Consider the following 230,686-nt stretch of genomic DNA (forward strand, 5'->3'; position numbering starts at 1 on the left):
TTTATTCAAAAGAGGCTACAGAAGAGAGCAGGGAGAAGCTCCTATTAATGAAGTTTTGGCAAGCGGAATGCTGCAACTGGCAGGTTGGGACGGAAAAGGTAATTTCCTTGATCCGATGTGCGGTTCGGGAACTTTATTGATTGAAGCGGCAATGATCGCTTTGGATCTTCCTGCACAGATTTTCAGAAAGAGATTTGCGTTCCAAAACTGGAGAAATTATGATGCTGATCTGTTTACGAAAATTAAAGAATTCAGAATCAACAGAGTGAAAGAATTTACCGGAAAAATTATTGGTTACGACATCGATGCAAGAATGCTGAATGCTGCCAGAATGAATATTGAAGCTGCCGAAATGGAAGATGTGATTGAGGTCAGAAAACAAAACTTCTTTGATTCTAAAAAAGATCTTTTCCCATTGCTGATGGTATTTAATCCGCCATATGACGAAAGAATTTCAATTAATGATGATGATTTTTATAAGAAAATAGGAGATACTTTCAAAACGCATTATCCTAATACATTGGCTTGGCTGATTTCTTCTGATCTTGAAGCCGTAAAAAAAATCGGTCTTCGTCCATCAAGGAAAATCAAGCTTTTCAACGGAAAGCTGGAAACGAGATTTTTGCAGTACGAGATGTATGAGGGAACGAAAAAGGTACATAAATTAGAAGAAAATAAATAGTTTTCAGTTTATAACAATAATAATATAAAAGTAGGCTTTAGAATCTTTAGCCTACTTTTTTTAGTCAATAACAATGAATTGGGGTTTTTTTGAAATTTTAGGATTGATAGGAGATGTTTTAAATGCATTTGGAAGTAATTCATCCTCTTCAGATTTAAATTATAATGAACAATCGAAAGTAAAAAAGAAAACAAAATATCTTACAGAAAAAGTAAGTGCAGCATTTCTTTTGATTTCTGCTTTTTTATTATTCTTTGTATTTAAAGATCCTTTACCTGCTGAAAATTATGTCCAGACTCTTTTAGTTACTTCGTTGATTGGTTTGGCAATTTCTCTGTTATTATTTTTTTTATTGTATATCCTTGAGTTTTATTATTTCAGAAATGTTTTTCAATGGCTTTTTTTTAGCCTTTCGACGATTTTAGTTTTTATCTCTGCTGTTCTGTACATTTATTTCGATTCCGGAATGTTTATATAAAAAAAACAGAAATCCATTCTAGATTTCTGTTTTTATTTTATCTCATCAAGGACGGCGCAAACCCATACTGTTTCTTAAAAGCATAAGAAAAATGTGAAAGATCTTCAAAGCCAACTTCCAAGAAAATATCTGAAGGCTTTTTACTTTTTTGAGTTAAATGATAATAGGCCAGTTGCAGTCGTTTTTGGGTAAGCCAACGCTGAGGTGTTGTCTGAAAAATTTTCCTGAAATCCCGATTAAATGTAGATAAACTCCGCCCTGTTAAATATCCGAATCGTTCCAAAGACATATTAAACATATAGTTTTTCTCCATAAAGCTCACCAGATCAACTTTTCCGGGTTCTTCAAAATCGGCAAGAACAGAATCAATATTTTTGTCAGTCGCTCTTAAAATACTTATGGCTTCAGTGATTTTTAAAGCAGCAATATTATCGGGAAAAGATTCCTGTATATCAAAATAGGGAATTAAGGATGCCAAACAACTTTCTAACAGAGGATGTTTTTCAAAACTGTGAATTTTTACCTCTCCCGGAATGTTTTTCTCCTTAATTTCAATGTTAGAGTAAAAACTTTTCAAACGTTCTTTAGTGAGATGCATGACAACAGTTTTGTGCGGAAGCCCGTCTTTAGGATAATTAATAATTGTTGCCAAATGATTTCTGGGGATCAGAAAAATATCTCCGGTTTTAAAAATATAAGATTTATCTGCCTGAATAATTTTTGTTTCCCCGGAAATAAACCAAACTAACATGTGGAATTCAAAAACGGTTTCCGTTTTGAAAAGCTTGTCGTCATACGTGGAAAGTTTAATATCCGGTGTGATATATTTAATCTGAAAATCCATTCTCTCTAATTTTCACGGTTAAATTTAATTAAAAGAAATTTATTCAATGTCAAATTTAATGTTGATCATTTCTTCGCTCAGTTTCCAAAGCTTTTCTGCATTTTCATAATCAATAGAATAGGACTGAACTCCTCTGATTGTGGATGGTTCATCATATCGGTGCTCAATTTGTCCATTGTCGATTTCTGCAATATCACAGTTTTCACAATAGACTCCGCCAATATTTTCAAGAAGCGGACTGGTTGCACACCAAACCGTTGTAGCGGCACCTTGAGGAATGGTTTTCAATTTGGCTTCTACTTCAGGTTTAATTTTTCCATTTTCGTTGTGAGTTCCCATCTGGATAAACAAATCAATCGGTTCTTCTCTTCCCAAATCGGTCCCATAAACAGAGCCGGGATGCAAAGAGTATGCTCTGATATTGAATTTTTTTGCTTTTTCGTCTAAGATAACAGCAAACAAATTACAGGCTGTTTTCGATTGTCCGTACCCCAATAAAGTTTGATATTCCCTGTTTTTAAAATTCGGGTCTTCAAAATCAAAAGGAGACATTTGGTGTCCATATGAAGAAACACTGATTACTCTTGCAGCATCTGCTTTTTTAAGAGCTGGAAATAATTTTGCAGTAAGATGAAATTGCCCTAAATAATTTGTCGCCAATTGTGATTCGATTCCCCGGCAGTCTCTTCGCAACGGAACCCACATAATCCCTGCATTGTTGATCAGGAGATCTAATTTTCTCTCCGAAGAAAGGAACCTTTCTGCAAAATTATCTATCGAATCAGGATCCATTAAATCCAGCTTTTCAATTTCAATATTCTTGACACCTTCAAGGTTTTTCTTGGCCTTTTCGATATCTCTCGCCGGAACGATCACTGTTGCTCCTGCTTCTGTCAGGGTCTTTGTCGTTTCCAGACCGATTCCCGCATAACCGCCTGTTATAATTGCTGTTTTTCCTGTAAGATCAATTCCTTTAATAACATCTTGTGTTGTAGATTGTTCATTGAATGTTGAATTGATTGGCTGTTGTAAATTATTAAGTCTCATTTTTAAATTGTTTTAAAATTTTGTTGAGACAAAGTTAGAATGCGTATGAATTTTTGATTTTGTTTAAAATGTCAAATTACTTTGTTGAGAGTTTCTTTGGCGAGACAGAGGGCGGTTAGAATTAAATGAAGTTGAATTAATAAAAAATTAATTATTAATCTGAATATTATTTTATTGTACTTTGCGTTTAATTAAAACAAAAACTTTTTGCTCATTCTTTCATGAATAAGTAATTTTGAAAAATTTTCAGATTTGAACCCTACTATTTCCATTGTTGTCGCGATATTTAACCGGAAAGACGAACTTTTCGAGCTTCTCAATTCACTGACTTTTCAAACCGATAAAACTTTTGAAATCATTATTGTGGATGATGGTTCTTTCATAGATCTGAAACCTACTATTGAAAATTTTAATGGAATTTTAGATATTAAGTATTTCAGAAAAGATAACTCTGGTCCTGGTCTGACAAGGAATTATGGTGCTAGAAGAGCGGCGAATGACTGGCTGGTTTTTGTAGACAGTGATGTGATTGTGGAAAAAGATTACATTGAAAATATCAAAAAAGATATTCTTGAAATTCCATGTGATGCTTTCGGTGGGGCAGATAAGGCGCATAAAGGCTTTAATCTGATGCAGAAAGCGATTTCTTATTCTATGACATCGGTTTTTACTACTGGAGGAATCAGAGGGAATAAAAAAGCGGTTTCCAAGTTTCAGCCCAGAAGTTTTAATATGGGGGTGAAAAAAGAAGTATTTGAAAAAGTAGGAGGGTTTTCCGAAATGAGAATCGGTGAAGATCCTGATCTTTCTATGACGCTCTGGGAAAATGGTTTTACAACAGCATTTTTTGATGATATCGCGGTCTATCATAAAAGACGTGTAGATTTTGGTAAATTCTCAAAACAAGTCTATCAGTTTGGGTGTGCAAGACCTATTTTGAATCAGAGACACCCTGATTATGTAAAGATTTCTTTTGCATTTCCCAGTTTATTCCTTTTAGGATATTTTTTAGGCTTTGTCGAATATTTTGTACTGGGAAGAGGTTTTATACTTTCTCTGTTTGGATTATATACTTTTATGGTATTGCTTCATGCGCTCATCGTTACCAAAAATATTGCGATCGCAGCAATGGCTGTAGTTTCTACTTATATTCAAATGTTTTCTTACGGTTACGGATTTTTGAAATCATGGATTTTACTGAATGTTTTAAAAATGAAACCTGAAGAAGCATTTCCAAAACATTTTCATAAGATGTAAGATTGTCATTCTGACGAAGGAAGTCTCTCATATAAACAGATTCTTCATTTCACTTCGTTGCATTCAGAATGACAGGAAAATGACAAAAAATAAATTAAATAATAAAAGCTGTTGAATTTCAACAGCTTTTATACAATAAATTAGAATATGGATGTAGTTTCATGGTTGAGAACGCCTGTTTTGATCATGCACTCTCTCATTTTCGTATATGTTCTTTCAATATCGTGATCCAGCCCGATAGAGAATCTGATCAATCCATCAGAGATTCCCATTTCAGCACGTTCTTCTTCCGGGATTTCAGATGAAGTGGAGCTTCCGGAGCATGAGAATAATGTTTTGTAGAATCCTAAACTTACTGCCAGATAACCCAGGTTTTCCTGCTGCATCATTTCCATTAGCTCATTTGCTTTTTCAGTTGTTCCTGCATCTAAAGTCAACAAACCTCCAAAGCCATATTCTTCATGCATCATGCTTTTCATAAGCTCGTGGTTTTTATGGGATTTCAAACCGGGATATACAACTCTCAATCCATCATTTTCGAATTTCTGAGCAAGATACATCGCATTGTGACTGTGTTGCTTTATTCTGATATGGAGTGTTCTAAGGTTTTTTAAGATACTTGCAGAACGGAGGCTGTCCATAGTTGGTCCCAATAACATACAAGCTCCAGTATTTACATTTTTAGTGTCATTAATAAACTCCTGGCTTCCACAGTAAACGCCTCCTACGGTATCACTGCTTCCGTTAATAAACTTTGTTAAGGAATGAATTACAATATCTGCTCCCAATAAAGTAGGAGAAATAGATAACGGTGAAAAAGTATTGTCAACGATCAGTTTCAGATTATGTTTTTTACAGATTTCAGAAAGTTTTCTAAGATCTGCCACTTCCAAAAGCGGATTACTTACGCTCTCGCAGTAAATAACCTTCGTGTTAGGAGTGATTGCGCTTTCTATTGATTCAAAATTGTTGATGTCTACGAAAGTCGTATTGATATGATAAGGAGGAAGAAAGTTCTTCAAAAAAGCATACGTTCCTCCATAGATGGTTCTGCTTGAAATAATATGGTCTCCACTTTTGCAGACCTGCATTAAAACGGAAGTAATTGCTCCCATTCCGGATGCTGTTACGTTGGCTGTTTCCGTATTTTCCATTTTAGCCAAAGCTTGTGAAAGATACAGATTCATCGGAGAAGAATGTCTTGAATAAAGATAGCAACCATCTGCATTTCCTTCAAAAGTGTCAAACATTGTTTTTGCTGAAAGGAAAGTATAGGTTGAACTGTCAGAAATAGAAGGGTTTACTCCTCCGAATTCTCCGAAGTATTGTAAATCCTGAATTTCATTAGCTGCATTAAAGTGGTCCATAGTTTTGATGATTTTTAATACGGATAAAAATGTAAATAACTGATGTTTTTTACAATGGTATTTTAATTTTTTAGAATATAAATCTATAGAATTGAAAAAAAATAGTATTATTGTTTAAATTATGTGTTGAATATAAAATTAAACCAAAAATATAACTATGGATTTTGATGATTTTGACAAAAAACTACTGATTTATTTGCAGGAAGATGCTAAACAAACCACCAAAGAGCTGTCTTATAAGCTAGGATTGTCTGTAACGGCAGTCTATGAGCGTATTAAAAAACTTGAAAAGCTTGGAGTGATTTCAAAATATGTAGCCTTGCTGAGTAGAGATAAAATCAATAGAAACTTTACCGTCCTATGCCATGTGAAGCTGATCCAGCATAAGAAAGAATATGTAATTGAATTTGAAAAAGAAGTAGTGAATTTATCTGAAATAACGGAATGTTTTCATGTGAGCGGCGATTATGATTATATCTTGAAGATCAATGTAAAAGATATGCAGGATTACAGGAATTTTATGCTTTCCAAATTGACTACGATTAAGCATATTGCGAGTACTCACAGTTCGTTCATGATCTCCGAGGTAAAAAATACGACGGCAATTATTTTGTAAATTAAAGTAATATGGGTTTTAGTTTAAACCAAGACTCCGTTTTTAGAGGAAATAGGATCAGGAAGCTCAGTTTCTCCGGTCATTTGTAACAGATCAATTTCAATGTTTCTGCAGATCGAAAGCATTGGAACGTCGAACATTAGTCCGGCAAATGGGTTTTCTGAATAATCACCCACTAATTCCATGATAATATAGATCCATCCGATAATTATACAGAAAGGAATGCTGTACCAAACTCCCCAGGTTCCGAGTTTGGCAAATTCGTTGACTAATCCTAGCGGAAGCAACATGATAAAAAGTACATTGAAAATAAAAGCTGTACTGGCAAACTGCCTTGGTGAGGGGAATTTTTTAATTCTTTCGGCCTGTCCCTGGAAATTGTAAAATTCGTTTAGACAAGACTGTAATTGAGTCTGGTTGAAATCTGAAATGGCTTTGATATTCTTTAAATCATTAACGTCTTTTGCCTGCTGGGAAATCAGATAAGTGGCAAAGTTTTTATAATGAGACTGAAGCTCAGCTTCTTCCTCGGAAAGATATTTATTCAGGAAAATCGGTGTTCTGCCGTAATCAGGAAATCCTGCTTTTATTAATCTGTTGCGTCTGTTATTGATGTGATGCGAACGTTCTTTTTCTGCCCCAATGTGTTCCCATTCGGTTGGAACCAATAGTTGTTCTCTAAAGGCGTATAACCATGCAATGTGGCGGTACACCATTTTTTTTCTTCTGTCTTCCAGGTCAAAAATGCCGACCTCATCATGGTTGGTGTTGAAAGCGTAGACCATAGATGCAAAAGAACGGCTGGAGTTTACAATGCCGCCCCATATTTTTCGGGCTTCCCAAAGTCTGTCATAGGCCTGATTATTTTTAAAGCCCACTAAAAAAGCTTCGGCTGTACCAATTAATGCCACCGGAACCCAAGGTATAATCATCCATTCCCAACGAAAATAATGAAATAAAACGGTGATTAAAACACACCAGATCGAGATCCAAATCAGATGAATTCCAGATACATTGAGAATTTGTTTGTAATTAATATATTTTGTGGTGATCATTGATGCTGTGATTTTAATGCTTTACTAAAAATAGTAAAAAAATTGCATAAAAAAACCTCTAAAATACTTTAGAGGTTTACATTTATTTTTGTGTGAACTAATATTTCAACATTTCTTCGATTTTTGCGGAAAGTTTTTCAGCATTTGGAAGCATTTCTTTTTCCAGAACCAAATTGATTGGAACAGCTGGAGTATCTAAGGATCCCATTGTTTCCACCGGTGCATCAAGGTATTTGAAACAGTTTTTAGAAATTCTATGTGCAAAAGCCTCTGCAAATGAATTGTTTAATTGTTCCTCGGTTAAAACGATACATTTTCCGTGAGCTTTTACTCTTTCGAAAACTAATTCTTCATCAAGAGGAATTAATGTTCTTAAGTCGATGACTTCAACTCTTCCGTTAAAGTTCTTTGCAGCTTCTTTAGCCCAGTAAACGCCCATTCCGTAAGTAACAACCAATAAAGTTCTACCTTTTTCAGTTTCATCTTTATCCGCTTCAATGATTACTTTTCCTTTTCCGAAAGGTAAAATATAATCTTCTGCCGGTTCAATTGTTTTGGCATCTTCAGTTCCAGGAACTTTACTCCAGTATAATCCTTTGTGCTCCAACATTACTACCGGATTCGGATCGTAATACGCTGCTTTTAATAAACCTTTAAAATCTGCAGCATTACTTGGATAAGCAATTTTGATCCCTTTAATATTAGCCAAAATACTTTCTACGCTGCCACTGTGATAAGGACCACCTCCTCCGTAAGCTCCTATCGGAACACGGATAATATTACTTACAGGAAATTTACCCTGACTTAAATAACTTGATTTTGAAATCTCCGTAATCAACTGATTAATTCCCGGATAAATATAATCGGCGAACTGCACTTCAACGATAGGCTTTAAACCCACTGCACTCATTCCTGTTGTAGAGCCAATAATATAGGCCTCCTGAATAGCGGTGTTGAAAACTCTTTTGCTTCCGAATTTTTTTCCTAAAGTCACTGTTTCACGGAACACTCCACCGATTCTTTCTCCAACGTCTTGTCCATAAAGAAGAGCTTCAGGGTGCTTCCACATCAATTCCTGAATCGCGTGAATAGCTGCATCTACCATTACAATTTTTTCTCCACCTGCAGGCTCACGAGTTCCCATTTCTTCCGTAATCGGAGTAGGAGCAAAAATATGCTGCATTACCGTTTCTGGTTTTGGGTCTTCCGCATTTTTAGCTCTTTCGAAAGCTTCTTCTGCTTCCAAGCGAGCTTTTTTCGTGATTTGTTTCAGTAATTCTTCATCAACACCGGATTCTATCAATTGATTTCTAAGAATTTCTCCCGGATCTTTTGCTCTGTGTTTTGTTAAATCTTTTTCATCTCTATAGAATTCCCTTCTTACGCCTGAAGTATGGTGACCGATCAAAACTGTTTTAGCACAGACAACCAATGGTTTTCTTTCGGTTCTTACAAAGTCTACGGCCTTTTTCATCGCTTCAAAGCTTTCTACGAAATCGGTTCCGTCGACTCTCATTCTGCTTAAACCGGTAAATCCGGCTACAAAATCATAAGCATCACAAGTTCTGGCTTCTTCTTTGGTTACCGAAATTCCCCATTCATTATCCTGAACAAGAAAGATGATAGGAAGCTGATGTAAGGCTGAAAACTGAAGCGCTTCACTCACTTCACCCTCCGTTACAGAATTGTCTCCAAGGCTGCAAACAACAACCGGATTGTTCTCGAATTGCTGTAAATTAAAATCCTGAATATATTTTATCCCTTGTGCAACTCCTGCAGTCGGAATTGTCTGCATTCCCGTTGCTGAGCTTTGATGGATGATTTTAGGCTTATTTTCATCTCTGCTTGAAGGATGAGAATAATAAGACCTTCCTCCGGAAAATGGATCATCAGCTTTTGCCAATAACTGCAACATCAACTGGTAAGGCTCGAAACCGATACCTAACAAAATGCTTTCGTCTCTGTAATAAGGAGAAACCCAGTCTTCTTTTTTTAACTGGTAGGCTGTTGCCAGTTGAATGGCTTCATGACCTCTTGATGTACTATGAACGTATTTGCAAATATTTCTGTTTTCTTCATAGATATCTGCCATTGCTTTCGCTAGCATCATATGGTTGTATGCTTTAAGCAGGATATCCTGAGAAACTTTTCCGTGAAGTGTATTTTCCATAGGAAGCAAATATACATAAAAAAACAAAATACTAACAAGTGTTAGTATTTTAGGGTAATTCCATGATTTTCAAAAATTTTAAAGCTATAGTTAAGCTTGGTTGAAACTTTTGCTTAGCTAAATTATATGTTGTAAATTGTTGTGATTTATAAAACTAATTTCAAAAGATAAAAAATTGGAGTAACTTTACATTCTCTTTTAAAATTAAAAGCTAGAAAAATTACATGTATTTAGTTTTTGACACAGAAACCACAGGTTTACCAAAGAATTTCAACGCTCCGCTTTCAGATTCAGATAACTGGCCAAGAATGGTTCAGATTGCGTGGCAGTTGCATGATGATGACGGAACTTTAATTGAAAACCAGGATTATATTATAAAACCTGAAGGGTATGATATTCCCTTCAACGCGGCAAGAATTCACGGGATTACAACGAAAATAGCGAATGAAGAAGGTCGTGATCTCGAAGAAATCTTAAACGAATTTTCTAAAGTTTTAGAAAAAGTAAGAGTCGTTTCCGGACATAATGTTGAGTTTGATTACAATATTGTCGGAGCTGAATTTTACCGAAAAAATATAAAGGACAATCTACAGGAAAAGCCAAAAGCCGATACCATGATTTTAGGTACGGATTTTTGTCAGCTTGGAGGAGGGCGAGGAGGAAGATTTAAGCCCCCGAAACTGGAAGAGCTTTACGAAAAATTATACGGTCATAAGTTCGATGAAGCGCATAACGCGGCAGCTGACGTAAATGCAACGGCTCAGGTTTTCTTTGAAATGATGAGAATCGGGGTCATTCCGGCTGAGGTTTTAAAAACTTCGGAAGATCAGCTTGCTTATTTCAAAACGCTTTATCCGGATCCGATTAAGCCTTTCAATATTATTATCAGAAGGCAGGTTGCTGATTTTAACAATAAGAAAAAGCAGCAGGATTTCGGGAGTATTGATGAGATTGATCTGGGTAAATATTTCAATTTCAACAATCACAGTGTTTTTTCCACATTGATGGCAACTTCAAGCATTAATGACTTGATTAAAAAGGCAACTGATGATAATTTTCCTGCCGTCGGAATGGTGGATTTGGGGAATATGATGGGGGCTTTCAAATTTGTTTCAGCAGTTGAAGGTGCGAATGGTGACCGTGCCAAAAAATATAAAGAATATTTAGCTAAAAAACAGGAAGCGGAAGAAAAAGGAGAAGAGTTCAATGAGCAAGAGCCGGTTTCAGAACCGTTGATTCCTGTTGTTGGGTGTGAATTTTATATTTCAGACCGGTATGAACAGAAGCAGTTTACGAAGGATGATCCAGACAGAAGAACACAGGTTGTTTTATTAGCAAAGGATTTTAACGGGTATAAAAATTTAGCGAAACTTTCGAGTATAGGATTTCTTAAAGGATTTTATTTCGGAGTTCCTAGGATCAGTCGTGAATTGATTGCTGAATATAAAGAAGGTGTAATTGCTTTAACATCGGGAATTAATGGAGATATTCCTGATGCAATCTTGAATACCGGTGAGCAAAAAGGAGAGGAACTTTTCAAATGGTGGAAAGATACTTTTGGTGATGATTTTTATGTTCAGATCCAGAATCATAAACTGCCAGAAGAAGAACATTTGAATGATGTTCTATTGCATTTTGCCGATAAATATAATGTTAAAATCTTAGCGCAGAACGAAACTTTTTATTCCAATAAAGATGATTCTAATATTCAGGATATTGTAAGCTGTATTAAAGACGGTGAAAAGTTGACAACACCTGTTGGAAAAGGCTTCGGAAAGAGAAGAGGTTTGGCGACGGGAGAGTATTATATCAAAAATGCAGACGAAATTAAAGAAACATTTCTGGCATATCCTGATGCGTTTGAAGCGTATGAAGAATTTACGGCAAAATTTAAGCCTTATACTTTAAAGAGAGACGTTCTTCTTCCAAAATTCGATATTCCTGAAGAATTTATTCATGCAGAGGATGATGTTGATGGAGGAAAACGAGGTGAGATGGCATATCTTACCCATTTGACGTATGAAGGGGCAAAAAGAAGATATGAGCAATTTGGTGGCATTACCGAAGCAATTAAAGAAAGGCTTGATTTCGAATTGGATGTAATTGCAAATACTGGTTATCCGGGATATTTCCTTATTGTTCAAGATTTCTGTAACGAAGCCCGTAAAATGGGAGTTTGGGTTGGTCCTGGGCGAGGTTCTGCGGCGGGTTCTGCAGTGGCTTACTGTATTGGGATTACCAACGTTGACCCGATTAAATATGATCTTCTTTTTGAGAGATTCCTGAATCCTGAAAGGGTTTCGATGCCAGATATTGATATTGACTTTGATGATGAAGGGCGGGACAAAATCATCAAATGGGTGGTTGAAAAATATGGTAAAACGCAGGTTGCGCAGATTATTACATACTCTGTTTTAGGTGGAAAATCAGCCATTAAGGATGCAGGAAGGGTTTTGGATGTTCCGATTCCTGATACCAATAATATTGCAAAATTAATTCCTCCAAGCCCGGGGATGAATATTGCCAAAGCTTTATCTAAATACGATAAATTAAAACCTGAAGAACAAATGCTTGTCGATGAGATGAGGTTGGTTCTTGACAGTCCTTCTGATCCACGTCACGATGTGTTGGCGAGTGCAAAAAAAATGGAAGGCTGTATTCGAAATACGGGAATTCACGCCTGTGGTGTAATTATTACGCCGGAAGATGTGAGTAATCTGGTTCCAGTAACCATTGCTGCGAAAGATGCTGATATTTTGGTGTCTCAATTTGATAACTCTGTCGCAGAAAGTGCAGGATTGCTGAAAATGGACTTTTTGGGCCTGAGAACTTTGACGATCATTAAAGATGCATTAAAACTGGTTAAGGCAAGACATGGAGTAGATATCGATCCTGATTTGATTCCACTCGATGATGTGAAGACGTATCAGTTATTTAAAGAAGGAAGAACGGTCGGGATTTTCCAGTATGAAAGTCCGGGGATGCAAAAATATATGAGAGAGCTTAAACCTACGGTTTTTGCCGATCTTATTGCGATGAATGCCCTTTATAGACCGGGCCCGATTAAATATATTCCCAACTTTATTAACAGAAAACACGGGATTGAAGAAATTGTCTACGATTTACCGGAAACGGAAGAATATTTAAAGGAAACCTACGGAATTACCGTTTATCAGGAACAGGTAATGCTTTTGTCTCAGAAGTTGGCCAATTTTACAAAAGGTGAAGCCGATACACTGAGAAAAGCAATGGGTAAAAAACAGATCGATGTTCTGAATAAAATGTACCCGAAATTTATTGAAGGCGGTCGAAAGAATAACCTGGATGAGGAAAGATTGGAAAAAATCTGGAACGACTGGAAAGCCTTTGCTGAATATGCCTTTAATAAATCTCACTCCACTTGCTATGCATTTATTGCATATCAAACGGCTTATTTAAAAGCTAATTATCCCGCTGAATATATGGCAAGTGTGATGAGTAATAACATCAACAATACGGAATCTATTACCATGTTTATGGAAGACTGTAAAAGTATCGGAGTGGATGTTTTAGGACCGGATGTGAATGAATCTCAATATAAATTCTCGGTAAACGAAAAAGGACAGATCCGTTTTGGTTTAGGAGCGATTAAAGGAATTGGAGAAGGTCCGAGTGAGGCCATTACAAGAGAAAGAGAGAATGGAAGATTCAAAAATATTTACGATTTCTTTGAAAGGATTTTGCCTTCTCAAATGAATAAAAGAGTAGCGGAAAGTTTGGTTTTGGCAGGCGCTTTTGACGAACTGGACACATTCCACAGAGGTCAGTATTTTGATATTGATATGTCAGGAAGAACCAATTTAGAACGACTGATAAGATACGGACAAAGCTTCCAGGAGAGTAAAAATGAGATGGAGAACTCTCTTTTTGCTGATTTTGCCGAAGAAGTTCAGATCGAACAGCCAAAACTGGCGCCATGTCCGGAATGGCCGAATATGCATAAGCTGAATAAGGAAAAAGAAATTATCGGTTTCTATCTTTCTGCACACCCGTTGGACGAATTTAAATATCAGTATCAGTTCATGCAGGGAAGCTTATCTAAAAAGGCAGTACTCGAAAAAAATGACGAGGCGAAAATAACTGTTGAGGAAGTTCCGATTTTGGAGAAAGATTCTGTGGATGAAGTTGCAGATTTAATAGAAATTGTTTCTGATGATATTGTGGCAGGAGAAGAAGAGGAAATTATTGAGGAAGTGACAAAAAAAGCAGAACCGAAAGGTGTCTTTCAATTTTTAAATCTCGATGAGGTAGATGCCTATAAAGAGCAGGCTTTTGCCAATAAACAGGAAGAACTGTTTGAAGAAAAGAAAAAAGACTGGAAAACCCTACAGAAAGAAAGAGAAAACGGTGGTGGCGGAAAAGAGTATACCGTCGCTGGGTTAATCACGGAATACGTAGTAAAAGATGGTTTTCGAAGTGGTGAAAAAGTGGCCTTTTTGACGTTGGAGGATTATTCTGGGTCTTATTCTTTCAGATTAGGTGATCGTGATTATATGAAGCTGAAGGAAAAACTTGAGGTTCAGAGATTTGTTATTTTAAAGATAAAATTTGCTCAGGTAAAAGACGGAAGAGTTTTTGTGAATGTGAATGAAGTAATAGAGCTTCAGGAGGCATTTGAAAGGTTTGCAAAAAGCATTTCTTTAGTAATGGATGTGATGGATTTCCGACCGGAAGATCTTAGTTTTTTCAGATCGGTATTGGAGCGAAATCAGGGAGATCAGAAACTGAAATTTTATATTAAAAATGTTGATGATGATTTAAATACTGAACATCTTGAAGTACAATCGATGAAACATTCGGTAAATCTGAATGGTGATTTGATAAAAGAGATACAATTGTTAAATAAATACGAGTTTTATCTCAATTAAATTAAAGATATTTTGTCTTTCTAATGTTAAAAGTGGCTTTTTAGTCACTTTTTTTATTTTTTTAATTGTAAAAAAAGTTTTAATAATATTCTTTTTTTGATGAAATATTTTTAAACTTTAAGTATTTCGTAATTAGTGTTTTATAAATATTTCTCTTTTTGTTGATTTTTTATTTGAACTCTTTATGTTGTGTTTTTTATCAATGAAAATAATGTTTTTATTAAAAAATATTTAACAAAATGTTAATTTTTCATGAAATTATATTGATTGTTTTGTACTTTTATCGCAATAATATTTAATTAATAAGCATGAAGAAAACTTATCTTTGGCTTTTGTTGGTTAGCAGTTTTGCCACAATGAAAGCACAAACAACGTATTATTCCAAAGCCTCGGCCACGGATTTTACGGCTGTGAGCAGTTGGGGAACTGCTGCGGATGGTACAGGTACCTCGCCAACTAGCATTAGTAATGCAGACAACTTTGTTATACAAAATGGTACTGTAATGACACTTCCTGGTAATGCTTCTGTCAGACAGCTTACCATTAATTCTGGAAGTTTAACTGTGGCGGCAAATACGCTTACGGTGAGTAAGTCAGGAGCATTTGATTCAACTTTGAGTGCTGTTGGAGGGACTTTAAATGTTTCAGGTGGGAATGTTGTTGTAAATGGTAACTTTAATTTAGGAGCAGGAGGTAAACTAAACCAAAGTGGCGGGACAATTTCAGTGGATGGAAACAATGGAGGTTCTGCAACAGGGAGTGTTGCTTCTGGTACGTATATTGTAAGTTTTGCTCCAACAGCTAACACTGATGTCAATCTTACAGGCGGAACCTTTATTATTGTAGATCCGCACTATACTACTACTTACACTTTTCAAGTGACAGCTCCTACAGCCGGAGCAATTGCGGCTACAGGAACACATACTTTTAAATTTGGCGATGGTATCTCTACGGATGATGGAGGAGCCAATGGTTTTAATTTTTATAGTTGGGCTGGAACTGGTATTTTTAAATTTAAAAATGTCATTTTAGAGACAGTTACTGGGGGGGCAAATAGATTTCTTTTCGTGAATGGCACTTATTTTAATACTGTCATTAACGGGGATTTAACTATTAATTCTGGTGCGGAATTTAGAAATACAGGCACCAGTTCGTCAAATGGGGCTAGCTATTTTACAGGAAATATTACCAACAATGGTACCTTTACAAGTTTAGGAACAGTGTTTTTGGCAGATGCTACATCTGCATCATCTATATCTTTAACTGTTTCTGCATCAACGAATGCTCAAACTATTTCAGGGAATGGTGTATTTAGAAATTTAACAGCTTCACCTACGGCTAATTTTACAAGTTTAAACATAAATAATACAAGTGCAGGTGGTGTTACTTTTGCAAATGCCAATTCATTACTAAGTGGATCAAATACAGGTACAGCGTCAGGAACTTTAACATTTACTAATGGAGTTGTAAATACAGGTTCTAATACATTTATATTAGGTGTTAGTGGAACTACTGCAGGAACACTTTCCTATACTGCAGGGGGATTTGGTTCGGGTTCTACATTTAGTAGATGGTATGGGACAACAGGATCGGGAACAACAATAACTGCAGCAACTATACCTACAGCAGGCGCGGGTACATATCCTTTTGTAATGGGAAATCCTACAATTGGATTTTCGGCTGATCATTTTCACAGAGCTACTGCAGCATTAACTGCAGAGGGGCAATTGGCTGTTAAGTTTAATGGTGCTATAGGGACTTCTGCAATTACGCCTGTAAGTGAAAGTTCATTAACCTATGATAGACAAACGAATGCTAGCTGGATAGTAAGTACTTCTGCAGGATATACTTCTTCTGCAACACATACTTTTGCTATTCAAGGGCAGGGTGCATATACGGCAACTTCTGCTAATGTTGCTGTTTTAAATAATGGAGCATTGGTAGGAACTGCTCAGACAGGTACAAACCAGCCTATGGGACAAAGAACTGCTATACCAGCGGCAAATATAGCGGCTACTTACAAGTTGGCTACGATTGCAGCAGAAATTCCTATAGAATCAGCACAATCAGGACCATGGGAAAGTACAAGCACGTGGGTTGGAGGTGTAGTACCAAGTTGTACAAATGCAGCTATTGTATCGGGTCATACTGTAACTGTAAGTGCTTCTACAACAGCGACTCCAAGTAATGTTATTATTAACGCAGGAGGTAATTTATCTGTAACAGGAGGATCTATTACAATAGGCTGTGCTAATAAAAATAATAATATTAGTAACAGTGGTACTTTATCAGTATCTGGAGGAAGCTTAGTAGTAAATGGAAATATTAACAATACTACGGGGTCTACTTTCAATCAATCAGCAGGCTCAATTGTTGTAGATGGAAATTCTGGAACAGTTGCAACATCGGTATTAACAGGAACGCCACTAGTTTGGCTCCAGTCTAATAATATAAACCTTACAGGAGGAAAGCTAACAATTGTTGCAGGACATATTGGTACGGCGGCAGCTGATAGAGTAATTACTTATGTGCCAACTACAAGTCCTTATCCAAATGTTACTACTGCACATACCGTACAGTTTGGAGATGGTGTTTCAACAGTTGCAAATAGTACCAAAGGTTTCGAAACTTCATTAGCAACTAGATTTTATTTCGGTAATGTTATTGTTAATACTTTATCATCTGCAAATGCTTTTGTAGCTTCAAGTTCTACAGCTGTAGTTATAAATGGTAATCTGACAGTTACAGCAGGTGAATATAGAGGTGGAACTACTACTCAGGTTGTTGGTGGTAATATTGTAAATAATGGTACATTAACCAATACAGGTGCTTTGGTATTTGGGCAAGTTGCACAGGCCGATATGTCAACCCCTACAGTTACTGCACAAACGACGGCTCAGTCTGTAAGTGGTTCTGGAGTATTCAGGAATTTAACAGCTTCTCCAACGGCTAACTTTACAAGTGTAACAATCAATAATAGTTCTTCGACAGGAGTAACATTTGCAGATGCAAATTCTTTACTAAATGGAGCGAATACAGGTACTGCATCGGGGACGCTAACCTTGACAACGGGGTTTGTAAACACAGGTGCTAATACCTTTATTTTGGGAACCTCAACCACTTCTAACGGAACTTTATCATATACTGCAGGTGGATTTAGTACAGGGAGTACTTTTGCAAGATGGTGGCCTACAACAACAGGAGGAGCTACTATTACGGCAAGTACTACTCCTTCTGGAACGGGAACGGGAGTATATCCTTTTGCTGCAGGTACATCTTCTGCTTTCCTAGCACGTAATTTATATTTGAATCAAACGGCTGCTGCTACAACAGGTGGGAAAATTGCAGTAAAATATAATGATGTTGCAGGAACCAATACTGTAAGCATTGTAGATGGAGCTTATACCGTAGATACGCAAGCGAAATCTAATTGGGCTATTTCTCAATCGGGAATTACAGGGACACCTACTTATAGTATGGCGATAAATGGACAAAACATTTATAATGCAGCGAACGGAAACAGTAGAATAACCTTGTTGTCAGCTCCAGCTTTAGGAGCTCATCAAGCAGGAACAAGTTATATAAATGCACAAAGAACAGCTGTTCCATTGGCTAATTTGACAGATACTTATTATTTAGGTATTGCAGCTTCGGATATTCCTTTTGTATCTGTAGCAAATGGTAATTGGAATACTGCTGCTACTTGGAACAAAGGAACAGTGCCTAGTTGTACAGATGCAGTACAAATTGCATCTGGTACTACAGTAACTGTAAATTCTGCAGGTAATTCATCTAGAAATGTTACAATTAATGCAGGAGGAACATTAGTAAATGCTTCAGGAGACTTAACTGTAGGTTGTACATTAAACAATAACATCCTTACCAATAATGGAACGTTGACTGTTTCAGGGGGAACATTAAATGTTAATGGTAGTATTAACGTTGCAGCAGCGGCATTTATATCTCAGTCAGGAGGTACAATTAATGTTGATGGAAATGCAGCAGGTGTTGCAGCATCTTCTGTTCCATCAGGTACTTATTTAGTTAATATTTTAGCGCCAAGCACTAATGTGTCATTTACGGGTGGTATCTTTAATATTGTAGATCCGGGAGTAAATGTTGGTCAGTATGCGATTTATGTTAGTAATTCAAGTTCTACACCGATTAATTGTTCTACAGCGCACACGTTTCAGTTTGGAGACGGAACATCTACGGATGCAGGTTCTACAGATGGTTTCTTTGTAAATTTATGGCCAAGTTCGACAAACCTTGCTTTTGGTAATTTGATTATTAACGGAGCATCTTCTAATACGAATGCTGCTACAAGATATTTTAAATCAAATTATTCAATGGTTGTTAGAGGTAATTTAACAATTAATTCAAATGGAGAGCTTAGACAATCCAATACACACGTAGCAGGTAATTTGCTTGTTAATACAGGAGGTATATTTACCAGTACAGGAACTCTATTCCTTGATAATTATGACTTACAAGCAACAGCTACAACGCCAACAACAAATGCACAAACTATAAGTGGTGCAGGAACTTTCCAAAATTTAGCAACTGCTTCTACGGCTAGTTTGACTTCGTTTAATATTAATAATACTAATGCAGGTGGTGTAACTTTGTCAGTACCATTATCAGTAAGTGGAACATTAACACTTACAGCAGGTAAAGTAAATACAACGTCTACTAATTTATTGACATTAGGTACGACAACCGCAGCAGGGACTTTGTCTGGAGGTAGTACTACTGCATATGTAGTGGGACCATTTGCAAGAACTATTGCTTCTGGTAATACAAATACAAACTATATAGTATATCCTGTTGGTAAAACAGCTTATGCTCCAATTTCATTGGCACCGGCAACTACTGCGGTAACTAATATGAAAGCAGAAGCATTTGATACTAACTCAGGAACAGCATCCGCTACGATTCAGAATCTATCTGCAACAAGAAGATGGGAAGCTCCTTTAGTATCTGGTACTTTCACGACTATTAATGTAAGGTTAGGAGATAATGCAATTACAAATGTTAATTTCCCTGTAATTGCACCAACAGCAAGTGGAATATACGATAGTTTATTTGGTACTACAGGTACTTATACCGCAGGTACACCAAATACCACACAATCTACTACTGCATTGGCAACTGCTAGTTATACAGGTTTCCTATCTTATGCGGAAATGGCTCCTGCGCTTGGTACGGGTGAAATCACATCTGCTGAAAAAGCAATAAAAGTGTATCCAAACCCATTTGCTGATGTATTGAATATTTCAGATATCAATAATGTGAAATCTATTTCTGTAATGGATATTGCAGGCAGGTTGGTGAAAACGTTTGATAAGCCAAGTTCAACACTTCATCTAGGAGAATTAAATTCAGGAATGTATTTAGTGGTTCTGAATATGAAAGATGGCTCTAGACAAGCTATTAAAGTAATAAAAAGATAGTGTTTGTTTTTTATATGATTAATACATTTAAAAAAGCTTCCCAATTTGGGAAGCTTTTTTATTGTAATGGAATTTTATTTATCAGGTACAGGTTGTATGTCCCCTGTGTTCATAAGGTCAAAAACAGAGGGAAAGAACATGACGAGAATGAAATAGATAATAATCATTAATGCGATCAATGCAAAAAGAATAATGACTAAACTGTTGGGTTTGTTTTTCTTTTTTGGTTCCATGATTGTTGTATTTGGTTAATAGATTGAATGATAAATAAATCTAAGCTAATTTCTTGCCACATTGTTTACAGTATCTTGCGTCATCATCGATATCCTCATTTCCGCATCGGTCACATACTTTTTCTAGATTTTGTCTTTTATTGCGCATTTCGGCTGTTACAATCCCTGTTGGGACAGCTATAATGGAATAACCTGCTAACATTAAAATAACGGCAAAAAACTTACCCATAGGAGTAATAGGAGATACATCTCCATACCCAACTGTAGTTACAGTTACCACGGCCCAATAAATAGATTGTGGTATGGTTTCAAAGCCGGGCCTTCCTCCTTCTACCATAAACATTAAAGAGCCGACGATTACCGAGAAAATAATTAAAAATAAAAGGAAAATATAGATTTTTCTCGAACTGTTTTTTAAAGCTCTCACGATAAGATAACCGTCGTTCATAAAATCTAAAAGATTGAAAATTCTGAAGATCCTCAACATTCTCAACATTCTGAAAATGAGAAAATACTTGGTGACAGGAAAGAAGAAGCTTAGATAAAAAGGAACCAGTGCTAAAAAATCAATAATTCCAAAGAAACTCAAAATATATTGTTTTTTATTCTTTATTACGGCAATTCTGGACCAGTATTCAGCGGTAAAAAACAGTGAAATGATCCATTCGAGAATCAGAAAGGTATAATGAAACTTTTTATCCAGTTGAGGTACACTTTCCATCATAATAATGGCGGTGCTCATAAGAATTAAAGACAATAATATGATGTCGAAGAGTTTTCCGAGCTTGGTATCGGAGCGATAAATGATGCGGTAAAGGAATCTTTTCCAGAGGATATCTTCAGGAACAAGGTTGTGTTCTCTTTCCATTGTAAGCTGTTATTTCACAAGAAAGTTAATAATTTCTGTTGAATATTGGTGAAGATCCGAATGATAAAAGGTTTATTTTAAATGAAAATTTTTTTAATCGAAAATAGGTGAGTTATTGTTTATAATTATTTGGTTTTCAATTTGTTATATTAAGTAAATTACGAAAAAAATATTTAATATAAAAATTTATTTTTTAATATATTTATAGATAGAGTTTGTAATTTTATTCAACAAAATCTAATATCATGAGAAAATTATTAACTTCTTTTATTCCGATTTTCATATGTACTCTTATATATGCTCAGGTTGGGATTAATACTACGTCTCCCAATGGAGCAACAGTGTTGGATATTACTTCTAGTCAGAAAGGGATTCTAATTCCTCGTCTTTCAGATGCACAAAGAGATGCAAGCCTTGCTGATAATGATCCATCTACAGTACCGCCTGCAGGTGTTGTAAATTCAAATCTTACTGCAGGAACCTTGATTTTTAATACGACAGCTAATAATTTCCAGTTTTGGGATGGTACCCTCTGGAGACAGTTTTTTGTTCCCACAAATTCTCAGGCTGGTAATGACGGTGTCGTTAAAATAAATTCTGGAAACGCAAATATAAAACCTTCTTTTAGTTTAAGTGCTTCAGGGAGTACCTATGGGGCAGATCTTCTGGTAACTTATGCGGTACCGTTGGTATTTGCTCCAAGTCCTACGACAAGCTGGCCGGAAACTACAGTACCTTTTCCTGGGGTAACTGCTAATATTTATAATTCCACAACCAATAAATGGCGAGAGAATGAAATTTATGGTCAAATTCATGTCTGGAGGCTGATTGCTACGGTAACTCCGGGATCAAATTCCTCCGGATCCGTAAGAGCTATCTTCAGAAATCCTGATTCGGGTTTTGAAGTGACCTCAGTACAATTGCTTCCGGCTGGTTCCAATGGAACAGGGAATATTCTTACATTTTATTTCTATACGGTTGCAGATCCGGAGAGTCTTAATCCGGGAAGAGGATACTTGCTTACAATGCAGGCGGATTTGAGTTGTAGTGTGGTAGTGGAATCTTTTACAAGAATATCATTATTTAAAGATTAGTTTCAAGTATATTTAAGTGTTTGTTGTAAACCGATCTTTTCTCAAAGGTCGGTTTTTATTGATATTTAATTCTTCTCTTAATACAGCGGGACTTAATTCTTTTCGTTTAAATCTATTAAAATTAATATCTTCGTTGAGGTACAAAATTGATATAATGAAATTAAGAAATGTAATTTCGAAGATTGAAGAAAGAATACAGATCCGTCAGGCGGAAGATTTTGATAATGTGGGACTCTTATGCGGAGTTCCTGACCGTGAAATTTCCGGAATTTTAGTTTGTCATGATGCGCTGGAAAATGTTGTGGAGGAAGCTATAGAGAAAAACTGTAATTTGATCGTGTGTTTTCATCCTATTATTTTTTCAGGGCTAAAATCTATAACAGGTAAAAATTATGTTGAAAGGGCAGTCCTGAAAGCTATTGAAAATAAAATTGCTATTTATGCCATTCATACGGCTTTCGATAATGATTTCTTTGGGGTAAATGCGGGAATTTGCAATCAATTGGGATTAAAAAAATTAAAAATTCTTCAGCCTAAAAAGAATAATTTAAAACAATTAACGGTCTTCGTTCCCAAAGACTATTCTGAAAAGCTCAAAGAGGCTCTTTTTTCTGCCGGGGCTGGAAATATCGGTTTCTATGACGAATGCAGCTTTACAATCAACGGAAACGGTACTTTCAGACCGATTGAAGGATCAAATCCGTTTTCTGGGCGGCATGATATCCGAGAAAATGCGGATGAGGATATGATTTCGGTAATTTTTGAAGATTATAAGAAAGGGCAGATCATCAATGCGATGAAAACCGCACATCCTTATGAGGAGGTGGCCTATCAGATTTATAGTTTAGAAAATGACAATCAGTATTCCGGATTAGGAATGTATGGAGATTTTGAAGAACCCATGGATGAAAAAGATTTCCTGAAATTCGTGAAGGAGAAATTTAATCTGGAAATGATCAGGCATTCTGACTTTAACCATAAAAAAATTAAAAGAGTAGGGGTTTTGGGTGGCTCCGGAGCAAGCGGAATACGATCTGCTTTATCTAAAAAATGTGATGCGTATTTAACAGGAGATGTAAAATACCATGATTTTTTCCTGGCAGAATCAAAAATGCTGATTTGTGATATAGGACATTTTGAATCAGAACAATTTGTAACTCAACAATTATTTGAAATATTATCACAAAAATTTAGTACATTTGCAATCTCAAAATCTATTGAGAAAACAAATCCGGTAAATTATTTCATTTAAATATATGGCAAAAACCAACGATATTCCAGTTGAAGAGAAGTTAAGAGCTTTATACGATTTGCAAATCATTGATTCGAGATTGGACGAGATCCGAAATACAAGAGGAGAATTGCCAATCGAAGTAGAGGATCTTGAAATTGAAATCGAAGGTCTTGAAAAGAGAGCTGAAAAATTTCATGCAGATATCAAAGATCAGGAAGATCAGATTAAGACAAAGCATGAAGTGATTAACCATGCAAAAACTTTAATTGAAAAATACAAGTCTCAGCAAGATAATGTAAGAAACAATAAAGAATTTGAAGCATTGGGTAAAGAGATTGAATATCAGGATCTTGAAATTCAGCTTTCAGAAAAAAGAATCAAAGAATTCGGAGCTAAAATTGCTCATAAAAATGAAACATTAAGTGAATTAAATGCTAAAATCGAGGATTTAAAAAATCACTTAAAATTCAAGAAAGAAGAGCTTGAAGGTCTTATTGCTGAAACTCAGAAAGAAGAAGAATATCTAATCGAGCAGTCTAAAGAATACGCTGCAAAAATTGATGACAGATTATTGGCTTCTTATAACAGAATCAGAACCAACTCTATCAACGGTCTTGCGGTAGTAGGTCTTGAAAGAGGAGCTCCAAAAGGATCTTTCTTTACGATTCCGCCTCAAAAGCAGATGGAAATTGCTCAGAGAAAGAAAATCATTATCGATGAGCATTCAGGAAAAATCCTTGTAGATGACGAATTGGTAATGGAAGAAAACGAAAGAATGAAATCTGTAATTAAATTCTAATTTATAATTACGATTTTAAATAATATAAAAAGCTGTTTCAAAATTGAAACAGCTTTTTTGTGCATTATGACTGTGGTTCTGTCATTCTGAATATAAACTGAAAGTTTACGAACAAAGTTCAGAAGTGTAATGAAGAATCTTATGTTGGTATGTACAGTTTAAAAGATTCTTCCTGCGTCAGAATGACAACGTAAATAAAAAACCGCTTCTACCGAAGCGGTTTTTGTATTATTCGTGATGTTCATACATCTTATTGTAAAGGTCCATAAATTTCTCTTTAATGGCTTTTCTCTTCAGCTTTAAGGTTGGTGTTAAAAGTCCGGCATCAATACTCCAGACTTCAGGGGTTAATTCAATTTTCTTGATTTTCTCCCAGTTTCCAAGATGGGCGTTAATGCCATCAATTTCTTTTTCAATTCTTTCTTTCAGTTCTGGGCTTTTTGCAATTTCCTGAGGAGTAGAACCAATATTTAAACTATTTCTCATGGCCCAGCTTTTCGCAAATTCAAAATCGGGCTGTATCAATGCACATGGCATTTTTTCTCCATCACCTACCACCATGATCTGTTCGATAAATTTGGAGGCTTTTGCCAAATTCTCAATCGTTTGAGGTGCAATATATTTACCTCCGGAAGTTTTAAACATTTCCTTTTTACGGTCGGTAATCTGTAGAAAGCCATCACTGTCGATAAGTCCGATATCGCCGGTTTTGAAATATCCGTCACTCGTAAAGGCTTCTTTGGTCATTTCGTCGTTTTTGAAATATCCTTTAAATACAGAAGGTCCTTTTACTGTAATTTCGCCATCTTCCTGGATTTTTACACTCAAATTATCCAAAGGATGTCCTACCGTTCCGATTTTCATTTTATCAAAACTGTTTACAGAGATTACCGGTGAGGTTTCTGTAAGTCCGTAACCCTCCAGGATAGGAATTCCTGCATTCTGGAACATTAAATTTAATCTTGTAGATAAAGCGGCAGAACCTGAAACCAATGTGATGATTTCTCCTCCTAACCCTTCTCTCCATTTTTTGAATACAAGCTTGTCTGCAATAATTTCCTGCAGACCAGAAGGTTTTGAAACCGTTTTCTTTTTCGTAATGATATTAAGAGCCCAGAAGAAGATTTTTGATTTCAAACCTCCTGCTGAAGATCCGGTATTGTAGATTTTATCATATACTTTTTCTACCAGTCTTGGAACGACACTCATGTAGTGAGGTTTCACTTCTTTTACGTTGTCTCCCATTTTATCAATGCTTTCGGCAAAATAAATGGAAAATCCGTTATACTGGAAAAGATAGAAAAGCATTCTTTCAAAAATATGACAGATCGGTAAAAAGCTAAGAACTCTTGTGTCTTTGTAATCTAGGCTTCTCTTTTTAGGAATTCTTGGTATAGAGCCTAAAACATTGGACACGATATTGTCATGAGTAAGCATTACGCCTTTTGGTCTTCCCGTTGTTCCCGAAGTATAAATAATGGTCGCCAAATCATCCGGATTAATGGCTTTTGAAAGGTCATCTACTTCAATCTGAGTGGAATCGTCTTCTCCTAAATCTAATATTTCTCTCCAATTGGCGGCCCCGCTTACATTGTCAAATGTGAAAATGCCCTGCAACGAAGGAATATTGTGTTTTACCTTCATTACTTTACTGAGAAGGTCTTTATCAGATACAAAACAATACTTTATTTCTGCATTATTAAAGATAAACTCATAGTCTTCCGGCGAAATACTTGGATAAACAGGCACGGAAACGACTCCAATTTGTGAAAGCCCCAAATCCATAATGGCCCATTCTGTACGGGAATTGGTGGTGATTAAAGCAATCTTGTCCCCTGGATTGATTCCCAATTTTAAAAGTCCGCGAGAAATCTTATTCCCTTCATTGATAAACTCTTGTGTGGATGTTTTTTTCCATTCACCATGATATTTAGTCACAAACATATCAGATTTTGGAAATTTTTCTAAAGCGTGATATGGTATGTCAAATAATCTCTTGATCGTCATGATTCTTTACGTGTAATTTAATAATTTTAAATATAAGCATTTTTTTTAATTGGGGAAATTGGAAGTGATTATTTAGAAATTAATAAAATGTATGCCATAATACATTTAATAATTCAAACTTAATTTATATATGGTGAATATTTAAAAATAGGGCTTATTTCTTGATGTAGCCTAATTTGTGATTCTATTTTCAGATTTGCTCAAAAAGTGTAAATTAGCGACCATCTAATTATTCAATTTTTATGGACTTTAATTTATCAGAAGAACAGCTGATGATTCAGCAGGCAGCGAGAGACTTTGCTCAAAACGAACTATTACCGGGAGTAATCGAAAGAGACCGCGACCAGAAGTTTCCTGCAGAACAGGTGAAGAAAATGGGAGAAATGGGACTTTTGGGGATGATGGTAGATCCTAAATACGGAGGTGCAGGAATGGATAGCGTTTCTTACGTTTTGGCAATGGAAGAGATTGCAAAAATTGATGCTTCTGCAGCTGTTGTAATGTCTGTAAATAACTCATTGGTATGTGCAGGGCTTGAAAAATTCGCTTCTGAAGAACAAAAGGTAAAATACCTTACTCCTCTTGCAAGCGGACAGGTAATCGGAGCATTTGCTTTGTCTGAGCCTGAAGCCGGATCTGATGCAACTTCTCAGAAAACAACTGCGGAAGATAAAGGAGATCACTACTTATTAAACGGGATCAAAAACTGGATTACCAATGGTGGTACTGCAACTTATTATATCGTAATTGCACAGACTGATCCTGAGAAAAAACATAAAGGAATCAATGCTTTCATCGTTGAAAGAGGTTGGGAAGGTTTCGAAATCGGAACTAAAGAAGATAAATTAGGAATCAGAGGAAGTGATACGCATTCTTTGATCTTCAACAACGTAAAAATACCTAAAGAAAACAGAATCGGGGAAGACGGTTTCGGATTCAATTTCGCAATGGCTGTTCTGAACGGAGGTAGAATCGGTATTGCTTCTCAGGCTTTAGGAATTGCTTCCGGAGCTTATGAATTAGCTTTGAAGTATGCTAAAACAAGAAAAGCTTTCAAAACGGAGATTATCAATCACCAGGCGATTGCATTTAAATTGGCGGATATGGCAACTCAGATCACTGCAGCAAGAATGCTTTGCTTTAAAGCTGCTTGTGAGAAGGATGCCGGAAAAGATATTTCTGAAAGCGGAGCGATGGCAAAATTATACGCTTCTCAAGTGGCAATGGATACAACCATTGAAGCGGTACAAATTCACGGTGGATACGGATATGTAAAAGAATATCATGTAGAAAGAATGATGAGAGATGCGAAAATCACTCAGATCTATGAAGGAACTTCTGAAATCCAGAAGATCGTAATATCAAGAAGCATTGCAAAGTAATTGCTTAATTATATATTGAAATAGTAAAAGGCTCTCAGATTGAGAGCCTTTTTACTTTTACACGAACCACAAAAATTAATAATATATTTATTTTACTTTTCCGGGATTGATTCTTTCCTTTACCGTTTAAGGTTTTATTTTTCTATACCTAAAGTTAGGAAGAATTTATGGCTTGATAAATGAAATCCGATTAAAATAAAATTAAAAAAGATAAAACATCAAAACTGCCATTCTGACGAAGGAAGAATCTCAACTGTTGATAAAAGATTCTTCCTTTGTCAGAATGACAAATAGGTATAAAGAGTTCGTGTTTTTAGATGAACTTACATTAAGTTAGAATCGTTATTAGGAGTGTTTTTATTTCTCTTTTTATAAAAGTAATATCCAATACCAATAATTAAAAATAGAGGCCATAATGGGAGAATAAATAAGAAAATAGACATGATCACATCCCAGCCGGAAGAAACGGCAGCAAATGTTTTTTCTCCGAATGTTTTGGATTCCTTATTTTCAGTGTAGCTGCCTTCTTTTCCGTATAGCGTGATGTCAACTTCACACATGGTATTCTGAACAAAATCCTGACCTGAAACTTCAATCCCTTTGTTTTCAACCGTACCGATATTGTAGCTGAGATCTTCCATCAGATATTCAAATTTTTGAATAGGAACTCTTACTTTAAGATAAGCAATTTTCTTATCGTTGTTATTTAATGAAGTATTTTCACTTTTTATAAAACCATCATATTTTTTCACTTCTTCTTTCACAGTTTCTCTTGCAAGTTCCGGATCATTTACGGTTAATTCCAGTACGCCTGTTTTTACCATTTTATTTTTCGAAACATTCAGCTCGTAGTTTTCACTTTTAGGTTTGTCTTTGTAAACAATTTTAGTTTCTTTAATAACTTTCGGAGCCGGAACATTAACAACAATTTTTTCCTCTTTTTTTGCAGAATCTTTTTTTTCTTTTTTAGATTCCAGTTTTACCGATGAAATTTTATCGGAAAGAGAATCCACCATTTTTGAAGTATTTCCAAACTGCTCTTTTACCTTTTCTTTGGTGTTTTCAAAATCTTTAATTTTAATATCGGCAGAATCCAAAGCAGCATTGGCTTGATCGCTAACTTTATTGATTTTATCTGAAGCTACGGAAGCCACACTATCAGCTGAATTTACAACGTTTTCAAGATGAGATGCTGTTGTTTCCCCTTTTTTACACATGATAAACGTGCTTGATAAAGCAACCAGTAAGATGAATTTTTTCATAACATTAATTTTTTCGATGTGGTAAAATTAGGAGGGAAGATTTTGTAAAGATTGTAAAGGAATAGTTTATTCGATGTAAAGTATTAATGTGCTGATTTCTATTGTTTTGTAAAATGATCTTGAATGTTTTACAAAGATTTTTGAATGTAAAAAGCCCCTTTTAAAGAGGCTTTATTGTTTTTGGAAATAGAGAATTATAAAATGTTATAAAGGCGGATATTAATCATTTATTTTTTGTTCTCTTATTTTTGGTTTTTTAAGTATAAAATATAATAATATAAAAATAATAATCTCACTCACGAAAATATATAAATTGTAGTTTAAATCCTCACCTTCATACAGGAGAGGTTTTGGATGAGACATGGCATTATATGCTCCTTGATATATCCATTTTAAAAATAATGTTCTTGAAATTGATGCAATGATAGAGGAGACTAAAAATAATAATATGATAAAAATTTTAAGTCCATTGTGTTGAATTTTAAATTTAATCCATAAAATTAAACTTAAAATTGGAATCACTGAAAGGACTAATCCAAAGAAAAATGTTTGAGATAATTGAGCATATAGTGTTCTGTATTGAATTTCCAATTCTGGAATTAAACCTAGAAAAAAATTTAAAAAGCTTTGATAATTATTAAAGCCAATAAGGAAAAATAATATTGAAGTAATTCCGATTAAAATTTTGGTTTTCAATGGTGTTTTTTTATATGATTATTCTTGATGCGTAAATGTAAGATTATTTAAGAAAAAATAAATAAGTAGCTATTATATTGGAGCAAATAAGTTCAGATTTCTGATGTACCAATAAAAAATCCGCAGAAAATTCCACGGATTATATTGATAAAAGCTTTATTATTTAATTAAGCATTCCTAAACTCACTGATAAAATGAAGCTTCACATTCGGGAACTTCTCCTGTGTCATGTGAATCGTGAAAGAAGAGTCAGCTAAGAAAACCAACTGGTTGTATTTATCTCTTGCCAGGAATCTCTGCTTCAATCTCGCAAATTCTTTAAATTCATCTGATTTTTCATCAGCTTCTACCCAACACGCTTTGTGCATAGAAAGTGGTTCATAAGTACATTTTGCACCATATTCATGCTCTAAACGATATTGGATAACTTCGTACTGAAGTGCTCCTACTGTTCCGATGATCTTTCTGTTATTCATTTCAAGTGTAAACAACTGAGCAACACCTTCATCCATCAACTGATCGATACCTTTTGCCAATTGTTTTGCCTTTAATGGATCATTATTGTTGATATATCTGAAATGTTCCGGAGAGAAGCTTGGAATACCTTTGAAACTTAGTTTTTCACCACCTGTTAAAGTGTCACCGATCCTGAAACTTCCTGTATCGTGAAGACCTACAATATCTCCGGGAAAACTTTCGTCTACCACTTCTTTTTTATCAGCAAAGAATGCATTCGGTGAAGAGAACTTCATTTTCTTTCCTTCTCTTACCAACAGATAATTTTCGTTTCTTTTGAAAGTTCCTGAAACAATTTTTACGAAAGCTAAACGGTCTCTGTGTTTCGGGTCCATATTGGCGTGGATCTTGAAAACAAATCCAGTGAAAGTGCTTTCTTCAGGCTTCACAAGACGAGTGTCACTTTCTTTTGGCTGAGGCATCGGAGCAATGTCAATAAAAGCATCGAGTAATTCACGGACTCCAAAATTATTTAAGGCAGAACCAAAGAAAACCGGCTGTAAATCACCCTTCATATAATCTTCACGGTTAAATTCAGGATAGACAGATTGAACAAGATCTAATTCTTCTCTTAAAGTAGCAGCTGCTTTTTCACCGATCACTTCATCGATGGAAGCATCGTTAATATCATCAAACTTAATCGCTTCTCCAACTTTCTGTTTTTTCTCTTCTAAAAACAATTGAATGTTGTTTTCCCAGATGTTGTAAATTCCCTGGAAATCACTTCCCATACCGATCGGTAAAGAAAGCGGACAAACTGTTAATCCTAATTTCTGTTCCACTTCATCCAGCAAATCGAAAGCATCTTTACCTTCACGGTCAAGCTTATTGATGAAAACCAACATGGGGATGTTTCTCATTCTGCAAACCTGAACCAATTTTTCAGTCTGTTCCTCAACCCCTTTTGCAACGTCGATAACAACGATTACGGAATCTACGGCAGTTAAAGTTCTGTACGTATCTTCAGCAAAATCCTTGTGACCCGGCGTATCCAGAATGTTAATTTTGTGATCTCTGTATTCAAAAGCCAACACGGAAGTTGCCACGGAGATTCCTCTCTGTCTTTCAATTTCCATGAAGTCGGAGGTAGCTCCTTTTTTTATCTTGTTGGATTTTACCGCACCTGCTTCCTGAATCGCGCCCCCGAAAAGGAGTAACTTCTCCGTCAACGTGGTTTTTCCGGCATCGGGGTGAGAGATAATCCCGAAGGTTTTTCTTTTTTCTATTTCTTTGATTAAGTCTGACATATCGTATTTTGAAGTTGCAAAAATCGTGAATTTTGTCGAATCCTGAAAATTGAATTTATTTTAACCACAAAAGTTATAAAAGCTATTGTTTTAATGACGAGTTTGTTTAAATTTTTTGAACATTTATTTGAACCATGTAAGATGTATTGAGCTGTTAAGTTAATTAATAAAATCAAAGATTTTTAAGAAGCCTAAAATACTTAAAGTGAAGCTCAATTTAATATTCTGAAAATCTTAAAACATCTTAATGGTAAAATTAAATAGTAGTTAAAAATCTTGTGATGAATTCTGAAGCATTTAATTATAAACTGGATTTTCTTTTCAGCAAATAAGCCAATCCCAAACCAATGAAAACCATTCCGGCACTGAAAGGGAAAATGTAACTCATCCCATAAATATCTGCAACCCCTCCAATTAATGGTCCGGCAACGCCTAATGAAAGATCAATAAAAAGCCCATATCCTGCCAATGCTGAACCCTGACTTGAAGGTGAAACGCTTTTAATAGCGACAACGCCTAACGCAGGAAAAATTAATGAAAATCCTAAACCTGTAACTCCCGCTCCCATAAGAGCGATTTCCGGATTGGAGGCAAAAGCAATGATCAAAAGTCCGATCGTTTCTACCAGAAGGCAGACAATTGCGACCTTTATTCCCCCGTAATTATTAATTACATTGTTGAAAATAAGTCTTCCGACAACAAATAAGCCTCCGAAAACGCTTAAACATAAAGCTCCATTATTCCAGTGAAAGTGATTGTAATATAAAGTAATGAATGTGGAGATAGAGGCAAAACCGATTCCTCCTAAAGCCAGACACACTCCAAAAGGCGCTACTTTTCCCAATACTTTCCAGAAAGATTGGGATTCCTGAGGATGGGTGTTTGTTTTATTTTCTTTGGTTTTAGCATAAAGAAATCCTAAAATTCCCAGAATAATGGAAAGAACTCCAATGCCATAAAGGCCGAATTCATGTTCAATGGTAACGCCCAAAGAAGCTCCGATTGCCAATGCTCCATAAGATGCAACACCATTATAGGAAATGATTTTTGCGGTGTGCGTTTCACCTACTGCCATGATTGCCCAGTTGATGGGACTTGCACCGATCATTCCTTCTGCACAGCCCGTCAGTAAACGGGTAATAACCAAAAAAGAAAGACTTAGATAGGGAGAAAATTTAAAATAATAAGCAATCATCAGGAAAATTCCGGTTAAAGAAAAACTGATCATACTAAATAAAACAGCGGGTTTAGGACCTCTTCCGTCAATGATTTTCCCAGAATACGCTCTCAGAAAAAAAGTAGAAACATATTGCAGACTGATGACCAATCCTGCAATTACTAAGCTAAATCCTAAACTTTTATTAATAAAGATCGGAAGAACAGAGAGAGATAACCCTATGATGAAATATCCTACAAAAGTAAAACATACATAAGTAATCAAGGATAAGTTAACATTCTCTGACCGATTTACTAAATTATCCATGTGAAAAAATTAAGTGGCAAAGTTACTTCATAAAAAATGCTTAGAAGAAGATTTATAAAATTTTATGATAACCCAAACAATATTCTGCATACAATTTAATGCATTTTAATGCTTTAATTGATTTATAATTTTTTGTATCCGAAAACCAATATTGGACTGTCTTTAGTAGAAAATCGATTATCTTTGTTTTTCAATTGTTAATTGTAAACTATGGAAGTGAGCAGATATCCGAAATATACATTCACATGGCTGGGTGGACTTGTTTTGTTGGGTGGGTATATTTTCGGAAGTATTATCATTGGAGGTGTAATGGTGTTTTGGGATCTGATATTTAAAGAAAGTATTCAGAATAAAGATTGGTTTGTAATGGTAGCAAATGCAGTTGTTTTTATTTCTATGATTGCTGCTTTTGATTTTTTAATTGTAAGGCCGACTACTCAGAAAAAGCTTAATTTCAATTTTTCACCGACTAATTTCTATACGTATCTCCTTATTTTCCCTATGATGATCGGGATGATGTTTATCGGTGAATTTATAACCGCCCAGATTCCTACTACAGGGCCATTTTTTGGAGAATACTATAAATTTTTTGAGCAGCTTATGAGTAAGCTTACTGACGATCCTGTGATTATGATCATCACGGCTGTTATTATGGCTCCGGTTTTTGAAGAAATTGTTTTCAGAGGAATTATTCAGAAAGGATTGGTAAATGCAGGAATTAAGCCTTGGAAAGCTATTCTTTTCTCATCGATTGTTTTTGGATTAGTACATGCCAATCCGTGGCAGTTTGTAGGAGCTGCTTTATTGGGTTGTGTTTTAGGTTTGGTATATTATAAGACCAAATCGCTTTTGCTTCCCATGCTTTTGCACGCATTTAATAATTTGTGTTCTTCCATTTTGGTATTTTATACCAAGACCGAAAGTTTTGCAGATGCTTTTAAAGTTTCTGAATGGATGATAGCAATAATCGGGATTGTTCTTTTTTCTTTGTTTTATTATTTATTTATGAAAAAGTACAAAGTGCATTACTCGGAGATTTAGCAGATGTAAAATATTATCAAAGCATTTAATAAAATAGTAAAAAGTAGAGTTAAAATAAATTATGGAATTATTAGTAGCAACACATAACATACATAAAAAGGAAGAAATCCAGCAGATTTTAGGAAATGAATTTGTGGTAAAAAGTCTTACAGATTATGATATTCACGATGAAATTATAGAAGACGGAGATTCTTTCAATGCCAATGCTCTGATTAAAGCTAAATATTGTTTCGAAAAAACCGGAATTCCGAGTTTAGGTGACGACAGTGGTTTGGTGGTTGAATCCTTAGACGGAAGACCCGGGATTTTTTCAGCACGTTATGCAGGAGATCATGATTTTTCGAAGAATATTGAAAAAGTTCTGAGTGAAATGGAAGGTGTTGAAAATAGAAAAGCTTATTTTATTACGGTTTTATGCTATTATGACGGAAACGGTGCTCAGTATTTCGACGGAAGAGTACACGGCAATCTTCTCACGGAAAATAAAGGATATAAAGGTTTCGGATATGATCCTATTTTTGTACCTGAAGGATACAATATGACATTTGCTGAAATGGAACCTGAAGCGAAAAATAAAATCAGTCACAGAAAACAGGCACTGGATTTGTTCTTAGATTTCCTGAAAGTGAAAAAATAATTTTTAATGTTTCTTGTCATCCGACAAAGCAAGAATCTAATAGAACTTTCACTTTAAATATTAAGAACAGAATGACAACATTAAATTAAAAATCTGTTGTACATTTGTCGTCATAACACACTATTAATTTGAGTACTTATTTAACGATATTAGGTTTTAACTCGGCGATACCTACAGTGAATACTTCACCTACCGCTCAGTTGCTGGAAATGGAAGAAAGAAGTTTCCTGATCGATTGTGGTGAAGGAACCCAGGTTCAGCTCAGGAAAGCCAAAGCCAGGTTTTCAAAAATCAATCATATTTTCATTTCGCATCTTCATGGCGATCACTGTTTCGGTTTGCCCGGACTGATTGCTTCGTTCCGATTGTTGGGAAGAGAAAATCCGTTGCATGTATATGGTCCTAAAGGGATTAAAAATATGCTGGAAACCATTTTTTCCATTACAGAAACCCACAGAGGATTTGAAGTGGTGTATCATGAACTTGATAAGTCGGTTTCTGAGAAAATTTATGAGGACAATAGAGTAGAAGTATATACTATTCCGCTGGATCACAGAATTTACTGTAATGGTTATCTTTTTAAAGAAAAACCGAAGGAACGCCATCTGAATATGAAGGAGATTGCAAAATACAGCGAGATCGAAACATGCGATTATCATAATATAAAGGCAGGAAAAGATTTCGTATTAAGTGATGGTTATGTACTGAAAAATGAAATCCTGACTGTGGCTCCGGCTCCGTCTGTTTCGTATGCTTTTTGCAGTGATACAAGATATCTGGAAAGTGTAATTCCTATTATTAAAGATGTAACGGTTTTATACCATGAGTCTACCTTTTTGCATGATCTGAAGGAAATGGCAGATTATACAGGACATTCAACGGCTTTGGAAGCGGCAACTATTGCTCAGAAAGCCAATGTCGGAAAATTGATTTTGGGGCATTTTTCTAACCGATACGGAGATCTGACTGTATTTACAGATGAAGCAAGAACAGTATTTGCCAATTCATTTTTACCGAAAGCTTTGGAGGTAGTGAAAATTTAATATCATGAAGTTGAGTTTTGAAGAACTGAAAAGTTTTCTTGATGAAAAAGCAGATCAATACAATCAGGTTGATTTTATTGAGAATGATCCCATTCAGATTCCGCATCGTTTTTCCTTGAAGCAGGATATTGAAATTGCGGGTTTCTTGGCAGCCACGATCTCTTGGGGAAACAGAAAATCTATCCTTAAATCAGCTGAAAAAATGCTGGATGTTATGGGGAATTCTCCCTATGATTTTGTACTAAATCATTCTGAGAAAGATTTGAAAATTCTTCAGGATAAAAGTATTCATCGTACCTTTAACGGAGAGGATTTTGGATATTTTATAAAGCAGTTCCATAGAATTTACAAGGAAAACGAAAGTTTGGAAAATTTATTTAAAACCAATGATTTGGAATTTAATTTTCAACACGGGATCGAAAGGTTCCGGCAAAATTTTTTAGGAGCTGAAAAACACAGGAGTCATAAGCATGTAAGTTCACCCTACAAAAATTCATCAGCAAAAAGAATTATTATGTTTTTGCGCTGGATGGTCAGAAAAGACAAACGTGGAGTAGACTTCGGGATCTGGCAAAATGTGGATCAGAGATTTTTATCCATTCCTCTGGATGTGCATACCGGAAATATATCCAGAAAATTAGGTTTGGTGGTAAGAACGCAAAATGACTGGAAAACGGTAGAAGAATTAGATATTGCAATTCGTAAGTTTGACGATAAAGATCCTGCAAAGTATGATTTTGCATTGTTTGGTTTAGGGGTTACAAAAGAATTATTATAAAATAAGAGAAGATGAAAAAATATAATGAACGAGCAGAGTTTTTAGAAAAGATTGCGAATGGAATCATTTGGTGGATCGGTTCTATTCCGTCTCTTATTGTACATACCTTATTTTTTATAATTTCATTTCTTCTTCCGATACTGCATATTGTAGAATTTGATAAAATGCTTCTTATTCTCACTACGGTTGTTTCTTTAGAGGCTATTTATCTTGCGATTTTCATTCAGATGTCAGTTAATAAAAGTCACGAAAAAATAGAAGACATCCAGGAAGATATTGAAGACATTCAGGAAGATATTGAAGAAATTAGTGAGGATATTGAGGAAATTAATGAAGACATTGAAGATATTCAGGAAGATATTGAAGAGATCAATGAAGATGAAGATGATGAAGACCACAGTGAAAGAGCTAAGGCAGTGATGCTGAAGAGTAATGTCAATTCAAATAAAAATGAAATCAAATCTTTAAAAGATAAAATACAGGAGCTTCAGAATATGATTGATGAACTTAAAAAAGATTAATTTATCTCAATTTGTTGCAACTGTAAATAATATATTTGTTAAAAAGGCTAATTCTAGATTAGTCTTTTTTTTGTTTGAAAACCGTGACAAAATTAGAAGCCGATTAGAACATAAATAAATTGATATATCGTTGTTAATTATCTAGAGTAAGATGATTTTAAATCAAAAAAATTAGTATTTTTGAACAAACAATTATAAAATGTTAAATTATAGATTGAAAAATTACTTTAAAATTAGTTTTGCTCTGTTTTTCTTTTTTAGCATTATTTCTTATGCTCAGAAGAGAATTCCTAATGCAAAGGAAAAAATTCCGATTAATGCCAAGGCAGGAGATTATATTGATGTGAATGTCGCGCCTTATCCGGAGAGTAATTATACGATTACACAATTAGTGAATGATGTATTGGTTGGAAATTCCGGAGGATGTTCGGGTTCTAACATTTCAAATGTTTCGGTGAGTCCGAATCAGCCACTTAGTAATAATAACCGATTTTGGGGATACTTTAATAAAGCAACTTCCAATTTCCCTTTTTCTAAAGGTATTATTTTGTCAACAGGTTTTGCAAGAAGAGGAGGGAATGCTGTAGAAAGTGGTGTACTCAGTGATTCAAATGGTGGTGGAAGTGATGCGGATCTTATCGCGGCTACTGGGGTGACAACAACAATTAACAATGCAGGAGTTTTAGAATTTGATTTTGTACCTACAAGTAATCAAATGAAATTTAACTATATTTTCGCTTCAGAAGAATATACAGGAAGCTTTCCTTGTCCTCCATTTCAGTATGATGATGCCTTTGCTTTATTGTTAAAGCCTAACACACCGGGGTCAACTTATACCAATTTAGCGATTTTACCGGGAGGTGCAGGGCCAGTTTCTGTTCCTAATATTCTTCCTGCAAGTTTTTCATGCGGACCTGTTAATGGACAATATTTTGGTTCCTTAACTCCTAATGCAACCAATTTTAACGGTATTACTGCAAAGCTTACAGCGGTAGCAACAGTGATTCCGGGGCAATCTTACCATATAAAAATGGTAATAGCAGATGCTCGTGATAGTATCTATAATTCTGCCGTATTTCTTGAGGCGGGATCTTTTGATATCGGTATTAAGCTGGTTGATAGTAACGGAGTGGCTTTACCTGCAAGTATCAACGTGTGTGATAACGCTCCTCAGACTTTGGTGGCTCAGGTTTCAGGTGTTACTGGAGCAACTTATCAATGGTATAAAGATGGAGTATTGATACCGGGTGCAACAAGTGCAACTTATGTGGCAACATCGCCTGGTGTTTATACAGTTAAGGTGATTATTCCTGGGAATACTTGTCCTGTTGAAGCAAAAGTAACGATTGTAGGTGGTACAACTCCAACAGCACAAAATGCTACCTTGAAACTTTGTACAACGCCGGCTGTAAGTACATTTAATTTAAATGATGCTAAACCTTTAATAAGTACAACGACAGGTGCGGTTTTTAAATTTTATGTAAATCAGGCAGATGCAGTAGCTCAAAATGGTAATTATATTCCTGATGCAAGTTTGGCAAGTTATAACGGGACAGATGGACAAGTTCTGTATGTTGTAGTTTCAAACGGAGGTTTCTGTAGTAAAATGGTTACCTTAACATTGAGAAAAGAAGCTACGCCTGTTGCTCAGTTAGTGGCTACAAAAACAAAGATATGTTTAGGGGAATCTGTTACTTTAACAGCTTCTAACGGGGTAACTTATCAATGGGTGAGTGGGTTGTCAGGAACAAATCCTGTACAAACGGTTTCTCCAAAGCAGACCACAACGTATTCTGTATATGCAATCGGAGCACAGGGATGTAAATCATTACAACCTGCTACTGTTACGGTAGAAGTGGTTCCGGCTCTTGCTTCCAATCTATCTGGAGGAATGATCTGTCAAGGTGATCAGATAACATTGGATGCTGGTGCAGGTCCTAATTATGCTTATCTATGGAATACCGGAGCTACAACACAAACAATTTCCGTAGCGACGCCTGGAACGTACTCTGTAATCATAGATAATGGTGTTTGTACAAACGTTTATAAGACAGACGTTATTAGAGCAATTGTTCCTGAAATTGTAAAAGTAGATTATAATGAAAGTGGTACATTAGTTGTTACGGCAAATAACCCAAGTAATGGGCCGCTAGAATATTCTGCGGATAATGGAGTAACTTGGCAGAATTCCAATGTATTTACCAATATTCCTAAAAATATAGTTGTTTCTATTCGCGTAAGAGTTAAGAAAACAAGTTGTGTTGGAGTTTTGGAATACTTTACATTCATCATGAAAAATGTAATTACTCCAAACGGGGATAATGTAAATGATATGATTGACTTTAGAGGAATAAGTAATTATAATAGTTTTAAAGCAGTTATTTCAGACCGATACGGAAGAGAAGTTTACAAATCTGAAAAAGTAAGACCATATTGGGATGGTTTATTCCAGGGGAAAAAACTTCCTACAGCTTCTTACTGGTATCAGGTGACTTTTGAAGATCCTGCCACCAAGCAGATTGTTGTAAAAACAGGCTGGATTATGTTGAAAAATATCGAATAAGTAGAAAAAATCTATAAAAAAGAAACAGGGCTGATTTTCAGCCCTGTTTCTTTTTTTATCATAATCATGATGTCAAATTAAATATCTTATATCATAGGCTTGTCAAATTTAAATTTTAACCAAAAAAAATGTTATTTTTGTTTAAAAGATTGTAAAATGTTAAATACGAGGACAAGAAGTCTATTTTTTACTTTATTTTTAGTGCTTATAGGGAGCAGTCTTATGTTTTCTCAAAAAAAAGGGAGAACGGGAACTACTACCATGCCTAGTTCACAAAGTATGAAATCGGGGGCTTTTATTGATGTAAATACAAGTACCTACCCTGAATCAAGCTACGATATTGCCCAGCTCATAAAAGATGTACTTATAAAAGGAGGAACAGCATGTACTAATGCTAATATCACGAATGTTACCGTCTCTCCCAACCTCGCTGCTTCTAATCAAAACAGGACATGGGGTTTTTTTAATAAGGGAACTACAGCCTTTCCATTTAATAAAGGGATTGTGTTATCTACGGGATATGCAAGAAACGCAGGGAATTCATATATTGCAGGGACGTTAAGTAATACTTTTTCTACAACAGGAGATGTGGACTTAGCTACAGCTTTAGGAGTTGCCAATAATTTTAATGATGCTACCTCTATAGAATTTGATTTTGTGCCAACTGCTAATGAGGTTACCTTCAGATATATTTTTGCTTCTGAAGAATATTCTAGTGATTATCCGTGTAATTTCACAGATGGTTTCGCATTATTACTAAAACCTAACACTCCAGGATCTGCCTATACCAATATGGCTGTTTTGCCAGGAGGAGCTGGTCCTGTAAGTGTAACGAATATTCGTCCTGCTACTCAATTTGGAGGAGGCGCATTGGCCTGTGGACCTCTCAATGCTTCTTATTTTGCAGGATATAATACGGCGGCGATAGAAACCAATTTTAACGGAAGAACAATTCCTTTAACGGCAAAAGCTACCGTAACTCCGGGACAATCCTATCATTTTAAAATGGTACTGGCAGACTGGGATGATGGTTCATACGATTCATCGGTATTCTTAGAAGCAGGATCATTTGATATTGGAGTGCAAATTTTAGATCCTACCGGTGTACAGCTGCCGGCTTCTATTAATGTCTGCGATAACCAGCCACAGACGTTTAATGCTTCTGTTCAGAATGCCAATGCAACCTATCAATGGTATCTAAATAATAATATTATTCCGGGGGCTACTTCAAGTTCTTATACGGCAACGTTACCCGGAGTATATAAAGTGGAAGTTCTGGTACCTGGAAATACATGTCCGGGAACAGCAACCATTACGATTGTGGGAGGAACTTCACCAACTGTTCAGAATGCTACTTTAACGGCTTGTTATGCTGCCGGAAATATAACTTATAACCTGACTTCGGCTCAATCGTCCATCAGTACGACAGCTGGGGCTACTTTTTCATATTATTTAAACCAGGCAGATGCTAATGCCGGAAATGGAAATACAATACCTACTCCTACAACTTTTTCAAGTGCGGGAGGGCAAACAATTTATGTGCTGGTTAAAAATGGATTCTGCTCTAAGGTAGCACAACTACAGTTGGTTAAAGCTCCTCAGATGATAGCTTCCATTGCTCCGCCTCCAACCTTAACATGTACTACACCTCAGGTTACTTTAAATGCTTCAGCATCTACTTATCCCACAGGTTCTACATTTGCCTGGACGACTACTGGAGGAACAATAGTATCAGGAGCGAATACGTTATCTCCGGTTGTAAGTGCAGCAGGAGTTTATACATTAACTATTTCCAATACATTTGCTCCGGATAATGTAACATGTACTTCCGTGGCTAATGTAACGGTAACGGGGAATAGTACACCTCCTACAACAACTGTAACAGCTTCAAAAGTGTTGATTTGTTCTGGTGAGAGTGTAACTTTAACGGCTTCAGGAGGGACTACTTATACTTGGACGGGTTTGCCTGGAACAGGGAATACCCAAGTTGTTGCTCCTACAACTACAACAACTTATACGGTAAACGCAATTGGTGCCAATGGATGTGCTTCACAAACTCCTGCAACCATTACCATTGAAGTGACTCAGCCAATAACCGTGCAAAATGCAACATTGCTTAAATGTTATGAAGCAGGAAATATAACTTATGATTTAACTTCTGCACAAACTCAAATAACATCTACAATAACAGGAGTTACTTTTGCTTATTATATAAATCAGGCAGATGCTGTTGCGGGGAATACAAATACAATCGCTGTTCCTACTGCTTTCCCAAGTGCAGGAAATCAGACAATATATGTGTTGGTTAAAAATGGAGGATGTAGCTATGTAGTTAATTTATTGTTGTTAAAAACTCCGGTAACTACCTTAACAATTGCAACACCTCAAAATATTACATGTACCGTATCACAAATAACCTTAAATGCTTCATCTTCAGTTATTCCTACCGGATCTACTATTGCATGGACGACTACAGGAGGAACTATTGTTTCGGGAGCCAATACCTTGACTCCGGTTGTGAGTGCAGGAGGAGTGTACACTCTGACCGTTTCGAACACATCACAGCCTGGAAATTTAAATTGTACCTATACGGCAAGTGTTACCGTAACAGAAAATAAAGTTGCCCCAGTTGCGACTTTGACATCATCTGTAGTTCAGATATGCTCAGGTGAGTCCGTTACTCTTACTGCTGGTGGCGGAGCGACATATAATTGGGGAAATGGTCTTACGGGAAATGGAAGTACTCAGGTTGTTTCACCAACTACAACAACAATATATACTGTATATGCAGTGGGAGCAAATGGATGTATTTCTCAGAATCAGGCTTCGGTGACTGTAGTTGTGGGACCTCCTACAGCAGGAATTTCGGCTTCCAAATCAAAAGTATGTGCAGGAGAACCAGTTACTCTGTTAGCGACAGGAGGGGTTACTTATAATTGGATAGGTTTAACAGGGAATGGAAATACACAGGTAGTTACTCCTACAACTACGACTACTTACACAGTATATGCTTTGGGAGGAAATGGATGTTCATCTGTTAATCCGGCGACGATAACAATAGAAGTAGTTCCTGCCATTGTTTCAACATTAGAAGATGTATATGCTTGTGCTGGAGATTCCGGTATTTTTGATGCAGGAGCGGGTCCAAACTATACTTATTTATGGAGTAATGGAGTTACTACCCAAACGATGACAACAAATATTCCGGGAACTTATACTGTTGAAATCAGTAATGGTACTTGTTCAAAAATATTTACGGCCCATCTGTATAATCCGAATCTGCCTCAATTTACCAATGTGGTATATGATAAGGGAACTTTTACTTTATCCGCAACAAATCCTACAGGAGGCGTATTAGAATATTCCATTGACGGAGGCGTAACCTGGCAGACTTCAAATGTATTTTATAATGTCTTAAAAAATACAAACTATAATTTAAGAGTAAGGATAAAAGATGCAAAATGTAGTACGCCTTTAGAGTTCTTTACTTTTGTTGTTAACAATGCTATTACTCCAAATCAGGATGGAATAAATGACAAAGTTGATTTTTCTGGAATAAGCAATTACAATAATTTTGCAGCATCTATTTTTGACAGGTATGGAGCAGAAGTCTTTAAAGCAGGCAAGTCTAATACAGTCTGGAATGGTAATATTAAAAATATGAATGTTCCGACAGGAACATACTGGTATAAAGTACAATGGGAAAACCCGGCAAGCAAAAAACTTGAACAGCGAAGTGGCTGGATTTTACTTAAAAACAGAAACTAGAATTATTAAAAATAACCTCCATATAATTGGGGGTTATTTTTTTTATATAAAAATGAATAAATGTGTGTCATTTATTTAAAAATAATTTAAATTTGTTTAAACAAATAATATTATGAGGAGATATTTACTAGCTTTTTCTTTTCTTTTATCCACTAATCTTTTATTCTCGCAAGCGGAGCAAACACGAAAGGTTCCTAAGCCAAATACCGGACTGGCCAAAAAGCAAGGTTCCTTTATTGATGTAAATACGCCTACGTATGCTGCATCGAGCTTTAATATTACTCAATTGGTTAAAGATGTATTAATATCTTCCGGAACCAATTCTTGTGTGACGCCTCAGGTCTCGAATGTTCAGGTAAATCCGAATTTACCGGCAAGTAACGAAGATAGAGCATGGGGGTATTTTAATAGAGGTACAACCAATTTTCCCTTTAAAGATGGAATTGTATTAGTAACAGGTAAAGCAAAGAATACAGGAAATAATTATATAGATGTAAACAGTCCGCTAAGTGATATAGTAGGAACGTTAAGTGATCCTGATCTGGTAGCTGCAACAAACCCTACTAAAGCTTTAAAAGATGCTGTGATTCTTGAATTTGATTTTATTCCGACCTCCACACAAGTAAAATTTAATTATCTTTTTGCTTCTGAAGAATATACAGGAACATTCCCTTGTAGCTATTCAGATGCATTTGCATTATTACTTAGACCTATAGCTGGAGGGCCTTATCAGAATATGGCTGTTCTTCCTGGAAGTGCAGGTCCGGTAAGTGTAACCAATATCCGTCCGGCTGTTCAGTTTAATGGAAGTCCGATAGGATGTGGAGCTGTAAATGCGACCTATTTTGGAGGATATAACACCACTAATATTGAAACTAATTTTAACGGTAGAACCATTCCTCTTACAGCGACTGCAACAGTAGTGGCAGGACAGGCTTATCACTTCAAAATGGTAATTGCTGATGCGGGTGATACAGCATATGACTCCGCGGTTTTTTTAGAAGGAGGTTCATTTAATATCGGGGTAGAATTGTTGGATCCAAGTGGGGCTACTTTACCAGAACAAATTAATGTTTGTGATAATGCGCCTCAGGTGATTACAGCTTCTGTAAGTGATCCGAATGTTAATTATAAATGGTACTACAGTAATGGAACTACGACTACGGTTATACCCGGAGCTACAACAAATTCTATTACTGCAGTTCAGCCCGGAACTTATACTGTAGAAGTAACTTATCCGGGAAGTCCTTGTCCGGGAACAGCTTCTATTATTATTAATGGAGGAACCACGCCTTCAGCACAAGATGCTACTTTGCTCTTCTGTGCTACTCCGGATGTTCCTAATTTTGACTTAAACTTTTCAAAACCATTAATTAGTACTACACCGGGTGCGATATTCCATTTTTATGTAAACCAGGCGGATGCACTGGCTCAAAATAATAATTATATCCAGGATCCATATCATTTTAATGGAACTGACGGACAAATTCTTTATGTTGTAGTTTCAAACGGTGGTTTCTGTAGTAAAATGGTAAAACTGACCCTTGCAAAAGAAACAACACCTGTTGCAACTTTAACGACTTCAAAATTAAAGATTTGCCCGGGAGATTCAGTAGTTTTAACAGCTACAGGAGGAACGACTTATCATTGGAGTAATTTTTCAGGGACAGGAGCAACCCAGACAGTGACATTAGATCATACAACAACGTTTGAAGTATATGCGGTAGGAGCTAAAGGTTGTACCTCTACGTTACCTGCAAAAATTACAGTTGAAGTTGTTCCCGAAATTGTTACAGCCTTGAAAGATGTTGAGACATGTATTGGAGACAGAGTTACTTTAGATGCCGGAACAGGACCTAATTATAGTTACTTATGGAGTACAGGCGAATCTACGCAGACTATAAGTGTTGATAAACTTGGAATTTATTCAGTAGTTATTGATAATGGATATTGTAAGAGAACTTTCACGGCAAAAGTATTGGCGGCGGCTTCTCCTTTTATTACGGCTCTGAATTATGATAACAATAATACACTTACTGTAACGGCTAATAATCCTCCGATTAATAACATTCCTACCACTTTAGAATACTCTATTGATGGAATTAATTGGCAGACTTCAAATGTATTCAGTGGATTGACTAATAATACTAACTATACAGTCTATGTAAAAACGCAGGGAAGAAGCTGTCAGAATTCAGTAGATTTCTTCACACTGCATATCAACAATATCATTACTCCGAATCAGGATGGTATTAATGATGTTCTTGACCTTTCTTCTTTAGGAGACTTTGATAATTTTACAGGCTCTGTTTATGACAGATATGGAGTTGAAATATTTAGATTTACAAAACAAAACCCAATCTGGAATGGTACTGTAGGAGGGAAAAGATTACCTACCGCTACGTACTGGTATAAATTTAATTTCCAGTATCCAAAATCAAAAGTACAGATGAACAGTTCTGGATGGATCATGCTGAAAAATAGAGAATAACATACTTTTTAACTTAACAATAGAAAAGCCTTTCAAATTTTGAAAGGCTTTTCTATTGTGTTCAGAATATGTAGATTATTGATTTTCTTTCCAGAGCTGAGTAAATGAAATGAAATCTGAAACACTCAGTTCTTCCGCTCTTTTATCTAAAAATTCATGAGTCTTTAAAGCTTCCGGGATATTCAGTACTTTCAAGGCATTCGAGAGTTTTTTTCTTCTCTGGTTAAACCCTGCCTTCACAATCTGCTTAAAAAGAATTTCGTTTCCGGCTAATCCTTCTTTGGGATTTCTTGTTAATCTGATAACTCCTGATTTTACTTTGGGAGGCGGATTAAACACATTTTCGTGAACGGTAAACAGATATGAAGTATCATAATAAGCCTGGACTAAAACCGTTAAAATTCCGTAATCTTTCGTCCTCGGAACAGCAGCAGTCCTTTCAGCAACCTCTTTTTGGAACATTCCCACCATTTCAGGAATCAGTTCATAATGATCTATGATCTGAAATAAAATCTGGGATGAAATATTATAAGGGAAATTCCCAATAATAGCAATCTGTTCTCCGTTGGTAAATTGGAAATCCTGCTTCAGGAAATCTCCTACAAAAGTTTCTTCGTTTATTTTAGAATAATTGTTTTTTAAATATTCAATTGATTCTTTGTCAATTTCTGCAAGATAGATATGCTGATCTTTTTCCAAAAGATATTTGGTAAGAACCCCCATTCCGGGACCCACTTCCATTACTTTATTATAGTTCTCAAAACTAAGACCTTCTACGATTTTTCTTGCGATGTTTTCATCCGTCAAAAAGTGTTGACCAAGATGCTTTTTTGCTTTTACACTCAATGTTTTTTATGATTTTATTAACAGTGATTTTCTCTTTTTCGTTCCCAAATTTCGGAAGTTTTTTTCTATTTTAGCCAAAAATTTTAATATTAATGGCTAAATCTGTAGATGAGTTTAATAAGAAAAGGCTTAGGTCTAGCAATATTACAGTAGTAATAAGTATTGCCTTAGTGTTATTTTTGTTGGGATTAATGGGGCTTATTTTAATTAATGCACAGAAGTATTCTGACTATATCAAAGAACAGCTTGTTGTGAATGCTTACTTTGACCAAAATTATGACGCTAAAGACTCTGTAAAAATTGCAAAACTGGAAGAAGAAACTTTTAAAAAAGTACAGACTTTAGCTCCTGTAAAGAGAGCAACCTATATTTCCAGAGAAAAAGCGGCTCAGGAAGCGAAAAAAAGCATGGGGATTGATAGTGATGCACTCTTTGAAGAAAATATTTTTCCTTCATCTATTGAAGTTGCTTTAAAACCGGAATATGTTGATCCGGCAAAGATAAATGAAGCCATTAAAGTGATAAGCTCTGTTCCGGGGATTGTAGATGTGAAAAACGACAGCAGTCTGATGGTGGACGTTTATAATAACCTGAATAGAATTTTAAAGTGGATTTTAGGCTTTTCACTTTTATTCTTGGTATTAGCAGTTGTATTAATTAACAACTCGATTCGTTTGAAGATCTTCTCAAAAAGATTTATCATCAAAACCATGCAGCTGGTAGGAGCAAAAAGAAGGTTTATTTTGAAGCCTTTTATTGTGGAAGCCGTTATTTTGGGTGCTATAGGTTCTGTAATAGGTCTTTTAGCATTGTTTGGAGTTTGGTATTATTTTACAAGTCAAATTGGTTCAGCATTCGTACAAGATAATCAACAATATTTCTGGTTGGTTCTGTTAGTCTTGGGAGTAGGCATCTTTATTACCGTATTGAGTACGGTAGTGGCTACCTGGAGATTCCTGAGAACGAATGTTGACGATTTATATTATTCATAAAAATGAGCAATAAAACAAATAAATTTTCCGCAGCGGACTTCGGAAAAGAAACAGAAACTTCCAAAGAAAATACGTTTTACTTCGGAAAAGAAAACTTTAAATGGATGTTAATTGGTTTAGCATGTATTGTGGTTGGATTTCTTTTAATGATGGGACCGGACGCGAATACAGTAGATGGAAAATTCGATCCGAATTCCTGGAATGACGGTATCTTTTCTATCCGCAGAATCAGAATTGCACCTATGCTTGTAGTCATTGGTTTTGCCATAGAGGTATACGCGATTTTGAAAAAAAAATAAATATGTTTCTAAAGTAAATGACATAACAGCTTTGTCAAGGTTTTGAACTTTGACAAAGTTTTTTTTGATAAAATAATAAATTATGGATCTTATACATACTATTATCCTTGCGATCGTAGAAGGATTAACAGAGTTCTTACCAATATCTTCAACTGCTCATATGAAGATTGTGGATTTTCTTACCAATGCAAAGGAAGATTCTTTTCGCAATATGTTTGAAGTTGTGATTCAGTTAGCAGCTATCTTAGCGGTTGTTGTACTCTATTGGAAAAAATTCTTCAATTTTAAAAACATACATTTTTATCTGATGCTTTTGGTAGCCGTAATTCCAGCCTTGGTTTTCGGTGCTTTGTTGAAAAAACATATTGATGCTGCATTAGAAAATATGTGGGTTATAGCAACAGTGATGATCTTGGGAGGTTTTGTCCTGGTTTTTATAGATAAGATTTTTAAGAATAATCCGATTGATGATGATACCCAGATTTCTTACGGAAAGGCCTTTAAAATTGGGTGTTTTCAGGTACTGAGTATTATTTTTCCGGGATTGTCAAGAAGTGCGGCAACAATTATTGGTGGATTGACACAAAAGCTTTCAAGAAAAGAAGCTGCCGAATTTTCTTTCTTTTTAGCTGTCCCTACAATGATAGCGGCAAGTGCAAAAAGTTTTTATGATGCCTGTAAAGACAACTTTATGTCATTGCATAATATAACAGATGAAAATACAAAAGTTCATTTGTCAGATGTGTTTTCCGGAGATAATATCAATACTTTTTTAGCGGGAAATAATGGATTATATCTTGCCGTAGGCTGTATTGTTGCGTTTATTGTAGCAATGTTTGCAGTTAAATTTTTTATTGATTTTCTTAATAAGCATGGTTTTAAATATTTCGGGATTTATAGAATTATCGTAGGCTGCTTTATTTTGTTCTTATTGATAAAAGGAAAATAATGACCGCAGAAGACTTACAATCAGGACATATATTTTTATTGGACAAACCTCTGGATTGGACCTCTTTTCAGGCAGTCAATAAAATGAAATACAAACTCAAAAGAGAGTTTAATCTTCCTAAAAAATTCAAAATCGGCCATGCCGGAACATTAGATCCCAGAGCAACGGGACTTTTAATTGTCTGCTGTGGCAAATTCACCAAAAAAATTCCTGAAATTCAGGATGCCCCGAAAGAATACTGGACCGAGATAAAAATCGGAGTGCAGACAGAATCTTATGATACCGAGAAACCTGAGATCCTTCATCAGGATTTTTCGCATATTACAGAAGAGCATATTACAGCTGCTTTGGAAAAATTTGTCGGGGAAATCGAACAAAAACCCCCTGTATTTTCAGCCATAAAAATTGATGGGCAAAGAGCCTATAATTTGGCAAGAGCAGGAGAGGAGGTTGAAATGAAATCAAGAAAAACAACGATCTTTTATATTGAGGATATTAAAATTGATTTGCCTCTTGTAAGCTTTACGGTAGGCTGCTCAAAGGGAACCTATATCAGAAGTTTGGCTCACGATATTGGTCAGGAATTGAGAGTGGGGGCTTATTTAACACAACTGAGAAGAACAAAAATCGGAGACTATAAAATTGAAGATGCTACATCCGATTTTTTAGAAAATACCTTTAGATTTAATCATTCATGATGAAAAAATTACTTTTATTAGCCACTTTATGTGGTTCTTTATTATCCTTTTCGCAAAATACAGAGACTAAAAAACAGACTATGGGATTTTATTTTAATCCTTCTGTTAATTTAGGTTATAATATATTTAAAGAAAAAGAAGTTCCTAATAACACTCAATATATAGTTCCAAAAGCACCTAATAAAATCAGCTACGGAATTACGGCAGTTGGTGGTTATAATTTTCTTCCTAACTTTGCATTGGGAATGGGGCTTAAGTATAGCTTTATACAAGACAACTATCATTTGATGTATGTCATGGTTCAGCCGAAGATTATCTTTACTCCAGGTGATCAACCGTTCTACATAGATCTTAATTATGGAAAACAGATCAATAATTCAATAGTTTCAGATTCTGAATTTTGGGGTGTGAGATTAGGAATGCAAGTTTCCTATTCAAAAAGACTCAGTCAGGAAGGCGGAATTATTCTGGAGGGATATAAACTTGGGAATTCACATAAAAATCCGTTCATTATCGGATTGAGCTACGGAATTACCATTTTCAGCAACAAAAATTATACAGGTTACGGAGAAGATTAATGGAAAAAACGCGTATCAATAAATATTTGTCAGAAGTGGGATACTGCTCCAGAAGAGCAGCAGACAAACTTTTGGAAGAAGGACGAATTAAGATCAATGGCAAAATTCCTGAATTGGGAACAAAAGTTTCCGATGAAGATCTGGTAGAAGTGGATGGAAAACCTATCCGTGAGCAAGAGGATAAACCGGTTTATATCGCTTTTAACAAACCTGTCGGAATTGTCTGTACCACAGATACGAAACGCGAAAAAAACAATATTGTTGATTATATTAATTATCCGAAGAGAATTTTCCCAATCGGAAGGTTGGATAAACCCAGTGAAGGTCTTATTCTGTTGACGAGTGACGGTGATATTGTCAATAAAATTCTCAGAGCAAGAAATAACCACGAAAAAGAATATCTGGTAAGAGTAGACAAGCCGATCACTCCAAGATTCCTGGAAAAAATGCGAAATGGAGTTCCTATTTTAGATACCGTAACCAAGAAATGTGAAGTTGAGAAAATAGACGATATGAATTTCAGAATTGTCCTTACACAAGGTCTGAACCGTCAAATCCGCAGAATGTGCGAATTTTTAGGCTATGAAGTAAAAAAACTGAAACGAATTCGCATCATGAACATCAAATTAGATCTCCCGATCGGTAAATGGAGAGATTTAACGGACGAAGAATTGGCAACTTTGAATAAATTAATGGAAGGTTCAAGCAAAACTTTTGACTAATTTGTTTTTAATTTAAAAGTCTATTGAGATGCTTCGACAGGCTCAGCATGACATTTCTCTAATACTAATTTTTTTTATTAGAAGTCGTTTTTTAGCGATGTCATGCTGAGCCTGTCGAAGCATCTTAGCATAATTTCATCACTTCAAATACAATCTCATTCTTGTCTCATATTCAGGTTTTAGTTTTAAATATTTCCAGATTTTTCTGTCATCAGGATTACTGATTCTGTAATAAATGATCTTGTCCGCAGAATATTTAAAATAGGGATGTTCTTTCAGCCATTCTTCCGGAGCTTCAACCAGTGTATATTTCTGCACGGTTGTAGTATTGAGCTGGGCTATAGAAAGCAGTTTCTGCATTAATTCGACATTAATATTATAAGTGGACAGAATTTGCTCTTTATTGACAAATCCTCCCAGTTTTTTTCTAAAACCTATCATAGAACCGGCTGCTTTCTCATCAAAACCAAATTCAATGAGCTGCTTAAAAGTGATCGTATTTAAATCTACTTTAGAAAAATCAGTTTTTTCCTGCTGCTTTATCTTGGGTTTTGGGTTTTCATTTTGACTTATAATTGTTGCTGAATTTAATTTGATAAATGGCTTCATTTCCTCAAACTTTTCATTAGAAATCACAAAACACTTCTGAATATCTTCTAAACTTTTAAAGCTTCCTTTGAGGTTCCGGTCACGATAATTAACAATAGTTTGTGCCTGATTATCAGAAAAACCAAAAGATTTCCAGCCTTCAAGAGTCAATATATTCGGATCAAAAGATTGATACCGGATTTTTGCTGTTTCAGGTTTAAAGCTTTTGGAATAATGAGTGAAATTTGTCGGAGTCTTTTCCGGAAGAATTAAGTAAGGACTCATTTTCTGAAAGTTTTCTTCACTGATGATAAAACATTCTTTAAACTTTTCCTTGCTTACAAAGCTACCTCCAAGATAATTTTTATACTTCAAAATAGCATCGGCCTGCCTTTCGCTGAATCCCATTTTTACCCAGTCATCAGCAGAATAATGATCGGGATTAAACTTTCCGTAAATCGTTACAGATTTTTTTTCGGAGCTTTTGAAATTCCCGGTTTTTGCCTCTTTATTATTTTCAGGTAATAGAATATAGGATTCCAGTTCCGAATATTTTTCCGTGGAGACAGCAAAACATTTTCTGAACTGCTCCTTGGAAATGAATCTTCCACCTACGATCTTTTTATAATTCAGAATTGTGGCGATTTGTTTTTTGGAAAAACCTAAATGCTGCCATTGTTTTTCATCCAGAGTATTAGGATTAAAATCTGTTAAATTTAATACAGGATGAGTTTCAGAAATGAATTTAACTTCAGGGAAATTTTCATTTCCGGCTTTAGAATAATTCTGAAAGGCTACGAGAAAGAGCAGGAATATACCTAGCCCTGCAATTTTTGCATAATAATTCTTTTTCATCATAACGTAAATTTAATACTATGACATATTAAATCTAACGATGTGTGAAATAATTTGAATTTTAGTGTGAATGATTTCCGAAAATCAAACGCCTTCAGAATCTCTTTCTGCTAATGAATCTTTAAGTTTTAAAAGTTCTGCTTTTACGAATTCCAGACGGTCAATTAAAGTAACAGTTTCAGAAATTTTGCTGTTGGTTGTTAATGCAACACGGGCTCCGTCTAATGTATAGCCTTTTTCTTTCACCAAATGATAAATCATCTGTAAGTTGCTGATGTCTTCCGGAGTGAAGTATCGGTTCCCTTTTTTGTTCTTTTTAGGTTTTATAATAGGAAATTCCTGTTCCCAATATCGTATTAATGAAGTGTTTACATCAAACGCTTTTGCAACTTCTCCTATTGAATAATACAGCTTATCGGGTAAATTTATCTTCATTTTTTGAATCCTAATCTTCAAAGATAAAAATTTTTAAAAAACACTACAAATATATAGGGTATGTTTATGTTTTCCTGAAGTCATAATGTAAAAATAACACTGGATTCCCATGGAATTCCTTTTGTTTTCGTTATTTTTGATTTAAAATAAAAATTACATTTGGATTCTATTTCAGTCCTCCATATCGATCTCTTTCAATCGGGGAAAAGTGCCTCTGATTTTTATTTCAGCACATTGCAAAATCATCTCATTGTTGGGCATCGCCATCTTGAAAAAGCACACCGTCATGATTTTTATGCGACTATTTTATTTACAAAAGGAACCGGAATTCATGAGATTGATTTTCAGAGATATGAGGTTTCTGCAGGAAGCCTGTTTTTTATGTCTCCCGGACAAATCCACAGCTGGGAGCTTTCAGAAGATATTGAAGGTTATCTTTTCTTCTGTTTACAGGATTTTTATGAGATGCATTACGTAAATCAGAAACTGAGGAGTTTCCCGTTTTTCGGATCGGTTAATTTTCCCAGGAAATTACAGCTTGATGAAGCTGAACTAAAAGAAAATTTCAATTTGTTTCTAGAGTTGGAAAGAGAATATCACAGTCAGGATGCGATGAAAAACGGATACATACTGTCCCTAATGTCGCAGATTTTTATAAAATCAATAAGGCAGTTTTCCAGAGATTTTAATGATCTTTCTTCTTCGGTAAGTATTTCCTATGTTAAACATTATCAGGATTTTGAAAATTGGGTGGAGCAATATTTTACTAAAGAAAAATCGATTGCTTTTTATGCTTCATTAATGAATATTTCTTCCAAACATCTTAATCGTATTGTTCAGACGGTGGTGCAGAAAACGGCAACAGATGTAATTACCGAGAGAACAATTTTGGAAGCCAAAAGAATGCTGATGTACCTGGATGAAGGTTTGGTAGAAATTGCTTTCCGGCTAGGTTATGAAGAGTATTCCTATTTTGTGAGAGTATTCCGAAAGACCTCCGGAATGACTCCCACACAATTTATTAAAAAATACAAGGTTTAATAGTCTTGGGTTAAAGTTTTCCTGCTCTACAGTAAAAGTTTGAAAGGCCCTTCAAATATGGTGTCAAAAGAATCTACCATTTCGCCCTTTTCATCAAAAACTCCGATGGTCATATTTTGTTTTGAAAATTTGATGTCTTTTTCAGGAAAGGTGATATTGATATTTCCTTTTAAAATCTGATCTCCTTTTAAAATAATCGTACTTGAACCGAAAAAATCTATTTCTCCATTTTTAGGAGAGATTACTTTAAGAGTCAATGTCTTTTTCTCATTTGTCTTATTTAATAAAGTGTAAATAAAAGAATTGGTGATTTTTCCATTCCTGATGAAAAAGGTAGATCCTGCAGGTTTAATAAATTTTGCTTCCATTGTGCCTCTGTCGTACATTAGAAAACCTAAAAACCCAATCAGCAAGCAGAGAAATGCTGCGGTAGCTTTCATCCTGGATGTAAATCTGAATTTTTCCTGATTCTCAATTTCGGCTTCTGTGGCATAACGGATCAAACCTTTTGGAAGTCCTACCTTTTCCATAACCTCATCACAGGCATCGATACATGCGGTACAGTTTACGCATTCCAGTTGCTGTCCGTTTCTGATATCAATTCCGGTAGGACAAACCACCACACATTGGTGACAATCGATGCAGTCGCCTTTTCCTACAGCTTTTCGGTCTTCATTATTTCTCCATTTTGAACGATTTTCTCCTCTTTTAAAATCATAATAAACATTAATGGTTTGTTTATCAATTAAAACTCCCTGAAGCCTTCCATAAGGACAAACGAGTGTACATACCTGCTCACGCAGCCAGGCAAAAGTAAAATAAAAAGCTGTGGCAAAACCCATCATTCCCAAGAACTTCAAAGAATGATCTATAGGTCCCTCTGTGATTATTTTAAAAACTTCTTCATATCCTACAATGTACATAAACATGAAATTGGTGATGATGACCGATGTTAATGCAAAAACAGACCATTTTGTAATTCTTTTTCTGATTTTTTCAGCATCCCATTCTTGCCGGTCGAGTTTCATCTGTTTATTTCTGTCTCCTTCGATCCAATATTCTATTTTTCTGAAAACGCTTTCCATAAAGATGGTCTGCGGACAGAACCAACCGCAGAAAATTCTACCAAAAACGACAGTGAACAGCATCACGAAAATTACAGAAGTTACAGCGCCTAAAGCCAGAATGAAAAAATCCTGAAGATAAAAAGGCTGTCCAAAAATGAAAAACTTTCTGTCTATGACATTGAACAAGAAAAAAGGATTGTTATTGATTTTAATAAACGGCAATCCGAAAAATAGAGCGAGTAAGAGGTAACTTAAATAGTTTCTATAATTTGTATATTTTCCTTTTGGCTTTCTTGGAAAGACCCATTTTCTTTTTCCGGATTGCTCCATAGTTCCTACCGAATTTCTGAAGTCTTCATAAATTGTTTCCGTCGGCTGCAAGTTGTCGGATTGTATATTCATTGTAGTGGAAATTGTATTAAATGATGTACAGAAAGCTTTTTTGTTTTAGTAAATACTCATTTCATAATTTTTAAATGGAGTTATTTTATTGTCTCTGCTCCTGCAAATCTCTCAATTAAATAGTTTTTCTACTAATATTATCTTCTTCTTAAATAGTATTATTAGGACATTTTATTGGATAATATATTTAATGCTTCAAAATGAAAAAATAATCTTTGAATCCGATTTTACATGTTGTAAATTGTGCCTATTAAAAAATGTGTGCAGAATGAAAAAAATATTGAAAACCGGCTGGGTTGGTTTGGTTTTAGTATTACTAAGTTGTCAATCAGTAAATAGTAGCAAAATGTTTTATGATGGTGTAAAGCCCGAAAAAGTTTCTGACCAGTTCAGTTTTACGGAAGGTCCGGCTTCGGATAAAAATGGGAATGTATATTTTACCGATCAGCCCAATGATAAAATTTATTATTGGGATTGGAAAACCAATACAATTGTTGAGTTTTTAGATAAAACGGGCAGAGCAAACGGAACCTATTTCGATAAAGATGATAATCTGATTACGTGTTCGGATGATCAGGGAGAAATCTGGAAAATTTCAAAGAATAAAAAAGTAGAAGTTTTATCCAAAGGTTTTGAAGGAAAAAGATTAAACGGACCTAATGATCTGTGGATAGATGCTTTTGGAGGAATATATTTTACCGATCCTTTGTATGAAAGAGATTATTGGGTGAATTTTAAACAGGAAATTCCTCAGAAAAACCTGTACTACAGAAATAGAGAAGGAAAGATCTCAAAACTGGAAACGTTCACTCAGCCCAATGGAATTATAGGAAGCGAGAAATTTAAAAAATTATACGTTTCAGATATTGATGCAGGAAAAACCTATGTATATGATATTCTTGGCGAAGGAAAGCTTTCTGAAAAGAAACTTTTTTGCGAAATGGGCTCAGACGGAATGACGTTGGATAAATTTGGCAATCTTTATCTGACAGGAAACGGAGTATCAGTTTTCAGTAGGGAAGGAAAGAAAATCTATCAGATCCCGATTCCTGAAAAATGGACTTCTAATGTAACTTTCGGAGGTGAAAATGGAAATGTTTTATTTATTACCGCTTCGGAATCGGTATATGTATTGCCAACAAAAGTAAAAGGAGTACAATAAATATTGAGGTTAAGGCTGAGATTATAAGTATACCATTAATTTCAGCCTTAACCTCAATTTAAATTTTAGGTTTAATAAGCAACTTCCATTTTTACTTTTTTACCTTTCAACTTTTCGTGGCTTAATCTTTTTAAAACATCAGTCACTCTATTTCTTGCAACGGCAACATAAGATGTTGTGTCTTTTACTTCTATCAAACCAAGTTCTTCCTTTTGCAGGTCTCCTTTTTTAAGTAAATAACCGACAATATCAACTTTGTTGACTTTATCTTTTTTACCTGCACTGATGTAAATAGTCTGGAAAGGTGTTTTTCCTGGAACTTTATTAAATCCGGCAACGCTTTCTTCGGGGGTATTATTTTTAATGAAAGGAAAATTTTCGTCTTCCGTCATAATAAGATAAGCAAAACCTTTAGCATTCATTCTTGCGGTACGACCGTTTCTGTGGATGAAAGCGTCTTCTTTTGGAGGCAGCTGATAATGTACAATAGATTCAACTTCGGGAATATCAAGACCTCTTGCAGCCAGATCGGTTGTAATTAAAATTCTTGCGGAATCATTTCTGAACTTCAATAAAGCACGTTCTCTTTCATCCTGTTCCATGCCGCCATGAAAGGTTTCTCTGTCGATTCCTTTTTCACGTAGAAGCTCAGAAATACGGTCAACGGCTTCACGGTGATTGCAGAAAATCAACGTTCTCTTGTTTCCGATTTTACAGATTAAATTAAAAAGTGTGTTCAGTTTTTCTTCTGGAATGGTCATCACTTTTTTTAACTGAATATCAGGTTTTACTTCACTTAATTTTAAAAAATCAATGGTTTTCTCATTTTTCAATCCTGTAAACTTTGGAATTTCATCCATTGCAGTTGCCGATGTTAAAATTCGTTGAGAAAGTCCTTTTAGGGAATTGGAAATAAATTCCATATCATCATGGAAACCCAGTTCCAGCGCTTTGTCAAATTCATCGAGAACTAAGGTCTGAATCGTTTTGGGATCAAAATTGTTGTTTCTTAAATGATAGACAACTCTTCCCGGGGTTCCGATCAGAACAGCCGGAGCTTCAATAAGGTTATTGACTTCAATTTTTTTATCGTGACCTCCATAGCAAACTGAAACTTTAAAGTCTGTTCCCATAGCTTTGAAAACCTGCTCAATTTGCAATGCCAGTTCTCTTGCAGGAACCAGAATTAACGTCTGAATTCCGGAAGTATTTTTCTTCAAATTTCGAAGAACGGGAAATAAAAATGCCAGTGTTTTTCCTGAACCTGTTGGAGAGAGCAGGACAACGTCCTGTTGATTTTCTGTGGCTTTATAAGTAGATTTCTGCATTTGATTCATTTCCTGAATCTGCAGTTTTTTGTAAATAGATTCTAATTCCATTTTGCAAAGGTAAAGGATTTAAAGATTAGTAAGAATTATCTTATATGGAAGAAGTAGATGATTCCGTAATGTTGGGTTAATATTCTATTAATGGATTTATTTTCTTTTGATTTCGCAGAAATGCAGTATTAGAAGGGCTTTTAATGCTATTTGCTTTTCTTTTTGCAGATTGTCTTTAATTTTTTTTTAAGAAAATGTTAAATATTTTGTTATGTAATGTTATCTGTATGTTAATGTCCTGAAAAGTTATTGAGGATAATTTTGTCCTGAAAATTTGAAGTATAAAAAAATGAAAAGAATAATCTGTGCTATTGCATTTTTATCTTTTAGTTTGGCTTTCTCACAGGAAACAAGCTCCAAGATATTCGGCAGGCTAAAAGGAACAACTTCTGAAATGACTGTAAAGGTAATACATGTGCCTACCAACAGTACATTTGAAACAAAAAGTAACAATAAAGGACAGTTCAGTCTCGAAAATTTGCAGCCGGGAGGTCCATATACCATTGAAATTTCTGATGGTTCGCATGTTATTTATTCGAATAATAATGTTCAGCTTTCTCTGGGGAATAATGATCTGCCGGTAGTTGAAGTAAAAGATAAGGAAAAAGTGATTGATGAAGTAAAACTGACTTCAAAGAAATCAAACACAAAATTTGGAGTAGGGATTACTCAGGCACAGATTTCAGGACTTCCTAATATCAACAGAGGAATTCAGGATGTTACAAAGCTTATTCCTCAAAGTGCTAATAATTCTTTCAACGGGACCAATTTCCGTTATAACAACGTAACTATTGACGGTTCTATCAACAATGATGCGATTGGTTTCAGTCCTTCTTTGGGAGGCCAGACAGGAACTTCGGGAATGCCGGGAAGCAGTACACGTTCTAATTCCATTAGCTTGGATGCAATTCAGGATGTTCAGGTATATATTGCTCCTTATGATGTAAAGCTTGGGAATTTCCTTGGAGGAAGTATTAATGCAGTAACAAGAAGCGGAAGTAATAATGTGGAAGGGTCTTTGTATATGTACGGACGTAATGCATCTATTACGGGGAATAACAGGGTAGGAGACAATTCTAAAATGCCAAGTTCTTTTGAAGATTTTATTTACGGGGGAAGAGTAGGGCTGCCTGTTGTAAGAGATAAAGTATTCTTATTTTCTAATATAGAATACACTAAAAGAACCGATCCTGTTTTCTATAATGCGAATCAGTCTAATGCATTAATTAATGATGCAGTCGCACAGCAGATCACTGATTTTGTGAAAAATAAATACAATTTCAATGTAGGCAGCTTCAACGATTACAATAACTTCTCTGAAAGTTCTAAGCTTTTCAATAAGCTAGACTGGAAAATTAATGATAAACACACTTTATCCATTAAAAATAACACGGTATTTTCTCAAGCATCCAATCTTGAAAGAGATGGAGCCAATTTCCGTTTTTCGAGCATGGATTTCGTACAGAAGAATACTGCTTCTACCACTACATTGGAATTAAAGAGCCGTTTTAATGATAAATGGAATAATAATTTAGTTTTAGGATATTCATCGATTCATGATTACAGGGATCCGACATCTTCAAATGCCATGTTCCCGCAGGTTGAGATCGCTTATAACGGAGGAACGATTCTTTTAGGAAACGACAGGGAAGCTACCGTTTTCAATATGAAGCAGAAGACTTTTGAGATTACTGATAATTTAACATATAAAACAGGACATCACACATTTTTACTAGGGACTCATAATGAGCTGTACAATATCGATTATGGTTTTGTAAACGCTCTTAACGGTAGAATTTCTTATAAAAGCTTAAATGATTTCTTCAATTCAAATCCGGCAAGGATAAGAGGAACTTATTCTCTGAGCGGACAAGGAAGAAATGATTTATTTGATAGTCCTTATGCGCACTATAAAGTAAATTTACTTTCGATGTATTTTCAGGATGAGATCAACTTGGGAAGGTTGAGATTAACTCCTGGAGTAAGAGTTGACTATACCGATTTGCCCAACAAACCGCTTTTAAGTCCGGCAGTAAAGAATTCTCCTCAAGATGCTTATTATGGTAATACTTATACTTACACTCCTTTAAGCCAGCTTACCAATGATTATCTTAACAAACCTACTATATCTCCAAGATTAGGATTCAATTTAGATCTTACAGAAGACAGATCTGTAGTATTAAGAGGAGGATCCGGAATTTTTGTGGGAAGAATCCCTTTTGCATGGTTAGGGTATGCTTATTATAATGACGGAGTAGGTTTCGGAAGTTATGATTATAATCCACCTTCAGCAGCACAGCTTGCAGCTAACGGAGATCCTTTGGTAAGTGGAAATTTCCCGAAATGGCAGAATTCTTCTAAAGTTCAGGTCGATCTTATTGACAACAATTTTAAAATGCCGAGAGTATGGAGAAGCTCATTGGGTCTGGATTATACACTTTCCGGATATAAATTTACTTTAGAAGGTATTTATACGAAAGTATTATATGATCTTAAATTCCAGCAGGTTAACAAAACAGATAATGTAAACTATTACAGCTACGATGTAAATCATCAGATGCCGATATATACAACCAATATCAATAGTGGCTTTTCCAATGCTTATATGCTTTCCAACACAAAAGAAGGCTACAGATATAATCTAACAGCTCAGCTTTCCAAGTCTTATAACTTTGGGTTTAATTTCTTTGTAGCATATACTTATGGCGATGCCAAAGATATTACAAACGGAATCCGAAATTCAATGGAAAGTAACTGGCAGATGAACCAGTCTTTGACTCCAAATGATCCGAAACTGACAACTTCAAACTTTGCCATCAAAAACAGGGTAGTAGCGAATTTAGGATATGGATTAAATCTTTCTGAGTCCAACAGATTATCTGCGAATGTTTATTTCAATGCACAGTCCGGAAATCCGTTTTCTTGGGGATTTGTAAACAGCACGATTGCTAATACGGGACAGGCGGCTGGTCTTGCCTATATCTTTAAAGATGCAGCCGAGGCAGTAAAATATATAGTTCCAATAAAAGATGGAGCAGGGAATGTTATTGTAACAGCGCAGCAGCAGATTTCAGATTATGAAAACTTTATCAACGGTAACAAATACCTGAGCAGCAGAAGAGGAACATTTACAGAACGAAACGGGGATTTTACTCCATGGAATATTCAGGCGGATTTCAGAATTATGGATGAAATCAGACTAAGCGAAAAATCTAAAAATACAATCCAGATTTCATTAAGTATCATTAATCTTACTAATCTGTTGAACAAAAACTGGGGTAAAGTGTATTTTGTTCCTAATACATTTAACTCAACGGCAAGTGTAGGATTGACTAAAGTAGGAAATGTAGCCTCAGGACAACCTGGAGCAGGAGATCCTACTTATAATTTTACCACTCCTGGTCTGCCATATACAATTGATCAGTTTGCATCGAGATTTCAGGCGCAGCTAGGTATTCGATATAATTTTTAATTTTCTTTCACTTTTTACTTTATATATTCTTTCAAGACGAGTCCGGATTTCTTTCCAGGCTCGTTTTTTATATGATTGATTTTAAATTGATTACAATAAAGTTGAAGATGATGGTGAATATTGCTTATCTCAAATAAATTTTGTATATTTGCACCCACTTTTGTGGCGAGAAGGTTTGAAGAGTAAATTACTAAAAATTAATTACTTCCGTATTTTTTAATCCGCATTTATCAAACCGTTAAAAAAGAAGGAATACAAATTTTATTAGAAAATGTCAAAAGAGACAAATTCAGCAGAGGTTTTATTAAACCAAAACGTAGCACCAGAACAATTTGATTGGGATTCTTTCGAATCAGGTCTTGATGCAGATGCGAGAAAAGAAAAAAGCGATTTAGAAGAAATTTACAACGGATCTTTGAACAACCTAGACGATAACGACGTTTTAGTTGGAAAAGTTGTAAGATTAACTGATAAAGAAGCGATCGTAGACATCAACTTCAAATCTGAAGGTGTTATTTCTCTTAACGAATTCCGTTACAACCAAGGCCTAAAAGTAGGTGATGAGGTTGAAGTAATGGTTGACAGAAGAGAAGACAAAACAGGTCAGTTACAATTATCTCACAGAAAAGCTAGAACATTGAAAGCTTGGGATAAAGTAAATGAGCTTCACGAAACTGGAGAAATCGTAAACGGTTTTGTGAAATCTAGAACTAAAGGAGGTATGATCGTTGACGTACACGGAATCGAAGCATTCTTACCTGGTTCTCAAATTGACGTTAAGCCAATTAAAGATTACGATCAGTTCGTAGGTAAAACTATGGAGTTCAAAGTTGTGAAAATCAACCCTGAGTTCAAAAACGTAGTAGTATCTCACAAAGCATTGATCGAAGCAGATATCGAAGGTCAGAAAAAAGAAATCATCGCTCAGTTAGAAAAAGGACAAGTTCTTGAAGGTACTGTTAAGAATATTACTTCTTACGGTGTATTCATTGACTTAGGAGGTGTTGATGGATTGATCCACATTACAGACCTTTCTTGGTCTAGAGTGAACCACCCATCTGAAATCCTTGAGGATGGACAGACTGTAAAAGTTGTTATCCTTGACTTTGATGATGAGAAAACAAGAATCCAATTGGGTATGAAGCAATTAGAAGCTCACCCTTGGGATGCTCTTTCTGCTGACTTGAAAGTAGGTGACAAAGTAAAAGGAAAAGTAGTAGTTCTTGCTGACTATGGTGCATTCGTAGAAATCGCTCCAGGTGTAGAAGGATTAATCCACGTTTCTGAAATGTCTTGGTCAACTCACTTGAGATCTGCAGGTGACTTTGTAAAAGTAGGTGATGAAGTAGAAGCTGAAGTACTTACTTTAGACAGAGAAGAAAGAAAAATTTCTCTTGGTATCAAACAATTATCTAAAGATCCATGGGAAAACATCGAAGCTAAGTATCCGGTAGGATCTAAGCATGTAGGAACTGTAAGAAACTTCACTAACTTTGGTGTATTCGTAGAGTTAGAAGAAGGTATCGACGGATTAATCTACATCTCTGATCTTTCTTGGACTAAGAAAATCAAGCACCCATCTGAGTTCTGTGCAGTAGGTGATAAATTAGATGTTGTAGTTCTTGAATTAGATATCCAAGCTAGAAGATTATCTCTAGGTCACAAACAATTGACTGAAAACCCATGGGATGCTTTCGAAACTAAATATGCTGAAGGAACTATCCACGCTGGTAAAGCTGTAGAAGTTCACGATAAAGGAGCTTCTGTACAATTCGAAGATGCTGAAGTTGAGGCATTCTGCCCATCAAGATTATTAGAGAAAGAAGATGGATCTAAAATCAAAAAAGGTGAAGAGGCTCAATTCAAAGTAATCGAATTCAATAAAGAATTCAAGAGAGTAGTAGTTTCTCATACAGGTATCTTCAGAGATGAAGAGAAGAAAAATGTAAAAGAATCTGCTTCTAGAAATGTAACTTCTTCTTCAAATAACGAAGAAAGATCAACTCTTGGAGATATCGATGCTTTAGCAGAATTGAAAAGAAAAATGGAAGAAGGTAAATAATCTTCATCACGTTTAAAATATTAAGCCACTCATTTGAGTGGCTTTTTTGTTTTTATTCCTAGAAAATTAAGGATTTATGGAGTTTGTTGGTTTATTATAAATTCACTTTTTAGGGAGTATTGGTGAAATGAAAAAAATAATTATATATTAATGTGATTATTTTAAATAAAATGATAATGGATTATTAATTATTTGTAAATTAGCGCCTTTATTAGTTGAAATGAAAAAAATAATTCTACCTGTTTTGATTGCTGTATTATCAGCAATACCTTCCTCCTTATTTTCGCAAGACAACGAAAAGCTGATTAAAGATTATATTTCTCAAAATAAATTAAGAGAATATAAAAAATCAGATCTTGCTAATTTTATTGTTGATAATGTAGACACCTCAAAATCCTTAAATGGAAGTGTTGTAAAATTTCAGCAAACTTATAATGGTCTTCCTGTATATAATGCAGAAGGTACAGTTCTTATAAGAGATAATAGGATTATTTATTACACTGATACCTTTTTAAAAGATTACAGTTCTTCCGCTGCAAATAGTGTTAGTATTAGTAAAACTGCCGCTCTTCAGAAAATTTCGGAAAATCTTCAAAAACAAAAGATCGTAAACTATCCTATTTTAGGTTTTCTTGATGCAGAACCAGAAACAGGGAATGCTGCTAAACAACGTTTAGTTTATGTAAAAGATGGTGATGTTTTGAAATTGGCCTATCAGTTTTCCCTTCCGGAGCCAGATGCATCAAATTATTGGGATATTCTTGTAGATGCAACTAATGGAAATATTATTAGTAAACTAGATTTAAATCTGTCATGTAATTTCCGTAATGATGCCTTTTCACATGATTTTACTGATTATCAAAGTGAATCTGTGGGACCTTTAAACGGAAGCCAGCAAAAATTTTCGCTTTTAGTACCTGATAATGCTTCATATAATATTTTTCCATTACAACTGGAAGCTCCTACATTTGGTTCGAGAGCTATTGTTAGTAATCCTTGGAATTTGACTGCTTCTCCCGAAGGTTGGCATTATGATGGAACTACCCATTACACAATTACAAGGGGGAATAATGTATATGCTTATGAGGATACTTTAGCTTCAAATACACCTGGAGTTTCACCTGATGGAGGAGCTTCAAGAAATTTTAATTTCCCTTTTAATATTTATGGTGATTCTGTTACTAATCAAAGTGCAGCCATCACTAATTTGTTTTATATGAATAATAAAATGCATGATATCTTTTATGCATTTGGCTTTACACCGACAGCAAGAAATTTCCAGAATACTAACTTTGGCCTTGGTGGAGTTGGAAATGATTATGTAAATGCTGAAGCACAAGATGGAGGAGGTACTAATAATGCAAATTTTGCATCTCCTGCTGATGGAAGTAAACCAAGAATGCAGATGTATCTTTGGTCTGCTGTAAACCATTTATTTTTTTATAATGCACCAACGAGTGCACAAGCAAGATATCCAGCGGTTGGAGTTGCTGCAGCACCTGCTCCACAATTAACAGCAACTGGAGTGATGGGCGATGTGAAAGCATCTCCGGTGGATGAAGGATGTACTGCTTTGCCGGGAGGTTCCTTAACAGGTAAAATAGGTTTGGTGAAAAGAGGAAACTGTAATTTTGATGTAAAAATTAAGAATTTACAAAATGCAGGTGCAATTGCAGCGATTATTTATAATCAGGCCCCGAATACGGCTATTAATAATATGAGTATTACAGATGCAACTGTAGCAATACCAGGCGTACTTATCACAAATGAAGAGGGTACCTACATTACAAATCTACTTTCTGCTAATACTACTGTAAATGTTACACTAAAAAATGATCCGGCATTATCAATGACTCCGGATGGGGATTTTGATAATGGAATTATTTCTCATGAGTATGGTCATGGAATTTCAAACAGATTAACAGGAACAGGTTCTGGATGCCTAAATTCATCTTTAGATAAAGAACAAATGGGTGAAGGCTGGTCTGATTTCTTTGCTTTAATGCTTACTAATGGACCAAATGCAACAGCGGCAGTTCCGAGAGGAATCGGAACGTATGTTATGGGGCAATCTAATGATGGTGATGGAATTCGTCCGTTTAAATATTCGCCCGATTTTGCGATTAATCCTGCAACTTATGGCAATACTAACGGATTGGAGTATAATAGTAATGGTACTATGGTTCCGGATGTACACTCAATAGGGTTTATTTGGGCAACAATGTTGTGGGATCTACACTGGCAATATGTAGCTAAATATGGGTATTCTTCAGATGTAATGACAAATACAACAAATGGTAGTTCTAGAGTACTTCAATTAATTACCGATGCATTAAAACTTCAGGTATGTAATCCAACATTTATTGATGGGCGAGATGCTGTATTGGCTGCTGATTTGGCTACAACTGGTGGTGCTGATAAATGTATGATCTGGAGAACTTTTGCGAAAAGAGGTTTAGGAGTAAGTGCTTCTGCAGGATCTAAAACGAATATTAATGACCAGATTGAAGACTTCACAGTACCGGCAGAATGCGTATTGGCAACGGATGAAGTTAAATCTGTTAAGGCTAATACTATTTCAATATATCCGAATCCGGCTAAAAATGAATTCTTTATTAATTTCCCGAGTAATACTTTAGGGAAGGTAAGTGTAGAGATTTATGATATGTCAGGTAAATTAGTCTCTTCCGAAGATAAAGTTTCTCCAGAAGATAAAAAGTCAATTTCAACTGAGAGATTAACAACTGGAACATATATTGTAAAAGTTAAAGGTATTGGTATTGATACAGCTTCAAAAGTTATTGTTAAAAAATAATAGTTAATTCTATAACTTAATATAATAAAATCGCCGCGAGCAAAGCTCGCGGCGATTTTATTTATCTATAATGGTTTTATCAGCGAAAATTTTAATTATTATATCATACCTTTGCAGGCTGTTCAAAAAATGAATTATGAAGAAGAAAAATATTTTTAAGGGAGTTTTATTTGTTGGAATCGGAGCAAGTATATATGGGATGTTGGCCACATTCGTTAAACTTGCTTATCAGGATGGATATACAACATCGGAAGTTACCACCTCTCAATTTGTATTAGGGCTAGTTGGACTTTTAATTTTAAATCTTATTCAAACTGCAACATCTAAAAAGAACTTATCTACCCCAAATTCTAAAGAAGTAAGAAATCTAATGTTGGCAGGAACTTCATTGGGGTGTACAAGTTTATTTTATTATATCGCGGTTCAGTATATTAATGTTTCGGTAGCTATTGTTCTATTGATGCAGTCGGTGTGGTTCAGTGTGGTGGTTGAAAGTTTTATAACAAAAAAATTACCAAATGCTAGAAAAATAATATCTGTAATTATTGTTTTGCTGGGAACTGTTTTGGCTACGAATCTAATCAATTCAAAAATTGAGCTTGACTGGAAAGGTGTTTTCTGGGGATTGATGGCAGCCGCTTCATACACGCTGACTATGTTCACATCCAATACATTGGCAACGCATCTTCCGGTTTTTAGAAAGAGTTTTATTATGCTTTGTGGTGGTTCTGTGGTCATTTTTGCGTTTTTATTTTTCGCTCAGATCGGTCCTTTGCATATAAATGGACTGAAGTCGGTTTATTTAAACTTCACAGAAAATACACAACATATCCGGGCTTTTGATTATTCCATTCTTTGGAAATATGGTTTGGTTCTGTCATTATTTGGTACTATTATTCCTCCTGTTTTGTTTAATATAGGATTTCCAAATGCAGGTTTGGGATTGGGAAGTATTGTTTCATCATTAGAGCTTCCTGTTTCTGTAACGATGGCTTTTGTTTTACTGGGAGAAGAAGTAGTTTTCATTCAGTGGATTGGAATTGCACTCATTCTGTTTGCGATTGTTCTTATGAATTTACCTGCAAAAAAAGAGTATAAAGTCGCTGAATTATCTTAAAAAAATTATAATTAACACACTAAAAGCCGTTTCTTTAGAAGCGGTTTTTTAATTTTAATGTTTAATATGATTGACATGAAGAAATTTAAGAATATTATTGCTGTTTTAATGTTATCGATGGCTTCAAATTTCGCTTTTTCTCAGGTAAAATCTTTAGATGCTGAACTTACAAATTATGAATATCCTTATGAAGTTCATTTTCTAAATTTTAAATCTCAGAATAACGATTTGAAAATGGCATATATGGATGTAAAGCCAAAGACATCAAACGGAAAAACTATAATGCTTCTTCATGGTAAAAACTTTAACGGGGCATATTGGGAAAGAACAGCAAAAGATTTATCAGATAAAGGTTTTAGAGTAATCATTCCCGATCAGATAGGATTTGGAAAATCTTCAAAACCGCAAAGCTACCAGTTTTCATTTTCACAATTGGCAGAGAATACAAAAGTTATTTTAGATGAGCTGAAAATTGATAAGACTATTGTTTTAGGACATTCAATGGGAGGTATGGTAGCAGCGAGATTTACTTTGTTATATCCTGAAAGAGTCCAGAAACTTATCCTGGAAAATCCAATTGGATTAGAAGATTATAAAACTTTTGCAGCGTATCAGACGATAGATCAGGCATATCAATCGGAACTTAAAAATACGGCTGAAACCTATAAAAATTATCAGCTAAAATTCTATTATGATAATAAATGGAAAGCAGAATATCAACCATGGTTGGATTTGATTGCGGGCTGGACTTTGCATCCGGATTATCCAAAAGTAGCTTGGGATGCTGCCTTAACTTCGGATATGATCTACAATCAGCCGGTTTGTTATGAATTTAAAAATATCAAAACTCCGACTTTATTAATTATTGGAACAAGGGATAGAACGGCCATAGGAAAAGACAGGGCTCCGAAAGAGCTACAGTCAAAAATGGGACAATATCAGGAATTGGGAAAGAAAACCCAGCAGCAGATTGAAGGTTCCAAATTAGTTGAAATTGAAAATGTGGGACATCTCCCGCATATAGAGGTCTACGATAAATTCTGGAATGCGTTGTACGAGTTTATTAGATAGTAGAAAGCTTGAAGCTGAGTGTTGAAAGTTTGCAATATTTAAATAATATAACTTACAGAAAATAGCCATTCTCAAGATTCCCCTCCTCTGGAGGGATGGCGAAAATTTCAAAGAAATTTTTGACGGGGTGGCTAAAAACGAAATTTAAAATCAAACTGTTTTCTAAAATAAAAAGAAGCTCTCTAAAATAGAAAGCCTCTTTTCGTATGTATTGTTGTCTGAATTATTTCTTGTAAGGAACGTCTTTAATTCTAGCTTTTTTACCTCTAAGGTCTCTGAAGTAATAAATTCTAGATCTTCTAACTTTACCTCTTCTATCCACTTCAATTTTTTGTAAAGCTGGCATGTTGATAGGGAATACTCTCTCAACACCTACATCTCCACTCATTTTTCTGATAGTGAAAGTTTTTGTAGAACCAGTACCTCTTAATTGGATAACTGTTCCTTTGAAGAACTGAGTTCTTGTCTTTTGTCCTTCTTTAATTTCGTAATACACAGTAATGGTATCACCTGCTTTGAATTCAGGGAATTCTTTTTTCGCAATGTACTTATCTTGTACGTACTTTAATAAATCCATTATTAATAAATAAAATGTTAAAGCTAAGCAACTTACACGGTTATCGTCAGAGGTTGAATAACAGGATGCAAAAATATAACTTTTTTATATAAAAACCAATATCTTACATAATATTTTTCATAATATTTTAGGAAAGAGAAATGGGAATATTGTTTTACTTAATTTATCTTAATCCCTCAATTATCCTAATGGTTATAAAAATTTTTATTTTAGATGACTACATCATTGTGTCATTCCGACGAAGGAAGAATCTCATAATGTAGTAAAGCTTTATATATAATTACCTATTTTTTAAATATTGCTTTATATGAACTTGTTTTCGCGGTTTCACAAAAATGTTTAAATTTAGAACTGAAAATCTAATACTATAATAATGATAGATAAAAGAGTAAAAAATGCAAAAGAAGCGATTGAAGGAATTCAGGATGGAATGACTCTGATGTTGGGAGGATTTGGTCTTTGCGGAATTCCTGAAAATTCAATTAATGCATTGGTAGATAGTGATGTAAAAGATCTTACCTGCATTTCAAACAATGCAGGTGTTGATGATTTTGGATTAGGATTATTGCTTCATAAAAGACAGATCAAGAAGATGATTTCATCTTATGTAGGTGAAAATGCAGAATTTGAAAGACAAATGCTTTCCGGAGAATTAGATGTAGAATTGACCCCTCAAGGGACTTTAGCGGAAAAATGCAGAGCTGCTCAGGCAGGAATTCCAGCTTTCTATACACCTGCAGGTTACGGAACTGAAGTAGCTGAAGGAAAAGAAGTAAAAGAGTTCAAGGGAAAAACACATATTTTAGAACATGCTTACGAAGCGGATTTTTCAATTGTGAAAGCCTGGAAAGGAGATCACGCAGGAAATTTGATTTTCAAAGGTTCAGCAAGAAATTTTAACCATCCGATGGCTGGAGCAGGAAAAATTACCATTGCAGAAGTAGAAGAATTGGTAGAACCGGGAGAGCTGGATCCGAACCAGATTCACATTCCGGGAATTATGATCCAGAGAATCTTTCAGGGTGAGAAATTTGAAAAAAGAATCGAACAGAGAACGGTAAGAAAAAAGGATTAATATTTATTATACTTTTTTCTAAAAAATAAAATACCCCGAAATCAACTTCGGGGTATTTATTTATCCATACGTTGTCATTCTGACGAAGGAAAAATCTCTACATAATAATATAGATTCTTCATTTCGCTTTGTACCAATCAGAATGACAGAAGTATTATTGTTTATACTCCTGCCGTCAGTTTACGCTCTCCGATCTGCTGTCTCCACATCGCATAATACAATCCTTTTTCTTCAATAAGCTGTAAGTGAGAACCTGTTTCTATTACTTGCCCGCGCTCCAGAACATAAATTCTGTCCGCGTGCATGATTGTACTCAATCTATGTGCAATAAGAACGGTAATCTGTTCCTTTTCTTTTGAAATTTCTTTAATAGTTGTTGTAATTTCCTCTTCGGTGATACTGTCTAAAGCAGAAGTTGCTTCATCAAAAATAAGCAAATGGGGTTTTCTCAATAAAGCTCTTGCGATGGCAATTCTCTGTTTTTCACCGCCGCTCAATTTTAATCCGCCTTCACCGATTACTGTTTGTATCCCATTTTCAGCACGTTCTAAAAGAGCTGTACAGCTGGATTTTTTTAAAGCCAATTGAAGCTCTTCTTCCGTGGCTGTCGGATTTACAAACAAAAGATTTTCTTTTATGGTTCCTGCAAAAAGTTGGGTATCCTGTGTTACGAACCCGATTTGATTTCTCAATTCATCAAAATCAAATTCTTTTCCATTAATATGGTTATAAAAAATATTTCCTTCCTGAGGTCTGTACAAACCAACCAATAGTTTTACCAATGTACTTTTCCCGGAACCGCTTGGACCCACAAAAGCAATAGTTTCTCCATTTTTCACATCAAACGAAATAGAATTTAATGCCTTGTAATGAGCAGTCTGATGCTGAAAAGATACCTTTTGAAATTCCAGTTCCTCAATAGCACCAATTTTCTTTGGAGCTAAAGGTTTTGGTTCGATCTCTTTTTTCATGACCCTGTCGAAATTATTCAAAGAAGCCTGAGCTTCACGATAAGAAATGATAATATTCCCAATTTCCTGCATGGGCCCGAAAATAAAGAATCCATAAAACATTAGTGATAAATACTGTCCCGGAGTTACGACATTTTTAAAGATCAATAATAATAACGTGAATGTAATGGTTTGCTGTAAAAAATTAACCAAAGTTCCCTGTACAAAGCTTAATGAACGGATACTTTTTACCTTTCTTAATTCCAGATTCAGAATTTTATACGTATTGTTGTTCAAACGTTCCACTTCCTGATTGGTCAGTCCTAAACTTTTTACAATCTCAATATTTCTAAGACTTTCCGTCGTACTTCCTGCTAAATTAGTAGTTTCCGTTACAATATTTTTCTGAATGGTTTTAATTCTTTTGCTCAATAAATTGGTGACAACAGCAATAAGAACAATTCCTACCACATATACAGGCATAATCGTCCAGTGTAAACGAACCGCATATACCGAAACGAAAATAATACTTACCAAAATTCCGAAAAATACATTGATGAAATTATTGATAAACTTCACAGAATCCTCCCGGACTTTGGTGAGAATAGAAAGCGTTTCACCACTTCTCTGGTCTTCAAACTCCTGAAAAGGCAGTCTCATAGAATGCTTTAAACCGTCTGTAAATATTTTAGCTCCAAATTTCTGGATAATCACATTCACTACATAATCCTGAAATGCCTTTGCAATACGGCTTACCATCGCTGTTCCGACAAGCAATCCTAGAAAATAGAATACACCATGATAGATGTTGGTTCCGTAAAGATATTCGCTCAGGCTTCTTGGCAGGAGTTTTTCTTTATCGAAAAAGTTGGGATGGGTAACCAGTTTGTCTAATATATTTCCTGTAATAGCCGGAGCAAATAACGAAAATACCTGATTGATTGAAGCCAATAAAAGAGAGGCTATGATCAGCCATTTATATGGTTTTAAATAATTTAATAAAATTTTCATGCGTATAATTAAAAGCTTACAAATTTACAACAATTTGAAAAGCAAAATTTATCATAGGATAAGAAAAGAAACTATTTCGTAATTCTGAAAAAATGGCTAATTTGGCGGGATAAGATTATGCTATGCTAACTAAAGAACAAATTGCACAAAGAATTTCCAGAGAAGTAAAAGACGGATATTATGTAAATTTAGGAATCGGAATTCCAACATTGGTTGCCAACTATGTTCCGGACAATCTTTCTGTGGAGTTTCAGAGTGAAAACGGAGTATTGGGAATGGGGCCGTTTCCTTTTGAGGGAGAAGAAGATGCAGACATTATCAACGCTGGAAAACAAACGATTACTATTTTGGATGGAGGTTCATTTTTTGATTCAGCTTTCAGTTTCGGGATGATCAGAGCTCAAAAAGTAGATCTTACAATTCTTGGCGCTATGGAAGTTTCAGAAAACGGAGATATTGCCAACTGGAAAATTCCGGGAAAAATGGTAAAAGGAATGGGAGGGGCAATGGATTTGGTAGCTTCAGCAGAAAATATAATCGTTGCAATGATGCACGTGAATAAAGCAGGAGAAAGTAAAATCCTTAAAAAATGTACTTTGCCTTTAACAGGAGTAAACTGTGTGAAAAGAGTAGTGACTGAATTAGCTGTTTTAGACATTACACCTGCCGGATTTAAGCTTGTTGAAAGAGCTCCGGGAGTTTCAGTTGAACACATTATTCAATCTACAGAAGCTGATTTAATCATTGAAGGAGAAATTCCTGAAATGCAATTCTAAATAATAAAAAAGCCTTGTCATATCGACAAGGCTTTTTTATTTAAAGATTAATTATACCAGATTAAACAGATGCTTCGGCTGGGCTCAGCATGACACTGCTTAAAATTAATTATTTCAATATATAATGTGATTAGTATTAGAAATGTCATGCTGAGCGCAGTCGAAGCATCTTTGTTTCAAAGTAAAAAAATTACTTTCCATCCTGCGCTCCAAAAACCTTTTGCAGAACACTCGTCGTTCTCATAGCCGGTGTATTCCGGATTCCGCTTTCTTTCTCCGCAACCATTTTAAAAACCCCATTAATGGTTTCAGTGGTTACATAATCGTTAAGATCGGTGGTTACAGATTGTCCTGTTAGCGTGTTGTATTTTGAAATGATCCCTTTCCAGACACTGTCTGCACCGACTTTTCCGAGAGAAGCTTTCACCTTGGGTTGAAAAGCTGTAAAAAGTTGGCTTTGAGTTTTGGTTTGCAAATAATTGGTTGCCGCATTATCATTTCCCAGCAGAATATTTTTTGCGTCCGTAATGGTCATTGAAGTAATAGCTTTGGTAAAGATAGGAGCAGCCTCTGTTACGGCATCTTCCGCAGCTCTGTTGAGTAATTTTACCCCCTGATCGGCAAGACTTCCTAATCCTAAAGAACGAAGAGTAGTATCTACTTTTCTCAACTTTTCGGGCATTAAGATTTTTACGACTTCATTTTTCAAAAAACCATCAGTTACACCCAGTTTTTTTACTCCTTCATTCACACCCAGACTTAAAGCTTCCTTCAATCCTGATGAAATCTGAGTGGAAGTAAGGCTTCCCAGATTGATCGGAGAAGAAGTGGTGGAAGTGCTTTTAGGAGTTGTTGCTGAAGTTGTTGTTTTTACGGGTGTATTAAGGTCTATACCGGTATTATCTTTTACTGCAGATTTGATGGCATCTAAAATCTGTGCCTGGGTGGAAACTGAACATAATAACATTCCAGCCAATATAATTGTTTTTCTCATCGTTTATTTTTGCAAAATTAGATATTTATACTTTTAATAAGTTAAAAAGGATAGGTGAATTTCGGAAATTAAGTATATTCGCTGAAATCTTAAATCCCGTATTATGCTACGTTTTTTACTGGTATTTTCTGTATGTATTTCAAGCTTTATTTTTTCTCAAAAAAGACTGAATGTAATCCCTTATCCGCAAAAAGTTGAATTTTCGGAAGGAGAATTTATCATTCCGGAAACATTTATATTGGATGAATATCTTCCTAAAGAAGAAACAGAATACTTTAAGAAACATATTGATAAGGCATTTAAATTTAAATATGCAAAAAAGAAAAATGAAGTTCATTTAGTATACTCATTATATCCGCCAGCTTTATCACATTTACCAAAAAAGGATGAAGAAAAAAAAGAAAAATATACCATTTATATTTCTCCAAACCGTATTACCATAAATTCTTATACAAAACAGGGATATTTTCTGGCTCTTCAGACATTGCTCCAATTATTTGAACAGTATAAAGATTCAGGAAAAATTCCTGCCATGAAAATCGAAGACGAACCAAAGTTTGCCTGGCGTGGAATGCATCTCGATGTTTGCCGCCATTTCTTCACGGTGGAAGAAGTAAAGCTGTATATCGATTATCTGGCCATGTATAAGCTGAATACTTTTCACTGGCATTTAACGGACGATCAGGGTTGGAGAATTGAAATTAAAAAATATCCGAAGTTGACACAGATAGGTTCAAAACGTAAAGAATCCATGATTGGAGCGTATGTAGATAATACATTTGACGGAAAACCTTACGGTCCTTATTTTTATACGCAGGAACAAATTAAAGAGGTCGTAAAATATGCGGCAGAAAGACATATTACCGTTGTTCCCGAAATTGAAATGCCGGGTCATGCTTTGGCTGCATTATCGGCTTACCCTGAACTGGCCTGTACAAAAGGACCTTTCGAACCGGCTACCAAATGGGGCGTTTTTGATGATGTTTTCTGTCCGAAAGAGGAAACTTTTAAGTTTTTAGAAAATGTTTTGGATGAAGTAATGGCACTTTTCCCTTCACAATACATTCATGTCGGAGGTGATGAATGCCCGAAAACAAGATGGAAAGAATGTGCTCATTGTCAGGAATTGATTAAAAAGAATAATTTAAAAGATGAGCATGGCTTGCAGAGCTATTTTATCCAGAGAATTGAAAAATATATTAACTCAAAAGGGAGAAAAATTATCGGTTGGGATGAGATTTTAGAAGGTGGATTGGCACCCAACGCAGCTGTAATGAGCTGGACCGGAGTAAATGGAGGAATTGAAGCGGCAAAATCAGGACATTTTGCTGTAATGACACCTGGTTCTTACTGTTATTTTGATCATTATCAGGGAGATCCGGCTACGGAACCGAATGCTTTCGGAGGATTCACGCCATTAGATAAAGTATATTCTTACGATCCTATTCCGAATGAATTGAGCGCGGAACAGGCACAATTTATCAAAGGAGTTCAGGCTAATTTATGGACGGAATATATTTTAGACTTTAAGCAGGTTCAGTATATGATTTTTCCAAGACTGTTTGCGCTTTCTGAGGTAGGATGGGGAACTTCGGATCCTAAAAACTATAAAGAATTTGAGGCCAGAGTCATTAATCAGTTTAAAGTTTTGGATAAAATGGGCGTGAATTACGCAAAAAGCATCTACAATATTACCGGAAAAGTAACGGCTGCTAATAATGGGGTTTCTTACGAGCTATCAACATCACAAAATCCCAGCGGAATTCGATATACGTTGGACGGAACAGATCCAACGGTACATTCTCAGGAGTACAAAAGCCTTATTCCGGTTTCAAAATCTTTAACGATTAAATCTGCTTATTTTGAGAACGAGCAAATAAAAAGTGCGGTTTCTTCACAGGATTTTACAATTTCAAAAACGACAGGCAAAAAAATAACACTGGAACAGCAGCCAAGCGAAAATTATTCTTTCGGAGGAGCTTTCACTTTGGTTGACGGAATTATCGGAAATCAAAGACAGTTGGGGAAAACATGGCTGGGTTTTCAAGGAAAAGATGTTGTGGCGACTATTGACTTTGGTCAGAAAACCCAGTTTTCAGAAGTTTATTTTAACACGTTAGATAACAAAGGAAGCTGGATTCACTTTGCGAAATCGGCTCAGATTTTTATCTCTGATGACGGAACGAATTTTAAAATGATTAAAGAAATCGGAAAAGAAGAAATTCTGAATGCAAAAGGAAAGATTAAACTTACCTTAGGAACTCAGAACTCAAAATATATTAAAGTTAAAATAGAAAATTCAGGAATTATTCCGGCAGGAAATCCGGGAGCCGATTCAAAAGCCTGGCTTTTTGTTGATGAAATTGGCGTAAATTAGTAAGGAATTTAATAAGATTATGGAAAATACGGTTTTATCTTCAGAGTTTAATTCCTCTCCCGAACTGCTTGAGAAGCTCTATCAGTACGGAATCACCAAAACGTATCATGAAGGCGATATTATTTTAGATGAAAATTCCTCTATCCGTTCCATTCCTATTGTGATGAAAGGAATGATGAAGGTTATTCGTACCGAAGAAGACGGACGCGAAATTCTGTTGTACTATATCAAAGCCGGGGAAAGCTGCATTATGTCATTTCTTGGAGGAATGCACAATGAAAAAAGCATTGTGAAAGCGGAAGTGGAAGAAGACACAGAGATTCTGTTTTTACCCATAGATAAAGTTTCGCTGTTCATCAAAGAATATCCCGAATGGTTAGATTATATTTTCCGTCTTTACCATAAACGGTTCGAAGAATTGTTGGACATTATTAATGCAATCGCCTTCAAAAAAGTGGATGAAAGATTGCTGAATCTGCTTCATAAAAAATCAGAATTATCAAATTCGAGTACCATTATCATCACTCACGAACAATTGGCCAACGAATTGGGAACAGCCCGCGTCGTTGTTTCCAGATTACTGAAACAGCTGGAAGAAGAAGGAAAGTTGAAACTCGGTAGAAATAAAATTCAGCTTTTATTTTAGTTATGTAACAAAAGTAGCTGTACAGAAATAGTGGAATTTCCATTTTTGCTTTCAAATTGAAGGAAGTAAAAATGGAAATTTTTGGTTATATCGCATCGGTTTTAATTGGTGTTTCTTTAGGATTAATTGGCGGCGGAGGAAGTATTCTTACCGTTCCCGTTCTTGTCTATCTTTTTGGGATAGATGCATTACTGGCTACAGAATATTCGCTTTTTATTGTAGGAATAAGCAGTGTGGCCGGTTCAATAGCGTATTTTAAAAAAAGATTGGTGAATCTTAAAATCGCCGTAGTTTTTGGAATTCCATCTGTGATTTCCATTTTTCTCACCCGAAACTATCTTTTGCCTCTCATTCCGGATGAAGTTTTTACAATCAACAATCTGATAATTACCAAAGATATTTTCCTGTTGTTGATTTTTGCAGGATTAATGATGATAGCTTCCTACAAAATGATCCGAAAAGATGTACAGCAGCCGGATGAAAAGCAAGAAAATAAAAACAATACACTTTTAGCTGCAGGAGAAGGCTCTGTCGTTGGAGTTTTAACAGGACTAGTCGGAGCGGGAGGAGGATTTATGATTATTCCTGCATTGGTTAATCTTCTGAGAACTCCCATGAAAGTGGCAATTGGAACTTCGCTGGTGATTATCTCTTTAAACTCTCTGATCGGATTTTTTTCATCTATTCATGGTACATCCATTAATTGGAGATTTCTGCTATCCGTATCGGCGATTGCTGTTGTAGGAATCATAATAGGTTCCTATTTATCAAAGAAAATTGATGGGAAAAAGCTAAAACCGGCATTCGGATGGTTTATTTTGGTGATGGGAATTTATATCATCATTAAAGAAATTTTTCTGTAAAAATTCTTATGTAACAAAAGTAGCTGTGCAGGAAATGCTAAAAGGAGAAATTTGTACTCAACAAAACAAAATTTATTAAAAATGAAAATAGAACAGATTTATACAGGATGTTTAGCTCAGGGAGCTTATTATATTGTTTCTGATGGAGAAGCCGTTATTATTGACCCTTTAAGAGAGACAAAACCTTACCTTGACAGTTTGGAAAAAGATAAAGTGACGCTTAAATATATTTTTGAAACCCACTTTCATGCAGATTTCGTAAGCGGTCACGTCGATTTAAGTCAAAAAAAAGGAGCTCCTATTGTCTATGGACCAACCGCATCACCAGAATTTGAGGCGATTATTGCAAAAGATAATCAGGTTTTTGAAATTGGAAAAATTAAAATTAAAGTGTTGCATACTCCGGGACACACGCTGGAAAGTTCTTCTTTTTTGTTAATTGATGAAAATGGAAAAGAAACAGCATTATTCAGTGGAGATACTTTGTTTCTGGGAGATGTCGGCCGTCCCGATTTGGCTCAGAAAGCTGCGGATATGACTCAGGAAGAATTAGCGGGAATGCTTTATGACAGTTTATATAAAAAGATTCTGCCTTTGAATGATGATATTGTTGTCTATCCGGCTCATGGCGCAGGTTCGGCTTGTGGTAAAAATATGCAGAAAGAAACGGTAGACACATTGGGAAATCAGAAAAGAACCAATTATGCATTAAATCAAAAAGATAAGGAAAGTTTTATAAAGGCTGTAACTGACGGACTTTTGCCACCTCCTGCTTATTTTGGAATGAATGTAGCGATGAATAAAAAAGGATACGAGAGTTTTGATGAGGTTTTATCTCATGGCTCGAAAGCATTATCTCCCGATGAATTTGAAGAAACAGCAGAGTTTTCCGGAGCTTTGATTCTTGATGTAAGAGATAATCATGAATTTGCAAAAGGCTTTATTCCGCAATCCGTTAATATAGGATTGAATGGAGATTTCGCACCGTGGATAGGAGCCTTAATTGCAGATGTACAACAGCCGATTGTATTGGTGACGAATGAAAATGAGGAAGAAGAAACAATTACCAGACTGAGCAGAGTTGGATTTGATCATGTTTTAGGTTTCTTAAAAGGTGGTTTTGAAGCCTGGAAAGATAGCGGAAGAGAGATAGATTCGATTCACAGGATCTCAGCAAAACAGTTTGAAGATGAAATTAAAGACAAAACCGTAAAAATTATTGATGTAAGGAAAGAAAGCGAATACAACGCAGAACACATCGACGAGGCTTATAACAAACCTTTGGCATATATCAATGAATGGATCAGTCAGATTGATCCTGAAGAACATTTTTATCTGCACTGTGCAGGTGGATACAGAAGTATGATGGCGGCAAGCATTCTTCAGGCAAGAGGCTACCGAAATTTTACCGAAATTGAAGGAGGATTTAAAGCGATTGCCCAAACTGATATTCCTAAAAGTGATTTTGTATGTCAGACTAAGGTTTTTCCCTATATTAGTTAAAATGTGTGTTGCTTATAAAACATATTATTCATAAAAATAGAACGAGATAATGATAAATTTTGAACAACAGGATTATAAAAACCATTGGGAGAATGTATATGAAACCAAAAATCCAGATGAAGTAAGCTGGACACAAAAAATTCCCCAGACTTCTTTGGATCTTATAGAAGAGGTTTCGAAAGACAAATCTTCAAAAATCATAGACATTGGCGGTGGAGACAGCAACTTGACAGATTTTTTATTGAAAAAAGGGTTTGAAAACATTTCTGTGTTAGATATCTCTGCAAAAGCACTGAAAAAGGCAAAAGAAAGATTAGGAGCTCAAGCTGAAAATATAGATTGGATTACTACAAATATTACAGAATTTGAACCGCCAACAACGTATGATATCTGGCATGACAGGGCGGCTTTTCATTTTCTGACAACAGAAGAAGAAATAAAAAAATACGCAGAGATTGTAAAAAATGCAGTTTCTGATACATTGATTATCGGGACTTTCTCTGTAAATGGTCCGCAAAAATGCAGCGGTTTGCCCATTGTACAATATGATGAAGACCGTCTGAAAGCTATATTTTCTGAAAGCTTTGAGCTGGTAAAATCTTTTACAGAAGATCATATGACTCCGTTTAATACCGTTCAGAACTTTATTTTCTGTCAGTTCAAAAAGAAATAAATTAAAATAACTTATGCTTGATATTATAAAAGAACCTTGGCCTTGGTACGTTGCAGGTCCGTTGATAGGACTTACCGTTCCGATATTACTGATTTTAGGAAACAAATCTTTCGGGATCAGTTCGTCATTACGACATGTTTGTGCAGCCTGTATACCGGGAAATATTAATTTTTTTAAATACGATTGGAGAAAAGAAAGCTGGAATTTGTTCTTTGTCCTGGGAATATTCTTTGGAGGAATGATTTCTGCCTATTTTCTGGTGAATCCCGGAGAAATTATCGTAAATCCAAAGCTTAAAGTCGAATTAGCAGGCTATGGAATCACAGATTACAGCAATCTTGTTCCCACCCAGTTAATGAATTTTAAAAGCTTATTGACTTTAAAAGGCTTTATAACCATGGTTGTTGGAGGATTTTTAGTAGGCTTTGGAACCCGTTATGCAGGCGGATGTACAAGTGGTCATGCGATTATGGGACTTTCCAATCTGCAGTGGCCGTCTTTAGTGGCAACAATTTGTTTTATGATCGGTGGTTTTTTTGTGGCCAATGTCGTGTTGCCGATTATTCTTTCACTCTAAAAAAATAAGCAATGAAAAATAATAATGCAGTTTGTAGTAACGAAATTACTGTCCAAAGTAAATGGTACTATAATCTTAAATACCTCTTGGTAGGAATTTTATTTGGGATTGTTTTTGTAAAAGCTGAAATCATCAGTTGGTTCAGAATTCAGGAAATGTTCCGTTTACAGTCTTTCCATATGTATGGAGTCATTGGTAGTGCTGTGTTAACAGGAATGATTTCCGTATGGCTGATTAAAAAGTTTAAGATAAAAACCCTTGATGGAGAGCCGATTACAATAGCGCCTAAAAAGTTTAATAAAGGACAAATTTATGGAGGATTGATCTTCGGCTTCGGCTGGGCAATTACCGGAGCTTGTCCGGGACCACTTTTCGCTCAGATCGGAACAGGAGCTTTCGCAGTGATCATTACTTTATTAAGTGCGATTTTCGGAACTTGGATATATGGATACTTTAGAGATAAATTACCTCATTAAAAAATATTGTTAGATAAATATCAGAAAGGCTGCAGAAAATAATCTGCAGCTTTTTTTGCTTTTATGCTAACGTGAAAATTCCTAATTTGTGATCCAAATAAATCAAACATGCAGAGTAGAAGAAAATTCATAAAAAGATCCGCAGCAGCTTCCTTGGCATTAGCCATGAATCCGCTGGATCTTATGGCTAAAGAATTTCCCGAAAATAATAAAACAGTCAATAAACCGATCGTACTTTCCACATGGAATTTTGGTTTAAAAGCTAACGAAGAAGCCTGGACCATTCTTGGAAAAGGAGGTCATGCTCTAGATGCGGTTGAAAAAGGAGTTCGCCTAGTTGAAAATGATCCGACTGAAAGAAGTGTCGGGTACGGAGGACGTCCAGATAGGGACGGGAGAGTAACGCTGGATGCCTGTATTATGGATGAAAACTACAATATTGGTTCAGTGGCCTGCCTGGAAAATATTAAAAATCCGATTTCTGTAGCAAGAGCGGTAATGGAAAAGACACCACACGTAATGTTGGTAGGTGACGGAGCATTACAATTCGCCGTTTCCCAAGGATTTAAAAAAGAAAATATTCTAACCCCTGAATCCGAAAAAGAATGGAAAGAATGGCTGAAAGAAAGCAAATATAAACCCATTGTAAACATTGAAAACCACGATACCATCGGAATGATTGCACTGGATGCAGACGGAAACCTTTCAGGAGCGTGTACAACCAGCGGAATGGCTTTTAAAATGCATGGAAGAGTAGGAGATTCACCTATTATCGGAGCCGGATTATTTGTTGATAATGAAGTGGGAGCTGCAACAGCAACGGGTCACGGTGAAGAAGTGATCAGAACGGTAGGAACTCATTTGGTGGTTGAGCTGATGAGACAGGGCCGAAGTCCGCAGCAAGCCTGTAAAGAAGCGGTTGAAAGAATTGTGAAGATTACTCAGAGAAGAAACAAAAATCTTAAAGATATTCAGGTGGGTTTTATAGCAATTAATAAAAAAGGAGAATACGGATCCTATTGTATTCAGGATGGATTTAACTTTGCCGTGTATGACCAGAAAGGAAACCGTCTGGAAAAACCTGAATTCGCTTTAAAATAAAATTAAAATAATAGATTGATTTAATGATAAAATATGCAATTGTTGCTTCTTTATTTCTAATGATTGGTTGTAAAGATGTTAAAAAAACGGATGAAAATATTACTTCTGTAACAGAAAATAAAGAAGTAGCCAATAGTAAAGGTGAAGCCGAAGCCGCGAAAAACTGGTTGAAAAGTAGTATTGTGAAATATTTTAAGGCAGATCTTGATCAGCAGAAAATAATGCAGGAGATTACGACGAAAGACTACTATGAATACAAAACGGATGCAACAAACGTAGACATGAATGTGGATGGAAGTCTCAGTTTAAAAGATTTCCAGCAAAAATGGGGAAATAAATACAATACAAAATATGCCGGAATAAACACAGGATTTCTGATCTCCGCACAGGACTGGACAAATATTGAGGTTAAAAAATGCGAATTGGATGCTATTTCAGGAGATGAAGCGTTCGTATTTGATGTTGAATTAGTAGATAATGGATCCAAAGAAGTTTTTAAACGTAAAATAGGGGTTGTCAAAAAAGACAATAAATTTTTGATCGCAGATGTTATTGAGAAAGATTAAACTGAACAAAAAATGTCAAAAATAGAAATAGCATGCTTTAATCCTGAATCCGCAATCATTGCTTTTGAAAACGGAGCAGACCGAATAGAACTGTGTGACGGGTTAAGCGAAGGCGGAACAACTCCCGATTTTGAAACAGCAAAATTACTGAGAGAGAAAATTAACATTCCGATTTTTGTGATGATCCGGCCACGTGGTGGAGATTTCACCTACTCTGATGAGGAATTTGCGCAAATGAAATCAGAATTGATTCAATTAAAAACGTTAAATGTAGATGGTTTTGTATTCGGAATTTTAGATGAAAATGAGGAGATAAATATAGTGCAGAATAAGGAATTGGTTGAACTGGCAAAACCATACTCATGTACTTTTCATCGTGCTTTTGATCGTGCAAAAGGCTTAGAAGATTCTTTAGAAAAAGTAATAGATTGTGGTTTTAAAACAATCCTGAGTTCCGGTCAGAAACCAAATGTTTCAGAAGGAAAAGAAAACCTGAAAAAATTGGTTGAATTATCCAACGGAAGAATCGAAATTCTGGTAGGAGGCGGACTTCGTTCTTCCAATATTGAAGAATTAAGAGAATTTACCAAAGCCAAGTATTTTCATTCCTCTGCGATTACCGATGGTGGTGCTTTTGCAAATCCTGATGAGGTGGTTGCTTTGAAAAGTAAGTAAATTTATTAAAAAATATTCATAAAGTTTGTCATTCTGAATGTAGCGAAGCGAAATGAAGAATCTCACTTGATATTCTTAAAACTTCACTATAAACTTAATATTAAATATAGTAAAGATTCTTCCTTTGTCAGAATGACAAACACCACATTTAATTCCAATATAAATCAAAATCTATTGATGAACAAAACCTTACTTTTTTCCTTTCTTTTCATACAAACTCTATTATTTGCTCAATTTTCCGAGCGAAACCTCTTATCAGAAAAATGGCAGTTCAAAAACTCCAAAGAAAATAAATGGCTCACGGCCTCCGTGCCGGGAACGGTTCATTTAGATTTAATGAATAATAAAGTGATTCCGGACCCTTATAAAGATGAAAATGAAAAAAAAGTTCAGTGGGTAGAAAATGAAGACTGGGAATATCAGACATCATTTATGATTTCCTCTAAAGAATTAGTCAATCAGAATATCGACTTGATCTTTAATGGATTGGATACTTTTTCTGAGATTTATTTAAACGGAAAATTAGTACAGTTGACAGATAATATGTTCAGAAAATGGACGATTCCTGTAAAGCAAAACTTAAAAATAGGGGAAAATATTTTACTGATTAGATTTAAATCTGCTGTAAATGTTGGAAAAGAATTGGCCCAAAAAGTTTCTTTTACAACGCCTGAATCTCCAAGAAGTTATGTAAGAAAGGCCCAATATCAGTTCGGATGGGATTGGGGACCAAGATTGGTAACTGCCGGAATCTGGAAAGAGGTACAATTAAATTTCTGGAACCAGGCAAAACTTGAAAATGTAAAAATTGAACAAAAAGCTTTGACCGGACAAAAAGCAGATTTAAATATTCATGCTGAGATTTTTGCTGAAAAAGAAGGAAAGTACAGCATTTCAATCAATAATAAATCTCAAAATATTACTTTAAAATCAGGAGTAAATATAATTTCAGTTCCTTTCCAGATTCAAAATCCAAAACTATGGCAACCCAACGGTTGGGGCGATCCGAATTTATATCCGTTAAAAATTTCATTACAAAAAGATTCAAAAACCATTGCAGAAAAGTCTGAACGAATTGGATTAAGAACAGTAGAACTGATCCAGGAAAAAGATGAAAAAGGAAAATCTTTTTATTTTAAAGTGAATGGAAATGCAATGTATGCAAAAGGGACAAACTGGATTCCTTCAGACAGCTTTACCCCAAGAATAACAAAAGAAAAGTATCAGAAACTGATCAAAGATTGTAAAGAGGCCAACATGAATATGATTCGAGTATGGGGAGGCGGAATTTATGAAGATGATGAATTTTTCAAAGCCTGTGATGAAAACGGGATATTGGTTTGGCAGGATTTTATGTTTGCAGGAAGTTTTTACCCTTCGGATGAGAATTTCCAAAAGAATGTTGAGATGGAAGTCAAAGATCAGATAGAAAGACTTCAGAACCATCCGTCATTAGCGTTGTGGTGTGGAAATAATGAAGTGGATGAAGCGATCGTAAACTGGGGATATCAAAAACAATTCAAGTACTCAAAAGAAGATTCACTGCAGGTTTGGAAAGATTATAAAACAATTTTTCATGAAGTAATTCCAAATGCTATTAAAAAATATGCAACAACTGATAAGCAAATTTACTGGCCAAGCTCACCGTCAATCGGTTGGGGACACAAAGAGAGTTTAACGGAAGGTGACTCTCATTACTGGGGAGTTTGGTGGGGAGAACAGCCGTTTGAAATTTATAATGAAAAAGTTCCAAGATTTGCTTCAGAATATGGCTTTCAGGGAATGCCCACATTAGAAACTACGAAATCTATGTTTTCCGGAGATCCGGATTTACGTTTGCAAAACGGAACAGTAAAAGCACACGAAAAACATTCGCGAGGTTGGGAAATCATCGATAATTATATGAAACGTGATTATCATATTCCAACAGATTTCGTAAAATATAATTATGTTTCCCAGTTGCTTCAAGCTCGCGGAATGCAAATTGCCATTGAAGCCCACCGTCGGGCTAAACCTTACAATATGGGAACTCTGTATTGGCAGCTGAATGATTGCTGGCCGGTGGTTTCATGGTCTTCAATTGACTATTTAGGGAATTGGAAGGCATTGCATTATCAAGTAAAAAGAAGTTTTGAAAATCAGGTAATTTTAACAGAAGAAAAAGATGGGGTTTTAAACTTTTATGCAATTAATGATGAGCTTAAAAAATTTGAAGATGTATCATTAATTGTTTATGCTAAAAAATTTAATGGTGATATTATAGTAAGAAGAAGAACAGATTGTAAGAGGAGAGTTTTGAATGGGATCTTAAAATTAGCATCTCCCAAAACTTCATTTTTTATTTCCGGATCAGAAAGAGATAATTCTTTTTTAAACTTAATTTTAGTTGATAAAAAGGGTAATAAAATTGCAGAATCAAATCATTTCTTTACTAAACCAAAAGATTTAAAGCTGACAAAGCCTACTATTAAAATCAAGAAAATTTCCTCGACAGAAATCGAAGTTTCCACCGATGTTCTAGCAAAAGATGTTTGTTTAATGGGAGACACGCATTTCAGTGATAATTTCTTCGACTTACTTCCGAAAACGTCAAAAAGAATTACGCTTTCAAAACCTTTGGAAAAAGTTGAGGTAATGAGTTTATTTGATACAATGAACTAAAAAAGAATATACATTCTGACGAAGGAAGAATCTCTTTTGATTATATTTGAAAAAGATTCTTCACTCCGCTTTGCTACATTCAGAATGACAGAGACACAATTGCTATTCGTTGAATAAAATAAAGCAGCAACAATTCAAAAAAATCTTCGAAAACTTCATGCTAAAAAAGAATTCAGCCGTAAATTCGTAGCATATCTTTCAGCTATGGCGAATTTTGTTCTGATTGCGGTGTGCATTATGGCAGGAATGGTTCTAAAAGCCACAAAAACCATTCATCCCGATGCGCATAAAGGCATCAATACCTGGATCCTTTATTTGGCGCTTCCTGCAGTTTCGTTCAAATATCTGCCGAAAGTTCACTGGACGACAGAAATGCTTTTTCCGATTGTAGCTACTTTTCTGACCTCTGTGTTCTGCTTTTTCTTTATGATGTTTTACAGCAAAAGCAAAGGATACTCCAGGCGTTCAAGAAGTACGCTGGAATTGATAAGCGGATACAGTAATACTTCCTTCATAGGATTTCCTCTTGTTTCTGCTTTCTATGGAGAAAGTCTGCTGAGTATTGCGATTATTTGTGATCAGACGATGTTTTTCTCTCTTTCCACATTAGGAATTATTGCAGCTTTAAAGGGTGGAAGTCAGTCAGGAAAAATAAGTGCAACGTTCATTCTGAAAAGATTAGTTATCTTTCCGCCTTTAGTAGGCTGTATCGCTGCATTGGTATTATCAAGGTTTATAGATTTTACTTTGGCAGAACCGTTTTTTGATAAGCTTGCCGCTACAGTAAGTCCGCTGGCTTTATTTTCAGTGGGACTGCAATTGAAATTCAACGGCTGGAAAAAACTGATTCCTCAAATGTCCACTTCCATGTTTTATAAATTGATTCTCGCTCCCGCAATTACTTTTGGATTGGCTCTAATATTGGGAATAAAAGGAAATATAGCTAAAATCACCATTTTTGAATCTGCAATGCCGACGGTTCTTACTTCAAGCATTATTGCAGAACAGTTCAGATTGAATACAAAACTGACCAATTTAACGATCGGTTTTAGCATTATTGTTGGGCTTTTTACCTCTGTGATTTGGTATACTATTATTGACAGGTTCTTTTAATTCAGTTCAAAATCATGAGCAGAATAGAATCTGATATTATGTTGATAAATAGAAATTTTTGCAGTTCACAAAAGAAAAAATTAATTTTACACTTTAAATATTTCTCTTGAACTACGCCCAAATTGTTTTACCATTAAATTTAAAAGGATCTTTTACCTACAAAGTTCCTGAAGAATTATTATCTGAAATACAGACAGGAATGAGAGTTTTAGTTCCGTTTGGTGGCAAAAAGATCTATACAGGGATTGTTTTCGAGCTTCACGACAATGCTCCGGAAAGTTTTGTAGCCAAAGAAGTCATCAGTATTTTAGATGATCACCCGATTGTTCCGAAAGAGCAGATCAGCTTTTGGGGATGGCTTTCAGAGTATTATTTATGCGGTTTAGGTGAAATTTACCGTTTTGCATTTCCTTCATCTCTGAAGCTGGAAAGTGAAACTTATTTAAAACTAAAGCCTAATGTAACCGTTGATTTTGAAAATCTGGATGTCAATGAAATGTATCTTATCCAGGCATTGGAAGTTAGACAGCTGATTAATTTAACGGATATTGAAGCTTTTATTCCTAAAAAAGATATTATCAGGACGATCAACTCATTGATTGATCTGCAATACATTGAGATTGATGAAAAAATCGCTGAAAAATATAAAGCAAAGGAAGTTGCCTACGTTAAAATTAATGATGAGGTTTTAAAAAATCAGAATCTTACAGAAACTATTTTAAGTTTAAAGAGGGCCCAGAAACAAAAAGATCTTTTTCTGCATATTTTAGAGAAACAGACTGAAAATCCGGATACACCCATTAAAAAATCTGATTTGTTTGAAGACGGCTATTTCGGAAGTTCTCATTTCAAAGCTTTGGCAGATAAAAATCTGGTTGAAGAATATTATATGCAAAGGGACAGGATCGAAAGCTATGAAGGTGAAATTGAAGCGATCGAAGAGCTTTCTGAATCTCAGAAATTGGCTAAAGCAGAAATTGATGAAGCTTTTGAAGAAGGAAAGAATGTTTTGCTTCACGGAGTGACTTCCTCAGGAAAAACGCATATTTATTTAGAAAAAATTGAAGAATGCATCAATGAAGGAAAAAACGTTCTGTTTTTACTTCCCGAGATTTCTTTAACCAAGCAGATTACCCAAAGATTAGAAAAAAAATACGGTCGACAGCTCGGATTTTATCATCAGAAACTTACCGATTTTGAACGGGTGGAAGTCTGGAGAAGAATCAGGCAGAATGATATTAAAATCCTTGTTGGGACAAGAAATGCTTTGTTTCTGCCTTTCCAGAATTTAGGTTTGATTGTTGTGGATGAAGAACATGATTCCGCTTACAGGCCTCGTGAAGTATCACCTTATTTCAATGCAAAAGATTCGGCGCTGGTTTTAGGAAGTTTTTATGATGCTCATGTGATTCTGGGCTCTGCAACACCGTCTGTTGAAAGCTACTATAATGCAAGAAAAGACCGCATAAAATATGTGTTTCTTGAAGAACGTTTTGGAAAGGTAACCCTTCCCGAGTACGAATTAATTAACTTTAAAGAAGCCCAGGATTCTAAAAAGGTTTCCGGAAATTTTTCTTTGAGATTAATTGATGAATTAAAAAGAACAGTAGAAGAAAAAAATCAAGCGATTGTGCTCCATAACCGTCGCGGATATGCCAATGTCATAGAATGTGAAAGTTGCGGATATGTCAATTACTGCTCAAACTGTGATGTGGTAATGACCTATCATAAAGCGGCGAATGAAATGAAATGCCATTACTGTGGTCAGAGAGCTTCCAAACCGAAAACCTGCCCGAAATGTCATTCTGAAAACCTGAATGAAAGAGGAGTGGGCGTTGAGCAGATTCATGAAGAGGTCTCTAAACTTTTTCCGGAAAATGAAGTCGACAGGATGGATGTGGATTCAATGCGGAAGAAATTTGCTTACGAGAAATTATATGAAAAAATTGAAGACGGCGAAACCGATATTGTTGTCGGAACTCAGATGATCTCCAAAGGACTGGATTTTGATCATATTGAGTTGGTAGCCATTCCTAAAGCAGATTCTTTATTGTATGTTCAGGATTTCAGAGCAGAGGAAAGAGCGTATCAACTCATCACGCAGGTTTCCGGCAGAGCGGGAAGAGTTTCCGGGAAAGGAAAAATCTTAATTCAGACTTTTAATCCGGATCATTCTGTTTTTCAATTAATTAAAATGAATAATCCTGCAAAGGTTTATAAATATATTCTCACCGAACGTCAGAAATTTCATTATCCGCCTTTTACCAAGCTGATCATGATTGAGCTTAAACATCGGAGAGAAGATAAAGTGAATCGTGCCTCTCAGTTTTTAGGTTCTGTTTTAAGAAAATATCTTCCTGAAGATTGTGTTTTAGGACCGGAAAAATCTCAAATTGCAAGACTCAACAATTTATACCAGTTTCAGATTCTCCTCAAACTTCCAAGAGGGAAAAATTATGAAAAGTTTAAAAAACTGGTTTTGTTAAGTTTAAAAGAATTTGATGAAATCACTGCTTATCAAAGCATCAAAAAAGACGTTTTTGTTGATTTTTAACAAACTTTAACAAATTTTATAACGTTTTATTATACCTTAAAGATCTGATTAATAGCAATAATTTCTACATTTGATCGTTGCTTATATGTTTGGTTGTGCTTTTGGATTTAACTCTGGTTATTCTGTGCCATCCAAATAGAGTAATAAAAAGAAAAATTAGATGGTAAATTTCAGAAAATATATTTCAGGTATTACGGTATTAGCTTCTGGTTTATTCCTCGCTCAATCTACCGTTTCTACGGTTCTTTTTTCCCCCACATACGATAGTCAGAAACCCAGTTTGAATCTGCCTTCTCCTGCGGTGGCAATTGAGAAAACAATTCTTTCGCCAAAAGAACTGATAGATGTTAATCTAAATACAATGATAACGGATCCTGTGCTGAAAAACGCAAACTGGGGATTCGTGGTATATGATCCTAAAACCAAAAAGATCATTTCTTCTTATAATGAAAATATGCCTTTAGTTCCGGCTTCCACTACAAAATTACTTACTACAGAGACTGCTCTGAATTTGTTGGGAGAAAACTACCGTTGGATGACACAGCTTGAATATTCTGGCCAGGTGGATGAAAACGGGGTTCTGAACGGGAATTTGTATATTATAGGAAGCGGAGATCCTTCTTTAGGAACTAATAAAGCGGGAGCATTATCTTACAGAGATATCATTTCAGATTTTGTAAGCGGGCTTTCACGTGAGGGAATAAAAAAAGTAAATGGTGATATTATCATTCAGACAGCGCTTTTCAAAGGTAATATTTCAAGACTTCCGGAAAATGTTGTATGGTTGGAAAATAACAATTATTATTTGCCGGTAGGTGCAACCCGCGAGATCAGTCCTGCGAACGAAAAATTGATTGTAAAAAAGAATACTTTATCAGCAACAGATAAAAAATTCTTCTACGTTTCTCCCTATGCCAATCAGATGGTACATGCAGAAAAGTATGAAGGAGACGGAGCGCTGACTACAAAATTACCGGATGCCCCGGCTTATCTTGCCAATACATTCAGAGCAACTTTAGTGAAAAGCGGAATTGCTGTGACAGGAAAAGTAACGCCAAAAATGACGGATGCATCTCCGGAAACCAGAAAATTGGTTTCTGCTTATAAATCTCCTACACTGGCGGATATTATTTATTATACCAATCAGCATAGTGATAATTCGCTTGCAGAAGCATTGCTGAAAACGGTAGGCTTTTTCAAGAAAGGAGATCAGACGAGTGAAAGTGGAAGAATTGTGGTAAAAGATCACCTGAAAGATATTGCTTTTGATGCAGAAGGATTAAATTATATGGACGGAAGCGGATTATCAAGAAGCAATACGGTGACCCCAATTGCCCAGGCAAAATATCTTACTTCTTTAATGAATGAAAAGTATTATGGTGCTTATCTGACCTCATTACCGATTGGCGGACAATCCGGAACATTAAAAAGAATGTTTAATTTCACTGGGAACGGACAGGTTTTTGCTAAAACAGGAACTTTGAATAAGGTGAAAACACTGGCAGGTTATATCAAGACCAATTCAGGAAGAACTTTGGTATTCTCGCTTTTGGTAAATAACTATGCGGGTTCAGTAGATATGGTGAAAAAGAGAATGGAGAAAATTATAGAACCTACTTTGGAACTTTAACATATCCGCAATCATAAATATAAAAACCTTTTAATCTTTGATTAGAAGGTTTTTTTTATCTTTGATTTATAATTATTTATAATGAAACACTTCTATATTCTGATGCTAAGTATTTTTACTTTTCAACAGATTTCTGCGCAGAATGAAAATATTGAAATGAAATCTTTCCGGACAAAGGAAATGAAATCATTTACCAATAAAATGATCGCTTACAATACCAATCCCAATACCCTGAACTACGATCTTCAGTACCAGAGAATGGATGTGAACCTGGATCCTTCGGTATATATGATTTCGGGATCGGTAACTTCTCATTTTAAACCGAATCAGAGTATGAGTAATATATACTTTGATCTTTCCAATACTTTGACGGTTTCTCAGGTAACCTACCATAATCAGAGTCTTACCTTTCAGCAGCTGACGACAAAAGAAGTGAAAATTGATTTTCCGACTTCACTTCCTGCGAATGTGCTGGATTCTCTTACCATTCAATATTCCGGAACTCCGCCAACGGCGAACAGCGCTTTTTCAACGGGATCGCAGGGCGGATCACCGATTCTTTCTACTTTGAGCGAGCCTTATGGAGCGCAAGACTGGTTTCCGACCAAGCAAAGTATGAATGATAAAATCGAGCAGTTTGATTTTAAGATAACAACACCCTCTCAGTATAATGTTGCTGCAAACGGCTTGCTGATGTCTGAAACTATACTTCCGAACTCAAAAAAACTGACGTTCTGGAGAACCATGTATCCAACTGCGGCATACCTTATTGCGCTTTCAATTACCAATTATGTCAAGATTACTGATACGATGGGAACTCCGCCATTTCCATTTATTAATTATGTTTATCCATCTACAGCCAATAATACTACCAGTATGGCTAATATCAACTGGACCAAACAGATCATGAGTACTTTTGAAACCTATTTCGGGCCTTATCCTTTTAGAAATGAAAAATACGGGCATATGGAGTTTGAATATGGAGGAGGAATGGAACATCAGACCATGTCATCAATGGGAGGTTGGGATAGAAGTCTTATCGCGCATGAGTTGACTCATCAATGGTTTGGAGATAAGGTAACTTGCGGAGCTTGGAATGATATATGGCTTAATGAAGGATTTGCCACTTTCGGAGCGCATTTGGCCAATGAAAAACTGCTGATGACCAATACGGAATTTATGAATTTCTTGTTATCGGAAAAAAACTATATCACGAGTCTTCCTGATGGAAGTGTATATGTAGCTGATGCTAATTTAAATAATATCAATGCTATTTTCAACGGAAGATTGTCTTATTCCAAAGGTGGATATGTGGTGAGAATGATAAAATGGATTCTGGGGGAAACCGCTTTTTATCAGGCTTTAAAGGATTATCACGCAAGACCGGCTTTAGCTTACAATTATGTAAGGACCGTTGATCTTAAAAACTCTATTTTGCAGTCTACAGGAAAAGACCTTACAGAATTTTTCAACGACTGGATTTATGGGCAAGGTTATCCGACTTATGATATCCGATGGAAGCAGACAGGCAATCAGATTACTTTCAAAGCTTCACAGACTCAAAGTAATTCTTCCGTAAGTTTTTATGAAATGCCTTTACCTATAAAAGTAACGGGAACCGGAGGACAAGTTGCCTATTTTGCTTTAGATAACACCGTGAATAACCAATATTTTACACAGGCAGTAGCTTTCCCTGTAAGCACGGTAGAGTTCAATTACGAATATCAGATCATTGAGAAAAATTCAACGGTAACGCAGGATAATACTTTGAGTACCTCAGATTTTAGTAAGGATGAATTTGCACTATATCCAAATCCTGCAAAAAACGTGATCAATATAAAAGGAGTTGAAAAAGCTACAGATTTCGCCATCTATTTTATTGATGGAAAATTAGTAAGAAAAGAGGTATATCAACCTGGAAAAGCCATTAATATTTCAGAATTGATTCCCGGAACTTATATATTTAAAATAAAAGATAAGAACATAAAATTTTTAAAGAAATAAAATGAAAACCTTCAGAAGCTCTGAAGGTTTTTCTTTAATAAAGATTAATTAAAAGAGATAGGATAGAAAGAATACGTTGGTCTTTCCGCTGAAAGAATAAGAAAAATTAATTCCATAATATGTTTATTTAAAGATGAGTATATATTTAGATGTGGAAGTTTTTCTGCTTTTTAATTGCTCTGTTGGCTTTTCTGGTAGCTTTTCTTACTTTGAAATCGAACCATTTTTCTTTAAACAGATTTCGCATGATGTTGTCAAAATGTCTTATCAGAACGAGATTTTTAAAGCCTCTCCATTTTTCCAGCCAGCTTGAAGGTAAAGCTCTGATGGAAACAGAATATCCCTCCGTTTCATATTGGATATAATGCCACCATCCGGAAGGAATGTAAAGTGTTTCTCCGGGATTAATGACAGCTTCATATCCATCTATGTATTTCAATCCCGGGAATTCCTGATAATCCGGTTCTTTGATATTGGTAATTGAGTGAAAATTGTAAGGAAGCTTATAAAGGAGATCTGATTGTTCCCAAGGAAAAAGCCAGATCTTTTTGATGCCCTGAAACTGGGTGATGAAAACGTGCGACATATCAATATCCACATGATTCCGGGTAATAGAACCTTCACCTCCAAAAAACATAAAAGGAAGCCATTTCAGAATTTTTCCTTTCGTAACATCATTGTATCGAATATCATTTTTAAGTTCAGGTTTAATGCTTAATAAATTAAAAAGGAAAAGACGATGTTCGGTAGGAGACGAGGTGATTAAATCGAGGTAGTCAGAAAAAGTGCTTTGACCGATCGGCTTACTGGCCACTCTGTCCAAAGATTCGATTTCACTTCCATAAATATTGACTTGATGATCGCCTGCAATTTCCTTAAAATAATCATAGTTCCATTTTTTGAATGCAGGACTTTCAGAATCGACAAAATCTTTTAAAATCACAGGTTTTGCAGGCTTCAAGTAAGTTTTGAGAAAGTCTCCGGAGGATATATTTTCAATTTTTTGTACTGGTGATAATCGCATTTTACTGAATTTAAATGACAAATATAATTAATAGTCTACTAAAATTATAGACTATTAACGAAAATATTAGTATTTTATTTAGGCACTTAGAATAAAAATGAGAAAAGCTATGAGTTTACCACGATTTTATTAAATTAGCACATCTTAAAAAATTATTAGAAATGATCTCTAAAAAGTATCTTGAAAACTTACAGAACGAACTACAGAATATTGATAACGACGGACTTTACAAAAGAGAAAGAATCATTACCTCTCAGCAGAGTGCAGAAATAGAAGCGAACGGAAAGAAGCTGCTGAACTTCTGTGCGAACAATTATTTGGGATTATCTAATAATCCGGAAGTGATGAAAGCTTCTCAGGATATGATTCAATCTCACGGTTACGGTATGTCTTCGGTACGTTTTATCTGCGGAACTCAGGATATTCATAAGCAATTGGAGCAAAAGATCGCTGACTTCTTAGGATTGGAAGATACAATCCTTTATGCAGCTTGTTTTGATGCAAACGGAGGTGTTTTTGAACCGTTATTTACAGAAGAAGATGCTATTATTTCTGATGAACTGAACCATGCATCCATTATTGATGGTGTTCGTTTGTGTAAAGCTGCAAGATACCGTTACAAAAACAATAATATGGAGGATCTGGAAGCTCAGTTGATCGCTGCTTCAGAAAAAAATCACCGTTTTAAAATTATTGTGACCGACGGAGTGTTCTCTATGGACGGAATCGTCGCAGATCTGAAAGGAGTTTGTGACTTAGCAGATAAATATGATGCTTTGGTAATGGTAGATGATTCTCACGCAACCGGTTTCATCGGAAAAACAGGCCGTGGAACTCACGAAGCAAACGAAGTGATGGGTAGAGTAGATATTATTACCTCTACATTAGGAAAAGCTCTTGGTGGTGCTTTGGGAGGATTTACTTCTGGTAAAAAAGAAATTATTGATATGTTGAGACAGCGTTCAAGACCGTATTTATTTTCAAACTCATTGGCTCCGGGAATCGTGGGTGCAGCTTTGAAAGTATTGGATATGATCTCTGAAGACACTTCTCTTCGTGATAAAGTAATGGAAAATGCAGAATATTTCAGAGCTGAAATGAAGTCTAAAGGTTTCGATATTCCTGATGGTGATGCTGCTATCGTTCCGGTAATGCTTTACGATGCACCTTTAGCCCAAAAAATGGCGGAAAAACTGATGGATGAGGGAATTTATGTGATCGGATTCTTCTATCCGGTTGTACCGAAAGGAAAAGCAAGAATCAGAGTTCAGCTTTCTGCGGCGCATACAAGAGCACATTTGGATAAAGCAATTGCCGCTTTCGAAAAAGTAGGAAAAGAATTAGGAGTGATTTCTTAAGACAAAAATAAAGTTATTCTACATTTGTAGAGCAAGACAGGATTTCTTATATTTACAGAAATCCTGTTTTTTTATGAAAAAAATATTCATTGTTTTAGTCGTTTCATTATTTACGTTTTCATGCCAGATGAAGATGAATCAATATATAAAAGTGAGCGAAAAATCTCAGAAAAGACATGGCAAATGGAAAGAAGAATATTCTACCAATGAAGGAACTCTTGTTGCTGTCGGCAGATATAAGAAAGGAGAAAAAGTAGGAGTATGGAAAACTTATTTTGATAACAAACGGTATCAAAAAGAAAATATTCGGAAAGATATTACGAAGATCAAAAGATATTTTCCAACCGGAACCATCATGGAAAAAGGACAGACCAAGCTTGAAATTTCTCAGAACGAACGCCATTGGTTTTATTCCGGAATCTGGAAATATTATGATGATAAAGGAAACCTTCTATATACCAAGAAATATTACACAGGAAGCAAAGCAGACAGTATTCCCGCAATAAAAAAACAATAAATACTTGTAAAGACCGTTTTTCTCAAAATGATATAGCAAGTTTAGTCCGAATTTTTCAGATTAAATTCTCTTTTTTTCCGAAATAAGCTATCTTTGCGCATAATTTATTTACATGTTTTTAAAGTCCGAATATCGTGTTGAATTTTCTAAATCAAAAGAAGATGTTTTAGAAAATATTAAAAACAGTATATTTGGTGGTTTTCCTGATTTTTTTGGTAAAAGTTTTACAGGAAAGGTTTTTGAAAATGGTTTTAAAGTAAGATTAATGGAAAAAGGTTCTCAATCTTTTAAGGGAAATTTTATTAAAAATAAAGAAGATCAATACAGTCTTGAATTATTTATTGGGCTTGAATTTTATCAAATATTAGGTCTTACTGCTTTCTTCTGTTTTTCACTAAATGCTTTGATAAGAAATTTTTCTGGAAATTATTATATCTTACTTATTTACTTAATTGTAATTGGTCTCATTACTTATAAAAATTATAGAGATTCAAAAAAAGAGAAACATTTGTTTTTTGACTATTTAAAAAACTTTGACAGAGACTGTGAAATTATTCCCCTAAAATAATATTGATTCAAATGCTGTATACTATCATCAAAGCTTTACATATTATCTTCATGGTAAGCTATTTTGCGGGAATTTTTTACCTCGTGAGAATTTTTGTTTACTATAAAGATACCGATGCGTTTGCCGAAGATAAAAAGAAGATCTTAAGAGAGCAATACACTTTCATGGCACGCCGACTTTGGAACATCATTACGGTTCCTGCCGGAGTCATTATGGCTGTTTGTGGACTGGTGATGATCTTTTTAAATCCGGGATTAATGAAAATGCCCTGGTTTCATTTAAAACTGACCTTCCTGATCGGTTTGGCGATTTACCATTACTGGTGCTGGAAAAAAGTGTTAAAACTGAAAGAACTTAACGGAAATACTTTAGAAACAGCGAATATCAAACTGAGACAGGCCAATGAAATCGCTACCTTTATTTTATTTCTGGTGGTTTTCACGGTAATCTTAAAATCGATGGTCATTGAATACTGGTGGCAATTAATTGCAGGATTTTTCGTTCTGGTATTTCTGATTATGATGACGGTAAAACTGGTTAATAAAAGTAAAAAGTAAAAAGATACAAGTAAAAAGCAGAGCGAAGTCAATGTATTTTTGTCAAATAATGAGACAATACATCTGACTTTTAACTTAAAACTTCTAACTAATATATGATTGCAATTTTTAAAAAAGAACTTTGGAGCTATTTTGGGAATTGGAGCGCATGGATTATCATTGCAGCTTTCAGTTTGGTAGCGACATTGTTTTTGTTTTTTTTCGAGAATGATTCCAACATTTTTGATATCGGGCTGGCTTCTTTACAAAGCTATTTCGTTTTGGTGCCTTGGTTATTAATGTTTATCATTCCGGCACTTTCCATGAAAACCTTTGCAGAAGAGCAGCAGACGGGAACATTAAACTGGCTGTTTTCTCAACCGCTGAAAGTTTCGGACCTGGTTCTTGGAAAATTTTTATCAGTTTGGGTAGTTGGGATTTTATGTCTTATTCCATCACTGATTTACCTTTATACAGTCTATGTTTTAGGAGTTCCGGAAGGAAATATCGACTTGGGAATGACCTTCGGAAGTTATTTCGGAATGGTTATTCTGATTGCAGCTTTTTCGGGAGTTGGAATTTTGGCTTCTTCGCTTGCTCAAAATCAGATTATGGCTTATTTGTTGGGTGTTTTAATGTGTTTCATCATGTATTTCGGGATCGAACAATTGGCAAGTTATAAATTATTGGGAGGAGCAGATTTTATATTGCAGAATATCGGTTTTTATCAACATTTCTTAGGCTTTACAAGAGGTCTTATTGATTTTAAAGATGTGGCTTATTTTGTTTTAATTATCGGAGTTACCTTAGTCTTGTCTAACCATTTTATTACTAAAAAGAAGTAGAATTATGAAGAAGATACAATTCAAATCCCCATTCGGAATTTTACTGTTTGTTATTTTGCCGTTGGTAATTATTCTTGCCATTTCGGGAATCAGATTAGACTTAACGAAAGAGAAAAGATATACGCTTTCCGATAATACGATCAAGGTTTTAGAATCGATCAAAAAACCGGTGATGGTAGATGTTTATCTGGAAGGAGATTTTCCTGCAAGCTTCAAGCAGCTGCAGAGTGAAACGAAATTCATGCTGGAGGCATTCAGAAAAATTAATCCGAAAATCGATTTCAAATTCATTGATCCTATGAAGAGTAAAATTTCTCAGGATACTTTGATGGCTATGGGAATGCAGCCTTCTGTACTTCCTGATGTGAAAGACGGAAAAGTTTCCCAGATTTATTTATTTCCTTATGCAGTGGTAAAATACAAAGGAAAAGGAGTTTCCATTCCTTTGGTTGTTCAGCAGAACGGGATTGATGCAGATCAGCAGCTGACAAAATCGATTGAGAATTTGGAATACAATCTGGTTTCAAACATCAAGAATATTGCAGTTGACAAAAGAAAGAAGATCGGAATTTTAGTGAATCAGGACGAACTAAGTCCGGAAGAATTCCAGGGATTCATGCACCTGGCAACAGAAAATTATGATGCAGGTCCAATTATTCCTAAAAATCAGACTGAACTGACATTGGCAGATGTTCCGATATTGAAGCAGATGAATGCTTTAGTGATTGCAAAACCAAGAAAAGCCTTTACAGACGGAGAAAAAGTGATTCTTGACCAGTACATTATGAACGGCGGAAAAACGTTGTGGATGATCGATGCGGTAAACGCTGAAATGGATACGTTGACAAGAGCTAAAAAAGTAATGCCTTTCCCGGTAGATATCAATATGACAGACTTTTTCTTCAACTACGGAATCAGAATCAATCCGGCGTTGGTAAAAGATGTGAAGAAATTTGCACTGTTGAGACTGGTAACGGGAGAAGTAGGAGGGAATCCTCAGTATACAAGTCTTCCTTGGCCGTATTTCCCGTTAGGAATTGCTGAAAAAAATGATCCGATCACGAAAAATATCAATCCTGTAAAGTTTGAATTCCCTACATCGATTGATACATTGGGCGGAAGGAAAAATATCAAAACAAAAGTTCTTTTCGAATCGAGTGAAAGAACCTTATTGAAACAGGTTCCGAATTATGTTGACCTGAAAGAAATTGCGAGTGTAGACAGCCTTGGACAAATGGAAAAACCAAGTACTCCGAAAATCTACGCCGTAGCAATGGAAGGAAAATTCAATTCTGCATACGCTTCAAGAATTGAAAGAAAATCTTACCCGGGCTTTAAAGGAACAAGTCCGGACAATAAAATGATTGTGATTGCAGACGGAGACGTGGGAAGAAATAAAGTGATCAAAGGACGACCTTTGCCTTTAGGCGTGGATATGCTCACCAACGAACAGTTTGGAAACGAGCAATTCCTAAGAAATGCCCTCGATTATCTTTTGGACGACAGCAATCTTATGGAGCTAAGAAACAGAAACATCGAAGAACGTCTTCTGGACCGACAGAGAATTACAGAAGAGAAAAACAACTGGCAATGGTTTAATTTGCTACTTCCTTTAGTGGTTATTGGAGCTTTAGGAGGATTGTTCTTCTGGTTGAGGAAGAAGAAATTTGGATAGGATATAAAAAAAGAGAAGCTGAAAAGCTTCTCTTTTTTTATTATAATTTATTCAGTAAGTAGATTAATTTATTATTCTCTTGTTTCAGAAACACGGACTGAAGATAATTTTTGAAAATTTTTATTTAGAAGATATTGTTTTAAAGATTTAGAATCTATTATTTTAACTATTTGATTTTTTTCTTTTATAATTTTAAATGATCTTACAATTTTGTTATCTCGATCAATAAAAAAGAGAGTGTTATTTTTAATTTTAAAAAAGTAATATTCAGGCCGTTGCTCTGTCCAAGCTACCTTTTCTAAACTTTCTGACTTAAATGAAGATAGTTTTGGAATAAATTCAATTTTGTCATTTATAAAATGTAGATCAATTTGTATAGTATCTTTAGAATTTATACTACTTTTTGTATTTGAAACCCAAGAAAATGTTTTTTCATTAAGCTCTTTCCAAACTTTTTGTTGAGAAAAAACATTATTGTAAAGTATAATTGTAAAGAAGATGACTGTTCTTTTATTAATCATTGTTAAAAATTATTGTTTTAAAAATAAGGAATTTTCATACAATGTATCTTCTCTGAAATGGGCTAATTTTTAATTTCAATTAAACAACCTCCTAAACTCTCCCGGAGACTGATTCGTTTTCTGTTTAAACAACTTACTAAAAGACTGGGGATGTTCAAATCCCAGTTCATAAGCAATCTCGCTTACAGAAAGATGGGTTGTACTCAGACGTTCTTTTGCCGTGTCGATGATCTTATTTTGTATATGTTGTTGGGTATTTTGTTGGGTGTGAATTCGCAATAAACTTCCCAGATAATTCGGTGAAATATTCATTTGTTCGGCAATGGCTTTTACAGAAGGAATGCCGTTTTCCATAAGATTTCCGTTTTCAAAATATTGGGAGAGAACTTCCTCAAACTTTTCCAGCAATTCATGACTGGATTTTTTCCGGGTAAAAAACTGACGCTCATAAAAACGTTCTGCATAGATCAGGAACAATTCAAGTTGGGCAACAATAAGTTCCTGTGTGAATTTATCAATATTCGTCTGATATTCCTTTTCAATATTTTTAAACAGATCTACAATAATTTTCTCTTCCTTATCCGAAAGAAAAAGAGCTTCATTGATCTGATAACTGAAAAATTCGTAGGATTTGATCTTCTTTGCAAGAGAAGTTCCCCAAAGAAAATCGGGGTGAATCAACAGTAAATATCCAGTGGGTTCCACTTCTACACCGGGTTTCATTTCAAGGCTCAAAAACTGAAGCGGAGAAACAAAACATAAGACACCGGAATCAAAATCATATTCCTGCTGTCCGTAATTGAACTTAGCATTTACATTCCGTTTCAAGCCGATCGAATAAAAATTCTGTATCCATTTCAGTTCCGTATCATCCACAGGATAACGGACTTTGCTGTAATCTATTAAGCTGATCAACGGATGTTCAGGATTCGGAAGATTACAGAAACTATGAAAATCGGAAAGCGAATTAAAACGAAACGTGTTTTTCATAATGACTAAGTTATTTAATTATTTCGGATCTAGGGTTTAATTTGAACCATTAAGATTATAAATAAGAAGTTAAGTTTAATTAAGAAAGATCAAATAAAATTGTCTCTACTTAAAGCGAAGCTCATCTTAATATTCTTGGCCACTTAAATAAACCTTAATGGTTTAAAAATTATTATAAAATCCTTCGGCAAGCTCAGGATGACACCGTGGAAAAAACGCTCCGTACTAATTATATTATAACAGTGAGTATTAGCGTCTGTCATCCTGAGCACAGATTGTAAATCTGCGAACGAAGTTCACGAAGGATCTATAACAATCTGAAAGCCGAAGTTTCCAAGTCTTGAATTTTTGCTTCTTTTGTTTCAAGACAAAAGAAAATACTTAAATCACAGTAGAAAATGTCAGTTCACTCCATTTTTCAGCATCACCTGTAATCCATTGAATCTTATTATTCAGGTATTCATCTGTTCCACTTCCCAATAAGAAATGTACTGGCGGATTTTCCACTTCACTGATGGCAATGATCGCTTCTGCTCCTTTATCAGGATCATTCGGTTGATTTCCGTTGATTTCATCAAGGTGAGCCTGTTCAGAATTTCTCGCCGCTTCATACTCAGGAATTGAATTTTCAGGAATTCTTACCGATTCTTTCGACAGGAAATCCGTTCTGAAATATCCGGGATAAACCACAGTTGCTTTTACTCCAAAGTCTTTGATTTCCTCGGCCAAAGCTTCGGTTAAGCCAGCCACAGCAAATTTGGTAGAGCAGTAAATTCCCCAACCCGGAAAATTCCCTGAATATCCTCCGATCGAAGAAATGTTGAAAATATGTCCTGATCTTTGCAGACGAAGATGGGGCATTGCATTTCTGATCACGTTTAATGTTCCGAAAACATTGACATCAAAATTGGCTCTCGCTTCTTTGTCGGAAAGTTCTTCCAATGTACCTAGTTGTCCGTAACCTGCATTGTTCACGACAATATCTAATTGTCCGAAATGTTCAATGGTTTTAGCAATAGCAGATTGTACATTTTCATTATCAGTTAAGCTTACTTCAAGCGGTAAAAATGTTTCCGAAGTTGTCCCGATTTCAGAAATAAGAGACTGTACATTTCTTGTTGTAGCGGCTACACGATAATTCTGTTGTAATAATTTTTTGATTAAAGCTAATCCAAGTCCTTTTGAAGCTCCTGTCACGAACCATACTTTTTTTGTTTCCATTTTTAAAATATTTATTGGTTTTAATTGATGGTACAAAGGTGGGAAGATGACAGATGAGAAAAGTAGCTCAATCAACGAATGATGTAATCGAATCGTGAATGTTGTTGAATAAAAAAAGAGAAACCCGAAAGCTTCTCTTCACACTGTTATTTTAAAAAATTACCAAGGACTGATTCCTGTTTCATCCTCAATATCGTTGCTGTAATATTGTCCGGTTGGAGCATGTTCATCCGTCAAAGTATGCTTAATAATGAAGTTTGCTGCACTTTCTACGGAACCTGGCCCGCTGTGCGCATTGAAATCTGTTGCTGTATAACCGGGATCTATTACGTTGACTTTAAAAGGTAAATCTTTCAGTTCGTAAGCCAAAACAATGGTATACGCATTCAAAGCTGCTTTTGAAGTTCCGTAACCGGCTGTTTTGACATTGTAATATTTCCAGGACGGATCACTGTGTAATGTTAATGAACCTAATCCTGAAGTAATATTGCTGATTCTGGGGCTGTCCGATTTTTTAAGCAAATCAAGAAAAGCCTGTGTTACACTGATGACCCCAAAGAAGTTGGTATCAAAAATGGTTTGAATCTCCTGAATGGAAAAATCTGAAGCCTGTTGAGGTGTATTTCCTAAAATCCCTGCATTATTGATCAGAATATCCAGCTTTCCGTGCTCATTTTCTATAATATTTTTTGCTTTTGAAATCGATTCTGGATTGGTAACTTCAATTTCAATGGCTTTGATATTTTCAAATCCCTGTTCATTCAATATTTTTACTGCTTTTTCACCGTTTTCAAGATTTCGGCTGCCTAAATAAACGAATAATCCTTTTGCTGAAAGTTGTTTTGCTGTTTCTAGACCAATGCTTCTGTTGGCTCCTGTAATTAATACTGTTTTCATTTTTTTATTTTAATTGATGATGTAAAATTCCGTCAATTAAATAAGGTGGCATTTGCCATTTGACAAAAAAGGAAATTTTGTATTAAAAACTATCTTATATTTTTCCTGATTCTGCTTAAAGAAGACTGGGTAACTCCCAAATACGAAGCCACATAAGAAAGTGGAATTCTGTTGACAGCAGTAGGATAGATTTCCAGAAATTTCAGATAACGGGTGGTTGCATCTTCTGAAACAAGCGGGCTTCTTCTTTCTACTTTTTGAATCAGTGCTCTTGAAATAATCTTATGGACAATTGCATCAAAACTGACAATTGTTTGTAAAAGTTCTAGCCAGTCTTTTCTTTGAAATACAATCATTTTACAGTCCGTCACTGCCTGAACATAGGCGCTTGAGCAAATCTGATTGTCAAAACTTTCAAGATCTACGACGAGATTGTTTTCTTCAATAAAATATTTTGTTATTTCTTCACTTTTATTATTGTAGTAGCACACACGAAGGATCCCGTCAATAACGAATCCGACCTGTTTTGCAACTTTTCCGGCTTCAGAAAAGTATTCTTCTTTAGGAATATCAACTTCTATAGCTTTGCTTGCAATGAAATCCATTTGCTGCTGATTCAGGTTTCCAAATCTTAAGATAAAATCAAATAATTCTTTCATAAATGCAATTTAAGTAAAGAAAATTGTACTGCATTTGCCATTTGGTAAAAAATAAAAAAGAGAAGTTTAAACTTCTCTTTTTTATTATTATGCAATTATTGATCTGGATTGCATAGCAAATTTAGGATTCCTTAAATACTTCTTTTGCTTTTTCAGTTAATCCTTCTTTGTTTTTTACTTTATTATAATACTTTTTTGAGCGTTTGATCATCTTTTCATCATTAGTTTTTCTTCCTACTACATTTAAACTTAAAGCATATGCACCATTAAATGCATCATCTTTTGAGAATTTGGTTTCTACTTTTTCAAAGTATGGAATAGCCTCTTCATATTTTTCATTAAACGATAGTAAAATAGCTTTTAAAGATTGACAATCTTTATTTTCTTCTTTATATTTCTCTTCAGCAATATTAATATTCTTCAATCCGTAATCAACATCTCCCATAAGTGTTGAGGTAAGAGCTATACCAAAATAACCTTCTGGACTTTCAGGAAAATATGTTGTCATTTCTTCATATTTTTTTCGAGATAGTTTAAAATGTCCGACTAGCATACTGACCGTTGCCAGATTTTGCTTGAACTCAATTGATCTATTTTGCGCTAAACTATCCGCCATGTAATACATTACTACTGCTTCTTTATTCATATTACTTAGCCGGAGAGTGTATCCCGCAAGAAAATAAGCATCACAAAAAGTACTGTCTTTTTTTATTAATTCATTGAATATTTGATTGGCAGCACCTGTATACAAGTTTTCTCGGATACATTTTAATCCCAAATCATAAATTTTTACAGATCTTCCATCTGTAGGTTTTTTACAATATGTTCTAGTACCTAAAAAATAATCGGTTTGAGAAAATACAATTGAAAATGTAAATAGAAGAAAAATGATACTAAAAATTTTTTTCATAGTATTGGTTTATAGTTTTAAGAGATTTTTTAAAATTAATCAATAGAGACAAATAAGATTAAACATCCTTTATAAAATCCTCATATTCATAATAAAACCTTTCGAAACCATCCATTTTCTCAACAAAAAATTCAAAAATCTCCTGCCATGTATTTTTATTGAAAATAGAAACTCCATGCTTTTCTACCCAAATTCTGCTGATGACTTTCCCGCTTTCCAGGGTATACAATTCTTCCTTATGGAAATCTCCGATAAAATCTTTCAGAATATCCTCCAATGACCATATTTTATTATAATAGGCATCTCTGAAAACTTCGTCTTTCATTTCGATATCTAAAGAAACTTCTGCTTTTTTATTATCTGCATAAAATTTGAACGACATATCCTTTATTTTGGTGTCATACAAAATCCATTTTCTTGGGAATGACTTTCCGAAAGCCGTCCAAAACTCTTTTTTTAACTGCTGTGCTTCTTGTTTACTGAACATAAAGCAAACTTAATGATTAATAGGTAAAATCGCAAAAATGCTGACTATTAAACCTGTTTAACGGTTTTACAATTCATGATATAAGGGCTTTGCAAAAATTAAACAATTTTCGTATTTTTGCTATAATGTTGTCAAAAAAATCTCAATATGCTTTTAAAGCGCTTTCATACCTTGTAGAAAAGAGGAATGATGGCCCTGTACTTATTTCTGAAATTGCGGAACATAAGAAAATTCCCCTGAAGTTTTTAGAAAATATTCTGTTAGAATTGAAAAAAGCGGATATCCTTGACAGTAAAAAAGGAAAAGGAGGTGGGTATTTTTTCAAAGAAAATCCTGAAAACGTAAAATTGGCAAAAATTATTCGTCTTGTAAACGGTCCCATTGCCATGCTTCCTTGTGTAAGCCTTAATTTTTATGAAAAATGTGAAGACTGTAATGAAGATCACTGCGGTCTGCACGATGTTTTGATAGAAGTTCGGGATGCTTCTTTACGTATTCTGGAAAGTAAAACACTGATGGATTTGATCGACTGATCTAAATCCTTTTTTTTGAATAATTAGTCTACTTGTTTGGTAGGGTAATTATTTTATCTGATATTTGCATGACTTCAAATCAACAAAATATGATTTCAAAAGAAGATGCAGATACTCTGAAACAGCTTTCAGCAGAAGAGGGATTGAAATTTATCTCAACAAAATTCTCAGAAGGAATTGTTTTCTCCACTTCACTTGGTCAGGAAGATCAGGTGATTACTGATATCATTTTTAAAAATCAATTACCGATCAGGGTTTTCACGCTGGATACGGGCAGGCTTTTCTATGAGCATTACGAATTACTGTCACAGAACAATTCAAGATATAAAACAAAAACGGAAGTTTATTCCCCGGAAAGCTCTGATGTTGAGAAATATGTGAATGAAAAAGGGGTGAATGCTTTTTATCATTCTATCGAAAACAGGAAAGAATGTTGTTTTATCAGAAAAGTAAAACCTTTGAACCGTGCATTGGAAAATGCAACAGTCTGGATTACGGGATTACGTTCAGAACAATCGGAAAACCGTGAACATATGCCGATCATTGAATGGGACGATGAAAGAAAATTATACAAATACAATCCTTTGATCCACTGGGATTATCAGGAAGTTCTCGATTATCTGGAGAAAAATAAAGTGCAGGAACTGTCTTTGCATAAAAAAGGGTTCATCAGTGTGGGGTGTCAACCTTGTACAAGAGCTATTGAACCGGGAGAAAATCCTCGTGCCGGCCGTTGGTGGTGGGAAAATTCTCATAAAGAGTGCGGTCTGCATACCCATTAATTCAAAATTTAAAAGTAAACATGAGTACATATGCATTAGATTATCTGGAGCAGCTGGAAGCTGAGAGTATTTATATTATGAGAGAAGTAGCGGCACAGTTTGAAAAACCTGCTTTACTTTTCAGTGGAGGAAAAGACTCCATTACATTGGTTCATTTGGCGAGAAAAGCTTTTGCACCAATGAAAATTCCGTTTCTGTTGGTACATATCGATACTGGACATAATTTTCCGGAAGCCCTTCAATTCAGAGATTATCTGGCAGAAAATATTGGGGCTGAACTTATCGTAAGAAAGGTTGAAGATACCATTAAAGCTAAAAAACTAACTGAACCTAAAGGAAAATTTGCTTCCAGGAACTGGCTGCAAACCCATACTTTATTAGATACCATTGAAGAGCTCCAGTTTGATGCATGTATTGGCGGAGCAAGAAGGGATGAAGAGAAAGCCAGAGCTAAAGAACGTTTTTTCTCGGTTCGCGATGAATTCGGACAATGGGATCCAAAGTTACAGCGTCCGGAATTGTGGAATATTTACAACGGAAGAATCAATAAAGGAGAAAATGTAAGGGTTTTTCCGATCTCAAACTGGACAGAGCTTGATGTATGGAATTATATCAGAAAAGAAAATATTCAGCTTCCTTCTATTTATTTTGCCCATGACAGGGAAGTCATTGAATATGAAGGTCAGTTAATCGCAGCTTCGGATTTTATTCAGATTGACGAAAATGATGAGGTGATCACTAAAAAAGTACGTTATAGAACCGTGGGAGATATGACCTGTACTGCAGCGGTTGAAAGTGATGCTGAAACTTTAGATAGTGTGATTAATGAAATTATTGCCTCTAAAATTTCCGAACGTGGTGAGACCAGAATTGATGATAAAGTGACGGAAGCAGCCATGGAAGACAGAAAAAAAGGAGGATATTTTTAATATAAATGATGATCAGTAATTGATCAACGATCAGTCATCAGTGATCATGAATAACTAAACTTATGGATATACTAAGATTTATAACAGCCGGAAGTGTAGACGATGGAAAAAGTACCCTTATCGGGAGGCTTTTATATGACAGTAAAAATATTTTGATTGATCAGCTTGAAGCCTTGGAAAAGCAGTCAAAAAATAAAAATGAAAACGGGATAGATCTGGCCATCCTTACCGACGGATTAAGAGCAGAAAGGGAACAGGGAATTACCATAGATGTAGCCTACAGATATTTCTCTACACCTAAGAGAAAATTCATAATTGCAGATGCTCCGGGACATATTCAGTATACCCGGAATATGATTACGGGAGCTTCCAATTCTCAGCTGATTATTATTTTAATTGATGCAAGACAGGGCGTTATTGAGCAGACCAGGAGACATTCTATTATCGCTTCGTTACTAAAGATGAAAAATGTAGTGGTTGCCATTAATAAAATGGATTTGGTGGATTATGCAGAAAATGTTTTTAATGATATAAAAGCCCAGTATCAGTTGGTTGCGCAAAAATTAGGATTAGAAAACGTACAGTATTTCCCTATTTCTGCTTTTTACGGAGACAATATTGTTGAAAAATCTGAAAAAACTCCATGGTATAAAGGAGCTGCCTTACTTGATTTCCTGGAAACAGTAGAGGTAAAAACCTCTAAAAATAGAGACGACAGCAGATTTCAAGTGCAATATGTTATTCGTCCTCAAACTGAAGAGCTTCATGATTACAGAGGGTATTCCGGAGAAGTGATTTCCGGAACGTATAAAAAAGGAGATAAAATAACCGTTTTACCACAAAATATCGAAACGGTTATCTCTAAAATTGAAACAGGAGGGAAGGAAGTAGATACTGTATTTACCAATCAGCCCGCCGTTTTACATATTGAAGATGATATTGACATCAGCAGAGGTGATTTTTTAGTGAAGGCAGAGCATCTTCCAAAAGTGGAAAATGAAGTGGAAGCTATTGTATGCTGGCTTGATAAAAAGGAATTAAATGAAGGCAATAAGTATTTTATTCAGCATAAAAGCAAAGTATTGAAAGCGATCGTAAAAGAAATTGAATATAAAATTGATGTCAATACCCTTGAAAATACATCTGTTTATTCAGGCATTAAGCTGAATGAAGTCGTTAAAGTAAAACTGAAAACTTCTTCTCCGCTGGTTTTTGATAGCTTTAGTGAAAATAATAATACAGGAAGTGCTATTTTGATTGATGAAACGAGCAATTCTACCGTAGGTGCCGTAATGATTTTATAATAATTCGATAAACACAAACACGAATGGTGATTTCAAGAAAAGTTCAGGTCAGGCTCAATGTATTTTTTATAACAGTTGCAACACTTGTTATCCTTGTTTTTTCGATGTATGAATTGGGATATTTGGATGAGTTGCTTACTGTTTTAGCCAAAGACAATTACATTTTTTACTGGATGATGCTTGTCGGCATTTTAGCTGAAATTGTGGCGGGATCTATGGGAATGGGATATGGCGTCATATGTACTACAACATTGCTCTTTCTGAATATTCCTCCCCATATTGTAAGTGCGAGTATTCATTCAGCGGAAAGTTTTACGACTGCGGCCGGAAGTATCAGTCATGTTAAATTAAAGAATGTAAGTAAAAGTCTGGTCAAAAAGCTGGCGATTCCGGCTGTAATCGGAGCTGTGATCGGAGCACTTTGTCTTACTTACCTTGGTGAATATTATGCTAAAATAACCAAAACCATTATTGCATTTTATACCTTATACCTCGGATTTCAGATTCTCTCTAATGCTTTTAAGAAAAAACAAAGCAAAGCGCTGAAAAGAAAAACGAATCTTGCCCGGCTCGGTTTAATCGGAGGTTTTATTGATTCCTTTGCAGGAGGAGGATGGGGACCTTTAGTAACCGGAACTTTAATCAAAAATTCTTTCACTCCCAGATTTGCTGTAGGAAGTTCTACTGTAGCAAAATTTATTTTAACATTAACTGCTGCCATTACTTTCTTCTTTACCTTAGGGATTCAACATTGGAGCATTATTTTAGGGCTGTTGCTGGGAGGAATTGTAACGGCTCCTTTTTCTGCCATGCTTACCGCAAAACTTCCTGTGAAAAGTATGTTCGTAGTCATCGGATTGCTGGTTATCATTATGAGCTCAATAACGATCTATAAATCTGTTTTTTAAATAAAATTCAGTGTATTGTGGAAAAATAAATGAAGCGAAAAGACGGATGGCTTTGAAAATATTTTACATTTACAGGAATAAAAAACAAAGCATGAACTTACATATCGTTGCGCTTTTCAAGTTTAATGAAAACTATCTGATGGAAGCGGTTGAATTGTTTCAGACCTTAGTGAAAGAAACAAGAAAAGAAGAAGGATGTCTGCAATATGATCTTATCGAGGATAAAGACAATAAAGGCACTTTCTTTCTGGTTGAATTATGGGAAAGTGTAGAACACCATAACCGCCACAACGGGCAGGATCATCTGCTGGATTTCCGTAGAGATTCTTCAAAAATGCTGGAAAGCTCTACGCAGGTCTATAAAGGATTTAAAATCTTATAACTCATAGATTATACAGGACTCTTGTCATTCTGAACAACAATAACATAGTGAAGAATCTTCTTTCTTTTTAGGAATTTCTCATTTGTCGGAATGATACAATTACAGAACATACTTACTAGATATAGAGCATGTTTCGCATTAAATTTAAAAGGCTGTTCACCGGAGTGAGCAGCCTTTTATTAGAAAAAATAGAAAGTATTATTTTTTAATGAATTTCGATTGAGTAACAGCTCCTTTGTTATCTTCTGAAACAAAGATATAAACGCCTGTTGCTAAATTAAAAATGTTAAATCTGTTGTTGTTAACAGCTCCTTGAACGATAAGATTTCCTGATGCAGAGTAAACTTTTATAGATTTTACATCTGATTTTCCTACAAACTGTAATTCATTATCTGCATTGATAGCGAAACTTAAACTGTTGTTATTCGATTTTGTTTCGGATGTTCCCAAAACAGACAGTACATCATAGATTACATCATCTACATAGACCGCAGAATGAGTTGCTGCCCCCGTAAATTTCCAGGCAATATATTGTTTAGTAGAAGCAGGAACGTCTAAAGTAAATGTTTGTGGAGTTGTATTTGAAGTTGTTATGGTGATCGGAGCACCTAATGAAGTAAAAGTAGACATGTCTGTAGGGTTCGAAACTAAACCAACTTCCAGAGTTCCACTTCCATTGGCACTTGAAGATATCCCCGTTGTATATCGTAATTTTTTACTTCCATCCGGTGCCACGATTTTTGGAGCGATAAGATATGAGGTTGTATTGGCTGTATTGGCTGCATAAAACTGAATAGCGTTGCTTCCGTTATTTGTTGCTATATATACATTATACGCTGCTGTAGCAGTTACTTTATTCCAGCCCATTTGAGGGATTGCAGAAGTACCTGACGTAAATGCATTGAAGTTTTCGTTGATGGTTCCTACTGCAGGGGTATCATATATTACATTGTCGATCAATGTTGCCGTATGAGCAGCTGTTGGAGTAATTTTAAAAACGATATATGAAGATGAAGAGGCTGGAATATTTACCGTGTAATTCTGAGCAGTTACGCCAGAAATAGAAATTGGATTTCCAACTGCCGCAAATGTTGTCATGTCTGCCGGATTTGATGCCAATCCAATCTGAATGGTTGAAGTTCCCGGAGAAGTGCTTACCAATCCTGAAGAAAACGTTAACGTTTTATCCCCTGTTGGAGCTACAATTTGAGGTGTTATCAAATAGGAAGGTGCAGTTCCGTTATTACCTGCGTAAGACTGAACCGCTTTGTTTGCATCTGCAGTTACAATCATCATTGGAGCAGGTGGATAAGGAAGCGGATTGGTTGCCAATTGAACTGACCATCCATTTTGAGGGAAGGTAGTGTTCCCACTGGTAAAGTTATCAAAGTTTTCATTAATTGTTGCTACTTGAGCATGAACGTTAATAGCAGTAAAAGCTAAAGCTCCTAATAGTAGTTTTAATTTCATGACATTATTTTTATTTAGAATTATTCCACAAAAGTATATAATTATTTTTAACTATTCTAAATAAAATATTATATTTGTCAAAAATTTTTAGCTTTCATGGAGAAGAAAATACTTTCAATAGTATCATTATCCGCATTGGTCTGGGTAAATGCGCAGGAAAAAGATTCTTTACATCAGAAAAAAATTGAAGAGGTTGTCATTACCGGGCAATATACTCAGCAATTCATTAATAAATCGATTTATAAAGTTGAGGTCATTAATGCAGAGCAGATCAAAAATATGGCGGCAACCAATGTTGCGGAAGTTCTTAACCAGAGTTTGAACATTCTGATTACCTCAGATCGTAATTCCGGAAATTCAACTGCAAACCTTATGGGACTTGGAGGGGAATACACGAAGATTCTTATCGATAATATTCCGGTAGTGGGAGATATTGGTTTAGGAAATAATATTGACCTAACTAAATTGAATGTAAATAATGTAGAGCGTATTGAAGTGGTACGAGGTTCAATGGGAGTGGATTATGGAAGTAATGCGGTTGCAGGAGTTATCAATATTATTACGAAAAAGAACAGCCAGAAAAAACTGACCTTAAATGCATTTTTACAGGAAGAAACCGTAGGCAAGGAGTACGACTGGTATAAAAAAGGAGAAGGAAGGCATATTCAAAACCTAAATATAGGATATAATATTAATGAAAACTGGTATGTAGGAGCAAATATTAATCATAATGATTTTCAAGGCTTCAAAGGAACCCAGGAAGGGTATAAGTACTTTGGGCAGGATGAAAAAAGAGGGTATTTGTGGCAGCCGAAAGATATTTTAAATGTTGATGGAGTTTTACGTTATACTAAAAATAAGACATCCATTTTCTACAAATTCGGATTTTTAAATGAAAACCTGAATTACTATAATCCGAAAGTTACCGAACTCTATTTAGGAGAAGGAAACAGAACATTTGTTTCTACAGACAGAGATTATAAGACGACAAGATATATCAATCAGTTAAATATTCAGACAAAACTCGGAGCAATCAATTATACAGGAGATTTTTCCTATCAGACTCAGGATAGAAAATACAGAGATTTTGTTTACGATATTCCCAACAGACAGGTAAGAGATCACCTAAATGAGTATCAGTCTTATAATAAATCAGATGTTCTTTATTCCAGAGGGGTTTTCAGTAATTTCCTTAACAATGATAAAATAGATTTTCAGCTGGGCTATGAGCTGGATCATACGACAGGATTTGCAGGCAATATAGCCGGTAATTTCGGAGGAACCAATGATGTAAAAAGAAAGATTTTTAATTATGCTAATTTCATGTCAATAGAATGGAATGCAGCCGATTGGTTTTCAATTCGTCCGGGGTATCGTTTAGCAATAAGTGACAAATTTGATACACAGCATAATTACTCCATAACTGCAAGGGCGAAAGTTACGGATCATGATAATATCCGTCTTGTGGTAGGAAGTGCCAACAGATTTCCGAATTTCGACGAATTATATACCTATCAGGTAGACAGCAATCATGATATTCAGGGGAATCAGAATCTTACCCCGGAAACAGGAATGACAGTTTCTTTTAATGCGGATAAAAAAATCATAACAGATTCCGGATGGAATTTAGGAATAGGAGCGAGTGCTACTTATCTGAAAGTAAAAGACAGGATTGAACTTGCACAAACAAGTGTTCTGCCAATGAAGTTCCAGTATATCAATATAGACCGTTTCGAAAGTTACTTGTTTGAAGGTAATTTCAGAGCAAATAAAGGACAGTTTAGTTTATCTGTCAATGCTGCATATTATGGAATTTCAAAATCCTTGAACGAAAGCGGACTTTCCTCTCCTGATGATTTCTTCTATACATTCGAGGCGAATCTTGCAGCCAACTATACCGTTCCTAAAATCAATACCACATTGTCTTTATTTTATAAATATACTGGCAAAACCCAAATGTTTACCCTGGTATCAGATCTTACCTCTTCTCAATATATTATTGGTGAACGCAAAGATTTTAGCATGATGAATTTTACGGTGACTCAGCCGTTCTTTAAAAATCATTTTGAAGTAAGTGCAGGCGTTAAGAATATTTTCGATGTATTGTCTGTGAGAGATACCACTATTTCAGGAAACGCTCACGAATCTGCGAATCCAAATTCTAATCTGTTCTATGGGCGAAGCTATTTTGTGAGACTTGGCTATAACTTCTAAAATTTTAACTATGAAAAAAATACTGTTTTATCTTTTAATTGGAGGAGCATTCGTTGCACAATCTTGTATTAATGATAATGAAGATCCGGTTGCTGTTGCGAAAACGGACGGATATACTGTAGATGCTAAAGTGGGAGGTGCTACACAGCCCAATCAGGTATGGTTTGATTTCGGAACAAATTCTATGGTTCTTACCAAAAGATCCGATTGGGATTTAGCTTTTTATACAGGAAATGAATTTAAAGTTATTCTCAATTCATCAGTGGCCATGGCGGCAGCAAAAATTCCCAATGCAACAGATATTAAACAAGTAACAGCAGCCAGCATTGGAACTATGACAAGTCAGGTTGTTGTGGGGCCATACAGTGCTGCAAACATAGGATACATTGATGATGTAAAAGGAAATATACCTTCAGGATATACTGCTATTGAAGAAGTTAAAGCCAATGCATCTGACAACGGAATCTATCTTATCAATATGGGAGTGAAAATTTTCACAGGCAATGTAGCAGCGGGTTCTGTAAATACAGGCTCAGAATCAAGAGGTTGGATGAAAATACAGGTTGTAAGACAGGGGAATGGCTATAAAGTGAGATATGCCCCACTTAATGAAACGACCAATATTAAAGAACTGAATATTACTAAAAACTCAGCCTATAACTACAATTTTGTAAGCTTAGTTAATGATAATCAGGTCTCTATTCAGCCTGAAAAGAAAAACTGGGATATTGGTTTTACTGTATTTACTAACGTTATTGAGGGGATGGGAACGTATGTATATGCTGATTTTATCACCATCAATAATATGGGTGGAGCAGGAGCTTATGAAGTAAAAGCAACCGGAACTACCACAGGAGCTGAAGCCTATAATAATTTTAAATTCTTAGATATCGATCAGTCTCAATTCATTTATAACGACCAGCGTGTGATCGGAAGTAGCTGGCGGGAAGCCGGACCTTCAGGATCCCAGGTGAAAAGTTCTGTTTTCTATGTCATAAAAGATGCGGAAGGATATTATTTTAAACTGAGATTTAAAAATATGACGGACGAGAAAGGAGAAAGAGGTCATCCTCAATTCGAATACAAACCATTATTCTAAACCCTATAAATCAAATAATAGTAGATTATGAAAAAATTCATTCTTGCAACTTCTGTACTGGTTGCGGTATACTCTTGTAAAAAAGAAGCTGGGAAACCGACAGAAAATACTACAGAAGTGTCATCGGAGACCCCAAAATCCAATAATAAAATTGTAACGCTTAACGGCGGAATTACAGAAATCGTTGCCGCTTTAGGCCACGAAAAAGAAATCGTAGGAACAGATGTTACAAGTACCTATCCGGAATCTTTGAAAGCTACGGCTAAAGATCTAGGACATATGAGATCAATGACCATTGAGCCAATCATGGCTGTTTCCCCAACACTAATTTTAGCTTCTGATAAAGATATAAACCCTGAATTAATGGGAAAAATCAAGTCTTCAGGAATCAAAACTGAGGTTTTCCAACAGGAATTTACGATTGACGGAACTAAAAAGTTAATTGCTGAGGTTGCAAAAGCTGTTGGAAATACAGATTATCAGAAGCTTAATGATAAAATCGATGCGGATTTAAAGCAAATTCAGCCTATCGCTAAAAAACCGAAAGTTTTATTCATCTACGCAAGAGGAAATATGTTGATGGTTTCAGGTAAAAATACCCCAATGGCTGCATTAATAGGTCTTGCAGGTGGTGAAAATGCCGTGAACGATTTTGAAGATTTCAAACCTTTAACTCCGGAAGCAGTAGTGAAAGCAAATCCTGATGTATTATTCTTCTTCACAAGCGGATTACAGGGAGCCGGAGGAAACGAAGGTGCTCTTAAAATGCCGGGTGTTTCCCAGACCAATGCCGGTAAAAACAAGAAAATCATTGCCATGGACGGAGGTTTGGTTTCAAGCTTCGGACCAAGATTAGGAGAAGCTGCTGTAGGATTAAACAAACTTTTAATTGAAAACACAAAGTAAACTATACTTTTACATTACAATAAGTGCCATACTGCTGGTCATTATCGCAGTATGGTCACTTAATACCGGGGTTTACGACTTTGGTGGTAAATCTGCGTTTGAAGTCTTAGGAAAAGTAATTAAAGAAGATCCGGGCTTATCATTAAGTGATAAATATGTAGTTTGGGACGTAAGAGCTGCCAGAATTATCATGGCGATTCTCATCGGAAGTATGCTTGCCGTTTCCGGAACAGGATTACAGGGATTATTTAAAAATCCTCTCGCGACAGGAGATTTAATAGGATTGACATCGGGAGCAACATTACTTGCCGCCATTGCCATTGTTTTAGGAGGGCATTTTAAGCAGTATCTTCCTGAAGCCGTACAATTTTCATTGGTAGGTATTTCCGCTTTCATTGGTTCTTTTTTGTCAATGTTGCTGGTGTACAGAATTTCTACGAGCGGAGGAAAAACAAACGTGGTCATGATGCTGTTGACCGGAGTTGCCATTACGGCTATTGGTTTTTCCATCACAGGTTTTTTGATTTATATTTCGAAAGATGATCAGTTGAGAGATTTAACCTTTTGGAATTTAGGAAGTTTAGCTGCTGCAACCTGGACGAAGAACATGATTCTGACAGTAGTTTTAATCATTTCTTATATCATTCTGTTACCAAAAGGAAAAGCATTGAACGCGATGATGCTAGGTGAAAAAGATGCACAGCATTTAGGAATTAATGTTGAACGGTTAAAAAAACAGATTATTATTATCACTGCATTGATGGTAGGAAGCTGTGTTGCATTTTCAGGAACGATTGGTTTTGTAGGTCTTATTGTGCCCTATATTCTGAGACTTTTGTTTAAATCAAATTATGCTTTTATTTTACCATTATCAGCAATTTGTGGAAGCATTTTATTGTTGACGGCAGATACGTTCAGCAGGAGCATTGTAGAACCTTCAGAATTACCGATCGGAATTTTGACGGCATTAATGGGAGGTCCTATTTTCATTGCTATTTTAATTAAATTCAAAAAATCACTGTAATGATAAAGGCGCATCAGATAAGCTATAAACATAAAGAATTCCATATTCTGGATTCTGTTGATGTTCATTTGGAATACGGTGAATTTTTAGCCATTGTAGGTCCGAACGGAGCCGGGAAATCAAGTTTATTAAGTGTTTTGGCCAATGAAGTAAAGTCAAAACATCAGATTGTATTTAAAGATAAAAATATTAATGATTGGCAGGTGGGTGAACTTTCGAAACATAAAGCGAAATTTTCCCAAGACAACAGCAACGATATTCCACTTGAAGTAAAAGATGTGGTGATGATGGGACGTTATCCGTATTTTGATGCTCAGCCGAAACGGGAAGACCATGAAGCAATGAACCATATGATGTACGAAACCGATGTATATCACCTGAAAGACAGAGAATATAATACTTTGTCGGGTGGTGAAAAGCAGCGTGTGCACCTTTCCCGGGTAATGGCACAGCTGCAGAACGATATTGCCCATAAACTCATGTTTCTTGATGAACCATTAAATAATTTAGATGTAAAGCATCAATATAGAGCATTAGAAATCATTAAAAACTTTACAAAAAAAGCAAACTCTGCGATTGTCGTTCTTCATGATCTGAATCTGGCAGCACAATTTGCAGATAAAATTTTATTGATGAAATCAGGAAGAGTTTCCGCGTATGGAACACCAACGGAAGTTTTTACTGCTGAAAATATCAGTGAAGCCTATAACTTCCCCTGTACCATTTGTGACCATCCGATTACCAATAACCCCATGATCATTTTTGGATAATATGGAAAAAAAAGACTTGAAAATATTGGCTCGGCATCTTGCTAATCCCCAAGGAGAAAAAGGGATTGAAATTGGTGAGATGATGAATGCTACAAATATAGGAATGACCTTGGAAAGTATTAAAACGCTTTTAGTAGAAGACAATGAAAACATACTTGAAATCGGTCATGGAAACGCAGCCCACGTTAAAAGTATTTTGAATAAAGCCCGAAATATAAAATATACAGGAATTGACATTTCTGAAACCATGCATCATGAGGCCAAAAGACTGAATGAAGAATATAAAAATCAGACAGATTTTGTACTCTATGAAGGTGAAAAATTACCATTTGAAGACAGAACTTTTGATAAAATATTTACGGTAAACACAGTGTACTTCTGGGAGCAACCGGTTGAATATTTAAATGAAATCTACAGAGTGCTGAAAGACAACGGAACCTTTGTTTTGACTTTCGGACAAAGAAACTTCATGGAAAAACTTCCCTTTACCCAATTTGATTTTACATTATACAATACGGACGAAATGGAGGAAACGGTTTCTAAAAGCCATTTCAAAAGAATGAAAACCTCAGAAAAAGAAGAAGATGTAAAAAGCAAGACAGGAAACGAAACAATAACAAGAAATTATACAGTTTTAACCATAAAAAAATAAAATAATGAGCACATTAGTAAACGATCTTAAGGAGAAATGGGAGGCATTAAAAGCTGAAAATCCACATCTAAGAATCAGAAATGCAGCTGCAGAACTTGGAGTAAGCGAAGCCGAATTATTGGTGACCAATGTAGGAGAAGGAGTAACAGTTTTAAAGCCGGAATTTAAAGAGATTCTGACTGAAGCTGAACAATTAGGAAAAGTGATGGCTCTTACCCGTAATGAAGAGTGTGTTCACGAAAGAAAAGGAACTTATCTGAACGGAGATTTCAGCAGTCCTCATGCACAGCTTTTCGTGGGTGAAGATATTGATTTGAGAATCTTCCTGAACCACTGGAAATTTGCTTTTGCAGTCGGGGAAGGAGACAGAAAAAGTTTACAGTTCTTCGGAAAAGACGGAGTGGCTCTACACAAGATTTATTTGACAAAAGACAGCGACGAAGCTGCTTTTGATACAATTGTTGAAAAATTCAAGGCAGAAGATCAGGCTTCAACATTTACATTTGAAGCGGTTGCTCCAAAAGCGGAAGAAAAAGCAGATGCGGATATTGATGTGGAAGGTTTTCAAAAAGCCTGGACAGAATTGAAAGATACTCATGATTTCTTCATGATGACAAGAAAATTTGGAGTAAGCAGAACTCAGGCATTAAGATTGGCTCCGGAAGGATTTACTAAAAAAATCGATAATGCCAAAGTGGTGAATATACTGGAAGACGCGGCTGAAAAACAATTGCCGATCATGATATTTGTAGGAAACAGAGGAATCATCCAGATCCATACAGGAACTGTGACGAAAACACTTTGGCATCAGCAGTGGTTCAATGTAATGGATCCGGATTTCAATTTACACCTTGATGTTACAAAAATCGCTGAAGCGTGGATTGTTAAGAAACCGACAGAAGATGGTGAAGTAACGGCTATTGAAGTATTCAATAAAGAAGGAGGTTTCATCGTTCAGTTCTTTGGGAAAAGAAAACCGGGAATCCCGGAATTACAAGAGTGGAAAGACCTTGTAGCAGATTTGGAAAAATAAATAGTTAGATCATTTTTATAAAGCCGTTTTGTTTTTTGCAGGGCGGCTTTTTTCTTAAGTGAAAAGGTTAATTTGCAACAGTGTAAAAATGTAAATTTGTTTAGGGACAGCTTGTCATTCTGACGAAGGAAGAATCTCTGTTATTTTAAAGATTCTTCCTTCGTCAGAATGACAGTTAGCCGTTAAAATAAAACGATAAAAAAATAAAAATGAAAAATATTTTCATCACCATATTGCTCGTTGTTTTTAGTTCATTGAATGCTCAAAACTTCAAACCCTATCAGTTTTATGATAAAAAAGGAAAAGAAATCAACACTGAAAAATTGGTTAAGGAACTGGCTGATTATGACGTGATTTTCTTTGGTGAAAATCATAACAATTCAATCAATCACTGGCTGCAGCTGAAAATTACCCAAGCTTTATATACTCAGAAAAACAGTCAGTTGATTTTGGGAGCAGAAATGTTTGAAAGGGATAATCAGTCTCAGCTTAATCAATATTTAAGTGGAAAAATTGATGTTAAAACCTTAAAAGATTCGGCACGTTTGTGGAGTAATTTCACAACAGATTACAAACCTTTGGTAGATTTTGCAAAAGAGAAAAAACTGAGCTTTATTGCAACCAATATTCCGCGAAAATATGCCTCTCAAACATCAAAAGAAGGCTTGGAATCTTTAAATAATCTATCTGAAAAAGAAAAAGGATACATCGCGCAATTACCAATAAAAGTAACGTTGGACACACCCGGCTATCCTGAAATGAAAACCATGATGGGAGATCATGCCGACGGAACAAAAGTGATGAACTTTATTTCCGCTCAGGCTGTAAAGGATGCTACCATGGCAGAATCTATTCTGAAAAATATGCGGGCAGGAAAAACTTTTATCCATTACAATGGAAACTATCACAGCAAAGAATTTGGCGGAATTTACTGGTATATCAAACAGAAAAATCCAAATCTGAAAATGGCAGTGATCTCAGTTTTTGAATCCGAAAACCCTGAATTAAAAATTCCTGAAAAAGACTATATTCCGACGGATTTCAATCTGATTATTCCGAGTGATATGACGAAAACGTATTAAAAAAGCCCAGTGAAAAGTAAAAAGAGCCAGGTAAAAAGTAAAATGAACCAAGTTTGAAAGGTCGGAAAAATAATTGTTAATTATAAAAATTATCAATAGGAAAGGGCTTTAGCCCGTTTTTGCATATTAAAAAATCAAATGGTTTTAACCAAAACATAGCTGCGGATTAATTATCTTTGTAAAACATCCGTCAAAAAATGAAAAAACTCCCATTTATATTTATTCTTTTCATGGGTTTATTCCATGCTCAGAAACTGACTTCTAATGAGATTTCAATGATCAATCAAGGTGATATCAATAGTGCATTACCAATATATCAAACGACGGACGAGCAACAGCATAAAACCTTACTGAGTCTTTCTACAGAAATTGATCCGTTGGATAAAAACACAGCGATTCTAGTCAAAAGAATGAAAGAATCTTTACTTTCAACCGATGGCGGAGTAGGAATTGCGGCTCCACAGGTGGGAATCAACAGAAAAATTATCTGGGTTCAGCGTTTTGATAAGCAGGGTGAGCCTTTGGAATATTTCATTAATCCTGTGATTGTCTGGAGATCAGAATTGCAGAATCTTGGTCCGGAAGGGGATTTGTCCATTCCCGATTTTAGAGACCAGTTTTACAGAAGCAAAGTGATCCAATTGGAATATGTCGATTTAAAAGGCCAAAAATATTCAGAAATTGTAGAAGGTTTTACGGCTGTCATCTTCCAGCACGAAATCGACCATCTTTTCGGAATATTAATTTCAGATAAAAAAGAAAAAGAAAAAAACGATTCCTATAAAAAAGTGGATGCTTTCAAGAAAAGTGATTCTGTGACGAGGTAGTTATAAAAGTGAACTTAGAAACTACTTATTTATGTTGATTAAATAACCACTTCGGAATTTCATCACTTAAGAGCAAGGGAATTGTAATATTATCATGGTTTAATTCCGTAAAAGTTTTAAAAATAAGGTGTTTATTGCTTTTCATTTTGTTAAAAAGCTCCTCACTTCCTTGATATGGATTAGAAATGTCTTTTTTTCCATGGATTAAAAAGATACTTTTATTTTTCCAGGCTTTTAAATTGGAAAAATCGGGAACTGCAGCCACAGAAACCAACGCAGCAAACTTTTCAGGCTTTAAATTGATCAGGTTTTGTGCTGTAGAAGCTCCCATAGAATATCCTACCAGATAAATTTTTGATTTGTCAACCTTATAGTCTTTTTCTATTTTATCCAATAAATGTAAAACGGTATCAATATCTTCGCCAGGTTTTGAGACCAGTAAGCTGTCAGTCGTTTTCTGGTATATTGATGAGCGTTTATTGAACTGTGGAGCTAAAACAAATGCATTGTATTTTTCATAGATGTCATTCCGAAGCCATATTTTTGATAAGTGTTCAAGTTGTTTTTCATTGTCTTCTCCAATTCTGGAAGAATTATGGAATACGATAACGAGAGGGTATTTCTTTCTTTTATTATAGTTCTTCGGAAACAACAACCGATAAGGTAATGTTCCCGAAGAATCTTTAAAAATGAATTTTTTAAAATTATCATTTGGAATTTTATTGATTTCATTTCTTGTATTGGCAAAAGTTAAGCTATCCACCTTGATGCTGTCAAATATTTGAATTTGTGCCTTGGTAAAATCTCCTGTATACAAGAAAGATAAAATAATAATTACATTGAATAGGAGTTGTTTAAATTTAGTCATATCCAATAAATTAATATTTCCTGATCTGTACACAGGAAACGTTTTTGATTTTAATCTTCCTACCTGTTTTTTTCAATAACCCGGTTTCAGAGTCTCTCTTAAAAACAACTACGTTTCCAGTGCCTGTATTGGTAGTGATCAGAAACTTTCCACTGGGATCGAGTCCGAAAACTCGTGGATGTTTTCCTTTTATAGATTGATAACCGATTGTTTTTAAAGTTCCGTTATTTTGAATTAAAAATATGGCGATGTTGTTTTCAGTCCCTCGATTGGAAGCATATAAAAATTTTCCGTCAGGTGAAATATGAACATCGGAGCTTTCAAAATCCTCTTTATATTTTTCAGAATGGGTATTAATTCTTTGTATAGCATTCAGCTTTCCCGCGTTATAAGAGTACACACTTACTGATCCTCCCATTTCTTCAATGCAATAAGCAAACTTTCCGTTCGGATGAAAAGTAAAATGCCGTGGTCCGCTTCCGGGTGTTGTTTGGATGAAAGGAATATCAGCGGTTTTTAAAGGTCCATTACTGTCACTGTTAAACTGATAAGCTCTGATTTTATCAGCTCCCAAATCAGGAAGAAACAGATAATCAAAATCAGGAGAAAATACTGTGGAATGAATATGTGCTCGTTCCTGTCGGCCGGGATCCACACTGCCTTCCAAGAATTGGATATTTTGGACATATGGTTCAATTTTTCCGTTTTCTGAAATCGGGTACACAGAAACGCTGCCTTCGGTGTAATTCCCATTGACTAACCACTTCCCGTTTTTATGTACCGTTAGATATACCGGATTTTCACCACCGCTTTTTTGTTTGTTGATGAAAGTCAGTGTTTTATTTTCTCTGTTGAATTTAAAACTGCTTATACTTCCTCCGTTTTTTGTTTTACTTTCTGTACAGGCAAAAACGTATTTCCCATCCGGTGATACAGTAAGAAACGAAGGATTTAAAATTCCTATATAAGAAGTGACTTTCAATAATTTTCCACTGATGGTGTCCAATTCATAAACGTAAAGTCCCTCTGTATCTTTATCGCGATTAAATGAACCGAAAAATGCATAGGTGTTTTGGGAATAGAAATGTAACCAGCTACAGATAGTAATGGATAGAATAAGGAGTTTTTTCAAAATGTTAGAAGAAATAGTAGTTAAAATTAGAAACTGACCAAACATGGTTTTTCTTGAAATTATTTTAAATTTCTGGATTTAATTTCGTTTTCCAATTCTCTGCTGTCCGTTTTATTTTTTATTAAAAAGAATACGAAGATTAATGGGAAGAGAGTGAAAATGGTAAAGCCGTTTTTTACAGTTCCGTATATTGAAATTCCTATTAAAAATCCGATAAGTACAGCATTAATAATGAGCTGTGTTTTTAAATTTTTTCTTTTGTCTAATAATTCCTGATCATTGTATTTTGCGAATTTTTCTTCTTTCATATTATTTATTTTGATTATTATGTTTTATTTCGTGAATTAATTTTATTTATTGGCAACTAACTATGAGCTAATTAACTTCAATGAAAAAAATATGAATAAAATAATTACCGAAAGTAAAATAATATAGCTTTCTAACTTTCTCGCAATATCCATAGGATTATCTGAATTTTTATATCTTTTTATTTGCCATTTGATATAGAAAATTAAAAATAGTATAGTTGCTAAAGCCCCCAAAAGTGCTTGTATATCAGTTATCTTTTCCATTTAACTACTATTGGTTTAAAATGTTAATGATAAGATATGGTTAAAAGTGTCGGAAGAAAAATTATTTTTATATGTATCATTCCGTAAATATCAGGTAATTTAAAAAAAATAGATCATAAAAATAACGAATTTTCATCTAAAAGCCTTATTATTTTAAGTTTCAAAAACAGAAAAATCCGTTTCTTTTGAAACGGATTTTAGATAATTAAAGAAAATTAATCTTAATTGTTGGTTACCGATAATTTCACTTCAATATTATTTCTTGTTGCATTGGAATAAGGGCAGATTTCGTGAGCTTTTTCTGTTAAAGCCTGCGCTTCTTCGATGGATACCCCTGGAATATTCACATCCAGTTCAACAGCCAATCCGAAACCTCCGTTTTCTAATTGTCCGATGCTTACTAATGCTGTAACGGTTGTTTCTCCAGTTTTTGTTTTTGATAAGCTAATTACCCGGTTCAAAGCGCTGTCGAAACAGGCTGAATATCCTGCTGCGAAAAGCATTTCAGGATTGGTAAAATCATCGTTGGCTCCGCCTAAAGCTTTAGGCATTCTTACTTCTAAGTCAAGAATTCCGTTTTCACTTTTTACCTGGCCGTTTCTTCCTCCTTTTGCAGTAACTTTTGTTGTATATAAGGTTTTCATTTATTTTTCTATTTTGCTTAATATTTTTTGAACACTTTCTTTCAATGCTATCCAGTCTTCTTTTGTGACATCTATTTTGTTATGGATTTTTTCAGGAATTTCACAAGCTTTTTTCTGAAGTGCCTTTCCTGATTCGGTGATGAATACTTCAACCACTCTTTCGTCCTCTTTTTTTCTTTTTCGCTGGATAAATCCTTTGGTTTCCAGTCTTTTCAAAAGGGGTGTAAGGGTACCGCTGTCCAGATAGAGTTTTTCCCCGATGTTGTTCACGGCAAGACCATCATTTTCCCACAAGACCATCATGACAAGATATTGAGGATAGGTAATATCGAGCTCATCAAGAAACGGACGATACAGCCCTGTAATCTCCTTTGCAATCACATACAGGGGAAAGCAAATTTGATTTTTTAATTGTAAAGATTCTGAATTTTCCATGGGGTTGAAAATGAAAATGGATGATTTTTATTTTTTAATGATGAATTCCTCCATCGGAACACGAACTTTCTTCATTGAAGACAGCCAGTCTTTTTCTTCGTCTCTGTATCCTAAATAAAGTAAACTCACACTCTTTAAGCCTAATTCTTTTAATCCCAGAATTTCATCTACTACTGCATTGCTGAACCCTTCCGCAGGAGTACTGTCGATTTTCAGTTCAGCTGCCTGAGCAAGAGCAAAACCTAGTGCAATATAAGTCTGTCTTGCAGTGTGGGCGAAGTGTTCTGCTGGAGTCTGAGCTCCATATATTTCTTTAATTTTATCAGTATAGCTTCCGAAACGTCCTCTTGGTAAATCTCTTACGTCGGTATGATAATCATAAACTTTATCGATTTTTTCGTCAGAATAACTGTCCCAGGCTGCAAATACCAAAACATGGGAAGAATCTCTCATGACTTCAGGATTCAAAGCACCTTGAACCATTTTTTCTTTTAATTCCTGATTTTCCACTACGATCACACGGAATGGTTGTAAGCCGGATGAGGTAGGAGCTAATCTTGCGGCCTCTAAAATAGTAAGTAAATCTTTTTCTGAAACTTTTTTAGTCGGATCATATGCTTTTACGGCATGTCTCCATTCTAAATCTTGTATTAATGACATATTGTTTTTATTTTAAAATTATTATTTACTGATATTGATGATGCAAATATATAGCCAATTAAATTGTGCGCAATTTAATTTAGTAAAATTTAACGTTTGAAAAAATCTATAATTGTTATTAATGAAAATTTAAGATATTGATTTTTAAATTAATAGCCTAAAAAATAAGTGATAAAGTTGATGAGCTTCGCATGAGTAGAGAAATTTGAAAATAGGATGAACCAATAAAGATTAATAAAAAGGGTTGGTACAATTAACAATAAAGAATAGGATTATTTTATTTTAATAAACTTTACAGTTGTTTCTTTTTTTTGATGATCTTTAAAACCCATTGATATGGTATCTAGTTTATTTCTCAGACTTATATCATTATAATCAATGCTTACATTAGAATCATGAATTCCGCCCGTGTCTGAATAATAATTAATGAATTGGTAATGATCGTTCTCAGTCAGCATTTTTTCTCCGGTTTTTAAATTTTTCAACTTTACAATGAAAGCAAAAAAGTTCTTATTGATTGTTAAGTCTTTTTTAGAATTAAACTTAAAGGTTGTAAAAGAATCTTCCAAATAGTATTTCGAATTGTTGATAATAACAGATCTCTGAGAAGGCCTGTAAATATGAATTAGTAATTTATCGTTTTTTGCCTGTTCAATCGTACTGGGCAGAGAAGTGAGATCAGAACCTACACATGAACATAAAAAAAGAGCTGTTGATAAGAATAGAAATTTTAAAATCTTCATTCGAACGTTTTTTTTCAAAGATACTTAATAAAAAAGTTTGAATTCAGCAAGAATCGGATTTTTTAAAAGCTCCTGTTTTTGAAACTTTGCACTACTATTTTAAACTATAAACAATGCAAAGATTTACAAACAAATCTGCCTTAATTACAGGCGGAACAAACGGAATGGGATTCGCAACGGCACAACAATTCATCAAGGAAGGGGGATCTGCGATTATTACAGGAAGGAGTGAGGAAACCGTTAACAAAGCATTAGAAAAATTAGGAACAAATGCTTTCGGAATTGTTTCTGATGCCGGAAGTATGAGTGACTTAATGAATCTCCGAAATGAAGTCAAAAAATACACGGAGAATATAGACTTAGTATTTGCTAATGCAGGTTATGGAAGATTTTCGCCCATTGAAAGTGTAGACGAAAATCATTTTGACGAATTGTTCAATATGTTGGTAAAAGGTGCTTTTTTTACGGTTCAGCAGATGTTACCGTTGATGAAAAAAGGAAGTTCTGTGATTTTCAATACCTCTGTTGCTACTGAAATTGCGATGCCTAATTTTTCAGTTTATTCTGCGGCAAAATCAGGGGTACAGTCTTTTATCAAAACATTTGCAACGGAATTAACAGAAAGGGGAATTCGGGTGAATGGAGTAAGCGCAGGTCATATCAAAACGAATATTTTTAATAATACGGGCTTAAATTCAGGACAAATCGAAGAAGCGGTTAAAAATATTATTCCAACCATTCCTTTTAAAAGACAAGGTGAACCATCAGAAATTGCGAATGCAGTACTTTTCCTGGCTTCGGAAGAAGCTTCGTATATTCATGGTACGGAACTTAAAGTGGATGCAGGGATTTCTGTAATCAGATAGTGATAAAAAATATCTCCTATGTTTTAATGTTGCAAACATAGGAGATATTTTATTATTTGTAATTTAATTCAGCCTCAAAAACATCCGTAAAATGTTTCCTGATCTTCGCTTTAATGTCTTCCATTTCTTCAGGAGTTAATTCTCTTTCAAGTTCTCTTTTTAAAGAAGTTACCTGTTTGTCTTTGATTCCGCAAGGAATGATGTATTCAAAATAACGCATATCCGTATTCACATTCAAGGCAAAGCCATGTAAAGTTACCCAGCGTGAAGCTTTTACGCCCATTGCGCAGATTTTTCTGGCGTAAGGTTTTCCTACATCCAGCCATACTCCCGTTTCTCCCGGAGACCGTTCTCCTTTTAAACCATATTCTGCAATTGTTCTGATGATGACTTCTTCCAGATTCCGCATGTATTTGTGAATATCGGTGAAGAAGTTTTCAAGATCTAAAATAGGATAGCCCACAATTTGTCCGTATCCGTGATAGGTAATATCTCCGCCACGGTTTACTTTAACAAAAGTGGCATCAATTTCTTTCAATTTGTCAATTCCGGCCAGCATATTTTCTTCATGACCGCTTTTCCCTAATGTATAGACATGAGGATGTTCAACTAAAAGAAAATGATTGGGAGTTGTACTGTGTTCTTCTGCAGGTAAGTCGCGATTCTTTATTTTGGTATCAATAATATCTTTCATCAGTTTTTCCTGATAATCCCAAGAAGGTTGATATTCTTTTATGCCTAAATCTTCAAATTCTACTACTTTATTCTGAATTGTGTTCATACCGATTTTTGAATATACAAATTTAGTGATTTTTATGCTTGTATGGAATGGACAAAATCTATGGTATTTATTCTTGAATCTCTATTTTGTAATGCTTAATCAGACTGTTTTCAGGATTTGTCTTCTTACTCTTGACAGCGTTTCTCTCGACATCCCGAGATAAGAAGCTATCATATGTAAAGGAACTCTGTTGAGCAAATCAGGATGATTTTTGATAAAATATAAATACTTATCTTCGGGAGTACTGCTGATGTTCACCAGTAGTCTGTTATTGATTTCCATTGATTTCTTTGTTAAAAGCTCCTCAATAAAGATACTGAGTGCAGGAATTTCTTCCCGAAGCTGATGAAAATCCTGAAGATTAAATGCAAATATTTCTGAAGGTTCCAGTGCCTCAATAGTCAGTTTTGAAGGGGTATCATTATAAAAGCTCTCAGGATCTGTGGTCCAGGACATTTCATTTACAAACTGCAGGATATGTTCACTTCCATCTTCGGAGGTAGAATAATTTCGGAGAAGTCCTTTTGCAACAAAAATTTTTAAGCTGCAAATATCTCCCTGTCTACAAATAATTTCCTTACGCTGAAGCTTAATTAATTTACTTTTTTCTAAAATTAAATTAAACTTTTCATCCGTCAGATCAGGAAGAGTCTTGTGGAAATATTTTTTTAAGATTTCTGACATTTTAAAATAGAAATTATGTTTAAAATTAATTCTTTTTAATGAAATTGTCGTGAAATTGTGTCAAATGACCTATTTTTAAGGATACACTAAAGCTACATTTGTAGTATAAATTTAACACAATACATATAATATGAAAGTTTTTGTAACAGGAGCTTCAGGATTTGTAGGCTCTGCAGTCGTAAAAGAATTAATAGCAAACGGACATCAGGTAACAGGACTTGCCCGATCCGAAGAATCTGCGAAATCTATTTTGGAAGCCGGAGCAGAAGTCTTGAGAGGAGACCTGGAAAGTTTTGAGATCCTGCAAAAAGGTGCAAGAGAAGCAGATGGGGTTATTCATACCGCTTTCATTCACGATTTTTCAGATTATGAGACCAATGCGCTCAAAGATGAAAAAGCGATCGAAGCCATGGGAGAGGTATTGAAAGGAACCGATAAGCCGATTGTGGTTACAGGCGGAACCCTTGGATTACCGCTTATTGATGGGAAAATTACGGAAGAAAGCAAAGCACCGGAAGAATCAATCCGATTTTCTGAAAAAGCTTTTGTGAGCTTAACCGAATCGGGTGTTAAAGCATCGATTGTTCGTCTTTCGCCAAGTGTCTACGGAAACTCTGAACAGGGTTTCAAAGGTGGTTTTGGATTGATGATTGCAGAACTGGCGAAAGCGAAAGGAACAGCAGCTTATATAGAAGAGGGAGCTAATGTTTGGCCTGCTGTTCACCGTTTGGATGCTGCAAAACTGTTTCGTTTAGCCCTTGAAAAGGGAGAGAAAGGATCGAGATACAATGCCGTTAGCAATGATAAACAGTTATCCATGAAAGAATTTGCAGAATATATTGGTGGAAAACTCAATATTCCGGTACAGTCTTTTTCAAGAGAGGAAGCTTCACAATATTTTACATGGATGACGTATTTTGTGCAGGAGAATTGTCCGGCAACAAGTGTACAGACCCAGGAAAAACTTGGTTGGAAGCCTTCTGAAAAAAGTTTTGTTGAAGAATTGGATCAGTACTTCTTTTAAAAGATAGGCAGTCTTATTTCCTGAGAAATAAGACTGCTTTTTTTTAGTTCTTTATGCTTTTGATAAAGCTTTCTGCTTTCTGCTTCCAATTTTGATTTTCTAAAAGGATTTTCACAAAAGCAGTTCCAATGATTCCGCCGTCTGCTTTTTCGGTTACGCTTTCAAAATCTTCTTTAGATTTAATTCCAAAACCGATCATAACCGGATTTTTTAATGGAAGAGCAGCCAATCGGGAAAGATATTCCTCATTTTTTAATACGGTATTTTCGTTTCCTGTAGTAGAGGAAGAGCTTACTGCATATAAAAAACCTGAACTTAAAGAATCCAGATACAGAATTCTTTCGTCTGAAGTTTCCGGGGTTACCAAAAATGTGAAATTTAAATGATGTTTTTCTAAAGTTTTTTGATAGTTTTTTTCAAACTCAATAGGAGGTAAATCAGGTAAAATGAGCCCTGAAACTCCACTTTCAGCACATTCATGACAAAATTTCTCAAAACCAAAACTTAAAACAGGATTGATGTATCCCATTAAAATAATCGGGATTTTTATTTTGTCTTTACTGGATTTTAACTGTGAAAATAGTTTTTCAATTGTCATTCCGTTTTTCAACGCCAGTTCATGAGCCTGCTGAATAACAGGTCCGTCTGCAACAGGATCAGAATAGGGCATTCCGATTTCAATTATATCTGCTCCGGAATCCTGAATGGTTTTTATAATATCGGCCGTATCTTCCAGTTGTGGAATTCCTGCCGTGAAGTATATGTTTAGTTTTTTCATGTTTTGAAAGTTAGAAGTTAGAAGTTAGAAGTTAGAAGTGTTGGGATTTGTCATTCTGAATGAAACGAAGTGTAATGAAGAATCTCAATCATCATAGCACAGATTCTTCCTTCGTCGGAATGACATTTAGCTGTAATTTTTCATTTCTTTTAGATACGTTTCCATATCCTTATCACCGCGGCCACTTAAACAAATGACAACAACATCTTTTTCATTAAATTCTTTTTTATCTAAAACAGCCAGAGCATGAGCACTTTCCAATGCAGGAATGATGCCTTCCAGTTTTGTGAGTTCAAATGCAGATTCTAAAGCCTCATTATCATTGATACTAAAAAATTCAGCCCGTTTTTCTTTAAATAAATGGGCGTGAAAAGGACCGATTCCCGGATAATCCAGTCCGGCAGAAATGGAATGAGGTTCAATAACCTGACCATCTTCTGTCTGCATGACCAGGCTTTTACTGCCATGTAAAACACCTAAAGTCCCTAGAAAGGTTGTTGCTGCAGATTTTCCTGAATCTACACCAAAACCTCCGGCTTCTGCTGCGATGATCTTTACATCTTCTTCCTCTACAAAATGATAAAAAGTTCCTGCCGCATTGCTTCCGCCTCCTACACAGGCAATAACATAATCCGGATTTTTTCTTCCCGTTTGTTCGAAAAGCTGTTCTTTGATCTCCTTTGAAATAATACTCTGAAATCGGGCAACCAAATCAGGAAAAGGATGAGGCCCGACCACGCTTCCGATGACATAATGCGTCGTTGCTGGATTATTGATCCAGTCTCTTAAAGCTTCATTGACCGCATCTTTTAATGTTTTTGAACCTGAAGTGGCAGCGATAACTTCTGCTCCCAGCATTTTCATTCTTGCCACATTCGGAGCCTGTCTCTGAATATCGATTTCTCCCATATACACAATACATTCAAGGCCTAACAAAGCACAGGCTGTAGCAGTAGCGACACCATGTTGCCCGGCTCCGGTTTCCGCGATGATCCTGTTTTTACCAAGACGTTTTGCCAGTAAAACCTGCCCCAGAGCATTATTGATCTTGTGAGCTCCGGTGTGATTCAGGTCTTCTCTTTTTAAGTAGATCTGAGTATGGTATTTCTGACTTAAATTTTTAGCAAAATATAAAGGAGTAGCTCTTCCGACATAGTTTTTTAATAAATCCTGATATTCTTTTTGAAAATCCTCAGATTCAATGATTTTAAGATAGTTTTTCTGTAGTTCTTCTACATTCGGATAGAGCATTTCCGGGATGAAAGCTCCGCCGAATTCTCCATAATATCCATATTCATCGGGGTTTTTATAATTCATTTCTTTATTCTTTAGTAATTAAATATGCATTGTTCTTATCGCTCAGCAGATTGAGCTGTTCTTTTCTTTTTGTTGAAACATTAAAAATCAAAATATCATCGTCCTCCGAATTTATCCATTCTGATCCTGTATTTTCTTTGATCGCTTTACCTTTATCATATAATATTTCAACATTACATTTTTCATAAAACGGACGAAGCTCCTGATGACAGAATCCAATAGTCTCTATATTATTTTTGGCTACATAGTCTCTGAAATACTCAACAAGCTTAGCTCCATATCCTTTTTTCTTCTGGGCAGCAACAAGTCCGACAGCTTCTGCAAAGGGTAGCTGTATTCCTGATATTTCCAATACAAAATCGTAATTAACACGAATGAGTGACAGTATATTTTTATCAGCATCCAATAAAAAATGAAATGTTGAATTTTTGAAGAATGTGCGGAAATAATCAGACTTCATTGAGTTCCATGATGAAATATCCCAAAGCTGAAGAATATGTTCAATTTCCGTTTCGGTTAATTCGCTGGTCTGTTTTATCTGATATTCCATATTAATAATGTTTTTTCTTTGGCGTATTTTTAAGTTCTCTATACTACAGATGATATAAATCTTTTTATTTTGGCGGTGTCTTTATCGCCGGGTTTTGTTTCGAATTTTGAATTGATATCCAGTGCGAATGGTTTCTGCTTCAGTTGCTCAAGATTTTCTATGTTTTCTTCTGAAATACCACCGCTCAGAAAATAGGGAAGTGGAATTTCAAGAGTATTTAAAATATTCCAATCGAAAGTTTTTCCGGTACCGCCAAATGCTTTGCTGTCTGTGTCAAATAAGAAATAATTGATGATTGATCGGTTTTGGTTGATGTATTTTTGTAATTCATTAAGAGGTTGATTTCCTATTCTGACCACTTTAATTATTTTAATCTTTGGATTAATTTTTTCTTTTAATTTAATCATAAAGTCTTCATTTTCATCTCCATGAATCTGGATTAAATTTAAATCTGCTTTTTCGGATATTTCAGTAATTCTTTCAATACTTTCGTTTACAAATACACCAACTTTTCCCTGATGACCTATCTTCGAAATTTCTTCTAAACTCAGATGATTCAAAACATATCGCGGGGATTGTTCATAGAAAATAAAGCCAAGAAAGTCTGTGTTCAAAGAAATCAATTCCTTAACCTGATCTAATCTTGTCAAACCGCAAACTTTAATTTTAATCATTATTTAATTCTTGTATTGGAAATAAATTCTTCAAATGCCCGAGCTGGATTTGTATTTTTCATAAAATATTCACCCATTAAAAATCCGTCAAATCCTTTTTCTTTTAAATAATTGAAATCAGCAATACTGTAAATGCCACTCTCTGCTACAGATACTATATTTTCCGGAAGAAGGTTTTTCAGTTCTACAGAATGCTGCAGATCAACTTTAAAATCTTTTAAATTCCGGTTGTTGATGCCTACCAAATCTATGCTGGAGTTATAATGTTTTAGTTCTTCTTCGGTATGGATCTCCAGCAATATTTCCAACCCCAATTCATGAGAAAGCTTGGTAAATTCCAACGTCTGTTGTGGAGAAAGACAGGCAGCAATAAGTAATACAACATCTGCTCCCATACTTTTTGCTTCATAAAACTGGTACTCGTTGATCATAAAATCTTTCCGAAGAATCGGAATATTAATATGGTTTCGGACCTTTACAATATCTTCAAAACTTCCTCCGAAAAAATCTTTATCTGTTAAAATTGAGATTCCGCTTGCTCCGAAACTTTCGTAAGCGGATGCTACTTCTAATGGTGAAACTTTATCATTAATGATTCCTTTGGAAGGAGATTGCCTTTTAAATTCTGCAATAATTCCGGATTTTGATTTTATAGTTTCGTTTAAAGAATAGGTTTCTCTTTCGAAAAATTCTGAATCTTTCAGCTGTTGCAAAGAAATTTTTGATTTTGAATCCGAAATTTCCTGTTTTTTTCTTGTTATGATTTTATCTAAAATGTTCATCTCCAGATTTTAATCGTTTATCGGTAAGTTCAGTTCAACAGTTTCGTCACTGTAATAGATCTTTATTCTGTTTTCAAGAAATTCATTCTTTTTGAAATGAACTGTTGAAAGCGCTTTATAAGGAAGTTTGATCATTGAAAAAGTGTTGAAATTGATTAAAAAACTATTTCCTTCTGCAGGAATAAAAATATATTTTGAATCTGGTGATTCGAATTGAAATTCTTCTAAATTAAAATTCAATCTGTTCCATTTGTTTTCAAAATACTTCTGGGAAAGATTCTTGCCATTTATATAGAGTTCAGCAACATGCAACTCTCGGCCGTTATTAGGCTCGTCATATCCAATAATTTTCAATTCGATCTTTCTGTTTTTAGATTGATAAAGTGTTTTCATTTTAGACACCAATTAATTGATTCAAACTATTGAGTGCTTTACCATCAAACAAACTTTCTTTCGCCAAATTCAAACAATTCTCATAGTTTCCAAACTTATTGGTATGATGCAATGCAACTGCAGCATTGGCCAAAACAACCGCATTTTGCGATTCTGTACCTTTCCCTTCCAAAATATTCCTGAAAATTTTTGCGGTTTCCTGAGTGTTTTTGCCGGCTTCTATGCTTTGAGGAGTAACGGCTGAAAAACCAAGTTCTTCCGGTGAATAGATTTTTTCTCCTCCTTTTGTAATAATCTTGCTGTCCTGTGTTAAGCTTATTTCGTCATAACCATCCATTCCGTGAACCAAAATGAAATCTTTTTCATCTTTTTGCAGCAGGTACTGATATATTCTTGCAATTTCCAGATTGTATGTTCCAATCATAGAATATTTTGGTTTTGCAGGATTCACCAAAGGTCCGAGAAGATTGAAAAACGTTCTCAGACCTAAAGATTTTCTTAATGCTACAACAGATTTTAGAGCAGGATGAAAATAGGGAGCATGTAAAAAGCAAATATTGGTTTTTTGCAGATCATCATTTAATTCTTCCGAACTAATTTTGAACTGGTATCCCAGCTCTTCTAAAAGATTGGAAGCTCCGGTAATTGTTGAAGCACCATAATTTCCGTGTTTAATTACCTTTTGTCCTGCTCCTGCAATTACGAAACTTGCCAACGTAGAAATATTGATCGTATTTTTTCCATCACCGCCGGTGCCTACAACATCAATGGCATCACTTACATCTAAATCTAAGGGTACCGCCATTTGTAATAGTGCTTCTCTAAAGCCTTCCAGCTCCGGTAATGTGATGTTTCGCATCAGGAAAATACTGATGAAGGCAGTAACTTCTGTTGCATTGAACTTATTTTGAGCTATTTCAATCATGATGGCCTTTGCTTCAGATTTGGACAAAGTGTAGTGATTGAAAAGATATTGCAGAATTTCTTTCATAGTAGTAATTGTTGTTGGTTAGCTGTGATTGGTTGTTGGTTTTATAGCAGTTTGGAATTTTTCTATCAACTACAACCAAAATCTATCAACCAAGTAAAAAATTTTTGATAATCATTTCCCCATCTGGAGTTAAAATACTTTCAGGGTGATACTGAACACCGTGAACATCATAGGTTCTGTGTTTTAAACTCATAATCATTCCTTTACTGTCTGTACTGGTAATTTCCAGTTCTTCAGGGAAATTTTCAGGATTCACTGCCCAACTGTGATATCTTCCGACTTCCAGAGTCTGTGGCAAATCGTTAAAAAGTTTATGTTCACTGGTTTGGATGGCTTCTGTAGCAACACCGTGATAAATTTCGCTGAGGTTGATTAAACTTCCTCCGAAAGCTTCTGCAATTGCCTGCTGACCAAGACAAACGCCTAAAATACTCTTCGTGGGAGCATATTCTTTAATGACATCCAGTAAAATTCCGGCTTCTTCAGGAATTCCCGGACCGGGTGAAAGAATGATTTTATCATATTTTTCAATTTCTTCCAGTTTAATTTCATCATTTCTTACCACATCAACTTTTGTATTCAAAATTCTTTCGATCATTTGAACCAAATTATAAGTGAAGCTGTCGTAATTGTCGAAGACTAGAACCTTGGTTGTTGGTTGTTGGTTATTGGTTGTTGGGTTTGAAATATCTGTCATTATTTTGTTTTGTAATAATTAATAAATCCGTTTAATAACTTTTTGCAAAGTGTAATCTGATTTGAAATTGTTGCTAGTTTTTCATCATTTATATATTCTAAATCTAATGATAAATAGAATTGGGTTTCAAGTTCAAAAAGAGAACCCCTTGCAATAAAAAGAAAATGTATTGTTTCTTTGGATGTATTTCTTCCACAACCTTCTGCAATATTTGAAGGAACAGAAACCGCACATCTTCTCATCTGATTTGTCAATCCAAAAATTTCTTCCTTGGGATAATTTTTTGTTGAATCATAAACAAGTTTTGTTAGTTTTCTCGCTTCAATCCAAACATCTAAATTCTTATATTCCATATTTATGTTTTTAAAATCTATCAACTAACAACAATCAACTAACAACTAAATTTTCTGCCTTTTCAATGGCTTTCTTTAATGCATTTAGCTTGTTATTGACTTCCTGCAGCTCACTTTCGGGATCTGATTTTGCAACTATTCCGGCTCCCGCCTGGTAATATAAAGTGTTGTTTTTACTTAAAAAAGTGCGGATCATTATCGCTTGATTGCAGTTTCCGTTTAAGCTGACCATTCCGATGCAGCCTCCGTAGTAACCACGTGAGTCTTTTTCGTAGGTATTGATAAGCTGAAGAGCTTTGTGTTTGGGAGTGCCACTTAAAGTTCCCTGAGGAAAAGTAGCGGCAACCATTTCATAAGGATTCGTGTTTTCCTGCAAATCGGCAGTTACCTCGCTTACCATATGGATTACATGGGAGAAAAGCTGTATTTCCTTTAACTTGGTTACGGTCACATTTTTTCCTAATTTTCCCAAATCATTCCGTGCTAAATCAACCAGCATGGTATGTTCTGCATTCTCTTTTGGGTCATTTTTTAACGATTCAATAGACTGTAAATCGGTTTCAAAATGCCCTGTTCTTTTAAAAGTTCCTGCAATAGGATGTATAATAGCCTTTTTGTCTTTAATGATAAGCTGACTTTCTGGACTTGAACCAAACAGTTTATAATCTCCATAATCAAAAAAGAATAAATAAGGAGAGGGATTGATGTTCCGAAGAGCTCGATATACATTGAACTCGTCACCTTTGAATTTTTGTTCAAACCTTCGGCTTAAAACCAATTGAAAAACATCTCCTCGCATACAGTGTTTTTGGGCTGTTTTTACCAGTTCTATATATTCCTCATTGGTAATATGAGACGTTTCGGTTGCTGTTTTTTCGAAAGGATAAATAACTGAATTTTGATTTCTGATCAGACTTTCTAATAGATATACTTCAGATTTGATATCTTTAATCTGATTTTCAATAATATGCATTTCATCATTGTAGTGATTGATGGCAATAACATATTGATAAAGTCTGTAACGGAGAATGGGAATTTCTACTTCCTGGCTTTGGGCTTTAAATGTAAGATTTTCGAAAAATTGTACCGCTTCAAAACTGGTATATCCGAAAAGGCTTTGAGCGGTTTCTTCTATAGACTCTTTCGTTTTGCCGCATATAAAAGAGGCTGAAAACTGATTTAAAAGTTCCGGAACAGAATAACCTTCTAAAAAATGCTTTTCAGGATTTTCACCCGGGAATTTGACTTCAAATTCTTTAAGATTCTTAATTTCTATACCTGCAATTGCATTAATGGCAATGAATGAAAAATTATTATCAATATTCTTGGAATCTGAGCTTTCCAGAAGGATCGTATCACGAAACTGATCTCTTATTTTCAGATAGATGTTCATGGGAGTCTGCAGATCTCCCAACATTTTTTTTGAGGTGGTTTTTATGTTGATTTTTTGTGTGAACATAGGTGAATTTTTAATTTTTGACAATAAAAAAAGACTTTAACGAATCGTCAAAGTCTCTGTATATTTTTCTATAATTTTCTGGATGTCAATTAACAACAAGAGTATAGCTTCAGACCCGACGAAGAGTTTGAATGCCACCACCAAAATTTGTTGTTTGAATTAATCATGATGCAAATGTAGATAATTTTTTGAAATGAAAAATAAAAATTAATAAAATTTTATTGCAATAACTGAGATCTGTTATCTGAAAGACGGAATAAAAAAACTTCCATTAAGGAAGTTTAAATATATTATTTCAGGATTGAAGCCATTTCAGGGTGATTGTATTGAAGAGAGAAATCCTTTGCTGTTTCTCCTTTTTGGTTCTTTGCATTTTTATTCGCTCCTTTTTTCAGGATTACCTTTGCAAAATCTGATCTGCCATATCTCGCTGCAACCATTAACGGAGTTTGATTACCACATTCTTTGTTAACATCTGCTTCATTACTTACTAAATAATCAAAGATATTCTTTCTATCATGTTTAATGCTTAAAGAAAGCAAACTGTATGAATTCTCTTTTATTGCGAAACATTTATTGTAGTTGTCTTTTGAGAAAGCTGCCTTAAAAGAATCTACTTTGTCAGACTGAAAAGCAATCATTTGTTCTTTCGAAATTTCCTGTGCAGAAACTAAGTTAGCAAAAAGGAGCCCCAAAAATACGAAGGTTGTAGAGATTATTTTTTTCATAAAGCTTATTTTAAATAATATACAAAGCTAAATTATTTTTTTGATAGATTTCAAGAAATTGTACAAGTTTTTGAATTTTAGCTCCTGTTAGATCAAATAAAATGTTGATTTTCTTAAAATATCTGGAAAAACTTATTTCGCAGAATTCAGCTCTTTTTTCAATTGTTCCGCTTTATTTCTGTATTCCTGATTGTCATACGTTTTCAAATAGTCTTCCAAAGCATTAAGATATTCGCTAATGAAGTCTTTATTGGTTGGATCTGCTTCGTATTTGATTCTTGCGGTATTGAGAGGTCTCATTTTTTCGTATTCTTTTAATTGTTTTCCTTCATAGGATTCCTGATAGAGTATGACTATATTTTTTTCATATCCAGGAATATATTTTACAGGAAATGGCTGTTCGGTTCTGGGGATTCTTATGGCATTTTCAATAGGATATAGGGCAGCCGAAGTTGTTGAAAAATAAGTATCGACATATTTTCCATCCTGCTTTTTTACAATGGCTTCATAATCATGGATATATTGATCATTAAGTGTCGAATTGGTCTCTATGTCGGATGTAATAATAGCAGTACTTTCTACACCGTATTTATTTAAAAACCAGGCGTTGATAAACTGGCCTCCAATTCCGTTGACGATTGAAAACGGCAGAATTAAAATGAGCCACCATGCTTTTTTAGTTAAATAAGCAATAATTCCGAAAAACAGAATAAAGATAATTACGGCGTAAAATCCATGATGACTTAAGAAAAATAAGATTTTTGAAATAATAATCATAATTTTCGGTTTTATACAAAAATACAATTTCCAGCTATAGCGATTAAAAAACACTTCATATTCTTTGTAAGCCATATTTTTTCATATTTTTGTCAGCAAATTAGAAAACAATGAAAAAAGTATTAGCGATCGCATTTATCGGAGGTTTATTAGTGGTTAACTGTTCAAAAAAGCCTAATCATGATTTGCAAGACAGCAACACAATGTTGCCTGAGCCGGACGCTCCAACTGTTGTAGATTCTACGGCTAAAAAAGCTGACACTCCTGCTGCAACACCTGCTCCGGCAACTGAAGCTCCTAAAACAGATTCTGCAGCGGTAAAAAAATAATGAAGAAACTATTTTTAACAGGATATTTAGGTTTGTTACTATTTTCCTGTTCTAAAAAAGAAAATACACCGGTTGATGCCAGTTCTTCTGAAACAACTTCAATTTCAGAATCTGCAAAAAAGAATCTTTCAGGAGATCAGATTATTGAAACTCTTGATTGCTCTGGCTGTCACGCGGTAAATGAGAGAATGATAGGACCTTCTTATCAGGAAATTGCAGGTAAATATTCAGATAAGGATGTTGAATTGCTTGCTTCCAAAATAATAGAAGGCGGAAGTGGAGTTTGGGGAGGCGTTCCGATGTCTGCTCACCCTCAAGTATCTAAAGAAGATGCTACCAAAATGGTCAAATATATTTTGAGCCAGAAAAAATAATTCATGACGGTTCAAAAATCAAATCTGCACCCAAGAAATCCGCATCGGGATCCTTATGATTTTGCACGGCTGATTTCTTGTGTGCCAGAATTGAAACATTACGTATTCGAAAATTCTTACCAAACCTTAACGATTAATTTCAGTATTCCCAAGGCAGTTAAATTACTTAATAAAGCTTTATTACAGCATTTTTATGATGTTAAAAACTGGGATATTCCTGACGGCAATCTTTGTCCGCCAATTCCTGGAAGGGCAGATTATGTACATTATATTGCTGATTTATTAGCTGAAGATTTCAATCAAATTCCCAGAAATATAAAAGGTCTGGATATAGGAACCGGTGCCAATCTTGTCTATCCTTTAATTGCCAACAAATCTTATGGTTGGAATATGTTGGGTACGGATATTAATCAGGGTTCCCTTGAAAATGCTCAGAAAATTTTAGATGAAAATCCGGAATTAGGAGATGGAATTCAATTAAAATATCAGGCAAATCCTGATTCTATTTTCAAAAATATTATCAGTTCCGAAGACCGTTTTGTCTTTTCGATGTGCAATCCGCCATTTCATGATTCGGAAGAATCTGCATTAAAAGGAAATCTTCGGAAAACAAAAAATATTAATAAATCTAAAGTTCAAAAACCGCAACTCAATTTTGGAGGACAACAATCTGAACTATGGTGTGAAGGTGGCGAAATTGCTTTTATATCAAAAATGATTGAAGAAAGTGTTTTGTTCTCGACCCAAATCCTTTGGTTTACGTGTTTGGTTTCTAAGAAAGATAATTTGTATCGCCTTCAAAAGCTTTTAACAAAAGAAAAGGTATTGGATGTTCAAGTAATTGAAATGGCTCAAGGACAGAAAATAAGCAGGATATTGGCGTGGACATTTATTCCTCAAAAAAGGAGAAGAGATTGGTTTATATAATTGTGGATCAGCTATTTAAATGAATTTTAAATGAAATAATTATATTTCTGAAAAAAGCCATTGATCATCAATTCAAAAATCACTATTTTTGCACGTTATTTTAAATAAATACAATGCAATTATCAGAACAAGAAATCATTAGACGAGAAAAGCTGAATAAGCTTGTTGAAATGGGAATCAATGCATTCCCGGCAGATGAATATGTAATTACAGATACTACGGAATCTATAAAACAGGATTTTTCTGAAAGTAAACAGGTGAAGATTGCAGGAAGACTGATGTCCAGAAGAATTCAGGGAAAAGCATCTTTTGCTGAATTACAGGATTCTACAGGTAAAATTCAGGTCTATTTTAACAGGGATGAAATCTGTAGAGGTGAAGATAAAACTTTGTATAACGAGGTTTACAAGCACCTTTTAGATATAGGAGATATTATTGGAGTAGAAGGTGAGTTGTTCACCACTCAGGTAGGAGAGAAGACTATTTTGGTTAAAAACTTTACTCTTTTAACAAAATCTTTACGCCCTCTTCCTCAGGCAAAAACTGATGAAAACGGAGTTGTGCATGACGGATTTACAGATCCTGAAATGAGATACAGGCAGCGTTATGTAGATTTAACGGTAAATCCTCAGGTGAAAGAAATTTTTGTGAAAAGAACAAAATTGTTCAATGCCATGAGAACTTTCTTTAATGATGCAGGATATTTTGAGGTTGAAACTCCTATTTTACAGTCAATTCCCGGAGGAGCTGCTGCAAGACCATTTATTACGCATCATAATGCTTTAGATATTCCATTATATTTAAGAATTGCTAACGAATTATATCTGAAAAGATTGATCGTGGGTGGATTTGATGGTGTTTATGAATTCTCAAAAAACTTCAGAAATGAAGGAATGGACAGAACGCATAACCCTGAGTTTACAGCCATGGAAATCTATGTAGCATACAAAGATTATAACTGGATGATGGATTTCACAGAAAAACTATTGGAGTTCTGTGCGATTCAGGTAAACGGTACTACAAAAGCTACATTCGGTGAATATGAGGTTGATTTTAAAGCACCTTATCAAAGAATTTCTATGACGGACGCGATCCTGAAATTCACAGGTTTTGATATTACAGGAAAAACTGAACAGGAATTATTTGATTTTGCTAAATCTATCGGTATCGATGTTAATGGGACGATGGGTAAAGGAAAATTAATTGATGAGATTTTTGGTGAAAAATGTGAAGGAAACTTCATTCAGCCGACTTTTATTACTGATTATCCTATTGAAATGTCACCGCTTACGAAGAAACACAGAAGTAAGGAAGGTCTTACGGAGCGTTTCGAGCTTATGGTTTGTGGTAAAGAAATTGCCAATGCCTATTCTGAGCTGAATGATCCGATTGATCAGAGAGAACGTTTCGAAGATCAGTTGAAATTATCTGAAAAGGGTGATGATGAGGCAGGACAATTTATTGATGAAGATTTCCTAAGAGCTCTTGAATATGGTATGCCGCCAACTTCAGGATTAGGAATCGGTATGGACCGATTGATAATGTTCTTGACGAATAATGCATCTATTCAGGAAGTGTTGTTCTTCCCTCAGATGAGACCGGAGAAAGCAGTTCCTCAAATTGAACTGGGAGACGATGAAAAAGTAATTCTTGAAATTTTGAAATCAGGAGAACAGATTGCTTTGGCTGAAGTAAAAGAACAGTCTAAGCTTTCAGGGAAAAAATGGGACAAAGCTTCTAAAACTTTAACGAAAGCTAACTTGGTGAAAATAGAAAAGATTGAGGAGAACCTTTTGATGAAATTGGTTTAAATTAAATTGAAATACATTTAAGTTCCGGCGGAAGCGAAGCTTCCGCCGGAACTTTTTTATAAAATACCCATAATCTCGAACTATTTTCTGTTACTTTGCGTTTGTAAGAAAACAATCCTGATGAAAACCTTTCTGTTTCTATTTTTCTTTTCTATAGTTGTGTATTCACAGACCCTTACTTCTATCTATTTTCAAAATAATAGTTACGAGCTCAGCAACGAATCAAAACGAAAATTAGATAGTTTGGCAAGGCTTGAAACCAAACTTACTTTCAGAATCTTTGGGAATGCAAATCCGCTGGGAAATGTGGTTTTAAATAAGACCTTATCTGAAAATAGAGCGAAACAGGTAAGCGATTATCTAAATGGCAAAATTGGAAAAAATATTCATTTGGTAAGCTCTGTAGGATTAGGAATTTCAAAACAGATCAATGATAATAGTTCAGAAAATTTATTAGCTAAAAATCGTCGTGTAGATATTTTTATAGAACGATTCTTTGAAAAAGGAGAGAAGGTTTCAAGAAAAGCATACCCAAGTTTTTTTGACATGAAAATTGCTTCAATGAAAGTGAAAGATACGTTTTCTTTACCGGATGTTAATTTTATTGGCGGTCGTCATGTCTGGCTTCCGCAGGCAAAACCTAAATTATATCAGCTGTATGAAATTTTAAATGAAAATCCGACACTTGAGGTTGAACTTCAGGGACATATTTGCTGTGACTATGAAAATTTTGATGGTGAAGATCAGGATCTAGGAACATTTAATCTTTCCTTTACAAGGGCGCAATCGATCAAAGATTTTTTATTGGCAATGGGAATTGATGCTAAACGTATAAAAGCAGAAGGTGCAGGACATCTTAATCCTGTTGTATACCCTGAGCAAACAGAATCGGATCGGACTAAGAACAGAAGGGTTGAAATCGTTTTGCTAAAAAAATAAATAAAATAGTTTCGGCGGCAGCGAAGCTGCCGCCGAAACTATATATAATAAATTCTTATTTCCTCTGTTTACTAAATGAAGCCATCAAATAAAACAAGAACGGCAGAATAAATAAGGAACCCAGTAATAAAGCCCAACCCAATGCGGAAATTGTTTTCGATGCAGCTGCCTGTTCCAATAAAGAAAGATGTTCTCCGTTGGCAAAAAGAATGATATTGGGGTTGTGTTGGTAAGTTGCCGCCACTAAAATCATAACGATTTGAAATCCTGCTAAAGCTCTTACAGGTAGTAGTTTTTGTCTATTCATAGCACGAAGAATAAGCAGTAAACAAATCGTTGCAAATGAAACTGCCATTATTCCTAAAGGCTTAGAGAATACCCACATAATTAATGGAATATCAGAAATGTAGGCCGTGAAGAATACCAGAATACCTGTAATCACTACAAAAACCATGGTTTGTTTGGATTTCTTAATCATTAGACCCAATTCTAATCTGTCATTGGTTTCTCTTAGAGCAAAAACAGAAGCCAGATAGGCGCAAATGGAAATGGTAAATAATCCTACAGCAATACCGAACCAATTCAGCCAACTGAAAATATATAAATCTAAAAAGCCGGTCGCATTAGGGTTAATTGAATGAGAAACAGTTGCCGCAGCGATTAATCCTAAGAAAAAAGGTGTTAATAAGCTCGAAAAATAAAAAATTTGAGTGTAAACATGCTGCCAATCATCTTTTACAGCATCATAATGTCTGAAGGTGAAAGCTGTTCCTCTCGCAATAATTCCGACCAGCATTAAAACTAATGGAATGTGAAGATAAGTGGAAAGCGTAGTGTAAATTTCAGGAAAACCAACAAATAAAATTACAACCGCAATAATGAGCCACATATGATTCGCTTCCCAAACCGGAGCAATAGATTCGTACATGATCTCCTGCGTTTTGTTACGGGCTTTTTTCTTGGTGAAAAGTTCTACGATTCCGGCTCCGAAATCTGCTCCTCCCAAAATCACATAAAGACAAATTGAAAGCCAAAGGAAACCTATAACTACGTAGATCATAATTTTTTGTTTTTAGGATTAAACTGAGCGTCTGTAGGGTCATATAATCTGGAAACCATTTGTATCTGTCTTCTTAAAAGAAATACAATAATGAGAGATAGTGAAACGAAAATCGCTGTGAAAAAATAGAAAGAATACTGTATTCCAGGCATTGGCGTTACTGCATCCACTGTTCTCATGATTCCATAGATGATCCAGGGTTGCCTTCCTACTTCGGTAACTGTCCAGCCCGCTTCCAAAGCTATATATCCAAAAGGAGTTGCTAATAAAAATGTTTTTAACAGCCAGTTTTTAGTAAGCCATTCATTTTTGAAAAATGCAGCATATAGATAGACTATTCCTATAATAATCATTACCACTCCGAAGAAAATCATGATCTGAAAAGCATAGTGTACAACAGCAATCGGAGGCCACTCGTCTTTTGGGAAATCTTTTAATCCTTTTACTTCAGCATTAAAATCATTAGCGACTAAAAAGCTTAATACTTTTGGAATTTTTATAGCATATTTTATTTCTTCTTTTTTCTTGTCAGGAATTCCGCCTATTACAAAAGAAGCTCCTTTTTCTGTTTCAAAATGTGCTTCCATTGCTGCTAATTTAATAGGTTGTCTTTTTGCTACGGATTTTGCAGCAACATCACCACTTAACGGGGCTCCAAATGCTCCGATTAACGCAAATCCTGCGGCAATTCTGAATGCTTTCGTATGAAATTCAACATTCTTTTTTCTCATAATTAAATAAGCATGAACTCCGGCAACGGCAAATCCTGTCGCACAAAATGCGGCAACCGTCATATGCAAAGCTTGTGGAAACCAGGCTTCATTAAACATTGCTTTGATAGGATCTATATTTAAATACTGTCCGTCTACATAATGAAATCCGGCAGGTGAATTCATCCAGGCGTTGGCTGCAACGACCAAAATTCCTGAAGCTAAACCACTTAAGCCTACCAGAAATCCACAGAACCAATGAAACCATTTATTAAAACGATCCCATCCGTACAGGAAAAAGCCAATGGCAATAGCTTCAATAAAGAATGCGGTTCCTTCCAATGAAAAGGGCATTCCGAATATTGGTCCGGCGTGTTTCATGAATTGGGGCCAAAGTAATCCTAGTTCAAAGGAAAGCATCGTTCCTGAAACGGCTCCGGTAGCAAAAAGGATCGCTACACCTTTGCTCCAGGCTTTAGTAAGACCTTTATAGACTTCGTTATTTGTTTTCAGGTATTTCCAGTGGGCAAATGCCATCAAAAATGGCATCACCATTCCCACACAGGAAAATATGATATGAAAACCAAGTGACATTGCCATCTGCGAACGTGCAGCCAGAAAATCATCCATAAAATCAACTTTTTGAGTAAATAAATTTAAGCATAAATTATTGATGTTCGGTATGATTTACAACAGTATTCATTTGAAAAATAGGTTTTAACTTTGATATTTTTTAAATTCATCTCCAGTATTTTTTGTTGAAAAGTCTCTCTTTTTTTGACATATTTTAACTTTCACACCTCGAAAAAAATCACGATATTTGTAAGTCTTTGCATTGAGCAAAGTTTTTAAAATTTGATATGAGTCAGAAACAATATACAGCTAGTAGTATTCAGGCATTGGAGGGAATGGAGCACGTACGTATGCGTCCTTCAATGTACATTGGTGATGTGGGAGTAAGAGGTCTCCATCATTTGGTTTATGAAGTAGTAGATAACTCTATTGACGAAGCATTGGCAGGGTACTGCGATACCATCTTTGTCAGCATTAAAGAAGGAAACGGAATCGAGGTTAGTGATAACGGTAGAGGTATCCCGGTTGACTTCCACGAAAAAGAACAAAAATCTGCTCTTGAGGTTGTAATGACAAAAATCGGAGCCGGAGGTAAGTTTGATAAAGATTCTTACAAGGTTTCGGGGGGACTTCACGGAGTTGGGGTATCCTGTGTGAATGCACTTTCTAACCAAATGGTTACAACCGTTTACAGAGACGGAAACATATATCAGCAAATTTATTCTAAAGGAAAAGCTCAAACTGAAGTAGAAGAAATCGGACACAGTGAAAACAGAGGAACAAAGCAGTTCTTCCAGCCCGATGATACTATTTTCACGGAATTAGTGTACAATTACGATACATTGGCAAGCCGTTTAAGAGAGCTTTCTTATCTTAATAAAGGGATTACAATTACCCTTACAGACGAAAGAGAGATATTGGAAGACGGTTCTTTCAGAACTGAAATTTTCCATTCTGAAGGAGGTTTGAAAGAGTTCGTAGCATACATCGACGGAAATCGTGAATCGATTATGGAGCATGTGATCTTCATGGAAGGTGAAAGAGATGATATTCCGGTTGAAGTTGCGATGCGTTATAACACGTCATTCAACGAAAATCTTCACTCTTATGTCAATAATATTAATACTCACGAAGGGGGTACTCACTTGGCAGGTTTCAGACGTGCTTTAACGAGAACCTTGAAGAAATATGCAGATGAATTGGGACTTCCTGCAAAAGAAAAAGTAGAAATTACCGGTGATGATTTCCGTGAAGGTTTGACGGCAGTAGTTTCTGTAAAAGTAATGGAGCCTCAGTTTGAAGGACAGACAAAAACGAAACTAGGTAACTCCGAAGTTTCCGGTGCTGTAGATAAAATTGTAGGGGAAATGTTAACTAATTTCTTGGAAGAAAACCCTAACGAAGCTAAAATTATCGTACAAAAAGTTGTCTTGGCTGCAAAAGCAAGACAGGCTGCGAAAAAAGCTCGTGAAATGGTTCAGAGAAAATCTCCGATGGGAGGTTCCGGACTTCCTGGTAAATTATCTGACTGCTCATCTAAAAATCCTGAAGAATCTGAGATCTTCTTAGTGGAGGGGGATTCCGCAGGTGGTACGGCGAAACAAGGGCGTGATAGATTTTTCCAGGCAATTCTTCCGTTGAGAGGTAAAATTTTGAATGTTGAGAAATCAATGCTTCATAAAGTGTATGATAACGAAGAAATCAAGAATATTTATACTGCACTTGGAGTTTCTGTAGGAACAGAAGAAGATAGTAAGGCATTGAATATTTCTAAATTAAGATATCACAAAATCGTTATCATGACCGATGCTGATATCGATGGTTCTCACATTTCTACATTGATCTTGACATTCTTCTTCAGATATATGAAAGAATTGATTGAGAACGGATATATTTATATCGCTCAGCCACCTTTGTATCTATTGAAAAAAGGAAATAAAAAGCAATATGCTTACAACGAAAAAGAGCGTGAAGAATTTACTTTAGAAATGTCTCCGGACGGAAAAGGAGTTGAAGTTCAGCGTTACAAAGGTCTTGGAGAGATGAATCCTGAACAGCTTTGGGAAACAACTCTAAATCCTGAACACAGAATTTTAAAACAAGTTACTATTGATAATGCGGTAGAAGCAGACAGTGTTTTCTCTATGCTGATGGGAGATGAAGTTCCGCCAAGAAGAGAATTCATCGAAAAGAATGCTAAATATGCTAAGATTGATGCATAATTAATGCTTTCAAAATAAAATTAAAAGACTTCAGAAATGAAGTCTTTTTTATTTTATATATTTTTGTTTTAAGCATAATAAAAATTATTTTCAACAGTTATTAGATTTCACTATTTTTGCCTTATTTTAATAACCATGATGAAAATATTTTGTATTGGAGCTTTATCAATAGCTTCTTTATATTTCGCTCAGAGCTTTCCTGCTTCTGCCATACCTGAAAATTTGAAGAAAAATGCAAATGCTGTTATCAGAAAAGATTTTACAACCATTCAAATTAATAAAATTGACGATATAAAATACCAGCTTTATACAGTAACAACTGTCTTAAATAAGGATGGAAATTCAGATGCCTTAGTATATATTCCTTATGAAAAAGGGGATAATATTTCGGATGTTAAAGTAAATATTTATGATGAAGCTGGAAAAAAGATAAAGTCTTATTCAAAATCTGATTTTGGTGATTTTGCTAATAATCAACAAGGAACATTTTATTCTGATAATAGAGTATTGTCTTTATCATATACACCAACACAATATCCTTATACAGTAGAGTTTTCTTATCAGATTGAAGATGAAAATACAGTTTTCTTGCCAGATTTTGTGCCTTTTAGGTCGACTAATGTTTCATTAGAAGAATCACAGATGAAAATTATTAATAAATCTGGGATTGAACTTAAAACCAAAACATATCCTTCAAAATATAATTATACATCTGTTGTAGAAAGCAATAATGCAGATGAAAAAATATATGCTTATAAAAATGTTCCTGCTATTGATGATGCTTTTTTATTGCCTCAACCTGTGAAAATTTTACCAAAAGTAAGTTTTGCTTTAACGAAATTTAATTTGGAAGGAAAGCAAGGGACGATTAATAACTGGAAAGATTTTGGATCTTGGTATTACAAGAATATTTTAGAACCTGTTTTTGTATCTACTCCGGCCATTAAAGCCGAAGTTGCTTCATTGAATTTGCAAGGGACAAAGGAAGAGAAAGTACGAAAGATCTACCAATATATGCAAAGTAAAACACGGTATATTTTTGTAGCGTTGGGAATTGGAGGTTGGCAACCGATGCTTCCGGATGAAGTTCAGAAAAAAGGATATGGTGACTGTAAGGGACTATCAACTTATATGAAGACGTTATTAGATGAGGCAGGAATTCCATCTTACTATTGTAAAATTAATTCTGATTCTTCACCTATCTCTTTTGATAAAGATTTTCCGAAAATGGGAGGAAATCATATTATTTTAATGGTTCCTACCGAAAAAGGAAATATTTGGCTTGAAAATACATCACAACAAATTGCTTTCAATCATTTAAGTTACAGTACGACAGATAGAAATGTTCTTGCTGTTAAACAAGATGGAATAGACATAATTGACACTCCTTCTTATCCTGCTGAACAAAATAAAGAAAAACAGGTTTTGAAAATTAAATTAAATGAGGATAACAGTATTTTGGGTGAAGGGAGTTTTTCTTATACGGGAAGTCAGTATGATCATAATTTAGCTTTTACCAATATGCAGCCAAAGGAAAGGAATGAAACTGTAAAAAGTCTTTTTGATGTACTACATTTTGATAAAGTTGAAATGAAAAATTTTCTTAATGATAAAGATAATGCTATTGCAAAATATGATCTTGATTTTAAAGCAAATAATTATTCTAAAAATGCAGGAAGTAGTATAATTTTTAGGGCTGTTCCGGTTTATTCTAACACAGTTTATAAAACGGAAGACAACCGAGAATTGCCTTTTGAACTGAGACAGTCATTTGAAGATGAATACGAAATCAATTATACAGTTCCTAGAAATTATAAACTAGATGAAATTCCTGAAAATGTTACCGTTAATTCTGAATTTGGAACATACAAATTAAATTTTGTGAAAAACGGAGATGAGTTAAAAGTAAACAGGACGATCAGAATCAACAAGGGACTTTATCCTAAAGAAAAGTATAACGATTATATTAATTTCAGAAAAAAAACTCTTAACCTAGACAATTCTAAAATTTTAATTTCTAAAATCTAAGCATGAAAAAGATCGTAATGATAGCTATTTGTTCAATGAATTTTATGTTCATTGACGCACAAAAGCATGAATTCCTTAATTCTCCTAAATTTAATGATGCAGACCTGTCCAAACAGAAATCAACTTTGGATGAGAATGCACCTGCAGAAATATTATATAAATCAGTACATTTCAGTATAGATAATAGTACCGGTAATCTGATTAAAAAAACTTTTTATAGGGTTAAAATTTATGACAAAGATAAAGCTGAAGACTGGTTGAATTTAGAGATTCCTCTCTATCAAAGCGGAAGTGATCAGGAAACACTTACTAAAATGAAAGCTTTTACCTATAATCTTGAAAATGGAAGTTCGCTTGCAACAAAAGTTGATAAGAGCTCAAAATACAAAAGTAAAGAGAGTAAATATGTTTCTATTACGAAATTTGCATTTCCAAATGTAAAAAATGGTTCTGTGATTGAATATCAATATGAAGTTACTTCACCGTTTTTATTTAGTGTTCCCGAAATTTTGATTGAGACAGACACTCCCTCTTTATATACGGAATATATTTTGGATAGCCCTTCAAATATTGCTTATAACGTAAATTATACAGGATTTTTATCTCCAAAATATAGGGAAGTTGATGAGAGAACATTATATGGTACCAATTATAGAACTTATAGATTCGGTTATGAGAATGTAAAAGGTTTTAAAACTGAAAAATTTGTAAGTAATGATAGAAATTACAGAACAAAAGTAAGTGCTGAACTTCATTCAACGAATTTCAGAGAATTAAAATTGTTTTCGTCATCCTGGGAACAGATCAAACAAAGGCTTTATGAAAATGAAGATTTTGGAGGGGAGTTGAAAAAAACAAAATTAGCTAAAGAAAATATGCCTTCTAATATTGCAGGAATTTCTAATGAAGTGGAAAAAGCCAATGCCGTTTTTAATTATGTGAAAAATACTTTTACATGGAATCAGGATAGAGGAATTTATGTGGAAGATGGTATCAAAAAAATGCTTGAAACTAAAACAGGAAATGCGGCAGAAATTAATCTTTTTTTGGTAATGATGCTTCGTGAAGCCGGAATTAAAGCTGATCCATTGACAATTTCTACAATAAATCATGGTTTAATCAATATTGCTTCACCTAATATTTCAAACATGAATTTTGTAATTGCTGCAATTCAGACAAAAGATGGTTTCCATCTATATGATGCAACATCAAAACAGTCTTCAATAGATCAATTACCGCCAAGAGACTGGAATCAGTTTGGAATTTTAATGGCGAAAGAGAAGGTTCAACAATTAACTATGGTAAATGCAAAACCAAGTTTCACTTATTTGACCGTGGATGCTAAAATTAATGACGATGGAAGTGTCTCTGGAAGTTATTCAGATAAAGATACCGGGACCTATGCAATGTTTGCAAAAGAGAACTACGATGATAATGCAGATAAATATAAGAAGCAATACAAAGAGAATTTTTCTGTAGATTTCACCAATATTGATTCTAAAGTTTTGGAGAACGGAGATTTTGAAAGTACAATGAAGTTTTCTTCTGAGAATATGATTGATAAAGTTGGTAAAAAAATCATTATCAATCCAATGCTTTTTTTGAATAAAACATCCAATGAATTTGACCAGACAGAGGAACGTAGGTATCCTATTGATTTTATTTCTCCATATTCAAGAGTGAAAAAAATTGTGCTGGAAATTCCGGAAGGTTATGTAATTGAAGAAATGCCAAAGAGCAAAAAAATTGTTACCGAGGATAAAGAAATAGAATATAACTATATCATAGAACAAAAAGGTAATAAACTGGAAATTGTTTCCACAACCAAAGTGGCAAGTGCAGATTATCCGAAAGAATATTATCCAGCTTTTAAACAGATTTGGGGAGTTGCTTCCAAACAGGAAAACCAGGTAATCAGTCTGGTAAAAAAGTAAAACAGTAAATTTTCAAAAATAATTCTAAAACCATTCATCTTTTGAATGGTTTTTGCATGTAAAAAGGAAATCAAATCAAAATCAAAATTATGAAAAACATAATTGCTGTTTTGGCGCTTTCTGCCTTTTTCACTTTTTCTGCCTGTAAAAAATCTGAAACGACAAATCTGACAACGAATGTGGAAAATCAAACCGATCAATTTTCTGTCGATTCGATTAAGGTGAATGATTCTATTAAGCTTAATGACTCATTGACCATAAAGTACTCTTCTAAAATGCTGGTTTTCCCAAGTATTAAGGATAAAAAATTATTAGACAGTATTTATTTTGCAGATAAAAAAGTTCAGGATTTTTCTAAGAATGGACTTGAGTCGCTTTTAGAAAAAAATAAAAATGAATATTTTAATAGTATTAAGAAAGAGTCAAAAGATTGGATTTCCGATATGAAATTTTCGCAGGAATGGTATTCAGACCTTGGAATGGATATGAAATCAAATCGTAATGATTATCTTCATATACAATATAGCTGGAGTTCTTATGAAGGTGGTGCTCACGATAATTACGGGTATTCGGAAAGAGTTTTTGATTTGAAAAATAATAAAAAAGTAGAATTGAAAGACATCACTTCGATACCTAAAAATAAACTGGAAGCTTTGCTCATGAAGAATGTTAATAAAATGAATGGAGGTGCTTCCGATGATAAAGGTGAAATCAATAATTCGGAAATGCTTTTGGTTGAAGTAATTCCAGTCACGGAAAACTTCTATTTTGATGACAAAAATTTGTACTTCCATTATAGTCCTTATGAAATAACAGCTTTTGCAGCAGGTGATATTACGATTCCTGTATCTTGGCAGGAGCTGGCCGGAACATTAAATCCGCAGTTTAAAGAACGAATGAAAATTAAATAATTTTAAAATGCTTCTCTATAAGGAAGCATTTTTTTATTTTTGCTTTAATGGAAAATGTAGCATTTATTATTAATCCTTTTTCGGCCAAAAAGAATTACCAGCCTTTTCTTGAAGAATTAAAGAAAAAGGTAGAGAATCCTTTATACTATATCTCGGAATCTATTCAGGGTACCGATGATTTTATTCAGGAAAACTTTCAGAATATAGATATTTTTGTAGCCATAGGAGGGGATGGTACCATTTCTACGATTGCCAGAAATCTTATCAATACTTCTAAAATTTTAGCTATTTTTCCGGCAGGTTCAGGGAATGGATTTTCCAATGAAACTAATTTCAGGAAAAATCTGGATGAACTTTTGGAGAAAATTAAGATAAATAAATCCAGGAAGATCGATACTTTTACGGTTAATGGTCAACTGTCAATTAACGTTTCAGGAACAGGTTTTGATGGAAAAGTGGTGAAGGAGTTTGAAAAAACAAGCAGAGGATTTAAAAATTATATCAAAGTTTCTCTTAAGACATTTTTTAATTATAAGCCGATTAAAGTTAAGTTTTTTGATGAGCAGTATCAACAGTATAATGGAAAATACTTGATGTTGAACATTGCCAATACACGCCAGTTCGGGAACAATGCCTATATCGCACCCAATGCAAGTAAAAGTGATGGTTTGGTTGATATCGTTTTAGTGAAAAAATTTCCTTTAGCGTATTCTGCATTATTTGCTTACAGGATGTTCACGAAAAAACTAAAGGATGATGATTATGTAACCTATCTTCCGGTTTCAGAAATAGAATTTAAGGTGAATACAAAAAACTGGCATCTTGACGGGGAATTCAATAAGATAAAGTCGCCTATTCATATCAAAGTTCAACCTTCAAGTTTGAATATTCTTGTATAGCTTCTTAATTTACATTCTAAAATTTAGCGAAAAAGTCCTTACTTTTCAAAAGTAAGGACTCCTAGAATAACTGATATCTATTTTTTTATGATTTTTTGTATAGTTTTTTCTTTATTTGGAAAAACTAACTCAATTAAGTATTGTCCTTGTGTCAGACTTGTTAAATCAATACCCAAATGCTCAAACTTCGAATATGATACTTTGTCTTTCATAATTTCTCTACCGGATAAGTCATAAATGGTTATAAGAATGGTGTCATCTTTTAAATAATTATTACTTTTAATAAATAGATTTTTTTCTACGGGATTAGGATATAATTCTGCTTGACTCTTTTTAATAATCAAATTATTTTGAGCTTGTTTATTATTTTGAGCATTTATATTTTTGTTTGAAGCAGAAAAATTAAAGCATGTATCATCCCCTATGTAAAAGCTGTTTGCTTTATCTGAGCCCGGTTGGATCAAAACATTTTCATCAAAAACTATATAATCTTTAGCTTTTATAGTTATGTCAGAATTATTTGTAAATGATTGATTTTTAATTCTTACTTTCTGAGGAGAATTGGTGAGTTCAAAATGCCATCTATCAAAATTTCTATCTGAAATAATAATTTCCCCTCCGTTATTCGGATTCATTTGCCATGCCATTTTTGTTGCTTTGCCAGCTTCTATTCTCCCAGCACCTATCTTACCAAGATAAGGTAGATTTTCATGAATTGATTCAGTGTTAAATGAAGTTAGCTTAAGAATTGATTCTACTTCATTAGTATTCAGACAATTATTTACAGAAAATAATAGTGCCACAATACCAGATACCTGCGGAGCAGATAAAGAAGTACCCCAAGCACCTCCATACGAGCTATCATTAACAGCCGTAGCCCCCAGAACATTAAAGCCTGCAACTGATAAATCGACCAGATCATTCGTTTGATGTGTAGTACTGGGATCGCCTATTATCTGCTCAACACGGTCCCTCCATCCCACAGGCAGATTATTATACATATATCCCACATCTTCATATCCCACACTGGAAATAGCAATTACATGATTATAGCTTGCCGGATATACATAATTAAATGGACCACCGCAGGTTCCGCCATTCCCCGCAGCTGCTATAATTACTGTTCCATTTTTATGGATTTCATCAATGACAGCCTGTTCAATATTGTCGTAGCTGCATGTGCTTAGCCAGCTCGCATTTACAATTCTAGCTCCATTTTGAGATAATTCCAATAGTTTATTTATACCTATGTAATTGTAAAGAACTGTAGAATTAAACCCTGTTCCCGGTAGGCCCAAGCCATTATCCGTATTAGCAGCGGCATGGCTTGCAACAGCAGTTCCGTGAGAATCTGAATATGTATAGCTTACTAGACTTGTTACTTTTCCTACCAAATCTTCATGAGTCAGCCTTATTGGAGTATCACTTATTCCTATTTTTATATTTGGATCCCCATGAGTGTAATCCCAAGCATCTTTTATATTAATTAAATCTAAATTTTTATGTGGATTAGAACTTCCTGCGGGATAATTATAATCATTGGGGGTATATAATACTTGTGGTACATACGTTTCTCTTACTAAAGGGAAGTAATTTTTATAATTCTTTAACTCATTAATAATTTCTCCTTTGTCAGTTTCTATTATGTATATATTCTGCAAAAATGGTGTTACGGATGTGGGAAAGGCTTTTTCAAATTTATATATGGTATATTTTGAAAAAATATTGGTAACATGATTGTCTGTATGCTTTAAAAATAGCTTACCAGTATTATTTTCTACACTTGGGATATTGTTTTTATTGGGAATCTCAATATAGAAAAGTTTATTTTGACAAAAGGATAAGGTAGATATAATGGTAAATACTAAACAAGTTAATTTATTCATGGTTATTAAGTTCTAGTTTCAGATTATCAATTTCCTTTTTCTGCTCAATAAGATGCAGAGTTAATTCTTCAATTTTTTTCAAAAGTAGAATATTCATTTCTTTTAGCTCTATACCATTTTCAATGGCTTCTTTAGTAGAGGGTACTTCTGGAAGGTGACCATTTTCACGGATGAATTTTTCCACTTCATTCAGTGGCATTAGTTTATAATCGTTTTTAAAAACATAATCTGCCCATCCGTTACTTGCAGCTATATCTACCTTTACTTTTTCAGTTCTGATACCATTTTTTATAAAAACCCGATAATCATCACAATCTGAGCAATTAGGATACTGATTATAATTTCCAATAAGCAGTTTTCCATTTGCTTTTAATGAAAATGTAGCTTCCCAATTTCCCGGTGCGGTAGGTCCGGTAACATCCAGTACTCCCGGATTATTTGGTTGATACTGAGAGTAATTCAGCCAGACTAAAGAATAACCACTGCCAATATTACTGCCTATATTTCTGACCTGAAAAGTATCACTGTCAACGCTTGATAAAAACTGGCTACGACCTTGTGCCTTGAAAGCAATATTAGGATCAGGACTTATGCCCACTCCAATATTGCCGTTAGAATTAATTCTGATCCTCTCAGTATTATTGGTCTTTAAAACCAAGTCCTGATTGTCTGTTGTTCCAACAAAATTACTAGAACCATTAGTTCCTGAATTTCCTGAAAGATTCCATGATTGTGCATGATTAAGTACACAGATAAGAGTTACTAAAGTTAAAATTAGTTTTTTCATAAATTTTGTATAATTAAGTGTATATATTATTTCCTAAAGTAAAAAAAAGAATGATACGTTGAAGGAATAAGTATGGTTTTTTTTAAAAAATATTAGTAAAAGAAATTTTTCACCAATATTACCTTTAATAAATAAAGGAACATCTTATTAAAAAGTTTATTAATAAGATGTTTATAGAGTATAAAGCTCTACTATTCAATAAAAAATCACGAAAAAACTTTCTATTTCTTCCTTAGGAATTAATAAAATTGAATTTCTAACGGTTATCTTTTCGAGAATTCTTGATTGATGATTGAAGTTTATTTCTAATTGTTTAAAACTTATTACAACTTAGATCTTCAATTTTTTTCAGCTTCATTTGGATGATGTAAGGAATATTGCAATTGTTCTTTATCTAATTGCTTTTCCCAATTAGCAACAACTACAGTCGCTACCGAATTTCCTATAACATTGGTTAAGGCACGGCATTCACTCATAAATTTGTCAATTCCTAAAATCAATGTCATTCCTGCAATCGGAATTTCAGGAACTACTGCTAAAGTGGCTGCTAATGTTACAAAACCGGCTCCGGTTACTCCTGCTGCTCCTTTAGAACTTAGCATAGCTACCAATAGCAACATGATTTGTTTTTCAACAGGAAGATGAATATTTAAGGCCTGGGCAATAAATAAAGATGCTAAAGTCATATAAATATTAGTTCCGTCGAGATTAAAAGAATATCCTGTGGGAACTACCAAACCTACAATAGCTTTTGGGCAGCCTGCTTTTTCCAGTTTTTCCATAATCCCCGGAAGTGCAGATTCAGAAGAGCTTGTCCCTAATACCAAAAGCAGTTCTTCTTTTAAATAATACATCAGTTTGAAGATATTGAAACCATTGTACCAGGCAACCGCTCCTAACACCAACACAACAAAAAGAATAGAGGTGATATAAAACGTACCAACTAAGAATATTAAGTTCAGTACCGAATGAAGTCCGTATTTTCCAATGGTAAATGCCATTGCTCCAAAAGCTCCGATGGGAGCAAGTTTCATCAGTATATGCACAATCTTGAAAATCGGAGTCGATAGATCTTGTAGAAAATCGGTTACTCTCTGGCTTTTTTCTTTTGTTAAAACCAAGGCAATCCCCATTAAAATTGCGACTAAAAGTACCTGTAAAATATTGTCTCCAACCAATGGGCTAAATAATGTTTCAGGAATGATATTCATGATAAACCCAGTCCATGTAGTTTCATGGGCTTTTTGCTGATATTGTGAAACATCTCCGGAAAGAGTAGAAGGATCAATATTTAAACCATGTCCCGGCTGTAAAATATTTCCGACAATTAAACCAATAATTAAAGCTAAGGTTGAAAAGGTGATAAAATAGATCATTGCCTTTACAGCAATTCTCCCCACTTTTTTCAGATCAGTCATGTGGGCAATTCCCAGGGTAAGTGTAATGAAAATTACAGGAGCAATAATCATTTTTACTAATTTGATAAATCCATCTCCCAATGGTTTCATTTTTTCACCAAGCTCAGGATAAAATTTTCCTAAAAGAATTCCTGCTATGATAGCTATAATAACTTGAAAATAAAGCTGCTGATAGATTTTTTTTGTTTTCAAGAGGTTTGTTTTTGTATTTTGAAGGGCGAAAATTAAGAATTTTTATTTGTAAATATGATAAAAGTCATGAAAAGTTTCGGCGGGGCTGAAAGCCCCGCCGAAAAAGAAAGATTTTTTATAATCAATGTTTTTAAGACTAATCAGGATCTATTATATTTCTAATTTTTCGACAATCTGATTGTTCTTATAACAATAAAATTCATACGTAGGCTCCTTATTGAAAGTAAAAACTTTTTCTATATGTACTCTGTCATATTGATTTTTCAGACTCTCATGTTTTTCCTTAAGAAGTTCAGGTAATTCATCAGGTTGTATGACTCTCTCTACTTCAAATCCGTCATCAAAGGTAAACTCTATCGTAAGATCAATGTTTCTCCATGAAATAATGGATTCGCTTTTGTTGTTTTTATGGAGAGTAGATAATGAAATATTATCCTGCTGAATGATTTTATCAGAAGTCCCTACAAGCAGTAGAATACCTGATAAAACCATAGCTCCATAACCTATCTTCTTGAATAGAAATTCACTTAAGTAGGGGAGAATATATTTTACTGTATAGGATGATAAGATCGTGGCAACAGCAATTGTGATTCCTAACCATAATGCGGTTTTGGAATAAAGACCAAGAAAAATATAAATAATAAGTTTAATAAGATGTAGAAAAACTTCATTAGCAGCTCTTGTGGCCACAATTTCTTCCTTTTTAAGCCCGAATCTGAGATAAAAGCGATTGAATAATAAGCCGATTGCTCCTGTTATTCCTGAAATAAATCCTGCAAAAAAGCCGATCACTGCTAATAAAAATTTAGAATAAGGCTTTTGATTTTCTTTCTCTAATTTTTTAGATTTAAATAATTCAGGCAGATTGGCAATAAGGAAAAACGAAACAATTAATTGAAGATAATTTGGATTAACATATTTAATGAGATAGGCTCCCAATAAAACTGCCGGAATTGAAAAAGGCACAAACCAGAAGAAAATATTCCATTGAATATGTTTTTTGAAAACGGAAATTCTGGATGCAGAACTAGTAAAAGTTCCTATTGTTAAAGAAAAAGGAACAACAGAGCTTGGTAACAGCAAATTTAAAATAGGAATGAGGATCAGGCTTGCTCCGCCACCACAAATGGCGCTTATCCAGAAAGCTATTATAGTTCCTAAAAATAAAAGTATGATATTGAAAGTCATGTCAAAAAAATTAAAAATTCTTTAAGTCTGAACCTGATATTCCTTTTTTAGTAATAAGGCGAGATCATGATCTGGCTTTTACTTTTCTTAATGATGACACAAAATTGCAATCCAATTTAGGAGAAACTTTGAATTTAGAATGTTACGGAGAAAATATGATGATCATTTTCAAATGTATAGCCTACTTGCCACTTCTGAAATTTACAAATTTCATTAATGATAGCCAGTCCTAAGCCGCTTCCGTTATTGTCGGAAGAAAATCGTGAAAATCTTTTAAATAAAGACTCGGTATTCAGTTTTTCGGTTCCTGAATTTGAAACTTCAAAAACGTTTTCAGTTAAAATCACAGATATTGAACCGTTTTGAAAAGTATGACGAATGGCATTGATTAGTAAATTATTAATAAGGACCTCGCATAACGCGCTATTTCCAAGCACTTCAATTTTTGGATCGATCGATGAATGCACAGAAAGATTTTTCTGGTTAAAATGTTCCTCAAACATTTCCAGACTTTGGCTTACCAGAACACCAAATTTAATTTTCTCCGAATTATCAAATTGATTATTACCTATTTTCGCTAGTAACAACAGATTTTTATTGATTCTCGAACTGCGTGTTAAAGCTTTATTGATATCCTCCGCAATCAGATATTGCTCTTCCGTCAAGTTTTCATTTTGAAGTAAAATATCAACTTTATGTTTAATAATTGTAAGAGGAGTCTGTAATTCATGAGACGCATTTTCCGTAAACTGCTTTTGAGCCTGATATACGGACACACTGTGTTCTATCAGTTTATTCAGTGATTCATGGAGCTCTTCAAATTCTAAAGTATCTGTTTTTTCAAATTCAACTTGAGGGCGGGTATTCAGATTAAACTTTTTGAGCTTTTCCAAAGTGTTTCTGAACGGTTTCCAAATACTGGAAGATAATTTTCTATTCAGAAATAACAATCCTAAAGCAATGATAATAAAAAAGAAAACAGTAGTTACTGCAATGACAGCAATCGTGGATTGTGATTCTTCAATATTGGTTTGTATTATAAACAGGAACGGTTGATTATTAATATATACGGTCTTTTTTAAGCATCTGTAACGTTCTATTTCGTTTTTCCCGTTGAAGTTTTTTTGTTTGTTGATGGTAAAATATGAATCTTCATGGGGAGCATTAATTGCCACATGTTCTATATTCGTTTCTGGCTGGATATGATTCCAAAGCTTTATGCTTTTATTGAGCTCCTTATCAGAAAGTTTAAGCCGGTTAAACTCATAAGAAGTTTTCTCGGCAACGGTTTTATTGTGTTCGTCCAGCTCGCTTTCCCAGATAGTATTCACTACCCAGTAATAGATAGGAATACTTATCGTAAGGATGATAAGTACATAAATGATAAAGGGCTTTGTGGCTTTGCTTAATAACGGTTTCAAAATAAAGATTTGGGATGCTATAAGTTACAATTTTTAAATATACTGTGTTACATGATGATTAGGAAGTCCATTTATAACCAGTTCCATAGACTGTTTTCAGATAATGATTGCAACCCGCATCGTAAAGTTTCTTCTTCAGATTTTTAATATGGGCATACACGAAATCATGATTATCCAGCATATCGGCAAAGTCACCGGATAAATGCTCTGCAAGCGTACTTTTTGAAATGACCTTATTTTTATTTCCGATAAAATAAATGAGCAGATCAAATTCCTTTTTTGTAAGCTCAATATTCTGATGATTGATAGAAACGGTTTTTGCTAAAACATCGATTTGTAGTTCGTTTTGAATGATAATATTAGAATTATTAAACTGTTTTCTGCGGATAATAGAGTAGATTCTTGCCATTAATTCAGAAAGGTGAAAAGGCTTTGTGAGATAATCATCTGCTCCCATTTGAAGGCCTGTTATTTTATCATCCAATGAATTTTTAGCAGAAACAATAATCACTCCGTCCTGTTTGTTTTCTTTTTTTAAAGCTTCCAGAATAGCAAGGCCATTTCCGTCGGGAAGCATAATATCCAGGATGATGCAGGCGTAGTCAAATGTCTCTATTTTGTTCATGGCTTCATGGAAGGTAGAGGCAAACTCACACAGATAACTTTTTTCAGAAAGATATTCAGCAATACTTTTGGACAATTCTGCTTCGTCTTCAATAATTAAAATTTTCATATTGCTAATGTATTAATTCAATTTGGAAGAAATTTTGAAGAGATAAGTAAATGTAAATTTACTATTCAACACCTACAGAATCATCACCTCGGCCGTCTGCAACCGCATGAATATTTCCGTTTTCATCAATCAGGATCATTTCCGTTCTTCCTATTTGTCCCCATTTTTCCGTTTTGTAGCCAAGTTTTTCTAGTTCTTTAATGGTGGTTTCAGGAAAGTTTTTTTCAAAAGCAATTGTTTCAGGAAGCCACTGATGATGAAATTTTGGAGCATTTACCGAAATATTAGCATTCAATTTAAAATCAATAAGGTTAACAATCGACTGAAAAACAGATGTTGGGATTGTTGTTCCGCCCGGAGTTCCGACAACCATATAGGGTTTTCCATTTTTAAGGATAATCGTTGGTGTCATGGAAGAAAGCATTCTTTTGTTTGGCTGGATCGCATTGGCTTCTCCGCCTACCGCTCCGAACATATTCGGAACACCTGGTTTTACCGAAAAATCGTCCATTTCATTGTTTAGGAAAAACCCGGCACCCGTAACTACAACTTTACTTCCGTACAATCCATTTAAAGTCGTGGTAACTGCAGCCATGTTGCCTTCCTTGTCAATAACAGAAATATGAGTGGTTTCCGTAGATTCTTTGGGTTGTTTTATGATTTTTCCCACTTCAGCACTTGGAGTTGCTTTACTAAAGCTGAAATTTTTCCATCTGTTTTTTAAATACTCATCAGAAGTTAAATAGGAGGTTTTATCCTGAATAAAGTCCGGATCGCCCATATATTCAGCTCTGTCAGCAAAAGCCCTTCTCTCGGCTTCTGTCATGATCTGTACTGCTTGTGTTGAATTTTGCTGATACTTTTCGAGATTTTCGTAACCTGACATTTTCAGCATTTGTGCCAATAAAATTCCACCACTTGAAGGTAGCGGCATAGATATGATTTGAATTCCTTTGTAATCAAACTCTAAGGCTTTTCTTTCGGCAACTTTATAATTCTTTAAATCTTCTGCTGTGATTATTCCGTTTCCTCTTTTCATTTCAGAAACGAGCAGCTGGGCAGTTTTCCCTTCGTAAAAGCCTTTTGTACCTAGTTTTTGTATTAATTTTAAAGTCTCTGCCAATTCTTTCTGTACCAAAAGATCTCCTGCTTTCCAGGGAGTATCTTTTACAAAAACAATGGATGCTTGATTGTATTTCTGAAAATTAGCTTTATGAGAATTCAGTAAATTAGCCTCCTGTTCTGTGATGGCAAATCCTTTTTCTGCAAGATCAATAGCAGGTTGAATAATCTTATCCATGGGAAGCTTACCATATTTTAACGTGGCAAAAAAACCGGCAATACTTCCCGGAATTCCTACGGCTAATCTTCCATTTTGAGATAGGTCTGTGTCGGCTTTACCGGTTTTGTCAAGATACATATCTCTTGATGCCTTTTTAGGGGCTGTTTCACGGTAATCTATCGTGAATTTTTCTCCGTTATTTTTTACTCCGACCAGAAATCCGCCACCACCAATATTTCCTGCCTGAGGATAAACAACAGCTAAGGCATATTGAGTTGCAATAACAGCGTCATACGCATTTCCACCCATTCTCAGAATTTTTGCTCCGGCTTCACTCGCAAGAGGATGAGCTGAAACAACCACTCCTTTATTTTTTACTTTAACCTCTTTTATAATGTTGATATCCGTGTATTGTGCTGAAACAGAGAAAGAAAAAATGATAAATACGATGGCGATCTTTTTCATTTGCAAATTTTATATCCGAATTTACAATTTTGTTTTAAGATAGGGTTGAAAATATTTACTTTTGCTCAAATCAACTAATTATTAAGTAAAATGGAATCCTATACGGAAAGAATACTGATTACAGGTGCTCTGGGACAGATCGGCACCGAACTTACCAACAGGCTTGTTGAAATTCACGGAGCAGATAATGTGGTTGCTTCCGGGCTAGACAGATGGCAAAAAGGAATTACTTCTGCCGGTCATTATGAAAGAATGGATGTTACCAATACTCAATTGGTAAGACAGGTGATTAAAGACTATGAGATCACTACTGTTTATCATTTGGCTTCATTGTTATCAGGAACCTCAGAAAAGCAGCCTATTTTTGCCTGGAAACTGAATCTTGAGCCTCTTCTTCATTTCTGTGAATTGGCGAAAGAAGGACTGATTAAAAAGATCTTCTGGCCAAGTTCTATCGCGGTATTTGGAAAAGGAATTCCCAAAGAAAATGTAGGACAGGATGTGGTATTAAATCCTACGACGGTTTACGGAATCTCTAAAATGGCTGGAGAAAAATGGTGTGAATATTATTTTGATAAGCATGGAGTAGATGTAAGAAGTATCAGATATCCTGGATTGATTTCATGGAAAACTCCCGCAGGTGGAGGAACTACTGACTATGCAGTTGAAATTTTCTATGAAGCTATTGAAGAAGGAAAATATACCAGCTTCATTTCAGAGAATACAGGAATGCCGATGTTGTATATGGATGATGCCATTAATGCTACTCTTAAATTAATGGAAGCTCCGTCAGAAAATCTTACGGTTCGTTCATCTTATAATTTGGGTGGAATGTCATTTACGCCAAAAGAACTGGCAGAAGAAATTAAGAGAGAAATTCCTGAATTTACAATCGATTATAAACCGGATTTCAGACAGCAGATTGCAGATTCTTGGCCGGCTTCAATCGATGATTCTGTAGCGAAAAAAGATTGGGGGCTGACTTATGATTTCGGAATTTCAGAGATGTCAAAAGATATGATTAAGAACCTTAAAGTAAAATTAGGTAAAAATTAATTTATCTAAAGTTTAGGTTTAATTAAAATGCTTTTTAACATCTGATTTGTAATTAATTATAAGTTTTATCTAAAATTAGATTTATATGATATTATTCACTTTTAACATTGTAAATATAGAAGCTTGCCCCAGAAATGGAGCTGAGATTTCCGATGAAGAAAGGTTGAAAATATCAGAGAACAATACAAAAGCGATTCTCAGAATTTTGGATATTCATGATGTTAAAGCAAGTTTTTTTGTAGAGATTTCTATTGCTCAAAAACTTCAGAATTTAATAAAAGCAATTTCATCCCAAGGGCATGAAATTGCTTTTTACAATAAAAATTCTACTCTTCATGAAATTGAAGAAGTAAAGAAATTCACACAAGATTTTTTAGAAAAACAGATCCGCGGAATTCGCCAGAAAGATGTCAAGCTTCCTCAGCAGGATTTGAAATTGTTGGAATTTAATTATGTTTCCAATATTGATAATGCCAATATTCTTTTTCCTTTTAAGCGCCTAAAAAGAAATACGGAAATCATAGAGGAGGAAGGATTGAGTATTGTTCCGGAAAGCATCTCTCCGTACAGTCAGTTGCCTTACAATGATTTTGTATTTCAGATCCTGCCAATGAAATATTATCGGAATATGGTTTTTGAAACCCTGAAGAATGATGACTTTGTTTTAATTTATCTTAATTCCTGGCAGTTTACAGACTTTAGTAAATACCAGTTCGATATTCCGTTCTTCAGAAGGTTGAATTCGGGCAAAAAAATGGAGGACAAATTAGATGCCCTCCTTAGCTGGATTAACGAGAAGGAGATGGCTACTTCACGTATGAAAGATTATATTTTTTAATTTTATTTTACCACAGATTTCACTGATTTACACGGATGTTTATGTTAATTAGTGAAAAGATTTCTGGAAACTATTTAAAGCCAAAATCATTTCTCACTTATTCTAAAGATCAAACAGATTTTGAACAACAAAAATTATGCGCAAACATCTGTGTAAATCAGTGAAATCTGTGGGATAAAAGATTAAGCCAATTCAAAAAGCGTGATTTCCGGCAAAACACCGACTCTTCCCGGATATCCTAATACGCCGAAACCTCTGTTTACATAAAGCATTTTTCCTTCACTTTCATATAAATCGGCCCACTTTGGATATTTATACTGAACAGGAGACCATTTCACGTTTTTTAAATCCAGTCCGAACTGCATACCGTGTGTGTGCCCGGAAAGTGTTAAGTGGATGTTATTAGGATGTTTTTTTACGACATAATCGAAATGGGTAGGATCGTGGCTCATTAAAATCTTTGTTGCTGATTCAGGAACGTCTTTTAAAGCATCATCCAGTCTTCCAAACTGTGGGAATGGTTTTAATCCCCAGTTTTCAACACCTAAGATATATAGCTTCTCACCATTCTTTTCAATAATTCTGTGTTCATTCCGAAGCATGTCGAAACCGGCCTGTCTTTCGTAATCGATGAGTGTTTCCAGGTTTTGTTTTTTAGCATCCGCAGATTTCCAGTCTACATAATCACCATAATCATGATTTCCCAATACGGCAAACTTACCATCTTTCGCCTTGATTTTAGAAAATAACGGAATGAAAGGCTTGAATTCATCGGCAACATTGTTCACCATATCTCCGGTGAACAAGACCAGGTCAGGATTTTGTTCGTTAATTAAGTTAATAGCATGTTCCAGTTTACTGGGATCGGAAAAACTTCCACTGTGAACGTCTGAAATCTGTACAATTTTATAACCTTTAAAGCTCTTAGGAAGATTGGTGAAATTTATTCTTACCCTCCTTACTTTATGGCGGTATTTTCCAAAGGTAATACCATCAATAAATAAAGCGGATAATACACCACCTAATCCTAATCCTGCCAAGCTTAAAAATTTTCTTCTTTCGGGAAAGAAGTTTTCATTTGTAGACTGTGTTAAGCCTATTAAATAACCTCCGGTTCTGAAAATATCGTCAATCAATAGAAACAGAACAATAAAAATTTTAGGAAGAATAAAAACTAAAAATAAAGAGATCGTAACCTGAGCTCTTGCGGTACTTCTGTCGGCTCTGCTAAAGTGAGTGACTTCATAGGCGAAAATACCGTAAATAATTAAGGAAACTGCCCAATAACCGGTTCTTATCCAAAAGTTATCGGTCAGTGTTCTTATTGCCTGATAAATGTATATTTCCAGGAATAAAAAAATAGCGGCAATAATTAAAAAATTTCTCTGCATAATTAAATGTAAAAAAGCACAAAGAATAGTTTCCCTGTGCTTTTTATATTTTAAATTGAAATAATATTAAGGAAATCTATAAACGATAGCATTGATGTTCATTCCGGCACCTACCGAAGTCATCACAATGTTACCTTTTTCTTTAAACGTTTGACCCTCCATTTTTCCTTTAATTATTAAATCATACATGGTAGGAATTGTTGCAACAGACGAGTTTCCAAAATCCTGGATCGTCATTGGAGAGATGGAATGATCGTAATCTTTCACATTATAAAGCTTGTGAAGCCTCTCGATCATTGCGTAATCCATTTTAGCGTTGGCTTGATGAATTAAAATTTTGTTGATATCTTCAAGGGAAAGACCTGCGTCTTCAATAGTTTCTTTAATAGCTGCCGGAACATTTTTAAGAGCGTACTCATAAATTTTTCTTCCCTGCATTCTTACAAATAAACGGGTTTGGTCTGCGTCTTTATTGATAGAAGGTCCGTTTGCTAAATAATCAAGCTCGATACCATTGTCGCAGATGGTGTTGTGGGCAATAATTCCTACATTTTCCTCATCGGTAGCTTTTACCACAACCGCTCCGGCTCCGTCTGCGAAGATCATCCTGTTTCTGTCGGATGGATCGGTTACTCTGCTTAGAGTTTCACCTCCTATTACCAGAATAGTTTTTGCTGATCCGGCTTTAATCAATGTGTTAGCTAAAATCATTCCTTCTACCCATCCTGGGCATCCGAAAAGCATATCATAAGTGACGCACTTTCTGTTTTTAATGCCTAGTTTGTTTTTTACTCTTGCGGCCATTGTTGGCATGAAGTCAGCGTATCCGTTTACGGTAACTTCCCCGAAATTACTCGCGTAGATAATATAATCTAGCTCTTCCTGATCTATTTTTGCGTCTGCAATAGCGATCTTTGCAGCTTCATACCCGATTTGTGAATTTGAAAGATCATCTTCTATGAATCTCCTGTTTTCTATTTCTGTAATTTCTACAAATTTCGCAATAGTTTCTTCAACAGGTTTGTCAATCTTCACCCCGTCTTCTGTATAAAACTCTGAATCTAGAAAATAATCTCTTCCAATTATTCTGCTGGGAAGATAAGATCCAGAACCAATAATGATCGTATTAGGCATTCGTTTATATGATTTTTTTTAAAGACGCAAAGTTAATAATTAATATTAATAACGGAGAATTAAAAATATTATTAAATTTGCAAAAATTGTACTTTACAATCTATGAAAAACAATTCGTCCTTAAAAGGCTTACTTATTGCAGTTGTGGTGTTTATCATTGCCTTTGGGATCTACTTCCTTTTTTTAGCAAAGAAGAATTATTATGTGGTAGACAATCCTACGCCCAATACTTATTATTACAAAATCAATAACGGTTCTGAAGGAATTGTTGCTGCAGGACAGTTAGTGCATGTGGATTTGAATAAAGGGAAAAATTCGATTAAAGTTTTCGATCAAAATAAAAAATTACTCTACGATTCTGCATTTGAAGTAAATAAAATCCGTGGTTTAATTAATATTGCCCATCAGGATTATTATGTGAATGATCAATATTATGGATACAATCTTAAAAAAGATTCATTACTTTTGGCTCTTGATAAAACGATGATCGACGGAAAGGCATATTATGGTGGAGCAAGACGCTTCAATAAACTGTATACCGAAGATTTTTATTATAATGTAGATGAAGATTATGATAAAATTATCAAAAACATTCAGCAGGTAGAATCCAGATCGAAAATTTTCAGAAAACAGGATTACCTTAATTATTATAACGAATATTACAAGTTTTAAGTTTTGACAAAAGATATCAACCAAGTAACTCCCTACAATTCTGAGGCTACAAAGAAAAGCCAGGTAGAGGACATGTTCGACAATATTGCTCCGAAATACGATCTTCTGAATCGTGTTTTATCTCTGAAAATTGATGTTTTATGGAGAAATACTTTAGTGAAATGGATGAAAAATGATCATCCTCAAGAAGTGCTGGATGTGGCTACAGGAACGGGAGATTTAGCAATTACAATTGAAAAAGGAACAGGTTCCAAAGTAATTGGTTTAGATTTATCGCAACAAATGTTAAATGTTGGCGTTATTAAAATAAAAAAACTTAATTTAGACGGCAAAATTTCCATGCAAAAGGGAGATGCGGAAAATTTACCTTTCGAGGACAATAGATTCGATGCTGTTTCCGTTGCATTTGGAGTAAGGAATTTTGAGAACCTTACCAAAGGGTTAGCAGAATTAAGAAGAGTAGTTAAAGATAACAAGAGTGTTTATATACTGGAGTTTTCAAAGGTTGAGGGGTTCTTAGGGCCATTATATATGTTTTACTTCAAAAATATATTACCTGCTATAGGCAGACTGGTTTCAAAAGATAATAGGGCATATACATATCTTCCGGATTCTGTAAATGCTTTTCCTTTCGGGGAAAAGATGAGACAAATTCTTTTAGATACAGGATTTAAAAAAGTTGAATATAAAAAACTAAGTTTAGGTATAGCCACAATTTATAAAGCAACAAAGTAACCTATGAATAAATTTTTATTAAGAGCACTGGTTTTAGCGTCAGTAAATATCGCCGTTTTGGCAAATGCACAATTCTTCAGAACCCGAAACAGAATGGATAAGCTGGAAGACTTTGATGAGCAAAAGTTCAGTTGGGGATTTTATTTGAATGGCAATATGCTGGATTACCGTATAGTACTTAATCCAAGATACGGTACTTATGGCAACCAGAATCTTGTTTCTTCCAAAGAAAGTACAAGTTTTGGAGCTGGTCTTATCGCAAAATGGAGACTTAATGATTATTTAGATCTAAGAATGGAACCAGGGTTACAGTTTGCTCAAAGAAAATTAACATTCAATACTCAGACTAATGACCAATATCAAAATGGTACATTAACGAATGATCCTTTTATCCCAATGGCTCTTTCTGATAAGGATCGAAACAGAGAAGTTAAATCTACTTTAGTTGATGTTCCTGTATTATTAGAACTTCACGGACACAGATGGTACAACTCAAGGCCTTATGTTGCTGCAGGGGTAAATTATGTAGTAAACCTACAGTCTAATTCGAACTCTACAGATGATAATATGCAGCAGGTTTTCAGATCTACAACACATAACTTTGCTTGGTCTGCTGAGATGGGTATTCAGTTCTACTTTAATAAATTTAAATTGACACCAGCAATCAGAGGAACTTTCTTCATGAATAATGAAATGGTTGCAGATAATGCAACGACTCCTCCATATTGGGCATCAGCTATATCTACTTTACAGACAAGAGCAATCATGTTTGTATTGAAGTTTGAATAAAAAATATTTAAAATAAATATTGAGGAGATACGCTTTGTGTCTCCTTTTTTTGTCTTAAACTCAAAATATAGAGACTTTTATTTTTGTTAATATTAATATTTTGCTATTTTTGCTATTAGTTAGAATATACAAAACCTGAAATGCTTCAAGAGTTAGAAACCAATTTTTCAGAATTAGAAAAAAAGATTATGAATTTGCAGAAGAATTATAATAATCTTACTGAAAAATTATCGGAACTAAGCGTTGAAAATAAAGAACTGCAGAGGAAATATGATGAAGAAAGAAAAAAAAATCAGGTATTAGCAGAAGAACAAAAAAATATAAAGCTCTATTCGGCAATATCAGGAAATCCTGAACACAATAGATTAATGAAAAACCATATCAACAGATTGGTAAAAGAAATTGATTTCTGTATTGCACAGCTTCAAAACAGTGGATTATAATGGAGGTAAGGAGAATAACCATAAACATTGCAGGAAGAGTGTATCCGCTGAATGTACCCGCAGCAGAGGAGGAAACTTTGCGTAAAGTGGGGAAGCAGATAGAGAATATGATTAAAGATTTTGAACAAAATTTCGATGTAAGAGACAAACAGGATGCTTTGGCAATGTGTGCCCTAAAATTGGGAACCAATGCGGAAGTAGTGTCTATGAACTACGAAAAAAATATAACTTCTACCAACGAAAGATTAAGCAAAATTAATCAATCGCTGAATGAAATTGGAAAATAATTTTTCCAAACGACTGCCTACAATAATTCTAACACATTAAAGGTAAACTCAACGCTAAACAATTACCGAACAAATGTCCGTTGAATGGCGCGCCGGTTCGTCCGGATTACAGACAATGGAAATCAGTTCAAATCGTGTTGATTAGGAGTTTACTCTCAATCTCTGAATTATTGTAGGCTTTTTTATTTTATGAAATATGACAATTAAAACTCGATATATATGACAACAACCGCTATTATTATAGGCGTGATTTGCTTAGTAATAGGTGCAGTGATAGGAATAGTTTTTTCCAAAAGCTCATTAAATACTAAAGCAAAATTTATCATAGATGATGCAAAGAAAAATGCCGAAAACCTTATAGAAAAAGCTAATGTACAAGCTGAATCCATAAAGAAAGAAAAGAACCTTCAGGCTAAAGAAAAGTTCTTGGAACTGAAGTCTCAGCATGACGCTGATATTCAAGTTCGTGAAAAGAAAATGCAGGAGATTGAAAAAAGAATTAAAGACAAAGAAAACAAGCTGAATGATGAGCTAAGCAAGACAGGAAAACTTGAAAAAGATCTGGATAAGCAGATTGCTGATTATTCTAAAAAAACAGAGATTTTAGAAAGAAAACAACAGGAACTGGATACAGCAACTGCCAAAAAAGTAGAGATTCTTGAAAAAATTGCGAACTATACAGCAGATGAAGCTAAAGCAGAATTGGTAGAAACCATGAGAGCTGAAGCGAAAACGAGAGCTCAGGCACATGTTCAGAGCATCATGGAAGAAGCTCAGTTGAATGCTAAAAGCGAAGCAAGAAAAATTGTTATCCAGACTATTCAGAGAATCGGAACAGAGCAGGCTATCGAAAACTCGGTATCTGTTTTCAATATCGAATCAGATGAAGTAAAAGGTAGAATTATCGGTAGAGAAGGTAGAAACATCCGTGCTTTGGAAGCCGTAACAGGCGTAGAAATTATTGTAGATGATACTCCTGAAGCTATTCTTCTTTCATGTTTTGACCCGGTAAGAAGAGAAATTGCAAGATTATCACTTCATAGATTGGTTACAGATGGCAGAATTCACCCTGCAAGAATTGAAGAAGTGGTGGAGAAAACCAAAAAACAAATTGAAGAAGAGATTATAGAAGTAGGTAAGAGAACGATTATTGATTTAGGTATTCACGGATTACACCCGGAATTGATCAAGATCGTTGGTAGAATGAAATACCGTTCTTCTTATGGTCAGAACTTATTACAGCACTCGAGAGAAGTTGCAAATATTGCTGCAACGATGGCTGCTGAATTGGGTTTAAATGTAAAATTAGCTAAAAGAGCAGGTCTATTGCACGATATTGGTAAAGTTCCTGAGCAGGAGTCTGAACTTCCTCACGCTTTATTAGGAATGCAATGGGCAGAAAAATATGGTGAAAATGCTGAAGTGGTAAATGCAATCGGAGCTCACCACGATGAAGTTGAAATGACTTCTTTATTGTCGCCGATCATTCAGGTAGCCGATGCTATTTCTGGAGCGAGACCGGGAGCAAGACGCCAGGTGTTGGAATCTTATATCCAGAGATTGAAAGACCTTGAATCTGCAGCACTAAGCTTTGATGGGGTTTCATCAGCATACGCTATTCAGGCAGGTAGAGAATTGAGAGTGATGGTAGAAAGCGGAAAAGTAAATGATGAAGTCGCTTCTCAATTATCTTATGACATTTCAGAAAAAATCCAGAACGAATTGACGTATCCTGGACAGGTAAAAGTAACAGTAATCAGAGAAACGAGAGCTGTGAATATTGCAAGATAATAATCTAAAAAAGATATTATATAAAAACCTTTCAAGAAATTGAAAGGTTTTTTATTTTTAACGAAATTTATAAACTTAATATGCAAGAGCTTTCTTTGTCTTCAAAATTAAAGTACATCTTTTCTATTCCTGTGATTATTGCTGCTTTAGGCTACTTTGTAGATATCTACGACCTGCTTTTATTTGGAATTGTAAGAATTCCGAGTCTTAAAGCTTTAGGACTGAATCCGGATGTTGACGGAACCTTTATCCTTAACTGTCAGATGGTAGGTTTGCTTCTGGGAGGAATTTTCTGGGGAATTTTCGGAGATAAAAAAGGAAGACTGTCAGTTTTATTCGGATCAATTTTAGTGTATTCCTTGGCTAATATTGCCTGTGGATTTTTGCCTTATTTTCCAAAAGAGCATTTAGTCTATCAATATGCGGCTTTAAGGTTTATAGCAGGGATTGGGTTAGCCGGAGAGTTGGGAGCAGGAATTACATTGGTTTCTGAGAGTTTGCCAAAGAATTTAAGAGCAATCGGAACCTCTGTCGTGGCTGGTTTTGGATTAATGGGCGCTGTAGTGGCACAATTAACTGTAGAATTAGCTGGAGGTTGGAATATATCTTATATCATTGGAGGGATTTTAGGAATTCTGCTTTTGTTTTTAAGGATAAGTGTTTCCGAATCAGGGATTTATAAAAATATGGAACATGCATCTGTCTCTAAGGGAAATTTTCTTTCCTTTTTTACAAATAAAGATCGGCTGATACGATATTTGAAATGTGTTGCCGTAGGATTGCCAACATGGTATTGTATAGGGATTTTAGCGGTTTTAGCCAATCAGTTTGCTCCTGAATTGGGTATTAAAGATCTCAACCCCGGAAAAGCAATTATGTGGGCTTATGTGGGGATTTCTGCCGGTGATTTGATGAGCGGTTTTATTTCTCATGCGTTGAAGTCCAGAAAAATGGCTATTTTCTATATGCTGGTATTTACAATTATTGGTGTGGCCATCATGCTTTTCGGAAATACAAATACAGAAACAAAATATTATATTTTCTGTGTCTGGCTAGGATTAGGAACAGGGTATTGGGCCATGTTTGTAACGCTGGCTGCTGAGCAATTCGGAACCAATATAAGAAATACAGCAACGACTACAGTCCCCAATATGGTTCGAGGGCTAGTTCCTGTCATGATTTTTATTTTTGATTTTTTTAAGAAAGATTTTTCAGTGATTATGAGTGCTGCCATCTTAGGAATCATTGTATTTGGACTCGCTTTTTATTCCTCATTGACGATCTCAGAAACCCATGGGAAAGATTTGGAATTTACGGAATAATTAATATGTTTAAGAAATATCAAATGGGTATTGTCCTTTATTGATGTAATAAATACAGATAAATAGGCATATTATAAAATTTAATATTAAATTATGCTTCGGGTAATTAATATTTGTTTAACTTTATAAAACAATAAACTATAAATAGTACAAACTTTAAAACTAAATTACGATGCAAAACAACATTTTAAAAAACGCGAAGAAATTACAAAAACAAGATCTTAAAAACATTATGGGAGGAGTAAGCGGTAATCCGGATTTATCTCTTTGCGGATGCGATTGTGCAGGAGCTGTAACAGGACCAAAATATTGCGGTCAATACATTGCTTGTCCACAGGTTTATACTTGTAATCAGTCAGCGGTATAAGAAATTATTTCAACTAGAAATAAACATTTCCACATTTAATACGCAAAAGCCTTTTGAATTTCAAAAGGCTTTTGTAATTTATAGATTTAATTGTTTCAAGTAAAGTGAAGAATCATTAAAATCGTTTTGATGTTATAGAGTTCCTGAAAACCTTAGTTAAAATTCAAAACAACAAAAAGACTTCCTATACTTATAAAGCCCCAAAGAAAAATGGCTAAAATCAATGGTTTAAAACCTATTAATTTTAAAGTTTGGATAGACAGAGTAGAACCTATCAAAAATAAAGTCAGATTTAATCCTGATTTAGCGATTAGTGTAATTCCCGAACTTAGCTTATCAAAAAAAGGGAAGTAGGTATTTAATAAAATAGCCAGAATAAAATACCCGATAAACCACGGAATTTTAATTTTGGATTCTTTATTCTTAAAAATAACCATCGTGACCAAAGAAACTGGAATAATCCATAAAGCTCTGGCTAATTTTACGGTGGTTGCAATTTTTAAAGCTTCATTTCCATATTTACTTGCTGCTCCAACTACAGAGCTGGTATCATGAATCCCAACAGCGCACCATAAGCCAAATTGTTCTTGGGTAAGGTTTAAGAGGTGCCCAATCGAAGGGTAAATAAATAATGCAATGGAATTCAGAGTAAAAATGATGGCTAAAGCCAATGAAATCTGTTTTGCATTGGGTTTAATAATCGGAGAAGTAGCTGCAATTGCACTTCCGCCGCAGATTGCTGTTCCTACTGAAATCAGATAGGATAAAGGTCTTTCCAACTTGAGGGTTTTTCCAATAAAATATCCTAAGAACATTACAGTGAAAATACTGATAACTGTTAATATAAATCCTGATTTTCCAGCCTCTAATGCTTCATTCAGCTTTAACCCGAAACCTAATCCGACAATTGAAATCTGTAATAATAAATGTATATACTGATGTAAGCTTTTCTCAAAAGGATTTCCTATACCAACGGCTAAAATAAAACCCAAAAGTAATGCAACAGGGGAAGAAATGACCGGAGTTAAACAGATTACTGCCCATACAATGAAAATAAGCTTTTTAGATTTTTCATTCAGATTGAAATCTTTCATTTTGTAATATTTAAATTAATGGTTCAAAATTCCATAAATTAATATTACAAATTGAATTGTATTTTGTTATATTAGATAACTTTAAGTTATAAATAAAATGATGTTTGAAGTCAGAGCTGAGTGGTAAATTTTAAGAAAATTCTGATTAATTCGGACTGCTCACCTTTTGGAAGAATAAAATGAAAATTTCTTTCAATACTAAAGTTTTTAATATCAATAATGCTGAGTTGATTGTTTTTTAGTTCATTTAAAACTGTGCTTATAGAAAGAAAAGCTAAAGAATTTGAATATAAAAGGTAGTTTTTTATACTTTCGCTGCTTCCCAATTGCATTACGATATTCAATTCATCAAGGGAAATTCCTTTTTCTTTCAGACGATTCTGAATGAATTCCAAAGAACCTGAACCGGGCTCTCTGAAAACTAATTCCATATGGTATAAATCTTTGATATTTAATGTTTTATTGGCTAATGAATGATTGGCTTTGGCAATCAAAACAATTTCATCAGCTTTAAATATTTGATAATCAAAATAATTCGATTGAGACTCTCCTTCGATGATTCCCAGATCAATTTTTCCCTCCTTTAAAAGCTCAGAAATAATTTCCGTATTGTGCGTAATCAGTTCAATTTTAATGTCTTTGTAATATGAATTGAACTTGGCTAAAATCTCCGGTAAGATATACTGAGCTACAGTGGTGCTTGCTCCAATAATCAGCTTTCCTTTATGTTGCTGGTTCACCTGATTGATTTCAAATTCCAGATCACGATATATATTTCTGATTTTTTCAGCATATTCAAATAGAATTTGACCACTTTGTGTCAGTTGAATACTGGTACCTTTTCTGTCAAATAATTTGGTATTCAGCTGATTTTCGATTTCTTTAATATGTTTGGTTACGGCAGGCTGGGAAATATTCAGCTCTTCCGAAGCCTTTGTAAAGCTTGATCGGGAAGCTACGGTGTGAAAAACTTTTAATCTGTAATCAAACATAATTTAAAGGTAAGAAATAAAGACCAATCTTATAAATCAGAAAAGTCTTTATCAGTAAGATTATCAAATCTTCTGTTTTTGGCTTCTCCAATTTTTTGTTTCGTATAAATACTGTTGTTTCCAGAGAATAAATAAGAGACAACGCAGGCAATAGCGACATAGATTCCACACTCGGCTCCGAATAACTCAATTCCCATCAGCATACAGGCAAGTGGAGTATTGGTCGCCCCTGCAAAAACAGCCACAAATCCCATTCCTGCCAACAAACCAAACGGAAGCGGAATGAATAATGATAAAGCACTTCCCAAAGTAGCCCCAATAAAGAATAACGGGGTTACTTCTCCTCCTTTAAAACCTGCAGAAAGCGTAACGATAGTAAATATCATTTTTAAAGCAAAATCATAAAATGGAAGTTGCTTTTCAAAAGATTCTACTATCGTTGGAATTCCCAAACCGATATATCTTGTAGTTCCTATTGCAAAAACTGCGAAAGCAACGATGATTCCGCCAATAACAGGCCGAAACGGGGGATATTTAATGTTAGATTTAAAAACCGAACTAGCCCAATGAATCATTCTGCTGAAAGTGGCAGAACAGATTCCAAAAATAATTCCTGCCAGAATAGCATATAAAATGGGGAGAAATTCAAGTTTGGGAATAAGATCTATATTATAGTGGGTGTGTTTTACATTCCATAGATTTGTTACCCAGTCCGCTAAAATTGCACATGCAAATGCGGGAAAAAGAGCATTATAACGAATTCTTCCGATCAAAAAAACTTCAAGTCCGAAAACTGCTCCTGCTAAAGGAGTTCCAAAGACGGATCCAAAACCTGCAGCGATTGCAGAAATAATTAAAATCTTTCGTTCGTTTTTGTCGAGCTTAAATGGTTTAGTGAATTGATCAGCAATTGCGCCTGCCATTTGAAGTGCAGTTCCTTCACGGCCTGCAGAACCTCCGAAAAAGTGAGTGATTATTGTTCCCAAGTATACAAAAGGAGCCATTTTAAACGGAATAGTCTCTTTTGGAGCATGTATGTTTTCAAGTAATAAATTATTGCCTGCTTCCACATCTTTTCCGAAATAATAATATAAAAGTCCCACCAAAAATCCCGCCACAGGAAGAAATGCAATCAGCCATATATGATTTTCCCTGAAGTTAGTTGCCCATTCTAACGACTGTAAAAATCCGGCTGAAGCAGTTCCTACCAATGCACCAATGATAAGACTTATACACAGCCATTTCAAAATATAGGGTAAAGCCGGAAATTTTCTGAAAAAAAAGTAAAGTTGAAATTTTGTTTTACTGCTGAATGTTCGTTGATTTTTTGACATAACTTTCCTGATCGAATTACTGTTAATAATCTTTTAATCAGGCGTCATCAGCTTCTGAAAAGCGGTTGGGTAAGGAAGAACACCATTTCCTTTTTCTGTTACAAAGATAAAATTTATTTTAAAAAGAAACCATGTTCCGAGATATACTTTTTACTGATTTTTATACTTTCAAAAATATCTTTATCACTGGAATCCTGCTCCAGAAACCAATATTTCAACCCTGCTTTTTCTTTAGCTTCGAAAATCCTTTTAAAATCAATAGTTCCGTTTCCGATTTCTGCAAAATCTTTTGTTTCTGCCTTCATGTCTTTCACATGCCATAATGGAAATCTCTTTGGGTATTTTTCAAAGTAGAATAACGGATCAAGGCCTGCTTTTGAAATCCAGTAAAGATCCAATTCCATTTTAACTAAATCTGAGGAGGTATTTTCCAGGATAAAGTCATAAAAAGTATGTTGTTCATCCTTCTTGAGAAATTCAAAATCATGGTTGTGGTAGGCTAGTTGAATTCCGTTTTGTTTAGTAATTTGCCCGGCTTTTTCAAGAGTTTCAGGGAGTTTCTGATAATTTTCTAATGTTCTTTCTGCTTCAGGAAGATAGGAGCAAACGGCAAATTCAGAGCCGATAGTATTCAAATCGTCCAATGTTTTATTCCAGTTTTTCAGAAGAGTTCCGTCTTCATGATCTGTAATTCCGGTTCTGTGGTGTGAACTGATGACTTTTAATCCGTTGTCAGATAATATTTTCTTAAATTCAACAGCTGTTTTTCCGAAAAAAGTTCCGTCGTATCCATAGATTTCAAATTCTGTAAAACCTAATGCGGCTAGTTTCTCAAAAGTTTTTTCCATATCGTTAGAAATGAAATCACGAACGGTGTACAATTGAATTGCCAATGATTTTTTACTCATATTTAATTTAGAAACTCCACAAGAATACAATCCTAAAAATCCCAATGCAGAAAGCTGAATGAACCTTTTTCTTTGCATTATAGAAATGGCTTCATTTCGTCTTCGATCTGTGCTCTTAGCTCCATGAGACGTTTTGCATACTGCTCTTTTTGTTTTTCCTCTTCAGTTTCCGGAATCCATTTGGGAACAGGAAGTTTTTTGCCGTTTTCGTCAACGGCAACAAAAACAATGATGCAATGTGTTTTTTTATCGAAATTGGGCTGCTTCAGATTTCTGGAAAATACATTGATTGAAATATGCATACTGGATGAACCGGTATAAATTACCTGGGCTTCCACTTTTACAATTTCCCCGATTTTAATGGGTTCATAGAAACGGATTCCTCCTACATAAACCGTTACAGAATAATTACCACTCCATGTTGTTGCACATGCATAGCCAGCCTGGTCTATCCATTTCATCACACTTCCTCCATGTACCTTTCCTCCGTAGTTGACATCTGAAGGCTCTGAAATAAATTGAAAAGTTATTGGTTTGTTATCCATTTCCACTAAAAATTTGATTGAATAAAGGTATTTAATAATTTTCAAAATTATAGATTAAATCCTACTTTTGAAACGGGAAAGTGAAATGAAGACGAATTTTAATCAACAATAGACCTAAATTAATAATGAAAAAAGTATTTTATCTCAATACGTGTGATACCTGCAGAAAAATTTTAGCACAATTCGACCTTGCAGACTGGGAACTTCGTGAAATCAAAAAAGAACCGATTACGAAAGAAGAGTTAGAAGAAATGCATAAAAAAACAAAGTCTTACGAGGCATTATTCAGCAAAAAATCTACTCAGATTAAGTTGAGAGGGTTAGATGTGAAATCTTTAACAGAAAAGGATTTTAAAGAATTGTTATTGGATCATTATACCTTTTTGAAAAGACCTGTTTTCCTTACTGATAAAGAAATTTTCGTAGGGAATGATAAAAATAATGTGGCGGCTTTGCAGGAGTTTTTTGGAGTCACTGAATAATTTTAAAAATATAAGCTCTTAGATGAAATGTTTAAGAGCTTATATTTTGTCTCTTTTGTATAGGGTAGCTTTTTTTAATCCATGGTTATTCACAGTGATTAGAGTGGGATTGGTTTCCCAGTTTGGGAAATTTTCATAAAGCTTGTCAGTCAATTTTTCAATTCCGGAAATATTTTCATCATTGAATTCATAGTGTTTTTTGTCAGTTATGATTTCTATTCCGGTTTGATGTTGCCTATGAAGAACAGGAATACTGAATGAATTTACTTCTATAATTTCATCCCATTTTATAAATTCGTTTTTCGTATAAAATCCGTCATTTTTATATTGAAAATCACCATCTCTGAAATGTAATTCATTCATTTCTTTTTCAACAGATTCGTAATCTTCTTTGATGTCTGATGTGTATAATTTTGCACCGGCAAAAGAAATAATAATAAGACATGTAAGGATGATAATGTAAGTTATTCCTGTACTGTTAAAGACAGGATAATTATAGAAAACGAATATCAGAACTAAAGAAACTATAAAGATTAATATTTTCATTAATAATTATTTATAATAAATATAGAATTAATGTTTAATAAAAAAACCGCAGAGCAAACTGCGGTTTTCTATTTAATTTATATTCAGTTACACAAAAGGAGCTTTCACCACTTTTGCAGGAATATTTTTGTTTCTTACCTGAATGAAGATTTCAGAACCTAATTTGAAGTGAGGTTTGTCCACATACGCAAGACCTAAACCTATTTTTTTCATTGGAGACTGGGTTCCTGAAGTTACTTTTCCAATCACGTTACCTTCAGCATCTACAACAGGGTAGTCGTGTCTTGGAACTCCTTTGTCAGTTAATTCAAAACCAACTAATTTTCTCGTTACTCCTTCTTCTTTCTGTTTTGCAAAAGTTTCTTTAGATACGAAATCTTTATCGAATTTAGTGATCCATCCTAAACCTGCTTCAATTGGAGAAGTAGTATCGTCGATATCGTTTCCGTAAAGGCAGAATCCTTTTTCAAGTCTCAAAGTATCTCTTGCAGCCAATCCGCAAGGAACAATCCCTTCTTCAGTTCCGGCTTCAATAATCGCATCCCAAAGTTTTTCCGCAGCATCATTATTGAAATAAATTTCGAAACCACCGCTTCCTGTATATCCTGTATTGGAAATGATTACATTATCAACTCCGACTACAGCACCAACTGTGAAATGATAGTAAGGAATCTCAGAAAGATTTGTTTCTGTCAGTTTTTGAAGAATTTCAGTAGCTTTCGGACCCTGAACTGCTAATAAAGACATATCGTCTGAAGCATTGGTCATTTTTGCTCCGAAAGTATTGTATTTTGAAATGTGATTCCAGTCTTTATCGATGTTAGAAGCATTGACAACCACAAAATATTTGTCATCTTCCATTTTATAAACGATAAGATCATCCACGATTCCTCCGTTTTCATTAGGAAGACAAGAATATTGAGCTTTTCCGTTTTCAAGAGCATCTACATTATTGGTGGTTACGAACTGCAAAAGATCTTTTGAACCAGGACCCTCGATGAAAAATTGCCCCATGTGAGAAACATCAAACAATCCTGCTTTTTCTCTTACTGCAAAATGTTCTTCCGTTACTCCGGAATATTGTACAGGCATTTCAAAACCTGCAAAAGGTACGATTTTAGCTCCTAAAGAAACGTGTTTGTCGTACAATGCTGTTTTCTTCATATTTAATTTCTATTTCTTTATTTTAAAACTATTAAAGGTCTCATTAAAAAGACTCATATAATTTCCGTTCCAGTATTTTTCGCCGCAATTTATAGCAATGAGATATATTTCTTTATCCTTCTGAAAAACTCGGGTAATCCAGAACAGCTTTTCTTTCGGGTCAAAATATTCATAAAAATATTCAGTATATCCTTTTTTGCTTTTGTTGCTTTTTACTTTATTTTCGTCTTCGGAAGATTTGTAAAGAGCCAGGATGAATTTTTTTATTTCAGTAGAGGGTAGGTCTAAATCATGATACTCTGAAATGGTAACCGCTCCGATCTGGTTGGTCGGGAAAATATTGACAATATCGGTCTCGTTCATGGCTACCCATCCTTCAGGGTAATTGATACTGTAATTGTTATTTTCAAATGTTTGTTTCTTTTGGGCAGATAAAAAATACCCCAAGAATAACAAGATAATGAATAGTGAATGTCTGATCATCATTAAAAATGATATTTATATTCTTCTAAAATAATTTTAAACCATTCTGTGAAAGTCTCTGGTTTTTCTGCGATTTCCTTATCCAGATCATCCATAGAAATATACCTTACTTCTTCCACTTCTTTTCTATTGAGGTCAAATTCTGCATTATAAAAGCCAGTGAAAACATGATCTAGTTCATGTTCCCATAAATTTCCTCCTACATCTGCTTTGTAAATAAAATGGAATTTTTCGGAAAGGTCTGTTTCTATTCCAAGTTCTTCCTTCAGTCTTCTCTTTGCTCCTTCCAGGTAAGTTTCTCCGATTCTGGGGTGTGAACACACTGCATTCGTCCATTGGTTGGGAGAATGATATTTCTCGGATGCTCTTTTCTGCAAAAGCATTTCACCTTTATCATTGAATAAAAATACGGAGAAAGCCCGATGTAAAAGACCATTAATATGGGCTTGCTGTTTTTCCATCAATCCTAAAATTTGGTCATCAGGATTTACTAAAACTACCAATTCTTCCATTTCTACAAATGTAAGTGTAATAAATGTATTTTGGAAATTTTTGTGAAAACATCATAGATTTTGGAATATAAGAGGATAGGATTAAAATAATCATCTATTTAAACTCTTACCTATGCGAATAAAAAACATCGACAGCGCTACAAATAAAAGCAGAACCCAAAAGGAATTAATGAAAACCTGGAAATAACCAAGATGTATCACATTTATAAAAGGATAAGGATAAAAGTCTGAAAAATATCCTCTGATTAATATATAAAAAAGATAAAGCAAAGGATAAATTGCCCAATAAGGAATTTGCTTATAGGTTAAACCTTTTTTATTTTCATACAGATACCAATACATGAGAACAAGAATTGGCATTATGCTGTGTAAGAGCTCATCCACAAGCTTTTGCAATCCTGTAGGAGCCCATGCTGAGCGAAGGATGATCTGATAAATTAAGCATACAATTAAAATATAGATCGTAATAGCAGTCAGAATTCCTGGCTTTTTAATTGTTGGAGAAAAATTAAAAGCCCTAAATGTGAAATACATGGTGACGATTATATTGGTAAGGATGGTAAAGTAGCTGAAAAACCTGATGGTAGTTTCTGTAAAAGAAATCTGGCTGTTCTCTATCATCAGATCATATTGAGTGATGACTGAAAACCAACCAATAAGGGCAAAAATTAAAGATAAAATTCTTGGTATCATCAGGAAAGATCTATCATTTAATCAATAAAGATAGTTTTATTTTTTAGGAATAGAAAAATTTTAACCTATAATAATAGAATGGATGAAAAATTGTTAATTTATTCTTTTAATACTATTTTTTATAGGAAAAATTTAATTTAAACGAACTTTAACAAAGGTTTTTTATTTTAAAAGTCATAAATTTGTTGATACAAAATTTCATAATGGAGTTAGAATACAAAGATCACATAAGTCCGATTCTAAAGGACGGAGTAAAAAATTACCTAATTGATATAGACGGAACGATTACAGAAGATGTTCCTAACGAAGAGCCGGAAAGAATGGTTACCTGTGAGCCTTTTCCTGATGCTTTGGAAACCATTAACAGATGGTATGACGAAGGACATCAGATTTGTTTTTTCACTTCAAGAACTGAAAACCTGAAACAAATCACGATAGACTGGCTGGATAAACACGGGTTTAAATATCATAGTGTACTGTGTGGAAAACCAAGAGGAGGAAACTATCACTGGATAGATAACCATTTGGTAAGAGCTACAAGATATAAAGGTAAATTCACAGACCTTGTAGAAAAACAGGTAACCATTGAAGTTTTTAAAGAAGATTAAAAGTATAATTAAAGATTTAAAGATTAAACGATTAAAAGCAGATGCTTTTTCCTTTGATTTTTAAATCTTTTAATTTTTAAATAATTAGAAGTATTTTATGAAAGTTTTAGCAAACGATGGCTTAGATCAATCTGGAATTGATGCATTACAGGAGAAAGGTTTTGAAGTGATTACGACAAAAGTAGCACAGGAATTTTTGGTAGACTATATTAATGAGCACCAGATCCAAACGCTTTTGGTACGTAGCGCAACACAGGTAAGAAAAGATATTATTGATAATTGCCCGTCGATAGAGATTATCGGAAGAGGAGGAGTAGGAATGGATAATATTGATGTAGACTATGCCAGAGAAAAAGGTATACATGTAATCAATACACCTTCAGCTTCATCAGAATCCGTAGCTGAGTTGGTTTTTGCTCATTTGTTTTCAGGAGCAAGATTTTTACAGGATTCCAACAGAAAAATGCCTTTGGTGGGAGATACCGAATTTGCAGGTTTGAAAAAAGCTTATACGGCTGGAATCGAGTTGAAGGGAAAAACAATAGGAATTATTGGAATGGGGAGAATCGGCCAGGAAGTTGCTAAAATTGCTTTAGGTCTTGGAATGAGAGTGATTGCTGCTGATAATAATATAGGAAAAGCAAGCATTAAAGTGAAATTCTACAACAACCAGTTTATCAACGTAGATATAGAAACCGAACCTTTACAGGATGTGTTAAAGCATTCAGATTTTATTACCCTTCACGTTCCGGCTCAAAAAGACGGATATATGATCGGTAAAAACGAATTTGAAATGATGAAAGACGGGGTAGCTGTTGTTAATTGTTCAAGAGGAGGAGTAATCGATGAAGAAGCTTTAATTGATGCCTTAGATTCCGGAAAAGTAAGATTTGCGGGATTGGATGTTTTCATGAATGAACCGACTCCTTCTAAAAAGATATTAAATCACTCAAAAATTTCTTTGACACCGCACACAGGCGCCTCTACATTGGAAGCTCAGGATAGAATAGGACTTTCTCTGGCTGAACAGATTTCAAGTATTCTGCAAATTCAGTAAGAGAAAATGATATTAGAATAAAAACGCCGCAATTTGCGGCGTTTTTTTTATGAATTTTTAGCTTTCAATAAGTCTCTGATTTCCATTAATAATTTTTGGTCTTCTGTAGGTCCCGCCGGTGCAGGTGCTTCAGCAGGAGCTTCTTTTTTCAGCTTGTTGATTCCCTTAATCATAAGAAATAAAGCCAACGCTACTATAATAAAGGAAATGGTGGCAGATAAGAACATTCCATACTTAATAGCTGTACCCGGAATCACTAGGTCAGCCAGATTTTTTAAATTTAATTTTTCTAACGTAGGGGTTAAAATAGCAGGCGTAATAATATCCTCTACCAAAGAAGTGACAATTTTACCAAAAGCACCTCCAATAATTACCCCAATAGCTAAATCTACTACGTTCCCTTTAACGGCAAACTCTTTAAATTCTTTTAAAAATCCCATATTTATATTTTTTTAATTGTTCCGAAAACTCACCTGAATGAATAATATTCATTAAATTTAAGAAAAACATTTTAAGTGAAAATTTTTACAGCAAAAAAAATTAGACAATGTGATGAATTTACGATTGCCAATGAGCCTGTTTCTTCGATATTATTGATGGAACGGGCTGCAGAGTCGTGCGTTAATTGGATTTTAGAAAACTGTAAAATTCATAAAAGTTTTGCAATCTTTTGCGGAAATGGTAACAATGGAGGAGATGGATTGGCTATGGCGAGACTGCTTTATTTAAAGGGCTTTGATGTGGATGTTTTTGTAAAAGAGATAAAAGGAAATTTTTCTCAGGATGCAGCGATTAACTATCAAAAATTAAAAGATTTTTCGGGAATACATATTATAGAATTCAGAGATTTTCAGCAGGAAAAAATAACAGACCATACCATCTTCATTGACGCTGTTTTTGGAACAGGCTTATCCAGAAAGATAGAAGGAGAAGAACTGAAAATTATAAATGAACTGAACTCCTTACAGAACATAAAAATTTCAATAGATATTCCTTCGGGGTTATTTGCGGATGAAAATCTGGATGAAGATTCTGCTGTTTTCAAAGCGGATTATACACTAAGCTTTCAATTCTGGAAAAGAAGCTTTTTATATCCTGAAACAGGAAAATATACGGGTAAAGTTGTGATTTTAGACATCGGACTTCATCCTCAATATATTAATGAAACCCATACATCCCATTTTACTATTGATGATGAGGGTATTGAAAAAATATTTAAGACCAGAAATGAATATTCACACAAAGGAAGTTTTGGTAAAGCAGGAATTATCGGAGGAAGCTACGGTAAAATAGGAGCAGCCGTTCTGTCTGTGAAAGCTGCCTTGAAAAGTGGAGCAGGGCTTGTTTTTGCCTACAGCCCAAAATGCGGATATGAGACACTTCAAACTTCATCACCTGAAGCAATGTTCATAGAAGGCGGAAAAGATTATATTGAAAATATTGAAACTGATCAGGATATCGTCTTAGGAATCGGGCCGGGTTTAGGAACCCATCAGGAAACCGAAGTGAGTTTGCTGAAATTTCTAAGGGGGTATTCTTCGCCGTTGGTTTTGGATGCTGATGCGCTTAATATAATCTCTAAAAATCCATCCTTTATACAGTTGATTCCTGAAAATTCCATTATCACTCCACATCCCAAAGAATTCGAAAGGCTTTTCGGAAAAACAAAAGATTCTTTTGAAAGATCTGATCTTGCTGTTCAAAAAGCTGTTGAGCTCAAGATCTACATTGTATTAAAAGATCATCATACGCAAGTTGTAACTCCGGAAGGAAATATTTTTTACAATATTACAGGGAATTCAGGACTCGCGAAAGGAGGAAGCGGTGATATTCTGACAGGGATTTTAACATCCTTGTTAGCTCAGGGATATTCTTCGGAAAATGCGGCTGTTCTTGGAGTCTGGCTTCATGGAAAATCTGCAGATTTTGCAGCAGAAAAGCATTCTAAAGAATCGATGCAGCCTTCAGATGTAATTAAAGAATTAGAAACTACATTCCTATATATCAACAAAAAAGTCACAAAGAAATTGTGACTTTTTAATTATATTTTTTTAAAAAAATTATTCAGGTTTGGCATTTTCAGCTTCAGTTATTTTAAACTTTTTAGAATAAAGCATAATGATGACACCGGCTATCATAAACGGAATGGAAAGAATTTGTCCTGTATTTAATCCTCCAAACTGAATGAATTCGTTTCCTTGAGGTTCTTTTAAGAATTCTACAAAGAATCTGATCGCCCAAAGAATGATAAAAAATAAACCGAATAACCATCCTTGCTGATATTTTTTGTCTGTTTTTCTATATAATACCCATAAAAGGATAAACAGAAGTACATAACCTACTGCCTCAAATAACTGAGTAGGATACCTTGGAACGGTTACCCCGTATTCATCACTCATCTGAGGGAAAAGAAAAGCAAATGGAGAATCTGCTGCTACAGGTTTACCAATGATTTCCGAATTAAAGAAGTTCCCCATACGTACAAATGCACCTCCCAAAGCAACTACAATTCCCAATCTGTCATATACCCAGAAAGGATTTTTCTTAATGATTTTGAATGAGTAATACAATGTTGTTAAAATTAATGCAAGGGTTGCTCCATGACTGGCAAGACCAGAGAATCCTGTAAATTTGAATTCAGGTTTTGTCTGAATAGGTAAAAATACACTCCAGAAGTCCTGTTTGAAAAGCTCCGGCTGATAAAAAATAACGTGTCCTAATCTCGCTCCTAGAATTGTACCGATCAACGTCCATGTAAAAAGAGGCTCAAGGTATTTTTGATTAATATGATCAATAGTGAACATTCTCGTCATCAAAAGATATCCGAAACCAAAGGCAAAAATGAACATCAGACTATAATAATGCAGGGTAATGGGTCCCAGATGAATTCCGGTAGAAGGATCCCATATTTTATATTCAGTATCCAATGCAACCTGATCGGTTGGCTGTATTGCTTTTGGAACTTTTGCTAAATATTTATAATCTTCTTTATTTTGGGTAGGCTTAAAGTTTTTATCTAAAAACTGGTATCCACTCATTTTAAACATATTCAGTGAGCTGTCATAAAAAGCTCCCCATCCGCCTTTGGATTCCAGGTTAGCCGAATTTACAATAACAAGCGTATTATCACTTTTCTTATTTGAAAAATCTTTAAAAGTTTCAGCGTCAGTAGTAGAAAATACTTTTACGGCAATTTTTTCATTATTTACATTTAAGGTAGCGTCAGAAAGTCCTTCAGCATAATTTTGTGAAAAAAGATTTTGTGCTAAAAAAGCAAAAACCACGAGATAAAGTCTAAAGAATACATTACTCATTATAATGATGTTTTTTATATTAATGATTACACTTTGGAGGTACAGGATCATATCCGCTTCCTCCCCAAGGATGGCATTTTGAAATTCTTTTTACACCCAGCCAAAACCCTTTGAAAATTCCATGAACCTGTAATGCCTCTATCATATAATGTGAACAGGTAGGCTCATATCGACAGTTTTTAGGAAGTAAAGGCGAAATAAACCATTGGTAAAATCGTATTAATAGTACCAGTGGAAATGTGATGATTTTATTGAATGTAGGTTTCAAAACATTGCAAAAATAGCGTAAAAAATTGAAAATTAGTTTAAATTTGTTAGAAGTTTCGGAGCTTTACAGGTCTGTTTGTCGGATAAAATCCGGTGTTTGTCGATTTGCTGATTGCTCGTTTAAAATCGTAGAAATAATATTGTTCTGAACATTCACTTATATTAAATCTAAAAAATTGAATCAAAATATTCCATTAGCTGAAAAATTAAGACCCAAGACATTAGAAGATGTTTTAGGGCAGGAACATCTTACCGGAGAAAAGGGAACGATAAGAAAAATGCTGGAAAATGATACATTGAATTCTCTTATTTTCTGGGGCCCACCTGGAACAGGTAAAACAACTTTGGCTGAGATTATTTCTGAAAAATCCGGACGTAAGTTTTTTAAGCTTTCTGCAGTTTCTTCAGGCGTAAAAGATGTAAGAGATGTGATTGAAGATGCTAAAAAACAAAATCTGTTTTCCGGGAAATCTCCTATATTATTTATTGACGAAATACACCGGTTCAACAAATCTCAGCAGGATTCTCTTTTGCATGCAGTGGAAAAAGGCTGGGTGGTTTTGATTGGTGCAACAACAGAAAACCCAAGTTTTGAAGTTGTTTCTGCATTGCTTTCCAGAAGTCAGGTATATGTTTTAAAAGCTTTAACTTATGAAAAGCTTGAAGAACTCATTGATATTGCTTTGGCAAGATATAATAAAGATGAAGGTGAAAACTTTATAATTAAGGATAAGCAGGCTTTTATTCAGTATTCTGGAGGAGATGGGAGAAAGCTCATCAATTCCGTAGAACTTGTCCTGAATCAATTTAAAAAATCATCAAAAAAAGAAATTGATAATGATGATGTAATGTCTGTTTTACAAGAAACAATGGCATTGTATGATAAAAATGGTGAGCAGCATTATGATATCATTTCTGCATTTATAAAATCGATGCGAGGAAGTGACCCGAATGGCGCGGTGTACTGGTTGGCTAGAATGATTGCGGGTGGGGAAGATATTAAATTCATTGCAAGGAGAATGCTGATCTTGGCTGCTGAAGATATCGGATTGGCAAATCCTAATGCTTTAACGATAGCCAATAACTGCTTTCAGGCAGTAAATGTAATCGGAAATCCGGAGGCTAGGATTATTTTAAGTGAAACGGCAATTTATCTGGCGGTTTCTCCTAAGAGCAATTCTGCTTATACCGCAATAAATGATGCATTAGCCTTTGTAAAGAAGACCGGAAATTTACCGGTACCGCTTCATTTGAGAAATGCTCCCACAAAGCTGATGAAAGATTTAGATTACGGGAAAGAATATAAATATGCCCATTCTTATGAAGGGAATTTTGTAGATCAGGATTTTCTTCCGGAAGAAATAAAAGATTTGAAATTTTATGAGCCGGGAAATAATGCTACGGAAAAGAAAATTTATGATGAGCTCAAAAAGAAATGGAGCAACAAATATTAAAAAAGGTATCTCATTGAGATACCTTTTATAGTATAAGTCTTATTTAATTAATACTTTTCAAAAGTGGTGATAAATAATGTTTTTTTACCATTATATTCTTTTATCTCACCTTTTGCAATGATGTCGGAATAGATTTTGGTTGAAGCATCATTGAATTCATATCCTTCAATCACTACAGGATTATTTTCCGGAAGCTGGTATTGTGAGTTCAGTGTTGAAAGAGGCATCCAGTCTAAAGTTCCTGCATCTTTTTTGTATTTTACCTCTGTCAATCCGTTCTGAGCCAAATAACTGTATTTTTTTAAGTTTCCAGGAAGAGCAGCTGCTTTGTAAGGTGTTGTACTTTGTACCATTCCTTTTCTTGCATTAAATAGGTTTACAGTTCCTACAGCATCATTGCAAACAGCAAATTTTACATTTGGGTTTTTCTGTGCAAATAGGGTCACAGAAGCAAACATTAATAAAGAGTATAGAATTTTTTTCATAATCTAATAAATATAGGAATTAAAAACGCGATAAATATACTTCTTTTTTGTGAATCTTCAATATAAAAATGTGTTATTTTGAGAATCATGTAGAAATAAATATTTTGTCAATGTTATTTCCTATTTGATATAAACAAAAGCATCACCTTTAAGTGATGCTTTTGTTTATATATTATGTGTAAAGCAGTATATTAATTTGAAATCTTGCTTACAGATAGCTTAACTTTTCCATCTGTCAATAATCCTAAGTTTACACCTCCAGTTTCAACACCAAATGTGATGGTATCTCCTGCATTTAGCTGAATCATTGTATTTAATGAGGTTGAAGTTACGGGGACTGCAGCTAAAGTTATTCCTAAAATGGAAACTCTTACAGCATCAAATATCTTTTGGTCATATACAGTAGTTCCGTTTTTTATAACCCCTAATACTTTATTGCCTAATAAGCTTAAATCAACTCCACCTTCTAATTGAAACTCATAATTTACCTCATATAGACCCGCTTGTGATGCAGTATAAACACCATTTACGAATAATGCCTGATTACCAGCTTTTACATCTGTGGAAGTTAGATTTATTTTACTCCAGTTAGTTCCGGAAATACCTAAATTCAGTAATGACCATGCTCCGTCTTTCGATGCATATACAGCTGTACCTGAGCCTGAGCTTGTGCTTCCATATAAGGATTTCCATGTACTGCTAGTAGAATCATAGTAATAATGTCCAGGAGCTGTAACAGCAGCCGTTTTTGTGGTAGGCGTTGTTACTGCGGAAGTGACATATACTATTGTTCCATTTTGATTAGTTCCATACATAGAATCTTTAGCGGCTAATTGATTACCTGTAATTCTTGGAGGAATAAATCCATCCACTTTAGTTAGATCAGTTGGGCTGCCATTTACATCCAACGTTGCTGTGGGAGTAGTCGTATTAATCCCGACGTTTCCTGTCTGTGAATAGCCTGTTGCGAATAAGCCTAAAAAGATCAGGGTGTAGAAATTCTTTTTCATGTTTTTATATTTAATTGTTGTATTCAAGTAATTAGTGATGTAAATATAATAAAAATAATGATGGTTTTATAGTTTTTTTAATAGAAATAATCGCTTAAATATTTATTATATTTAATAATTTATTATAATTGTTGAGTTTTTAGTTTTTTATTCTTTTTTATTTGTTTTTTAATTAATTATTCACATTATTTTGATAATTTTTGTTTAAAATTTTAATTCCCTACTAGTGAAATAGTTTTTAAAAGGTATATTTTAATTTTAAATTATTGATATTCAAATGCTTTGTTTTATTTGGGTTAATAATATATCCCTATATGGTGAAAATAACATGAAAAATAAAGCCGTTTCAAAAAGGGATTTCTTCTAGATTCCTTGGTGATTTTGATCTTTAGGATTCCCAGAAAAGTATTTACTTTTTCGAAACAGCCTCAAATATCTTAGTTAGGGATTCCTTTCTTATTTATTTTGGTTCCAGTTTTTGTTAATAAGATCCATTAAAAATTCAGGACATTTAATGATTTTATTCGTTTCAGCTGATAGGAAGAATAGAGTGGTAGAAGCTTCAGTTAATTTTACCTGGTCTTCATTGTAAATTTCATATTCAAATTCTATTCTTACTCCCGGCTTTTTTTTCAGGTAAGTATGAATTTCTAATTTTTGATCATATAAAGCAGGTTTTAGATACTTAATTTTATACTCAGAAACGGGCAGCCAAATTCCTTGATTTTCAATCTCATTATAAGACATCCCTATACTGCGAAATAATTCGACTCTGCCTAATTCTAGGTACTCTGCATAGTTGCCATAATAGACATATTTCATAGGGTCTGTTTCTCCGTAACGTACTCGTATTGAGTGTGTTGTATGTATCATTTTTCGGTCTAAATTATACATACAAATATATTTTTAAATAATCAATACCTGCAATATTTTTTTTTGAAAATAAAAAATTGGACCTTTGTCTTCCTTCTAAAAATAATACTAACAAAGAATTAATCAGGGCATAAATATGGATGAAAATTTAATGATGATATGGCAGAAATGCCTTCAGTTTATGCGTGATAATCTTAACGCAGCTGAAGATAATTCTGATCTTAAAAAACTGGAAAAATCTTTCGACTTACTGTTTGACAAAGTGCAGCCAATTTCTTTGGTTGACAATAATCTTACGTTGATGGTTCCGAGTGATTTTTACAAAGAATATATTGAGGATAATTACCTGTCCCTGCTTTCTGCTGCCCTGAAGAAAAATATAGGAAAAGGTGTAAAACTTTGGTATTCTGTAATGGAAAATAAGCCGGTTGGTTTAGAAAAGCCTGTTACAATGAATATGAAAGGAAAAACAGTTCCTACTCCAAAAGTTCAGGAGACTATGCCGCAAGGTTTCTCTTCAAACATAGTTAACCCTTTTGTGGTTCCAGGAATTAAAAAAGTAAATATAGATTCTAATCTAAAATCGGATTTTTCTTTCGAAAACTATGTAGAAGGGGAAAGTAATAAATTTGCTGCTACAGTGGCGAGGTCTATTGCCAAAAGACCAGGTGCAACAGCTTTTAACCCGTTGTTTTTATATGGAGGTTATGGAGTTGGAAAAACGCATTTAGGTCAGGCTGTAGGACTTGAAGTAAAAAGCCAGTTTCCAGATAAAGTAGTTTTATATCTATCTTCTGAAAAATTTATCCAGCAGTTTATCTCGGCGGCAAAAGCGCATAAACAGACAGAATTTGCGAACTTTTATCAGATGGTAGATGTACTGATCATCGATGATATTCAGTTCCTGTCAGGAAAATCTGCAACACAGGATAGTTTCTTCCATATTTTTGACTATCTGCATCAGAATGGAAAACAGATTATCCTTACTTCAGATAAGGCTCCTGCAGATATTATGGATATTCAGGACAGAATTGTTTCCCGTTTCAAATGGGGACTTTCTGCAGAAATAAAATCTCCGGATTTAGAAACCCGTAAGAAAATCATTGAAGACAAATTAAGCAGAGACGGTATCGTTCTTACTGAAGATATGCTTGATTTCCTTGCTGCAGAAGCAAAGACAAACGTAAGAGAACTTATTGGGGTGATAAATTCGGTAATTGCGTACTCTACAATTTATAAGTCTGACTTAAGTTTAGAATTATTAAAAGATACCATCAATAAGATTGCAGCGAACCAGAAGAAAGTGATCAATATTCCTTTCATTCAGGAAGTGGTTTGCGATTATTTTGGAATTAAGAGAGAGCAGCTTTTATCTAAAACTAGAAAAAGAGAGATCGCTCTTCCAAGACAATTGGCAATGTATTTCGCTAAAGAATTTACCAATGCTACTTTTACTAAAATTGGTGAGGAAATGGGTGGAAAAGACCACTCTACGGTAATGTATGCCTGCGAAACGATAAAAGATGTGTCAAAAATCGATAAGGAAGTTAAAAAATACGTTAAAGAACTTACCGAAAGAATCAAGCACTAAAATAATTTAAATTAAATACAAGAGATGAAGAATATGACCTATTCTTCATTTTTTGTTTAGTTTTGCCTAATTAAAGTTTTTCTCATCACTAATTCTTTTAATTTCTAAATAAATATACATGAAAATACTAATGGTATGTTTGGGAAATATATGCAGAAGTCCTTTGGCAGAAGGAATTATGAAAACCAAGCTTCCTGACAGCTTTATAGTGGATTCTGCGGGTACAATTTCCATGCACGAAGGAGAGCATCCGGATAAAAGAACTATAAAAACAGCAGCAAACCATAAGATAGATATTTCAAAACAGCGCTCAAGACCTATTACAATCCTGGATTTTGAAAATTTTGATAAAATCTATTGTATGGATGCTAATGTATTAGCGGATGTGGTCTCAAAGGCTAAAAACGAAGAACAAAGACAAAAAATATCCTTATTTTTAGAAGCGGCAGGAGATCATAACCATACAGAAGTTCCCGATCCGTATTGGGGAGATATGAAAGATTTCGAAGAGGTTTTTCAGTTATTAGAGAAAGGCTGCAATAAGATTGCAGAGAATTTGCTTTAAAATCGTAATTTATAGATCAACATTACAATAATTCAATAGTATGCTTGTTTTACTTCCCGCTTATCTTTCAGAAAATACATCTATCACACATTTTTCACCTGTGATCAAAGAATACATCATGCAGACCGATTACTTCTTCGTAGAAAATGAAAAAACGGCAAGAAAAGTTGTCAAATTTTTTGCTCCTGAGAAAAAACAGTCTGATTTAAAACTTTTTCTTTTAGATAAATACACAGAAAATGCAGATATTAAAGAAGCACAACAATTAATGCTGAAAGGTCGGGATTTTGGATTGCTTTCAGAAGCAGGACTTCCCTGTATTGCAGATCCTGGAAATTTAATGGTGAAGTGGTGTCATGAGAAAAATATCAGAGTAATCCCGATTTCTGGACCCTCATCCATTATTTTAGCCCTTATTTCAAGTGGTTTTAATGGGCAGGAGTTTACATTTAACGGATACCTTCCAATCGATAAAAGCGAAAAGAAAAAACAGATTTTACACCTGGAAAGTTTAGTTCAAAAAACAGGATATTCCCAAATTTTTATGGAAACTCCTTACAGGAATAATCAGCTTTTTGAAGATCTGACGAAGTTTTTATCACCTAATACAAAGTTGTGTATTGCTGCCAATATTAATGATCCCGAGCTAGAATTTATCAAGACAAAAACTATTAAAGACTGGCAAAAACAAAAACCGGAACTTCATAAAATTCCTGCTGTATTTGTTTTAGGTAAATAATACAGAAAAGTTTAACTGTCATTCTGACGAAGGAAGAATCTCAAGTGTAATTAAAGATTCTTCATTACGCTTTGCTTCATTCAGAATGACAAACTAAACTGAGGATAGTTTATTGCAGGTTAATAAAAACAGATATTATTTCTTCTTTCTGCTTTTCCATTTTCTCCAAAGGAAAATAAAAACAGGTATCAATAAAAAGAATGGCCAAAGCGAAATAATTCCTAAGACAAAAGCAACAAAGCTATTCCAACCTTCCGTAACAGAATCTCCAAAACGGCTTCCAAAACCAATTTTTGATGTCGCGGAGCTTCTTATTTTTTCCTTGTATAAATTTAGGTTTAATGTACTGTAATTTACCCGGTCGTCAATAAAACGTAATCTGCCTTCTGATACATCGATCTCATCTTCAAGTTCCCGTATTTTTTCCTGAATTTCCAGCATATCTTTTGTGGTCGCCGCATTTTTCAGCATATCGCGGTACTTTTCAAGGTAAATTTTTTTGTTGGCTAATTTTATGGAAACATCGGTATATTCTTCTGTTACATCATTTGAAGATATATTTTTAGATAAAACAGAACCCACGCCGTTGGAAAAAGAATTTACAAGGATGTCAAAGTTTTTATGGGGAACTCTGATGGTAATGTATAAATTTTCATCTATATCTGTATTCTGAAACTCTTCCTTTTGAATATATGCCTGATTGTTTTTTATAATCTCATTGATCTGATCCTGCGATTTCTTAATATCTCCGACCTGGATTCTCATATCTCCATTTTTAATAATTTTCTTGGAAATAGTATCAATTCTTTGGGTTGAAGATGAAGTTTTGTTTTCTGAAGCAGCTTTCTCTGATGGATGAGATGCATATGACGCAACAGTGCTAACTGCAGCTACTTTATCTTCCTGTAGAACCTCAGATAAGTCAGCATGAACTTCTTCTTTAGCAATATTTTCAGATCTTTTACAGCCGATAATAAGTAAACAAAATAATAAGATAGATAATTTTTTCATACATAAAGTTTGGATATTTTTATCAAAAAGCATGCGAAAAATTAATTTTTATTTCAATTTTTTAATAATTTCCTAAAATTGATGTGATTTCTCATTGTTAGAGCGATCAAATACTTAAAATTGAATTTATTTTATATTTTTATTGAATGAAAAAGCATCTTTTAGCCATTATATGTTCTCCGTTTTTACTCTATGCTCAGGAAGTTCCGAAACTGACCAATGAAATGGCGATCAAATTATCCGAAAAACCGCTTCACTGTATCAATCAGGAGTATCCGAATAAAACCGCCCATATTATTAATAATGCTGGTGAAGTTACTTTGAGTCCAAAAGATCTGCATCCGAGCTTTTACGGGTGTTTTGACTGGCATAGCTCTGTTCATGGACATTGGATGCTGGTTCGTTTGTTAAAAACAAAACCGGATTTATCCATTACAAAAGACATTGAAAACCTTCTTGATAATTCCTTCAAAAAAGAGAACCTTCAGACAGAGGCGGATTATTTTACAAAATATGAATTAACCGCAACTTTTGAAAGAACATACGGTTGGGCTTGGTTACTGAAGTTGGATGAAGAATTGGCAACTTGGAATCATCCAAAAGCCAAAATCTGGCACCAGAATTTAAAACCTTTAACGGATAAGATTTTGAGCTCTTGGAAAACTTTTTTACCTAAACAGACCTATCCAAACAGAACAGGAGTCCATCCTAATACAGCATTTGCCATGGTCTTTGCTTTGGATTGGGCAAGAGCGACAGGTGATAAAACTTTCGAGAGTCAACTGATAGAAAAAGCAAAATATTTTTATTTAAATAATACAAAAACTCCAGCTTATCTTGAACCGGATGGATCGGATTTCTTTTCGCCGAGTTTAGAAATTGCAGATTTGATGAGAAGAGTTCTGCCTCAAAACGAATTTGTAAAGTGGCTCAATACATTCTACGAAAAACGAAGCCTTGAGAATATTGAAAAAATTCCTGTAGTAAGTGATCTGAGTGACTATCAAACCGTGCATTTAGTAGGGCTGTCTTTTTCAAAAGCATGGTGTATGAAAGGAATTGCAAAATCTCTTCCGGATAATCATCCATTGAAAAAAGAATTTCAAAAAACAGCCAACATATTTTTAAAGAATGGACTTCCGCTACTTTTCCAGGGGAATTACGGCGGCGATCATTGGCTGGCAAGTTTTGCAGTCTATGCTTTAGAAGATTAATACCTTATTCCAAGCTTTTTAAGAATAAAGCTTAATAACCAGATCGGACCAATCAGAAGGAATTGTAAATCTTTCAGAAAAGACGGTTTTTTGCCTTCAATTTTATGTCCTACAAATTGTAAAATCCAGGTGATGATAAATACGGCCAGGTAAAACATCCATGATTTTGCTCCGAAGGTGACGTTGGCTAAAGAAACAAAATGTTCCATTAAAAGCATTACAAAAATCATGATGAGTGCAATTCTCCATGATAATCTGAAATAGAAAATAGTTACAAGAACCAGAGCGATGAAGCTTGCAATGCTTAGAAAACCAAAATATTTCAGGTACATATTGGGAGTAGGGATATAGGAAATAAACCCTAAAATAGTCCAGAAGATCAAGGGAACACAGATCCAATGAATCAGTTTGTTAGTAGAGTTTCTGTGGCTATCGCCATATTCGGCAAGTAGCAAATCAATCTTTCTCATATCAGGCTATTTTGTAAAATACTAAAATAATAAATTTTTGCAATCGCTCAAGACTTTGCTTACATTTGTGTTATGTCTGCCTTAGAAAAATTCGGAGTTGATATTTTTACACAACATAATATATTCGAGAGAATTGCTGTCGATAAACCTTTCCGACCTGAAAATCCGGCATTCATTTTCATTAAAACAGGTACCATAAAGCTGAAGCAGCATTTTCGTGATTTGGAGCTTTCTGCGAATATGTTTATGGTAACAGATCCGCAAACAATTTACGAAGTAGTTTCAGTGAGTGATGATTTTCAGTCGAGAATGGTTTCCTATAAACGTGAATTTATTTCGGCTTTATCACTAAAGTTCAATAGATTAATAACCTACCGTTACTTCAGGCAGCAAATGAATATCGGTGTTCCTTTTCATCAGGATGAAATGGATGTGATTTGGAAAAGTGTGAATTTTCTTAAATACATCCTTGATTCGGAAACGGAAATGATGTACAAAAAAGAAATGGTGGAACACCTTTTTTCTGTTTTCTGTTATCAGATGGCGGGAATTATTTCCAAAGAAGACAACAGTTCGATGAACCAGATGTCAAGGCAGGAGGAAATTGTTTTTGTATTTCTGACCGACCTCGCGGAACATCATCTTACGGAACGGTCGGTTGAATTTTATGCCGAACGTCAGTCGATTACAACCAGACATCTTTCATCAGTTATCAAGTCCATTACAGGAAAGTCTGCAAGTCAAATTATTGCTTTAGTTGTAATTAATGAGGCTAAAGTGCTTTTAAACTCTTCAAATAAAACAGTTTCGGAGATTTCTTCAATTCTTGGATTTAGCGATCAGTACTCGTTTTCTCATTTTTTTAAGAAACATTTAGGCGAAAGTCCAACCCAATACAGGTATCAGTTCGAGAATTAAAATCTTACATTTGAACATCTTTTTCCAATTCTCAAACATTTGTTTGAGTTTTTGAACGCCATAACTTTGTATTCGTAAAACAAGGTAAAATGGTAAAGAACGTAAAAACAGCGCTATCACTAGTGATAGCATTATTTCCTACGCTGTTTTTTTCGCAAGAAATAAAACAGATGACAGCGAATGAGGTGGCCGAACTCGCCGTGCAAAATCATCAGCAGCTAAAAGTCTCGGCACAGAATATCGATATTGCCAAACAGAATACTAATGTTGCAAAACTTCAGAAACTTCCTACAATAACCGCTTCTACAAGTCAATTTTATTTAGGGGATGCAGTGGCAATCGATAAAGATTTTTCCAATTCCACCAATATTCCGATGCCTCATTACGGAAGTTCGTATGCAGTCCAGGCTACGCAGCTGATCTTCAAAGGAGGATTAGTGAATAAATCTATTGAACTGGCCGGACTTCGCGAGCAGCTTTCAAAATTAGATTTAGAAAAAAATAAACAGGATGTGAAATTTTTGGTGATCTCCAACTATCTGGATGTTTATAAGATATTAAATCAACATGAAGTATTTCAGAACAACAAAAGATTGGCTCAGGAAAGGTTAAAAAATATCCAGAAATTTTATCAGCAGGGAATGGTTACCCGAAATGAAGTGATTCGTGGTGAACTGGCCATCAAAAATTTGGATCAGGGAATTTTGACTTTGGTGAATAATAAGAAAATTCTCAATTATAATTTAAGTATTGCTTTGGGATTACCGACTGATACCGAGATTATCCCGATTGAAAGTTTAGGGAACAAAGAGGCCGGAATCGGAATGGAATATTATATAAATCTTGCCCATGAAAGCAATCCTTTAATGAAATCTGCGAAAACAAATATGGACGTTGCGGAAAAAAATATTGAAATTATAAAAACAGATAAAATGCCTACGGTTGCCGGTTTTGGAGGATATACTTTACAAAGACCGATTACCACGAGAAATCCTGTTTTGGATATGTATTCCGGAGGTTGGCAAACAGGAGTTTCTTTAAGCTATAATATTGATAATTTATATAAAACGAAAGAAAGAGTAAAGCTGGGAGAGCTGCAGAAAACGCAGGCGAATGATGCAATGACGTTAACACAACAGAATATTGATATGGCTGTGAATGCTGCCTATGTAAAATATCAGGAATCTATTCAACAGGCAGATATTCTGAATGATGCTAAAAAATTGGCTGAAGAAAACTATAAGATTACGGAAGCTAAATATTTGAACCAATTAGCAGTACAGGCAGAAATGATTGATGCGCAAAACCAGAAGCTTCAATCGGAGCTGGATTATGCCAATGCGGAAATCAACGTACTGTATCAATATTACAATCTTCTGAAATCTACAGGAACTCTTTAATTTTTAAAACTGAAAACAATGGAAAACAAGGAACAAAATACTCAAAATACATCTTCAGTACCTGTACAGTCAAGTGCTGTAGCAAAAAAGAAAGAAAATAAAAAGAATAAAATCAGGGCTATCATTTCAAATGTTATTGTCTTTTTGGTGATCGGTTTGGGATTATTCTGGCTGGTTCGTGAATATTTTCATATTGGAGATAAAACTTATACTGAAGCGGCACAAGTAGAGGAATTCATTAACCCGATCAATACCCGAGTTTCTGCTTATATCAAAGAAATAAAATTCATTGAACACCAGAAGGTTAAAAAAGGAGATACCTTGGTAATTCTTGATAACCGTGAAATTCTAACGCAACTTGGTCAGGCTGAAGCCGCTTATCAAAATGCCTTGGCTCAAAGAACGGCAACAAGCTCATCAGTAAATACGGTTTCAAACAATGTTAATGTGATGGAATCTAACATTGCCGGCGCAAAAGCAAGACTTTGGAATGCTGAACAAAATTTGATTCGATATAAAAATCTTCTGGCTTCGGAAGCGGTGACAAGACAGCAATATGATCAGATAAAAACTGAGTATGATGCCCAAAAGGCAGCCTATGAAACTTTGGTGAACCAAAAACAGTCTGCAAACCTTTCTACAACGGAAGTGAAAAGCAAATTAGGAATTAATGACGCCGAAATTAAGAGAACAAAGTCTGCTTTGGATATGGCGAAAATTAATTTATCATATACGGTAATTACAGCGCCTTATGATGGAGTAATGGGAAGAAGAACGATTTCTGAAGGGCAATTGATACAACCGGGACAACAAGTGGCAACGATAGTTTTAAACGGACAAAAATGGGTAACTGCCAACTTTTTGGAAAGCCAGATGCCCAATATTAAAATCGGTGAAAAAATGATGATGACAGCGGATGCTTTGGGCGGACAAAAGTTTGAAGGGGTAGTAACTGCGATTTCCGCAGCAACGGGTTCAAGGTATTCAAATGTTCCGACAGATAATTCAACCGGAAACTTCATTAAAGTGCAGCAGAGGATTCCTGTGAGAATTGAGTTTACGGCTTCCAACAAAAAAGAAGATATTGATAAGCTGAGCGCGGGAATGAATGTGAATGTGAGTTTTGAAGGTAAAAAGTAAAAAGAAACAAGTAAAAAGTGAGATTCAGTGAATTAAAAAATGTGTAAAGATTGATATGAGTTCATCATCTACGCAATACTTTAATCTTTTTACCTTTTACTTGGCTCTTAGTTAAAATCTACAAATATGTATAACAAAGGATTATATAACGACTGGGTTCCGAAACCTGTACAGCTTTTACTGATTGTATTGCTTCTTGCCGTAGTGATGCCATTGGGTGGAGTTTACGTGGGAAATATCAGCTATGTAGTAAGCGGAACCGGTGCGATGACGGAATATTTCATGTGGGCGAATTATGCAACAACCATAGGAATGGGAGCGTGTATGCCGGTTGTTCTCAGAATGAAAATGAGATTTAAGGTTAGGGATAAAATGACTGTTTTACTGGTGCTTTTGGGATTGCTGAGCTACCTCAATTCAACCACCCTTGATCCGATGATCTTTGTGTTTTCCTCTTTATGTATCGGGTTTTTAAAAATGATGGTAACGATAGAACTGTTTTTACCATTAATGGCAATGATCGGCAACCGGGGAATGTTTTATGGTGCGTTTTATACATTTGTTTTAGTGCTCAATCAGATTTCAGGATATTATGCAGCACAGGTTTCGATTAATTATAACTGGCAACATTTTTATGTCATTATGGCGGTCGCGTGCTTTGTGCTTGCTTTGGTGCATTGGGTTTTTATGCATGATAAATACTTTGCCCTAAAAGTTCCATTACATTATATTGACTGGCTGAGTATATTGCTTTTCGTTTCCACATTTATGTTTTCAGCCTATGTCTTTTCATTCGGAAAACAGCAGGATTGGCTCAATTCAAAAAATATTATCAATGCAAGTATAGCAGCTTTCTCGAGTTTTGCTTTGTTAGCGATTCGTCAGCTTACTTTAAAAAGACCTTATTTATCCTTTAAAATATTCACTAAAAATAATGTTCAGCACGGATTGTTCATGCTTTTTATGTTAGGAATGTTTTTGGGAACAACTACGATTCAGAATTCTTTTGCGGTGGGAGTTTTGGGCTATGATCAGCTGACAAATGCCAAATTGAATATATTGATGATTCCCGGGCTTATTGTAGCCGGAATAATGGCCATTATCTGGTTTAAAAAAGAAATTCCCTTGAAGATGTTTATCTTTTCCGGTTTTGCGGCCATGGTGGGATATGCGATCGTAATGTATTTTTCTATGGTGCTGGAATTCAATTATGAAAACTGGTATTTACCGATGTTCCTGAAAGGATACGGAATGGGTTCACTTTTTATTTCCGTTTGGTTTTATACATTGGATAAGCTGGAAATGGATGATATGTTGGCTGCTATCGGATTGGTATTGGTTTGGAGAACATTTTTGGCTGTTGGATTTTTCTCTGCGCTTTATTCATGGTTTCTGTATCATTTTCAGGTGGTTGCCATTGGTGATCTGGCTGTTTATATGGACGGAATGACTGTTTCTCCTCAAAATGCAGCAGTAGGTTTAAAAGCAATTCAGCTCAATGCCATTATTGTAGCAATTAAAAAAATATTCGGATATATTATTCTGGCAGGAATCGGAGTTTTAATCTATGTTTTTACGCATCATTTTGGAAAAGAACGTTTCGAATATGCAAGATTTGTTAAAATATTAAGCGGAAAATCAGCTTTGGCGAGAAAAAGACTTCGGGAAAGAAAAAGATTGTTACATGAAATAAAAGATGCAGCAGGTCCTGCATTATAAAGATACCTTGTTTTTCACCTGTAAAACTCCATTTTATTGTAAGATGGGGTTTTACTTTTTTACAGCTAAAATTTAAACAGTTATTTAATAATATGAAATTTTTCATACTCTTTTATTTTTATTTCTTCTAAATAAAAATTATTTTTGAGCTTATTTTTAAAATTTAATTAAGAAGAATGAAAAAGCATTATGTTGTTGCCGCTTTATTGATTTCTGGAGCTGTATTTTCTCAAACGACTCCAGATTCTATAAGCTCTAGAAATATTGAGGATGTAGTTATTGTAGCTTCAAGAAAACCTACGAAAATCTCAGAAATTCCGGGAACGGTCTGGGTGGTTCAGAAAGAGAAAATTCAGGAGCAGGTAAAGAGTGGAGTTCCCATTAAAGAAATGTTGTCTATTTTAATTCCGAGTATGGATATTGGTCCACAGGGAAGAACCAATTACGGACAAAATATGCGTGGACGTTCTGCTTTAATCATGATTGACGGGGTCTCATTGAACAGTATCCGTACCATCAGCCGACAGCTTGATGCGATTGATCCTTTTAATATTGAAAGAATTGAGGTGCTTTCCGGTGCAAGCTCTATTTATGGAGGAAATGCAACAGGAGGGATCATAAATATCATTACGAAAGTTCCTTCGAAAAAAGGAATTAGCGGTGAAACCGAGGTAGGAGTTCGTACCGGATTTATGGGAAGTGATGACCATGATTTCCGTGCAGCACAATCGATTGCAGCAAAAGGAGAGAAGCTTTTTGGGAGATTAGGAGTTGCCTATCAGCAAAACGGTGGAGTTTACGGAGCAGATCAGAAACAGATTCTTACAGATATTACCCAGACAGATCTTCAATACAACCAGTCATTGGATATCTTGGCTACGGGAGGGTATAAGTTTAATAACAATCATAAAATTACAGCTTCTGTCCAGTATTACAATTCTAAATTTAATGGAGATCGCAGCTTATATTTAGGTCAGAATCTTGCCGCTTTTACTACAAAAAATGCAAGTCTGCTGGAGATGAGAGATGGTTTTTCATCAGATAAAAATATCGGAACAGAACGGTATATGGGAACCTTAACCTATAATGGGAATAATATTTTAGGAGGTCAGGATCTATATGTGCAGTTGGCAACAAGAGGTGAGAAATTAGGTTTTTATCCGTTTCCTGGAACCGTAAAGTTACCAGCAACGACTTCCTATATGTCTTCTTCACAGCAAAATACTTTTTATTCGGGATTAAAAGCCTTGCTATCAAAATCATGGAGAGGACTGAATGTAACCTATGGAGTGGACATAGATATTGAGAAGTTTGAAGGAAATCAATCCGTATATGATATTGCTAAAACAATGTCGAGTGGTGGATTAATTAATGAAACCCAATACAGTCTGGGAAGGTATCCAACCAACCATTCGGAAAGCTATGCAGGATATGTTCAGGCGAAATACAATATTCTTCCAAAATTACAGCTTAATGGAGGAGTAAGATACCAGAATATGAATGTAAAAGTAGACGATTTCATTGGATCACAACAGCAAACTCTGGTTGCTATGGGATACGGAACATCTGCTTCTGCCATTCCGGGAGGAAAAAGTTCTTATAATGTGACTCTTGCCAATGCAGGATTGCTGTACCGGTTTAACGAACAGCATCAGGTTTGGGGAACTTTCTCACAAGGAGTAAGTTTGGCAGACCCTTCAAAATACTACGGAATTGGAGTGTATGCTCTTAATGCAGGCACAGGAAACTGGGATGTCACTTCGAGTATCAACGTAAAAGAGCAACCTTTACAGGCGATTAAAACCAATCAGTTTGAAGTGGGGTACCGTATCAGTAAAGGTGGATTGAGAGGTCAGATTGCCGGATTCTTAAGCACTTCTGATAAAAATATTACGGTAGACAGAACTACTTTCCAGATTTTGGTGAATGACCTGAAATTAAGAAATATGGGAATTGAAGCTGAGGTTTTATACAGCATGAATAACGGAGTATATTTCGGAGCCAGCGGATTGCTGATCCAATCTCAGGTAGATAACAAAGGCGAATGGCAAAAGCAGGAAATTTACAATGCTTCTCCATCAAAATTGGTGACCTATATTGGTTATAATATCGAAAACTGGTCATTCAGATTCCAGTCTCTGCAAAATTTCAAGCTGAGGGATGATATTAATAATGAGATTGACGGCTATAATACATCCGATTTGATGGCAGGTTACCGATTCAGTTGCGGAAAATTTAATTTAGGAATTCAGAATATCTTCAATACAGATTATCAGACAATCTGGAGCAAGCGTTCCCAGGTGTTATATTCTTCATACGGACTTCCTGAATTGTTCAACTATAAAGGAAGAGGAAGAACATATAATCTTTCCTATACTTTTGAATTTTAATTCTATATAAAATAAAAAACAGACTTCTTTACCGGGAAGTCTGTTTTTTTTTGAGTTGATCATGTAATTTTTAATTACGAAAATACTGTCTTACATCCGCTGAATCAAAGGTGTAATCTGCCTGATTTTCTGATTTGTCTAATTTTTTGCTGATCGTTAAAGCCCATAAAACAACTTCTTTGCAGAAGTTTTGATCTTCTTTACTCAATTCAGAGGCGTTTTCTTCAACAACTGTTGTAAGTGGTTGTATCTTATTCAGTTTAGCATAGAATTCCTTATCCGTATCTGCATAATTTAGCTCCAGCTGATTCTTAGAAAACCATTGAATCAAGTCTGTGTATGGAGTTTTAATGCCCTCTTTTTCCAATTTTGAAATACGCGGGAAAATATCCTCAAACAACCTCATAATAGCCTGATCGATCAGAATTTTAGCGACATGATCTGCACCTTCCTGTTCTCCTTCATATACCAGTTCTATTTTTCCGGTAATGGAAGGAATAATAGACATGAAATCTAAAAGACGGACGCCTGTTTTTTCTGAACCGGTTTCCAAAAGACGTAATTTAGCTGCTGCAAAAAGATTTTCCATAGCACTGATCGTCAGTCTTGCACTCACTCCGCTTTTTGCATCTACATATTCACTGTCTCTGGCCACAAAAGCGACTTCTTCCAAAAGATTTTTTGCCAAATTGGAGATCTGAATTTTGTCCCGGTCTTCTGAAGAAATTAAAGCTTCCTGTTCAGTAATTTGTTTGGCAAGCTCAACAGTTTTCGGATAATGAGTGAAGATTTGAGAACCGATTCTGTCTTTTAAAGGTGTTACAATGCTTCCTCTGTTAGTATAATCTTCAGGGTTTGCAGTAAATACAAACTGAATATCCAAAGGCATTCTCAACTGAAAACCTCTGATCTGAATATCTCCTTCCTGTAAAATATTAAACAAAGAAACCTGAATTCTGGCCTGCAGATCGGGTAATTCATTCAAGACAAAAATCGAGCGGTTGGCTCTTGGAATCATTCCATAATGCAAAACTCTTTCGTCAGAATAAGGTAATTTTAAAGTCGCTGCTTTAATAGGATCGATGTCTCCAATTAAATCTGCAATATTTACATCAGGAGTTGCCAGTTTTTCAAAAAACCGGTCTGAACGGTGAACCCATGAAATCGGTGTTTCATCACCAAGTTCCGCAATCAGGTGTCTCGCATATTTTGAAATCGGCTGAAACGGACTGTCGTTAATTTCAGAACCTTTTACTATCGGCATATATTCATCCAGAAGATTTACCATGCTTCTGGCAATTCTTGTTTTTGCCTGTCCGCGCAATCCCAAAAGATTAATGTGATGACCTGCCAGAATTGCTTTTTTCAATTGCGGAATCACGGTGTCTTCATAGCCGTAAAGTCCTTCAAAAACAGGTTCTTTTGCTTTGATTTTAGCAATTAAATTAGCCTGAATTTCCTGATTGATGGTTCTGTCTATATATCCTGATTTTTTTAGTTCTTTAAATGTTGTATCTTTTTTCATTTGTTTAATGATATAATGTTTTATATAGCAGTATTAATTAACGTCCTAATTAGATTTAACTAACTGTTTATTTTGGTTTGTAAAGACGATTAACTTTTATCTTTTTCCTTTTTCCTTGGCTCTTTTAAATCCTTTTAATTCTATTCTTTTCGTAATCTTCAAAAATCATCTGTCCTAATCCAGAAAGTCCTGTAAGGAAAGCTTTTCCTTTGTTTTGAGCGGTAAAGATCTCAACAAATTTTCGGAGATAAGGATCCTGTGCAATCATAAAGGTAGTGATCGGAATTTTCAGTTTTCTTGCCTGTGCTGCTTTATGAAGACATTCGGAAACAATTCTTTCATCGAGTCCTACGCTGTTCATATAGTATTCCCCATTCGGTAATTTTAGGCAGCTTGGTTTTCCGTCGGTAATCACGAAGATTTGCTTGTTGGTGTTTCTTTTTCTTCTAAGAATATCCATTGCCAATTCCAATCCGGCTACCGTATTCGTATGATAAGGTCCAACCTGTAAATAGGGAAGGTCTTTAATTTTAATTGGCCATGCTTCATTTCCGAAAACAATAATATCAATGGAATCTTTTGGATATTTTCGTTTAATTAATTCCACCAAAGCCATAGCGACTTTTTTCGCAGGAGTAATCCGGTCTTCACCATACAGAATCATGGAATGACTGATGTCTATCATCAAAACCGTGCTCATCTGAGCTTTATGTTTAGTTTCTTCTACGATGAGGTCGTCTTCTGTCATTCTGAGATCGGAAATCCCGTTGTTGATCTGAGCGTTTTTCAGGCTTTCAGTCATATTTACTGCTGATAAATCATCTCCGTATTGGAAATTCCGGTTTTCTCCGTCACGTTCATCCCCGATTCCCGTTTTGTTAGTACGGTGATTTCCTACACCACTTTTCTGGAGTTTTCCGAAAATCTGATCCAGGGCATATTCACGAAGAGCAGCTTCCAGCTTGGCAGTCAGTACATTTTTACCTTCTCCGGTTCCGGAATTGCCGTCTTCAGGATCTTCCGCTTTGATATAGCCACGTTTTTTGAGATCTTCTTCAAAATCTTCACGGGTATATTCATCATCGAAAATATTGTATTCTCTGTCGAGCATATCGAGCCATTCAAAAGCTTCCTCAAGATCGCCGGAAGTGTGGATGAGCAAATCTCTGAATACATCGAAAACCCTGTCGAAATTGGAAATTTCCTCCGGAACATGCTTACTGAAAGTAAAACCCTGATGAACATTAAAACTTTTATTTGTCATGAGGTTGTTCTTGTATTTAAAAGATACAAGTTAGGAAAATATTATAAGAAGAATAGTGCCTGGAAAATAGAAAATGTTAATGATGCTTATAAAACATTTAAAATGATTTTAAGAGAAATAATATTTCATTTAAGAATATATTTTTCGTTTCTTTTCGGAACGCAGTATCTTTGCAACCATATTTACAGCTATGAAAGATTTAATGGGCCGTGCAATTTGGGATTTTTATTATGATGAAGATCCAAAAGATTTGCAGACTGAAACTTCAATTTCTGAACTGGACGAGCTTCCGGTGGATTATCTTTTCCGTGATTTTGAAGATATGAATGATATTGAACAAAAAGCTTTAGAACTGTCCAAAGGAAAAGTTTTGGATATTGGAGCTGGAGCGGGTTCGCATTCTTTATACCTTCAAAATGAAAGGAATCTTGAGGTGACCGCATTGGATATTTCACCTAAATCGATTGAAGTCTGCAAACTGAGAGGAATTCAAAAAGCGGTTGCTGAAAATGTACTTCATTTTTCCGGAGAAACTTTCGACACGATTCTGTTGCTAATGAACGGAACAGGGATTTTCCAGAGCCTTAACGTAATTGATATTTATCTTAAAAAGCTTTATTCTTTATTAAATGAAAAAGGGCAGATTCTGATCGACAGTACGGATATTCTCTATATGTTTGACCGCGATGAAGATGGCGGAGTTTATATTCCGGCAGAAGGATATTATGGTGAATTGGATTATATTGTTCATTACAAAGGAGAGTCGGAAGATCCAATCAAATGGCTGTACCTGGATTTCAATACCTTGAAAAATGCAGCTGAAAATAACGGTTTTAAAATTGAGAAAATTTTACAGGATGAAGATGCTTATCTGGCGAGACTGACTAAAAAATAATGATTAGATGCTTCGACAGGCTCAGCATGACACCGCGAATTTCAACCATTTTATAATATCATATTTATACTTTATATGCAAATGGTATTAGAGATGTCATGCTGAGCCTGTCGAAGCATCCTTTAAAACATAAAAAAACAAAAAATCCACATGAATTTCATGTGGATTTCTTTATATGGAATATTAAAGATTATCCAATCTCAATACCGTTTTCAACATTGCTGTCATCCGGTGTTACGAAAGATAATTTTCCGTCCGGTTTTGTTGTTAGTAGCAACATTCCCTGAGATTCAATTCCTCTGATTTTTCTTGGAGCAAGATTTAATAAAATCATGACTTGTTTCCCAATAACCTCTTCTGGAGTAAAGCTTTCTGCAATTCCTGAAACCACAGTTCTTACATCAACACCTGTATCCACAGTAAGTTTTAGTAATTTATCTGCTTTTTCAACTTTTTCAGCTTCTAAAATAGTAGCTGTTCTTAAGTCTATTTTCGTAAAATCATCAAAAGTGATTTCTTCTTTCATAGGGTTTGCTTTAGGGTTTGTTTTTTTATTGTTTTGCTTTGTGTCTTCAAGCTTTTGGATTTGAGCTTCGATGACATCATCTTCAATTTTTGAGAAAAGAAGAGAAGCTTCGTTGATTTTGTGACCTGTTTCAATTAAAACGGATTTTGTTTCAACATCATTCCAGTCTGATTTCTGTACATTGAACATTTTCAATAGTTTATCAGAACTAAAAGGCATGAATGGTTCACACAGTTGAGCTAAAGCAACTGCAATCTGAGCTCCAACAAATAAAGACTGAGCTGCTTTTTCAGGATTGTCTTTAATGGTTTTCCAAGGTTCTTCTGTCTGAAGATACTGATTTCCGAAACGAGCCAAATTCATCAAAGCGGTCAGAGAATTTCTGAATTCATAATTTTCTAAGAACCCTGAAATTTCTTTTGCTGCTTTGTTGATTTCCTTTAATTCAGGACTGTTCACATCGCCTTGAGGAATAACTCCGTCATAATATTTATGAATCAAAACAGCAACTCTATTGATAAAGTTTCCAAAAATTCCAACTAACTCAGAGTTATTCTTTGTCTGGAAATCCTTCCAGGTAAAGTTATTATCTTTTGTTTCCGGAGCTGATGAAAGAAGAGCGTATCTTAAAACATCCTGTTGTCCCGGGAAATCTTCTACATATTCGTGTGCCCAAACCGCCCAGTTTCTTGAAGTTGAAATTTTATCATTCTCAAGATTCAGGAATTCAAATGCAGGAACATTTTTCGGCATAATATAATCTCCGTGAGCTTTCATCATCGAAGGGAAAATAATACAGTGGAACACAATATTATCTTTTCCGATAAAGTGAACCAAATCAGAATTTTCGCTTTGCCAGTAATCTTTCCAGTCTTTTCCGTTTTTCTCAGCCCATTCTTTAGTGAAAGAAATATAGCCGATTGGCGCATCAAACCATACATAAAGCACTTTTCCTTCTGCACCCGGAAGTGGAACAGGAACTCCCCAGTTCAGATCTCGGGTCATGGCACGAGGTTTCAGCCCGTCATTTAACCAGGATTTTACCTGTCCGTAAACATTGGGTTTCCAGTCGTCTTTATGGCCTTCAATGATCCATTCATTCAGGAAGTCTTCGTATTCGTTTAATGGAAGATACCAGTTTTTTGTTTCTTTTAAGATAGGAACATTTCCACTTAGCATAGATTTAGGATTGATCAGTTCTGATGGAGAAAGGGTAGAACCGCATTTTTCACACTGATCTCCGTAAGCGTTTTCGTTGCCACAGTTCGGACAAGTTCCCACGATGTATCGATCTGCGAGGAATTCTCCTGCCTGTTCATCAAAATACTGCTCGGATAATTCTTCTGTAAATTTTCCTTTTTCATAAAGAACCTTAAAGAAATCCTGACTGGTTTCGTAATGGTTTTTAGAGGTTGTTCTAGAATATTCATCAAAAGAAATCCCTAAGTCTGAAAAAGATTTTTTAATGATTTCGTGGTATTTATCAACGATATCCTGAGGGGTAACCCCTTCTTTTTTAGCTCTTATGGTAATAGGAATTCCGTGCTCATCTGATCCACAGATAAACGCTACATCTTTTCCTAATCTTCTCTGAAATCTTGCGTAAACATCCGCAGGAATATAGACACCTGCCAAATGTCCTATATGAACCGGTCCGTTTGCATAAGGCAAAGCTGCCGTAATCATCTTTCTGTTTGACATTTAATAGTAAAGTTTAGTTGCAAAGATACTGATTATCTCTGAAAATTATAATCTGTACTTTTTTTTATAGTTTTATATATTAATTATACGTTAAACCTATATATTTTGTTAAACGTTTGTTTAACTTTTTGCTATACTTTGGAATGTATTATGTTTTGCATATTATCTTTTAATGATTTGATATATAATATACTAGCTTTTTTTAGGGTTTTAATATAAATAATTTTATTTAAATTTTTTGTTAATTTTATGATAATTATAAAATTTTTATAAATTGCAAGACAGGTTTTATGCCTTTAAACTATAAAACGAAACTATATAAAAGATAAGATTGTGAAAAACTTTACAACAGTATTAAAAATTGCGCCTGCATTTTTATTGGCAAGTTCCATGATTCATGCGCAGACCAAAGACTCTACAACCAAAGAGAAAAAAATCGAGGAGGTTGTTTTGATCGGGTATGGTAAGCAAAAGAAATCTGATCTTACAGGATCTATTACAGCTGTCTCTGAGAAAGACTTCAATAAAGGGGCAATCGTTTCCGCGGATCAGTTAATTGCAGGTAAGGCTCCTGGTGTAAGAATTACAAATGCGGGAGGTTCACCAGATTCTGCCCCGAATATTAGAATAAGGGGAGGTTCTTCATTTAGTGCTAATAATAATCCTTTAATTGTAATTGATGGTGTTCCTTTGGATACAAATAATCCTGCCGGGGTTGGAAATCCATTGAATCTGATAAATCCAAACGATATTGAATCTTTTTCAATATTGAAAGACGCTTCTGCTACTGCGATTTATGGAAACAGAGGATCTAATGGAGTTATTATTATCAAAACAAAAAGAGGAGGAGGTAAACTTAAGATAAATTTAAGCACTAATGTCTCTGTGGGTACCGTAACAAGGTATATTGATGTTATGAATGCCAATGAGTTTACGAACTTTATTAATCAAAATTATCCTAACTACAACTATTTATTAGGAGTTGGTGGAAATTCAGCAAATCCGACACAATCTGGAACGATTTATAACACGGATTGGCAAAAGGCTATTTATAGAAATTCTGTTTCTTCGGATAACAACTTAAACGTTTCAGGTAGCCTATTTAATAAAATTCCGGTAAGATTATCCGTAGGTTATAATAGGACTGAAGGTGTTATAAAAACCAGTGATTATGAAAGATTTTCAACAGGCTTAAATATTACTCCTACTTTTTTCGATAATCACTTAAAAATTGATTTTAGTTTAAAAGGACTATTCTCAAAACTTAACGCAATTGATGACGGGGGAGCGATCGGAGGAGCAATAAATATGAACCCGACCCTTCCTATTTATCAGTCCCAGACAGGTTTAACGGGAGATCCTTTTGATAGATTCGGCGGATATTATCAAAATACGGTTTTAAAAGGAAATCAATATTTAATTCAGGGGCAGAGTAATCCTTTAGCGATTCTAATGCAGAGACAATCTCCGCAAAAAATTTCTAAATTTTTAGGTAATGCGGAAATTAATTATAAATTTCATTTTTTACCTGATTTGAGGGCTATTGTTAACTTAGGTTTAGAAGCTTCAAGATCCAACTTAAGAACAGTTTATTCTGACAATGCTGTTGCAACCTATAGAAATCCACAAAATTCTATAGCTCCAAATGATTATGTATTTAGTCCTGGAGTAGATTATGCGGAACATCAAAATATTGTAAATCAGACGATGGATGCCTATTTGGTTTATGAAAAAAAATATTCAGGTTTCCTTTCTCATTTCTTAGTACAAGGGGGATATTCTTATCAGAATTTTAAAAATGACGGTTACAAAGATCAATATAGATATGATGATGTGACAGGTTTGAGAGTTCCAAATCCAGGAACAGCTTTAAATCCTAATAACAGATATTATAATGTATTGAACCTGCAATCATTTTTAGGAAGAGCAAATATTGATTTCTATGATAAATATTTATTTACACTAAACTTTAGAGCAGATGCTTCTTCATTATTTCAGAAAGGTGAAAGATGGGGGTATTTTCCAGGTGCCGGATTTGCTTGGAAAGTCAATAAAGATTTCTTCAATGATTCTCAAAATGTTAAAGATCTTAAGTTGAGATTAGGATGGGGAAGAACCGGTAACGCCGATATTGTAGGAGTTGCAGGATTTTATCCGTCGAGCCCTTATTTTTCGATCGGAGGGTCAAACTCTCAATATTTTCCAGGAATTGGGACTTATAGTGCTTTACCATTTAATCCTGGTTTAACTTGGGAAACTACAGATACTTGGAATGGGGGAATTGATTTTTCATTCTTTAAGCAAGAAAGATTATCCGGAAGTATTGATGTATATCAAAGAAAAACAACAAATCTTTTAGCAAAAGTTCCATTACCTGTAGGACAAGGTTTGACTAATGAATTTACTACAAATGTAGGTTCGCTTGAAAATAAAGGAGTTGAGCTTAATTTAACAGTAATCCCTGTAAAAACTGAGAATTTAAACTGGTCAGTTTCGGGAAATCTTGGGTATAATGATTCTAAAATATTAAGTTTAGGGGATGTTAGCTATTTTCCTGATAACTCAAGTACACTTCCTATAGGAACAGGGGTGAAAATTGCAAATAACGCAATAGGTTATCAACCTTATTCTGCTTGGGTGTTGCAACAAGTTTATGACGCAAACGGAAAGCCACTTGACCATGTGTACGTTGATAGAAATGGAGATGGGATTATCAATGAAAATGATAGATATTATAAAGCAATCAGACCAAGATGGACTTATGGTTTTAGTACTTCTTTAACTTATAAGAACTGGGATCTTAATGCTGCTTTCAGAGGGCAAATTGGTGGTTTGATTTATAATACTAGAAAATTAGCACAAGGTTTTAAAAGTTATACAGTTCCTCAAAATTCACAGAACTTAAATAACGTTCTTACTTCTACAGCAGATTCTCCATTTACTTTATCAGATAATCTTTATTTCTCGGATTATTTCTTGGAAGACGCTTCTTTTCTGAAATTGGATAATGTTACAGTGGGTTACTTATTTAAAAATGTATTTAAAAGTACCAATGTAAGAGTATATGCTTCTGTAAATAATGTTTATACGTGGACGAATTATTCAGGACAGGATCCTGAAAACTTCACGGGGATTGATAATAATTTTTACCCAAGACCAAGAACGTATACCATTGGATTTAACTTTAATTTTTAAAAAACGCTAAAAATGAAAAATACTAAATATAAAATACTGGCTCTTTTGACGTTCTTAGCTGTAAATACGGCTTGTATAGATGATTTGAACACGGAGCCTAAAGTAGAGCAAACATTAGAAAATCTTTTGGCCGCAGACCCAAATGCTGTAGAGGGTTTATTATCTAGATTATATGCAAGTTTTGCCCTTTCAAGTGTGGAGGGACCTGACAAATCGGATATTTCAGGGGCTGATCCGGGAGAATCACCATTTGTAAGAGGGTTAGTTAATCTACAAGATTTTACTGCCGATGATATGAAAAACAGATGGGGAGATAATGGGCTGGATCAGTTAACGACAACGACAAACTGGACTTCAAATAATAAATTCTTTAAATATGTATATGACAGAATTTATTATACTGTTCCTCAAGCAACAAACTTAATTCTTATCATGAAAAGTGATAAAGTTAATTATGCTAATAAAAACCAGGTTATAGATGAATTAAGATTCTTAAGAGCTTTATCTTATTATTACTTAGTTGATTTATTTGGAAAAGGAGTTTTGGTAACTAATGAAAACTTTAATACAACTGCTCTTTTACCGGAATCTTCTAGAAAAGATCTTTTCAATTACGTTGAAAGTGAATTACTGGCTATAGAATCTACTTTACCCGCAACAAATTCTTATGGGAGAGCTAATAAATCTTGTGTAAGAATGCTTTTAGCTAAATTATATCTGAATGCGGAGGTTTATACGGGAACAGCAAGGTATAATGATGCAGCTAATTATATCAATAAAGTTATAAATGAAGGTGGTTATCAGTTGGAATCTAATATCAGAAAGAATTTTTCTTCAGATAATAATACCTCTAAAGAAATTATTTTCCCACTTTTAGCGGATGCTGTTTCTAGCCAAAGTTTTGGTAATACAACATATCTTGTTAATGGGAGTATTAGTACCGAAACTATGGTTCCTGCAGATTTTGGTGCAGCTGAAGGATGGGCTGGTCATAGGGCTACAAAAGCATGGTATGGATTATTCGGAAATAGTATTGCAGATCTTCAGGCAAGTACAGATGCAAGAGCTAAACTGTTTTGGACTCAGGGGCACAACTGGGAAATGAACGACTATAAAACATGGGCAGATGGATTACCATCAGATAAATTTTGGAATAAAGATTCTAATGGAGTTGGAGGTGCAATAAAATTCTCATCAACAGATTTTCCATTATTTAGATTAGCTGATGCTTACTTAATGTATGCGGAATGTGCATTAAGGGGAGCAACGGGAACTACAGTGTCACAAGGTTTAGCATATGTAAATCTTGTCAGAGCAAGAGCGGGAGCTACTCAGTTAGTATCAATTACTTTAGATGGAGTCTTAGATGAAAGAGCTAGAGAACTAAATTTCGAAGGAATGAGAAGACAGGACCTTATCAGGTTTGGAAAATTCACAGGAGGAACTTATTTATGGCCATGGAAGGGAGGTGTAAAAAATGGAACTTCAATATCGGATAACTATAAAGTATTCCCAATTCCAAGTTCTGCATTGCAGTCTAATCCTAATTTAACTCAAAACCCTGGTTATTAATTTAAAACTGTATTAAAATGAAAAATATTTTCAAAATATTTCTGATAGGAATAGTGAGTTACTTCATTGTTTCTTGTAGAGAAGAAGATGATAAGGCTGTGCTTAATAGTACATCTAATGGGAGTTTAGCTGTAAATAAAACATCTGTAATTCTTGATGAAACAATTGCTGATCAGGCTGCACTTACTTTTACATATACAAACCCAACTTTCAATCCAAATGTAACATTTACAAATACAGTAGAACTTGCTACTGCTGGAACGAATTTTAGTTCTGTTGCAACACAAACTGTTTCAATGGAGCAGAAAACATTTTCTTTGACTCATTTGCAATTGAATACAATGTTAGCAACCTTAAATATTGCTCCAAATGTTGCCAAGTCAATTGAAATCAGGTTAAAATCAAGTTTAAATGCTACTACAGCTTATTATTCTAATGTAGTAACGGTTAGTATTACAGGTTATAAACCAAATCCGGATCTGATTTACCCTAAAATTAATGTTCCTGGAGGATATGCCGGAGCCGCAGGCTATGCAGATTGGGAACCAACAAACTCTCCAAATTTATTCTCTCCAGGCAAAGATGATAAGTATAGAGGATTTATCTATGTTACTGCGCCAAATAGCGAATATAAATTCACTATTAATCAGGATTGGGCAGGAGATAAAGGTGATGATGGAACATTTACAGGAAAACTATTAGAAACGAACGAAGTGAATGTAAAAGCAGCAACAGCAGGAACGTATTATGTTAATGTTAATTGGGTTGCAAATACATATTCTACGGTTGTTGCAAATTTTGGTGTGATTGGCGATGCAACTCCTACAGGTTGGGGCTCAGATACAGACTTTGTTTATAATCCTACTACAAAAACTTATGTAATCAATTCGATTGCTTTGTCAAATACTGGAGTGTTTAAATTTAGAGCTAATGATGATTGGGTGATGAAGTTTCAACCAGCTAGTGCAGATGAAACATTGGTTTCGGGAACTACAGTTCAGTCTTATTTAAATTCAGAAGGAACTGTAACAGGAGATCCTGGTTATAAAGTTGCACAAGCGGGTAATTATAAAATAGAATTAGACTTACATAATTCAGCTTACTATAAGCTAACTATCACAAAATTATAAAATACAACAAGTTTAAATAAAGAGCAAAGTGTTGCTTTTGGGCAACACTTTCTTTATTTTTAAAGTTATAAATAGTCATTATGAAGAAAATTACAGTTGGAGCGTTATTGCTCTCAATGATGTTTGTGGGTGTTAATGCACAATCTTTAAAATCGCCGGACGGAAAATTTGAAATGGATTTTCAGATAAAGCAGGGAGTTCCTTATTATAATCTTAAATACAATGGTAAAACAGTTGTTGAAGATTCTAAATTGGGATTGAGATTATTTAAAGATGCTTCAATAAAATTTGCCTCAGAAATTGCCAAACCGGAAGATGCTAAATTCGACTTAAACAATGGTTTTACAAAAGTTGATGAAAAACGTGATTCAAAAAATGAAACTTGGCAGCCGGTTTTAGGGGAAAAGAAAAATTATATCAATCAGTATAATGAATTGGCGGTTACGCTGAATCAGGCTTCTACCGATAGAAGCATTGTGGTAAAATTCAGATTGTTCAATGATGGTTTAGGATTCAGATATGAATTTCCTCAACAGAAAAACCTGAACTATTTCACCATTCGTGAAGAAGATTCTGAAATTGATTTCCCGACAGATATGAAAGCCTGGTGGATTGTTGCAGATTACGATTCCCAGGAATATAAATACCAGGAAACAAAAGTTTCTGAAATTCCGGCAAGATGGCCTCAAGCAGCCGATGCGAATGCGTCTCAGACTTTAATTAAAAATGCGGTTCAGTCTCCTGTAATGCTGAAAAGAGAAGGAAAAGAGCCTTTGTATATCAATGTTGCTGAAGCTGCAGTTCTGAATTATCCGGCTTCTCACCTTGAAGTGGATGCTCAGAATTTTAAATTTAAAACACACCTGACAGCGGATAGACAAGGAGCGAAAGGATATATTCAGACCCCTTCTGTTACTCCATGGAGAACAATTATTGTATCGCCAAAAGCAGAAGAAGTAATGGCGTCTAAAATGATCTTCAACCTAAATGAGCCTACTAAATACAAAGATACTTCTTATATTCACCCTACAAAATATATGGGAGTTTGGTGGGAAATGATCATCGGAAAATCTCAATGGGCGTATTCAACAGCAGAAAATGTACACTTGGATACAACCGATTTTACGAAGCTGACTCCAAACGGAAAACATGCGGCGAATAATACAAAAGTAAAAGAATACATTGATTTCGCTGCAGAAAATGGTTTCCAGGGCTTATTGATCGAAGGTTGGAATATCGGTTGGGAAGACTGGTTTGGCCATTCAAAAGAATTTGTTTTCGACTTTATCACGCCTTATCCGGATTTTAATATCAAAGAATTAAACGATTATGCGCACTCAAAGGGAATTAAATTAATCATGCACCACGAAACTTCAGGTTCAGCTACGAACTATGAAAGATGGGCAGATAAAGCATTCCAGCTGATGAACAAATATGGGTATGACGCTGTGAAAACCGGCTATGTTGGAGATATTATTCCAAGAGGTGAACACCATTATTCTCAATGGACGATCAACCATTTCTACAGAATTGCGGAGAAAGCTAATGAATATAAGATCATGGTAAATTCTCATGAATCTGTACGTCCTACAGGAGAAAGCCGTACTTATCCTAACTATATTTCTGCGGAGGCTGCACGTGGTACGGAATATGAAGCTTTCGGAGGAAATAATCCGGATCACCAGACTATTCTTCCGTTTACAAGATGGATGGGAGGTTCTATGGATTATACGCCGGGGATTTTCCAGACAAAATTGGATTACTATTTCCCCGGAGATACACGTTTCGTGAAAACTACGTTGGTAAAACAGTTAGCATTGTATGTAACAATGTATATGCCTCTTCAGATGGCTGCAGACTTACCGGAAAACTATAAGAAGCATATGGATGCTTTTCAGTTTATTAAAGATGTGGCAGCGGACTGGGATGATACGAAGATCTTATCAGCAGAACCTGGAGATTATATCGTAACAGCCAGAAAAGCTAAAGGAACTGAAAATTGGTTTGTAGGAGGAATTACCGATGAAAATAAACGAGATTATACCGTAGATTTCTCTTTCCTGGATAAAGGACAGAAATATGAAGCAACGATCTATGAAGATGGAAAAGATGCAGATTATATCAACAATCCTCAAAGCTATAATATCTACAAAAAACAGATTACAAGCAAGTCTAAGATGAATTTTAAAATGGCAAGAAGCGGAGGTTTTGCAATCTCTATAAAGCCTGTAAAATAAAAATATTTCTTAACTTTATAATCCTTAAAGGCAAAACCTTTAAGGATTTTTTATGGGTACTGACTTATTTCTTTTTTTTAAATGACTCACTGAAAATTAACAAGCAAAATCTTTATGAAAAAAATATATACAATTATTGCACTTTCAGTAGCTGCAGTTGTCTTTTCTCAAAAACCATTAGACAAGGTAGAGCCGGCGTTCTGGTGGAAAGGAATGAAAAATCCTGAACTTCAGATCTTGGTATATGGAAAAGATATTGCCAAAAATGAAATTGAACTTTCGGACGGTGTTCAGATTAAAAATATACAAAAAGTTGAAAACCCAAATTATGTTTTTGTAACGGTAAATACTAATGAAATCAACGTTCCGAAGTTTAAAATTACCGTTAAGAACGGGAAAAAAAATATAGATGCTTACACCTACGAATTAAAGCAGAGAAATCCGGGTTCTGCCAACAGACAATCTTTTACCTCAAAAGATGTCATGTATCTGATCATGCCTGATCGTTTTGCAAATGGTGACGAAAAAAATGATTCTAATCCACATTTAACGGAAAAAGCAAACAGAAGTCTTCCTAATGGCCGTCATGGAGGAGATTTAAGAGGTGTTATCAACAATCTTGATTATATTCAGAACTTAGGGGCTACATCCGTTTGGTTAACGCCGGTGAACGAAGATAACGAAAAGGTGTATTCCTATCATGGATATGCCCAGACAGATCTGTATAAAATTGATGCACGCTACGGAACCAATGAAGAGTACAAAGAACTTTCACAAAAATTAAATAGGCGGAATATGAAACTGGTGATGGATTATGTAACCAATCACTGGGGAGTTTCACACTGGATGATTCAGGATTTACCGACAAAGGATTGGATTCACTGGTTTACCGATGGAGAGAATGGTTTTAAACGATCTAATTATAAAACCACAACCCAGTTTGATACCAATGCCTCTGAAATAGATAAAAAGCTGGCTTTAGACGGATGGTTTGATACCACGATGCCCGATATTAATCAGAAAAACCCGTTGGTTCTTAAATATTTGACACAAAATGCAATCTGGTGGATAGAATATGCTGAATTGGGTGGCTTTCGCGTAGATACCTATCCTTACAATGACAAAGAAGCCATGGCAAAATGGGCCAAAGCCATCACTGATGAATATCCGAATTTTAATATCGTGGGTGAAACCTGGCTGTACACAGCTGGACAAATATCTGCTTGGCAAAAAGATTCCAAAACGGGAGAAGCAGCAAATTATAACTCTTATTTACCTTCTGTAATGGATTTTATGCTCTATGGAGACTTACCAAAAGCGTTAAAGGAAAAAGAAGGTTGGGATTCCGGATTGGTAAAGATATACAATGTTTTCACAAGCGATTTTCTGTATCCCAATATTAATAATGTGATGGTTTTCTTTGAAAATCACGATACCGAAAGATGGAATGAGATTTTCAATGCAGATCCGAAAGCCTATAAATTAGGATTAACATTAATTTCTACTGTCCGCGGAATTCCACAAATTTATTATGGTTCCGAAATAGGAATGCGTGGAGATAAAAACAAAAGAGGGGATGCGGATATCAGAAGGGATTTTCCGGGAGGCTGGAAATCTGATCATCAAAATGCCTTTAATCTTGCTTCCCAAACCCCTGAACAAAAAGAATTTTATCAGTTTACTCAGAAATTATTAAACTGGAGAAAAGATAAAGAAGTCATTCATACCGGAAAAACTAAAAATTTCGTTCCTCAGAATAATGTTTTTGTGTATTTTCGATATAATGAAAAAGAAAGTGTGATGGTTGTTTTAAATAACAATGAAAAAGAAGAAACATTGGATCTGAAACATTTTGAGGAATCTTTAAAAGGATTTTCAAAAGGAAAAGACATCATTTCCGACAAAGAATTTTCATTACAAAACAACTTGACCATACCCGCAAAAACATCGATGGTTGTTGAATTGAAATAAAATACAAATATTTTCACAAATTTAACAATCAAATCTTTGTGATCTTAGTTAAGTTAAACGCCTTTGCGAACTTAAAAACAGTTAGTAGTTAAAAAGAAACTTTGCGCTCTTTGCGTTAAAAAATAAAATTTAAAAGTTTATAATTAAATATGAAAAAAACTACAATATTCTTTGCATTCATAGTATTCGTACTGAGCTTTACCACTATTTCAGCCCAGGCAAAATTTGAAAAAGAAAAAACAGAGATCAGAACAATGCTTGATGGTTTTAATGTTGCTGCTGCAAAAGCTGATTTCAATACGTATTTTAATTATTTTGCTGATGCATCTACATTTATTGGGACAGATGCCACCGAAGTCTGGGATAAGAAAGCATTTATGATCTGGGCAAAACCTTATTTTGATAAAAAAAGAACCTGGAATTTTACTTCATTAAAAAGAAATATCTATTTCAGTAAAGACGGAAAGTTCGCTTGGTTTGATGAATTATTGGATACCCAAATGAAAATCTGCCGTGGTTCAGGAGTTGTTGAGAAAATAAAAGGCCAGTGGAAACTCAAGCAATATGTTCTTTCTGTAACCGTTCCTAATGAGGTGGTAGATAAAGTGGTGGTGGAAAAGACGCCGATCGAAGATGTATTAATCCAAAAACTGAAAAAATAATGGCAGAAATGTTGGGAAGATATGATGAAGGTAAATCGATAGGCAAGGAAAAGCCAAATTTATCGATACTTCACATCATCAATATGAGCATGGGGTTTTTGGGAATTCAAATGGCTTTTGGGTTACAAAACGGAAATGCAAGCCGGATCTTGGCCAATTTCGGAGCTGATGTTCATGAATTATCTTGGTTTTGGCTGGTTGCACCCGTTACTGGATTGATTGTTCAGCCTATTATTGGGCACATGGGCGACAATACCTGGAGTCCGCTGGGAAGAAGAAAACCTTATTTTTTAATTGGAGCGATTTTATGTGCCATTGGTTTGGTGATGCTTCCGAACGCTGCTTCCGCAACCCAAATGATGGCGGCGAATGTTCTATTATTGGCGGTCATTTTTCTGGCTATGATGGATGCTTCAATTAATGTAGCGATGGAGCCTTTTCGTGCACTCGTTGGAGATATGTTGCCAAAACATCAGGGAACTATAGGTTTTTCTGTTCAGACTATTTTAATTGGAATTGGAGCGGTTATTGGTTCTGAGTTGCCGAATTGGTTGACCAGAATAGGGGTTTCTAACGAGGCTCCGAAAGGATTTGTAGCAGATAATGTGATCTATGCATTTTATATTGGGGCTGCCGTTTTAATTTTATCAATTCTTTATACAATTTTTACAACCAAAGAATATTCGCCGAAGGAATTTGCGGAATTTTCAGGAGAGAAAAAAGAACAAGATCAGACCTCAAAGTTTACAGATATTTTCAAAGATTTTTCAAATATACCTTCCCAGATGAAAAGATTGGGAGTAGTTCAGTTTTTTTCATGGTTTGCACTGTTTACCATGTGGGTATTTACAACCAGTGCTTTAGCGACCCATCATTTTGGACTTTCACCTGATGATACCCATTCTGTAGAATTTAATAAAGCAGGAGATTTAACAGGAAGTTTATTTGGAAGCTATAATTTTTATGCTATTTTCTTTGCTTTTGCTTTGACACCGATTGCTAAATTTATTGGAAAAAAACAAACTCATGCCTTAGCTTTGGCTTGTGGAGGATTGGGTCTGATTTCAATGTATTTTATTAAAGATATTAATAACTTATGGATTTCAATGATCGGATTGGGATTTGCTTGGGCAAGTATTTTAGCAATGCCTTATGCCATGCTGATAGATTCCATTCCGCAACATAAGATGGGAGTATATATGGGGATTTTTAATTTTTTTATTGTAATTCCTCAGATTATTAATGGGATTTTTGGAGGACCTATTGTAAGTGGTATTTTTGGAAAGCAAGCCATTGATTATATCGTTGTCGGGGGGATTTGTATGCTTTTAGGATCAATACTAACCTTATTTTTCATTAAATCTGAAGCCGAAACTCCGAAAGAAATTGAAGAAGAAATTAAGCAGGTTCATTTTTAAATTACAAGGCAGATAAAAATATAAATATCAATGATTAATAAAGGTGATAAGAGATTTTTTCTTATCACCTTTATTAATTAATATACCTTTAATTTTATAAATAGTTTTTTTTCAATAAAATCAATATATTTGTGATTACTTTTTACCAAAATTAAAAAACTAACGAAAAACATGAAAAAAAAACTACTTTTTGTAGCTATTCTTGCCAGTGTAGCTACTGTAAGTGCTCAAACTGGCAATGTGGGAATTAATACTCAGCAACCTACCGAAACTTTAGATGTTAATGGAACTTTACGTGTTCGTGCATTAACCGATGGCAGCAGTTCTTCTACTTATGATCAGGTTTTGGTGATGAAAACAGACGGAACAATAGGTAAAGCTTCAAGGTCCTCTTTGGGAAGTTCTTCTTTTAATGCTTTAGTAAAAACTACCATTGAACCTGCAGGTATACATTGCAGTACAGGTGGATTGAAGGTTGAAAGCGGACAGGATACGAATGCTAACGGTGTTCTTGATGCATCAGAGGTTACATCTACAAATTATGTTTGTAATGGAGCACAGGGAGTGCAAGGGATACAGGGGGTTCAAGGTCCACAAGGTGCAACAGGACCTACTGGTGCAACAGGAGTGGGATTAACAAATGGAACAGCAGGAGGGCAAGTTTATTTAACCAGTTCTGTTTCTCCATATTCTCCTCAGGCTCCCCAAACTGCGTCTGGCGATGTGCTGATTAGCAGTACAGCGGTGACTACCATTGCAAATAATGCCATTACTACAGCGAAAGTTGCGGATAATGCCATTACTTTAGCTAAGATATCTGCAACAGGAACTAAAGATAATACAACCTATCTGCGAGGAGACGGGACTTGGGCAACTCCATCAGGAAGCGGTTCTTCCGGAGGTGAAGGGTTAGGAAGATTGGTAGATGCAAACAATCAGCTGATTGGATATGTACAAAGTATAGGAACTAGTAATTATGTTATTAAAACCAGTAATGGATATATTACTACTATTAATGTTGACGGTACTTTTCCAGGACTTCAAAGTTATTATGGAGATTCATCATGTAGTGGTACCATAAAATATATTAATTCAGGAAATAATACACTGCAAAATAGAAATGGGAAATATTTGTATTATGAAGGAACAACCGGCAAATTCTTTAAAATAGATAATGTGAATGCAAACGGATATGCGACAAATGTAGCAATGTCTGGGATAGGATATTTATATCAGGTTGCAGGTACTTGTTCTCCATCTTCATCAACAAATTTTGGTTGGAAAGTTGAAACTACAGAAACAACCCGTGCGACTATTGGCTTACCGGCTACCATTACACTTCCGCTGACCTTACAGTAAATAAAAATAAAATTTGATAAAAAGCGAATTCAATCTGAATTCGCTTTTTTTTATAAATGTATAGAATAGTAAATTCAGTCAAACTACACTTGGAATCCTTTCTTACCTTACATCAACATAATTCACGTTCACACGCTGTACATTTGTATCATAAATAATCACAATATGAAAACAGTATATCATAAAGCAGATACAAGAGGCCATGCCAATCACGGATGGCTAAATTCTTATCACACATTTAGCTTTGCAAATTATCAAAATCAGGAAAGAACACATTTCGGAGTATTGAGAGTATTAAATGATGATACCGTTACCCAGGGAATGGGGTTTGGAACACACCCTCATAGAGATATGGAGATCATTTCAATTCCTTTGGAAGGAGATCTTGAACATAAAGATTCGATGGGAACAACTGCCGTTATTAAAAAAGGAGAAATCCAGGTAATGAGTGCGGGAACAGGAGTTATGCACAGCGAATACAATAAAAATAAAGATCAGGCTGTGAAATTTTTACAAATCTGGGTTTTCCCTAGAGAAGTAGGAGCTGAGCCGAGATATGACCAGAAAAGTATTAAAGAAGGAGAGAAAATCAACGGGTTTCAGCAGATTTTATCACCAAATAAAAATGACGATGGAGTTTGGATTCATCAGGATGCTTGGTTTAATTTAGCTAATTTTACCAAAGGAAACGGTAAAAATTATACACTTAACAAAAAAGGAAACGGAGTCTATGCTTTTGTACTGAAAGGGAGCGCCAAAGTTGGAGACAGAATTCTAAATGAAAGAGACGGTTTGGGAATCTGGGATACCCAAAGTTTCAATATAGAAGCTGTTGAGGATACTGAAATCCTTTTAATGGAAGTTCCTATGGAATTACCGTCTTACCTTAAATAATATGTAAATTTGTACCTTTAAATAATAAGATCATAATAGAATGAAAATTTTAGCAATAGCAGGAAGTAATTCCGAAACATCAATTAATAAATTATTAGTTTCTTATGCAACTTCATTAATTGAAAATGCAGAAGTGGAAATCGTTGACATGAACGATTTTGAAATGCCGATTTACAAACATCAGAGAGAAGTAGAAAACGGAGTTCCTCAGCAGGCTGTAGATTTTGCAGCGAAAATAGATGCCGCGGATTTACTTTTAGTTTCTTTGTCTGAGCATAACGGAACCTATTCAACTGCATTCAAAAATGTGTTTGATTGGACTTCAAGAATTAAAAACAGAGCAGTGTGGAATGAAGTTCCGATGCTATTAATGGCTACAGCTCCCGGAGGAAGAGGTGGTTTAGGAGTTTTGGAAGCTGCGGAAAAACGTTTTCCTTTGCATGGAGGAAATATCGTAGATACTTTTACGCTTCCTTTCTTTAACGATAATTTCGATAAAGAAGCCGGTAAAATTTCTAATGAAGAAAAAGATAGTGAATTAAGAGATAAAATCAAGAAGATTTCTGCCATCGAATCTATCCTTGAAAAATAGATTTGAAAATTAATATAAAATTAATATCTTTGCAAAAAGAAAAAAGATGAAAATTCAGACGTCCTTTAATCCGTGTTTTTCCAAAAAAGGGAATATTGTGGGCTCTGAAATTCTGAGATAAAACAACGGCCGATAATCTACCAAGATTGTCGGCTTTTTTGTTTTCTAAATTTGAATAAAAAGTTTGAAATAAATTTCTAAAAGTAAACATGAGCAACACTTACAAATCAGCAGGAGTAGACAAAGAAGAAGGATACAAAACGGTTGACAAGATTAAAAAAGCTGTCGGTGAAACGCACAATTCAAATGTCTTGAATCATTTGGGAAGTTTTGGAGCTTTCTACGAAATCGGCGGATACAAAAATCCTGTTTTGGTTTCAGGAACAGATGGAGTAGGAACGAAGCTTAAAGTAGCTTTAGACTCCAAAAAATATGACTCTATTGGAGTAGATTGTTTCGCGATGTGTGCCAATGATATTCTTTGTCATGGTGCAAAACCATTATTCTTCCTAGATTATTTAGCTTGTGGAAAACTGGATTCTGAAATCGCGGCAGAAATTGTTTTAGGAATGGTGGAAGCTTGTAAAGATAACAACTGTGCATTAATTGGTGGTGAAACTGCTGAAATGCCGGGAATGTATCAACCTGGAGATTATGATGTTGCCGGATTCTGCGTAGGAATTGTTGAAAAAGATCAGATTATTGACGGATCCAAAATTAAAACAGGAGATAAAATTATCGCATTGCCAAGTTCAGGTTTCCATTCAAACGGATTTTCTTTGGTAAGAAAAGTTTTTCCTGATTTCAATGAAGAGTTTGAAGGAAAACCTTTGTATGAAACGCTTTTGGTTCCTACAAGATTATACTATAAAGATATTCATAAAGTACTTGCTGAGGTTGAAGTTGCGGGTATTGCGCACATTACAGGTGGTGGATTATACGAAAATATCCCAAGAATCATTGGAGATGGATTATGTGCTTCCATTGATGCTTCAAAAATTCAGATTCCAAGTATCATGCTGGAACTGGAAAAAAGAGGTGGAGTAGCTCGTGAAGAAATGTTCGGGACATTCAATATGGGGGTTGGAATGATCGTGGTAGTAGATGCTGAAAAAGCTGAAAAAGTATTAAGTCTTCTTGATGATGCTTACGAAATCGGAGAAATTACAGAAGGAAGCGAGAAGATTGATTTGAAATTTTAAATAAATAGAATTTATTAGTAGAGACTTAGCTTAAGTTATATTAATTTAAGTCTGTGACTTCTAATTTCTAACTTCTAATTAATGAAAAATTTAGTTATACTCGTTTCAGGTTCAGGAACTAATCTTCAGAGAATTATCGATACCATTGACAATGGAGAAATCCAGAATGCAAAAGTATCTTTAGTGATTGCAGACAGAGAATGTTATGGACTTGAAAGAGCACAAAATCATAACATAGACAATATACTTATTCCAAGGGGTAAGAATTTCAGTGATGAATTGGCTAAAGTGATTCCTGAAAATACAGATTTAATAGTATTGGCAGGATTTTTATCCATTCTAAAACCTGAATTCTGTGAGCTTTGGAAGGGGAAAATAATCAATATTCATCCTGCTTTGCTTCCGAAATTCGGAGGAAAGGGAATGTGGGGACATCATGTTCATCACGCTGTTATTGAAGCGAAAGAAAAAGAAAGCGGTGCAACCGTACATTTTGTAACTTCAGGAATCGATGAAGGAGAAGCTATTCTTCAAAAATCATTTGAAGTAACAGAAAATGATACTCCGGAAACTGTAGCGGAAAAAGTTCATATCATAGAATATGAAATTTTTCCAAAAGCAATAAACAAAGTATTAAATAATAATTAAATACAATTATTAGAAATACAAAAATTCCCTTCCTTTGGAGGGATGGCAAAATTCAGAAAGAATTTTGACGGGGTGGTTAAAAAGAATACCTATTGTATACAAGGCTTCGCTTTGTTCGGCCTGAAAACATTAGAAATTTATTTAAATCATTAATAATAAAGATAGTTTTAGAGATGTCATACTGAGCCTGTCGAAGCATCTTTTCAACTAATCAAATTAAAACACATTTAGATTTTAATTATTTCGAAAAACAAGGAAAATCTAAGTAAAAATAAAGTAAGGCCCGGAGGTGAAAGACCCGGACTACAGTTTGAAATAACTGTAAAAAGTAAAAAATCGAAAGTAAAATGAGTGAAAAATCGCAGATTCGCGATTACCACTTAAAAAAAGTAAAAATCTATGAGCAAAAGAGTTTTAATCAGTGTTTCTGACAAGAGCGGATTGATCGAATTCGCGCAGTTTTTGGAAGCCCAAAATTATGAATTGATTTCTACGGGAGGGACGTTCAAACATTTGAAAGACGCTGGTTTAAATCCAATTCAGATTGATGAGGTTACCAATTTCCCTGAGATGTTGGATGGAAGAGTGAAAACTTTACATCCGAAAGTTCACGGTGGATTGTTGGCGGTTCGTTCAAACGAAGAACACATGAAAACCGTTCAGGAGCACGGAATTGGTCTGATTGACATGGTAATCGTGAATCTTTATCCTTTCTTTGAAAATGTTAACAAAAACATTTCTCTTCACGAAAAGGTAGAATTCATAGATATCGGAGGCCCTTCAATGCTTCGTTCAGCAGCTAAAAACTTTGATTCGGTAACGGTAATCACAGATGTTGAAGATTATGCAGCAGTGAAAATTGAAATGGAACAAAACGGTGATACATATATCGAAACCCGTAAGAAGTTGGCAGGAAAAGTATTTAACCTAACTTCTGCTTATGATGCTGCGATTTCGAGAATGCTTTTAGATGAGGAATATCCGACGTATCTGAATGCCTCTTACAAAAAAGTTTCTGACCTTAGATATGGTGAGAACCCACATCAGACAGCTGCTTATTACGTTTCTACTTTCGAAAATGGAGCGATGAAAGATTTTGAACAATTGGGAGGTAAAGAATTGTCTTTCAATAATCTTCGTGATATGGACCTTTGCTGGAAAGTGGTTACGGAATTCAAGGAAGAAATGGCTTGCTGTGCGGTGAAACATTCTACACCGTGTGGAGTGGCTATCGGAACTTCAGCGTTGGAAACTTACCAGAAAACTTTCGAATGTGATCCGGTTTCCATTTTTGGCGGAATTGTTGCAATGAACTACAAGATCGACGCGGCAACAGCTGAAGAACTGAACAAAACATTCCTTGAAATTGTGATGGCTCCTGAATTTGATGAAGAAGCTTTGGAAATTTTAAGAAAGAAGAAAAATTTAAGAATTATTAAAATCGTAAATCCTGTTTCTGACAAACAGACTTGGGTGAAAATAGACGGAGGAATTTTAGTTCAGGATAATGACAGCATCTTTTCTGATGATATCAAGGTAGTCACTGAAACTCAGCCTACGGAAGAGCAGAGAAAAGCATTATTATTCTCTCAGAGAGTAGTAAAATATGTGAAATCTAATGCGATCGTAGTTTCCAACGGAATTCAGGCTTTCGGAATCGGAGGAGGACAGGTGAACAGAATCTGGGCCACTCAGCAGGCGATTGAAAGAGCTAAAGAAAAATTTTCGGGAGACTTAGTATTGGCTTCTGATGCATTTTTCCCTTTCCGTGATGTGGTAGATTTCTGTGCTCAGGAAGGTATTACAGCGATTATTCAGCCAGGAGGAAGTGTAAAAGATCAGGACAGTATAGAAGCTGCCAATGAGCATAAAATTCCGATGATGTTTACCGGAATCAGACATTTTTTACACTAATTAAAATAGAATTAAAAAATAATTTTGAGATTGTATTTATAGCATTCAAAATTATATATTTGTACAATAGACTAGATAATAAATAAAGTATGAGAATATTAATCATAGGTGAAGGTGGGAGAGAATCTGCTTTGGCAGCAAAACTTCAGAATGACTCTAGAGTTACTAAAATGTTTTTTGCCAACGGAAACGCGACTACCGATGCAATAGGGAAAAATGTTCATTTATCAGAGATTAAAGAACTTAGAGATTTTGCAATCAAGGAAAAAGTAGATTTAACGATTGTGGGTCCTGAAGCCCCTCTTGTTGCAGGGTTGAAGGATGAGTTTAAGAAGCATGATCTTAAAGTTTTTGGTCCTACTCAAAAAGTAGCAAGCTTGGAAGGAAGTAAAGCTTTCTCTAAGAAATTTATGCAGACCTATGATATCAAAACGGCAAAAGCTGTGGTATTTGATGCTTATAACGATGCTAAAGAATATATTCAGACACAGCAATATCCGTTAGTTGTGAAAGCTAGTGGTCTTGCAGGAGGTAAAGGAGTGGTGATCTGCGAAACATTGGAAGAAGCAGAAGCTACGATTCATGATTTTATGATCAGAAGAATATTCGGGGATGCAGGTATTCGTATCGTTATCGAAGAATATTTACAAGGTTTTGAAGCTTCAATCATCGCTTTCTCAAACGGTGAAAAACTATTCCCTTGTATCGCTGCTAAAGATTATAAAAAAGCAGGAAAAGGAGATACAGGACCAAACACGGGAGGTATGGGAACAGTAGCTCCAAGTCCGGAATTTACACAGGAGCATTATGCTGATTTTGAGAAAAACATTCTTGAACCGACAATTAAAGGTCTTAAAGGAGAAGGTTTCAGCTTTAAAGGTATCATTTTCTTCGGATTAATGGTAACTAAAAACGGAGCTTATCTGCTTGAATACAATATGAGATTCGGAGATCCTGAAACTCAGGTATTGATGGCTCTTATGGAAAACAATCTTCTGGACGTTATCCAGGACTGTATGAACGGAAAAGACATCGAGCTTAAATTTAAAGACGAAAAAGCGATTTGTCTGGTAATGTGTTCAGGAGGGTATCCAAGAAACTTTGAAACAGGTTTTGAAATCGTAGGGGAAGACAAAGTGAAACACAGTCAGCTTTTATATGCAGGAG

At 35.0% G+C, this 230,686-nt stretch carries 203 protein-coding genes and 1 riboswitch (2 of these 204 only partly in view); of the genes, 120 read left to right on the plus strand and 83 right to left on the minus strand.

What is annotated here, in order from left to right:
- Positions 1-682, plus strand: partial view of a THUMP domain-containing protein gene (locus P0Y62_00265; GenBank protein ID WEK69986.1) — the 3' portion only. Its footprint begins 485 nt before the window's first position; 682 of the gene's 1,167 nt are visible here — the last part of the coding sequence; its start codon lies beyond the left edge, outside the window; it ends in the stop codon at positions 680-682.
- 73 nt (positions 683-755) lie between these two features.
- Positions 756-1,160 (plus strand): branched-chain amino acid ABC transporter substrate-binding protein, encoded by a 405-nt coding sequence (locus P0Y62_00270; protein ID WEK69987.1) that lies wholly within the window; start codon positions 756-758, stop codon positions 1,158-1,160.
- Positions 1,161-1,197: 37 nt separating this feature from the next.
- On the opposite strand, the gene P0Y62_00275 is transcribed toward P0Y62_00270, so the two are convergent.
- Both P0Y62_00275 and P0Y62_00280 read right to left on the minus strand, forming a co-directional pair.
- On the minus strand, positions 1,198-2,004 hold the full coding sequence (locus P0Y62_00275; GenBank protein ID WEK69988.1) for an AraC family transcriptional regulator: 807 nt from the start codon (positions 2,002-2,004) through the stop codon (positions 1,198-1,200).
- Positions 2,005-2,043: 39 nt separating this feature from the next.
- The gene (locus P0Y62_00280; GenBank protein WEK69989.1) at positions 2,044-3,051 is read right to left on the minus strand and encodes an SDR family NAD(P)-dependent oxidoreductase; all 1,008 of its coding nucleotides are present in this window, start codon (positions 3,049-3,051) and stop codon (positions 2,044-2,046) included.
- Between the two features lie 252 nt (positions 3,052-3,303).
- On the opposite strand from P0Y62_00280, the gene P0Y62_00285 reads away from it, so the two are divergent.
- Positions 3,304-4,308 (plus strand): glycosyltransferase, encoded by a 1,005-nt coding sequence (locus P0Y62_00285; GenBank protein ID WEK69990.1) that lies wholly within the window; start codon positions 3,304-3,306, stop codon positions 4,306-4,308.
- 140 nt (positions 4,309-4,448) lie between these two features.
- Here the strand turns inward: P0Y62_00285 and P0Y62_00290 are convergent, their stop codons facing one another.
- Positions 4,449-5,675 carry an aminotransferase class I/II-fold pyridoxal phosphate-dependent enzyme gene (locus P0Y62_00290; GenBank protein ID WEK69991.1) on the minus strand — a complete coding sequence of 409 codons (1,227 nt, stop codon included), beginning with the start codon at positions 5,673-5,675 and terminating at the stop codon, positions 4,449-4,451.
- Between the two features lie 157 nt (positions 5,676-5,832).
- On the opposite strand from P0Y62_00290, the gene P0Y62_00295 reads away from it, so the two are divergent.
- Complete coding sequence (locus P0Y62_00295) at positions 5,833-6,291, plus strand: Lrp/AsnC family transcriptional regulator (protein WEK69992.1); 459 nt, start codon at positions 5,833-5,835, stop codon at positions 6,289-6,291.
- A 23-nt stretch (positions 6,292-6,314) separates the two neighbouring features.
- On the opposite strand, the gene P0Y62_00300 is transcribed toward P0Y62_00295, so the two are convergent.
- Positions 6,315-7,346 carry a bestrophin family ion channel gene (locus P0Y62_00300; protein ID WEK69993.1) on the minus strand — a complete coding sequence of 344 codons (1,032 nt, stop codon included), beginning with the start codon at positions 7,344-7,346 and terminating at the stop codon, positions 6,315-6,317.
- Between the two features lie 97 nt (positions 7,347-7,443).
- Positions 7,444-9,516: a thiamine pyrophosphate-dependent enzyme gene (locus P0Y62_00305; protein ID WEK69994.1), complete on the minus strand. Its 2,073-nt coding sequence runs from the start codon at positions 9,514-9,516 to the stop codon at positions 7,444-7,446.
- 224 nt (positions 9,517-9,740) lie between these two features.
- On the opposite strand from P0Y62_00305, the gene dnaE reads away from it, so the two are divergent.
- The gene (gene dnaE, locus P0Y62_00310; protein WEK69995.1) at positions 9,741-14,423 is read left to right on the plus strand and encodes a DNA polymerase III subunit alpha; all 4,683 of its coding nucleotides are present in this window, start codon (positions 9,741-9,743) and stop codon (positions 14,421-14,423) included.
- Between the two features lie 308 nt (positions 14,424-14,731).
- Positions 14,732-19,876 (plus strand): T9SS type A sorting domain-containing protein, encoded by a 5,145-nt coding sequence (locus P0Y62_00315; protein WEK69996.1) that lies wholly within the window; start codon positions 14,732-14,734, stop codon positions 19,874-19,876.
- A 74-nt stretch (positions 19,877-19,950) separates the two neighbouring features.
- Here the strand turns inward: P0Y62_00315 and P0Y62_00320 are convergent, their stop codons facing one another.
- On the minus strand, positions 19,951-20,109 hold the full coding sequence (locus P0Y62_00320; protein ID WEK69997.1) for a hypothetical protein: 159 nt from the start codon (positions 20,107-20,109) through the stop codon (positions 19,951-19,953).
- 40 nt (positions 20,110-20,149) lie between these two features.
- Positions 20,150-20,977 carry an ion transporter gene (locus tag P0Y62_00325; protein WEK69998.1) on the minus strand — a complete coding sequence of 276 codons (828 nt, stop codon included), beginning with the start codon at positions 20,975-20,977 and terminating at the stop codon, positions 20,150-20,152.
- Positions 20,978-21,222: 245 nt separating this feature from the next.
- Between P0Y62_00325 and P0Y62_00330 the strand changes: the two genes are divergently transcribed.
- The 3 genes from P0Y62_00330 (at position 21,223) to P0Y62_00340 (ending at position 24,104) form a co-directional block, all read left to right on the plus strand.
- Entirely contained in the window at positions 21,223-22,071 is an 849-nt protein-coding gene (locus P0Y62_00330; protein WEK69999.1) for a hypothetical protein, read from the plus strand.
- Between the two features lie 154 nt (positions 22,072-22,225).
- The gene (locus P0Y62_00335) at positions 22,226-23,323 is read left to right on the plus strand and encodes a Nif3-like dinuclear metal center hexameric protein (GenBank protein WEK70000.1); all 1,098 of its coding nucleotides are present in this window, start codon (positions 22,226-22,228) and stop codon (positions 23,321-23,323) included.
- A gap of 4 nt (positions 23,324-23,327) precedes the next feature.
- Positions 23,328-24,104, plus strand: a complete 777-nt coding sequence (locus P0Y62_00340) for a hypothetical protein (protein ID WEK70001.1) — start codon at positions 23,328-23,330, stop codon at positions 24,102-24,104.
- A gap of 228 nt (positions 24,105-24,332) precedes the next feature.
- On the opposite strand, the gene P0Y62_00345 is transcribed toward P0Y62_00340, so the two are convergent.
- Positions 24,333-26,111, minus strand: a complete 1,779-nt coding sequence (locus tag P0Y62_00345) for a long-chain fatty acid--CoA ligase (protein ID WEK70002.1) — start codon at positions 26,109-26,111, stop codon at positions 24,333-24,335.
- A 242-nt stretch (positions 26,112-26,353) separates the two neighbouring features.
- Here P0Y62_00345 and P0Y62_00350 point away from each other — a divergent pair, with 242 nt between their 5' ends.
- Entirely contained in the window at positions 26,354-27,493 is a 1,140-nt protein-coding gene (locus tag P0Y62_00350; protein ID WEK70003.1) for an acyl-CoA dehydrogenase, read from the plus strand.
- A gap of 323 nt (positions 27,494-27,816) precedes the next feature.
- Here P0Y62_00350 and P0Y62_00355 read toward each other — a convergent pair whose 3' ends face one another.
- The 4 genes from P0Y62_00355 to P0Y62_00370 form a co-directional block, all read right to left on the minus strand.
- The gene (locus P0Y62_00355) at positions 27,817-28,755 is read right to left on the minus strand and encodes a DUF4349 domain-containing protein (protein ID WEK70004.1); all 939 of its coding nucleotides are present in this window, start codon (positions 28,753-28,755) and stop codon (positions 27,817-27,819) included.
- A gap of 219 nt (positions 28,756-28,974) precedes the next feature.
- Positions 28,975-29,451 (minus strand): hypothetical protein, encoded by a 477-nt coding sequence (locus P0Y62_00360; GenBank protein WEK70005.1) that lies wholly within the window; start codon positions 29,449-29,451, stop codon positions 28,975-28,977.
- Positions 29,452-29,618: 167 nt separating this feature from the next.
- Positions 29,619-31,214, minus strand: a complete 1,596-nt coding sequence (locus P0Y62_00365) for a peptide chain release factor 3 (protein ID WEK70006.1) — start codon at positions 31,212-31,214, stop codon at positions 29,619-29,621.
- A 301-nt stretch (positions 31,215-31,515) separates the two neighbouring features.
- Positions 31,516-32,697 (minus strand): MFS transporter, encoded by a 1,182-nt coding sequence (locus P0Y62_00370; GenBank protein WEK70007.1) that lies wholly within the window; start codon positions 32,695-32,697, stop codon positions 31,516-31,518.
- 210 nt (positions 32,698-32,907) lie between these two features.
- Between P0Y62_00370 and P0Y62_00375 the strand changes: the two genes are divergently transcribed.
- The 8 genes from P0Y62_00375 (at position 32,908) to P0Y62_00410 (ending at position 45,539) form a co-directional block, all read left to right on the plus strand.
- A complete protein-coding gene (locus tag P0Y62_00375) occupies positions 32,908-33,738 on the plus strand; it encodes a CPBP family intramembrane metalloprotease (protein WEK70008.1) in 831 nt (276 codons plus the stop codon).
- Between the two features lie 61 nt (positions 33,739-33,799).
- Positions 33,800-34,375, plus strand: coding sequence for an RdgB/HAM1 family non-canonical purine NTP pyrophosphatase (rdgB, locus tag P0Y62_00380; GenBank protein WEK70009.1), 576 nt, complete (start codon positions 33,800-33,802; stop codon positions 34,373-34,375).
- Between the two features lie 128 nt (positions 34,376-34,503).
- Entirely contained in the window at positions 34,504-35,418 is a 915-nt protein-coding gene (locus P0Y62_00385) for a ribonuclease Z (protein WEK70010.1), read from the plus strand.
- Between the two features lie 10 nt (positions 35,419-35,428).
- On the plus strand, positions 35,429-36,196 hold the full coding sequence (locus tag P0Y62_00390; protein ID WEK71765.1) for a TIGR02757 family protein: 768 nt from the start codon (positions 35,429-35,431) through the stop codon (positions 36,194-36,196).
- Positions 36,197-36,207: 11 nt separating this feature from the next.
- On the plus strand, positions 36,208-36,717 hold the full coding sequence (locus P0Y62_00395; GenBank protein ID WEK70011.1) for a DUF1003 domain-containing protein: 510 nt from the start codon (positions 36,208-36,210) through the stop codon (positions 36,715-36,717).
- Positions 36,718-36,916: 199 nt separating this feature from the next.
- Entirely contained in the window at positions 36,917-39,280 is a 2,364-nt protein-coding gene (locus P0Y62_00400) for a choice-of-anchor L domain-containing protein (protein ID WEK70012.1), read from the plus strand.
- 222 nt (positions 39,281-39,502) lie between these two features.
- Complete coding sequence (locus P0Y62_00405; protein WEK70013.1) at positions 39,503-43,048, plus strand: choice-of-anchor L domain-containing protein; 3,546 nt, start codon at positions 39,503-39,505, stop codon at positions 43,046-43,048.
- A 112-nt stretch (positions 43,049-43,160) separates the two neighbouring features.
- Positions 43,161-45,539 (plus strand): choice-of-anchor L domain-containing protein, encoded by a 2,379-nt coding sequence (locus P0Y62_00410; protein WEK70014.1) that lies wholly within the window; start codon positions 43,161-43,163, stop codon positions 45,537-45,539.
- A 75-nt stretch (positions 45,540-45,614) separates the two neighbouring features.
- Here P0Y62_00410 and rsmA read toward each other — a convergent pair whose 3' ends face one another.
- Entirely contained in the window at positions 45,615-46,385 is a 771-nt protein-coding gene (gene rsmA / locus P0Y62_00415) for a 16S rRNA (adenine(1518)-N(6)/adenine(1519)-N(6))-dimethyltransferase RsmA (protein WEK70015.1), read from the minus strand.
- Between the two features lie 92 nt (positions 46,386-46,477).
- On the opposite strand from rsmA, the gene P0Y62_00420 reads away from it, so the two are divergent.
- The 6 genes from P0Y62_00420 (at position 46,478) to rluF (ending at position 50,623) form a co-directional block, all read left to right on the plus strand.
- The gene (locus P0Y62_00420) at positions 46,478-47,377 is read left to right on the plus strand and encodes a permease-like cell division protein FtsX (protein ID WEK70016.1); all 900 of its coding nucleotides are present in this window, start codon (positions 46,478-46,480) and stop codon (positions 47,375-47,377) included.
- Between the two features lie 2 nt (positions 47,378-47,379).
- The gene (locus tag P0Y62_00425; GenBank protein WEK70017.1) at positions 47,380-47,676 is read left to right on the plus strand and encodes a DUF3098 domain-containing protein; all 297 of its coding nucleotides are present in this window, start codon (positions 47,380-47,382) and stop codon (positions 47,674-47,676) included.
- Between the two features lie 82 nt (positions 47,677-47,758).
- The gene (locus tag P0Y62_00430; protein ID WEK70018.1) at positions 47,759-48,625 is read left to right on the plus strand and encodes an undecaprenyl-diphosphate phosphatase; all 867 of its coding nucleotides are present in this window, start codon (positions 47,759-47,761) and stop codon (positions 48,623-48,625) included.
- Entirely contained in the window at positions 48,625-49,323 is a 699-nt protein-coding gene (truB, locus tag P0Y62_00435; protein WEK70019.1) for a tRNA pseudouridine(55) synthase TruB, read from the plus strand. The genes P0Y62_00430 and truB overlap by 1 nt, the downstream gene beginning before the upstream one ends.
- Positions 49,323-49,901 (plus strand): hypothetical protein, encoded by a 579-nt coding sequence (locus P0Y62_00440; GenBank protein ID WEK70020.1) that lies wholly within the window; start codon positions 49,323-49,325, stop codon positions 49,899-49,901. Before truB ends, P0Y62_00440 begins: the two co-directional genes overlap by 1 nt.
- Positions 49,901-50,623, plus strand: coding sequence for a 23S rRNA pseudouridine(2604) synthase RluF (rluF, locus tag P0Y62_00445; GenBank protein WEK70021.1), 723 nt, complete (start codon positions 49,901-49,903; stop codon positions 50,621-50,623). The genes P0Y62_00440 and rluF overlap by 1 nt, the downstream gene beginning before the upstream one ends.
- A gap of 138 nt (positions 50,624-50,761) precedes the next feature.
- Here rluF and P0Y62_00450 read toward each other — a convergent pair whose 3' ends face one another.
- Positions 50,762-52,069 carry a helix-hairpin-helix domain-containing protein gene (locus P0Y62_00450; GenBank protein ID WEK70022.1) on the minus strand — a complete coding sequence of 436 codons (1,308 nt, stop codon included), beginning with the start codon at positions 52,067-52,069 and terminating at the stop codon, positions 50,762-50,764.
- Positions 52,070-52,150: 81 nt separating this feature from the next.
- Positions 52,151-52,501: a MerR family transcriptional regulator gene (locus tag P0Y62_00455; protein ID WEK70023.1), complete on the minus strand. Its 351-nt coding sequence runs from the start codon at positions 52,499-52,501 to the stop codon at positions 52,151-52,153.
- Positions 52,502-52,660: 159 nt separating this feature from the next.
- Here P0Y62_00455 and P0Y62_00460 point away from each other — a divergent pair, with 159 nt between their 5' ends.
- Positions 52,661-53,542 carry a helix-turn-helix transcriptional regulator gene (locus P0Y62_00460; protein ID WEK70024.1) on the plus strand — a complete coding sequence of 294 codons (882 nt, stop codon included), beginning with the start codon at positions 52,661-52,663 and terminating at the stop codon, positions 53,540-53,542.
- Positions 53,543-53,568: 26 nt separating this feature from the next.
- Here the strand turns inward: P0Y62_00460 and ccoG are convergent, their stop codons facing one another.
- Positions 53,569-55,011, minus strand: coding sequence for a cytochrome c oxidase accessory protein CcoG (ccoG, locus tag P0Y62_00465; GenBank protein WEK70025.1), 1,443 nt, complete (start codon positions 55,009-55,011; stop codon positions 53,569-53,571).
- Between the two features lie 268 nt (positions 55,012-55,279).
- Between ccoG and P0Y62_00470 the strand changes: the two genes are divergently transcribed.
- Positions 55,280-56,173 (plus strand): SMP-30/gluconolactonase/LRE family protein, encoded by an 894-nt coding sequence (locus P0Y62_00470; protein ID WEK70026.1) that lies wholly within the window; start codon positions 55,280-55,282, stop codon positions 56,171-56,173.
- A 71-nt stretch (positions 56,174-56,244) separates the two neighbouring features.
- On the opposite strand, the gene P0Y62_00475 is transcribed toward P0Y62_00470, so the two are convergent.
- Complete coding sequence (locus P0Y62_00475) at positions 56,245-57,552, minus strand: DEAD/DEAH box helicase (protein WEK70027.1); 1,308 nt, start codon at positions 57,550-57,552, stop codon at positions 56,245-56,247.
- A gap of 289 nt (positions 57,553-57,841) precedes the next feature.
- Between P0Y62_00475 and P0Y62_00480 the strand changes: the two genes are divergently transcribed.
- From P0Y62_00480 to P0Y62_00500, 5 genes are all read left to right on the plus strand, one after another.
- Positions 57,842-61,024 (plus strand): TonB-dependent receptor, encoded by a 3,183-nt coding sequence (locus P0Y62_00480; protein ID WEK70028.1) that lies wholly within the window; start codon positions 57,842-57,844, stop codon positions 61,022-61,024.
- Between the two features lie 271 nt (positions 61,025-61,295).
- Positions 61,296-63,086: a 30S ribosomal protein S1 gene (rpsA, locus tag P0Y62_00485; GenBank protein ID WEK70029.1), complete on the plus strand. Its 1,791-nt coding sequence runs from the start codon at positions 61,296-61,298 to the stop codon at positions 63,084-63,086.
- A gap of 220 nt (positions 63,087-63,306) precedes the next feature.
- Complete coding sequence (locus P0Y62_00490) at positions 63,307-65,901, plus strand: T9SS-dependent M36 family metallopeptidase (protein WEK70030.1); 2,595 nt, start codon at positions 63,307-63,309, stop codon at positions 65,899-65,901.
- Between the two features lie 136 nt (positions 65,902-66,037).
- A complete protein-coding gene (locus P0Y62_00495) occupies positions 66,038-67,018 on the plus strand; it encodes a DMT family transporter (GenBank protein WEK70031.1) in 981 nt (326 codons plus the stop codon).
- A gap of 75 nt (positions 67,019-67,093) precedes the next feature.
- Positions 67,094-68,089 (plus strand): alpha/beta hydrolase, encoded by a 996-nt coding sequence (locus tag P0Y62_00500; protein WEK70032.1) that lies wholly within the window; start codon positions 67,094-67,096, stop codon positions 68,087-68,089.
- Between the two features lie 223 nt (positions 68,090-68,312).
- Here P0Y62_00500 and rplS read toward each other — a convergent pair whose 3' ends face one another.
- Positions 68,313-68,666, minus strand: coding sequence for a 50S ribosomal protein L19 (gene rplS / locus P0Y62_00505; GenBank protein ID WEK70033.1), 354 nt, complete (start codon positions 68,664-68,666; stop codon positions 68,313-68,315).
- Positions 68,667-69,039: 373 nt separating this feature from the next.
- Between rplS and P0Y62_00510 the strand changes: the two genes are divergently transcribed.
- Positions 69,040-69,741, plus strand: a complete 702-nt coding sequence (locus P0Y62_00510; GenBank protein WEK70034.1) for a CoA transferase subunit A — start codon at positions 69,040-69,042, stop codon at positions 69,739-69,741.
- A 161-nt stretch (positions 69,742-69,902) separates the two neighbouring features.
- Here the strand turns inward: P0Y62_00510 and P0Y62_00515 are convergent, their stop codons facing one another.
- Positions 69,903-71,702, minus strand: coding sequence for an ABC transporter ATP-binding protein (locus tag P0Y62_00515; protein WEK70035.1), 1,800 nt, complete (start codon positions 71,700-71,702; stop codon positions 69,903-69,905).
- 122 nt (positions 71,703-71,824) lie between these two features.
- Here P0Y62_00515 and P0Y62_00520 point away from each other — a divergent pair, with 122 nt between their 5' ends.
- Positions 71,825-72,478 (plus strand): CoA transferase subunit B, encoded by a 654-nt coding sequence (locus tag P0Y62_00520; GenBank protein ID WEK70036.1) that lies wholly within the window; start codon positions 71,825-71,827, stop codon positions 72,476-72,478.
- Between the two features lie 190 nt (positions 72,479-72,668).
- On the opposite strand, the gene P0Y62_00525 is transcribed toward P0Y62_00520, so the two are convergent.
- Positions 72,669-73,472 carry a DUF4197 domain-containing protein gene (locus P0Y62_00525; GenBank protein WEK70037.1) on the minus strand — a complete coding sequence of 268 codons (804 nt, stop codon included), beginning with the start codon at positions 73,470-73,472 and terminating at the stop codon, positions 72,669-72,671.
- 103 nt (positions 73,473-73,575) lie between these two features.
- On the opposite strand from P0Y62_00525, the gene P0Y62_00530 reads away from it, so the two are divergent.
- The 15 genes from P0Y62_00530 (at position 73,576) to P0Y62_00600 (ending at position 92,891) form a co-directional block, all read left to right on the plus strand.
- Entirely contained in the window at positions 73,576-75,849 is a 2,274-nt protein-coding gene (locus tag P0Y62_00530) for a family 20 glycosylhydrolase (protein WEK70038.1), read from the plus strand.
- A 19-nt stretch (positions 75,850-75,868) separates the two neighbouring features.
- Entirely contained in the window at positions 75,869-76,495 is a 627-nt protein-coding gene (locus tag P0Y62_00535) for a Crp/Fnr family transcriptional regulator (protein ID WEK70039.1), read from the plus strand.
- Between the two features lie 71 nt (positions 76,496-76,566).
- Entirely contained in the window at positions 76,567-77,358 is a 792-nt protein-coding gene (locus P0Y62_00540; GenBank protein WEK70040.1) for a sulfite exporter TauE/SafE family protein, read from the plus strand.
- Between the two features lie 81 nt (positions 77,359-77,439).
- Entirely contained in the window at positions 77,440-78,861 is a 1,422-nt protein-coding gene (locus P0Y62_00545; protein ID WEK70041.1) for an MBL fold metallo-hydrolase, read from the plus strand.
- 49 nt (positions 78,862-78,910) lie between these two features.
- Entirely contained in the window at positions 78,911-79,534 is a 624-nt protein-coding gene (locus P0Y62_00550; protein ID WEK70042.1) for a class I SAM-dependent methyltransferase, read from the plus strand.
- 13 nt (positions 79,535-79,547) lie between these two features.
- Positions 79,548-80,111, plus strand: coding sequence for a YeeE/YedE thiosulfate transporter family protein (locus P0Y62_00555; protein ID WEK70043.1), 564 nt, complete (start codon positions 79,548-79,550; stop codon positions 80,109-80,111).
- Between the two features lie 11 nt (positions 80,112-80,122).
- Positions 80,123-80,587, plus strand: coding sequence for a YeeE/YedE thiosulfate transporter family protein (locus P0Y62_00560; protein ID WEK70044.1), 465 nt, complete (start codon positions 80,123-80,125; stop codon positions 80,585-80,587).
- Positions 80,588-80,695: 108 nt separating this feature from the next.
- Positions 80,696-81,688, plus strand: a complete 993-nt coding sequence (locus P0Y62_00565) for a N(4)-(beta-N-acetylglucosaminyl)-L-asparaginase (GenBank protein ID WEK70045.1) — start codon at positions 80,696-80,698, stop codon at positions 81,686-81,688.
- A gap of 23 nt (positions 81,689-81,711) precedes the next feature.
- Positions 81,712-82,254: a hypothetical protein gene (locus P0Y62_00570; GenBank protein WEK70046.1), complete on the plus strand. Its 543-nt coding sequence runs from the start codon at positions 81,712-81,714 to the stop codon at positions 82,252-82,254.
- Positions 82,255-82,266: 12 nt separating this feature from the next.
- Positions 82,267-82,929, plus strand: coding sequence for a copper homeostasis protein CutC (locus P0Y62_00575; protein WEK70047.1), 663 nt, complete (start codon positions 82,267-82,269; stop codon positions 82,927-82,929).
- 177 nt (positions 82,930-83,106) lie between these two features.
- Positions 83,107-85,590 (plus strand): glycoside hydrolase family 2 protein, encoded by a 2,484-nt coding sequence (locus tag P0Y62_00580; protein WEK70048.1) that lies wholly within the window; start codon positions 83,107-83,109, stop codon positions 85,588-85,590.
- Between the two features lie 204 nt (positions 85,591-85,794).
- Complete coding sequence (locus tag P0Y62_00585) at positions 85,795-86,703, plus strand: AEC family transporter (GenBank protein ID WEK70049.1); 909 nt, start codon at positions 85,795-85,797, stop codon at positions 86,701-86,703.
- Positions 86,704-86,809: 106 nt separating this feature from the next.
- Positions 86,810-89,257 (plus strand): primosomal protein N', encoded by a 2,448-nt coding sequence (priA, locus tag P0Y62_00590; protein ID WEK70050.1) that lies wholly within the window; start codon positions 86,810-86,812, stop codon positions 89,255-89,257.
- A 160-nt stretch (positions 89,258-89,417) separates the two neighbouring features.
- Positions 89,418-90,887 carry a D-alanyl-D-alanine carboxypeptidase/D-alanyl-D-alanine-endopeptidase gene (gene dacB, locus P0Y62_00595; GenBank protein WEK70051.1) on the plus strand — a complete coding sequence of 490 codons (1,470 nt, stop codon included), beginning with the start codon at positions 89,418-89,420 and terminating at the stop codon, positions 90,885-90,887.
- An 81-nt stretch (positions 90,888-90,968) separates the two neighbouring features.
- A complete protein-coding gene (locus P0Y62_00600) occupies positions 90,969-92,891 on the plus strand; it encodes a M1 family aminopeptidase (protein WEK70052.1) in 1,923 nt (640 codons plus the stop codon).
- Positions 92,892-93,036: 145 nt separating this feature from the next.
- Here the strand turns inward: P0Y62_00600 and P0Y62_00605 are convergent, their stop codons facing one another.
- Complete coding sequence (locus P0Y62_00605; GenBank protein ID WEK70053.1) at positions 93,037-93,915, minus strand: cupin-like domain-containing protein; 879 nt, start codon at positions 93,913-93,915, stop codon at positions 93,037-93,039.
- 161 nt (positions 93,916-94,076) lie between these two features.
- Here P0Y62_00605 and kbl point away from each other — a divergent pair, with 161 nt between their 5' ends.
- From kbl to gldG, 6 genes are all read left to right on the plus strand, one after another.
- Positions 94,077-95,273 carry a glycine C-acetyltransferase gene (kbl, locus tag P0Y62_00610; GenBank protein ID WEK70054.1) on the plus strand — a complete coding sequence of 399 codons (1,197 nt, stop codon included), beginning with the start codon at positions 94,077-94,079 and terminating at the stop codon, positions 95,271-95,273.
- Positions 95,274-95,346: 73 nt separating this feature from the next.
- Positions 95,347-95,790: a hypothetical protein gene (locus P0Y62_00615; protein WEK70055.1), complete on the plus strand. Its 444-nt coding sequence runs from the start codon at positions 95,347-95,349 to the stop codon at positions 95,788-95,790.
- A gap of 112 nt (positions 95,791-95,902) precedes the next feature.
- The gene (locus P0Y62_00620; protein WEK70056.1) at positions 95,903-96,358 is read left to right on the plus strand and encodes a hypothetical protein; all 456 of its coding nucleotides are present in this window, start codon (positions 95,903-95,905) and stop codon (positions 96,356-96,358) included.
- 11 nt (positions 96,359-96,369) lie between these two features.
- Positions 96,370-96,915: a CopD family protein gene (locus P0Y62_00625; protein WEK70057.1), complete on the plus strand. Its 546-nt coding sequence runs from the start codon at positions 96,370-96,372 to the stop codon at positions 96,913-96,915.
- Positions 96,916-97,010: 95 nt separating this feature from the next.
- Positions 97,011-97,739 (plus strand): ABC transporter permease subunit, encoded by a 729-nt coding sequence (locus tag P0Y62_00630; GenBank protein WEK70058.1) that lies wholly within the window; start codon positions 97,011-97,013, stop codon positions 97,737-97,739.
- Positions 97,740-97,743: 4 nt separating this feature from the next.
- Positions 97,744-99,414 carry a gliding motility-associated ABC transporter substrate-binding protein GldG gene (gene gldG / locus P0Y62_00635; protein WEK70059.1) on the plus strand — a complete coding sequence of 557 codons (1,671 nt, stop codon included), beginning with the start codon at positions 97,744-97,746 and terminating at the stop codon, positions 99,412-99,414.
- A 71-nt stretch (positions 99,415-99,485) separates the two neighbouring features.
- Here the strand turns inward: gldG and P0Y62_00640 are convergent, their stop codons facing one another.
- From P0Y62_00640 to P0Y62_00670, 7 genes are all read right to left on the minus strand, one after another.
- Positions 99,486-99,935, minus strand: coding sequence for a hypothetical protein (locus P0Y62_00640; protein WEK70060.1), 450 nt, complete (start codon positions 99,933-99,935; stop codon positions 99,486-99,488).
- 75 nt (positions 99,936-100,010) lie between these two features.
- On the minus strand, positions 100,011-100,925 hold the full coding sequence (locus tag P0Y62_00645) for a helix-turn-helix transcriptional regulator (protein ID WEK70061.1): 915 nt from the start codon (positions 100,923-100,925) through the stop codon (positions 100,011-100,013).
- 381 nt (positions 100,926-101,306) lie between these two features.
- Positions 101,307-102,146 (minus strand): SDR family NAD(P)-dependent oxidoreductase, encoded by an 840-nt coding sequence (locus P0Y62_00650; protein WEK70062.1) that lies wholly within the window; start codon positions 102,144-102,146, stop codon positions 101,307-101,309.
- A gap of 159 nt (positions 102,147-102,305) precedes the next feature.
- Positions 102,306-103,043 (minus strand): SDR family oxidoreductase, encoded by a 738-nt coding sequence (locus P0Y62_00655; protein WEK70063.1) that lies wholly within the window; start codon positions 103,041-103,043, stop codon positions 102,306-102,308.
- An 89-nt stretch (positions 103,044-103,132) separates the two neighbouring features.
- Positions 103,133-103,702 (minus strand): Crp/Fnr family transcriptional regulator, encoded by a 570-nt coding sequence (locus P0Y62_00660; GenBank protein WEK70064.1) that lies wholly within the window; start codon positions 103,700-103,702, stop codon positions 103,133-103,135.
- Positions 103,703-103,823: 121 nt separating this feature from the next.
- On the minus strand, positions 103,824-104,612 hold the full coding sequence (locus P0Y62_00665) for a hypothetical protein (protein ID WEK70065.1): 789 nt from the start codon (positions 104,610-104,612) through the stop codon (positions 103,824-103,826).
- 58 nt (positions 104,613-104,670) lie between these two features.
- Entirely contained in the window at positions 104,671-105,099 is a 429-nt protein-coding gene (locus P0Y62_00670; protein ID WEK70066.1) for a DUF4268 domain-containing protein, read from the minus strand.
- A gap of 125 nt (positions 105,100-105,224) precedes the next feature.
- Between P0Y62_00670 and P0Y62_00675 the strand changes: the two genes are divergently transcribed.
- From P0Y62_00675 to P0Y62_00700, 6 genes are all read left to right on the plus strand, one after another.
- Positions 105,225-105,632, plus strand: a complete 408-nt coding sequence (locus P0Y62_00675) for an Rrf2 family transcriptional regulator (GenBank protein WEK70067.1) — start codon at positions 105,225-105,227, stop codon at positions 105,630-105,632.
- Positions 105,633-105,721: 89 nt separating this feature from the next.
- Entirely contained in the window at positions 105,722-106,414 is a 693-nt protein-coding gene (locus tag P0Y62_00680; GenBank protein ID WEK70068.1) for a phosphoadenylyl-sulfate reductase, read from the plus strand.
- A 20-nt stretch (positions 106,415-106,434) separates the two neighbouring features.
- Positions 106,435-107,343: a sulfate adenylyltransferase subunit CysD gene (gene cysD / locus P0Y62_00685; protein WEK70069.1), complete on the plus strand. Its 909-nt coding sequence runs from the start codon at positions 106,435-106,437 to the stop codon at positions 107,341-107,343.
- Between the two features lie 62 nt (positions 107,344-107,405).
- Positions 107,406-108,647: a GTP-binding protein gene (locus P0Y62_00690; protein WEK70070.1), complete on the plus strand. Its 1,242-nt coding sequence runs from the start codon at positions 107,406-107,408 to the stop codon at positions 108,645-108,647.
- A gap of 23 nt (positions 108,648-108,670) precedes the next feature.
- Positions 108,671-109,555 carry a sulfite exporter TauE/SafE family protein gene (locus P0Y62_00695; GenBank protein ID WEK70071.1) on the plus strand — a complete coding sequence of 295 codons (885 nt, stop codon included), beginning with the start codon at positions 108,671-108,673 and terminating at the stop codon, positions 109,553-109,555.
- 91 nt (positions 109,556-109,646) lie between these two features.
- A complete protein-coding gene (locus P0Y62_00700) occupies positions 109,647-109,937 on the plus strand; it encodes a putative quinol monooxygenase (GenBank protein ID WEK70072.1) in 291 nt (96 codons plus the stop codon).
- A 198-nt stretch (positions 109,938-110,135) separates the two neighbouring features.
- On the opposite strand, the gene P0Y62_00705 is transcribed toward P0Y62_00700, so the two are convergent.
- Positions 110,136-111,407: a choice-of-anchor J domain-containing protein gene (locus P0Y62_00705; protein WEK70073.1), complete on the minus strand. Its 1,272-nt coding sequence runs from the start codon at positions 111,405-111,407 to the stop codon at positions 110,136-110,138.
- 96 nt (positions 111,408-111,503) lie between these two features.
- Between P0Y62_00705 and P0Y62_00710 the strand changes: the two genes are divergently transcribed.
- From P0Y62_00710 to P0Y62_00750, 9 genes are all read left to right on the plus strand, one after another.
- Positions 111,504-113,621 carry a TonB-dependent receptor plug domain-containing protein gene (locus P0Y62_00710; GenBank protein ID WEK70074.1) on the plus strand — a complete coding sequence of 706 codons (2,118 nt, stop codon included), beginning with the start codon at positions 111,504-111,506 and terminating at the stop codon, positions 113,619-113,621.
- Between the two features lie 10 nt (positions 113,622-113,631).
- Entirely contained in the window at positions 113,632-114,720 is a 1,089-nt protein-coding gene (locus P0Y62_00715; GenBank protein WEK70075.1) for an HmuY family protein, read from the plus strand.
- A gap of 27 nt (positions 114,721-114,747) precedes the next feature.
- Positions 114,748-115,626: an ABC transporter substrate-binding protein gene (locus P0Y62_00720; protein WEK70076.1), complete on the plus strand. Its 879-nt coding sequence runs from the start codon at positions 114,748-114,750 to the stop codon at positions 115,624-115,626.
- Entirely contained in the window at positions 115,610-116,650 is a 1,041-nt protein-coding gene (locus tag P0Y62_00725) for an iron ABC transporter permease (protein ID WEK70077.1), read from the plus strand. Before P0Y62_00720 ends, P0Y62_00725 begins: the two co-directional genes overlap by 17 nt.
- Positions 116,650-117,420 carry a heme ABC transporter ATP-binding protein gene (locus P0Y62_00730; protein ID WEK70078.1) on the plus strand — a complete coding sequence of 257 codons (771 nt, stop codon included), beginning with the start codon at positions 116,650-116,652 and terminating at the stop codon, positions 117,418-117,420. Before P0Y62_00725 ends, P0Y62_00730 begins: the two co-directional genes overlap by 1 nt.
- Before the next feature lies 1 nt (position 117,421).
- The gene (locus tag P0Y62_00735; protein WEK70079.1) at positions 117,422-118,072 is read left to right on the plus strand and encodes a class I SAM-dependent methyltransferase; all 651 of its coding nucleotides are present in this window, start codon (positions 117,422-117,424) and stop codon (positions 118,070-118,072) included.
- A gap of 4 nt (positions 118,073-118,076) precedes the next feature.
- On the plus strand, positions 118,077-119,105 hold the full coding sequence (locus P0Y62_00740) for a hemin-degrading factor (GenBank protein WEK70080.1): 1,029 nt from the start codon (positions 118,077-118,079) through the stop codon (positions 119,103-119,105).
- A 209-nt stretch (positions 119,106-119,314) separates the two neighbouring features.
- The gene (locus tag P0Y62_00745) at positions 119,315-120,187 is read left to right on the plus strand and encodes a ChaN family lipoprotein (protein ID WEK70081.1); all 873 of its coding nucleotides are present in this window, start codon (positions 119,315-119,317) and stop codon (positions 120,185-120,187) included.
- A gap of 197 nt (positions 120,188-120,384) precedes the next feature.
- Complete coding sequence (locus P0Y62_00750; GenBank protein ID WEK70082.1) at positions 120,385-121,014, plus strand: peptide deformylase; 630 nt, start codon at positions 120,385-120,387, stop codon at positions 121,012-121,014.
- A gap of 25 nt (positions 121,015-121,039) precedes the next feature.
- On the opposite strand, the gene P0Y62_00755 is transcribed toward P0Y62_00750, so the two are convergent.
- The 8 genes from P0Y62_00755 to P0Y62_00790 form a co-directional block, all read right to left on the minus strand.
- Positions 121,040-121,882 carry an alpha/beta fold hydrolase gene (locus P0Y62_00755; protein WEK70083.1) on the minus strand — a complete coding sequence of 281 codons (843 nt, stop codon included), beginning with the start codon at positions 121,880-121,882 and terminating at the stop codon, positions 121,040-121,042.
- A gap of 10 nt (positions 121,883-121,892) precedes the next feature.
- Positions 121,893-123,017: a lactonase family protein gene (locus tag P0Y62_00760; protein ID WEK71766.1), complete on the minus strand. Its 1,125-nt coding sequence runs from the start codon at positions 123,015-123,017 to the stop codon at positions 121,893-121,895.
- A 56-nt stretch (positions 123,018-123,073) separates the two neighbouring features.
- Positions 123,074-123,322: a hypothetical protein gene (locus tag P0Y62_00765; protein WEK70084.1), complete on the minus strand. Its 249-nt coding sequence runs from the start codon at positions 123,320-123,322 to the stop codon at positions 123,074-123,076.
- A 60-nt stretch (positions 123,323-123,382) separates the two neighbouring features.
- Complete coding sequence (locus P0Y62_00770) at positions 123,383-123,586, minus strand: hypothetical protein (GenBank protein WEK70085.1); 204 nt, start codon at positions 123,584-123,586, stop codon at positions 123,383-123,385.
- 221 nt (positions 123,587-123,807) lie between these two features.
- Entirely contained in the window at positions 123,808-124,230 is a 423-nt protein-coding gene (locus P0Y62_00775) for an organic hydroperoxide resistance protein (GenBank protein ID WEK70086.1), read from the minus strand.
- Positions 124,231-124,665 (minus strand): MarR family transcriptional regulator, encoded by a 435-nt coding sequence (locus P0Y62_00780; GenBank protein ID WEK70087.1) that lies wholly within the window; start codon positions 124,663-124,665, stop codon positions 124,231-124,233.
- 27 nt (positions 124,666-124,692) lie between these two features.
- A complete protein-coding gene (locus P0Y62_00785; GenBank protein WEK70088.1) occupies positions 124,693-125,325 on the minus strand; it encodes an NAD(P)H-dependent oxidoreductase in 633 nt (210 codons plus the stop codon).
- A 272-nt stretch (positions 125,326-125,597) separates the two neighbouring features.
- Entirely contained in the window at positions 125,598-126,068 is a 471-nt protein-coding gene (locus P0Y62_00790; GenBank protein ID WEK70089.1) for a hypothetical protein, read from the minus strand.
- A 113-nt stretch (positions 126,069-126,181) separates the two neighbouring features.
- On the opposite strand from P0Y62_00790, the gene P0Y62_00795 reads away from it, so the two are divergent.
- Complete coding sequence (locus tag P0Y62_00795; protein WEK70090.1) at positions 126,182-126,934, plus strand: SDR family oxidoreductase; 753 nt, start codon at positions 126,182-126,184, stop codon at positions 126,932-126,934.
- Between the two features lie 52 nt (positions 126,935-126,986).
- On the opposite strand, the gene lipB is transcribed toward P0Y62_00795, so the two are convergent.
- Complete coding sequence (gene lipB, locus P0Y62_00800) at positions 126,987-127,715, minus strand: lipoyl(octanoyl) transferase LipB (protein WEK70091.1); 729 nt, start codon at positions 127,713-127,715, stop codon at positions 126,987-126,989.
- A 99-nt stretch (positions 127,716-127,814) separates the two neighbouring features.
- Positions 127,815-128,399, minus strand: coding sequence for a Crp/Fnr family transcriptional regulator (locus P0Y62_00805; protein ID WEK70092.1), 585 nt, complete (start codon positions 128,397-128,399; stop codon positions 127,815-127,817).
- A 130-nt stretch (positions 128,400-128,529) separates the two neighbouring features.
- Between P0Y62_00805 and P0Y62_00810 the strand changes: the two genes are divergently transcribed.
- On the plus strand, positions 128,530-129,423 hold the full coding sequence (locus tag P0Y62_00810) for an SDR family oxidoreductase (protein ID WEK70093.1): 894 nt from the start codon (positions 128,530-128,532) through the stop codon (positions 129,421-129,423).
- 43 nt (positions 129,424-129,466) lie between these two features.
- Here the strand turns inward: P0Y62_00810 and trpA are convergent, their stop codons facing one another.
- The 12 genes from trpA to P0Y62_00870 form a co-directional block, all read right to left on the minus strand.
- Positions 129,467-130,201: a tryptophan synthase subunit alpha gene (gene trpA, locus P0Y62_00815; protein WEK70094.1), complete on the minus strand. Its 735-nt coding sequence runs from the start codon at positions 130,199-130,201 to the stop codon at positions 129,467-129,469.
- A gap of 126 nt (positions 130,202-130,327) precedes the next feature.
- Positions 130,328-131,518 carry a tryptophan synthase subunit beta gene (gene trpB / locus P0Y62_00820; protein WEK70095.1) on the minus strand — a complete coding sequence of 397 codons (1,191 nt, stop codon included), beginning with the start codon at positions 131,516-131,518 and terminating at the stop codon, positions 130,328-130,330.
- A gap of 4 nt (positions 131,519-131,522) precedes the next feature.
- The gene (locus tag P0Y62_00825) at positions 131,523-132,068 is read right to left on the minus strand and encodes a hypothetical protein (protein ID WEK70096.1); all 546 of its coding nucleotides are present in this window, start codon (positions 132,066-132,068) and stop codon (positions 131,523-131,525) included.
- 38 nt (positions 132,069-132,106) lie between these two features.
- On the minus strand, positions 132,107-132,742 hold the full coding sequence (locus tag P0Y62_00830; protein ID WEK70097.1) for a phosphoribosylanthranilate isomerase: 636 nt from the start codon (positions 132,740-132,742) through the stop codon (positions 132,107-132,109).
- A complete protein-coding gene (gene trpC / locus P0Y62_00835) occupies positions 132,742-133,524 on the minus strand; it encodes an indole-3-glycerol phosphate synthase TrpC (protein WEK70098.1) in 783 nt (260 codons plus the stop codon). The genes P0Y62_00830 and trpC overlap by 1 nt, the downstream gene beginning before the upstream one ends.
- Before the next feature lie 9 nt (positions 133,525-133,533).
- The gene (locus tag P0Y62_00840) at positions 133,534-133,917 is read right to left on the minus strand and encodes a hypothetical protein (protein WEK70099.1); all 384 of its coding nucleotides are present in this window, start codon (positions 133,915-133,917) and stop codon (positions 133,534-133,536) included.
- A 1-nt stretch (position 133,918) separates the two neighbouring features.
- The gene (gene trpD, locus P0Y62_00845; protein WEK70100.1) at positions 133,919-134,908 is read right to left on the minus strand and encodes an anthranilate phosphoribosyltransferase; all 990 of its coding nucleotides are present in this window, start codon (positions 134,906-134,908) and stop codon (positions 133,919-133,921) included.
- An 85-nt stretch (positions 134,909-134,993) separates the two neighbouring features.
- A complete protein-coding gene (locus P0Y62_00850) occupies positions 134,994-135,605 on the minus strand; it encodes an aminodeoxychorismate/anthranilate synthase component II (GenBank protein WEK70101.1) in 612 nt (203 codons plus the stop codon).
- Positions 135,605-135,958, minus strand: coding sequence for a four helix bundle protein (locus P0Y62_00855; protein WEK70102.1), 354 nt, complete (start codon positions 135,956-135,958; stop codon positions 135,605-135,607). Before P0Y62_00855 ends, P0Y62_00850 begins: the two co-directional genes overlap by 1 nt.
- 34 nt (positions 135,959-135,992) lie before the next feature.
- Positions 135,993-137,417, minus strand: coding sequence for an anthranilate synthase component I family protein (locus P0Y62_00860; GenBank protein WEK70103.1), 1,425 nt, complete (start codon positions 137,415-137,417; stop codon positions 135,993-135,995).
- Positions 137,418-137,707: 290 nt separating this feature from the next.
- A complete protein-coding gene (locus P0Y62_00865) occupies positions 137,708-138,145 on the minus strand; it encodes an ankyrin repeat domain-containing protein (GenBank protein ID WEK70104.1) in 438 nt (145 codons plus the stop codon).
- A gap of 132 nt (positions 138,146-138,277) precedes the next feature.
- Positions 138,278-138,922, minus strand: a complete 645-nt coding sequence (locus P0Y62_00870) for a hypothetical protein (GenBank protein WEK70105.1) — start codon at positions 138,920-138,922, stop codon at positions 138,278-138,280.
- A gap of 110 nt (positions 138,923-139,032) precedes the next feature.
- On the opposite strand from P0Y62_00870, the gene P0Y62_00875 reads away from it, so the two are divergent.
- The 5 genes from P0Y62_00875 (at position 139,033) to P0Y62_00895 (ending at position 143,302) form a co-directional block, all read left to right on the plus strand.
- On the plus strand, positions 139,033-139,251 hold the full coding sequence (locus tag P0Y62_00875) for a hypothetical protein (protein WEK70106.1): 219 nt from the start codon (positions 139,033-139,035) through the stop codon (positions 139,249-139,251).
- On the plus strand, positions 139,251-139,625 hold the full coding sequence (locus tag P0Y62_00880; GenBank protein WEK70107.1) for a c-type cytochrome: 375 nt from the start codon (positions 139,251-139,253) through the stop codon (positions 139,623-139,625). Before P0Y62_00875 ends, P0Y62_00880 begins: the two co-directional genes overlap by 1 nt.
- Positions 139,626-139,628: 3 nt before the next feature.
- Entirely contained in the window at positions 139,629-140,552 is a 924-nt protein-coding gene (rlmF, locus tag P0Y62_00885) for a 23S rRNA (adenine(1618)-N(6))-methyltransferase RlmF (protein ID WEK70108.1), read from the plus strand.
- Positions 140,553-140,665: 113 nt separating this feature from the next.
- Positions 140,666-142,363 carry a lysine--tRNA ligase gene (lysS, locus tag P0Y62_00890; protein ID WEK70109.1) on the plus strand — a complete coding sequence of 566 codons (1,698 nt, stop codon included), beginning with the start codon at positions 140,666-140,668 and terminating at the stop codon, positions 142,361-142,363.
- Positions 142,364-142,483: 120 nt separating this feature from the next.
- On the plus strand, positions 142,484-143,302 hold the full coding sequence (locus P0Y62_00895) for an OmpA family protein (GenBank protein ID WEK70110.1): 819 nt from the start codon (positions 142,484-142,486) through the stop codon (positions 143,300-143,302).
- A 55-nt stretch (positions 143,303-143,357) separates the two neighbouring features.
- Here P0Y62_00895 and P0Y62_00900 read toward each other — a convergent pair whose 3' ends face one another.
- Positions 143,358-144,362, minus strand: a complete 1,005-nt coding sequence (locus P0Y62_00900; GenBank protein ID WEK70111.1) for a cytochrome d ubiquinol oxidase subunit II — start codon at positions 144,360-144,362, stop codon at positions 143,358-143,360.
- Positions 144,359-145,702 (minus strand): cytochrome ubiquinol oxidase subunit I, encoded by a 1,344-nt coding sequence (locus P0Y62_00905; GenBank protein ID WEK70112.1) that lies wholly within the window; start codon positions 145,700-145,702, stop codon positions 144,359-144,361. Before P0Y62_00905 ends, P0Y62_00900 begins: the two co-directional genes overlap by 4 nt.
- A 230-nt stretch (positions 145,703-145,932) precedes the next feature.
- Here P0Y62_00905 and gyrB point away from each other — a divergent pair, with 230 nt between their 5' ends.
- The 5 genes from gyrB (at position 145,933) to P0Y62_00930 (ending at position 153,639) form a co-directional block, all read left to right on the plus strand.
- Positions 145,933-147,867, plus strand: a complete 1,935-nt coding sequence (gyrB, locus tag P0Y62_00910; GenBank protein ID WEK70113.1) for a DNA topoisomerase (ATP-hydrolyzing) subunit B — start codon at positions 145,933-145,935, stop codon at positions 147,865-147,867.
- A 135-nt stretch (positions 147,868-148,002) separates the two neighbouring features.
- Positions 148,003-149,895 carry a DUF3857 domain-containing protein gene (locus tag P0Y62_00915; protein WEK70114.1) on the plus strand — a complete coding sequence of 631 codons (1,893 nt, stop codon included), beginning with the start codon at positions 148,003-148,005 and terminating at the stop codon, positions 149,893-149,895.
- Positions 149,896-149,897: 2 nt separating this feature from the next.
- Positions 149,898-151,829, plus strand: a complete 1,932-nt coding sequence (locus P0Y62_00920; protein WEK70115.1) for a transglutaminase-like domain-containing protein — start codon at positions 149,898-149,900, stop codon at positions 151,827-151,829.
- 89 nt (positions 151,830-151,918) lie between these two features.
- Positions 151,919-152,740 (plus strand): RsiV family protein, encoded by an 822-nt coding sequence (locus tag P0Y62_00925; GenBank protein ID WEK70116.1) that lies wholly within the window; start codon positions 151,919-151,921, stop codon positions 152,738-152,740.
- 47 nt (positions 152,741-152,787) lie between these two features.
- Positions 152,788-153,639: a YegS/Rv2252/BmrU family lipid kinase gene (locus P0Y62_00930; GenBank protein WEK70117.1), complete on the plus strand. Its 852-nt coding sequence runs from the start codon at positions 152,788-152,790 to the stop codon at positions 153,637-153,639.
- A gap of 77 nt (positions 153,640-153,716) precedes the next feature.
- Here the strand turns inward: P0Y62_00930 and P0Y62_00935 are convergent, their stop codons facing one another.
- From P0Y62_00935 to ggt, 7 genes are all read right to left on the minus strand, one after another.
- A complete protein-coding gene (locus tag P0Y62_00935) occupies positions 153,717-155,525 on the minus strand; it encodes a S8 family serine peptidase (protein WEK70118.1) in 1,809 nt (602 codons plus the stop codon).
- Positions 155,518-156,312 carry a hypothetical protein gene (locus tag P0Y62_00940; GenBank protein WEK70119.1) on the minus strand — a complete coding sequence of 265 codons (795 nt, stop codon included), beginning with the start codon at positions 156,310-156,312 and terminating at the stop codon, positions 155,518-155,520. Before P0Y62_00940 ends, P0Y62_00935 begins: the two co-directional genes overlap by 8 nt.
- A 338-nt stretch (positions 156,313-156,650) precedes the next feature.
- Positions 156,651-157,922, minus strand: coding sequence for a dicarboxylate/amino acid:cation symporter (locus P0Y62_00945; GenBank protein ID WEK70120.1), 1,272 nt, complete (start codon positions 157,920-157,922; stop codon positions 156,651-156,653).
- Between the two features lie 150 nt (positions 157,923-158,072).
- Positions 158,073-159,110: a sulfite exporter TauE/SafE family protein gene (locus P0Y62_00950; GenBank protein WEK70121.1), complete on the minus strand. Its 1,038-nt coding sequence runs from the start codon at positions 159,108-159,110 to the stop codon at positions 158,073-158,075.
- Positions 159,111-159,244: 134 nt separating this feature from the next.
- Positions 159,245-160,531, minus strand: a complete 1,287-nt coding sequence (locus P0Y62_00955; GenBank protein ID WEK70122.1) for a HAMP domain-containing sensor histidine kinase — start codon at positions 160,529-160,531, stop codon at positions 159,245-159,247.
- 58 nt (positions 160,532-160,589) lie between these two features.
- Complete coding sequence (locus tag P0Y62_00960) at positions 160,590-161,264, minus strand: response regulator transcription factor (protein WEK70123.1); 675 nt, start codon at positions 161,262-161,264, stop codon at positions 160,590-160,592.
- A gap of 61 nt (positions 161,265-161,325) precedes the next feature.
- Positions 161,326-163,011, minus strand: a complete 1,686-nt coding sequence (ggt, locus tag P0Y62_00965) for a gamma-glutamyltransferase (protein WEK70124.1) — start codon at positions 163,009-163,011, stop codon at positions 161,326-161,328.
- A 90-nt stretch (positions 163,012-163,101) separates the two neighbouring features.
- On the opposite strand from ggt, the gene P0Y62_00970 reads away from it, so the two are divergent.
- Complete coding sequence (locus P0Y62_00970; protein WEK70125.1) at positions 163,102-164,067, plus strand: NAD-dependent epimerase/dehydratase family protein; 966 nt, start codon at positions 163,102-163,104, stop codon at positions 164,065-164,067.
- A gap of 85 nt (positions 164,068-164,152) precedes the next feature.
- Positions 164,153-164,905, plus strand: coding sequence for a polysaccharide deacetylase (locus P0Y62_00975; GenBank protein ID WEK70126.1), 753 nt, complete (start codon positions 164,153-164,155; stop codon positions 164,903-164,905).
- Positions 164,906-165,087: 182 nt separating this feature from the next.
- On the opposite strand, the gene P0Y62_00980 is transcribed toward P0Y62_00975, so the two are convergent.
- Positions 165,088-166,296 (minus strand): metallophosphoesterase, encoded by a 1,209-nt coding sequence (locus tag P0Y62_00980; GenBank protein WEK70127.1) that lies wholly within the window; start codon positions 166,294-166,296, stop codon positions 165,088-165,090.
- Positions 166,297-166,362: 66 nt separating this feature from the next.
- Positions 166,363-167,430 carry a ketoacyl-ACP synthase III gene (locus P0Y62_00985; protein ID WEK70128.1) on the minus strand — a complete coding sequence of 356 codons (1,068 nt, stop codon included), beginning with the start codon at positions 167,428-167,430 and terminating at the stop codon, positions 166,363-166,365.
- A 102-nt stretch (positions 167,431-167,532) separates the two neighbouring features.
- Between P0Y62_00985 and P0Y62_00990 the strand changes: the two genes are divergently transcribed.
- The 8 genes from P0Y62_00990 (at position 167,533) to P0Y62_01025 (ending at position 173,836) form a co-directional block, all read left to right on the plus strand.
- A complete protein-coding gene (locus P0Y62_00990) occupies positions 167,533-168,102 on the plus strand; it encodes a hypothetical protein (protein WEK70129.1) in 570 nt (189 codons plus the stop codon).
- Positions 168,103-168,105: 3 nt separating this feature from the next.
- On the plus strand, positions 168,106-168,837 hold the full coding sequence (gene ubiE / locus P0Y62_00995) for a bifunctional demethylmenaquinone methyltransferase/2-methoxy-6-polyprenyl-1,4-benzoquinol methylase UbiE (GenBank protein WEK70130.1): 732 nt from the start codon (positions 168,106-168,108) through the stop codon (positions 168,835-168,837).
- Positions 168,838-168,840: 3 nt separating this feature from the next.
- Positions 168,841-169,626 carry a porin family protein gene (locus tag P0Y62_01000; protein ID WEK70131.1) on the plus strand — a complete coding sequence of 262 codons (786 nt, stop codon included), beginning with the start codon at positions 168,841-168,843 and terminating at the stop codon, positions 169,624-169,626.
- 140 nt (positions 169,627-169,766) lie between these two features.
- Positions 169,767-170,069, plus strand: a complete 303-nt coding sequence (locus P0Y62_01005) for a hypothetical protein (protein ID WEK70132.1) — start codon at positions 169,767-169,769, stop codon at positions 170,067-170,069.
- Positions 170,069-170,356 (plus strand): cell division protein ZapA, encoded by a 288-nt coding sequence (locus tag P0Y62_01010; GenBank protein ID WEK70133.1) that lies wholly within the window; start codon positions 170,069-170,071, stop codon positions 170,354-170,356. Before P0Y62_01005 ends, P0Y62_01010 begins: the two co-directional genes overlap by 1 nt.
- A 219-nt stretch (positions 170,357-170,575) precedes the next feature.
- On the plus strand, positions 170,576-172,147 hold the full coding sequence (gene rny / locus P0Y62_01015; protein WEK70134.1) for a ribonuclease Y: 1,572 nt from the start codon (positions 170,576-170,578) through the stop codon (positions 172,145-172,147).
- A gap of 80 nt (positions 172,148-172,227) precedes the next feature.
- On the plus strand, positions 172,228-173,469 hold the full coding sequence (locus tag P0Y62_01020; protein ID WEK70135.1) for an MFS transporter: 1,242 nt from the start codon (positions 172,228-172,230) through the stop codon (positions 173,467-173,469).
- Positions 173,470-173,641: 172 nt separating this feature from the next.
- Positions 173,642-173,836, plus strand: coding sequence for a hypothetical protein (locus tag P0Y62_01025; protein ID WEK70136.1), 195 nt, complete (start codon positions 173,642-173,644; stop codon positions 173,834-173,836).
- Positions 173,837-173,988: 152 nt separating this feature from the next.
- On the opposite strand, the gene P0Y62_01030 is transcribed toward P0Y62_01025, so the two are convergent.
- From P0Y62_01030 to P0Y62_01050, 5 genes are all read right to left on the minus strand, one after another.
- On the minus strand, positions 173,989-174,930 hold the full coding sequence (locus P0Y62_01030) for a putative sulfate exporter family transporter (GenBank protein WEK70137.1): 942 nt from the start codon (positions 174,928-174,930) through the stop codon (positions 173,989-173,991).
- 110 nt (positions 174,931-175,040) lie between these two features.
- Complete coding sequence (locus tag P0Y62_01035; GenBank protein ID WEK70138.1) at positions 175,041-175,922, minus strand: LysR family transcriptional regulator; 882 nt, start codon at positions 175,920-175,922, stop codon at positions 175,041-175,043.
- A gap of 29 nt (positions 175,923-175,951) precedes the next feature.
- Entirely contained in the window at positions 175,952-177,256 is a 1,305-nt protein-coding gene (locus P0Y62_01040) for a voltage-gated chloride channel family protein (protein ID WEK70139.1), read from the minus strand.
- A 31-nt stretch (positions 177,257-177,287) separates the two neighbouring features.
- A riboswitch (Fluoride riboswitch) is annotated at positions 177,288-177,355 on the minus strand.
- Positions 177,356-177,369: 14 nt separating this feature from the next.
- Positions 177,370-178,242, minus strand: a complete 873-nt coding sequence (locus tag P0Y62_01045) for a sugar phosphate isomerase/epimerase (GenBank protein WEK70140.1) — start codon at positions 178,240-178,242, stop codon at positions 177,370-177,372.
- Positions 178,242-178,709, minus strand: coding sequence for an acyl-CoA thioesterase (locus P0Y62_01050; protein WEK70141.1), 468 nt, complete (start codon positions 178,707-178,709; stop codon positions 178,242-178,244). Before P0Y62_01050 ends, P0Y62_01045 begins: the two co-directional genes overlap by 1 nt.
- Positions 178,710-178,834: 125 nt before the next feature.
- Here P0Y62_01050 and P0Y62_01055 point away from each other — a divergent pair, with 125 nt between their 5' ends.
- Positions 178,835-179,191 (plus strand): arsenate reductase family protein, encoded by a 357-nt coding sequence (locus tag P0Y62_01055; GenBank protein ID WEK70142.1) that lies wholly within the window; start codon positions 178,835-178,837, stop codon positions 179,189-179,191.
- 39 nt (positions 179,192-179,230) lie between these two features.
- Here P0Y62_01055 and P0Y62_01060 read toward each other — a convergent pair whose 3' ends face one another.
- The 5 genes from P0Y62_01060 to P0Y62_01080 form a co-directional block, all read right to left on the minus strand.
- Positions 179,231-179,737 (minus strand): hypothetical protein, encoded by a 507-nt coding sequence (locus tag P0Y62_01060; protein WEK70143.1) that lies wholly within the window; start codon positions 179,735-179,737, stop codon positions 179,231-179,233.
- Positions 179,738-179,824: 87 nt separating this feature from the next.
- Entirely contained in the window at positions 179,825-180,901 is a 1,077-nt protein-coding gene (gcvT, locus tag P0Y62_01065) for a glycine cleavage system aminomethyltransferase GcvT (GenBank protein WEK70144.1), read from the minus strand.
- A 9-nt stretch (positions 180,902-180,910) separates the two neighbouring features.
- Entirely contained in the window at positions 180,911-181,387 is a 477-nt protein-coding gene (locus P0Y62_01070) for a hypothetical protein (GenBank protein WEK70145.1), read from the minus strand.
- Entirely contained in the window at positions 181,387-181,896 is a 510-nt protein-coding gene (gene idi, locus P0Y62_01075) for an isopentenyl-diphosphate Delta-isomerase (protein ID WEK70146.1), read from the minus strand. Before idi ends, P0Y62_01070 begins: the two co-directional genes overlap by 1 nt.
- A gap of 90 nt (positions 181,897-181,986) precedes the next feature.
- Positions 181,987-182,589, minus strand: coding sequence for a Pr6Pr family membrane protein (locus tag P0Y62_01080; protein ID WEK70147.1), 603 nt, complete (start codon positions 182,587-182,589; stop codon positions 181,987-181,989).
- 203 nt (positions 182,590-182,792) lie between these two features.
- Between P0Y62_01080 and P0Y62_01085 the strand changes: the two genes are divergently transcribed.
- Positions 182,793-183,197 carry a phosphoheptose isomerase gene (locus P0Y62_01085; GenBank protein ID WEK70148.1) on the plus strand — a complete coding sequence of 135 codons (405 nt, stop codon included), beginning with the start codon at positions 182,793-182,795 and terminating at the stop codon, positions 183,195-183,197.
- Between the two features lie 97 nt (positions 183,198-183,294).
- A complete protein-coding gene (locus P0Y62_01090; GenBank protein WEK70149.1) occupies positions 183,295-184,254 on the plus strand; it encodes a D-2-hydroxyacid dehydrogenase in 960 nt (319 codons plus the stop codon).
- Positions 184,255-184,301: 47 nt separating this feature from the next.
- On the opposite strand, the gene mscL is transcribed toward P0Y62_01090, so the two are convergent.
- A complete protein-coding gene (gene mscL / locus P0Y62_01095; protein WEK70150.1) occupies positions 184,302-184,694 on the minus strand; it encodes a large-conductance mechanosensitive channel protein MscL in 393 nt (130 codons plus the stop codon).
- Between the two features lie 75 nt (positions 184,695-184,769).
- Here mscL and P0Y62_01100 point away from each other — a divergent pair, with 75 nt between their 5' ends.
- Positions 184,770-186,287: an NAD(P)H-hydrate dehydratase gene (locus tag P0Y62_01100; GenBank protein WEK70151.1), complete on the plus strand. Its 1,518-nt coding sequence runs from the start codon at positions 184,770-184,772 to the stop codon at positions 186,285-186,287.
- Between the two features lie 27 nt (positions 186,288-186,314).
- Here the strand turns inward: P0Y62_01100 and lgt are convergent, their stop codons facing one another.
- Positions 186,315-187,163 (minus strand): prolipoprotein diacylglyceryl transferase, encoded by an 849-nt coding sequence (lgt, locus tag P0Y62_01105; GenBank protein ID WEK71767.1) that lies wholly within the window; start codon positions 187,161-187,163, stop codon positions 186,315-186,317.
- A 424-nt stretch (positions 187,164-187,587) separates the two neighbouring features.
- Positions 187,588-187,836 carry a membrane protein insertion efficiency factor YidD gene (gene yidD, locus P0Y62_01110; protein WEK70152.1) on the minus strand — a complete coding sequence of 83 codons (249 nt, stop codon included), beginning with the start codon at positions 187,834-187,836 and terminating at the stop codon, positions 187,588-187,590.
- Positions 187,837-188,011: 175 nt separating this feature from the next.
- Here yidD and P0Y62_01115 point away from each other — a divergent pair, with 175 nt between their 5' ends.
- A complete protein-coding gene (locus P0Y62_01115) occupies positions 188,012-189,289 on the plus strand; it encodes a replication-associated recombination protein A (GenBank protein WEK70153.1) in 1,278 nt (425 codons plus the stop codon).
- Between the two features lie 47 nt (positions 189,290-189,336).
- Here the strand turns inward: P0Y62_01115 and P0Y62_01120 are convergent, their stop codons facing one another.
- The 3 genes from P0Y62_01120 to P0Y62_01130 form a co-directional block, all read right to left on the minus strand.
- On the minus strand, positions 189,337-189,774 hold the full coding sequence (locus tag P0Y62_01120) for a hypothetical protein (protein ID WEK70154.1): 438 nt from the start codon (positions 189,772-189,774) through the stop codon (positions 189,337-189,339).
- A 191-nt stretch (positions 189,775-189,965) separates the two neighbouring features.
- Positions 189,966-190,784, minus strand: a complete 819-nt coding sequence (locus tag P0Y62_01125; protein ID WEK70155.1) for a hypothetical protein — start codon at positions 190,782-190,784, stop codon at positions 189,966-189,968.
- A 456-nt stretch (positions 190,785-191,240) separates the two neighbouring features.
- Complete coding sequence (locus tag P0Y62_01130; GenBank protein ID WEK70156.1) at positions 191,241-191,657, minus strand: thioesterase family protein; 417 nt, start codon at positions 191,655-191,657, stop codon at positions 191,241-191,243.
- Positions 191,658-191,793: 136 nt separating this feature from the next.
- On the opposite strand from P0Y62_01130, the gene dnaA reads away from it, so the two are divergent.
- The 3 genes from dnaA (at position 191,794) to P0Y62_01145 (ending at position 194,552) form a co-directional block, all read left to right on the plus strand.
- Complete coding sequence (gene dnaA / locus P0Y62_01135) at positions 191,794-193,248, plus strand: chromosomal replication initiator protein DnaA (GenBank protein ID WEK70157.1); 1,455 nt, start codon at positions 191,794-191,796, stop codon at positions 193,246-193,248.
- A 118-nt stretch (positions 193,249-193,366) separates the two neighbouring features.
- Complete coding sequence (locus P0Y62_01140) at positions 193,367-193,813, plus strand: low molecular weight phosphotyrosine protein phosphatase (GenBank protein ID WEK70158.1); 447 nt, start codon at positions 193,367-193,369, stop codon at positions 193,811-193,813.
- 40 nt (positions 193,814-193,853) lie between these two features.
- Positions 193,854-194,552: an SAM-dependent methyltransferase gene (locus P0Y62_01145; protein ID WEK70159.1), complete on the plus strand. Its 699-nt coding sequence runs from the start codon at positions 193,854-193,856 to the stop codon at positions 194,550-194,552.
- Positions 194,553-194,687: 135 nt separating this feature from the next.
- On the opposite strand, the gene P0Y62_01150 is transcribed toward P0Y62_01145, so the two are convergent.
- Complete coding sequence (locus P0Y62_01150; GenBank protein WEK70160.1) at positions 194,688-195,563, minus strand: DUF4349 domain-containing protein; 876 nt, start codon at positions 195,561-195,563, stop codon at positions 194,688-194,690.
- 146 nt (positions 195,564-195,709) lie between these two features.
- Here P0Y62_01150 and P0Y62_01155 point away from each other — a divergent pair, with 146 nt between their 5' ends.
- Entirely contained in the window at positions 195,710-196,777 is a 1,068-nt protein-coding gene (locus P0Y62_01155) for a DUF2891 domain-containing protein (GenBank protein WEK70161.1), read from the plus strand.
- Here the strand turns inward: P0Y62_01155 and P0Y62_01160 are convergent.
- Positions 196,774-197,247, minus strand: a complete 474-nt coding sequence (locus P0Y62_01160) for a DUF962 domain-containing protein (GenBank protein WEK70162.1) — start codon at positions 197,245-197,247, stop codon at positions 196,774-196,776. The two genes, P0Y62_01155 and P0Y62_01160, sit on opposite strands and share 4 nt — an antisense overlap.
- Positions 197,248-197,319: 72 nt before the next feature.
- Between P0Y62_01160 and P0Y62_01165 the strand changes: the two genes are divergently transcribed.
- From P0Y62_01165 to P0Y62_01185, 5 genes are all read left to right on the plus strand, one after another.
- Positions 197,320-198,165, plus strand: a complete 846-nt coding sequence (locus P0Y62_01165; protein ID WEK70163.1) for an AraC family transcriptional regulator — start codon at positions 197,320-197,322, stop codon at positions 198,163-198,165.
- A gap of 89 nt (positions 198,166-198,254) precedes the next feature.
- Positions 198,255-199,565 carry a TolC family protein gene (locus P0Y62_01170; protein ID WEK70164.1) on the plus strand — a complete coding sequence of 437 codons (1,311 nt, stop codon included), beginning with the start codon at positions 198,255-198,257 and terminating at the stop codon, positions 199,563-199,565.
- Between the two features lie 18 nt (positions 199,566-199,583).
- Positions 199,584-200,705, plus strand: coding sequence for an HlyD family secretion protein (locus tag P0Y62_01175; GenBank protein WEK70165.1), 1,122 nt, complete (start codon positions 199,584-199,586; stop codon positions 200,703-200,705).
- A 126-nt stretch (positions 200,706-200,831) separates the two neighbouring features.
- Positions 200,832-202,424 (plus strand): MFS transporter, encoded by a 1,593-nt coding sequence (locus P0Y62_01180; protein WEK70166.1) that lies wholly within the window; start codon positions 200,832-200,834, stop codon positions 202,422-202,424.
- A 176-nt stretch (positions 202,425-202,600) separates the two neighbouring features.
- Positions 202,601-204,814 (plus strand): TonB-dependent receptor, encoded by a 2,214-nt coding sequence (locus tag P0Y62_01185; protein ID WEK70167.1) that lies wholly within the window; start codon positions 202,601-202,603, stop codon positions 204,812-204,814.
- Between the two features lie 70 nt (positions 204,815-204,884).
- On the opposite strand, the gene P0Y62_01190 is transcribed toward P0Y62_01185, so the two are convergent.
- Positions 204,885-206,339 (minus strand): sigma 54-interacting transcriptional regulator, encoded by a 1,455-nt coding sequence (locus tag P0Y62_01190; GenBank protein WEK70168.1) that lies wholly within the window; start codon positions 206,337-206,339, stop codon positions 204,885-204,887.
- Positions 206,340-206,463: 124 nt separating this feature from the next.
- A complete protein-coding gene (locus P0Y62_01195) occupies positions 206,464-207,603 on the minus strand; it encodes a VWA domain-containing protein (GenBank protein ID WEK70169.1) in 1,140 nt (379 codons plus the stop codon).
- 190 nt (positions 207,604-207,793) lie between these two features.
- On the opposite strand from P0Y62_01195, the gene P0Y62_01200 reads away from it, so the two are divergent.
- Complete coding sequence (locus tag P0Y62_01200) at positions 207,794-208,498, plus strand: class I SAM-dependent methyltransferase (protein ID WEK70170.1); 705 nt, start codon at positions 207,794-207,796, stop codon at positions 208,496-208,498.
- 190 nt (positions 208,499-208,688) lie between these two features.
- On the opposite strand, the gene metG is transcribed toward P0Y62_01200, so the two are convergent.
- Positions 208,689-210,725, minus strand: coding sequence for a methionine--tRNA ligase (gene metG, locus P0Y62_01205; protein ID WEK70171.1), 2,037 nt, complete (start codon positions 210,723-210,725; stop codon positions 208,689-208,691).
- Positions 210,726-211,058: 333 nt separating this feature from the next.
- On the opposite strand from metG, the gene P0Y62_01210 reads away from it, so the two are divergent.
- The 14 genes from P0Y62_01210 to purD form a co-directional block, all read left to right on the plus strand.
- Positions 211,059-213,920 (plus strand): SusC/RagA family TonB-linked outer membrane protein, encoded by a 2,862-nt coding sequence (locus P0Y62_01210; GenBank protein WEK70172.1) that lies wholly within the window; start codon positions 211,059-211,061, stop codon positions 213,918-213,920.
- 12 nt (positions 213,921-213,932) lie between these two features.
- Positions 213,933-215,492, plus strand: a complete 1,560-nt coding sequence (locus P0Y62_01215) for a RagB/SusD family nutrient uptake outer membrane protein (protein WEK70173.1) — start codon at positions 213,933-213,935, stop codon at positions 215,490-215,492.
- Positions 215,493-215,509: 17 nt separating this feature from the next.
- On the plus strand, positions 215,510-216,622 hold the full coding sequence (locus tag P0Y62_01220; GenBank protein ID WEK70174.1) for a SusE domain-containing protein: 1,113 nt from the start codon (positions 215,510-215,512) through the stop codon (positions 216,620-216,622).
- 80 nt (positions 216,623-216,702) lie between these two features.
- Positions 216,703-218,859 carry a glycoside hydrolase family 97 protein gene (locus tag P0Y62_01225; GenBank protein WEK70175.1) on the plus strand — a complete coding sequence of 719 codons (2,157 nt, stop codon included), beginning with the start codon at positions 216,703-216,705 and terminating at the stop codon, positions 218,857-218,859.
- 114 nt (positions 218,860-218,973) lie between these two features.
- Positions 218,974-220,830, plus strand: coding sequence for a glycoside hydrolase family 13 protein (locus P0Y62_01230; protein ID WEK70176.1), 1,857 nt, complete (start codon positions 218,974-218,976; stop codon positions 220,828-220,830).
- A 149-nt stretch (positions 220,831-220,979) separates the two neighbouring features.
- On the plus strand, positions 220,980-221,492 hold the full coding sequence (locus P0Y62_01235) for a nuclear transport factor 2 family protein (protein WEK70177.1): 513 nt from the start codon (positions 220,980-220,982) through the stop codon (positions 221,490-221,492).
- A complete protein-coding gene (locus tag P0Y62_01240) occupies positions 221,492-222,910 on the plus strand; it encodes an MFS transporter (protein WEK70178.1) in 1,419 nt (472 codons plus the stop codon). The genes P0Y62_01235 and P0Y62_01240 overlap by 1 nt, the downstream gene beginning before the upstream one ends.
- A 171-nt stretch (positions 222,911-223,081) precedes the next feature.
- The gene (locus P0Y62_01245) at positions 223,082-224,269 is read left to right on the plus strand and encodes a collagen-like protein (GenBank protein ID WEK70179.1); all 1,188 of its coding nucleotides are present in this window, start codon (positions 223,082-223,084) and stop codon (positions 224,267-224,269) included.
- Between the two features lie 165 nt (positions 224,270-224,434).
- Positions 224,435-225,163, plus strand: a complete 729-nt coding sequence (locus tag P0Y62_01250) for a pirin family protein (GenBank protein WEK70180.1) — start codon at positions 224,435-224,437, stop codon at positions 225,161-225,163.
- Positions 225,164-225,203: 40 nt separating this feature from the next.
- The gene (locus P0Y62_01255) at positions 225,204-225,755 is read left to right on the plus strand and encodes an NAD(P)H-dependent oxidoreductase (GenBank protein ID WEK70181.1); all 552 of its coding nucleotides are present in this window, start codon (positions 225,204-225,206) and stop codon (positions 225,753-225,755) included.
- 209 nt (positions 225,756-225,964) lie between these two features.
- Entirely contained in the window at positions 225,965-226,957 is a 993-nt protein-coding gene (purM, locus tag P0Y62_01260) for a phosphoribosylformylglycinamidine cyclo-ligase (GenBank protein ID WEK70182.1), read from the plus strand.
- Between the two features lie 81 nt (positions 226,958-227,038).
- A complete protein-coding gene (purN, locus tag P0Y62_01265) occupies positions 227,039-227,605 on the plus strand; it encodes a phosphoribosylglycinamide formyltransferase (GenBank protein WEK70183.1) in 567 nt (188 codons plus the stop codon).
- A gap of 399 nt (positions 227,606-228,004) precedes the next feature.
- Positions 228,005-229,519, plus strand: a complete 1,515-nt coding sequence (purH, locus tag P0Y62_01270) for a bifunctional phosphoribosylaminoimidazolecarboxamide formyltransferase/IMP cyclohydrolase (GenBank protein ID WEK70184.1) — start codon at positions 228,005-228,007, stop codon at positions 229,517-229,519.
- An 89-nt stretch (positions 229,520-229,608) separates the two neighbouring features.
- Positions 229,609-230,686, plus strand: partial view of a phosphoribosylamine--glycine ligase gene (gene purD / locus P0Y62_01275; GenBank protein WEK70185.1) — the 5' portion only. 161 nt of this gene lie beyond the right edge of the window; the window shows 1,078 of its 1,239 coding nt (coding positions 1-1,078); it begins with the start codon at positions 229,609-229,611; its stop codon lies off the right edge, out of view.

It is taken from the genome of Candidatus Chryseobacterium colombiense (genome assembly GCA_029203185.1).
In the GTDB taxonomy this organism is placed as follows: domain Bacteria; phylum Bacteroidota; class Bacteroidia; order Flavobacteriales; family Weeksellaceae; genus Chryseobacterium; species Chryseobacterium colombiense.

Coding starts and splice junctions, on each gene's coding strand:
- P0Y62_00270 (WEK69987.1), top strand. CDS start 756: ATGAATTGGGGTTTTTTTGAAATTTTAGGATTGATAGGAGATGTTTTA.
- P0Y62_00275 (WEK69988.1), bottom strand. CDS start 2,004: ATGGATTTTCAGATTAAATATATCACACCGGATATTAAACTTTCCACG.
- P0Y62_00280 (WEK69989.1), bottom strand. CDS start 3,051: ATGAGACTTAATAATTTACAACAGCCAATCAATTCAACATTCAATGAA.
- P0Y62_00290 (WEK69991.1), bottom strand. CDS start 5,675: ATGGACCACTTTAATGCAGCTAATGAAATTCAGGATTTACAATACTTC.
- P0Y62_00295 (WEK69992.1), top strand. CDS start 5,833: ATGGATTTTGATGATTTTGACAAAAAACTACTGATTTATTTGCAGGAA.
- P0Y62_00300 (WEK69993.1), bottom strand. CDS start 7,346: ATGATCACCACAAAATATATTAATTACAAACAAATTCTCAATGTATCT.
- P0Y62_00305 (WEK69994.1), bottom strand. CDS start 9,516: ATGGAAAATACACTTCACGGAAAAGTTTCTCAGGATATCCTGCTTAAA.
- dnaE (WEK69995.1), top strand. CDS start 9,741: ATGTATTTAGTTTTTGACACAGAAACCACAGGTTTACCAAAGAATTTC.
- P0Y62_00315 (WEK69996.1), top strand. CDS start 14,732: ATGAAGAAAACTTATCTTTGGCTTTTGTTGGTTAGCAGTTTTGCCACA.
- P0Y62_00320 (WEK69997.1), bottom strand. CDS start 20,109: ATGGAACCAAAAAAGAAAAACAAACCCAACAGTTTAGTCATTATTCTT.
- P0Y62_00325 (WEK69998.1), bottom strand. CDS start 20,977: ATGGAAAGAGAACACAACCTTGTTCCTGAAGATATCCTCTGGAAAAGA.
- P0Y62_00330 (WEK69999.1), top strand. CDS start 21,223: ATGAGAAAATTATTAACTTCTTTTATTCCGATTTTCATATGTACTCTT.
- P0Y62_00335 (WEK70000.1), top strand. CDS start 22,226: ATGAAATTAAGAAATGTAATTTCGAAGATTGAAGAAAGAATACAGATC.
- P0Y62_00340 (WEK70001.1), top strand. CDS start 23,328: ATGGCAAAAACCAACGATATTCCAGTTGAAGAGAAGTTAAGAGCTTTA.
- P0Y62_00345 (WEK70002.1), bottom strand. CDS start 26,111: ATGACGATCAAGAGATTATTTGACATACCATATCACGCTTTAGAAAAA.
- P0Y62_00350 (WEK70003.1), top strand. CDS start 26,354: ATGGACTTTAATTTATCAGAAGAACAGCTGATGATTCAGCAGGCAGCG.
- P0Y62_00355 (WEK70004.1), bottom strand. CDS start 28,755: ATGAAAAAATTCATCTTACTGGTTGCTTTATCAAGCACGTTTATCATG.
- P0Y62_00365 (WEK70006.1), bottom strand. CDS start 31,214: ATGTCAGACTTAATCAAAGAAATAGAAAAAAGAAAAACCTTCGGGATT.
- P0Y62_00370 (WEK70007.1), bottom strand. CDS start 32,697: ATGGATAATTTAGTAAATCGGTCAGAGAATGTTAACTTATCCTTGATT.
- P0Y62_00375 (WEK70008.1), top strand. CDS start 32,908: ATGGAAGTGAGCAGATATCCGAAATATACATTCACATGGCTGGGTGGA.
- rdgB (WEK70009.1), top strand. CDS start 33,800: ATGGAATTATTAGTAGCAACACATAACATACATAAAAAGGAAGAAATC.
- P0Y62_00395 (WEK70011.1), top strand. CDS start 36,208: ATGAAAAAATATAATGAACGAGCAGAGTTTTTAGAAAAGATTGCGAAT.
- P0Y62_00400 (WEK70012.1), top strand. CDS start 36,917: ATGTTAAATTATAGATTGAAAAATTACTTTAAAATTAGTTTTGCTCTG.
- P0Y62_00405 (WEK70013.1), top strand. CDS start 39,503: ATGTTTTCTCAAAAAAAAGGGAGAACGGGAACTACTACCATGCCTAGT.
- P0Y62_00410 (WEK70014.1), top strand. CDS start 43,161: ATGAGGAGATATTTACTAGCTTTTTCTTTTCTTTTATCCACTAATCTT.
- P0Y62_00420 (WEK70016.1), top strand. CDS start 46,478: ATGGCTAAATCTGTAGATGAGTTTAATAAGAAAAGGCTTAGGTCTAGC.
- P0Y62_00425 (WEK70017.1), top strand. CDS start 47,380: ATGAGCAATAAAACAAATAAATTTTCCGCAGCGGACTTCGGAAAAGAA.
- P0Y62_00430 (WEK70018.1), top strand. CDS start 47,759: ATGGATCTTATACATACTATTATCCTTGCGATCGTAGAAGGATTAACA.
- truB (WEK70019.1), top strand. CDS start 48,625: ATGACCGCAGAAGACTTACAATCAGGACATATATTTTTATTGGACAAA.
- P0Y62_00440 (WEK70020.1), top strand. CDS start 49,323: ATGAAAAAATTACTTTTATTAGCCACTTTATGTGGTTCTTTATTATCC.
- rluF (WEK70021.1), top strand. CDS start 49,901: ATGGAAAAAACGCGTATCAATAAATATTTGTCAGAAGTGGGATACTGC.
- P0Y62_00450 (WEK70022.1), bottom strand. CDS start 52,069: ATGATGAAAAAGAATTATTATGCAAAAATTGCAGGGCTAGGTATATTC.
- P0Y62_00455 (WEK70023.1), bottom strand. CDS start 52,501: ATGAAGATAAATTTACCCGATAAGCTGTATTATTCAATAGGAGAAGTT.
- ccoG (WEK70025.1), bottom strand. CDS start 55,011: ATGAATATACAATCCGACAACTTGCAGCCGACGGAAACAATTTATGAA.
- P0Y62_00470 (WEK70026.1), top strand. CDS start 55,280: ATGAAAAAAATATTGAAAACCGGCTGGGTTGGTTTGGTTTTAGTATTA.
- P0Y62_00475 (WEK70027.1), bottom strand. CDS start 57,552: ATGGAATTAGAATCTATTTACAAAAAACTGCAGATTCAGGAAATGAAT.
- P0Y62_00480 (WEK70028.1), top strand. CDS start 57,842: ATGAAAAGAATAATCTGTGCTATTGCATTTTTATCTTTTAGTTTGGCT.
- rpsA (WEK70029.1), top strand. CDS start 61,296: ATGTCAAAAGAGACAAATTCAGCAGAGGTTTTATTAAACCAAAACGTA.
- P0Y62_00490 (WEK70030.1), top strand. CDS start 63,307: ATGAAAAAAATAATTCTACCTGTTTTGATTGCTGTATTATCAGCAATA.
- P0Y62_00495 (WEK70031.1), top strand. CDS start 66,038: ATGAAGAAGAAAAATATTTTTAAGGGAGTTTTATTTGTTGGAATCGGA.
- P0Y62_00500 (WEK70032.1), top strand. CDS start 67,094: ATGAAGAAATTTAAGAATATTATTGCTGTTTTAATGTTATCGATGGCT.
- rplS (WEK70033.1), bottom strand. CDS start 68,666: ATGGATTTATTAAAGTACGTACAAGATAAGTACATTGCGAAAAAAGAA.
- P0Y62_00510 (WEK70034.1), top strand. CDS start 69,040: ATGATAGATAAAAGAGTAAAAAATGCAAAAGAAGCGATTGAAGGAATT.
- P0Y62_00515 (WEK70035.1), bottom strand. CDS start 71,702: ATGAAAATTTTATTAAATTATTTAAAACCATATAAATGGCTGATCATA.
- P0Y62_00520 (WEK70036.1), top strand. CDS start 71,825: ATGCTAACTAAAGAACAAATTGCACAAAGAATTTCCAGAGAAGTAAAA.
- P0Y62_00525 (WEK70037.1), bottom strand. CDS start 73,472: ATGAGAAAAACAATTATATTGGCTGGAATGTTATTATGTTCAGTTTCC.
- P0Y62_00530 (WEK70038.1), top strand. CDS start 73,576: ATGCTACGTTTTTTACTGGTATTTTCTGTATGTATTTCAAGCTTTATT.
- P0Y62_00535 (WEK70039.1), top strand. CDS start 75,869: ATGGAAAATACGGTTTTATCTTCAGAGTTTAATTCCTCTCCCGAACTG.
- P0Y62_00540 (WEK70040.1), top strand. CDS start 76,567: ATGGAAATTTTTGGTTATATCGCATCGGTTTTAATTGGTGTTTCTTTA.
- P0Y62_00545 (WEK70041.1), top strand. CDS start 77,440: ATGAAAATAGAACAGATTTATACAGGATGTTTAGCTCAGGGAGCTTAT.
- P0Y62_00550 (WEK70042.1), top strand. CDS start 78,911: ATGATAAATTTTGAACAACAGGATTATAAAAACCATTGGGAGAATGTA.
- P0Y62_00555 (WEK70043.1), top strand. CDS start 79,548: ATGCTTGATATTATAAAAGAACCTTGGCCTTGGTACGTTGCAGGTCCG.
- P0Y62_00560 (WEK70044.1), top strand. CDS start 80,123: ATGAAAAATAATAATGCAGTTTGTAGTAACGAAATTACTGTCCAAAGT.
- P0Y62_00565 (WEK70045.1), top strand. CDS start 80,696: ATGCAGAGTAGAAGAAAATTCATAAAAAGATCCGCAGCAGCTTCCTTG.
- P0Y62_00570 (WEK70046.1), top strand. CDS start 81,712: ATGATAAAATATGCAATTGTTGCTTCTTTATTTCTAATGATTGGTTGT.
- P0Y62_00575 (WEK70047.1), top strand. CDS start 82,267: ATGTCAAAAATAGAAATAGCATGCTTTAATCCTGAATCCGCAATCATT.
- P0Y62_00580 (WEK70048.1), top strand. CDS start 83,107: ATGAACAAAACCTTACTTTTTTCCTTTCTTTTCATACAAACTCTATTA.
- P0Y62_00585 (WEK70049.1), top strand. CDS start 85,795: ATGGCGAATTTTGTTCTGATTGCGGTGTGCATTATGGCAGGAATGGTT.
- dacB (WEK70051.1), top strand. CDS start 89,418: ATGGTAAATTTCAGAAAATATATTTCAGGTATTACGGTATTAGCTTCT.
- P0Y62_00600 (WEK70052.1), top strand. CDS start 90,969: ATGAAACACTTCTATATTCTGATGCTAAGTATTTTTACTTTTCAACAG.
- P0Y62_00605 (WEK70053.1), bottom strand. CDS start 93,915: ATGCGATTATCACCAGTACAAAAAATTGAAAATATATCCTCCGGAGAC.
- kbl (WEK70054.1), top strand. CDS start 94,077: ATGATCTCTAAAAAGTATCTTGAAAACTTACAGAACGAACTACAGAAT.
- P0Y62_00615 (WEK70055.1), top strand. CDS start 95,347: ATGAAAAAAATATTCATTGTTTTAGTCGTTTCATTATTTACGTTTTCA.
- P0Y62_00620 (WEK70056.1), top strand. CDS start 95,903: ATGTTTTTAAAGTCCGAATATCGTGTTGAATTTTCTAAATCAAAAGAA.
- P0Y62_00625 (WEK70057.1), top strand. CDS start 96,370: ATGCTGTATACTATCATCAAAGCTTTACATATTATCTTCATGGTAAGC.
- P0Y62_00630 (WEK70058.1), top strand. CDS start 97,011: ATGATTGCAATTTTTAAAAAAGAACTTTGGAGCTATTTTGGGAATTGG.
- gldG (WEK70059.1), top strand. CDS start 97,744: ATGAAGAAGATACAATTCAAATCCCCATTCGGAATTTTACTGTTTGTT.
- P0Y62_00640 (WEK70060.1), bottom strand. CDS start 99,935: ATGATTAATAAAAGAACAGTCATCTTCTTTACAATTATACTTTACAAT.
- P0Y62_00645 (WEK70061.1), bottom strand. CDS start 100,925: ATGAAAAACACGTTTCGTTTTAATTCGCTTTCCGATTTTCATAGTTTC.
- P0Y62_00650 (WEK70062.1), bottom strand. CDS start 102,146: ATGGAAACAAAAAAAGTATGGTTCGTGACAGGAGCTTCAAAAGGACTT.
- P0Y62_00655 (WEK70063.1), bottom strand. CDS start 103,043: ATGAAAACAGTATTAATTACAGGAGCCAACAGAAGCATTGGTCTAGAA.
- P0Y62_00660 (WEK70064.1), bottom strand. CDS start 103,702: ATGAAAGAATTATTTGATTTTATCTTAAGATTTGGAAACCTGAATCAG.
- P0Y62_00665 (WEK70065.1), bottom strand. CDS start 104,612: ATGAAAAAAATTTTTAGTATCATTTTTCTTCTATTTACATTTTCAATT.
- P0Y62_00670 (WEK70066.1), bottom strand. CDS start 105,099: ATGTTCAGTAAACAAGAAGCACAGCAGTTAAAAAAAGAGTTTTGGACG.
- P0Y62_00675 (WEK70067.1), top strand. CDS start 105,225: ATGTTGTCAAAAAAATCTCAATATGCTTTTAAAGCGCTTTCATACCTT.
- P0Y62_00680 (WEK70068.1), top strand. CDS start 105,722: ATGATTTCAAAAGAAGATGCAGATACTCTGAAACAGCTTTCAGCAGAA.
- cysD (WEK70069.1), top strand. CDS start 106,435: ATGAGTACATATGCATTAGATTATCTGGAGCAGCTGGAAGCTGAGAGT.
- P0Y62_00690 (WEK70070.1), top strand. CDS start 107,406: ATGGATATACTAAGATTTATAACAGCCGGAAGTGTAGACGATGGAAAA.
- P0Y62_00695 (WEK70071.1), top strand. CDS start 108,671: ATGGTGATTTCAAGAAAAGTTCAGGTCAGGCTCAATGTATTTTTTATA.
- P0Y62_00700 (WEK70072.1), top strand. CDS start 109,647: ATGAACTTACATATCGTTGCGCTTTTCAAGTTTAATGAAAACTATCTG.
- P0Y62_00705 (WEK70073.1), bottom strand. CDS start 111,407: ATGAAATTAAAACTACTATTAGGAGCTTTAGCTTTTACTGCTATTAAC.
- P0Y62_00710 (WEK70074.1), top strand. CDS start 111,504: ATGGAGAAGAAAATACTTTCAATAGTATCATTATCCGCATTGGTCTGG.
- P0Y62_00715 (WEK70075.1), top strand. CDS start 113,632: ATGAAAAAAATACTGTTTTATCTTTTAATTGGAGGAGCATTCGTTGCA.
- P0Y62_00720 (WEK70076.1), top strand. CDS start 114,748: ATGAAAAAATTCATTCTTGCAACTTCTGTACTGGTTGCGGTATACTCT.
- P0Y62_00730 (WEK70078.1), top strand. CDS start 116,650: ATGATAAAGGCGCATCAGATAAGCTATAAACATAAAGAATTCCATATT.
- P0Y62_00735 (WEK70079.1), top strand. CDS start 117,422: ATGGAAAAAAAAGACTTGAAAATATTGGCTCGGCATCTTGCTAATCCC.
- P0Y62_00740 (WEK70080.1), top strand. CDS start 118,077: ATGAGCACATTAGTAAACGATCTTAAGGAGAAATGGGAGGCATTAAAA.
- P0Y62_00745 (WEK70081.1), top strand. CDS start 119,315: ATGAAAAATATTTTCATCACCATATTGCTCGTTGTTTTTAGTTCATTG.
- P0Y62_00750 (WEK70082.1), top strand. CDS start 120,385: ATGAAAAAACTCCCATTTATATTTATTCTTTTCATGGGTTTATTCCAT.
- P0Y62_00755 (WEK70083.1), bottom strand. CDS start 121,882: ATGACTAAATTTAAACAACTCCTATTCAATGTAATTATTATTTTATCT.
- P0Y62_00765 (WEK70084.1), bottom strand. CDS start 123,322: ATGAAAGAAGAAAAATTCGCAAAATACAATGATCAGGAATTATTAGAC.
- P0Y62_00770 (WEK70085.1), bottom strand. CDS start 123,586: ATGGAAAAGATAACTGATATACAAGCACTTTTGGGGGCTTTAGCAACT.
- P0Y62_00775 (WEK70086.1), bottom strand. CDS start 124,230: ATGAAAACCTTATATACAACAAAAGTTACTGCAAAAGGAGGAAGAAAC.
- P0Y62_00780 (WEK70087.1), bottom strand. CDS start 124,665: ATGGAAAATTCAGAATCTTTACAATTAAAAAATCAAATTTGCTTTCCC.
- P0Y62_00785 (WEK70088.1), bottom strand. CDS start 125,325: ATGTCATTAATACAAGATTTAGAATGGAGACATGCCGTAAAAGCATAT.
- P0Y62_00790 (WEK70089.1), bottom strand. CDS start 126,068: ATGAAGATTTTAAAATTTCTATTCTTATCAACAGCTCTTTTTTTATGT.
- P0Y62_00795 (WEK70090.1), top strand. CDS start 126,182: ATGCAAAGATTTACAAACAAATCTGCCTTAATTACAGGCGGAACAAAC.
- lipB (WEK70091.1), bottom strand. CDS start 127,715: ATGAACACAATTCAGAATAAAGTAGTAGAATTTGAAGATTTAGGCATA.
- P0Y62_00805 (WEK70092.1), bottom strand. CDS start 128,399: ATGTCAGAAATCTTAAAAAAATATTTCCACAAGACTCTTCCTGATCTG.
- P0Y62_00810 (WEK70093.1), top strand. CDS start 128,530: ATGAAAGTTTTTGTAACAGGAGCTTCAGGATTTGTAGGCTCTGCAGTC.
- trpA (WEK70094.1), bottom strand. CDS start 130,201: ATGAAAAAACTAAACATATACTTCACGGCAGGAATTCCACAACTGGAA.
- trpB (WEK70095.1), bottom strand. CDS start 131,518: ATGAATTATAAAAACCCCGATGAATATGGATATTATGGAGAATTCGGC.
- P0Y62_00825 (WEK70096.1), bottom strand. CDS start 132,068: ATGGAATATCAGATAAAACAGACCAGCGAATTAACCGAAACGGAAATT.
- P0Y62_00830 (WEK70097.1), bottom strand. CDS start 132,742: ATGATTAAAATTAAAGTTTGCGGTTTGACAAGATTAGATCAGGTTAAG.
- trpC (WEK70098.1), bottom strand. CDS start 133,524: ATGAACATTTTAGATAAAATCATAACAAGAAAAAAACAGGAAATTTCG.
- P0Y62_00840 (WEK70099.1), bottom strand. CDS start 133,917: ATGAAAACACTTTATCAATCTAAAAACAGAAAGATCGAATTGAAAATT.
- trpD (WEK70100.1), bottom strand. CDS start 134,908: ATGAAAGAAATTCTGCAATATCTTTTCAATCACTACACTTTGTCCAAA.
- P0Y62_00850 (WEK70101.1), bottom strand. CDS start 135,605: ATGACAGATATTTCAAACCCAACAACCAATAACCAACAACCAACAACC.
- P0Y62_00855 (WEK70102.1), bottom strand. CDS start 135,958: ATGGAATATAAGAATTTAGATGTTTGGATTGAAGCGAGAAAACTAACA.
- P0Y62_00860 (WEK70103.1), bottom strand. CDS start 137,417: ATGTTCACACAAAAAATCAACATAAAAACCACCTCAAAAAAAATGTTG.
- P0Y62_00865 (WEK70104.1), bottom strand. CDS start 138,145: ATGAAAAAAATAATCTCTACAACCTTCGTATTTTTGGGGCTCCTTTTT.
- P0Y62_00870 (WEK70105.1), bottom strand. CDS start 138,922: ATGATTATTATTTCAAAAATCTTATTTTTCTTAAGTCATCATGGATTT.
- P0Y62_00875 (WEK70106.1), top strand. CDS start 139,033: ATGAAAAAAGTATTAGCGATCGCATTTATCGGAGGTTTATTAGTGGTT.
- P0Y62_00880 (WEK70107.1), top strand. CDS start 139,251: ATGAAGAAACTATTTTTAACAGGATATTTAGGTTTGTTACTATTTTCC.
- rlmF (WEK70108.1), top strand. CDS start 139,629: ATGACGGTTCAAAAATCAAATCTGCACCCAAGAAATCCGCATCGGGAT.
- lysS (WEK70109.1), top strand. CDS start 140,666: ATGCAATTATCAGAACAAGAAATCATTAGACGAGAAAAGCTGAATAAG.
- P0Y62_00895 (WEK70110.1), top strand. CDS start 142,484: ATGAAAACCTTTCTGTTTCTATTTTTCTTTTCTATAGTTGTGTATTCA.
- P0Y62_00900 (WEK70111.1), bottom strand. CDS start 144,362: ATGATCTACGTAGTTATAGGTTTCCTTTGGCTTTCAATTTGTCTTTAT.
- P0Y62_00905 (WEK70112.1), bottom strand. CDS start 145,702: ATGGATGATTTTCTGGCTGCACGTTCGCAGATGGCAATGTCACTTGGT.
- gyrB (WEK70113.1), top strand. CDS start 145,933: ATGAGTCAGAAACAATATACAGCTAGTAGTATTCAGGCATTGGAGGGA.
- P0Y62_00915 (WEK70114.1), top strand. CDS start 148,003: ATGATGAAAATATTTTGTATTGGAGCTTTATCAATAGCTTCTTTATAT.
- P0Y62_00920 (WEK70115.1), top strand. CDS start 149,898: ATGAAAAAGATCGTAATGATAGCTATTTGTTCAATGAATTTTATGTTC.
- P0Y62_00925 (WEK70116.1), top strand. CDS start 151,919: ATGAAAAACATAATTGCTGTTTTGGCGCTTTCTGCCTTTTTCACTTTT.
- P0Y62_00930 (WEK70117.1), top strand. CDS start 152,788: ATGGAAAATGTAGCATTTATTATTAATCCTTTTTCGGCCAAAAAGAAT.
- P0Y62_00935 (WEK70118.1), bottom strand. CDS start 155,525: ATGAATAAATTAACTTGTTTAGTATTTACCATTATATCTACCTTATCC.
- P0Y62_00940 (WEK70119.1), bottom strand. CDS start 156,312: ATGAAAAAACTAATTTTAACTTTAGTAACTCTTATCTGTGTACTTAAT.
- P0Y62_00950 (WEK70121.1), bottom strand. CDS start 159,110: ATGACTTTCAATATCATACTTTTATTTTTAGGAACTATAATAGCTTTC.
- P0Y62_00960 (WEK70123.1), bottom strand. CDS start 161,264: ATGAAAATTTTAATTATTGAAGACGAAGCAGAATTGTCCAAAAGTATT.
- ggt (WEK70124.1), bottom strand. CDS start 163,011: ATGAAAAAGATCGCCATCGTATTTATCATTTTTTCTTTCTCTGTTTCA.
- P0Y62_00970 (WEK70125.1), top strand. CDS start 163,102: ATGGAATCCTATACGGAAAGAATACTGATTACAGGTGCTCTGGGACAG.
- P0Y62_00975 (WEK70126.1), top strand. CDS start 164,153: ATGATATTATTCACTTTTAACATTGTAAATATAGAAGCTTGCCCCAGA.
- P0Y62_00980 (WEK70127.1), bottom strand. CDS start 166,296: ATGCAGAGAAATTTTTTAATTATTGCCGCTATTTTTTTATTCCTGGAA.
- P0Y62_00985 (WEK70128.1), bottom strand. CDS start 167,430: ATGCCTAATACGATCATTATTGGTTCTGGATCTTATCTTCCCAGCAGA.
- P0Y62_00990 (WEK70129.1), top strand. CDS start 167,533: ATGAAAAACAATTCGTCCTTAAAAGGCTTACTTATTGCAGTTGTGGTG.
- P0Y62_01000 (WEK70131.1), top strand. CDS start 168,841: ATGAATAAATTTTTATTAAGAGCACTGGTTTTAGCGTCAGTAAATATC.
- P0Y62_01005 (WEK70132.1), top strand. CDS start 169,767: ATGCTTCAAGAGTTAGAAACCAATTTTTCAGAATTAGAAAAAAAGATT.
- P0Y62_01010 (WEK70133.1), top strand. CDS start 170,069: ATGGAGGTAAGGAGAATAACCATAAACATTGCAGGAAGAGTGTATCCG.
- rny (WEK70134.1), top strand. CDS start 170,576: ATGACAACAACCGCTATTATTATAGGCGTGATTTGCTTAGTAATAGGT.
- P0Y62_01020 (WEK70135.1), top strand. CDS start 172,228: ATGCAAGAGCTTTCTTTGTCTTCAAAATTAAAGTACATCTTTTCTATT.
- P0Y62_01025 (WEK70136.1), top strand. CDS start 173,642: ATGCAAAACAACATTTTAAAAAACGCGAAGAAATTACAAAAACAAGAT.
- P0Y62_01030 (WEK70137.1), bottom strand. CDS start 174,930: ATGAAAGATTTCAATCTGAATGAAAAATCTAAAAAGCTTATTTTCATT.
- P0Y62_01035 (WEK70138.1), bottom strand. CDS start 175,922: ATGTTTGATTACAGATTAAAAGTTTTTCACACCGTAGCTTCCCGATCA.
- P0Y62_01040 (WEK70139.1), bottom strand. CDS start 177,256: ATGTCAAAAAATCAACGAACATTCAGCAGTAAAACAAAATTTCAACTT.
- P0Y62_01045 (WEK70140.1), bottom strand. CDS start 178,242: ATGCAAAGAAAAAGGTTCATTCAGCTTTCTGCATTGGGATTTTTAGGA.
- P0Y62_01050 (WEK70141.1), bottom strand. CDS start 178,709: ATGGATAACAAACCAATAACTTTTCAATTTATTTCAGAGCCTTCAGAT.
- P0Y62_01055 (WEK70142.1), top strand. CDS start 178,835: ATGAAAAAAGTATTTTATCTCAATACGTGTGATACCTGCAGAAAAATT.
- P0Y62_01060 (WEK70143.1), bottom strand. CDS start 179,737: ATGAAAATATTAATCTTTATAGTTTCTTTAGTTCTGATATTCGTTTTC.
- gcvT (WEK70144.1), bottom strand. CDS start 180,901: ATGAAGAAAACAGCATTGTACGACAAACACGTTTCTTTAGGAGCTAAA.
- P0Y62_01070 (WEK70145.1), bottom strand. CDS start 181,387: ATGATGATCAGACATTCACTATTCATTATCTTGTTATTCTTGGGGTAT.
- idi (WEK70146.1), bottom strand. CDS start 181,896: ATGGAAGAATTGGTAGTTTTAGTAAATCCTGATGACCAAATTTTAGGA.
- P0Y62_01080 (WEK70147.1), bottom strand. CDS start 182,589: ATGATACCAAGAATTTTATCTTTAATTTTTGCCCTTATTGGTTGGTTT.
- P0Y62_01085 (WEK70148.1), top strand. CDS start 182,793: ATGGAGTTAGAATACAAAGATCACATAAGTCCGATTCTAAAGGACGGA.
- P0Y62_01090 (WEK70149.1), top strand. CDS start 183,295: ATGAAAGTTTTAGCAAACGATGGCTTAGATCAATCTGGAATTGATGCA.
- mscL (WEK70150.1), bottom strand. CDS start 184,694: ATGGGATTTTTAAAAGAATTTAAAGAGTTTGCCGTTAAAGGGAACGTA.
- P0Y62_01120 (WEK70154.1), bottom strand. CDS start 189,774: ATGAAAAAAATTCTATACTCTTTATTAATGTTTGCTTCTGTGACCCTA.
- P0Y62_01125 (WEK70155.1), bottom strand. CDS start 190,784: ATGAAAAAGAATTTCTACACCCTGATCTTTTTAGGCTTATTCGCAACA.
- P0Y62_01130 (WEK70156.1), bottom strand. CDS start 191,657: ATGATACATACAACACACTCAATACGAGTACGTTACGGAGAAACAGAC.
- dnaA (WEK70157.1), top strand. CDS start 191,794: ATGGATGAAAATTTAATGATGATATGGCAGAAATGCCTTCAGTTTATG.
- P0Y62_01140 (WEK70158.1), top strand. CDS start 193,367: ATGAAAATACTAATGGTATGTTTGGGAAATATATGCAGAAGTCCTTTG.
- P0Y62_01145 (WEK70159.1), top strand. CDS start 193,854: ATGCTTGTTTTACTTCCCGCTTATCTTTCAGAAAATACATCTATCACA.
- P0Y62_01150 (WEK70160.1), bottom strand. CDS start 195,563: ATGAAAAAATTATCTATCTTATTATTTTGTTTACTTATTATCGGCTGT.
- P0Y62_01155 (WEK70161.1), top strand. CDS start 195,710: ATGAAAAAGCATCTTTTAGCCATTATATGTTCTCCGTTTTTACTCTAT.
- P0Y62_01160 (WEK70162.1), bottom strand. CDS start 197,247: ATGAGAAAGATTGATTTGCTACTTGCCGAATATGGCGATAGCCACAGA.
- P0Y62_01165 (WEK70163.1), top strand. CDS start 197,320: ATGTCTGCCTTAGAAAAATTCGGAGTTGATATTTTTACACAACATAAT.
- P0Y62_01170 (WEK70164.1), top strand. CDS start 198,255: ATGGTAAAGAACGTAAAAACAGCGCTATCACTAGTGATAGCATTATTT.
- P0Y62_01175 (WEK70165.1), top strand. CDS start 199,584: ATGGAAAACAAGGAACAAAATACTCAAAATACATCTTCAGTACCTGTA.
- P0Y62_01180 (WEK70166.1), top strand. CDS start 200,832: ATGTATAACAAAGGATTATATAACGACTGGGTTCCGAAACCTGTACAG.
- P0Y62_01185 (WEK70167.1), top strand. CDS start 202,601: ATGAAAAAGCATTATGTTGTTGCCGCTTTATTGATTTCTGGAGCTGTA.
- P0Y62_01190 (WEK70168.1), bottom strand. CDS start 206,339: ATGAAAAAAGATACAACATTTAAAGAACTAAAAAAATCAGGATATATA.
- P0Y62_01195 (WEK70169.1), bottom strand. CDS start 207,603: ATGACAAATAAAAGTTTTAATGTTCATCAGGGTTTTACTTTCAGTAAG.
- P0Y62_01200 (WEK70170.1), top strand. CDS start 207,794: ATGAAAGATTTAATGGGCCGTGCAATTTGGGATTTTTATTATGATGAA.
- metG (WEK70171.1), bottom strand. CDS start 210,725: ATGTCAAACAGAAAGATGATTACGGCAGCTTTGCCTTATGCAAACGGA.
- P0Y62_01215 (WEK70173.1), top strand. CDS start 213,933: ATGAAAAATACTAAATATAAAATACTGGCTCTTTTGACGTTCTTAGCT.
- P0Y62_01220 (WEK70174.1), top strand. CDS start 215,510: ATGAAAAATATTTTCAAAATATTTCTGATAGGAATAGTGAGTTACTTC.
- P0Y62_01225 (WEK70175.1), top strand. CDS start 216,703: ATGAAGAAAATTACAGTTGGAGCGTTATTGCTCTCAATGATGTTTGTG.
- P0Y62_01230 (WEK70176.1), top strand. CDS start 218,974: ATGAAAAAAATATATACAATTATTGCACTTTCAGTAGCTGCAGTTGTC.
- P0Y62_01235 (WEK70177.1), top strand. CDS start 220,980: ATGAAAAAAACTACAATATTCTTTGCATTCATAGTATTCGTACTGAGC.
- P0Y62_01240 (WEK70178.1), top strand. CDS start 221,492: ATGGCAGAAATGTTGGGAAGATATGATGAAGGTAAATCGATAGGCAAG.
- P0Y62_01245 (WEK70179.1), top strand. CDS start 223,082: ATGAAAAAAAAACTACTTTTTGTAGCTATTCTTGCCAGTGTAGCTACT.
- P0Y62_01250 (WEK70180.1), top strand. CDS start 224,435: ATGAAAACAGTATATCATAAAGCAGATACAAGAGGCCATGCCAATCAC.
- P0Y62_01255 (WEK70181.1), top strand. CDS start 225,204: ATGAAAATTTTAGCAATAGCAGGAAGTAATTCCGAAACATCAATTAAT.
- purM (WEK70182.1), top strand. CDS start 225,965: ATGAGCAACACTTACAAATCAGCAGGAGTAGACAAAGAAGAAGGATAC.
- purN (WEK70183.1), top strand. CDS start 227,039: ATGAAAAATTTAGTTATACTCGTTTCAGGTTCAGGAACTAATCTTCAG.
- purH (WEK70184.1), top strand. CDS start 228,005: ATGAGCAAAAGAGTTTTAATCAGTGTTTCTGACAAGAGCGGATTGATC.